Below are 172740 nucleotides of genomic sequence, written 5' to 3' on the forward strand. Positions count from 1 at the left end.
CCCCCCCCCCCCCCCCCCCCCCCCCCCCCCCCCCCCCCCCCCCCCCCCCCCCCCCCCCCCCCCCCCCCCCCCCCCCCCCCCCCCCCCCCCCCCCCCCCCCCCCCCCCCCCCCCCCCCCCCCCCCCCGACGGGGCTCGGCTTCGGAGAGCAGAGCGATGCGGCCCCGCTTTCCGCAAAGCCCGCCACGAACCCTCCAGCGTTGGGTGGGGGTGCCCTTCAGGCGTAAGTAAAGGAGGAGGTGGCGGCCGCAGGCCGACGCCGGGGGACATGGAGCCTGAAGGGCACCCCCGCCCGGCGCCCCAGCATCAATTTGAATACAACGGGCTATCTGGCCTGCCTCCTCGATAGCGGCTACGATTCCAGTCAGCCAGCGACAAGCGAGCAAGGGGTGAATCATGGGGGAAACAACCGGCCAGCCAGGCAGGCGCCGGGAACTGTTGATGTTCCTGTTCCTGACCGTGGTTCTGTTCCCGCTGATCTCGGTAATGGTGGTGGGCGGATACGGGTTCGCCGTCTGGATCTGGCAGATCTTCAACGGTCCGCCAGGACCTCCGTGATGGCAGCTCGCGTCATTTCCAGCGCCCCTGCTTCGCACTCCCATTCGCGCCGCGCCCTGCTGCGCGGGCAGCTGCGCGCCAAAGCCCCCTTGCGCCCGCCATGGGCGCTGTCCGAAGCGGCGTTCACGGATGTCTGCACCACTTGTCATGCCTGCCTGCCCGCATGCCCTGAAGGCGTGCTGGTGCAGGGCCCGGGCGGCTATCCGGTGTTTTCACCCGAGCGCGGCGAATGCACGTTCTGCGGCGATTGCGAAACCGCGTGCGAGCCGCGCGCGCTCGACCGGCGTGACAGCCATGGCGGCCATGACAACCGTGCCCCGTGGAACCTGCTGCCGCAGTTCGGCGAAAACTGCCTGACCGCAAAGAATGTGGTCTGCCGCAGCTGCAGTGATGCCTGTGGCGATGACGCGATCCTTTTTCCGCGGGCCAGGGTTGCATCACCGCAGGTCAACGCCGACAGCTGCACCGGCTGCGGCGCCTGCGTGGCCGCCTGCCCGGCCCATGCGATCACCCTGCACCACCTGGAGGCACCCGCCCCATGAGCGAGCGCGACGAGCTGCATATCGCCAGCCTGCTGGTCCACCACCAGGCCGAAGCCACGCACGCCATCCAGCAGCTGGTGGACACCAGCGACGGGCTGGAGATCGCCATGGCCGACCACAACCGCAGCGTGCTGCTGCAGGAAAGCGCCGACACCCGCGGTCTGATGGACAGCGTGGACCGGCTGCGCGACCTGCCCGGCGTAGTCAGCGTGAACCTGGTCTACCACCACGTCGAGTCGCGCGCCGATCTCGAACAACCCCACATCCAGCTATCCCCAGCTATTCGGAGCAGCCCATGACCACGCGTCGTGAATTCATCCGCACCTCCGCCGTGGCCGCCGCTGCGGCTACCGCCGGCATGCCCATGCCGGGTGCCAGCAACAATCCGGCCACGGAGGAAATCGGCACCGACACCGCCGGACTCAAGTGGAGCAAGGCGCCCTGCCGCTACTGCGGCACCGGCTGCGGTATCAACGTGGCGGTACGCAACAACCGCGTGGTGGCGACCCACGGCGACGTGCATGCCGAGGTCAACCGCGGCCTGAACTGCGTCAAGGGCTATTTCCTGTCCAAGATGATGTACGGCACCGACCGCCTGACCACGCCGATGCTGCGCAAGCGCAACGGTGCCTATGACAAGGAAGGCGACTTCACCCCGGTCAGCTGGGACGAAGCCTTCGACGTGATGGCGGACAAGTTCAAGGCGGTGCTCAAGGTCAAGGGCGGCGACGGCATCGGCATGTTCGGCTCCGGCCAGTGGACGGTGTGGGAAGGCTACGCCGCCAACAAGCTGATGAAGGCTGGATTCCGCAGCAACCACATCGACCCCAACGCGCGCCACTGCATGGCCTCGGCCGTGACCGGCTTCATGCGCACCTTCGGCATGGACGAGCCGATGGGCTGCTACGACGACATCGAGGCCGCCGACGCGTTCGTGCTGTGGGGCTCGAACATGGCCGAGATGCATCCGATCCTGTGGACCCGGGTGACCGATCGCCGGCTGTCGAATCCGCACGTCAAGGTCGCGGTGCTGTCCACCTACGAGCACCGCAGCTTCGAGCTGGCCGACATCCCCATGGTGTTCAAGCCGCAGACCGACCTGGTGATCCTGAACTACATCGCCAACCACATCATCAAGTCGGGCAAGGTCAACCACGAATTCGTCGACAAGCACACCACCTTCAAGCGCGGCAACGACGACATCGGCTATGGCCTGCGTCCCGAGCACCCGCTGGAAGTGGCAGCGAAGAACGCCGATGACCCCAATGGCGGCACTCCGATCGGTTTCGACGAGTTCGCCGCTTTCGTGGCGCCGTACACGCTGGAGCGCACGATCGAGATGACCGGCGTGCAGCGCGAGTGGCTGGAGCAGCTGGCCGAGCTGTATTCCAACCCGGACATCAAGGTGATGTCGTTCTGGACCATGGGCTTCAACCAGCACACGCGTGGCACGTGGGCCAACAACATGGTCTACAACATCCACCTGCTGACCGGGAAAATCGCGACGCCGGGCAACAGCCCGTTCTCGCTGACCGGACAGCCTTCGGCCTGCGGCACCGCACGCGAGGTGGGCACCTTCAGCCACCGCCTGCCGGCGGACATGGTGGTTGCCAACCCCGAGCACCGGGCCATGGCCGAGGACATCTGGAAGATCCCGCGCGGGATCATCAAGGGCAAGGACGGCCTGCACGCAGTGCAGCACAACCGTGCGCTCAAGGACGGCGTGCTCAACGCCTACTGGGTGCAGGTGAACAACAACATGCAGGCCGCCGCCAACATCATGGAGGAGGGCTGGCCGGGCTACCGCAATCCGGACAACTTCATCGTGGTGTCCGATGCCTATCCGACGGTCACCTGTCAGGCCGCCGACCTGATCCTGCCGACCGCCATGTGGGTGGAGAAGGAAGGCGCCTACGGCAACGCCGAGCGCCGCACCCATTTCTGGCACCAGCTGGTGGACGCGCCGGGCGAGGCGAGGTCCGACCTGTGGCAGCTGATGGAATTCTCCAAGCGCTTCACCACCGACGAGTGCTGGCCGGAAGAGATCCTGGCCGCCAATCCGGAGTTCCGCGGCAAGAGCCTTTACGACGTGCTGTATCGCAACGGCAAGGTCGATGCGTTCGGCGTGGACGAGATCGAGGAAGGCTATGGCAACCATGAGGCCGACGCGTTCGGCTTCTACCCGCAGAAGGGCCTGTTCGAGGAATACGCTGAATTCGGCCGCGGCCACGCCCACGATCTGGCGCCGTTCGACGTCTACCACCAGGTACGCGGCCTGCGCTGGCCGGTGGTGGACGGCAAGGAAACCCGCTGGCGCTACCGCGAAGGGGCCGATCCGTACGTGACCCCGGGCACCGGCTTCGAGTTCTACGGCAACCCGGATGGCAAGGCGGTGATCTGGGCGCTGCCCTACGAGCCGCCGGCCGAGTCGCCGGACGACGAGTTCGACATGTGGCTGATCACCGGGCGGGTGCTGGAGCACTGGCACTCGGGCTCGATGACCATGCGCGTGCCGGAGCTGTACCGAAGCTTCCCTTCGGCCGTGGCGTTCATGCATCCGGACGATGCGCGCCAGCGCGGGCTCAAGCGCGGTGACGAGGTGGTGGTGAGCTCGCGTCGCGGTGAGATGCGCACCCGGGTGGAAACCCGCGGCCGCAACCGCATGCCGCGTGGATCGGTATTCGTGCCGTGGTTCGATGCGGCCCAGCTGATCAACAAGGTCACGCTGGATGCGACCTGCCCGATTTCCAAACAGACCGACTTCAAGAAGTGCGCCGTGCGGGTGACTGCGGCCTGAGGGCCGCATCCATCGTGCGTTGAACACAACGGAGACCACCATGCGTACCGCCACCGCCCTCTTGATCATCCTGTTGCTGGCCCTGTCAGGTTGCGACCGCACGCCGTCCAAATCGGAGCCCAACGTGCAGCCGCCCTCACCGCCGATCAGCGCGCGCGGCGATGCCAGCCGCGATATCGCCCCGCTGCGCCGCCACGTGCCCATCGACGTGGAAGTCACTCCGCTGGAGATGGCCCAGGTGGAGAACTTCGACATGCGCCGCGGGCGCGCCTACCCGATGCAGCCGCCGACCATTCCGCACTCGGTCGATGGCTATCAGGTGGACCTGAACTCCAACCGCTGCATGGTCTGCCACGCGCGCGCCAATGCCACCCGGTTCCAGGCGCCCGAAGTCAGCGTGACCCACTACATGGACCGCGATGACCAGTTCCTGGCCACCATTTCGCCGCGCCGCTACTTCTGCATGCAGTGCCACGTGACGCAGACCGATGCCCAGCCGCTGGTGGCCAGCGGCTTCATCGACATCGACAACCTGCTGATGCAGGAACAGGCGCTGGAGCGCAACCAATGAGCTGGTGGCGCCGAACCGGTGAGCGGCTGCGGCCGCTGTGGCGCACGCTGCGCTCGCCCAGCGTGCATTTCAGCCTGGGGTTTCTGACGCTCGGCGGGTTCATTGCAGGGATCATCTTCTGGGGCGGGTTCAATACCGCGCTGGAGGTGACCAATACGGAGCAGTTCTGCGTGAGCTGTCATGAGATGAAGGACAACGTCTTCGAAGAGCTCAAGACCACGATCCACTACAGCAACCGCTCCGGGGTGCGCGCCACCTGCCCCGACTGCCACGTGCCGCACGAGTGGACCGACAAGATCGCCCGCAAGATGCAGGCGTCCAAGGAGGTCTGGGGCACGATCTTCGGCAGCATCAACACCGAGCTGAAGTTCCGCGAAGGGCGGCGCCGCCTGGCCGAGCACGAATGGGCCCGGCTGAAAGCCAACGATTCGCTGGAATGCCGCAACTGCCACGAGTACGACTCCATGGATCTCACCCGCCAGGCTTCGCGCGCGGCGTGGATCCACCAGCAGTACCTCGGCCCCGGCCAGGCCACCTGCATCGACTGCCACAAAGGCATCGCCCATCAGCTGCCGGACATGAGCGGGGTGCCGCAGGGCGGCGTGGTGTACTGACCCGGAATCAGAACGCGTTGATGCCGGTCAGCTCGCGGCCAACCACCAGCTGGTGCACGGTTTCCGTGCCCTCGTAGGTGATCACCGATTCCAGGTTCAGCGCGTGTCGGATGGGCGAGTGCTCGGTGGTGATGCCGGCGCCGCCCAGCAGGTCACGGGCTTCGCGGGCGATGTCGATCGCCATGCGGCAGTTGTTCCACTTGGCCACGCTCACCTGGGTCGGCTGCATCTTGCCGGCTTCCTTCAGACGGCCGAGCTGCAGGCTCAGCAGCTGCGCGCCGGTGATGCGGCGGGCCCAGTCGGCCATCTTGATCTGCGCGCTCTGGGTCGCCGCCACCGGGCGACCAAACAGCATGCGCTCCTTGGAATATCCCAGCGCTTCGTCCAGGCAGGCGACAGCCGCACCGATCGGGCCCCAGGTGATGCCGTAGCGGGCCTGGGTCAGGCAGCCCAGCGGGCCGCGCAGGCCTTTCACGTTCGGCAGGCGATTGGCTTCCGGCACGCGCACTTCGTCAAAGAACAGCGCGCTGGTCACCGATGCGCGCAGGCTCATCTTGTGCTTGACCTCCTGGGCCTTGTAGCCGGCGAAGTCCTTCTCCACCACGAAGCCCTGGATGCCGTCATCGGTCTGTGCCCAGACGATGGCGATATCGGCCAGGTTGCCGTTGGTGATCCACATCTTGGAGCCGTTGAGAATCCAGTCGTCGCCGTCGCGCCGGGCATGGGTCTTCATGCTGGCCGGATCGGAACCGCCGTGGGCTTCGGTCAGGCCGAAGCAGCCGATCACCTTGCCCGCGGCCATGCCGGGCAGCCAGCGCTGCTTCTGCTCTTCGGTGCCATAGGCAAAAATCGGGTACATGCACAGCGAGGACTGCACGCTGGCGAAGCTGCGAAGACCAGAATCACCGCGCTCGAGCTCCTGGCAGATCAGGCCGTAGCTGACATCGCCCAGCTCCGAGCCGCCGTACTCGGCCGGCAGGGTCGCGCCCAGCAGGCCCAGGCCCGCGATCTCGGGGATCAGTTCACTGGGGAAGCGGCCTTCATCGAAGCATTCGCCGATGATCGGCAGCACCTTCTCGTCAGTGAAGCGTGCCACGGTGTCCTGGACCGCACGCTCTTCGTCGGTGAGCAGGGAACGGACGTCGTAGAGATCAAGGGGGTCGAGCTGTCTGGTCATGGTTGTTCGTGGGCACCTTCGTGCCCGAGTCCTTAATTATGAGGAAGGGAATGGATCAGGAAGAAAGGATTGCGGCGGCCGCCCGTTCACCGGACACCACGGCAGCTTCCATGCCTGGCTCATCGAGCTCCGTCTGCTCTCCGGCAAAGTGGATACGGGGCATGGGCTGTTGGTACCACTGCAGGACCTGGACGGCCCTGCCCGGCGCAATTTCCGAGAAGGCGCCATCTGCAAACGGGTCAGCTCCCCAACTTCGGGTTTCCAGCGGCTGGAGAGCACCGCGGCTGGCCGGCCGCAGGCGTGCAAATTCATCGAGCACCCAGGCAAAGCGGGTTTCGCGATCCATTCGGTCGGCACGTTCGGCCATGGCCCCGTTGAGCCAGACAATCAGGCGATTGACCTCGCCATCCTCTCCAGTCACGGCAAACACGCGCTGCAGTGGGCCTTCGCCCCAGAGCCACAGCGGCTGACCATCACTTTCCCAGAATTTCCGCGTCGGCTGCAGATGGACTGTGGTCACCGCGTTGCTGCGCCGAGATGCCCACATGTCCCTCTGTGCCGCAGGCGGCGCAGGGTCCATGTGGATACGCGACAGAGGTCCGCTCGGCACCGCCAGCACGAGGTGGGCGGCCTTGAACCGCCGGCCGTCCGCGGCATGCACCTCGACCTCATGGTGGTTGGCCGTGACGGCAACCACCTGGGCTCCCATGATGGGCGGCTGGGCCAGAGTGCCCGCCATTGCCTCCGGCAACGCCTGGCTACCGCCTTCGATCCAGCCCAACCCCGGCTGGCCGTGTCGACGCAGCGCGTCGCGCCGAAGCACTTCCACCGCGCTGATGGACTGCAGGGAAGAAAAGCTGCTGCCGACATCCATCAATTCGATCGCGGCGTCGGACCACCCTGCATCGGACAGTCGCTGCGCCATCGATATATCCCGCGCCAGATGCTCCGGCGCGCGCCAGCTTTCTCCGGCAGGCAACGCCAGTCCACCGATGGCCGCACGCAGCAGCGCCGGCGGCGGGATGGCCCGCTCGCGGCCCTGCAGATGATTGGCGCGGCTGCCTTCCCATGCGTCGGCCGGAATGATCGTATCCGCCATGACCAGACCCATGCCGCTGGCCGGCGGTCGCTCCAGCGCCGGCGGAACAATGTTGATCCCCACCCGCGCAGCATGGGCATGCATGCGGGTATAGCCCGCACCTACCTCGACACCCCCGACCTCGAAGCGCAGGCCGTTGCGCACCACAGTGTGCAAACGGCCCCCTACCCGCTGGTTCGCCTCAAGCACCATGACCCGGGCGCCACCGGCCTGCAGGGCATGCGCGGCCGCAAGACCGGCCAGGCCGGCCCCAACGACAATCACATCTGTGCTGACTGGCCGCCCTCTGCTCACACACGCGGGAGTTGCGGCCAACGTCGCAAGAGCGGCCGCAGCCGCGAGAAATTTCCGTCTGTCCATCTCCATCCGCACCCGCTCCCCTGCCGGATGGCCTGCATCTGGCAGGCCATCCGCTCTGCCATCCTCAGAAACGATAGCTGACTTCGACGCCGTACATGCGGGGCAGGGGCGCCGAGACGCCAAATGCACGCTGCTGCACAGAGGCATAGCCCGGCGCAGGCACCACGTTCGGAACCATGATCCGCGGCCCATCAAAGCTCAGGTAGCGCAGTCCGCCCTGCGGTGAATCATCGTCAAAGACGTTGTTCACATAGGCTGAAAAACGCCACGACTCATTGGGGCTGAGGCTGACGCGGAAGTTGCTCAAGGTGGAAGCGCCAAACTTCGCCAGGTTGTGGATCTGCACGTAGCGATCGCTTTCGTACGTCGTGTCCCAGTTGGCCGCGAAATTCCACCCGTTGGCCAGGTCCGCGTCGTAGCCCAGACCAAGAGTCAACTTGTTGCGCGGAACCATCGGGGATTTGTTGCCAGCCACGCTGGCCAGCGGATCATCCGCGCCAGGTGCAGGATTGGCTGGCGTTCCCATCAGGTCCGCATGGTCCGGCGAGGAGAACTTCTGGATTTCCGAATCCGTATGGGCATAGACGAACGTGGCCAGCCAGCCAGGCGCAAAGGCCCACATGCCCTCAAGCTCCAGGCCGCGGATGCGGGTTTCGCCCACGTTGAGGGTGTAGCTGGTCGAGAACGGAGCGCCGTTACGCTGCGCCACCGTACTGGCCACCGTCAAACCCTGGTTCGTCCAGTCGATCTGATAGACGTTGGCATTGATTCGCAGCGAGTTGTCCAGCCAGTCACTCTTGATACCCAGCTCGTAATTGGTGACCTCTTCCTCGTTGACGCGATCCAGACCCTGGCCAATGAGCCCTGCGCTGGCTTCATCGCTCAGGCGCGCGTCGTAGACAAAGGTGTTGAATCCGCCCGGCTTGTTGCCTTTGGAAACCAGACCGAACAGGTTGACGTTGGGTGCTGCCTGGTAGCTCAGGGTCCAGCGTGGGGTAAAGCTGTCGTACTTGGTCGTGGCGGTGTAGCTGCGGGTGTGGGCGACACCGTCGACTACCTTGGTATCCGAGCCGTCCAACGTCAGCCGATCCTCGGCGTAGCGAGCTTCCAGCGAAGTGGTCCAACGGTCATTGATATGCCAGCGGATCTGGCCATAGACGGCCCGGTTCTCAGCTTCGTTGCCCGGGTCGTTGGGCACGGGCACGCCCGAGCTCAGGTCGCCGGCATAGCCCGGCAAGCCCTGCAGTTTGAAGTAATAAACACCGAACAGTCCCGCCACATCGCGACTCTGGTCGCTGCTCAAGCGCAGGCCCTGGGACCAATCTTTGGAGCGGGTGTACTGGAACGTTTGCAATGCACCCGGGATGGTGAGGTTGATCGGGCCGATCGGAACCACCATCTCCCGCAGCCCGTCATAGCTCTGGTCGGTGCCGGCGTAACGTTCAAACCGGTTGTATCCAGTCATAGAGCCCAGCGTCCAGCCGTTATCGAAGCTGTAATCGACCTTCAGGCTCACCCGGGTATTTTCGCTTTCAACACCCGCCTTCAGTCCCGCATCCTCGAACATGCCGGTGGCGACGTTCCACTCGCTGGGCAGTGGCATGTCGCCACAGAAATACCCCTTGGTGCGGGTGACCATGTAGTTGGGTGGATCGTTGGGATCAGAGGTGGGCGTGGGCAGGTAGCAGTTGTTTTGCTCGGGACCGATCAAGCCGATCGCCACGTGGTCATCATCCGTTTCCTGGCGCGAGACCCGGGCCACGATGTCGAGCCTGTCCGTCGGCGCCCAGGCGACAGCACCCATGAACCCGGTGGTTTCCATTCCGCCCAGATCTTTGCGCCCGGTGAAATTGTTGTAGTAGATGCTGTCGTTGCTGCGCCGGTTCGCGCCAACCTCGTAACCGAAGCTGCCGTCATCGCTACCACCGGAATAGTAGAAGCCGAGCTTTTCCTGGCCATGGTTGCCAAAGCCCAGCGTGACCTTGCCGCCGGGAATTTCACCCGGACGACGGGTGATGTAGTTGATCGCACCGGCAAAGGTGCTGCGGCCGAACGCTGCCGCCTGGGGGCCACGCAGCACTTCGATCTGGGCCACGTTCTCCAGCCCCATCGTGGAGATGTCCCCGTACACGTAGATCCCGTCGACGAACAGCGACGCGTTGGTGATGATCTCGTTGGCCGCGGGCGGCGAGATATTGGACATGCCGCGGATCACTGGCACTTCCTGCCAGCGGCCAAACGCCGGCTTGAAGGAGAACCCGGGCGTCAGGGCCGCGACGCTGGACAGGTCCACCATCCCTTTTTTCTCAATGGTTTCTTCTGAAATCGCGGTTACCGGAAGCGGAAGCTTCTGCAACGTTTCGCGAACGCCACGGGCAGTCACCGTCACCGTTTCCAGGGTCTTGGCCGACCCCTGCTCCCGTTCATCCACCTGGCGAGAGGCCTGGCCTGCATCCTCCGCATTCGCCTGCAGACTTGCCATCAACAGGACCGATGCGATCGCCATGCTGAGTGGAGCGCGCGTCTTGATGTTCATTCTTCAATCTCTCCGGGGTTTTGTGTGCCGGGCGGCATCTGGGGTCAGTTCTTGCCGTCGGCTTCCTGTCTCAGGCGCTTGTAGTAGGTCCAACTGGTCATGTTCGGCTGCACCCATTCGGAGGGCGCGCGTGCGTACTCCGGGTAATCGCGCTGGATGCGTTCCTGGATATCGGCTGGCATGTCTTCAATCGATGCCTTCTTGTTCCCCTGCCCGACATACAGAAGCCGGCCTTCAACGCCGCCCATTTCCATCCAGGGCAGCCATGGCCCTACACGCGTCCAGCCGACATGGGTGTCGACCTGGGAGAGCGAAGGGTCATCCATCTGCTCGCGGGGCGCGGAGAACATGAAGTGTTCCGAACCCACGTACATCTCACCGCTCGATGCCCGGGGAAACTCCGCCGGTGACAGAGGATTGGGATAGGCGAGCGGGATGTTCAGCGACAGCATCGTGGTGTTACCGGACTCAAGCCACGGCATCGACGGTCCGCCGGCCCTGAACGCCGTGTTCACGGGATCGTTGGCCACGTGCACCACGCTGTTGGACGACTGCGAGTAGGGATTGTCCCAGTCGTCCACGATCTCTCCGGTCACGAGGTCGCGATAGAAGGTGAGCTCCCGGGTCAGCAGCTGCCAGGAGCCATCCGCCTGCTCCTGGGAGCGGCAAATGTTGTAACCCTCGAAGCCCAACAGCGGCTTGGGCGCCTGCTGCTCCTGCAGGCCGTACAGGACACCGGTCCACCAGACGATGACCTCGTCGCCCGGGTCGGTCGAGCATCGCAGCTTGACCAGATCCTCCAGCCCTCGCTGCCCGACGTCTGCAGGGGCATCAGCCGCTGCCACGGGCGCAACAGTCAATGCAGCCAAGGTAACCGCCACGACTAGTTTCCGGATCGACATGTGCACCCCTGTTCCCGAGCTGATTGGATTTGCGCCAGGCCATTTGACCTATCTGCATATCATTAGTACACATTTGTCCGGTCATTTAGCACGTTGCATTGCAGCATCGAAAGCTGCGCCAGACGCTTGAACTTTGTCCGGACATTCGGCAAGGTGTCAAGCATCCGCCGGCACTTGGCAAGCATGCAATGCCGTCTGCAAACGGTCGGCAATGGACAAGCACCGGCCTTCAAGCACACCCTCGGAGCGACGCGCACGCACTGCGCCTTCTCACGGAGACTCACCATGAGCCAGCAAGCTTTACCGCCAAGTTGGCAGCACGTAGGTCGACACGGGATGTTCCCGGAAAGCTCGCATGACGATGCCGCGCGTTTCGACTTCCTGGCCAACCTCAACGGATACCTGTCCACGCGGCTTGCTCCGAAGGTGCAGCAGGCCTATCACCAGCGGGTCAAGCCGGCCTTCGAGAAAGAAGCCGGACGCAGCCCGGAAACGCGCCATGAAGTACGCAAGGCAATGGCGGTCGATCCGACCTACCAGACGTGGAGCGCCTTGCGTCGGAGCAGCATGGAAATGCGCCAGCAGGCAGGCCGCGGGCTGGTCCTGCGCCAGCTGGACGCACTGATCGACAAGGCACGCCGGATCAACAGCAGCCACGATGGCCTGGAGCTCGACCCGGCGGTTGAAGTCCCCCGCTACGCCTCTGCCGTGGACATCCACTGCATGCCCGGCGGTTACCACACGGAACTGGTGCCGGATGATGTGTCCGCCGCCGCCAACTACGACGCCGGCATTTTCGCCACCACCGGCGGCATGCTCGGCCGCTTCAACGACGGCGGCGGGCAGGCCCTGGCGCAGTGGTTGAAGGAAGAACACCCCGGCTTCCAGCCAAAGCGCATCCTCGACATCGGCTGTACCGTCGGCCACAACAGCGTCCCCCTCGCCCAAGCCTTTCCCGACGCCGAAGTCGTGGCGGTCGACGTGGCTGCGCCGATGCTGCGTTATGGACACGCCCGGGCCCGGGCGCTGGGAGTGCAGAACATCCGCTTCCGCCAGGCCCGCGGCGAGGATCTCGGCTATCCGGACGGCCATTTCGACCTGATCATGACGTCGATGTTCTGGCACGAAACCTCGGCCAGGGCCATGCCCCACATGCTGGCGGAAGTGCAGCGCATGCTGGCTCCGGGCGGCCTGACCGTGCACCTGGAGCAGCCGCAGTACCACGGCATGGACCCCTATGAGCAGTTCATCCGCGACTGGGACACCTACAACAACAACGAGCCGTTCTGGGGCGTGATGCACGAATACGACCTGCACGACATGATGGCGCGCGCGGGCTTTGAGCCCTCCTCCTATTTCGAGACGAAGGTTCGTGGTGTGGTGGATCGCACCATCTTCCCGGAGGCCGGCGAGGACGGCGAAGACTATGGCCGCGCTGCCTTGTGGACCATGTTTGGAGCGTGGAAGGCATGACTGGAATCGACCCTATCGCCCTGGCGGGCACCCGCGCCAAGGGCAAGCGCCCGCACTTTTTCAAGGACAGGGATGTGGAGCGCCTGCTCAACATCACGATGGCGCTGGCCATGGAGCATGCGGTGACCCGGCAGCGCCTGGATGCGCTGGAAAGGGTGCTCTCGAAGAAGGGATTGCTGGATCCCGAAGAGCTGGCGCAGTTCACGCCGGATCCTGAGGCGGAAGCACAGCGAACGCTGTGGATGAAGGAATACGTTGCCCGCGTGCTGCGCATCGTGCAGCAGGAAACCGAGGCGATGGAAGGCGGTGCTATGGACGTGCCGATGGAAGAAGTAATGGACCAACTTCGCAATACCTAGCCCGGAAGGGCCAATCGACCACGCACGTCCAACAGGAGACCTCTATGCCGGATATGCAAAAGCACATGCCTTACCTCGCCCGCCACGAAGGCGTCTGGGATGGCATGTACCGCTACTACGATGCCAACGGCGACAAGACCGATGAGCACAAGTCACGCCTGGTGTGTCGTTTCACCGGCGACGAAAAAGTGCCTTACCACCAGACCAACCAGTACAACTGGGCGGATGGCAAGACCGAAATCCGGGACTTCCCCACGACCTACATGTTCGGCCGGATCATCTTCGACAATGAGCTGATCTACGGCTGGTGCTCGGAAATTCCGGAGGACGACCACCACCGCACGCTCATGCTCTATTGGCAGCGCAAGGGCGAGGAAGGGCTGGAGCTCTACGAGATGATCCAGCTGTCCGATTGCGGCACGCTACGTAATCGTGTGTGGCACTGGTATCGCAAGGGCGTACTCATCCAGCGCACGCTGATTGATGAAAAGCTGGTCAGCCGCGAGTGGCAGAAGATCACCGGACCGAGCTTCAACGGCGATCCGATCTGATCCATCAATAGGCGCATCCCATCCGGGATGCGCTTTCTATTTCACCGGCGCGGGCCGGGAAAACATCAGGACAAGAGGGCAAGTATGAGCAGTTCCAGACGTTCGTTTCTGTCGGGGGCCGCCGGCCTTGCGGCGCTAGGCGTGGCTGCACCGGTACTCCTTGGCACTTCGGGGCCGGTCCGTGCGGCCATGGGCAAGGGTCCCGACCAGCTCAATATGCGCACCGACGGCACCTACGAGACCGTCGATCTGGCCAAGCCGGCATGGACCCTTGGCCTGATGCAGACGCCGGTCCATACCTTTGAACTGTCCCAGGTAAAGGCCGGCCTGCAGCGCAACCTGAGGTACATGACCGACGCGATCGACAAGGCCTGCTACTACTCCAGTCCCGACCTGCTGTTTTTCCATGAGTTCCCGCTGACCGGCTGGCGCAAGTGGGATCGTGCCGAAGCGCAGCGGATGTGCATCCAGATCCCTGGGCCGGAGACCGAGGCAATCGCCGCCAAGGCCCGCGAACACAACGTCTGGGTGGTGTTTGGTGCATACGTGGAGGACCCGGATTGGCCGGGTCACGTACTGTCGATCACCACGATCATGGACAACACCGGCCGTATCGTCGACAAGCACTGGAAGGCCCGGAACGTGAAGGGTCTGTTCCCGGACTTCGAGCTGTTCACCACCACCGTCTACGACGTGCTGGACCAATACGTGGAAATGTATGGGCGCGACGCCGTCATGCCGGTGACCCGCACGCCGCTGGGCAACATCGCCACCAGCTCAACCCAGCGCGAACCGGAGATCTTCAGGGCGCTGGCGATGAAGGGAGCGGAGATCTTCCTGCGTACGGCCACGGGCGGGTTCGAGCCGGTCGACATGCAGGCCACCAGTCTCTACAACGGCACCTATACGGCGGTGGTCAACAACTCCATTTCTCCCGACAACGGACCGTTCTTTGACGATCCCGGATCCGGCGGAACGGCACTTTACGGCCCCAACGGAAAGCCGGTTGCCGAAGCGAGCAGCAAGCATGAGCAGATGGTGGTCGCACGGGTCGATATCGGCGCGCTGCGCGCGCGCAAGCGCCAGCCGTCGATCCACAGCGCGCTTTACAACGACGTATTCAACACCTACCAGGAGCAGTACGCTCCCAACCTGTTTTCGGGGTACCAGCCCACCTCTCTGGAGGATGCGGGCCGTTACCTGAAGGACAAGTCGCGCTGGAAGTAGCCGGCCTCCGCGCAAGCCGACCCTTGGGCCGGCTTGCGCGCCGTACGGGCCTGCGTAGGGCCGCGACCCGGTCCGGCCAGTCAGAGCGCATTGCTTGAAAACCCGGGAGGCATGACATGGCAGAAAGCCACCGAACGTCACAGCGGGATCCGATCGGTGCTGAAGCCCTGCGCCTGGAGCTGCTGGGCGAAGCGCTGGAAAATCCCGCAAAAACTGCAGTGATCGTGATCGACATGCAGCAGGATTTCTGCTCGCCTTCCGGTGCCTTCGCCAGAGCGGGCGTGGATATTTCAGCCAACGAACGCATCGTTGGCCCTACCAATGCATTCGTGGAAACGATGCGCGCGGCCGGCTTGCTGATCGTATGGGTCAGGCAGTGCACATCATCCAGACACGTATCTCCCGCCATCCTGCGCCGGATGCGACGTGCTCCAGAGCGGATGGAACTGTGCAGACCGGGTACGCCAGGTGCGGGATTGGCTCATGGACTCAGGGTGGAAGCCGCCGATGCCGTGATCGACAAATACCGCTACAGCGCGTTCAAAGGGTCCAGCTTGGACCAGGTCTTGCGCAGCAACCGCATCCAGGCCGTGGTGCTCACCGGCACCGCCGCCAACGGCTGCGTGGACACGACTGCCCGCGATGCAGCCCAGCTTGATTACGACGTGCTGATTGCCCGGGACCTGACCGGCTACTCGGATGCAACGCTGGCATCGGCTGCGCTCGAGAACCTCGACCGGCATTTCGCGTTCGTGTGCAGCTCGGACGAGATCGTCAGTCTGACCTGCCAGGATGCAAGCCGGGCCGGGTGAACCCGGACCGGCTACGACGGCCTAACCGCCCAGTTCGTCCATCACCGCGGTGGTTGAACCACCCAGCGAATCGAGGGTGGGATCAATCCGCCCGGGCTCTTTGGAAAAGCGGATCGGGATACCTAGATGCAACCCGCCATCCGGTGCTTCCCAGACCATGCCCCGCGCCCGCGTGTGAGGATCATCGAAGGCTTCTGTCAGGGTTTTCACCGGGGCCCAGCACACGTCCAGCCCTTCAAGGAAGCCGCTCCATTCGGCGAGCGTGCGACCGGCGAAGGTGTCTGCCAGCCACTGTTTCACCGGATCCTGCCCGGCACCCGGTGGCAGCAGGCACAGTTCGACCAGTTCCGGCCGACCCAACGCATTGAGCAGGGTGTCGGCGAACTTGTGTTCGGCGCCACCCAGGGCCAGCCAGCGCCCGTCGGCGCAGCGGTACAGGCGATACATGGCATTGCCGCCCCAGCTGCGCTCCTCTTTGACCACAGGATCGCGCTGCTCGGCAAATGGCGGCCCCAGCACGTTGGGCAGCCAGGCCATCAGCGCGTCCTGCATCGACAGATCGATGTAGTCGCCCTCGCCCGTCTTCTCCCGCCTCAACAGGGCCATCAGGATCCCGGACAGCGCCATCAGCGAGCCCGCCATGTCTGCCACGGGCATGTGTGGAGAGGCCGGCGCGCCATCCTGGCCAAGGTTGAGACTGACCACGCCGCTGTCAGCCTGGATCGCCAGGTCGTGGGCAGGCCGCTGCACCTTGGGTCCGGTCTGGCCGTAGGCGCTGATCGAGCAATAGACGATGCTGGGGTTGATCGCGCGACAGGCGTCATAATCAATTCCGAGGCGGCTTGCCACGCCCGGGCGGAAGGCCTCCAGAACCACGTCGGCGCGGGCCACGAGCGCGCGGAATGCGGCACTTCCCGCTTCGCTCTTCAGGTCAAGCTGGATGCAGCGCTTGCCACGATGGGTGTTGCGGAACCAGGTGGAGAAGCCGGCCTGCTTCAGCCCGACCTCGCGTACCGGCTCACCACCGGGTGGCTCGACCTTGATCACGTCCGCACCGTGGTCGGCCATCATCATGGTCAGGTGCGGGCCCGGCAGGAACAGCGACAGGTCCAGCACGCGAACGCCTTCCAGCTTCATGGTGTGTTCCTCAGGCGCCCAGCAGGCGGGCGCGCTCCTGTTCGGTGTAACCCAGTTCTCGCAGCAGGTCGCCGACGTCGGCATCCAGTGGAGGGCAGGCTCTTCCTTCAGCGCGTTGGCCATCGAGCTTGATCGGGCTGCGCAGCAGGCGTTGCGTGCCTTCCGGATGGTCCACCTCCTGGATCATCCCCACGCGCTCCACCCACGGGTTATCCAGTGCCTGGGCCACATCGAGGACCGGTGCGATCGGAATGCGCCCCGCGAATTTCTCAACCCAGTAGGCGGTGGGCTGCATGGAGAGTGCTTCATCCACCAGCGGCGTGAGCTCATCTCGGGATTCACGCCTGGCGGCAAAGCCGTTGAATCGCGGCTCGTCGGCCCAGGCGGGGCTGCCAATACCCTCCACGAAGGCCTGCCAGAACTTTTCCAGCATGCACATCACCATGACCCAGCCGTCGGCGGTACGGAATACCTGACAGGGCACGGTGGACGGATGGGCGCCGCGCGGCAGGCGCGTGGTTTCGTGACCCCGGTTGAGATACCAGCTGGCCGGGTAGCTGAGCTGGTGCAGGGCCACGTCGAACAGGCTGACATCCACATCGCGACCGCGGCCAGTGCGCATGGCGCCGATCACCGCCGCCAGCAGGCCCATCGCCATGGTGGTGCCGGTCATGAAGTCCACCATCGACAGGCCGAAGCGCGCCGGCGGCCCGTCGGGCTCGCCGGTCAGGGTCATGAAGCCCGCCTCGGCCTGCATCAGGTAGTCGTACCCCGGCCAGGCCGCACGCTCGTTGTCGCGGCCATAGGCGGACAGGTGCGCGCAGACGATCTTCGGATTCAGCTGTCCCAACCGGGCGTAATCGAGACCCAGCTTTTCCGGCTGATCACCGCGCAGGTTGTTGAGCACGGCGTCGGCAGTGCCAACCAGCTTGCCAAACACCTCACGCCCCGCTTCCGCCTTCAGATCCAGCTTCAGGGAACGCTTGCCCAGGTTGAAGGTCTGGAAGAACAGGCTGTCGCCCTCACCCAGGAAGTGGGGGCCCGTAGAGCGTGACACGTCACCGGCCGGCGGCGCCTCGATCTTGATCACCTCGGCGCCGAGGTCGGCCAGGTGCATCGAGCCATACGGACCAGCGCCGTATTGCTCCACGGCCAGGATGCGCAGGCCTTCCAGCGGCAGGGTAGTCATCTTGTCGTCGCTCAAATCGGGTTCCGTGCCACCAGCTGCTTGGCGATGATGATGCGCTGCATCTCGTTGGTGCCTTCACCGATGCACATCAGCATGGCGTCGCGGTGGAAGCGCTCGATCTCGTATTCCATTGAATAGCTGTAGCCACCAAAGATGCGCATGCCCTCCTGCGCGCAGTAAGCACCGGTTTCGGTGGCAAAGTACTTCGCCATGCCGGCCTCCATGTCGCAGCGCTGGCCGCTGTCGTAGGCGCGCGCCGCGCTCTCGATCAGCAGCTTGGACGCCTCCACCCGCGACGCCATCTCACCCAGCTTGAGCTGGATGGCCTGGTGCTGGGCGATAGGCTTGCCGAAGGTGGTGCGTTCCTGGGCGTAACGGACCGACAGGCGCAGCGCGCCTTCGGCGATACCGGCGCCACGCGCAGCAACGTTGATGCGCCCCAGTTCGAGGCCGCCGACTGCGTGCTGGAAGCCCTGTCCTTCAACACCGCCAAGCAGGTTCTCAACCGGCACCCGGTAGTCCTCGAACACGAGCTCGCAGGTATCGATGGAGCGGTAACCGCTCTTTTTCATCTTCTTGGCCACGATGAAGCCGTCGCCCTTCTCGGCAATGAGCATACTCATGCCTTTGTGGCGCGGCTCCGCCCCCGGATCGGTCTTGACCAGCAGCAACACCATGTCGCCGTGCAGCGAGTTGGTGATCCAGGTCTTTGCCCCGTTGACCACATAGTGCTCGCCATCCCGGCGGGCCACGGTGCGGATAGCCTGCAGGTCGGTGCCCGCGTTGGGCTCGGTCAGGCCCAGGCCGGCGCGGATCTCACCGGTGGCCATGCGCGGCAGGTAGCGCTGCTTCTGTTCTTCCGTTCCGCAGCGATCGATCGCCGCGGCGACGATCAAATGGGAGTTGAAGATCCCCGTGGGCGCCATCCACACCGAGGAAATCCGGGTCACCAGCTTGGCGTAGATGCCCGCCGGCAGGCCGAGGCCGCCGTATTCCTGGGGGATGGTGGCCCCGAACAGGCCGAGCTCCTTCATCTCCTCGACCAGGTGGTGCGGGTATTTGTCTTCCTGGTCGTACTCCATCGCGATCGGCGCAACGGATTTCGCAATCCACGAATCGATGGTGTCCAGCAGGGTGCGCTCGTCGTCGGCGCTCCAATCGGCGGCGGTGCTCATCAGTAGTTGACCTTGTCCTCGATGGAGTGGCCGCGCCTGGCAATCAACATGGTGCGGTTGAACGTACACACCAGCTTTGCATCCTGGTTGTAGCCATCGGTGCGGCAGGTGACGATGCCGGCGCCCGGACGCGACTTGGATTCGCGCTTTTCCAGCACCTCGGATTCGGCATACAGGGTGTCGCCGACATACAGCGGATGGGTCAGCTTGATGTCGGACCAGCCCAGGTTGGCGATGGCCTTCTGGCTGACGTCGGTCACGCTCATGCCGACCATCAGGGCCACGGTGAACGGCGAGCAGACAATGCACTTGCCGAACTCGGAGGCCTTTGCGTACTCCTTGTCGAAGTGCATCGGATGCGTGTTCATCGTCAGCAGCGTGAACCAGGTGTTGTCGGTCTCGGTGATCGAGCGGCCGGGGCGATGCTCGTAGATGTCACCGATGTTGAACTCCTCGAAAAAGCGGCCGAAGGTTTCCCGGTAACGGTTTTCGCCAACCTGTTTTGCGATCTGGACCATGGTGTTCCTCGAAAAGGTGCAGTTAACTGTGCTTGGGTGGGATGTCAGTCAGGGCGGACGCCATGGGCGCCCAGGGCCAGCGTGCGGCCGGCGGCAATCTCGATCGGAAGATCGACGAGCTTTCCGTCCAGCTGCACGGCGGCACCGCCACTGGCGGCCAGCGCATCGATCACGCAACGGGCCCGCTCGAACTCGGACGCCGTGGGCAGGAAGCACTGCTGGATGGGCCCGACCTGGGCAGGATGGATCGCCGCCTTGGAGGTGCAGCCAAGCGCGATGACCCGGTCGGTTTCGCTCACCAGGCCCGCCTCGTCGCGGAAGTCCAGGAAGGGCACGTCGATGCAGCCGATCCCGGCCGCCGCCGCCACCATTGCCAGCTGGGCCCGCGGCTGGAAGAAGCTCTCCCAGCAGGCCCGGCCGCGCAGCGCGACGATGAAGTCGAAGCCACCGAACATCAGCGCCTGCAGTCGTGGCGTGGCATTGGCCAGCGCGCGCGCATCCAGCAGGCCCTGCGGGGTTTCGATCTGCGCAATCAGCGCCGTCTCGCGACCGGCAAGGGCCGCCTCGGCTGCCTGCAGCTCTTCCACCGTCTCAACCTTGGGCAGCATGACAAAGGCCGGCGCAATATCTGCCGCCTGCAGCTGCGCCAGGTCTTCCCGGCCAAGCGCGGTCCCCAGCGGATTGAGCCGCAGGCCGACTTCGCTGTGGGTCTGCCTGGCCTGTGCCAGGAATGCGAACGCAGCAGCACGCGCACTGACCTTGTCGGCAGGGCCTACGGCATCTTCAAGGTCGATGCAGACCTGATCGGCGCCGGTGGCGATGGCTTTTTCGAAACGCTCAGGCCGCGAGCCCGGCACGAACAGCAGGCATCGGCGCGGATTGGTGGACGCTGCAGGCGTGCTCATGGCGCTTGCACGCTGCGGGCGAAATGCGCGGCGATGTCGCGGCGGGTGGCGTACCAGACACCCGAACGTTCCTGCACGTGCTGCAGGAACTTCTCGAACGCGCCGATGCGCCCCGGCCGGCCGATGATGCGCAGGTGCAGCCCCAACGACATCATCCGCGGCTGCCCAGCGCCCTCTGCGTACAGCGTTTCGAAGGTGTCGATCGCGTATTCGAGCCACTGCGAAGGCGTGTATCCGGGTGCCAGCCACATCTTCATGTCATTGGTGTCGAGCTGATAGGGCACGATCACCATCGGCTGGTCCGAGCCCTCTACCTCGCCCCAGAAAGGCGCGTCGGCCGAGTAGTCGTCCATGTGGTACTGGAAGCCTTCCTCCTGCAGCAGGCGCCGGGTGTCGGCGGTGTGCAGATAGCGCGACAGCCAGCCCACGGGGCGGGTGCCAGTGGTCTTCTCGATGCTGTCGGCAGCCTTGCGGATGAACTCGCGCTCGGCAGCCTCGTCCATGCGGAACTGATGGATCCAGCGCCAGCCGTGCGAACAGGTCTCATGACGGCTGCCGTGCAGATAGGCGGCGATCTCCGGTGCCCGCTCCAGCGAGAGCGCAGCCGCGGTGTAGGTGGCGGTGACTCCGTAACGATCCAGCAGGGCCGCGATGCGGGCATGGCCTTCCTTGACGCCGTACCGATAGTTCGACTCGTTGCCGTAGTTGCGGATCGGCTTGGTCAAGGACACTGAAAGCTCATCAACCGGTTCGGTGATCCGGTCGCCTTCCCCCACGCTGTATTCCGACCCTTCCTCAACGTTGACCACCACCGACAGGGCGAGGCGGGCGTCATCCGGCCAGCGATAACTGGATTGCTGCATGTCTGGCTGCTCCTGACTCAATGGGTTTCCTCACCGCCCGAAACGTTCATCGCCTCGCCGGTGATGTAGGCACCATCGTCCGAACACAGGAAGGCGCAGGCCGCTGCGGTGTCTTCTGCCCGGCCCGGCCGACCGAGTGGAATACGTCCGCGCATTGCGGCCAGGTAATCCTCGACGCTCTGGCCGGTCAGCTTGGCGAAATACTCGTTCTGCCACGCGCCAAGCCCGGTGGTGACGTGATTGGGGCAAACCGCGTTGACAGTAATGTCCTGATCGCCCAGCTCAATCGCAGCCACCCGGGTCAGGCCCACCACTCCGTGCTTGGACGAGCAGTAGGCGGCGGCATGTGGGAACCCCGACTTCGCCGCCTGGGAGGCAATGTTGATGATCCGGCCGCCGCGGCCCTGGGCTTTCATTGCCCGCGCGGCGTGCTTGATGCACAGGAACGCACCGCGCAGGTTCACGCCCTGCACCGCATCCCACTCCGAAGCGTCCATCTCGGTCAGCGGCTTCATCAGATAGCCGATGCCGGCGTTGTTCACCAGGATGTCGATGCCACCAAATGTCGCAGTGATTTCGGCGATGACCGCCTCCACCTGGGACTCCTCCAGCACGTCCAGCGACATGGCGGTGCAGTCACCGCCGTCGGCGCGGATGGCCGCGGCCGTGCGTGCCACTTCCTCGTCGCTGCCGATCGCCGAAGGCGGCATTTCCGCGCCGCGGTCCTTGCCGATATCCGTGATCACCACCCGACAGCCTTCAGCGGCCAGGCGGCGGGCGATGCCCTCGCCCAGCCCGCCGGCACGCCCGGCGCCGGTGATCAGCGCAACTTTGTCTTTCAGCTCTGGGAAACGCGACATGCAGGACCTCAGATGTTCTCGGTGAGGATGAAAAGCGGGTTGTCGGCAAACTCCTGGAAGCGTGCCGCGCCGGCCTGCACCTCCGGGGAGGCGAGATCGCGGCCGAAGGCTTCCATGTCCGGCACGCGCATCACCTCGATGTATTCGTAGGGTGGCTTGCCTTCGCCGATCAGCAGCCCCCGGCTGCGCAGCACCTCGAACGATTCCATTGACGCCAGGCCGTTCACGGTTGGCAGGTCGTGCTCCAGCGCCCAGCGCTCGAAATCCTCGCGACTGGCACCGGGCTTGAGGTTGAAGAGGACGATCACAGTATTCATGGCTTCCTTCCGACTGGCTGGATGTGGCAGACTTTGTCCGGACAAAGTTGAGCATGTAATCCCATCGGGGTCAACGCTGAAGCCGGCTGCAAGTGCCACAAGCCGCGCCGACCAGGCGGACCGATCCCGGCACACTCCGCAACTACGCGCTGAAACGAGGATCGACTATGAAACGCAGCTTCCCCTGGATCATGGCGATCATGGCCCTGCTGATTCTGCTGGTCTCCAACGGCCTGACCGTCACCGGTCTTTCCGCCTTCGACGAATCGCTGCTGGACGAGTTCGGATGGTCTCGTGGCGCACTCAAGTTCCGTGACCTCATCACCCTGCTGCTGGCGGGCGTGATGGCGCCTTTCGTGGGCATCCTCATCGACCGCATCGGTCCGCGGGTGCTGGTACTCATCGGCTGCGCCATGCTTGCGGCGCTGTACGTGGCCTACGCCAACATCCAGTCGATCACCCACGTCTACCTGATCCACGTCGGCTTCGCCGCAGTGCTGGTGGCCGCGGGCCTCAACGTTGCGGTGATCATGGTGTCGCAGTGGTTCGTGGCCAAGCGCGGCACAGCCATCGGCATTGCGTTGGTGGGCACCAGCCTGGGCGGCGTGTTCGTCCCGCAGGCGGTGGTCGCGCTGATCGGCGAGCACGGCTGGCGGGAGAGCTTCCTGTGGCTGGCCGTGGTGCCGGTGGCACTGATGATCCTGGTAGCACTGGTGGTGCGTGCGCCACGCGCCACCGGCCCACAGCCGTGGGGCGCAGATCAGCCTGTCGATGACAGCCGGGCCGGTCGGGCAGCGGCGTCCGCGGCGCTGCCGGACCTGGGCTATCGCCAGGCACTTCGCACCCGCACCTTCTGGGCGCTGGCACTGGTAGCCATGTGCACCTTCTATTCGATCATGGCGGTCTCGGCGAACCTGTTCCTGCACATGCGCGACATGGAGTTCACCCCGCAGGAAGCGGGCAATGCTCTGGGGGTGATGTTTGGCCTGGGCATGGTGGGCAAGTTCCTGTTCGGTTTTCTGGCCGACCTGTTCCGGCCCAAGGCGGTGTTCCTGGCCAACCTGGCCATCATGGCGGCCGGGGCCATCCTGTTGGCCACCACCAGCCCTTCTCTGGTGTGGTACGCACTGGTGCTGTTCGGGCTCGGCTGGGGCGGGCTTTACACCATGATCCAGCTGCTGGCAGTCAACGCTTTCGGCCTGTCTTCGGCGGGCAAGATCCTGGGCACGGTGACCATGTGCGACGCGATCACCGCCGGCCTGGGGATCTGGTTTACCGCCCTGCTCTACGACCGCTTTGGCAGCTACCAGCTCGCATTCGGAATCATGTGCGCACTCGTATTGATCGCCTTTGCCGTAGCCACGCTGGTCCGCAACGAGCGCGTGCACATGGCCGCGCAACGCGAGGCTGATCCCTCCGCCGCGCCGGCCACCCCCTGACCGCTGATTACAGGAGCCCTGCAATGCCTGTCATGGAATCTTCCGACCTCACCGCCCGCCAGTACTGGGAGCAGGTGAAGGCCAACCGCAACCGCGCGAAGTTCGGCTTCGGCACCCGCCCGGCGATCGTCAACATCGACGTACAGCGCTCCTATACCGATATGGAGGCCTTCAGAACTGCCTATGAAACCGATCCGCGGCAGATCGAATACATCAACCAGCTCTCGGCGATGCTGCGCGAGCGTGGGTTGCCGGTGATCTGGACGTATGTCGCCTACCTCGAGTCCGGCGAAGATGCCGGCGTGTGGGGCACGCGCACCAACACGCCCGACTCGCTGCAGAACATCAAGCATGGTTCGGAGCGCGCGCAGATCGACCCGCGCGCCCAGGTGCACGAGGGCGACACCGTGATGCACAAGCGCATGGCCAGCCCGTTCTTTGAAACCAACCTGTGGTCGCTGCTGACCTTTCATCGCATCGACACGCTGATCATCACCGGCGGATCGACCTCGGGCTGCGTGCGCGCCTGCTCGGTGGACAGTCTGTCGCGCGGCTTCCGCACGATCGTGGTGGAGGAATGTGTGGCCGACAAGCACGAGATCCCGCACTTCGCCAACCTGGCCGACATGATGCTCAAGTACGCCGACGTGGAACCGGTGGCCGAGGTGGTCCGTCAGCTGGAGGCGCTCGGGCGATGACCGGCAAGGCCGACCCGGGCCTGTACGGCTATTGGCCCTACGATGCCCGCCCCAAGATCACCTGGCCGGGCGGCGCACGGGTGGCGCTGTGGATCGCGCCCAACATCGAGTTCTACGAGTACGCGCCGCCAGCCAACCCGCACCGCAAGCCGTGGCCGCGACCGCTACCCGACGTGCTTGGCTATGCCACCCGGGACTACGGAAACCGGGTGGGCCACCAGCGGATGATGCGGGTAATGGACCGATTCGGGTTGCGCGGCTCGGTATCGCTGTCCACCGCGACCCTGGTTCACCATCCGGAAGTGATTTCACTGGCCGCCGAGCGCGACTGGGAGTTCTTCAGCCACGGCATCTACAACACCCGTTACACCTATGGCCTGGACGAGGCCCAGGAGCGGGAGATGATCGAACAGTCGATGGCGATGATCCGCGAACACACCGGCCAGGCCTGCGATGGCTACCTGGCGCCCGCACTGTCGCATTCGGAATCCACCATCGACCTGTTCGCCGAAGCCGGCGGCATCTATACCTGCGACCTGTTCCATGACGACCAGCCCACCCCGGTGCAGACCCGCAGCGGGCGCCGGTTCGTCTCGGTGCCCTACTCGCTGGAGCTGAACGACACCATCACTTACGTGGTGAACCGGATCGAGCCGCGCCGCTACGGTCAGATGATCAAGGACGCCTTCGACCGTCTGTATGGGGAGGGCGCAGAGAGCGGCACCGTGATGTGCCTGCCGCTGCACGCCTACCAGGTCAGCCACCCGCACCGGCTGCGCGCCTTTGAGGAAGCGATGGACTACATCTGCAGCCACGATGGGGTGTGGAAAGCCACCGGGCGCGAAATCGCCCGGCATTACCTGGACCACCACTACGACGCGGCACTGGCCTCTATCCAGGCCAGCACATCCGTAACCGTGGAGGACGCGACATGAGCCTGGCCCCGGAATTCCTCCAGTACCCGCGCATGCGCCATGGCATGGACCATGAGCGCTATGCCTGGTCGATGCTGGCCGACCGGCCGCCAGTGCGCTGGCCGGAAGATAAGCCGTTGGCGCTGTGGCTGAACCTCAGCCTGGAGCATTTTCCGCTCAACCCGCTCGGGGAAGGTTTCAAGCCGCACGGCAGCATGACCATGCCCTACCCGGACCTGCGCCATTACACGCTGCGCGACTACGGCAACCGGGTGGGCGTGTTCCGGGTGCTGGCGGCGCTGGCCCGACATGGCTTGCAGGCCAGCGTCGCGGTCAACGGCGAGCTGGCCCTGCGCTACCCGGCGCTGATGCAGCGTCTGAAGGCCACCGGCTTCGAACTGGTCGGCCACGGCTGGAACATGGACAGCGTGCATCACGGCGGCATCGACCCCGCCCGCGAGGCGGCACTGGTGCAGGAGAGTCTGGAAGCACTGGCGCCCTGGGCGACGCGCCCGGTACGGGGTTGGCTGTCGCCGGCACGCTCGCAATCCGAACGCACACCGGAGCTGCTGCATGCGGCTGGGATCGGCTGGTGCGCGGACTGGGTGAATGACGAGCTGCCCTATCCCTTCTTCACCAAAGGCGGTGCGATCACCGCGATGCCGCTGGCGCTGGAGCTGGAGGACCGCTTCATTGTCGGCGAGAACCTGCATGCCGAATCCGAATATGCCGACCAGGTGATTGATGCCTGCGACTTCCTGCTGGAAGAAGCCACGCGAACCGGGCACGGGCGGATGCTGGCGCTCAACATCCACCCCTGGGTGATGGGCCAGCCACACCGGATATCACACCTTGAGCGCGCCCTCGCGCACCTGGCCGCACGGGCCGGGGACATCTGGAACGCGGCGCCCAGTGACATCATCGCGGCCGCCGCCACGGGAGAGTCACCTTGACACCGGAAGAACTGCTGGCCGCGCACGGACCGCGCGAATCCATGGAATACGACGTGGTGGTGGTGGGCGCCGGCCCGGCTGGACTGGCAGCGGCAATCCGCCTGAAGCAGCAGGCCGAAAAAGCGCAGCGCGACCTGTCTGTGTGCGTGCTGGAAAAGGGATCGGAGCCGGGCGCCCACGTGCTCTCCGGCGCGATCATGGACCCGCGCGCCCTGACCGAGCTGTTCCCCGACTGGAAGGAGCGCGGCGCGCCGCTCACCCAGGAAGTGACCCGCGACGAATTTCTGTTCCTTGGCGAAACCGGCTCACGCTCCACCCCGGAATTCCTGCTGCCCGACTGCTTCCACAACCGTGGCAACTACATCGTTTCACTCGGCGCGGTGACGCGCTGGCTGGCGCAGCAGGCCGAAGCCCTTGGCGTGGAGGTGTTCGCGGGCTTCGCCGCCGCTGAGGTGCTGTATGACGCCAGCGGGGCCGTTACTGGCGTGGCCACCGGCAACATGGGCCTGGACAGCGACGGCAGGCCCACCGCGCAATTCCAGCTCGGCATGGAGCTGCATGCGAAGTACACCCTGTTCGCCGAGGGCTCGCGCGGGCAGCTGGGCCGCGAGCTGATCGAGCGCTTTCGGCTGGACGAGGGCCGTGATCCGCAGTCCTATGGCATAGGCATCAAGGAGGTGTGGCAGGCCGATCCCGCCCACCATCAGCCGGGCCTGGTGGTGCACACCGCCGGCTGGCCGCTGGACAGCGACACCTATGGCGGCTCGTTCCTGTACCACGCCGAAGACGGGAAAATCGCAGTCGGCTTCGTGGTCGGCCTCGACTACAGCAATCCATGGTTGAGCCCGTTCGAGGAGTTCCAGCGCTTCAAAACCCACCCGGCCATCCGCAAGCACCTGGAAGGCGGATCGCGCATTGCCTACGGCGCCCGAACCATCACTGCCGGCGGTCTGCTATCCCTGCCCGAACTGGTGTTCCCTGGTGGGGCACTGGTGGGTTGCGAAGCGGGATTCCTCAACGCCAGCCGCATCAAGGGCAGCCACGCTGCGATCAAGACCGGCATGCTGGCCGCGGAAGCAGCCTTCGACGCCCTCGCCGCGGAGCGCTCCCATGACGTGTTGGAAAGCTACCCCCGTGCATTCCAGTCGAGCTGGCTGCATGCCGAACTGCAGCAGTCAAAAAACTTCAAACAGTGGTTCAAGAAGGGCCGGCGTGCGGCCACGCTGATGACCGGCATTGAGCAGTGGCTGTTGCCGAAGCTTGGTATCCGCAACCCGCCGTGGACAATCCACCGCGATACACCGGACCACGCCTGCCTTGAGCCTGCCGACCAGCACGCAAGGATCGACTACCCCAAGCCGGATGGCGTGCTCACCTTCGATCGGCTCAGCTCGGTCTTCCTGTCCAGCACCCACCACGACGAACAGCAGCCTGCGCACCTGCGGCTGAAGGATCCTGCGATCCCCGTCGCCGTGAACCTGGCCACCTATGCCGGCCCCGAGGCGCGGTATTGCCCCGCGGGCGTGTACGAGTTCGTGGGCGAAGCCGGCGCGGAGCGCCTGCAGATCAACTTTGCCAACTGCGTGCACTGCAAGACCTGCGACATCAAGGATCCGACCCAGAACATCGTCTGGACCGCACCGCAGGGCGGCGACGGCCCCAACTACCCATCCATGTAAGAAGGAACGATATTCCATGACCATTCCGTCCAGCGCCGGTGCGCGCTTCCGTGCCGCACTTGCGGCGGAAAGCCCGCTGCAGATCCCCGGCACCATCAACGCCAACCATGCCCTGCTCGCCAAGCGGGCTGGCTTCCGGGCCATCTATCTGTCCGGTGGTGGCGTCGCGGCCGGCTCACTCGGGCTGCCGGACCTCGGGCTGAACACCCTTGAAGATGTGCTGGTGGATGTGCGCCGCATCACCGACGTGTGCGACCTGCCGCTGCTTGCTGATATCGACACGGGCCTGGGCCCGAGCGCATTCAATATCGCCCGCACGGTGAAGTCGCTGATCAAGGCAGGCGGCGCCGCCTGCCATATCGAGGACCAGGTGGGCGCAAAGCGCTGTGGCCACCGCCCGGGCAAGGAGATCGTCAGCCTCGGTGAGATGGTGGACCGGGTGAAGGCAGCCGCCGATGCGAAGACCGATGCGGACTTCTTCCTGATCGCGCGAACCGATGCGATCGCCGTGGAGGGCGTGGATGCGGCCATTGAGCGCGCGATCGCCTGTGTCGAGGCCGGCGCCGACGGCATCTTCGCCGAGGCCTCGTACGATCTGGACACCTACAGCCGTTTCGTTGATGCGGTCAAGGTGCCGGTGCTCGCCAACCTGACCGAATTCGGCCAGACCCCACTGTTCACCCGCGAGGAGCTGGCCTCGGTGAACGTGGCGATGATGATCTATCCCCTGTCCGCCTTCCGCGCCATGAACAAGGCAGCCGAGGCGGTGTACACCGCGATCCGCAACGACGGCCACCAGCGCAACATGGTCGATTCCATGCAGACCCGGGAGGAGCTGTACGAGCGCATCGGCTACCACGAGTACGAACGCAGCCTGGACGCGCTGTTCAGCCGCGGCAAGTAGGTCCGACGACGGCCGGAGCCACACATGGCTCCGGCGCTTTGAACCGCCTGTCAGGCGGCCGGGAACCACCAGGGCGATGCGGTACCGGTATTGACCAGCAGCGCACGGGCGCGCACGAATCGGCGGATGGATGCTGTGCCCATCCGCGAACCGCCCAGGCCCGAGAATCCGAAGCTCTGCTTTTCCACCGTCTGCACCATGCCGGTCAGACAGGCATCGTTGATCGAGATGCCGCCGGCATTCAACTGCCGGGCCACGCGCTGCGCCCGTTCCGCATCCCGGGTAAATACCGCCGCTGACAGACCAAAGCCGGTGTTGTTGGCGCGGCGCACCGCTTCGTCTTCATCGGCCACCACCATGACCGGCAGCACCGCGGCGAAGCTTTCCTCGTGCGCCACCGCCATGTCCTCGGTTACGTCCACAAGCACCGTCGGCGGACACCAGGTGCCGCCGTGCTCAACCAGAGCGCCACCGGTGAGGGCCCGGGCGCCGCGGCCCAGGGCCTCCTCCAGCTGCGCGCGCACCAGCTCGATCTGCGAGGCGGCGATGATCGGGCCAATCTGTCCCCGCTGCGGATCCGGCCAGGCCAGCTGCAGCTTGGATGCCTCCTTCACCAGCGCATCGATGAACGCATCGGCGACCGGTGCTTCCACATACACACGCTCGATCGACATGCAGCTCTGACCACCGTTGACGAAGCTGCCCCAGGCCAGCGCCCGCGCCGCATGATCGATATCGGCATCGGAGAGCACCAGGGCCGGGTCCTTGCCGCCCAGCTCCAGGGATGCGGGAATGAATCGGCGCGCACAGGCTTCGGCCACCCGGCGCCCTGTAGCGACCGAACCGGTGAAGCAGATCTTGTCACTGGCCTCGATCACGGCCTGGCCCGTGCCACCGGCGCCGGTGACCAGCGTAAACACGTCACCCAGGCCCGCGTCCTCCAGCGCATCGCGCAACACCGGTACGAAGCGGGAAGTCACCTCGCTGGGCTTGGCCAGCACCGTGCAGCCAGCGGCAAGGGCCGGAATGGCGTCGATCAGGGTGAGCATCAGCGGGAAGTTCCAGGGACTGATCACTCCCACCATCGGGTACGCAACCCAGGTCTGCTGAGACTGGATGAAGGGAATCGCCTCCTGGCGCAGCGACGTCTCCGGCAGGCAGTCCGGCGCCTGCGCCGCCCAGCGGCGGATCGCGGCCACGGAACCTTCCAGCTCAACCAGCGATTCATGCCAGCGACCGGTATCTGCCAGCAGTCGATCGACCATCACGTCACGGCGGACTTCAAGCGCATCGGCGAGCGCAGACAGGCGGGCGCAGCGCGCTTCCACGCCCATCGCGGCCCAGGCGCGCTGCGCTTCGCGCAGACGCAGGCCTGCCGCCTCGACTTCACCGGCTGGACACATGTCCAGATCGCCGTCGTGTTCGCCCGTACGTGGATTGCGCAGCGGAATAGTGTCAGCGCTCATTCCACCACTCCCAACTCGATCAGTCGCTCGATGCTGGCCCGCTGGCGGGCGGCGAAGTCAGCGCGCTGCGGCACCTTTGCTTCTCCGTTTTCAAGCAGCTGGTTCGGGGCCAGCGCGACCGGCGCCACCCCAGCGGCAACCGCCGCATCGGGAAGCCGGGACAGGAAGTTGCCCATGCCCGGACGCCTGCGTCGGCGCCGCAGGCCGGTCACGTCGATCTCCGCATTGGCCGCCATCGATTCACCGCCACCGGCCGCCGCCAGCACCCGGCCCTGGTCGTCGATGATTTTGCTCATCCCATCGGCGCTGCCCATCGGGATATCCACCCCGGCAATGCCCGCTGTGTTGGCCGACACCACGAAGGCCATGTTCTCGATCGCACGAGCACGCTTGGCGATGTCCTTGGGGGTCAGCTCCGGGCTGCCGACCTCCGACGTGCAGTGCAGCAGCACCTCGGCACCGCGCAGGCCGTGGGCCCGGGCGATTTCCGGATAGAGGATTTCCTCTGAAGCTATGCAGGCCAGGTTGCCGATCGGCGTACGCGCCACCGGGAACACGCCGTCGATGCCGTAAAGATCGAGGTAACGGCTCCAGACGTCATGCGGGCTGGGGGCAAACAGCGACACCAGCCTCCGGTAGCGCAGCACCTGGTTGCCGGCATCGTCGAGCACCACCTGGGACTGGAAGTACAGGTCGGGAAAATTCGGATCCCGCTCGTACGCATTGGATACCAGGTACACGCCGTTATCCTGGGCAATGCGACCCAGGCGTTCGTATTCCCGGCCATCCATGTCGAAACCGGCCTTGGCAGCCCAGCCCGGGATGGTGTCGCCCAGCGGATAGCTTGTGGCGAAATACTCCGGCAACACCACCAGTTTCAGGTCGGGACCGATGAAGGCCTTGGACGCAGGTAACTGGCGGGCGATGCGTGCAATGTTGGCATCGATGGCCGCACGCGCCTCGTCGACGTCGGCACAGGCGTTGACCGCATGGCAGGTCGACTGCAGCGCAAGGGCACGGTAGGCGATATCGGTCATGGCTGTGTTTCTCCACCGGACAACACTCCCCCGGAAAAAACGGGTGGGCGCCGGGTCAGGAACGCAGCGGCCCCTTCGGCAAAGTCGCTGCTGCGGAAAGCGGCGTTGAAAGCTTCGGCAGCTTCCGCGGACGCTACTGCAGGGTCATTACCCACATGGGCAAGCACGGTCTTGATGCCGCGTCGGGCCTGGCCGGACGTCGCCTGCAGACTCTCAACCAGCGTGGCTTCCGCCCCTGCCAGGTCGCCTGTGTCCACGATCTGGTGGACCAGGCCCCAGCCAGCGGCCGTGGCGGCATCCAGCAGGCGCCCGGTCAGCAGCATCTCCCTGGCCCGCGCCATGCCCACTGCGTGCACCAGACGGCGGCTGTCTTCAGCGCTGTAGACCAGACCCAGCTTCGCGGGGGTGATGGCAAAGCGGGCCCGGTCACTGGCCAAGCGCAGGTCGCAGGCCAGGGCAAGACCGAGGCCGCCACCCACGCACGCGCCATCAATGACTGCGATCGTGGTCTGCGGCAAGCGCTGCAGTTTCAACTGGGTGCGCTGCACGACGACATTGCCCGATGCATAGGCTTCGGGAGTGGCCAACAGCTCGCCCAGCTCGTCGATGTCGGCTCCGGCACTGAACGCACCGGGCACACCTGACAACACCAGGATGTCCGCCGCCGACACCGCGATCCGGTCCAGCGCCGCCTCCAGCGCCACCCAGTGGCGATTGGCCAGCGCGTTGCGTTTATCCGGCCGATTGATGCCAATGCGTGCAACCCTGCCGGACAGGCTGCAGCTGATCACCTCGTTACCCACAAATGCTTACCGCCCTGCTTATTTGTTCTATCGTTATAGCATTCAGGCATTAGGTGGGTGAAGCAATGTCATACGACGCACTGGCCACGCTGCTGGGCCCCGAAGCACAGCGGCTGCTGCGCACCGACCTGCCCACGCCGCTGTATCACCAGATGTTCCTGCTGCTGCATGACCGCATTCTCAGCGGCGAGATCCCCTGCGGCTCGCGCATACCGACCGAGTTCGAGCTCGCTGCGGCCTTCGGCGTATCGCGGATTACAGCCAAGCGCGCTCTGGATGAGCTCGCCGCCGAGGGGCTGGTGGAGCGTCGCCGCGGCAAGGGCACCCACGTGATCCACCGCTCGCGCCCGAAGCCCATGCAAAGCCCGCTGACCGGGCTGCTGGAAACGCTCGAGGTGCTGGCCGAAGAAACCCGGGTGAAGCTGCTCCAGTTCCGGCGCGCCACGCCATCCGACCCGGTCCGTGCGCTGTTCGATACGGCGGTCGACGAACCGTTGACCCACGCCATTCGCCTGCGCCTGCGTGGCAACATCCCCTTTGGCCACTACACCAGCTGGACCCGCACCGACCGGGAGGCCTTCAGCGAGAAGGCGCTGGCCACCACCTCGCGGCTGAAACTGTTTCGCGACATCGGCATCGACATCCGCCAGGTCGAGCAGGTGTTGTCTGCGGTCAATGCCGACGCCGTAACCGCGATGCACCTTCAGGTGGAGCCGGGAGCCGCCCTACTGGCGCTGGACAGGCGTTCCTACAACGAGGAAGGCCAGCTGGTGGATCTGCTCAACATCCTTTACCGACCCGACCAGTTCTCGTATCGGATGAAGATGGATATCGAAGCGGATGGCAGCTCGGACGGCTGAGCGTGACTGTCTGCGGAGTCCTGTGATGCACTTCGCATTATCGACCCAATAACCCGGATTGCTGCACCGCAATAATATTGCGCGCTGCAGCATTATCCGTTCCCGCAAGGCCCGGTGACACTCTGAAAACCAGGTAAAGCGGGTAAAAACCTGGTGATTTCAACAACTTGCCAAAAAAGCTGGCGCTGCCGCTGGCTGCCGTTGAATGTCCGGACAAAGAGCGGGATACTCGGTGCGCTATTGATATATCAATAGCGCCAATAACCGCTCTACTCCCGCCAGACAAAACAGGTATTTGCGATGAAGAACCTTCCGTGCCGCCGCGCACTGGCCATGGCCATCCTCGTCGCGCTCACCGCGCCGGTCACTGCCCAGCAAACGCAGAACCCACCGACCGACGAGAGCGCTGTCCAGCTCGATGCCGTCACCGTCACCGCGCAACGGCGGGAAGAACAATCCCAGAAAACCCCGATGACGCTGACCGTGATCAGCGGCGAGCAGCTCGATCGCATGCAGGTTACGCGGGTGGACGACCTGCGCACCGTGACCCCAAACATCATCGTCGAGCAGAACACCGGCACCAGCTCGGGCGCCAAGATCATCATGCGCGGCGTGGGCGCCGACGAATCGATGTTCACCAACGATCCGGCGATCGCGATGTATGTGGATGACGTCTACATTCCCCGCCAGAACGGCGCGATGTTCGATCTGTACGACGTCGAGCGCATCGAGGTGCTGCGTGGCCCACAGGGCACGCTGTACGGACGTAACGCCACCGGCGGCGCGATCCGCTACATCACCCGCAAGCCGACCGGCGAGGACCGTCTGGAATTCAACGCCAACGTCGGCAACTTCGGCCGTCGCGACGCCCGCGCCACCGCAGCTACCCGGCTGGGTGAGTCGCTGGACGTGACCGCTGCTGTGCTGACCCGTAACCGCGACGGCTATGTTTACGACCGCACCAACGACCGCCGGGTAAACGACCAGGACGTGCTGGCCGGACGGCTCTCCTTCGCCAGCCCCTGGGGTGAAGCGTCCTACGCCACGCTCAGCATCGAGCGGCTGTCCGAGCGTTCACTGCCCACCTGGGCATCGCCGGCGATGATGATGGATGGCGAGCGCGTGCCGGTGCTGGGTGATTTCTACACCACCCAGACCGACACCCTGGGATTCAACGAGCTCGACCAGTTCGGCGTGGCGCTCACCAGCGAGACCGACTACGGGTCATTCGGCATGCGCCACATCCTCCACTACCGCACCATGGACCACCACTTCTATATGGACGTGGACGGCAGCGACCGCATGGTCTTCCACGTCGAGCAGGACCAACGCCAGAAGCAGCGCGGGTACGAGGCCCAGGTCACGTCCTACAACGAAGGGCGCTTCAACTGGGTAGCCGGCGTGTTTGCTTTCCAGGAAAGCAACAGCCAACCCACCCGCAGCGATGTCTTCACTCGCGGAAATACCCACTACGTCAGCCAGGACACCTCGGCCTACGCACTGTATGCACAGGGCACCTGGGATCTCAACGAACGCCTGGCGCTGACCCTGGGCGGCCGCTACAGCTACGAGAACAAGGATTTCAGCGTGCGCGCCGTGCAGCCCGACGGCACGCCGGTCTTCGACAAGGCCATGGACAAGAGCTGGACCCGTCCCGACTGGAAGGTCCTGCTGGACTATGACTTCAGGGACAACATCATGGGCTACGCGTCGGTCACCACCGGCTTCAAGAGCGGCGGCTACAACGGTCGCGGCACCACCTATGAAACCGTTGCCCCGATCGACGAGGAAACACTGATCGCATATGAGCTGGGCATCAAATCCAGCCTGTGGAACAACCGCCTGCGGCTGAACGCGAACTACTACCGGCTGGACTACGACGGCATCCAGCTGGCGGCGGTCAACCCGGAAGGCGTGTTCGTCACCACCAACGCAACTGGTGCATTGATCCAGGGCATCGAGCTGGACCTGGCCCTCCAGGCCACCCGCAAGCTCAATCTCACCGCCAGCATCGGCACCATGGATGGCGAGTACCAGAACTTCAACGAGACCAATGCCGACTATTTCCGTGGGCTCGACATGAAGTACATGCCTGACATGCAGGGAACCCTGGGGGCGACGTATGTCCAGCCGGTCGGTGCCGCCGACCTGGTGTTCAGCGGTACCGCGCGCTACACCGACAGCTACTTCCAGAACCAGGATGCCACCCGGCTGGTCATGACCAACGCCCATGCCGAGGTCAATGCACGGATCGCCTACGAGCCGCATAACAGCAACTGGTCGGTGGCACTGTGGGGCAAGAACCTGACCGATGAGTTCATCGTCACCGGCGGCTTCGATATCCCCGCGCTGGGCATCGGCACGGTGTACCCCAACCTGCCGCGCAGCTACGGACTGGAATTCAAGTACAGGATGTAGCCGGACCGGGCTGCGGCCAATTAGCTATATAGATATATCATTGTGGCTCTTGCCACCCATTCGGAGACGTCCGGTTTGAGCGCCACACTCGCCCAGAAAATCATCGCCCGCGCCTGCGGCAGAGATGCCGTGACTCCGGGAGAGATCCTGACTGCGCGGCTCGACCTGCTGATGATGCATGACTCCGGCGGCCCCCGACGGGTGGCCGCGCGCCTGGAGAAACTGGGGGCCCGGGTCTGGGATCCGGACAAGGTGGTGGTGGTCAGCGATCACTTCGTGCCGGCGGTGGACCTTGAGAGCGCCGAGATCCTGGCTCTCACCCGTCGCTGGGCGCGCGAGCAGGGCGTCCGTCACTACGACATGCTCGGCATCTGTCACGTGGTGCTGCAGGAACATGGCCACGTCCGGCCGGGCATGTTCTGCGTGGGCGGGGATTCGCATTCGCCCAGCGGAGGTGCCTATGGCGCGTTCATGGTCGGCATGGGGGCCACCGACATCACCGGCGCCCTGGTCACCGGAGAAGTCTGGCTGCAGGTTCCCCGCACAACGCGTGTCGTGTTGGACGGTGTGCTGGGCGAAGGCGTCAGCGCCAAGGACGTGATGCTGATGCTGTGCGCTGCCCACGGCATGGGTAACGAGGGCGAGGTGTTCGAATACACCGGCAGCGCCGTGGCGGCCATGCCCATGCATGAGCGCATGACCCTGTGCAACATGGCCGCAGAACTTGGCGCTGAAACCGGTATCATCGCGCCCGACGACACCACCCTGGCCGCGCTGCGCGAAGCCGGGCACCCGTTCCAGGGCGATATCAGCCACTGGCACAGCGACGACGACGCCGATTTCAGCGCCCAGCACCGCTACGATGCCGGCGCACTCGCACCGCACATCGCCGCACCGCACAGTCCGGCCAACAGTGCGCCGGTGGCGGACCTTGAAGGCACCCGCATCGACCAGGCCTACATTGGCGCTTGCACCGGCGCCAAGCTGAGCGATCTGCGCATGGCCGCCAAGGTGCTCGCCGGGCGCAAGGTGGCTTCCGGCACCCGACTGCTGATTGCCCCGGCTTCGGTTGCAATGACGGCTCAGGCCGCGGCGGAAGGCACCCTTGCCACACTCACCGATGCCGGCGCGATCCTGCTGCCAAGCGGCTGCGGCGCCTGCGCCGGCATGGGCGCCGGCATGTTGGCCGCAGGCGAAGTCTGCCTGTCCACCACCGCACGCAACTTCAAGGGCCGCATGGGCTCGGCGCAGGCACAGGTCTACCTCGGCTCCCCCTATTCGGTGGCGGCCGGCGCAGTGAAAGGCCATATCTGCGATCCACGCGAATTGCTGGAGGCAGCGCCATGAAGGTGCGAGGCCGCGCTTTCGTGTTCGGCGACAACATCGATACCGATCTGCTGGCACCGGGCCCGTGGATGCGCGAGCCGCTCGAGGTGCTTGCAGCACACTGCCTTGAAGCGATCGACCCGGCCTTTGCCGGAGAGGTCCGCACGGGTGACCTCGTGGTGGGCGGGGCATCGTTTGGCATCGGCTCCTCCCGCGAGCAGGCCGTGCAGGCACTGGTCCAACTGGGCGTGGGTGCAGTTGTGGCGAAATCCTTCGCCCGCATCTTCTATCGCAATGCCCTCAATCTCGGCCTGCCGGCGATGGCCTGCCCAGACCTGGTGGCTGAACGCGGCGACGACATTGAAGTGCGTCCGGCAGAAGGGCTGGTCATCAACCACACCCGCGGCACCCGCCACGCCTGCCAGCAGCTGCCACCCCAACTGATGGAGATCGTGCAGGTTGGCGGGTTGATGCCCTGGCTGGAGCGCCGCCTGGCAGCCGAGCGCGACCAGGCTGGCGGACAGGATCCGCAGGCATGAACACACCAGCGCATCTGGGCCGCATCTGTTCCGCCACCGTGCTCGCGCCCGACTTCGATGTGGCGCTGGCCAGCTATCAACAGGCACTGGGCGCGCAGGTTTCCGGGCTGGAAACGCTTCACCCGGAGCTTGCCAGCCACCTGGTACTCGATGACCTTGCTGGCATGCGCGTGGCTTGGATAGCCACCGGCGCTGCACCCTGGCTGCGCGTGGTGGAAGCTCCCTCCGCAGTCACGCAACCCCCCATGCAGCTGCACGGCTGGCTGTCGCTGGAAGTCCTGGTGGCCGACGTCGACACGTTGGCCGCCTCACTCCCCGACAACTGGCGCATGCTGCGTCCACCTGCGGACCTGGACGTGAGCCCGGACATCCGCGCATGCCAGGTGCTGGGGCCGAGCGGTGAGCTGTACTACTTCACCCAGGTGCGGGCGGACGTGCCGCCGTTCGAACTGCCGCAGACTTCGCTGCCGGTGGACCGGCCGTTCATCGTGGTGCTCTCAACCCCCGATCGCGACCGCACGCAGGCCGCCTGGGAGGCGCTGGCCGGACGCGACGCGTGGGCTTTCGATACCCGGATCACCGTGCTCAACCACGCCCTCGATCGACCGCTGGAGTCCCGCTACCCGGTGGCCGTGCTGCAGTTCCGTGACCGCTGCCTGATCGAGATCGACGAAGTTGCGCCAGCCTCTCCCCGCAAGCCCGGCGTCCGCTATGCCGGCGTGCACCTGGTCAGTATCGAACGCGATCGGCTGGACGGGGATATCGCCGGATTGGGTCCGGTGATCCATCTGGATGCCGCGGGTTACCAGGGTCGCCGGGCCGGCCTGTGGCAAGGCCCGAGTGGTGAGCGGGTGGAGCTGATCGAACAGCCCGTCATCGGGTAATACCGGGCCGGTGACCGCCGACCACCCCCGCCCCCCGCAGACGGGCAATCGCACTGTCATCCAGGTTCAACAGCTCGCGCAGCACGGCGTCGCTGTCTTCACCCAGCAGCGGCGCGGCGCGGCCGTAGGTGACCGGGGTGGCGGAAAAACGCACCGGATTGGCGACGCCCGGCACAGTCCCCGCCTGTGGATGCGGCAGGTCCACGCGCAGCCCGCGTGCCAGCACCTGCGGATCCTCGAATACCTGGTCGATGCGGTTGACCGGAGCGCAGGGCACCGTGGCCTGCTCGAGTCCCTCCAGCCATTCGGCAGCCGGACGCTGTGCCAGGCGCGCCGACAGATGGGCGATCAGCGCTTCACGGTTCGCCACGCGCGCCGCATTGGTGGCATAGCGCGGCTCATGCGCCAGTTCCGGCTCACCGAGCACCGCGCACAAGCGCGCAAACTGGCCGTCATTGCCCACCGCCAGCATGAAGTAGCCGTCGGCCGCCGGCATCACCTGATACGGCACGATGTTGGGATGCGCCGTGCCCTGGCGCTGCGGCACCGTGCCGGCCACCAGGTGGTTCATGGCCTGGTTGGCCAACCACGCCACCTGGGTGTCAAGCAGCGCCAGATCAATGTGCTGGCCCTCGCCGGTGCGTTCGGCGTGGCGCAACGCGGCAAGGATCGCCGCTACTGCGTACATGCCGGTCATCAGGTCCGCGACGGCGACGCCGACCTTTTGTGGCCCGCCGCCGGGTGCACCATCGGGCTCGCCGGTGATGCTCATCAGCCCCCCAATGGCCTGGATGGCAGCGTCGTAGCCCGCACGATGTGCATACGGGCCGCTCTGGCCAAAGCCGGTGATCGAGCAGTACACAAGCTTCGGGTTCACGGCCTTGAGGCTGGCATGGTCCAGGCCGTATTTGGCCAGCCCACCGACCTTGTAGTTTTCCACCAGCACATCGCTGCACGCTGCCAACTCGCGGATCAGGCGCTGGCCTTCTGCGCTGGTGAAGTCGATTGCCAGCGAGCGCTTGCCGCGGTTGGCGCCCAGGTAATACGCGGATTCGGCAGTGGCATTGCCTTCGCTGTCGGTCAGGAAGGGCGGACCCCAGCTCCGCGTGTCATCACCCACACCGGGACGCTCGACCTTGATCACCTCGGCGCCGAAGTCGGCCAGCACCTGGGTGGCCCAGGGACCCGCCAGAATCCGGGAAAGATCCAGCACCCGTACGCCATCAAGTGGACTGCTCATGCCGGCCACCACTCCCTGCTCGCTACCGGCAGGCCCGCCTTCCATCCCGTCGCGTCCTGGAAGGCCGCCGCCAGGGCCACCAGCCGCAGATCGTCACCGCTGTGGCCGACCAGCTGCATGCCCACCGGAAGCTCGCCCGTTGCCACCGGCAGCGGCAGAGAAAGCGCTGGATTGCCGGCCATGTTGGCGTACGCGGTCAGGTCGGCCTGGTTGGCCGGAACCGGACTGCCAAAGGAGAAAGCGCGCTGCGGCGTGGTGGGCATCAGCAGCACATCGCAATCGCGCAGCCACTGCTGCAGTTGCACCTGGGCGCGATCGACCAGCAGCGAGGCGGCGGCGAGTTCCGCGGCCGAGCGCGCCTCGGCCCAGCCCATCAGCTTCGCCAGCAGCGGTGAAAACTCTTCCCGACGCCTGTGCCAGGCGTCCGCGTGCTCCACCAGCAGCTCCGCCTCGCACATCAGCAGGCCCGCACGACGCGCCTGCCCGGAAGGAAACTCCGGAGCCGGCAGATCCACGCGACTGTGACCCAGTCCAAGCATGCATTGCAGGCCCGCATCGACGGCCTGCTGCACATCGGCATCAATCCCGGCCTCATCGCCGAAGTCGACCACGCCGATACGCAACGGGCCTGTATGCGGCGAGGCAAACCGGACCGCCCTGGACTGGGCACAGTCCGGATCAAACCCTGTCATCGCTTCCAGCAGGACACCGAGGTCGCGCGCCGAGCGCGCCAGCGGCCCGATGTGATCCAGCCGCCGGCACAAGGGCACCGTGCCGCGGGTGCTGACCGCGCCCCAGGTCGGCTTCAAACCGAACACGCCGCAATAGCTGGCAGGAATGCGCACCGAACCCATGGTGTCGGTACCCAGTGCCGCCGCGCACAGGCCGGCCGCGACCGCCGCGCCGCTGCCGCCGCTGGAACCGCCGGGGGTGAAGCCCGGGCGATGCGGGTTGTGGCAGGCACCGAAGTGCGGGTTGTCGTTGTCGGCGCCCAGCGCCGCTTCATGCATGTTGAGCTTGCCGATGATTACCGCCCCTGCGGCCCGCAAACCCGCGACGGCAGGGTTGTCGGCCGCTGCGGGCGGCGCCTCACTCAGGATCGCCATGCCTGCAGTGGTCCGCATGCCGGCGGCATCGATATTGTCCTTCACCGCTACCGGCACCCCTTCCAGCGCGCGGGCCTGGCCACGCGCGCGGCGCGCATCGGAGTCAGCGGCCGCCGCCAGTGCGACATCGGCATCCACGTGCAGGTAGCTGTTGATCACCGGCTGACTGGCCTCGATGGCCGCCAGCTGCCATTCGATCAACTGCACGGCCGAGATCTCCCCGCGCTCCAGCAGCCCCGCCTGCGTCACCAGGTCCGCTGTCAGCACGTCGGCATTGGCCGGGGTCATTGCGCCGGACTCATTTGAAGCGGTTATCGATCAGGCGCACCGGCTTCTGCCGGACCTCGATGCCGGTCAGCGCGGCCAGCGACCCCGGCTCCACCAGCACCACTGAGACCTCCACGCCCAGCCGCTGGCGCAGCAGGCTGGAGAACGCCTCCGCCACCGCGGCATCGCCGGTCGGGCAACGTACTTCAACATGCACCGCCAGCTCATCCCGCCCGCCGACGTCACGGCTGGCCATGCAGATGAATTCCCCGGCGAACTCGGACTTCTCTTCCAGGATCGGCGCCATCGCCTGCGGGAACACGTTGATCCCGCGGATCTTGACCATGTTGTCGCTGCGACCGAGGAAGCCCTCGATCCGGCGCAGGTTCAGGCCCAGCGACGACGGCGTGGTCAGCACCCGGGTCACATCGTGGGTGTTGAAGCGGATGATGGGGTAGATGTCCTGCTTGTACAGACAGGTCACCACCATATCGCCGATCTCGCCGTCGGCCACCGGCTGCCCGTCGTCGACGCCGAGCACCTCCACGTACTGGGCGTCTTCCATCAGGTACAGGCCGTCCTGGTCGGGGCCTTGGCCGGCAATCGCGCCGGTGTCGCCAACGCCGTACCAGTCGTACAGCTCCACCCCGCCCCATGCTGCGGAAAGCGTCTCGCGCGATTCGCGGCCCAGGTGACCGCAGATCATGCGGATCGGGATGTCGCGGCCCGGTTCCAGGCCCTGTTCGCGGGCCACGTCGGCGAGCTTCTTGATGTAGTCGGCGAAGCCCACAATCACCGTCGCACCCATGTCGCGCATCAGGTTCACCTGCTGGGCGGAGCGCATCTCGATGCCGGTACCGGCGGAACAGAACAGCGCCTGGGTGAAATGGGTGACTGCCTCGCGCACATAGTGACCGCCGTTGATCATGCCGTGGCCGTACACCGAATGGACCACATCGCCGGGGCGCATGCCCTGCCAGCGATACAGCCGCGCCAGCAGCAGGTTCTGTACTTCACGCGAGTGCGGACTGAACACCAGCGGCTGCGGCCGTCCGGTGGTGCCGGAGGTGGTGTGGAACACCAGCGGCGTGTCACCCGCTTCGGTGCCATCGCGCCAACCGTGGAAGTCGCCCAGCGGCGGATTCGCTTCCACCGAAGCCATGATCTCGTGCTTGCCAAACACCGGCAGCTTGCCGATGTCGGCCAGGCCGTTGATGTCGCCGGCCTCGATTCCGGCCCCACCCCACAGGCGCTGATAAAACGGGATCTGCCAGGCGCGCGCCACGCAGCGCCGGAACATCACATCCTGGCGGGCGAAGAGCTCGTCGCGGCTGAGGCTGCGGAAGCGCTTGGTGAATCCCTCGTCCAGCGGGAACTGTTCCAGCAGCTCGCCGGCATTGAAGGTCTCGAAATAGGTGCGTGTTCGGGTCATGTCGGCTCGATGATCAGCAGGTCGACCAGGTCGCGCACATCGGCGAGCGCTTCCAGCCGGTCGAGGGTGGTAAGAAGGGACTGCCGCCGTTGCGCGTCGAAAGGAAGCGCGGCGTGGTCCAGGCAATGGTTGAATTTGTCCAGCTGTTGCCCGCGGGTGAGCGGACGTGCCGGCGAGCCGATCACGGCATCGCGCGCGGCCTGCAGGATGCGGCCGTCGCGGGTGGTGACCGTCATCGATTGGGGAGCGAGTGCATTGGGGTCCTCACTGCCGTTGGGCACCACCCGCACCCGGCCGGCAAGATCGGCGCGTCGTGGATCGGAAAGGCGTTCGGCGCCATAGGCATCCAACCCCACCCTGCCATCCAGCATCACCGTGGCCAGCAGGTAGGGCAGGCACAGGCGCGCATAGCTCGGCGCCATGTCTTCTTTCCACGGCCGGGCCACCAGGCGGTGCACCAGTGGCGGTGCCTGCAATTCGATTGATTCGATGTCGGCGATGCGCAGTCCTTCGCGATCACGCAGTTCCATCAGCATGTCCTGCCCCGCATGGGCGGCACCACCGGTGGGAAACATCTTGTGGCTGACCTGAAGCAGCTGCGGCTCGCGGGCGGCCAGCTCGGCCAGCGCGGGGCCCGTGTCGTATTCGCCTTCATACAGGGGCAGATAGCCGAAGCGCCCTTCGAGCACATCCATCGGCGGCGGGAAGCCGCGGCGCGCGAGTTCCCAGCTGGTCACCGCCGCGCGCGAGGCCATCGCCACCTGCATGGCCAGGGCCGGCGAGCCTTCCACATGCGCCTGCATCGTGCCCGGAAGCTGGCAATACGCGAGCGATACGGCGCGGTGCAGGGTGCTGGCATCGGCGTCGTACAGCCTGGCGATGCCCGCAGCGGCGCCCAATGCGCCGCACATGGCCGGGCGGAAGAACCGCATCGGTGCCCGGGCGCTGATCCCAAGCAGGGTGGCCACGTCCACGGCCACATTCACTGCGGTGATCAGGGTGCGACCATCCACGGGAGCCTGTTCCTGGTTGGCGCGCGCCTCGGCGGCCGCCACCAGCGCAGGCAGGATCACAGCCATCGGATGCACCACCGCCGGCATGTGCACACAATCAAATTCCTGGCCGTGCACCAGATAGCCGTTGAGCATGGCCGCGCCGGTGGCCGGCAGCCGCTCACCGGTGACCCATGCCCGCGCTGACGTACCCTCACCGAGCGCGAAGGCTGCGTCCCGCACCACCTGGGCCAGTGGCAGCTGTGGTCCGGTCCCTGACATACCGACCGCCAGCGAATCCATGACGAACACCCGGGTGGCATCAATGGCCTGTGCCGACAGGTCTTCGTAACGCAGCGTGGCCGCATGCGCCAACAACGCTTCGGTCAGGCGCATGACGGCACCTGCTCCAGTGCATCGGTCAGGGCGGTCAGCGTGCCGCTTTCAGCCAGGGCCCTCGCCGCGTCGATCACGGCCCGGGCGACATCCGCGGGAACGCCGCCCCACCGGGCCAGTGCCAACGCTTTGTGGACCACATCGTCGGCGGCCATCGGATATTCCGGGTCACCCCAGGCATCGGCGCGTGTGGCAACCAGCTGGCGACCATCGGCGAGGTGCACTTCCACCGTGGCCCCGTAGTGCGCAGGGAACCGTGCACTACACGCGGCATCCTCGCGCAGGACGACGCGTTCGCGCAGCGCCTGCAGCATCGGCTGGTTGAAAGTACCGGGCACGTAGTGCGCGGGTTCCGGGCGGCCCAGGCAGGCGATGGCTGCCAGTGCATGCTGCAGGCTGAAGCGTGCCTCCAGTTCGGTCACAGGGTGCAGGCGGTCGCAGAAGCGCAGCGCCTCGGCGTAGGTGGCCACTTCGATGCGCTCTATCGCATCCGGGGCAAGGGAGCCGCCTGCCAGGGCGTCGCGCAGGGCATCGATCGCCGGATGCGCATGGCGACACGCAGGCCACGGTTTGAGGCTGGTGCCGTGAATCATCCAGTCCTCGCCATCCGCTGCCCTCATGCCCGTGTGCGATGCGTCGGGCGCGGTGGCGGCAAACAGGCCCTGCGGACCTTCAAGGACCTGCCGCGGCCCACGCAGACCCGCCGCGGCCAGGCGCGCGGCCAACCAGCCGCTGCGCGCGGCTTCAGCATTATGGATGGACTTGGTTGGTACCGGCTCATGGCGCATCTGCCACAGGCCGCCGGTGCGGCTGCCGGCGGTGCCCAGCGCGTCGGCCATCGCCCCTGCGTCCAGAGCCAGCACAGAAGCTGCCGCTGCCGCCGCGCCGAACGCGCCTGCGGTCGAGGTTGGATGCCAATAGCGGTAATGCCCGGTGCCCAGCGCCTGTCCTACGCGGATGGTGGCCTCATAGCCCCGGACCACAGCGTCCAGGAAGCACTGCCCGCGGGAGCCCGCGGTCTGCGCCGCCGCCAGTGCCACCGGGATCACCACTGGTCCCGGGTGCAGGATGGCGCTGCGGTGAACATCATCCATTTCCAGCACGTTGCCCAGAGCGGCATTGATCAGGAGCGCGGCTTCCGGCGACCGTCGTCCAACAGTAATGGCAGTCGCATCACCGCCAGCCTCGACCCGCACCACACCGGCCAGCTGTGTACAGAGTGGATTGCGCAGCGCGCCCAGCACGCAGCCCAGCCAGTCGACAACCAGCAGCGCGGCCCGGACGCGGTCCGCATCACCCACCGGCCTGGCCAGCGTTTCGGCCAGCTGTTCGGTCAAACTGGAAACCTGCACAGTCACGCCCTGGATCACCTCTGTCGGGGGAGCAAAGCACCTGTCGAAAGCCACCGGCCCCTTGGGTAGGCCTGGGAGGTGCATCCGACTTTGTCCGGACATATCATAGGGGCAGGGTTCCGCGCTCCGCAAACCTGCAACCCCACCGACGCGCAGCCCATCCTCTCCTGACACAGTATTGCAGCCCGTGCCCCAACGCCTTGACGCCGCCAGCTTTCTCGATCAACTGCGCCCCGGCGTGGAGGTTCATTCACCTGGCTGCGCCGGCCACTCGCTGCTGTTCCAGTCGTGGCTGGAACAGGATCCGGCGCGCAGCGATGGCGTGCGCTACACAGGGGTGCATATTCCTACCGTCAACCGTTTTGATTTCGCCGGACTGCATGCGCGGGCGCGACACCGTGGCATTTTCCTCAGTGCCGAGCTGCGCGCTTCCTGGCTCGAAGGCCGCGTGGACTACCTGCCGATCACCTACTCCAACACGTGGAGCTGGCTGGCGGAAGAGGCGCGGTTCGACGTGGCGCTGGTGCAGGTGTCGCCTCCGGACGAGGCCGGGGAGTGCTCGCTTGGAGTGGCCTGCGACTTCACTCCTGCCGCGTGGCCACGAGCGGCGAAAATCCTCGCCCACGTCAACCCGGCGATGCCGCGCACCAGCGGCCCCACGGTGCCGTGGAAGCGCCTGGATGCCGTGGTCGAACAGGAAACCCCCCTGCTTGAGGTCGCCGATCCGGCGCCCGATCCGACCATGGATGCCGTGGCTGCCCAGGTAGCCGGACTGGTGGACGATGGCGCCACCCTGCAGCTCGGCCTCGGCCGGCTGCAGTCGGCGGTACTGCGGGCGTTGCGGAACCGGCGGAAACTGCGCATCCACAGCGGCATGGTGTCCGATGGACTGCTGGACCTGCTGGACAACGATGCGCTGGCCACGGACCCCGCTGCCGTATTGGCCGGCGTGGCCATCGGTACCCAGGCGCTGTACCAACGGGTGGGCGAGGTGGTGGACTTCCGCCCAGTGGGACACACCCATGACCAGGGCGTCCTGCGGGCCATCCCCCGCCTGATGGCGATCAACAGTGCGCTCTCGGTGGACCTGCTGGGCCAGGTGAACGGCGAGTTCCTCAATGGCTCCCAGGTCAGCGGCGTGGGCGGACTGCCGGACTTCCTGCGCGGCGCGCGCCATTCCCCCGGCGGTCGCGGCATCATCGCCCTGCCCTCCACCACGCCTTCGGGTCGGAGCAGGATCGTTCCACTGCTGCCCGCCGGGCCGATAAGCGTGCCGCGGGTGGACGTTGACTGCATCGTCAGCGAGCATGGCGCGGCCTGGGTGCGTCACCTGGATGTGCACGCCCGGGCCCGCGCAATCATCAACATCGCCGCACCCGAACACCGCGAGGCGCTTGAGCGCGCCTGGCACGAACTTGCGCGCAAGCTTTGAACCATCGCCACACCCGCACCGGGTGCACCACCTGCCCAGGATGGAACCGCCAGTGAACACAAAGGCCCTTGGTCGCAATAAACCCCGATACGTTGAACTGGGCGAGCTGCTGCGCTCGGAAATCGAACGGGGCCAGTACCCGGTCGGAAGCCTGCTTCCGACCGAGCTGGAACTGTGCGAGCGCTTCAACGTCAGCCGCCACACCGCCCGCGCCGCACTGGCGCAGCTGATCTCCGCCGGCCTCGTGCAGCGCCGGCCCGGTGCCGGCACGCGGGTGATCGCCCAGCACGAGGCCATGCGCCACGAGCACGGGATCGACACGGTCGAGGCGCTGATGCAGTACGGCAACACCACGCGGCTCACCGTGCTTGAATCCACCCGCATGACCGCCACCGCGGACATGGCCGCGCAGCTGGAAATCAACACCGGCAGGGATTACGTGTACTCGACGGGCATGCGCCTGGAAGAGCCGGACCGCCAGGCCATCGCATGGAGCGAGATGTACACCCCGGTCCGCGCCGGCGTCCCGGTGGCAGGCCTGCTCGACCTGGGCAGCGCGGCGCGCACGATCGCCAGCTTCCTGGCCCCTGCGCAGCTGTCCCGGGTGGAGCAGGTGTTTGATGCGGCCTCTTTCACCGCCGCACAGGCCAAGGCCCTGGGCGTGAAGCGCAGCGAGCCGGCGATGCGCGTGCTGCGCCGCTACCGCGACGCCAACGGCCGCCTGTTGATGCTGGCCATCAGCCTGCATCCGCCCGGCCGCTTTGCCTACAGCATGGTGCTCTCGCGCAGCGGCTCGCGCTGAAAGCACCGCGCCGCACCGATCAACGCGGCGCGGCGCGGCATCCATTCAGCGCCGGAACAACAGCGCCAGCACCTTGGGCCGAAGCGCCAGCCGCATCATCTGCCGGAATTCAGCAGGGGTGAGGCTGGTCTTGCAGGGCAGCATCCCGGCAACACCATCGAGTACCAGCAGGCCTTCCTCGGCGCGCACATCGTTGATGCGCACATCGAGCTTCATGGCAGGCGTAGCCACTTTCATCGCGACTCCTCCCACGGCTGCAGGCCGGTGATCCCGCGACCGGCAGCACGACCGGAAATCATCGCCTCGGTGAGATAGGACCCGTTCTGGTAGAGATCGGAGAACATCGACCCCAGCTCGCCCGCCTCGTAGAGCCGCGGAATCGGCTGTCCATGGTGATCGAGGACTTCGGATTTGATGTTGCGGCGTGCGCCGCCCCCGGTACAGACGATGACCGGATCGATGCGCCAGGCATAGAACGGCCCCTGGGCAATCGGATACAGGGTGTCGGGATTGCGACCGAAGTCGGCATCCTTACCGTCAGCGCAGGACGCGTTGTAGCGATCCACCGCCGCCCGCAGCTTCTGCGGATCGCGGCCGATCAGCACCGCCAGCTCCTCGATGGTGTCGGCCTTCTGGATCCAGCCCTTCTCCACTTCCACGCTGTTGTCGTCGGACCACTGGTAACCGCGCACCACCGGGTTCCAGCTCATCACCTCGGTCACCAGCTTGTTGTGCTGGCAGGTGATCGCATCAAAGATCATGTGCACGGGCTGGGCACGGTGATGCGGCGTGTCGACCCACTGGCCGTGCTTCTTTTCCTTGTAATGGGTCAGCTGCAGCTCGGCGGTCTCGTTGTAGAAACGCTCGGTATTGGCATCCACCTCGATCCAGCTGAAGCTCTGCCAGAAGAACGTACGCAGGAAACCGTTGACCCACCCCTCCGGCCGGTAACCCGGCCAGATGCCGCCGGACTGGCCCTGGTTGCGCAGGTGCCACAGGTCCGCACCGGCCTTCTGCAGGATCTTGATCCCGTCACCGGTGTTGTGCGGCGTCCCCAGCGGCGCGGGATTGGACAGGCCGAAGTAATTGCGCTGCATGTCGGGATTGGCTTCGAACCCACCCGTGGCCATCACCACGCCGCGGTTGGCGCGGATGTTGATGCGCTCGCCATTGCGGGAAGCCACCACCCCAAACACTTCCAGGCTGTCCGGATCCTGGATCAGGTCCGTCACCGGGGTTTCATAGGCGATCCTGATACGCGGCCGGCGGCGGATGTTCTCCCGGAACGCCAGGTACACGCCGGAAGGAATGGGGAGGATGGTTGCCGTGCAATGCACCGCCTCGCGAGCGCCGAACTCGGGGAACTCAAGCACCGCGTCGCGCTCGGAGAATCCAGTGCCGTGGATGTACTGGGCGCCGGCCTCGGCCGCACGCTCCTGTATCCAGGGCTCCAGGGCCACCATGGCCTCCGACCAGGGCACCAGCATGTCCTCCGGGATCGGGTTGGCCACGCTCATCTTGCGCTGGTATTCGGCCAGTACCTCCGCGTTCTTTGAAATCAGCAGCGACTGGCCGGCAACGCGGGTGTTGCCGCCGGTTTCCGCCTCGTTGGATTTCTCCAGGATCAGGATGCTGATATCCGGGTCAAGGTCATGGGCCTCGATCGCGGCCGACATTGAAGCCAGGCCGAAGCCGGCAATAACCAGGTCATAGCTCTCGTGCCACTGCTTGACCGAAGACAGGCTGGCCATGGTGCAACTCCCATTGCGTGATCAATGTCCGGACATTGGACCCGTCTTGCGGCCATGTCCAACCAATAAGAGTGGTTTTGACAACCTTTGGTTGTACAGCGGTGCTACGCTGCCGCCATGGACCTCCGCCAGCTGCGCTACTTCCTCGCCGTGGTCGAACACGGCAGCTTTACCCGCGGCGCGGCAATGACCGGCCGCACACAGCAGGCCCTCAGCAAGGGCATCCAGGCGCTGGAGCAGCAGCTCGGCGCCCGGCTATTCGAGCGCGGCGCCCGCGAGGCGCGACCTACCGCCGTGGGCCGCCTGCTGCTGGAACACGCCCGATCCGCTGACGAGGCCGTGCGCAGCTTCGAGGAACGCTTGCGCGAACTGCAGACCGGCGAAGAGGGCGAGGTGCGCATCGGAACCGGGCCCACGGGAGCCGGCTCGGTGGTGGCGCCGGCGGTACTGGCGCTGCGCCAGCAATGGCCCCGCATCGGGATCCGGGTCAGCGGCGGCATCCTGCCCGAGCTGCTGCCGGCCCTGCTCGCGCGGGAACTGGATCTGGTGGTGGCCCTGGACACGATGGGTCCACATGATCCGCGCGTGCGCCGCGAGCTGCTGCTGCGCGATGAATACCGGGTACTGGCCGACGCCGGGCATCCGCTCGCCGGTCAGCAGGGCATCACTCCGGCCCGGCTTCTGCGCTACCCGTGGGTACTCGGGCGCCGTCTGGGGGCGGTGGAAACCGGCTTTCGCCAGCGCTTCACCGATGCCGGGCTGGCGCCTCCGCCCGCCCCGGTGGAGTCAGCCTCTCTCGAACTGCTGCGCACCCTGGTCCGCGACGGGCAGTACCTCACCCTGATGCCCTGCCGCCTCCTGCAGGCGGAGCTGGTGGCCGGGGAATGGGTACGGCTGCATGCCCCCGGCTTCTCATGGGAGCGCCCGCTGGCGGTCTATACCCGTGAGGGTGAGCCCCAGGCAGCGCCACTGGCACGCCTGCTTGCCGCCCTGCACCAGGCCGCCGGCGAGGGGTCAGGGCTGCTGCCTTGAGGCCGCCGGCAACATCAGGCGGGATCAGCCAAGCACACCTGGATTCATCAGTCCTTCCGGATCCAGCTGCTGTTTGATCGCATCCAGCATCGCCAGTGCCGCCGGGTCACGCCCTTCCCGGTAGCTGTAGAACTTGCCGATCTGCAGGTTGGCTGCCCCGTTGGCCCGCATGGTCTCGGCGATCCTGTGCTTGATGCGGTCCGCCTCTGCGCGGGCCTCGAGGTTCTCCCCGGGACAGCCGATCCGCTCGCGATGGTCCGCGTCCACGGTGCGCACATGGAAGGCATTGTGCGAGTCAGGCCAGTACACGCAGGGCTCGATCACCGTGGCCTGGGCACCCACGGTACTCATCAGCGTGCCGACGAAGATGCCGTGGCGATCCATGGCCTCGCGCTCCTCGGCAAACAGGGCCTGCAGCGCTTCGAACAGCGCCTGGGCCCGCGAATGGGGAACGAGCGCATGCACCGGCGCCCAGCGCTCGCCCTGCGGGCCCAGCATTGAATTCCACGCGGCAAACGGATTGGCGGCCATCACCTTGGCCACGTTGTTTTCCACTTCCCCACCCAGCCCGGCCAATGCCTTGCGTGCCGCGTCCACCCGCGCGGCCACTTCGGCGGCACTGTCCCCTTCCAGGGTCAGGTGCAGCGAGAACTGCGCGGGATCAAGGAAGTTGCGTCCCTTGGCAGCCACCTTCAGCCCCTGGATCAAGCCCCCTTTGCGGATCACGTTGCCAAGCGTCTTGACGTCGCTGCCCAGGCTGGCCCGGCGCATGCGGATCTGTGAAAGCGCGGGATCAAACGCTGCCGTTTCGGAGGCCAGCCCGGCCCGTGCCAGCGCACCCATGGCCTTGAACAGGCTGCCAGACTCGGGGAACTGCCAGGACAGATAATCAATATGCGAGTGACGCGGCAGCAGCCGCAGCACCGCACGGGTCTTGATTCCCAGATGGCCGCAATCGCCCAGGAACACCCCGGTCAGGTCCGGGCCGTACCAACGGAAGAAGGGGCTGGTGTCCTTTGCCGCGGCCGAGCCGGTGGTCAGGATTTCACCCTGAGCGGTCACCACCTGCAGGCCCAGGACCGCATCGGCCGAGGCCCCATAGCGGGCGGTACCGTGGAAGATCGACCCCTGCGAAAGCGCGCCGCCCACGGTGGCATGCGAACCGGACATCGGGCCGAAATAGGGCGTACGCACGCCCCGTGCCGCGAGTGCCTCATGCAGGACTTTCCACGTGACCCCGGCATCGACCACGACATACGCATCTTCAACATTGATCTCCACCACCTTGTCCATGCGGGTGGTATCCACCAGCACCGACTTCGGGCGGGAAGCCAGGTAGCCCGAGGTATAGCTCATGCCGCCGCCGCGCGGGATCACCGGAATCCCCGCGGAGGTCAGGGCGCCCACCGCAGCCGCCAGCTTTTCCGCCGTGTCTGGCTGGAGCACGGCAAGCAGCGGCTCACCGCGGGCATACACATCGGTGCCGAAGTAATCGAGCTCGGCCGGATCGGTAACGACACCGCCGCCCCACTGGGTGCGCAGCTGGTCGAGGATGGCTGAGGCGTTGGCAGGAGCATTGTCCATCGGTGTTCCTTGCATGGAAATTGTCAGGGTTGTTGCAGCAGTGCAGCCGCACGGCCGCGGTAATCATCCCCGGGGCCGGCCGTGACCCGCAGCGGCACTTGCAGCGCGCGCAGGCGATCGGCCAGTCCGGGGGTCGTCGCGCCCGCCAGCAGCGCCCGCAAGCGGGATCCCAAGCGCAGAAGCTCAACCACGTTGTCGTGGACGAAAGCCGGGTCCGGGGCGTCCACGCGGCGTCTCGCGTCGGCGGCTGGCGGCTGCCATGGCCAGAGCAGATGGCGCTCCCGCTCCCATTGCCACAGATCGCACAGGTGCCCTCCCGCACGGTCGACGGTTCCTGCGGGAAGATTCTCCAGCAGCCATGCCTGCTCATCCGCCTCCAGCAGCCACGGGGCATGCAGAACCACTTCCTGCAGCCGCGCACCAAGGCCTTCGGCGAGGGCCGGCACGTATCCCGCAGCGGCGCCGTGGGCGTGCAGCACCAGCGGCCGCTCCGGTATCACTGAAGCGAGGCAGTCCAGGAGGGCCTCCACCACGGCGTCATGATCGAGCGGACTTCCGGTTTCACTCGAAGCCCCGTGGCCGGGCAGCTCCGGCAGGAGCCAGGCGCCCGCATCATCGATGCGCTCGGGTGTCCACGGCCGCTCCCCGGGGCTGTGCAGCAGGACTTTGAGCACCCCGACCCCGTCACGACGCCACAGCGCGAGTTCACCACTGGGACCCTCCGTGATCGACCGGACCCAGGCAGGCTCCGCGCCGCCATCCACCACGGCAGGGGAGAAGACGCTTCCGGCATCAGCCTCTACGGCCAGCGTTTGCTGCAGCCAGTCATCCATCGCGGCGTGCATGGCCGGAATCCCGCCGAGCTCATCAACCACCCGGACGTTCCCGGGCAGTCCCTGCAACCTGGGCAGATGCGCCCGCAGGGGATCGTCATGGCGATAGACCAGCCAGCTCGGCATCGTCAATCCAGCTAGCCAATGATGGTCATTGTGGCGGAAGGCCGCGGCATAGCCACTGCGGTAATGGTCGCCCACGTCCAGCACGTCGCGAACCGCCTCGTGGCTTTCAAGCGGGGACTGCGGCGCAATGGCCATGGCCGCTTCGGCGCGCCCGTCGTACCAGGGGAAGAAATATTTCTGCTCGCGTACGCGGGCCCACAGCCAGCGCAGATGGGATCCATCCCACGCCGGGACGAACGGCGGCAGATAGGCATCGCCATACATCGCGCTTTCTTCGGGCGTGAACGCGGCATAGCCATCCACCACCAGGGCCGCGATCCGCGACGGCTGGGACCACGCCAGCCAGGTCGCGATCAGTCCACCCGTATGCATGCCGAATACCGCAAAGCGGCCAAGCCCCAGCGCATTCACGAACTCCAGCGTGGCGGCGCCGAAGTCGGCCACCTGAAGATCGCCCTCCGGCAGCGGATCGGAATACCCGAATCCCGGCGTATCCGGCGCGATCACCGTATAGCGGGATGAAAACCGCGCCATCATTTCCAGGCACATCCGTGAGTTCTGCGGCGACTGGTGCAGCAGCAACAGCACCGGCCCGGATCCGGCGCGCCGGTAGTGCACGTGCCGATTCCCGATTCCCACGAAATGCCTGGTGGCCGCCACCGCCATCTGTCGTCCTCGCCATGCTGGGCCATCCAGCACCGGGAAACCTACCTTAATGTCCGGACATTTGCCAAGACCCGTCGCTCCGCGGCGCGTCGACATCCCGCTGAGATCCGCCCGGATAGGATGTTCCGGTTTTCCAGACCGCCCCAACCATACGCCTACGAATTGCTGTACCTGATGGTTCAATAACCGTATGCTTCCGCCGCGCCCGGCCCGCGAGAGCCTCGGCGCGCCGCCACCCACCCCACATCATCCGGTTCTTCCGAGGATCCCATGGCCAATCCCGACGCCAAACGTCCGCCATCCACGCGCAAGCGCATGTTCTGGACGCTGCTGATCACAGTGCTCGTCTTCGGTGGGGTGTTCGCCATCTGGGGCGTGATGCGGATGATGATGAACAACTTCTTCGACGATATGCCGCAGCCGCCAGTGTCGGTGGCCACATTCGACGTCCGTGCCGAACAGTGGAGCGGCAGCCTGGAGGCGGTGGGCACCCTGGTGGCGATCAACGGCACTGATGTGACCACCGAGGCCGGCGGCGTGGTGCAGCGCATCGCGTTCGAGCCAGGCCAGCCGGTCAAGGCCGGCAGCCTGCTGGTGGAACTGACCTCGGACGCGGAACTGGCCACCTTGGAGGCACTGGACGCCTCGGCCAACCTGGCCCGGGTGCAGGCCGAGCGCTGGCGCGCACTGGGCGCAGACCAGCTGGTGTCGCAGGCCGAAGTGGAGGAGCGCACCACCCAGGCCGCCACCGCCCGCGCGCAGGCTGAATCGCAGCGCGCGCTGATCGCGCAGAAGCGCATCCGCGCCCCGTTCGACGGCGTGCTCGGCATCCGCAGGGTGGACCTGGGCGAATACCTGGCCCCCGGCGCACCGATCGTGAGCCTGCAGTCGCTGGATCCGATCTTCCTCGACTTCAGCCTGCCCGAGCAGGAGCTGGCCAACGTGCGCGAGGGCCTGACGGTTCGCGCGCGGTTGGATTCGATCGGCGGGCGCGAGTTCGAAGGCCGAGTGACCGCCATCGAACCGGCGGTGGATCGGGACACCCGCAATTTCAGGGTCCAGGCCACGTTCGAAAATCCGGACCACCTGCTGCGCCCGGGCTCGTTCGCCAAGGTCGAGTTCGAAGTGGGCGACGAGCAGGACGTGGTGGTCATCCCGCAGACCGCCGTGGCCTTCAACCCGTACGGCAACGTGGTGTACGTGGTGATGCCCGGCGAGGGTGACGCGCAAGCCGATGACGCCGAAGGCGACAACCTCATCGCCCGCCAGCGCTTCATCACCACCGGCCCCACCCGCGGCGACATGATCGTGGTCACCCGCGGCCTTGCGCCGGGCGAGACCGTGGTCGACGGCGGCCTGCTGCGCCTGCGCAACGACGCCGCCGTGGTGATCAACAACGAAGTCCAGCCCAGCGCCGACGAATATCCGCAGCCGGCCAACCGCTGATGAAATTCACCGACCTCTTTATCAGGAAGCCCGTGCTGGCGCTGGTCGTCAGCCTGTTCATCCTGCTGCTGGGCATGCGCTCGTACACCGAGCTCAACGTGCGCCAGTACCCGGAGCTGCAGAACGCGGTGGTCACGGTCAGCACCACCTACTTCGGCGCCGACGCCAACCTGATCCAGGGCTTCATCACCACGCCGCTGGAGCGCGAGGTCGCCAGCGCCGAGGGCATCGACTACATCACCTCCACCAGCACCGCGGGCATCAGCATCATCCAGGCCTATATCCGCCTGGACTACGACGCCAACGAGGCGCTGACCCAGATCGCGGCCAAGGTGAACAAGCTGCGCAGCCAGCTGCCGGCCGAGTCGGAAGACCCGGTGATTGATCTGCAGCAGGGCGACCAGATCGCGGCCATGTACCTGTCGTTTTCCAGCGAACACCTGGAGGACAACCAGATCACCGACTACCTGATGCGGGTGGTGGAGCCGCGGCTGGCCACGGTGGCGGGCGTGCAGCGCGCCGAGATCATGGGCACCGGCGCGTTTGCCATGCGGGTGTGGTTGAAACCCGACCGCATGAACGCACTGGGCGTGACCGCCAGCGATGTGCACGGCGCGCTGCAATCCAACAACGTGCTGGCCGCGCTTGGGTCGACGCGCGGGCAGATGGTGTCGGTGGATCTGACCGCACGCACCGACCTGCGCACGCCGGAGGAATTCCGCGAGCTGGTGGTGTACGAATCCGACGGTGCGATCGTGCGCCTGGGTGACATCGCCGATGTCGAGCTCGGCTCGGAAAACTACGACGTCTCGGTGAGCATCAACGGCGAGTCGGCCACCTTCATGGGCATGTTTGTTTCGCCCGATGCCAACTCGCTGGACGTGATCGCCGAAGTGCGCCGCGTGCTGGAAGAAGAAGTTGCCCCGCAGCTGCCCGAAGGCATCGAGGCGCGGGTCGCCTATGACAGCACCGAGGCGATCCAGGACGCGATCAACGAGGTGGTGCGCACGATCATCGAGGCGCTGATCATCGTGATCGTGGTGATCTTCCTGTTCCTGGGGTCGGTGCGCAGCGTGCTGATCCCGACCATCGCGGTGCCGCTGTCGCTGGTGGGCGCGCTGTTTTTGATGCTGCTGATGGGCTTCACCGTCAACCTGCTGACCCTGCTGGCGATGGTGCTGGCGATCGGCATCGTGGTGGACGACGCGATCATCGTGCTGGAGAACATCCACCGCCATATCGAGGACGGGCTGACCCCGACCGAGGCCGCGCTCAAGGGCGCACGCGAATTGGCCTGGCCGGTGGTCGCCATGACCACCACCCTGGTGGCGGTATACCTGCCGATCGGCTTCCAGGGCGGCATGACCGGCGTGCTGTTCACCGAGTTCGCCTTCACCCTCGCCGGCGCGGTGCTGCTGTCGGGCGTGGTGGCGCTGACCCTGTCGCCGATGATGTGCGCGCGCCTGCTCAAGGCCAAGGGCGATGGCAGCAAGGGCCGGCTGGAAGCCTGGCTGGACGCCAAGTTCGACAAGCTCCACACCGGCTACCACCGCAGGCTGCACGGCGCGCTGGATACCAAGGGCGTGATCGCGGTGTTCGGCGCGCTGGTGTTCGTGTCCTGCATTTTCCTCTACGCGATCGCGCCCAAGGAGCCGGCGCCGATGGAGGACGAAGGCTTCATCTTCGGCATCGCCTTCGCCGACGCCCCGGCCACGCTGGACTACATCGAGCGCTATACCGCGGGCATCAACGGTTACGTCGAAGAGATCGACGAGATCAGCGACGTGTTCCTGATCAACGGCGGCATGGGTCCGGGCAGCGGCATGGCCGCGATTGCAGGCTTCATCTTCGAACCCTGGAGCCAGCGCGACCGCTCCACCAACCAGGTGCTGCAGCAGGACCTGCAGCCCAAGCTGGCGGAACTGGCCGGGCTGAACTTCTTTGCCCAGGTGCCGCCTTCACTGCCCGCAGCGGGCGGCGGTGGCGGCGGTGAGTTCATCATCGGAGGCATCGGCTCGTCCGCGCAGCTGAGCGAACTGGCCGAGGCGATCCTTGAGCGCGCCCGGGAAAGCCGGCGCTTCATCTTCCTGGACACCGATCTGAAGATCGACAGCCCGCGCATCGAGGTCGAGGTGGACCGCGACAAAGCGGCGCTGCTGGGCATCGACATGCGCACCCTGGCGGCCGACCTGTCTGCGATGCTGGCCGGCGGCTACGTGAACCGCTTCGCCATGGAGAACCGCTCCTACCGGGTGATCCCGCAGGTGCAGCGCAGCGACCGGCTCAACGCCGCGCAGCTGGAGAACTACTACACCCGCACCCGCAGCGGCGATCTGGTGCCCATGTCCACCCTGGTGACCCTGCGCGACAGCGTGCAGCCACAGAACCTCAACCGTTTCCAGCAGCTCAACGCGGTGGCGATCACCTTCATGCCGCGTCCAGGCGTGTCCAAGGGCGATGCGCTGCGCGTGCTGGAAGAGGCCGCGGCCGAGGTCCTTCCGCAGGGCTACAGCGTGGATTACGCGGGTGAGTCACGCCAGTTCAAGCAGGAAGGCACCGGCATGCTGACCACGCTGATGCTGGCCCTGGTGTTCATTTTCCTGGTGCTGGCGGCGCAGTTTGAAAGCTTCCGCGATGCGCTGATCATGCTGGTCACCGTGCCGATGGCGATCAGCGGCGCGCTGCTGGTGCTCAACCTGCTGGCGGTGGTGGGCGGCGGGCTGCAGTTCGCCGGCATCGAGATGTTCCCCGGCATGAGCATCAACATCTACACCCAGGTGGGCCTGGTGACGCTGGTGGGCGTGATTGCCAAGCACGGCATCCTGATCGTGGAGTTCGCCAACAAGCTGCAGGTCGAGGAAGGCCTCAGCAAGCGCGAGGCGATCGAGCAGGCCGCCGGCATCCGCCTGCGCCCGGTGCTGATGACCACCGCCGCGCTGGTATTCGCGATGATCCCGCTGCTGCTGGCCAACGGCCCGGGCGCCGCTGCCCGCTTCGCCATCGGCATGACCGTGGCCGCCGGCATGACCATCGGCACCGCGTTCACCCTGTTCGTGCTGCCGGCGTTCTACCTGTACCTGGCCCGCGACCACGGCCACGACCGTGACCCCGCCCCCGAACCAGCTCCCCTGTAGGAGCGCGTCATACGCGCGAAGCCGCGTGACGTGTGGCTATGAAACGGGGTTTCGGATCCTGCGTGGCAGCCGAAGCCTCGGCGCGCTGACAGAGGTCACGCGGCTTCGCGCGCGTGGCGCGCTCCTACGGGTGGGGGGCGCTGATGTTGCGGCTGGCTTCCAGGGGCTCGGGCATGGCCATGTGCGGTATCACCCCCAGGCATGGCACCGGCAGAGCTTGGCGCAGCAGCTCTACGTATTCCTGCTGCCGGTGGGGAACCGGATCCACGCCGCTGCCGATCCAGCCGACCAGCCGAAGACCGTCGGCTTCAATCGCGCGGACAGTCAGGCGGGCGTGGCTGAGGCAACCCAGCCGCAGGCCAACCACCAGCACCACATCGGCACCCAGCGCACGCGCCAGCGCGGCCTGGTCCAGCCCATCGGCCAGCGGCGCCATCCAGCCGCCAACACCTTCCACCACCACGGTGTCGGCCTTCTCCGACAGGCGTGCACAGGCGGCCTGCAAAGGCTCGATCCGCACCTCGACCCCCGCCTCGCGCGCCGCCAACTGCGGGGCGGTAGGCGCTGGCAGAGCGTACGGATTCACGTCCTCATAGACCGGCCGCGGATCGCTGGCAGCCTGCAGCAGCAGCGCATCCTCGTTGCGCCAGCCTTCCGGCGTGCGTTCGCAGCCGCTGGCCACCGGCTTCATGCCCACGGCCCGCTGTCCCTGTGCGCGCAGGGCGTGCAACAGTGCGGCCGACGTCAGGCTCTTGCCCACGCCGGTGTCGGTACCAGTGACATAGAGACGCACGGCGCTCATTGCCTTGCCCCGCGCTGTTGCCTGCTTTGGATCCTGGCCATCATCCGGCGGTTCTTCCTGCTGTTGCTACACTGCGGCCATGTTCGCATCCACATCTCTTGAAGGCGACAAGGCCAGCCAATACGGACAGCTGCAGGCGCAGGTGCGCGCCCTGCTGGACGGCGAGCGCGACCGCATTGCCAACGCCGCCAACCTGTCATCGCTGGTCTTCCATGCCCTGCCCGACCTGAACTGGGTGGGCTTCTACTTTTTTGATGGCACCGAACTGGTTGTCGGTCCCTTTCAGGGCCAGCCGGCCTGCGTGCGCATCCCGCTGGACCGCGGCGTGTGCGGCGCCGCCGCGCGCACCCGGACCACCCAGCGGGTGGAAGACGTCGATGCGTTTCCGGGCCACATCGCCTGCGATGCCGCTTCCCGCTCGGAAGTGGTGGTGCCGCTGGTCGACGCCGATGACCAGCTGATTGGCGTGTTCGACATCGACAGCCCGGTACCGTCGCGGTTTGACGAAGTCGACCAGGAAGGCCTGGAGCAGATTGCCCGCATCTTCATCGAGTCGCTGCGATGAGCGAAGAGAAGATGCGCAACATCGGCCCGAAGTCCGCCGCCTGGCTGCGCCAGGTGGGCCTGCACACGCGCGCCGACCTGGAGGCCGCCGGTCCGGTGGATGCCTACATGCGGGTGCGTCGCGCCGGCTTCCGGCCCAGCCTGAACCTGCTCTACGCGCTCGAAGGCGCACTGAACGACTGCCACTGGCAGGAAGTGCCGGACGAGCGCCGCCGCGAGATGGTGGAAGCGGCCGAAGCCGCCATCGCCGGCTTGCCATTGCCGCGCGGCCAGGAAGAAGCGGGCCCGGTGACCACCACCATCATGCAGCCCGAACCGGACGACGACTCTCCGTAGGTCGGTGCTGCGCCCTTGCCGCAGGCAACACCAAACCGATCCGCATGCACACCGGCAATTCTCAGCCCCCGCCGCCCCACCCCACGCCGCCCCACCCCACGGCGGCCAACACCAGCGCCAGCAGCAGCATGGTTTCCATGGCCTCGATACTGGCGCCCAGGCAGTCGCCGGAGATGCCGCCCAGGCGGCGCATCCAGTACAGGCCAATCAGCGGCACCAGCGCCAGCGCCGCCAGCAGAGGCGGGGCCACGAGCAGGCTCAATGCCGCCAGCGCCGCCGCCCACAGCCACACCGCGCGCATATCGAGCTTCCAGGAGAAGCGCTCGGCCATGCCCGCCTGCTGGATCGGCGGCAGGCGCCGGCTCCACCACAGCGTGCCCCAGCGCGCCCAGGCCGGCAGCAACACGATCCCGTACCACCAGGCCGAACCGGCCAGCTCGGCCAGCAGCACCAGTTTGAGCAGCAGCTGCATGATCAGGATGACCGCGCCGAACACGCCGATGTGCGGGTCCTTCAACACCGCGAGGAAGCGCTCCGGGTCGCGGTGCGCGGCGCCCATGGCGTCGGCGACATCGCTCAGTCCGTCCAGGTGCAGCGCGCCGGTCACCCAGGTCCACAGCGCCAGCGCCAGCACCGCGCCCAGCCAGGGGCGGCCGTCGAACGCCCATAGCGGCAGGGCCAGCAGCAGCCCGATGGCGATGCCGACCAGCGGGTGGTAGACCGCCGAACGGGTGAGGTCGTCGTCGCGGAAGTCATGCACCTGCGGGGTGGGGATCCGGGTCAGGAACTGGAACGCGAGGGTCAGCCGGCGCAGGCTCATGGCTGGGCGAGCTCCAGCAACTCGCCCCAGAGGCGACCATCGCCGCCGGCCTCCACGCGCAGGCGCAGGCGGGTACCGTAGTCGATGCGCAGCGCCCACAGCGCTGACAGCGGCAGGCCACAGGCCTGCGCAAGCGCCATCCGCAGCGCCCCCCCGTGGCTGACCACCAGCACGGGAGCCTCGTCACCGCCGACATCGGCCAGCAGCGCCTGCAGGGCGCCTGCGATGCGCTGGCCGAACGCGTCCCAGGCTTCGCCATTGGGTGGCGGGTTGCGCCGCGGATCGCCGTGGAAGGCAGCCAGGGTCCCGGCCGCTAGCGCGTCGCCGCGCATGCCGTCCCAGTCGCCGAAGTCGAACTCGGTCCACTGCGGGTCCGTCTGTACCAGCAGGCCAAGCGGCGCGGCCAACGCCCGCGCGGTGTCATGCGCACGACGCAGCGGCGAGCTGACGATGCGCATCCATGCAATACCGGCGTGGCGGCGACAGGGCGCATCCGTGGCGCCCGCTACCAGCGGCGGATCACTGCGTCCGTCCATGTGGCCGCGACGTCCGGTGTCTGCGTGGCGCACCAGGTCGACGATCACTCCGACGTCGCCCCCGCCACCGCGGCTTCGGCGAAGGTCGCCATGTCGTTGTGCAGGGCACAGGCCAGGCGCAGCAGCGGCAGCGCCAGCGCGGCGCCGGAACCCTCGCCCAGGCGCAGGTCGAGCTGCAGCAGCGGCGTCGCATCCAGCGCCGCAAGCAGGCGCCCATGGCCGCGCTCGGCCGAGCAGTGCGAGAACAGCAGCCAGTCGCGCACTCCGGGGTTGAGCCGCACCGCCGCCAGCGCGGCGGCCGAGACGATGAAGCCGTCCACCAGCACCGGCACGCTGCGCTGGGCGGCGGCCACCATGGCCCCGGCCAGCGCCGCGATCTCCAGCCCGCCCACGCGGCGCAGCGCCTCCAGCGCCGGCTGTGGCGCGGCGGTGATCGCGACGCCGTGCAGCGCCAGCGCGCGCTCCACCACCGCCTGCTTGAGCGCGATGCGGGCATCGTCCAGGCCGGTGCCGGCGCCGACCAGGCCTTCAACCGGCAGCCCGGCCAGGGCGCAGGCCAGCGCACTGGCTGCGGTGGTGTTGCCGATCCCCATCTCGCCCAGCAGCATCAGGTCGGCGCCTTCGCCGGCCTCATCCACGGCGCGGCGACCGGCGTCCAGTGCGTGGGCGACTTCGGCACCGGACATCGCGGCCTCCACGCTCAGATCGCGGGTGCCGCGGCAGGGCTTGTCAACGACAGCACCGGCCACCGCACCTTCGGCCAGGGTCCCGACGTCGCGCAGGTGCAGCGGCAGGCCGAGCTCGCGCGCCAGCACCGCGATCGCCGCGCCGCCGGCGGCGAAGTTTGCCAGCATCTGCACCGTGACCTGCGCCGGGAACGCCGACACGCCCTGTGCCACCACACCGTGGTCGCCGGCGAACAGCAGCACCGGCACGCGCGCGGCGCGGGGACGATCGCTGGCCTGCAGGGCGGCGAGTTCAACGGCCAGGGTCTCCATCCGGCCAAGCGCCCCGGGGGGCTTGGTCAGCCGCTGCTGGCGCGCAACGGCGCGGGCCGCGTGCGTCGCCGACGGCGCTTGGCAGGCTCCAGTCCACCATGGCCCACTCATCAGGTCCCGTTCTCCTGGCAAAGAGGACGCATTCTACCGGCGCACCCCGCCCAGCCGCACCGCGTGCTTTGGCGCAGGCCCCGGCAATGCCTTAAACTGCGCCCACTTTCTGGTGACCCGCGGGGATTCCCCCAACGGTTGAAACGGGAAGCCGGTGACCTTCCGCCCGCCGCCACGGCCGGCGAAGCATTCCGGCGCTGCCCCCGCAACGGTAAGCGTGGAACCCCCCCGGCAAACCGCCACTGTGCATCGCACGGGAAGGCGCCGGGGCTGGAGCGGCCACAGCCGCCCCGCCCGCGAGCCCGGAGACCGGCCAGAAGGACGACTGGTTGCGATGCGGAGGGCATTGCGGCGGCAGCGCGCCGTGCACCGCACGTCACCCTACCGTCGCTCCCCATGCATGCAGCCCCTTACCGACCCGGTCGCGCGGGCGTGCGCGATGCATGGAGATTCCGATGAAACCGCAGTACCAGATCCTTTCCCTTGCAGTGGCCCTTGCCCTGTCTCCCGCCGCAATGGCCGCCGGCTTCATCCAGGCGACCGATCTGGACGAGGTGATCGTCACCGGCACCCGCACCGAAGTGCTGCTGGCCGACAGCCTGGTGCCGGCACAGGTCATCGGCCGCGATGAGATCGAACGCAGTCAGGCGCGCGACCTGATCGAATTGCTGCGCGGGCGCGCCGGCGTGGATATCAGCAACCAGGGCGGCCGCGGCAAGCTGAGCAGCGTGTTCCTGCGCGGCACGGCGTCCGACCACGTGCTGGTGCTGATCGACGGCGTCAAGGTCGGTTCGGCCACCTCGGGCATGGCTGCGTTCCAGGATTTCCCGGTCGCACAGATCGAGCGCATCGAGATCGTGCGCGGCCCACGCTCGAGCCTGTACGGCTCCGAAGCGATCGGGGGCGTGATCCACATCTTCACTCGCGGCGGCAGCGCCGAAGGCTTTGCGCCCCACCTGTCGCTGGGCGCGGGCAGCAACAACAGCCGCGACATCAGCGCCGGTTTCAACTACCGCGGCGAGCGCGGCTGGATCGGCGCCCACGGCGGCTACCAGAGCACCGACGGCATCGACGCCTGCCGCGGCTCGGGCACGCTGTTCACCGGGTGCTTCACCGACGAGCCCGACGAGGATGGCTACCGCAACGCCTCGGTGACCATGCGCGCCGGCCTGCACATCACCGATACCCTGACGGTGGAGGGCAACTTCCTCAACGCCAGCGGCGAGAACGAATACGACGGCTCCTGGACCAACCGTTCCAAGGTCCAGCAGCAGGTGGCGGGCGCGCAGATGCGCTATGCCCCGGAAGGGGGCAGCTTCGGCCTGACCGCGGCCGTGGGTCGCAGCACGGACAAGTCCGACGACTACCACGAAAACACTTTCATGAGCACGTTCGACACCCGCCGCGACAGCGCATCTGTGCAGGCCGATGTGCAGCTGGCGCAGGCGCACCTGCTCAGCATCGGGGTGGACTACAGCAACGACCGCGTCGATGGCACCACCGGATACACGGTCGACGAGCGCGACAACACCGGGCTGTTCCTCGGCTACGACGGCAACCTCGGCCGCCAGCGCTGGCAGGCCAGCGTGCGTTACGACGATAACGAGCAGTTCGGCAGCCATACCACCGGCAGCCTCGGCTGGGGCCTGGCGTTCGACAACGGCCTGCGCTTCAACGCGACCCTGGGCACCGGCTTCAAGGCCCCAACCTTCAACGACCTGTATTACCCGGGCTCGGAAAGCCCGTGGCTGCAGCCGGAGGAGTCGACCAGCCTGAACCTGGGCGTATCGCAGGCCACCGAACGCTTGAACTGGTCGTTCAACGTCTACGAGAGCCGAATCGACAACCTGATCGTGTTCACCTATGCACCGCCGACTTACCAGGGCGTGGGCGAGAACATCGACGAGGCCCGGATCCGCGGCGCCGAACTGACCTTCGGCACCTCGTTCGCCGGCTTCGACCTGTCCACCCAGCTCAGCCACGTCGACCCGCGTGATCGCAGCAAGGGGCTCAACCACGACAACCTGCTGGCCCGCCGCGCGCGCACCACCGGCCGCATTGATCTGGACCGCGGGTTCGGCCCACTGCGCGCCGGCATCACCGTGCAGGGCGCGGGCAGCCGCTACGACGACGTTGCCAACACCGTTCGCCTGGGTGGTTACGCCACCACTGACCTGCGCCTGGAGTACGCGTTCCATCGCGACTGGAGCCTGTTGGCACGCGCCAGCAACGTATTCGACCGCGAGTACGAGACGGTGGCCTGGTACAACCAGCCGGGCCGCGAGTACGGGCTGACGCTGCGCTACCAGCCAGCTCCCTGACCGGCCTGCGGCCGCAATCCCGGCCTGCGGACATCAAAACCCGCAGGACGGGGCCTCGTCCCGCCATCGCGCTCCTGCCAGCAGGTCAGCCGGAGTGTCGGAGGGCGAGGAGTTCTTCGAAGCGGTCGATCACCGCCAGCGCGCCTGCGCCGTGCAGGTCGAAGCCGCGGGGATAGCCGTAGCTGACCAGCACCACCGGCATCCCGGCCGCGCGCGCAGCGTTGAAGTCGGTCGGCGAGTCGCCAACCATCAGGCAGCGTTCCGGCTCGATCCCGGACTGCTCCGCCAGGTGCAGCAGCGGCTGCGGATGGGGTTTGCGCTCGGGCAAAGTCCCTGCACCAACCACGCCGGAAAATGCGCCGTCAATCTGCAGTTCCTTGAGCAAAGGCGCGACGAAGGGTTCCGGCTTGTTGGTGCACACCGCCATCGTCACGCCTTTTGCGGCAAGTGCATCGAGCGTTTCGCGCACCCCGGGATACAGCTGCGGGCTGAGCAACAGGGTGTCGCCGTAGTGCTTCATGAAGCGCGGGAGCAGTTCTTCGGTTGTGCGCGGACTGCCCACATGCTCCAGCGCGGTCTCCAGCAGCATGCCGCTGCCGTCGCCGATCCAGCTGCGTACCAGCGATTCGTCCACCTCGGCCAGGCCCTCTTCGGCCAACATGCGGTTGACCGCGGTAGCGATGTCGGAAGCGCTGTCGACCAGGGTGCCGTCAAGGTCGAACAGGACGACGGGAAACGGAAAGGACACGGCAAACTCCCAATAGAAGACCCCCCATTGTAGGAGCGCGCCATGCGCGCGAAGCCGCGTGACCGCCGATCATGGATGGGCAATTCACGCGGGGGCGGGCCGGCTCAGGCGAAGAGGGGGGACTGGAGCGGGATTTCCTCGCGGTCGCGGAAGCTGGACAGGCCAACGCCCACCAGGCGGTAATGGGTGCCGGGCGGCAGATCCACCCGGTCACGCAGGGCCAGGGCAATTGCCATCAACTCTTCCACGGACGCGGGCGGGATCTCCGGCGTATGGCTGCGGGTGATCGTGCGGAAGCGGTCGGTCTTGAGCTTGAGCACCACCGTCCGGCCGATGCGCTCGGTCTTGCGGGTAGCGGCCCAGGTCTTTTCCGCCAGCGCGCGGATGGCAGGCTCCAGCTCCTCCAGCAGGAGATCATGCTGGAAGGTGTCTTCCGAAGAGATCGACTGCACCGGCTGGTGCGGCTGCACGGGGCGCTCATCAATGCCACGTGCACGCTCGTACAGGCGCAGCCCGAAGCTGCCGAAACGCTCCTGCAGCACGCTGCGCGGGATTGCCTGCAGGTCGCCCACGGTCTCCACGCCCAGCCCGGTCAGCCGGCCCTGCATCACCTTGCCCACGCCCGGGATCAGCGCCACCGGCAGCGGGGTCAGGAATGCCGCTACCCGCGCCGGACTAAGCACGAACAGCCCATCCGGTTTATTCCAGTCCGAGGCGATCTTGGCCAGGAACTTGTTGGGCGCAGCCCCGGCCGAAGCGGTCAGCCCGGTCTCTTCACGGATCTGCGCGCGGATCGCCTGCGCCGTCGCCGTGGCGCTGGGCGAGGGGATTTTCGGCGCGGTCACGTCCAGGTAGGCCTCGTCCAGCGAGAGCGGCTCGACCAGGTCGGTATGGCGGTGGAAAATTTCCCGCACCTGCCGCGAGACGGCCTTGTAACGGGTGAAGTCCGGCGGCACGAATACCGCCTGCGGACACAGCCGCTCGGCGCGCATGGCCGGCATGGCCGAGCGCACCCCGAACGGCCGCGCCTCATACGACGCCGCGACCACCACCGAGCGCGCCCCGCGCCAGGCCACCACCACCGGGCGCCCGCGCAGCGCGGGATCGTCACGCTGTTCCACCGATGCGTAAAACGCATCCATGTCAATATGCAGGATCTTGCGCACCGCCCCATTATCGCCGCTCGCATCCATGGCGCGCGGCCGGGCGGTCAGGGCTTGAGCATCAGCGGGACCACTTCCTGCAGGGCTTCAAGCAGCAGGGCGCGGTCGAGATTGGGCTCGCGGGTCTCGCGCAGTTTCAGGCCCTCGAACAGACACTGGAGCATCAGCGCGCGCCGCGGGGCGGCGGCCGCGCTCAGATCGTGGCCGCCGTCGGCCTCGCTGCGTGCCAGCCATTCACACAGGGCCTGGCGCACCGCCGCGTCGTAATCATCCAGGGCAATCGCGATCTGCGGATCGCGGGTGGCCTCGGCGGATATTTCCAGCAGCAGCACGGAGTTCATGCCGCGCTGCTCCTTGGCACAGAAACGACCGTAGTTGTCGGCCATCAGCTGGGGCAGGTCGGGGTGGGCGTTGAGCCGGATCTCCTCGCGCAGCAGCACCAGCTGCTCTTCCACGATGGCCAGGATGATCGCGCTCTTGTTCTCAAAGTAGCGGTAGATCAGCCCGGCGCTCATCTCCGCGGTCTCGGCGATGTTGGCCATGCTGGCGCCGTGGAAGCCGTGTTCGATGAAGCACTGCTGGGCCGCGTCGAGGATGCGCTTGCGCTGCGCCTCGACGCGGGCTTCCGCCTTGCCGGCTTTCTGCTCCGCGCTCATTTGACCGAGCCCGTGATGGCCACCCGATCACGCATCCGGTCGGCCCGCCGCCGGAAGCACCTCCGGCTGGACATCCTTGTTACGGCCGCCGAACACCTTCTGCACCACCACGAAGAACAGCGGGATGAAGAACAAGCCGATCAGGGTGCCCACGATCATGCCGCCGAGCACGCTGATGCCGATCGCGTTCTGCGCGCCCGAGCCTGCACCCGAAGACAGCGCCAGCGGGGTCACGCCCAGGCCGAACGCGAGCGAGGTCATGATGATCGGACGCAGACGGTCGCGCACCGCGTGCATGGTGGCGTCGATCAGCTCCATGCCGCTTTCCAGGTTCTGCTTGGCGAACTCCACGATCAGGATCGCGTTCTTGCTCACCAGTCCCACCGTGGTCAGCATCGCCACCTGGAAGTACACGTCACGGTCCAGGCCGAACACCGTTGCAGCCAGCACAGCGCCCAGGATGCCGATCGGCGCGGCCAGCAGCACCGCCGTCGGCACCTTCCAGCTTTCATACAGCGCGGCCAGGCTGAGGAACACGATCAGCAGCGACAGCGTGTAGAGCAACACGGTCTGATCGCCGGCCTCGCTCTCCTGGTAGGACAGGCCCGTCCACTCCAGGCCAAAGCCCGGCGGCAGCTGCCCGATAAGCCGCTCGATCTCGGCCATCGCATCACCGGTCGACACGCCCGGCGCAGCCTCGCCCTGGATCTCCATCGCCGGCAGACCGTTGTAACGCTCCAGGCGCGGCGAACCGTATTCCCAGTGGGTGGTGGCGAACGCCGAGAACGGCACCATCTCGCCCTGGGTGTTCTTCACCGACCACAGGTTGAAATCTTCCGGGGTCATCCGGAACGGCGCATCAGCCTGGATATACACGCGCTTGACCCGGCCACGATCGATGAAGTCATCGATGTACTGCCCGCCCCAGGCCGCGGCCAGGGTCTGGTTGATCGATGCCTGCGGCAGCGACAGGGCCGCAGCCCGGGCCACGTCCACATCCACGCGCAGCTGCGGCGTGTCTTCCTGGCCGTTGGGCCGCACGTTCATCAACAGGTCGCTCTGGGCAGCCATGCCCAGCACCTGGTTGCGCGCATCCAGCAGGGCCTCATGGCCAAGGGCGGCGTTGTCCTGCAGGAACAGGGAGAAGCCTGCGGCAATTCCCAGCTCCGGCATCGCCGGCGGCGCGAACACAAAGATCATCGCGTCCTTCACCTGGCTCATCGCAGCCATGCCGCGTCCCGCCACCGCCTCGGCAGTGAGCGATTCATCCTTGCGATCGCCCCAGTCTTTCAGCTTCACGAACGCCATGCCGTTGTTCTGGCCCATACCGGCAAAGCTGAAGCCCTGCACCGCCATGGTCGATTCAACCGCGTCGGGCTCGTTTTCCAGGAAGTGGTCCTCGAGCTGCTTGATCGCCTCGATCGTGCGCTCCTGGGTGGCACCGACCGGGGTCTGGATCATGGCCATCAGCACGCCCTGGTCCTCGTCGGGAAGGAACGAGGTCGGCGCACGCATGAACAGCACGCCCATCAGCACCACCATCAGGCCGAAGATCGCCATCGAGCGGCCCGGGCGTGCCAGGATCCCGCGCACGCCACGACGGTACTTGCCGCTGCTGTTGTCAAAGCCACGATTGAACCAGGCGAAGAAGCGCGCCATCGGGCCGGTCCCGGTGGACATGTGCTCACCCTTCTTCACCGGCTTGAGCATGGTTGCGCACAGCGCCGGGGTCAGCACGATCGCCACCAGCACCGACAGCGCCATCGCGGTCACGATGGTCACCGAGAACTGCTGGTAGATGATGCCGGTGGAGCCGCCCATGAACGCCATCGGCACGAATACCGCCGACAGCACCACGCCGATACCCACCAGCGCCCCCGTGATCTGGTCCATCGATTTGCGCGCAGCTTCAAGCGGCGACAGACCTTCCTCGGTCATGATGCGCTCGACGTTCTCGACCACCACGATCGCATCGTCCACCAGCAAGCCGATGGCCAGCACCATGCCGAACATGGTCAGCATGTTGACCGAAAAACCAAGCAGGGCCATCACGCCGAACGTGCCCAGCAGCACCACCGGCACCGCGATCGTCGGGATCAGCGTGGCGCGGAAATTCTGCAGGAACAGGTACATCACCAGGAACACAAGGATGATGGCTTCGATCAGCGTGGTGACCACGCTCTTGATCGACACCTTCACGAACGGCGTGGTGTCGAACGGGATCACCGCTTTCATGCCCGGCGGGAAGTACGGCTCCAGCTCGGCCAGCGCTTCCTGCACGCCGGCGGCGGTATCCAGGGCGTTGGCGCCGGTCGCCAGAGAGATCGCGACACCCGTCGCCTGCTGTCGGTTGTAGCGGGTATCGAACTCGTACATCTCGGTGCCCATCTCCACCCGGGCCACGTCGCCCAGGTGCAGCACCGAGCCGTCCGGATTGGCGCGCACCACGATGTCGCGGAACTCTTCCGGCGTCTGCAGGCGGTCCTGGGCATTGATGGTGGCGTTGATCTGCTGACCGTCAATCGCCGGTGCGCCGCCGAGCGCACCGATGGCCACCTGGGCGTTCTGGCCCTGGATGGCGGCCACGATCTCGTTCACTGCCAGCGCATAGGTATGCAGCTTGTTCGGATCCAGCCAGATGCGCATGGCGTACTTGCCGCCGAACACCTGGATGGTGCCGACGCCGTCCACGCGGCTGAGCGGATCGACGATGTTGGCGCTGACGTAGTCGGAAATATCGACCCGGTCCATGCTGCCGTCTTCGGACACGAAGCCGATCACCTGCAGGAAGCCCGAGGTGGACTTGGCCACGTTCACACCCTGCCGCTGTACTTCCTGCGGCAGCAGCGGCATGGCCAACTGCAGCTTGTTCTGCACCTGCACCTGGGCGATATCCGGATCGGTGCCGGTCTCGAAAGTCAGGGAAATGGTGACGATGCCGTTGGACGAGGACTGCGAGGAGAAGTACATCAGGCCGTCCAGGCCCTTCATGTTCTCCTCGATGACCTGGGTGACCGAGTCCTGCACCACCTGCGCCGAGGCGCCCGGGTAGTTTGCGCGGATCTCGACCGACGGCGGGGCCACGGTAGGATACATCGACACCGGCAGGCCGGTGATGGCCAGGCCGCCGGCGAGCATGATGACGATCGCGATGACCCAGGCGAAGATCGGGCGATCAATAAAGAAACGTGCCATGGAATTCTCCGCTTACTGCTGCGAGCCGGGGGCGTCGGGCTCGGCGTCGGGATCGGCTGCAGCCGGCGCAGGCTGCGCGGCCGGGGCCGGTGCGCTGGCGCCTTCAAAATCCACCGTCTGCACGGGAATGCCCGGCTGGATCTTCTGCAGGCCCTCGACGATCACGCGGTCACCGGCCGCCAGGCCTTCCTCGACGAGCCACTGGTCACCGACCGTGCGGCTGACCGTCACCGGGCGGTTTTCCACCAGACCCTCGGCATTGACCACCATCACGCTGGTGTTGCCCTTGGGATCGCGGGCCACGCCGCGCTGCGGTGCCAGGATCGCGTTCTGGCGCACGCCGCTGCCGATCTCCGCGCGCACGTACATGCCCGGCATCAACACGTGGTCCGGGTTGTCCACCACCACCCGCAGGCCGAAGCTGCCGGTGGCCGGATCCACGCTGACCTCGGAAAACGCCAGCGTGCCTTGCTGGCCGAAGGGCCTGCCATCTTCAAGCAGGATGGTGACCGGAAGCTCCGAGCCGTTTTCCAGCGTGCCGGCCTCCAGCTCCCTGCGCAGCTGCAGCAGCTCGCTGGAGGACTGGGTGAGATCGACATAGATCGGATCCAGCTGCTGCACCGTGGCCAGCGCCTGCGGCTGGTTGGCGGTCACCAGCGCGCCCACCGTCACCGAGGACCGGCCGATGCGGCCATCAATGGGAGAAGTGATGCGGGCATACCCCAGGGTCACGTTGGCTGATTCCAGCGCGGCCCGGGCTGCGCTGACTTCCGCCTCGGCCTGGCGCGCAGCGGCAATCGCGTTCTCGTTCTCCTGGGCGGACACGTAGCGCGTACCGGACAGTTCACCCATGCGCTGCTCAAGGGCACGGGCGTTGGTGCGCGCGGTCTCGGCGCGGGCCAGCTGGGCCCGGGCGCTGCTCACGGCGGCCCGGTGAGTGGAATCTTCGATCTGGTACAGGGGCTGTCCAGCCTTGACCACGCTGCCCTCGGTGAACAGGCGCTCCTTGATGATCCCGTTCACCTGGGGACGCACCTCGGCCACCACGGAAGCATTGGTCCGGCCCGGCAGCTCGCGCGTCAGGGTGACCGTCTGCGGCGCCAGAGTAACCACGGAAACTTCCGGCGGCGGCGGCTGCTCGGGCTCGCCCCCTCCACTGCAGGCTGCCAGGGCAACGGACAGGATCAGAGGGACGACAGCCAGGCGGACAGACGGTTTACGCATGGGGGATGCTCGAAATCGGGAAGGAAAAACCGCCGAGGAGGGCCCCGGCGGCAGGGACATAGAATGAACGATCATTCTTTTTTTGTCAAAGCGCTTTCTGCAACGCAGCATCCGCATTCAGGTCGGACGCGCGAAGCAGCAGCGTCGGCAGACGTAGGTCGGTCCTACGCGGCCGACGCGGATGATGTGAAAGTCACTCCAGCGATTCGATGTGCTCGATCATCCGCTGGCGGGTGGCCGCGTCAGGCAGGCGCCCGGTGGCAGCGCCCAGATTGTCGATCATGTGGCGAGGATTGCTGGTGGCGGGTGTGGCCGCCGTGACGGCCGGATGCGACACCACGAACTTCAGGAAGAACTGGCCCCAGGTGGCGATGTCGTATTCCGCCGCCCACTCCGGCACCTGTCGGCCTTCCACCTGTTCCCACAGCCGGCTGCGTCCGAACGGCGCATACACCAGCACGCCAATGCCCCGCTCCTGTGCCAGCGGGAAAATCCGCTCCTCCATGGTCCGGTTGTCCACCGCGTAATCGATGCCGATGAAGTCGATCGGCTCGCTGCGCATCAGCTGCTCCAGCGCGTCATAGGTGCGCGTGGAGGTGGTGGTGGCGCCGATGTGGCGGATCCGCCCTTCCTGCTTGTACTCCTTCAGGATCGCCAGCTGGGTGGGCACATCGGCCATGTTGTGCACCTGCACCAGATCGATCGGGTCCTTGCCCACGTGGCTGAAGGACTGCTCCAGCTGTGCGCGCGCGGCGGCCTCATCGGCGCTGTCGCCGCCGCGGGGCACCACGTTGAGCTTGGTGGCCCAGAAGATCCGCTCGGCCAGGCCGCTGTCGCGGGCCACGTTGCCGGCCATCTGCTCGGCCTCGCCATAGCTGGGCGCGGTGTCGAACACCTTGCCGCCATGTTCCACCAGCGCCTGCAGCACCTGGCGGATGCGGTCGGCATCGCCTTCGCCGGCAACCCGGGAAAACGACGCCGAGCTGCCCAGCCCCACCACCGGCAGGCGCTCGCTGGTGCCGGGAATCAGACGGGTGATGATTTCGCGGGGGCTGTCATCGGCCAGCAGCAGCTTCGGATTGATCGCCAGCGCCACGCCCGCCAGGGCGGACAGCTTCAGGTATTCGCGTCGGTTCATCATCGGGTGCGCTTCCCTCTCCAGGTCAGCCCCCGGTTTTACCACAGCGCCTCCCACGCGCCCGTTCCGCGTTGTCACGAGCGTTGAATAACGACTGGTTAGCTTCAACCCCTCGTTACCGGACGTCCCTTCATGAAGCCGCACCACACCCTCGCCCTTTTCGCCGTTCTCGCTGCCGCCTCCTTTGCTGCGCAGTCCGGAACGACTTCGACCCGCGCCGCCGAACAGGCCCTGCGGACCGAGCTGACCAGGATGTATAGCGACCACGACATCCTGTCGATCCCGATCCACCGGGGCGGTGGCATGCACCAGCCGGAGAACACCATCGAGGCCTTCGAGTACACCTGGACCCGCAACATGGTGCCCGAGTGCGATATCCGCACATCGAAAGACGGCGTCATTGTCGTCATCCACGATGAAACCCTGACCCGCACGGCCCCCGGCACCCCGGACAACATCCGCAGCAAACGGGTGGAAGAACTGACGCTTGCCGAACTCAAGACGGTAGACGTCGGCGCCTTCCGCGGCTATCCGGGCCAGCGCATCCCCACGCTGGATGAAGTCTTCGCGGTCATGGCCAAAGACCCGCGCAAATTCATGTATCTCGATTACAAGGATGTCGACCTGGGTGTCCTGGCCGAGATGGTGACGCGCCACGGAATCGAGAAGCAGGTGATCTTCACCACCCACCGCTACGACCTGGTCAGGACGTGGCGCCAACTGGTGCCGGGCTCGCAGACCATGATCTGGATGGGCGGCACCCAGGACGAGATCGACGCAACCCTGGACTCGCTTCGCGCCAACGATTTCAACGGCATCTACATCGTCCATATGCACTATCGCCCGACCGGCGACGGCGGCTACAACATGAGTGATGCGTTCATGCTGGCGGTCCAGGACGAGCTTGCAGCCATGGGCATTATTGTCCAGGTGCAGCCATGGAACATCGAGGATCCGTTGATCTATGAGCGGCTGTACGGGATCGGGATCCGCCACACGGGCACCGACTTTCCGGACCTGATCAAGACGGTCCTTCCGAGGTTCTTTCCCTGATCGTCAGTGCCATTCTCACTGAATCAGTTGGGCAGCCCACCACGCGCATCAGCGCACCGCCAAACGAGGCAGCGGTTGTTGGCCGGCATCGCCACATCGCTCAGCAGCTGCAGCCCTGCCTCGCTGGCCAGCCCGTCCACCCACTCAAAATCACGGATCCCGGACCGCGGGTCGCGCGCCTTCAGCCACCCGTCGAACTCCCGGTTGCTGTCACTGGTAAAGGCCCCGTCGTACTTGAAGGGTCCATAGGCCACCAGCGTGCCGCCGGCCGCGTCCGCCAGCACCTGCCCCACCCCGCGGAAAAATGCCTGCACCGCGTCCGCGCCCATGATGTGCAGGCTGTTGGCGGTGAACACCGCATCCGCATCCACGGCCGGCCACGGCGACTGCGCCACATCCAGTACCAGCGGCGCTGGCGTGTTGGGTAGCTGCGCATCGTCCAGCCACACGCGGATGCCCGCCAGGTTGTCCGCCACGTCACTCGTCTGCCATGCCAGCAACGGCATTGCCTGGGCGAAATACACCGCGTGCTGGCCCGTGCCGCTGCCGATCTCCAACACCCGGCGGCGATCGGCGAAGTGCTCGCGCAACACGGCAAGGATGGGATCGCGATTGCGGTCGCAGGCGGGGGCGTGGGGTTTAGGGGCGCTGGAATTCATGCGGCCAGCCTGCACATGGCGATGGGCGGAATCAACTCGCCCACTGCTTGTATGCTCTGCCCTGACCGAACCAGCTTCGCGGGTTGATCTAGCCCAAGTGCCAGGCTCCACGGGAATTTACTGGCAGCTGATACTTGTTCAGCTGCGCTAGTGTTCGCACGTAGGGCGCAGGGAAGAAAAAATGAATCAATTCATTTACCGCCATCGACTGGCGGCAAAGAGAATGTTGGCAGGCGCGGGGCAATGGCTTCCGGCTGGGGGGCGGCGAAGGCTCAGGAACCTCGCCGAGCAGGTCGCGTTCCGGATCACGCCACAGTACCAAGGGGATACGCTGCCGCCCATCTTTCACTACTGGTCCTCCCGCTACGTACTTCCGCGTTTACGGCGGCTGGGCGTGGGGCGCCCCGAAGACCTGTATCTGGCGGAGACCATCAAGTGTGCTGAAATGCTTGACCGGCCCATTTCCGTCGCAAGCTTTGGTTCCGGTGCCTGCGAACTTGAACTGTCACTCGCGGCCACGCTGCGTGGAAAGGGCATTGCGGCGACCGTGGAGTGCATCGACTTCAACTCCAGCTTGATTCGCCGAGGCGAAGACAAGGCGCGTTTGCTGGGTCTGTCGGACCTCATGCGCTTCAGCGTCGCTGATTGCAATCAGTACGCCGGGGCCCGCCAGCACGACGTGATTATCGTCAATCAGTTCTTTCACCACGTCGAGGACCTGGAGAGTTTCTGCGCGGCCTTAAGCAAAGCTCTCTCCCCAGGCGGCGTGCTGGTCACTTCGGATATCGTGGGTCGTAACGGCCACGTAACCTGGCCAGCGGTGGACTCCGTGGTGCAGGCGCAGTGGAGAACGCTGCATCCGGAAAAAAGGTTTGATCGCTATTTCGGCAAACGGACAGGGCGTTACGTGGCGATTGATCACGCTGCCTATTCCAATGAAGGGATCCGTGCGCAGGATATCGTGGGCCGTTTGCTTGATACGTTCGATTTCTCGGTCTTTGTGACCTATGGCGGAGCAATCATGCCGTTCGTGGAGCGCCGTATTGGCTTCAATTTCGATCAGGACGATGCAGCCGATCGCGCCTTCATCGAAGGGCTTGGGGAATTGGACGATGCAGCGATCGCCAGCGGCGTCTATCCTGCTTCCAACATGATTGCCGTGTTGGGCCACCGCGGACAAGTACGAAACCAGCACTTTGATCCCGTTTCCCCCGCGCAGCATGTCGAAATGACGCGAGCGCAGCTCGCGTTGGCAATCAGTTCCTCAAGGGTGGAATGATCATCACCGAACTTTGTAGCCCGATATCCAAACGCAAATAGCGCACCGTTTCCTGTGTTGCAGGTCGTCCAGCGACCGAAGCTGACGCCCACGCCCCGATCAGCCTCTTTATGGCAACGCACCCAAGCGCGGCGCCACCGGACTCCATCCACTGCCTGACCGAATAAACGGTGTTAGCGCGCACATGAAAGTACTCCGCGGCCATTGGAAGAACGATTCCCTGCGGGATCATCGGCGTGTTCGCTGGCGGCTACCTCGCATCTGTGCTTCTGGGAATTGGAATCGCTTTCTCCAATCCTGCGCCGCAACTTCATGATTGGCTCTCTGTGCCGGTAGCGGCATTTCCTCTTCTCGCCATCGCACTGCTCTTTGCCGCGCCAGCCACACTCCTGATCGGGTGCCCGTTGTACGCGGCCCTGCTGCAACGGGGTCGCGCCTCCGTCACCTCAACGCTACTTATTGTTCTTGTCGTTGCTGCCGTATGCTCTGTAACCATAGAGCCGGTCGCTGCATACCTCGTTGGCTTGTACGGCGCCCCTGACCTGCCCCCCGATATCCGGGCCAGTCTGATCTTAGTAGAGTCCGTCTCACAAGAGGACGGACATGAAGAAGCGATACACCGAAGAACAGATCATCGGCTTCCTGAAGCAGGCGGCCGCCGGCACCCCGGTCAAGGAGCTTTGCCGCAAGCACGGTTTCAGTGACGCGTCGTTCTACCTGTGGCGGCGCAAGTTCGGCGGCATGGACGTGCCCGACGCCAAGCGCCTGAAGGCGCTGGAAGTGGAGAACGCGCGGCTCAAGAAGTTGCTGGCCGAGTCGATGCTGGACAACGAAGCGCTGAGGATCGTGGCGCGGGGAAAATACTGAGCCCGCCGACGCGACGGGCTGCCGTCGCGGATGTGCGGGCGAAGCTGGGCCTGTCGGAGCGGCGGGCCTGCCGGGTACTGGGCTTGTCACGCAGCGTGTTGCACTACCAGCCGCGCATGGCGAACGCGTCGTTGCAGGCCAGGCTCGTTGCGTTGGCGGGCGAACGTCGCCGGTTCGGCTACCGACGGCTGCACATCCTGCTGGAACGGGAGGGCTGGACCGCCAACCACAAGCGGATCTACCGGCTCTACCGCAACGCTGGCTTGGCGGTGCGCAAGCGCCGCAAGCGCGATCGCGTGGCCGTCGAGCGCCGTCCGCTGCAGGTGCCGTCGGGGCCGAACCACACCTGGTCGATGGACTTCGTCTTCGACGCGCTGGCCAACGGGCGCCCCATCAAGTGCCTGACGGTGGTGGATGACTGCACCAAGGAAGCGGTGGAAATTGCCGTCGGTCGAAGGATCAACGGCCAGAACGTTGCGGACATCCTGGACGCGGCCTGCCGCTTCCGCGGCTATCCTGCGGCGATCAGGACCGATCAGGGACCCGAGTTCACCGGCCGGGCGCTTGATCAGTGGGCGACTGCCAACGGCGTGACGCTGGTGCTCACGCAGCCTGGCAAACCCACGCAGAACGCCTATGTGGAGAGCTTCAACGGCAAGTTCCGGGACGAGTGCTTGAACGAAAACTGGTTCATCTCGCTTGAGCATGCGCGAGCGGTCATCGCCATCTGGCGCAAGGACTACAACGAGGTGCGCCCGCACAGTTCCCTGCCCAAATGCACGCCTGCCGAGTTCGCCGCCGCACTGCGCAACGAAGGTTCCTTGGCCGGTTCAACCGCCGATCGAAATCTGACCCACCGGAGCGGTATGCTCCCCAACCTGGACTCTACTAAGTAGCAAGTGGCCCTGAGAAAGGGGGCAGGTCAAGGCCTCAATGAGACCGCCCTTGGCTCTTCTAACCGCAGTGGTGGCCGCCTCGCTGGCCCCACCGCTGGGGCTGGCACTCTGGGTCCTGGCGGGGAGCCGGGGCCATGCCCTCCCGTACTTTCCCCTTATCCTGATTGCGGGAACCCCTGTGGCCTTCCTGCATGTGCTGGTGCTTGGGCTTCCGGTCGCGATGTGGCTGCGAAAGGTGGACGGGTTCCGCTTCTTCCCAATGCTGTTCGCTGGCTTTGTGGCTGGGAGCGTCCCGAGTCTGTTTTGGCGAGCATCAAGCTGGGGCGCGCCCTGGCAGTCGTTGTCCAGCAACCTTGTGTTTGCCGGAATTGCAGGCTTGTCGGGCGGGCTCGCTTCGGTCGTGTTCTTCCTGGTGTATCAAGGACTGAATCCGGACAATCCATTGACGCCGTCGTCGCTCCGTAGCACGGCGTAATTTGGAACTTGAGGTCAGATGGACGACACGCGCAGCAGTCAAAAACGCGGATGGGTATGGACCACGCTTCTGGTCGCTATGGGCGCGATCTATCTGACGGACGGCCTTCGGGAACCCGGAGCTGAGCTCTATCGCTTGCTCATGGGCACAGGCTTCCTGCTGATGGCGCCGCAAGCTTTTTTTCGCCCCAGCAGGCCCGCCAAATCGACGTTGAGGACGGCTCAACCGGTTGATTGGCTTGCCATGATGGGCGTGGCTGTTCTGATTGCCGGGATTGTCGTGCGTTTTCTATGACAGGCAGACGCTTGTCTTGGGGTTGCTCCACTGCGCAGCCCAGACCAATTGAGGCCCCGGATCCATGTCACCCAGCTATGGACAGCTCATCTGAAATCAGGTTTTCCGTACGCTACCGGCTCGGCGAGTACCTGGCCTTTGTCACGGAGCATTCTTTCCAGACGGAGGAAGCACTACGCGAAACCCGGGGAGCGAAGCGATTGGTGGCGCGGCTGTTCCTTCAGGCTGTCGCCAGCGTGGGGTTTCTGTACAAGATCGCCCGGTTGGGGCGGTGTGATTTCGTGATCACCGCAGCGGGCCTGTCTCGACGAACGAAGCTTGGTACCAGCTCGGTCCCGTGGTCGTCGGTAAGGGCGGTACATATCTGCACTCCGGGCTATCTTGTGGAGCTGCGGGAGGGTGCTGTCCCGATCCCGTTTCGCGTGCTCGGCCAGCAGCAGCGTGAGTTGTTCTGCATTTTTGCGACAAGTTGACCGCGTAGCTGTCTTGCAATGAGCGCCAGTGGCTGGGTTCGACCTATGCCGCCTTGTGCAACTCTTCGCGAATCACCCGACGCAACGTCCGCTCCAACGCGCCTTCTTGGTCTTCAAGATGCGCCCGCAAGACGTCGTTGATCAACGTTTGATAGTTGCCGCCCCCCTGTACCTGGGCACGGAACCAAGCCAGTACGTCAGCATCCAAGCGGATGGTGATCCGCTCTTTTCCGGCGTTTCCCGCTTGTGCTCGAGCAAGTGCCGGAATTTTTTCTACAGGCTTGGCGTCAGTGAAGTCGTAGTTCTTTCGCATGATTCAACTCCCGCGATATGGGCGCGCCTCGGCCGGACTGGCGCGACGCGCAGAAATGATGCGGATGCTGTCGAGCAGCCGCTCGGCCCAGACCACCAACAGCACCCGGCCAGTAAAGCCCATGCCCAGGGTCACGTAGCGCGACTCCTCCTGTGCATCACCGTCTTCCATGGTCAGTGCGGCCGGATCCTCCAGTGCGCCGATGGCATCGGCAAAATCCACGCCGTGCTTGGCAAGATTGGCCGTACGCTTGGCCTCGTCCCATTGATACTCCATGCGGCCAAATGTATGCACATATGGCATACAAAGCAAGGGGCGAGGCGTGGAATGCTTCCGGGTCAGACACTGGCGCTGGCCGACAATTGCAAAGGAGAAATACATGAGTCCAGAGCAACATCTTTTCGCAGCCTGCCTGGCGATGGTGGCACTCACCTTCATCGTCGGGCTGCGCATGTTCCGCACCCGTGTCACCGAGATGATGACCCGCCGGGTCCATCCGCAATCGCTGGCGCTGTCCGGGCAGCGCGCGGAGCGCCTGCAGGACACACGCGCGGCGGACAACTTCAGCCATCTGTTCGAAGTGCCTGTGCTGTTCTACCTGCTGTGCGCGGTGGCCATCGGCACCGGCCATGTGCCGGTGTGGCTGCCGGCGCTGGCTTGGCTGTTCGTGCTGTCGCGCGTGGCGCACAGCGCGATCCAGTGCAGCTACAACAAGGTGATGCACCGTTTCGCTGTGTTTCTGGGCAGCTTTCTGCTGTTGCTGGCGATGTGGGCGATGTATGCCATGTCGTTCCTGGCTTAGCGGGCACGCACATGACTTCCGACATCTTCGCGGGCATCAGGCTTGGCGGTCTGTTCGCCCTCACCGCGGTCGCGGAGATCGTGGGCTGCTATTTGCCCTACCTGTGGCTCAAGCACGGAAAGTCGGCGTGGCTGCTGCTGCCCGCCGCGGCCAGCCTTGCCCTGTTCGTCTGGCTGCTGACCCTGCACCCGCAGGCGGCCGGGCGGGTGTATGCGGCCTACGGGGGAATGTATGTATCGGTGGCGATCCTTTGGCTGTGGCTGGTCGATTCGGTACGCCCAACCGCCACCGACATCGCGGGCGTGGCGATCTGCATCGTTGGCATGCTGGTGATCATGCTGGGCGCACGGCACGCCTGATTGCTGTTGACCCGGCGCTGACGCCCGCCGTGCCAGTCTTGAAGGCCCGCACGGAGTTTCCCCATGCCACGCGGCGACAAGTCCTCCTATACCGACAAGCAGAAGCGTCAGGCCGCCGAGATCGAGAAGCAGCAGAAGGCCGACGGCAAGTCTGAAGAAACCGCCGAGCGCATCGCCTGGGCCACCGTCAACAAGCAGGACGGCGGCGGCAAGAAGTCCGGATCAGGCCGGAAGAACTGATCCGGGCGACGCAACGGACTGCTTGGACCCAGTACTGGCGCGCGCCTTACTCCACCGTCACGCTCTTCGCCAGGTTCCGCGGCTTGTCCACATCCGTGCCGCGCGCCAGGGCGGTGTGATACGCCAGCATCTGCACCGGGATGGTGTGCACGATCGGGCTGAGCACGCCGATGTTGCGCGGGGTGCGGATCACGTGCACGCCCTCGGATTCGCCGAACTGGCTGTCCTGGTCGGTGAACACGTACATCTGGCCGCCACGCGCGCGCACTTCCTGGATGTTGGACTTCACCTTTTCCAGCAGGCTGTCGTTGGGCGCGATCACCACCACCGGCATCTGGTCGTCCACCAGTGCGAGCGGGCCGTGCTTGAGCTCGCCGGCCGGATAGGCTTCGGCGTGGATGTAGGAGATTTCCTTGAGCTTGAGCGCGCCTTCCAGCGCGATGGGGAAGTGCACTCCGCGACCCAGGAACAGCGCGTGCTGTTTGGCGGCGAAATGACGGTCCGCCCAGCCTTTCACCTGCGGCTCCAGGTTGAGCGCGTGCTGCACGCTGCCAGGCAGGTGGCGAAGATCTTCCAGGTAGCCGGATTCCTTTTCCTCCGGCAGCCGGCCCTTGAGCTTGGCCAGGGTGACGGCAAGCGCAAACAGGCCCACCAGCTGGGTGGTGAAAGCCTTGGTCGAAGCCACGCCGATCTCGGCGCCGGCACGGGTGAAAAACACCAGTCGGCTGGCGCGCGGGATGGTGCTCTCGGGCACGTTGCAGATCGACAGGGTGCGCTCGTGGCCGAGTGACTTGGCGTATTTGAGCGCCTCCATGGTGTCGAGTGTTTCACCCGACTGGGAGATGGTGACCACCAGGTGCTTCGGGTTGGCGACGGCGTTGCGGTAGCGGTACTCGCTGGCGATCTCCACGCTGCAAGGCAGCCCGGCGACGTCCTCGATCCAGTAGCGCGCCACGGACCCTGCGTAGTAGCTGGTGCCGCAGGCGAGGATCTTCACCCCTTCAACGCCCTCCAGCACCTCGGCGGCATCGGCACCAAACAGCTCCGGCACGAATGCGCCGGCATCGATGATCGCCTCGATCGTATCGCCCAGCGCGCGCGGCTGCTCGTGGATTTCCTTCTGCATGTAGTGCGTGTAGGGGCCCAGTTCCAGCGATGCCAGCGACACATCGGACAGGTGCACCTCGCGCTCAATGGCAGCGCCATCGGCATCGAAGACCTGCACCCCTTCGCGGGTGAGCACGGCGGTGTCGCCGTCTTCAAGGAAGATCACCCTGCGGGTGGCCTGCACGATCGCCGACACGTCGGAGGCAATGAAGTTCTCGCCTTCGCCCAGGCCCACCAGCAGAGGACAGCCCATGCGCGCGACCACCATCCGGCCCGGTTCCTTGCGGCTGACCACGGCCAGCGCGTAGGCGCCGTGCAGCTCCTTGGCCGCACGCTGCAGCGCGGCCTGCAGGTCGTCGCCGTCCTGCAGGTAGTGGTGGATGAGGTGGGCGATGACTTCGGTATCGGTCTGCGACTCGAACTCGTAGCCGAGCGCCTTCAGACGCTCGCGCTGCTCCTCGTGGTTCTCGATGATGCCGTTGTGCACCAGCGCAACGCCGTGGCTGACGTGCGGGTGGGCGTTGGATTCGGTGACGCCGCCGTGGGTCGCCCAGCGGGTGTGGCCGATGCCCAGGCTGGCCTGCAGGCCTTCCTCGCCGGCCGCGGCTTCCATCTCGGAGACGCGCCCGGTGCGGCGCACGCGACGGATGTCGCTGCCGTCGACCACGGCGATGCCGGCCGAGTCGTAGCCGCGGTATTCCAGCCGCTTCAGGCCTTCGATCAAAACGGGAACCACATCACGATCCGCGATCGCGCCGACGATGCCGCACATGGGACGCACACTCCTTGTCTGCAAGCCCTCAAGTGTACCCGTCCGGGCGTCCGCACGGACACGTCCGGGCGCCGGGCGGACACGGCGGACGGGCTTCAATCATCTTCAAAATCAATTGGTTGCAGATTGGCACGCTTCCTGCATCAACCCGATAGAACGTGATCGATCCGCCGCCACCCAGGTTTGATGATGACTGTCTTTCCCAGCCCTTCCGCCCAACCCCGCATCCGCGACACCGCCGCGCAGGACCAGGTGCTCAGCGCTTCCCCACGGTCACGACTGCGCCGCTGGCTGCTGCCGGTGGCGGGCGCCTTCGTGGCGCTGGCGCTGCTGGCATGGACGGTGTCGTCGTGGGCGGGCGGCAGCCGGTCCTACGACGGGGCCCGGATCCGCATCGCCGAAGTGGTCCGCGGCGATCTGGTGCGCGATATCGCCGCCGAAGGCCGGGTGATCTCGGCCAACAGCCCCACCCTGTACGCGATCGCCGGTGGCACCGTCGCCCTGCAGGTGGTGGCTGGCGACCAGGTGAAGGAAGGCCAGCCGCTGGCCGAGATCGACAGCCCGGAACTGCGCAGCCGGCTGGTGCAGGAGGAGTCCACCCTGGCCAGCCTGGAAGCCGAAGCCAACCGCTCGACCCTGGATGCGCAGATCGTGCGCACCAACGCCCGCAAGCTGGTGGAGCAGGCCGAGGTGGAACGCATGGCCGCCCAGCGCGATGTCGAGCGCTACGAGCGCGCTTTTGAAGGCGGCGCCGTGGCTGAGTTCGAGCTGGCCCGCGCGCAGGACCGGCTGAAGAATGCGCAGATCGCGCTGGACTCCGCCAAGGAGGACTTCGGCCTGCAGAGCCGCGGCAGCGGTCTGGACACCCGCAACCGTCAGCTGCTGGCCGAGCGCCAGCAGGCGGTGGTGGGCGAGCTCAAGCGCCAGGTGGAGGCGCTTACCCTGCGCTCGCCCTTCGATGGCCAGGTGGGCCAGGTGCAGGTGGACCAGCGCAGCAACGTGGCCGCCAATGCGCCGGTCCTGACGGTGGTGGACCTGTCCGAGTTCGAAGTGGAGATCCGGGTGCCGGAAAGCTTTGCCCGTGATCTGGGCATCGGCATGCCGGCCGAGGTGCGCAGCGCCAACCAGACCTACGCCGCCGAGGTTTCCGCGGTCTCGCCGGAAGTGGTCAATGGCGAGGTGGCGACGCGGCTGCGCTTCAGCGAAGAGCAGCCGCCCCGCCTGCGCCAGAACCAGCGACTGTCGGCGCGGGTGCTGCTGGACAGCCGCCCGGACGTGCTGATGGTCGAACGCGGGCCGTTCCTGGACCAGACCGGCAGCGGCTTTGCCTACGTCGTGAACGGCAGCCGGGCCGAACGCCGCCCCATCACTACCGGCGCCTTCAGCCTGCGCGCGGTGGAGATCACCGGCGGCGTCAGCGAAGGCGAGCGCATCGTGGTGTCCGGCAGCGAATTGTTCGAAGGCGCCGACCAGGTGCGCATTTCCGGCCAGTAACCCTCATTCCATTTTTTATTCCAGACAGGATCCCGCCATGCTCCAGATGCAATCCGTTTCCAAGGTCTACCGCACGGAACTCGTCGAAACCCACGCCCTGCGCGCGCTCGACCTGCGCGTGACGGAAGGTGAATTCGTCGCCGTCACCGGCCCGTCCGGCTCGGGCAAGACCACTTTTCTCAACATCGCCGGCCTGCTGGAGGGTTTCAGCAGCGGCGAGTACAGCCTAGATGGTGTGAACGTTAAAGGGCTCAACGACAACGCCCGCTCGCGGCTGCGCAACGAGAAGATCGGTTTCATCTTCCAGAGCTTCAACCTGATCCCGGACCTCAACCTGTTCGACAACGTGGATGTGCCGCTGCGTTACCGGGGCATGTCCGGGGCGGAACGCAAGCAGCGGATCGAGGAAGCGCTGGGCCAGGTGGGCCTGGGTTCGCGCATGAAGCACTACCCGGCGGAACTCTCCGGCGGCCAGCAGCAGCGTGCGGCGATTGCGCGCGCCCTGGCCGGATCGCCCCGCCTGCTGCTGGCTGACGAACCCACCGGCAACCTGGATTCGCAGATGGCCCGCAGCGTGATGGAACTGCTGGAAGAGATCAACGCCCAGGGCACCACGGTGGTGATGGTCACCCACGACCCGGAGCTGGCCGCGCGTGCGCAGCGCAACGTGCACATCGTTGATGGCGTGGCGACCGATCTGGAGCGCGCCCCTTCCCTGCTGCAGTCCGCGTAGCGGCCCGCTCCAGCTTCTCTCTCCTGCCCCACCGCGGTACACCGCCCGTCCCACGAGGGATCCACATGTTCGGCTACTACTTCAACCTCGCGCTGCGCAGCTTCCGGCGCAACAAGGTGCTGACCGCACTGATGGTGCTCACCATCGCCGTAGGCATCGGTGCCACCATGACCACGCTGACTCTGTATTTCGTGCTGTCCGGCGACCCGATTCCCGAGAAGAGCAGCCAGCTCTTCCATCCCCGGCTGGATGCGCGTCCGCAAAACGACAGCGGCCAGCCCGACCCCGAGCCGCCCGAGCAGCTGACCCGCTATGACGCCGAGGAGTTGCTGCGCCAGGCGCGCGGCGATCGCCAGGCGCTGATGACCGGCGGCTCGGTCACCATCCTGCCCGAGGGCATGGCGGCGCAGCCTTTCCGCGCCAGCGCCCAGTTCACTTCGGCCGACTTCTTTTCGATGTTCCAGGCCCCACTGCACAGCGGCCGAGGCTGGAGCGGTGCAGAGGACGACTCACGCGCCCGGGTCGCGGTAATCAGCGATGCAATGGCCGAACAGCTGTTCCCCGGCCAGGACCCGCTGGGTCGGGAAATCCGGCTGCCGGAGGGCAGCCTGGAAGTCATCGGCGTGCTGGGCGAGTGGTCGCTGACACCGCGCTTCTACGATCTGGAATCGCGCCGGTTCGAAGACGACGGAGCGCAGGTGTTCACTCCCTTTTCCACCTCACGCGAACTGGAACTGTCGGCCGAGGGCTCCATGGCCTGCTGGGGCAGCAGGAAGGAGGACGGCGCGGAAGCCCAGAACGTGAGCCCCCACGCATTGAATGCCCCTTGCGTCTGGGTGCATTACTGGGTGGAGCTGGACTCGCCGGACAAGGTGGACGGGTACCTGCAATATTTGACCGACTACTCCGAACAGCAGCGTGCGGCAGGCCGGTTCGAAAGCCCGGCCAACGTGCGCCTGCACAGCGTCATGGACTGGCTGGACTACAAGCGCGTCGTGCCCAACGACGTACGCCTGCAGATGTGGCTGGCCTTTGGCTTCCTGGCGGTGTGCCTGGTGAACACCGTGGGCCTGCTGCTGGCCAAGTTCCTGCGGCGCAGCGGCGAGATCGGGGTGCGCAGGGCACTGGGCGCGTCGCGCATGGACATCTTCCGGCAGTGCCTGGTGGAGGCCGGAACCATTGGCGTGGTGGGCGGAGCGTTCGGCCTGCTGCTGGCCATTGGCGGGCTGTGGCTGGTCCGCCAACAGCCCGACGACTATGCGCAGCTGGCGCAGATGGATGCGGCGGCACTGGCCTTCACTTTCGTCCTGGCGCTGGTGGCGAGCCTCATGGCCGGTGCGCTGCCAGCATGGCGCGCCATGCAGATCACCCCCGCCATCCAGCTCAAGAGCCAATAGCCCTTTTTCATCCTGACTGCGCTGGCCCTTCCGGCCGCGACTGCACCACGGAGCCCTCCATGGAAATCCGCCCCATTCTCTCCAGCCTCAGGCGCCACAAGACTGCCGCCGCCCTGATCGTGCTGGAAATCGCCCTCAGCTGCGCCATCCTCTGCAACGCCATTTTCCTGGTCAACGGCCGCCTGGAACTGATGCAGGTGGACAGCGGCGTGCCAGACGATGAGCTGGTCTACCTGAGCGTCAGCAACGTGGCCGCTGAAGACGCTCCCGACGTGGGTCGCGTTGAAGACCTGGCCGCGCTGACCGCGGTTCACGGCGTGAAGTCCGCAGCGGCGGTCAACCAGGTTCCATACGGTGGGAACGTGTGGGGGGCGGACGTACGCACGGAATTCGGCGCCGACAGCCAGGGGGTGATGTCCGCCATGTACCTGGACGATGGATACCTCCTCGACACCCTTGGGCTGCGGTTGCAGGAAGGCCGCGCGTTCGAGCCCGACGAATACATGGACATGATGGCGCTGCAGGTGAGCGGAATGAACATTCCCTCGGTGATCCTGACCCGCACCCTGGCCGACCGGCTGTTTCCGGACGGCAGCGCCCTGGGCCAATCGATGTATGTCTGGAGCAACCAGCCCACGCTCGTTGTGGGCGTGGTGGACGATGTGCTCGCCCCCGGGGAAAGCAGGGCGCTGGAGGAAAGCTACCACTCCCTGATCGTGCCGGTGCGGATGGGACAGGGCAGCTATCTGCTGCGCACAGACCCCGATCGCCGCGAAGAAGTGCTGGCCGCTGCGGTGGATGCGCTGAACGGGATCTACCCCAACCGGATCATCGGCGAACAGAAGACCCTGGCCCAGATGCAGCACGATTTCCATGGACGCAGCCGCGCCGTGGTCTGGCTGCTGGTGGCCGTGTGCATCGCACTGCTGGCAGTGACTGCGTTCGGCATCGTCGGGCTGGCCAGCTTCTGGGTGCAGCAGCGCACCCGCCAGATCGGCGTGCGCCGGGCGCTGGGTGCCACCCGCGCACAGATCCTGCGCTACTTCCAGGTCGAGAATTTCCTGCTGGTCACCATCGGCATCGCCTTGGGCATGCTGTTGGCCTACTCGGTGAACCAGTGGCTGATGGAGCACTACGAGCTGGCCCGCCTGCCGCTGTACTACCTGCCCATTGGCGGCGTTGTGCTGTGGCTGCTGGGGCAGATCGCCGTATTTGCACCTGCTCGCAAAGCCGCCGCCGTGCCGCCTGCCATCGCCACACGCAGCGCGTGACCTTCGCCACGCCTGTCTTTTTCCGGATCCCTTACGCTCTTCCTTCCGCAGGACGCTCCACCAAACATGCCCACCATCCTCGTCATCGACGACAACCCTGATGTGATCACCGCCCTGGACGTGCTGTTTTCGCTGCATGACATCCAGGCGGTCGGTGCGGAGTCACCCGAGGCCGGGATGGATGCGCTGCGCGGCGGCGGGATCGACCTGGTGATCCAGGACATGAATTTCCGCGCCGACACCACCTCGGGCGAAGAAGGGGTGGCGCTGTTCGGGCGGATCCGCGAATTGCACCCGGACATGCCGGTGATCCTGCTGACCGCCTGGACCCAGCTGGAATCGGCGGTGGAGTTGATCAAGGCCGGCGCGGCCGACTACCTGGCCAAGCCCTGGGATGACCGCAAGCTGCTGACCACGGTGAACAACCTGCTGGAGCTGGCCGGGTCGAGGCGCGAACTCGCCCGCCATCGTGAAAGCACCCGCCGTCGCCGCGAGGTGCTGGAGCGCGACTACGACCTGCGCGGTCTGGTGTGGGCGGATGCCGCCAGCGAACAGGTGCTGTCGCTGGCCTGCCAGGTGGCGCGCTCGGAGCTGCCCGTACTGGTGACCGGGCCCAATGGCACCGGCAAGGAGAAATTCGCCGAGATCGTGCACGCCAACTCGGCGGTGCGTGACGGGCCCTTCGTGGCGCTCAACTGCGGTGCGCTGCCGGGCGAACTGATCGAAGCCGAGCTGTTTGGTGCCGATGCCGGCGCCTACACCGGTGCGACCCGCGCGCGCGAAGGCAAGTTCGAAGCCGCCGACGGCGGCACGCTGTTTCTGGACGAGGTCGGCAACCTGCCGCTGGCCGGGCAGATGAAGCTGCTGCGGGTGCTTGAAACCGGCCGCTTCGAGCGCCTGGGCTCCAACCGCGAGCGCCAGGTAAAAGTGCGCGTGGTCAGCGCCACCAACGCCGACCTGCCGGCCGCGATCGCCGCCGGCACCTTCCGCGAAGACCTGTACTACCGCCTCAACGCCATTGAGCTGAAGCTGCCGACCCTGGCCGAGCGTCCTGACGACATCCTGCCGCTGGCCCGGCACTTCCTGCCCGAAGGCAAGCGCCTGGCGGCCGATGCCGAGCGCATCCTGCTGCGCCATCCCTGGCCGGGCAACGTGCGCGAGCTGCGCAACGCTGTGCAGCGGGCGGCGCTGCTTTCGGTGGGTGAAACGGTGTCGGTAGAGAGCTTCGGTCTGCCTGCACCTGCAACCTCACCGCAACCGGCGGAAGCGCCACCGGCCGATCCCGACCGCGAGGCCATCGAAGCGGCACTGGCACGCAACGATGGCGTGCTGGCACAGGCCGCCGCGGACTTGGGCATCTCGCGCCAGGCGCTGTACCGGCGGATGGACAAGCACGGCCTGCGTCGCGGCGCGGATAGCGAAGGATGAAGCGCTGGCTGCAGCGCGTCCCGCTGGGGCTGGCCCTTTGGGGGCTGGCGGCGCTGCACATGGTGGCCGCGGCAGCGTTCGCCCTGCTGCTGACACAATGGTTTCCGGACTGGGCCGCGGTGGCCATCACGGCGGCGGCGCTGCTGCCGCTGCTGGCGTGGCAGGTGCGGCTGTTGCTCTCGCCCACCGGCGCCCTGTTTCGCGCCCTGGCCGGCAGCGTGGCCAGCTACCGCGACGGCGACTTCAGCTTCGGCGTGTCATGGCAGGGCCGCGGTGCGCTGGCCGAGCTGGTGGACAGCCACAACCGTCTGGGCGATGTGCTGCGCGAGCAGCGCACGGCAATCGCCCAGCGTGAGCTGCTACTGGACACGATCGTGCAGAACACCCCGGTGGCGATGCTGCTGACCGACCCGGGGCGGCGGATCGTGCTGGCCAACATTGCCGCCCGCAAGCTGATGGGCGATGGCCGTCGGCTGGAAGGCCAGTCACTCGATGCCCTGCTTGAGCGGGCACCCGTTGCCATGCGCGAGGCCATGGCCCAGGGCGGCGATGGGATGTTCAGCGTGGGCGGTGAGGACAGCGAGGATATCTACCATCTGTCCCGGCGCGGGTTTCGCCTCAACGGGCGCCCGCACGAGCTGGTCCTGCTGCGCCAGCTGACCGCGGAGCTGCGCCGCCAGGAGGTGCAGACCTGGAAGAAGGTGATCCGGGTGATCAGCCACGAGCTCAACAACTCGCTGGCACCGATCGCGTCATTGGCGCATTCCGGTGCGGAGCTGGTCCGTCGCGGCCAGTACGAGCGGCTGCCGGTGGCGTTGGAAACCATCGAGAACCGGGCGCGGCATCTGGAAAGCTTCCTGCGCGATTACGCCCGCTTCGCCAAGCTGCCCACTCCGCGTCTTGAGCGGGTGCAATGGCATGGCTTCGTGCATCGGTTGCGCGAGCAGGTGGAGTTCAATTTCGATGCGGCAACCATTAACGGCCACGGCCGCTTCGATGCGGCCCAGATGGAGCAGTGCCTGATCAACCTGCTGCGCAACGCGTACGAATCAGGCTCGGCGCCTGACCAGGTGCATCTGGAGCTGCGCCGGCTGCCGGATGATTGGCGTATCGAAGTGCTCGACCGTGGCAGCGGCATGAACGAGGCGGTGCTGGCCAATGCGCTGCTGCCGTTCTACTCCACCAAGCGCCAGGGCACCGGCCTGGGCCTGGCGCTGGCGCGCGAAATCTGCGAAGCCCACGGCGGCCGCATCGCCCTCAACAACCGCGAAGGCGGCGGCCTGCGCGTCAGCCTCACCCTCCCTTTGTAGGAGCGCGCCACGCGCGCGAAGCCGCGTGAATCATATTCCGCCGCGGGGCGTCGGATACCGCGAACCGACCGGGGCCACGTCGCATAGCCATGTGTCACGCGGCTTCGCGCGCATGGCGCGCTCCTACTTTTTCTGTGGGCGCTGCCAGCGGTCGTTGATGCTCTGGCGGGAGCGACCGATGGCCAGGGTATCGGCCGGTACGTCGTAGGTGATGGTCGAACCGGCCGCGGTGGTCGCCCCATCGCCGATGGTCACCGGCGCCACCAGCGAGGCGTTCGAGCCGATGAAAGCACCATCGCCAATCACCGTCTTCGACTTGTTTACCCCGTCGTAATTACAGGTGATGGTGCCCGCGCCGATGTTGGCCCCGGCGCCGATCACCGTATCGCCGAGGTAGGTCAGGTGCCCGGCTTTGCTGCCCACGCCCAGGGTGGTGTTCTTGGTTTCAACGAAGTTGCCGATCTGGGCGCCGTCAGCCAGCACCGTGCCCGGACGCAGCCGGGCGAACGGTCCGATGCGTGCCGTGCCTTCGGTCACCACGCCTTCCAGGTCGCAATGAGCACGCACTTCGGTGCCCAGGGTCAGGCGCACGTCGCGCAGCCGACAGAACGGGCCGATCCGCACGCCGTCTCCGAGTTCCACCTTGCCTTCAAGCACCACGTCCACGTCGATCTCGACATCGCGGCCCACGGTGACCTCACCGCGGATATCCAGCCGCGCCGGGTCCGCCACTCTGGCGCCCTGGCGGCACAGCTCACGCACCTGGCGGCGCTGGAAGGCGCGCTCGAGCTGGGCAAGCTGCCACGAGTCGTTGGCACCCTCGGCCTCGACGGGGTCGGCGATCAGCACCATCTCCGCCGGACTGAATTCGTCGGCGGCCAGGGCAAACACGTCGGTCAGGTAATACTCGCCCTGGGCGTTGTCATTGGACACCGCGCCCAGCCAGCGCTTGAGCGCGGTGGACTCGGCGGCCAGGATGCCGGTGTTGATGATGTTGATGCTGCGCTGTTCGCGGCTGGCATCTTTCTCTTCAACGATCGCGGCGACGTGGCCCTCGGAATCACGCACGATGCGGCCATAGCCGGCCGGGTCTTCGAGCTCGGCCACCAAAACCGCCAGGCGCGCACCGTACTCGCCGGCCAGCAAGCCACGCAGGCTGTCGGTGGTGATCAGCGGCACGTCGCCATAGAGCACCAGCACCTCGGCGCCATCCGGCACGTTCGCCAACGCCTGCTGCACCGCATGTCCGGTGCCCAGCCGCTCGGCCTGCTCCGCCCACTGCAGGTCCGGCTGATCCTCGAGTGCAGCGCGCACCTGGTCACCGCCATGGCCATGGACAATGTGGACGGCTTCCGGCTGCAGCCGTCGGGCCGCTGCGATTACATGGGCCAGCATCGGCCGGCCGGCGATTTTCTGCAGCACCTTGGGCAACGCGGAGTTCATCCGCTTGCCTTCGCCAGCGGCCAGGATGACTACATGCAGGGGAGCGCTCATATCAATTCCATGAAGGTCGAAAACGAATTCTAACGGGCCGCGCTGCTACGATGCCGGCGGCCTCCATGGATACAGCTTTCCACCTTGAGCCTGTACCGGCAATCACGCAGCTATCTGATCATCGGCGGCCTGCAATGGCTGCTGGACTGGGCCGTGATGGTGGCGCTCAGCCACGCCGGGCTGCCGGTGCGCCAGGCCAACGTGGCCGGGCGCGTCTGCGGGGCGCTGATGGGCTACTGGGCCAACGGCAAGTTCACCTTCGCCGGCGAAGGCACCACGCTCGGTCCGGTGCAGCTGCGGCGGTTCGTACTGATGTGGATTGGCACCACCATCGTCAGCACCTGGGCAATCGGCCAGGTGGACGATGTGCTGGGCCTGCGCTGGGCGTGGCTGGCCAAGCCGCTGGTCGAGCTGGCATTGGCAGCAGTCGGATTCACCCTGTCGCGCCACTGGGTCTACCGCCGCTGACACTCGCTGCCTCCGTAGGAGCGCGCCATGCGCGCGAAGCCGCGTGAACCCAGCCACGTCCCGGCAAGTCGGAACGCACCCGCCAGCCGATGCCCCGGCTACTGATCCGCCGACGCCTCACGCACCAGTGGCACCACCAGCTCCAGCGGCAGCGCCGGCACCGTGCCCCGATGCCCCTTTACCGTGGTGGTCCGGAACATGGAATTGAGGATCGCTTCCTCGGTGGCTTCCGCCACCGCCACAAACAGCGGACTCATGGCCTCGTTGCCAAGTACGGCCGGCGTGAGCACGGCGGCATCACCGCGGCGGCTCTCGGGCGCAGTGGAAAATGCGATCACGTAGTCGCCCGATCCGTTCGACATCGACGCGCCAGTACGTGCCAGACCGACCACGGCACGTGATGCCAGGCGGCCCAGCTGGCGCGACCCCAGCGGGGCATCTGTCGCCACCACGATCATGATGCTGCCATCGCCATCGGCCACCGGCGGCTCGCCGTCTGCACCCAGGTAAGAGGCCGGGTCCGGCAGCTGGCGGCCCACGGGAACCCCGGCCACCGTCAGCTCACCGCCGTAGTTGCTCTGCACCAGCACTCCGATGGTGTAGCGCGCGCCCGCGGTCTCGATCTCGCGGGAGCTGGTGCCGATGCCGCCCTTCCAGCCGAAGGCCACGGTGCCAGCACCCGCGCCCACCGCGCCCTCGTGCACGTTGTCGGTGGACGCCGTTTCCAGCGCCTCGATCACGTGCTCGGGGCGCAGCGGACGGCTGCGGATATCGTTGAGGTAGCCGTCGTTGGTCTCCCCGACCACCGGGTTGATTGAACGTACCTGCTCCATGCCCGGCTGCTGCAGCAGCCAGCCGACCATCGCATCGGCCGCCTGCCACACGCCCAGGGTGCCGGTCAGCAGGATCGGGGTTTCCAGCTCGCCGAGTTCGTCCACCTGGGTCACGCCCAGCAGCTTGCCGAACCCGTTGGCCACGTGGATCGCGGCGGGAACCCGCTGGTGGTAGAGGTTTCCGCCGTGCGGCAGGATCGCAGTCACGCCGGTGCGGATGGAGCCGTCCGCCTCGTCCAGGGTGACGTGGCCGACGGCCACGCCTTCCACGTCGACGATCGCGTTGAGCGGGCCGGTGGGCAAGCTGCCGATAACGATGCCCGCTTCCCGGGCACGGGGACGCTCGGCGTTGTCGGATCCGAACGCCGGGGCGCACGCAAGTACCGCGGCCACCAACGAAGCTGTCATGAACCGGATCATTGCCTGCCCTCCACGGTGCAATCAGCGACCGTAGACGGGAGGCTGTTCATGCGCAAGCAATACGGGCGTCGGGGCTCGCGCAATCCGACGCCACGCGGCGGTCCCCTGATTCACGCGGCTTCGCGCGCATGGCGCGCTCCTACAAAAGCGAAACGCCGGCGTGGGCCGGCGTCTGCTTGCTGCTTTGCCGCGCGAGCGCGGCGGTGCGGATGTCAATGCTTGAGGTTCTTGCGCAGCCGTTCCAGCGCCTGCAGCTGGGCGGTAACTTCGGCCAGCTTCTGCTGGGCTTCGGCGATATCCATCGCTTCGCCCCTGCCGGCCAGCACCCGCTCTGCTTCTTCCTTGGCCGAACGCACGGCGGCTTCGTCGATCTCGTCGGCACGGATGGCGGTGTCGGCCAGGATCGTCACCACCTGCGGCTGCACCTCGAGGATGCCGCCGCCAATGGCGAAGTCCAGCTTGCTGCCGTCGGCCTGGGTCACAACGACCTTGCCGGGCTTGAGCCGGGTGATCAGCGGCGCGTGGCGCGGCGCAATGCCCAGCTCGCCCATCTCGCCGGTGACGACCACAAGCGTGGCCTCGCCGTGGAAGATCTCGGCTTCAGCGCTGACGATGTCGCAACGGATGGTGGTGGTCATGTATTCCAGTTCCAATTTGGCGCCTGGCGGGCCGGAGCCCGCCGGGCATCAGCATCAGGCGGATTCAGCGAGCTTGGCGGCCTTCTCGACGGCTTCGTCGATGCTGCCGACCATGTAGAACGCCTGCTCGGGCAGGTGGTCGTACTCGCCTTCCACGATGCCCTTGAAGCCGCGGATGGTTTCCTTCAGCGGCACGTACTTGCCCGGCGAGCCGGTGAACACTTCGGCCACGTGGAAGGGCTGGCTGAAGAAGCGCTCGATCTTGCGGGCGCGCGACACGGCCTGCTTGTCCTCTTCGCTCAGCTCGTCCATGCCCAGGATCGCGATGATGTCCTTGAGCTCCTTGTACTTCTGCAGGGTCGACTGCACCTTGCGCGCGACCTCGTAGTGCTCGCTGCCGATCACGTTCGGATCCAGCTGACGGCTGGTGGAGTCGAGCGGATCGACCGCCGGGTAGATCCCCAGCGAAGCGATATCACGGCTCAGCACCACGGTGGCGTCCAAGTGGGCGAAGGTGGTGGCGGGCGACGGATCGGTCAGGTCATCCGCGGGCACGTACACGGCCTGGATCGAGGTGATCGAACCGGTACGGGTCGAGGTGATGCGCTCCTGCAGCACGCCCATTTCCTCGGCCAGGGTCGGCTGGTAGCCCACCGCCGACGGCATGCGGCCCAGCAGCGCGGACACTTCGGTACCGGCCAGGGTGTAGCGGTAGATGTTGTCCACGAACAGCAGCACGTCCTTGCCCTTGCCGGTCTCGTCCGGCTCGTCGCGGAAGTACTCGGCCATGGTCAGGCCGGTCAGGGCGACGCGCAGACGGTTGCCCGGCGGCTCGTTCATCTGGCCGTAGACCATCGCCACTTTGTCCAGGACGTTGGAGTCCTTCATCTCGTGGTAGAAGTCGTTGCCCTCGCGGGTACGCTCACCCACACCGGCAAACACCGACAGGCCTTCGTGCGCCTTGGCGATGTTGTTGATCAGTTCCATCATGTTGACGGTCTTGCCCACGCCGGCGCCGCCGAACAGGCCGACCTTGCCGCCCTTGGCGAACGGGCACATCAGGTCGATGACCTTGATGCCGGTTTCCAGCAGCTCGTTGGTGGAGGACTGCTCCTCGTAGGACGGCGCTGCGCGGTGGATTTCCCACTGGTCGCTGGCCTCGACCGGGCCGGCCTCGTCGATCGGGCGGCCCAGCACGTCCATGATGCGGCCCAGCGTGCCTTCACCCACCGGCACCACGATGCCGCTGCCGGTATTGGTGGCCACGAGGTTGCGCTTGAGGCCGTCGGTGGAGCCGAGCGCGATCGTGCGCACGACGCCGTCGCCGAGCTGCTGCTGCACTTCCAGCGTGATCTCGGTGTTGTCCACCTTCAGCGCGTCGTACACGCGCGGCACGCTGTCGCGCGGGAATTCAACGTCGACGACCGCGCCGATGATCTGAACGATCTTGCCCTGGTTGCTCATTGTGTGTTGCTCCGATTACCTGTTCTGGTGGCCGGCGCGGGCCGGCTGGATTCTGTGCGGATACGGTCCGTCAGACGGCGGCGGCGCCGCCGACGATCTCCGAGATCTCCTGGGTGATCGCCGCCTGCCTGGCCTTGTTGTAGGACAGGTTGAGGCTGTCGATCAGCTTGTTGGCGTTGTCGCTGGCGGCCTTCATCGCCACCATGCGTGCGGCGTGTTCGGAGGCCACGTTCTCCATCACCGCCTGGTACACCAGCGATTCGATGTAGCGGGTCAGCACGTGGCCAAGCACGCCTTCCGGATCCGGCTCGTAGATGTAGTCCCAGTCGTGCCGGGCCACTTTTTCTTCCGACGCCGGCAGCGGCAGCAGCTGATCGAACGCTGCGCGCTGGGTCATGGTGTTCACGAAGTCGTTGTAGACCAGGTATACGCGGTCCACCTTGCCTTCGTTGTAGGCGTCGAGCATGACCTTGATCACGCCCACCAGCTGCTCCACCTGCGGGTTGTCGCCCAGGTGGGTAACCGTGCCGACCATGTTCACCTTGATCCGGCGGAAATAGGTGGTCGCCTTCTGGCCGATGGTGACCAGGTCGATTTCCACCCCGTTTTCCTGGTGCTTGCGGAACTCGGGTAGCAGCTTGCGGAACAGGTTGTTGTTCAATCCGCCGGCCAGGCCGCGGTCGGAGGAGATGATCACGTAGCCGACCCGCTTCACGTCCTGGCGCTCGACCAGGTACGGATGCTGGAACTCGGAATTGGCCTGGGCCAGATGCCCGATCAGCTGCTTCATCGCACGCGCGTACGGACGCGACTCGCGCATCCGCTCCTGCGCCTTGCGGATCTTTGAAGCCGAGACCATTTCCAGCGCACGCGTCACCTTGCGGGTGTTCTGCACGCTCTTGATCTTGGTCTTGATTTCTCTACCGCCAGCCATCTCTTCTTCCCGTTGGGGGGCTTGAGCCCCTTGCCCGTGGGACGGGCCAGGGCCCGCCATTGGATTGCCACTGATCAGGACGGGCCGGGGCCCGTCCGGTCATTACCAGCTTCCGGTCTTCTTGAACTCTTCGATCCCGCTCTTGAACGCGGCCTCGATGTCGCCGTTCCAGTCGCCGCTGGCGTTGACCTTGGAGATCAGTTCAGCGCCGGTGTTCTCGAAGTGCGAATGCAGCGCCTCTTCGAAGCTGCCGATCTTGTTCACCGGCACGTCGTCCATGTAGCCCTTGTCGACCGCATAGATCGACAGCGCCTGGTGGAACACGCTCATCGGCTCGTACTGCTTCTGCTTCATCAGCTCGGTCACGCGCTGGCCGCGCTCCAGCTGGCGACGGGTCGCGTCATCCAGGTCGGAGGCGAACTGGGCGAACGCCGCCAACTCGCGGTACTGCGCCAGGGCAATACGGATGCCGCCCGACAGCTTCTTCATGATCTTGGTCTGGGCCGAGCCACCGACGCGCGACACCGAGATACCGGCGTTCACGGCCGGGCGGATGCCGGCGTTGAACAGGTCGGTTTCCAGGAAGATCTGGCCGTCGGTAATCGAGATCACGTTGGTCGGCACGAACGCGGACACGTCGCCGGCCTGGGTCTCGATGATCGGCAGCGCGGTCAGCGAGCCGGTCTTGCCGGTAACCTTGCCTTCGGTGAACTTCTCCACGTACTCCTCGGACACGCGCGCTGCGCGCTCGAGCAGGCGGCTGTGCAGGTAGAACACGTCGCCCGGATAGGCTTCGCGGCCCGGCGGGCGGCGCAGCAGCAGCGAGATCTGGCGGTAGGCCACGGCCTGCTTGGACAGGTCGTCGTACACGATCAGGGCGTCTTCGCCGCGATCCATGAAGTACTCACCCATGGTGCAGCCCGAGTAGGCGCTGATGTACTGCATCGCGGCCGATTCGGACGCGGTCGCCGCGACCACGATGGTGTGCGCCAGGGCGCCGTTCTCTTCCAGCTTGCGCACCAGGTTGGCGACCGTCGAGGCCTTCTGGCCGATGGCGACGTACACGCACTTGATGCCGGTGTCCTTCTGGTTGATCACCGCATCGATCGCCATCGCGGTCTTGCCGGTCTGGCGGTCACCAATGATCAGCTCGCGCTGGCCGCGGCCGATCGGGATCATCGAGTCAACCGACTTGTAGCCGGTCTGCACTGGCTGGTCGACTGACTTGCGCCAGATCACGCCCGGTGCCACGCGCTCAACCGGCGCGCCCATCTTGGCGTCGATCGGGCCCTTGCCGTCGATCGGCTCGCCCAGTGCGTTGACCACGCGGCCCAGCAGCTCCGGGCCAACCGGCACTTCGAGGATGCGGCCGGTGGTCTTGGCGGTGTCGCCTTCGCGCAGGTGCTCGTAGTCACCCAGCACTACGGCGCCGACCGAGTCGCGCTCCAGGTTCAGCGCCAGGGCGTACGTCGGGATGCCGTCAGCAGTCGCGGGCAGTTCGATCATTTCGCCCTGCATCACGTCGGCCAGGCCGTGCAGGCGCACGATGCCGTCGGCCACCGATGTCACCGTGCCCTCGTTGCGGGCCTCGGCGGACAGCTTGACCTTGTCGATGCGCGACTTGATCAGCTCGCTGATTTCAGAGGGGTTGAGCGTGGTGGTTGCCATGGTTTCGTTTCCTGGTTCATGCGCCGCTGTGTGCAGCACACGGCTTAGATGTTCGTTGTGTCCGGCTTCAGTGAGCCAGCGCGGATTGCAGACGCTCGAGCTTGCCCTTGAGCGAGCCGTCGATGACCACGTCGCCGGCCGCGATGACCGCGCCGCCGATCAGGCTTTCGTCAACCGCTGTCTCGATCTGTACTTCCTGACCGAAACGGCGCTTGAGCGCATTGCGGATCTGCTCGACCTCGGCGTCCGGCAGCTCGGCCGCCGATGTGACCTTCGCCAGCACCACGCGCTCATCGCTGGCGCGCAGCTGTTCGTACAACCCGGCGATGTCGGTCAGCACGCCCAGCCGCCCGTTGTCGGCAAGCAGGGCAAGGAAGCTGGAGAATTTCCCGTCGGCGCCTTCCGGTGCCAGCAGGGTCACCGCGTCTTCGCGGGTCAGCGACGGATGCATCAGCACGGCCGCGACCTGGGGATCAGTCGCAACGCGGGCGGCAAATCCGAGCGCGTCCGACCACTGCGCGGCGTGTCCGTCTTCACGCGCAACCGCGAAGGCAGCGCGGGCATACGGGCGGGCGAGGGTCATGGACATCGGTCAGATCTCCGAAGCCAGTTCGTCAAGCAGCGCCTTGTGGGTGTCGGCGTTGATCTCGCGCTTGAGCAGGCGCTCGGCGCCGCTCACCGCAAGCAGCGACACCTGGTGGCGCAGCTCCTCGCGGGCACGGGTGGCCGAAGCCTCGATCTCGGCGTCGATCATGGCCTTCTGGCGCAGCCCCTCGGTGACCGCTTCGACCTTGGCGGCCTCGACGATCTGGGTACTGCGCTTGTGCGCCTGGTCGATGATCTCGTTGGCCTTGACACGCGCAGCCTTGAGCTCGGCGTCAGCAGTTTCCTGCGCCTGGGCCAGCGCACGCTGGCTGTTGTCGGCTGCGGCCAGGCCCTCGGCGATCTTCTTCTGCCGCTCTTCAATCGCGTTGAGCAGCGGCGGCCACACGAAGGTGGCGATCAGCCAGATGAAGCCGGCAAAGGCCAACGCCTGGGCTATTAAGGTGAGATTGATATCCATCTTCGTGCTCTGCCTGTATTCGGGGCCCCGGCCTGTAGTGGCCGGGACTGTCCGTGTTGCGACCGGGCGAACCCCGTGGTCCGCCCGATGCCCGTTACTCCGTAACCTTGTCGGTTATACGGCCAGGCCACCAACCAGGAACGGGTTGGCGAAGGCAAACAGCAGGCCGACGGCGACGCTGATGATGAACGGGGCGTCGATCAGGCCGGCGGTGATGAACATGCGCACCTGCAGGACCGGGATCAGCTCCGGCTGGCGGGCGGCGGACTCGAGGAACTTGCCGGCCATGAGGGCCATACCCAGGCCTGCGCCCAGCGCGGCCAGACCGACCATGAGGCCGACAGCCAGGGCAGTCGAGGACTGGACGGAGGCGATGAGAGCGAGTGCGGTTTCCATGGTTGTCTCCAGAACGGCTTGCTAGTTGGTAGTTGAGGTGAGGGTGTAACTGAATCGAAACCGGGATGTTGCGACCGGTCAGTGTGAATCCTCAGCCAGGCTGAGGTAGACGATCGACAGCATCATGAAGATGAAGGCCTGCAGCGGAACGACCAGGATATGGAAGATCATCCAACCCAGGCCGAACACGGCGCCGCCGAGTACACCGATCAGGGCGGAGCCGCCGAGCACCCAGATCAGCAGGAACACGATCTCGCCGCCAAACATGTTGCCGAACAGTCGCATTGCCAGCGAGATCGGCTTGGACAGCCACTCGACGATGTTCAGAAGCAGGTTGGCGGGCATGGCCCACTTGCCGAACGGCGTCACCAGGAAATCCTTGGTGAAGCCGCCGATGCCCTTGGCGCGCAGGCCGAAGAACAGGGTCAGGAAGAACACGCTGATCGACAGGCCCAGGGTGGCGTTGACGTCGGCGGTGGGCACCGGCTTCCAGTACTCCACGCCCACCCACGACAGCGGGACGGAGATGAAGTCCGCGGGGATGAACTTCATCATGTTCATCAGCAGGATCCAGAAGAACAGGGTGATCGCGATCGGCGTCACCAGTTTGCTGGTCCCGTGGTAGGTGTCACGCGCCTGGCGATCGACGAACTCCAGCAGGATTTCGACGAACGCCTGCCACTTGCCGGGCACGCCCGACGTGGCCTTGCGGGTGGCGGCCCAGAACATCAGGAACATGATCGTGCCCAGCACCAGCGCGCCGATCAGGGTATCCACATGCAGCGTCCAGAACCCGCCTTCGCCGACCGATCCGGTCAGGTTCTGCAGGTGATGCTGGATGTAGCTCGAAGGGGTGAGTTCCGCTTCAACCGCCATAAGTCAGTCGTTCCTGCCAGTTAAACGATCCAGTGACACGATTCATCGGCGGGCCGGTGGACCGGCCATCGCCAGCATCTGCGCTGCCAGGGCCACGATGACCCCCAGCACGATAGGCAGCGGAGGAAGGCCCGCGCCAGACATGCCGAACAACAGCGCTCCCACAATCACCGCCCATTTCATCCCGACGCCAGCCACCAGCCGCGCCAGCGCGACCATGCCCGGGCTGACTCCGCCGCCGAGCGCGACAACGCTCGAAAGCCAGCCGCCCACCGCGACCGCGCCGCCGCCCAGCGCCACTGCCAGGGCCCAATCGGGACCCTTGACCAGGAACGCGAGCGCCGCCACTGCAATTGCAATGGCCTGCCAGACAATGGCGCGCCGAACCAGGCGCCGACCTTCGGTGGCAAACGTGGACACTTCAGGAATCCGGATGGTTGGTGAGGGACGGGGCATGATGCGATAACTGCCCCCGGTTAGCCCGAGAATTATAGCAGTCCCGGCGTTTGAGTCACAACCGCCGTCGGTCGTGCGTACTGGCGGCGTTCTGGGGGCGTGTTATGGCAGCGTGTTACGGGGAACTTTGTCCGATCCGCCCTGTCTTACCCTGCGTGCCTGATCTGCTGCGCCTCCTCGTCGGTCCAGCACGCAGATCACACCGAGCCCCGGCCCTCCCGGGGCTCATTTTTTTTGTGCCCGGCGCGCGCCTTTTCACCCGGCGCCCACCGCGCCCTGCGCACCATCGGCCATCCTGAACAAGTACCAAGGATGTCCAATGCCCCCACTTCACCACCTGCGTCCGGCGGCCCTGTTGGCCGCAATCGGCCTGGCAACCGCCGGCATGGCTGCTCCGGCCCACGCCCAGACGGCGGATGACCGCTTCGTCGTTCGCCTGAGCGCCTTCAATCCGGAGGCCGAGCTGGGGTTCGCCGGCAACGGCTCTGTCACCGACGGCAGCGATGTGGCGACTTTCGAATTCGACGAGCGCTTTGACACCAGCCGCTCCTGGCGTCCGCGCGGCGCGGTCGGCTTCCGCTTCAGCGATCGCCAGGCGCTGGTCGCCAACTATTACGATTACCGCCGCAACGAAACATGGGAGTACGGCGGAACCGTTCTGGATGCCGGTTCAATTGGCGCTCCCGCCGAATCGATCGAGGTTCCCGAGGCGCGCATCGATGGTCGTCTGGGCCTGAGCCTGGCCAGCCTGAACTATGAATACAGCTTCATCAGCAACGACACCCTGCAGTGGGGGCTTGGCCTGGGCGTGACCTGGGCGGAGCTGGAGCTGCGCGCGGCTGGCAGCTCGGGCACCACCGACCTGGTGGACGACCAGTTCGAGACGGTGGAGTGGAAGCGCAGCGGATTCTCCCCCGGCTTGCACACCCGGCTCACCTGGATGCCGGCCGAGCGCTGGACCGTGGGCCTGGAAGGCCAGTACCTGAATACCAGCTGGGGCGACTTCCTCGATGAGGACGGGCATTTCGAGCGCGCCGGCCTGTTTGTCGAATACATGGTGAGCCCGCGGGTGGGCGTGCACGTGGGCTACGACTGGTTCCGGCTGAAGCTGGCGGATGATTTCACCGGCACCGCCCGTGCGCCGGACGGCATCGACGCCGGGCCGTTTCCCTATGACGGCCGGGTCACCGGCGACCTGCGGGTGCATGGCCCCATGGCGGGCCTGAGCTTCCGCTTCTGAGCCTGGACGATCCCGCGCGCCGCTCGGCGCGCGGGATTACTTTTTCTTCGGGATGTACAGGTCGGTGATGGTGCCGGCGTAGATTTCGGCCGCCATCGCCACCGACTCGCCGAGGGTGGGATGGGGATGGATGGTGTGGGCGATATCCGCCGCTTCCGCGCCCATCTCGATCGCCAGCGCCGCTTCCGAGATCAGATCGCCGGCGTGTACGCCCACGATCGCCGCGCCGACGATGCGGTTGGTGGCCTCGTCGAACAGCAGCTTGGTGAAGCCTTCGGTACGACCGAGGCCGATGGCGCGCCCGCTGGCCGCCCACGGGAACTTCGCCACCCCGACCTTGATGTTCTTTTCCTTCGCCTCGGTCTCGGTGATTCCCACCCAGGCGATCTCCGGATCGGTGTAGGCGACCGACGGGATCACCCGCGCGACCCACTCTTTCTTCTCACCCGCGGCGACTTCCGCCGCCAGCTTGCCCTCGTGGCTGGCCTTGTGGGCCAGCATCGGCTGGCCGACGATGTCGCCGATGGCGAAGATATGCGCCACGTTGGTGCGCATCTGCCGGTCCACGTTGATGAAGCCGCGCTCGCCGACGCGTACGCCGGCCTTCTCGGCATCGATCTTCTTGCCATTTGGCGTGCGACCCACCGCCACCAGCACCCGGTCGTAGCGCTTGAGTTCGGGAATGCTGTCGCCTTCGAACTCGACCGCAACCCCCTTCTTCTCCGCCTTGGCCTGGACCACCTTGGTCTTCAGGTGCACGGAGACGCCCTGCTTCTTCAGCCGGTCGGCCAGCGGCTTGACCAGATCCCTGTCGGCGCCCGGGATGAGCTGGGTGGCCAGCTCCACCACCGTGACTTCGCTGCCCAGCGCGCGGTACACCGTCGCCATTTCCAGGCCGATGATGCCGCCACCGACCACCAGCAGCTGCTTGGGCACTTCGGCCAGTTCCAGCGCATCGGTCGAATCCATCACCCGCGAATCGTCCCAGGGGAAGCCCGGCAGCTTCATTGCCTGCGAACCGGCGGCGATGATGCACTGCTCGAAGCGCACCAGCGTGGCCTTGCCGTCATCGCCTGCCACTTCGATCTCGTTGGGCGACACAAACCGGCCGGTGCCCTGCACCACGTTGACCTTGCGCTGCTTGGCCATCCCGGCCAGGCCCTTGGTGAGCTGGCCGACCACGTTGTCCTTGTGTCCGCGCAGGGTGTCCAGGGCGATTTTCGGCTTGCCGAATTCAACGCCGTATTCCGCCGCCTGCTGCGCCTGGTCGATCACGGCGGCCGAATGCAGCAGCGCCTTGGAAGGAATGCAGCCCACGTTGAGGCACACTCCGCCCAGCGTGGCGTAGCGTTCGATGAGCACCGTATCCAGCCCGAGGTCCGCGGCGCGGAACGCGGCGGTGTAGCCGCCCGGGCCGGAACCGAGGACCACCATCGCGCATTCCACGTCGGCCTTGCGACCCGACGACGGCGCGGCCTTCACCGGGTCCGGCTCGGCCGGGGCGCGGTGCGAGGTGCCGACCGGCGGCTTGCCGGGCCCGGCTTTTTTGTCTTTCTTGCCCGCCTTATCGGCGCCATTGTCGGCGCTGTCGCCGTCATCCGCGGCCTCCAGCACCACCACCACCTGGCCTTCGGAGACGCTGTCGCCTTCCTTGACCCGCAGCTCCTTGATCACGCCGGCGGCTGGCGAGGGCACTTCCATCGTTGCCTTGTCGGATTCGAGCGTCAGCAGGCCCTGGTCGACGGTGACGGTATCGCCCACCGACACCAGGACCTCAATCACGGGCACATCGGAAAAGTCGCCGATATCGGGGACTTTCACTTCCTGGGAATTGGCCATCACGTGTTCTCCGAAATCAGAGCAGCATCCGCCGCATGTCTTCCAGCAGCTTGGCCAGATAGACGGTGAAGCGCGCGGCGGCGGCGCCGTCGATCACGCGGTGGTCGTAGGACAGCGACAGCGGCAGCATCAGGCGCGGCTTGAACTTGTCGCCATTCCATACCGGCTTCATCGCGGCGCGCGAGACACCGAGAATGGCCACTTCCGGCGCATTGACGATCGGGGTGAAGCTGGTGCCGCCAATGCCGCCCAGCGAGCTGATCGAGAAGCAACCGCCGGACATGTCGGCCGGGCCGAGCTTGCCGTCGCGGGCCTTCTTCGCCAGCTCCGAGGTTTCCTCGGCAATCTGGATCACGCCCTTTTTGTCGCAGTCGCGCACCACCGGCACCACCAGGCCGTTGGGGGTGTCGGCGGCGAAACCGATGTGGAAGTACTTCTTGAGCGTGAGCGTCTCGCCGGCAGCATCCAGCGAGGCGTTGAATTCGGGATACTTCTGCAGCGCGGAAACGCTGGCTTTCATCAGAAAGGCCAGCATGGTCAGCTTGATGCCGGCGCGCTCGTTTTCCTTGTTGAGCTGTTTGCGCAGGTCTTCCAGACCGGTGATATCGGCCTCGTCCTGCTGGGTGACGTGCGGGATCATGGCCCAATTGCGCGCCAGGTTGGCACCGGAGATCTTCTTGATCCGCGACAGTGGCTTCTCTTCGATTTCGCCGAATTTGCTGAAATCCACCTTCGGCCAGGGCAGCAGGTCCAGCCCGCCGCCGCCCGCAGCCGCGGCTTTGCCGGTACCGCCGGCCAGAGCCGACTTCACGAACTTCTGCACGTCCTCACGGGTGATGCGGCCGCCGCGCGCGCCACCCTGCACCTGGCCCAGATCCACGCCCAGCTCGCGCGCAAACAGGCGCACCGCGGGGCTGGCGTAGGGCACCTTGTCCGGCATGACGGCATCGGCATCGAAGCGCACCGGTGGCTTGCCGGCACCTGCCGGGGCGTGGTCGATGGCGGCCTTGGCGATATTGTCCGGCTGCTTGCCCGGCGCGGCAGGCTCCACCGCTGGATCGTCTTCCTTGTCCGCAGGCGCCTGATCTTCAGGCTCGGCGCGTTCGGCAGGTTCCGCATCGGCTGCAGGCTTGGCTTCCGCTTCTGCGGAACCGCCGCCGCCTTCTTCCGCGTCCACTTCAATGGTCGCGACCACGGCGCCTTCGGCGATCTTGTCATCGATGGCGACCTTGAGCTCCTTGACCACGCCCGCGAACGGCGAGGGCACTTCCATCGTGGCCTTGTCGGACTCCAGCGTGACCAGCCCCTGGTCTTTTTCAACGCGGTCGCCCACCGCAACCAGCACCTCGATCACCGGGACATCGTCAAAACCACCGATATCAGGGACACGTGCTTCTTTCAGGTCGGCCATCCGGCGCTCCGCGAATACTAAGGGGGGTCAGCGCCTTATTGTGGACGCATGCGTCCCAGCCGCCAACCAGCAACAGCGCCACTGGATGCGCAGCCCGGGCTTCACCCCACTGCCACGCGCCTGAAGCCGTGGTGAAAGCGAAGGGGGCCGTTTAACGTTTCAGCCAAACGGGATTCATGTGCACTTGGACAGGATGGTCGCGTCCGCCCCGCAGAGGGCGGCGTTGAAACATCATTACAAGAAGAGGAATCCCCCATGACTTTCCTGCACAACAAACTCACCATCGCCGCTGCCCTCGCCCTGCTGGCCAGCCCCGCCGCATTCGCCCAGGACAGCTTCAACCAGACCAGCGACACCGACTACGGCGGCAAGCGCGTCTCCATCGTTGGCGGCGTGACCCTGCTGGAGCCGCACAGCAATCCTGCCGAGGGCATCGATATCGACGGCGGCCCGGCCCCGACCCTGAGCGCCACCTGGCACGTCAACGACAACTGGGGCGTGGAGCTGTGGGGCGCCGCGGACAGCTTCGATCATCGCGTGCGCGGTCCGGAAGGCAAGATCGGCACGGTCGAGCAGCAGCCCATCGCGCTGAGCGGTCAGTATCACTTCGGCCAGGCTGACCAGACCTTCCGTCCGTTTGTGGGGCTGGGTCTTTTCCAGTCCAACATCAGCGATGAGGATCTGAATCCGGGCGGTGACCATGTGAGCCTGGATACGCCGCGCGGTGCGATCGGGACGGTTGGCGTGGATATGAACATCACCCCGACCTGGTTTGCCCGGGCGGATGCGCGCTACATGCGCTCGCGTGCGGATGTGAACGTGGCCGGTGCCTCGACCGGTGATGAGATCAAGCTGGATCCCTGGACGGTTGGCATCGGGCTCGGCGCCCGGTTCTGATCTGATCAGAATTTCAGAACTGAATTTCCGAGCTGATCTTCAGTGATCAAGAGGCGGGCCCAGACGGGTCCGCCTTTTTCATGCGCGCCCAGTGGGCAGGCTCAGTTCGGCTTGACCGGCGGACTCTCGCGCTCGGGCGCCTGGATGCGTTCGCGATGCAGCAGGTAGATGCCGCTGGCTACAATGATTCCCGCCCCCAGCCAGGTCATCCGGTCGGGCAGCACACCCCAAACCGTCAGGTCCATCAGCACCACCCACAGCAATCCGCTGTACTCCAGCGGCGCGATCTGGGAGGCCTCGCCCAGGCGGAATGCGTTGGTCAGCACCACCTGGCCCAGCGCCCCGCTGATGCCCACCATCAGGAAAATCCACAGGTCTTCGCTGCGGATCGGCACCCAGTTGGACCAGGCCAGGACGCCGGCGCCCACCGCCAGCATGGCCAGGAACCAGAACACCATGGCCTCGGTGCTGTCGCGCCGGGCCAGTACCCGCACCGTGATCGAGGCGAACGAATAGCAGATCGAAGCGCCCAGCAGGGCCAGCCCGGCGGTGGTCATCACGCCCGCGCCGGTGGGACGCAGCACTACCAGCACGCCCAGCATGCCAACGCCGATCGCGGCCCAGCGTCGCGGCCCGACCTTTTCGCCCAGGATCGGTACCGCCAGCGCGGTCACCAGCAGCGGCGACACGAACACGATCGAGTAGGCGGTCGCCATCGGCATCCGCGCCAGGCCGTAGACGAACCCGACCATCATCAGGATGCCCAGCACGCCGCGCAGGATATGCAGCGGCCAGTGGATGTGCAGCAGGGTGTGCAGGCGGCGCCGGGCCAGGATCCAGCCAAGCACCAGCGGCAATGCCACCAGGCCGCGCATGGAAGCGACCTGCAGCGGCGGATAGTCCACGCCCAGCCACTTCATGCCGCCGTCCATGAACGCGAACAGCAGCACCGCCAGCAGCATCAGCAGGATTGCGTGACGGCCATTGTCGGAGTGGGCGGGCATCGCGACAGATTAACAGCTGCGCCGTGGATCTTGACCCACCCGGCGGCGGAGGGGATCGTTGTGGGCCCACGTGAATACCGGCCATCCATGACCCCACACCCCGTCTCCGACGATCCCGCTGCCCGCACCCGCCTGTGGCTTGAGCGCGCGGTGATCGGCCTGAACCTGTGCCCGTTCGCCAAGGCGGTGACGGTGCGTGACCAGGTTCGCATGGTGGTATCGGCCGCCACCACGCCGGAGGCGCTGCTTGAAGCCCTGGCCCTCGAGCTGGCCCATCTGCGCGACGTGCCGGCCGATGACACCGACACCACCCTGCTGATCCACCCGCAGGTGCTGGGCGATTTCCTGGATTACAACGACTTCCTCGATCTGGCCGACGCGCTGGTGGAAGACATGGGCCTGGAGGGCGTGCTGCAGGTCGCCAGCTTCCATCCCGATTACCAGTTCAGCGATACCGACCCGGACGACATCACCAACTTCACCAATCGTGCGCCCTACCCCACCCTGCACCTGCTACGCGAAGACAGCGTCAGCCGGGCGGTGGAGGCGTATCCGGACCCGGACGTGATCGTGCAACGCAATCTGGACACGCTGGAACGGCTGGGGCATGAGGGCTGGCGGAAGCTGTTTACCGGCTGAAGCCGCCCGCCAGAGATGAACGTCTGTTGATATGGCGCACGACCACCACAACCACAGCCACGACCACCCCCATTCCCACGCGCCGGAGGTATCCGTGCGCAACGAACGGGTGGTCCTGACCGCGCTGGTCCTGACCGCCTCGTTCATGCTGGTCGAGCTGGTGGGCGGGCTGCTGTCGGGCTCGCTGGCGCTGATCGCCGATGCGGGCCACATGCTCACCGACGCCGCCGCCCTGGCCCTGGCCTGGGTGGGCTTTCGCATCGGCCGCCGCGCGTCCGATTCCCGCCGCACCTTTGGCTACATGCGCATGGAGGTGCTGGCCGGCCTGATCAACGCGCTGACGCTGTTCGCGCTGGTGGCGTGGATCACCTGGGAAGCCGTGCAGCGCCTGCGCCAGCCGGTGGAAGTGCTGGCCGGGCCGATGCTGGCGGTGGCGGTGGTGGGGCTGCTGGTGAACATCGCCGTGTTTGCGATCCTGCACCGGGGCGACCACGACCACGTCAATATTCGCGGTGCGATGCTGCACGTGATCGGCGACATGCTGGGCTCGGTGGCGGCAATCGCCGCGGCCGTCACCATTCACCTGACCGGCTGGATGCCGATCGATCCGCTGCTGTCGGTGCTGGTGTGCCTGCTGATCCTGCGCGCCGCCTGGTCGCTGATGCGCAGCGCCTTCCACATCCTGATGGAGGGGGTGCCGCCCGACATCGACATCCAGGTGCTGCGCCAACACCTGTTGCAGACCGTTCCCGGCGTAGCCCAGGTGCAGCACGTGCACGTGTGGTCGATCACTTCCGGCAAGGTACTGGCCACGCTGGAACTTGGGCTGGCGCCGGGTGCCAATCCGGGCGCCGCGGTTCCGGCGGTCAAACAGGCGCTGGAAGAGCGCTTCGGCATCGGCCATGCAACAGTCGAAGTGCTGTACGACCCGCCCGATCTTCCCGACCTTCCCGCGCCTTGCGCCCTGGATCCCGCTGCAGGCGCGCCGCAGGAATGATCGCCACGGCGCAGCTCTTCCCCAGGCTCAACGACTCCCTGTAGGAGCGCGCCATGCGCGCGAAGCCGCGTGACGTCCGCACTCTGGCAACTCGTGCGGCCGCCGCACCGCTTGAGAAGCAGGAGGGATGCTGCCGGCATTCCGCGCCGGTACCGGAACAAACTCCCTGCCGATTTCGCGGGACCACCGTCACTGTCACGCGGCTTCGCGCGCATGGCGCGCTCCTACTGGGGAGGCGTCTGGAAGATCAGGTCGCGTTCGGCTGCGTCCAGCGAGCGCCACTCGCCTTCGGGCAGGCCGCCCAGCCCCAGCGCGCCGACGTGGCTGCGATGCAGGGTTTCAACGTGGTTGCCCACGGCCGCAAACATACGCCGTACCTGGTGGTAGCGGCCCTCGGTGATGGTCAGCCGGGCGCGGCGTTCGTCCAATGGTTCCAGGTGGGCCGGCTGCAGCGGGGTCTGTTCCGATTCCAGCATCAGCGTGCCGCTGGCAAACAGCGCGGCTTCGTCCCCGCGCAGCGGTTCGGCCAGGGTGGCCTCGTAGGTCTTCGGGATCTGCGAGCGGGGCGAGATGATCCGGTGCAGCAGGGTCCCATCATCCGTCAGCAACAGCAGCCCGGAGGTCTCCCGGTCCAGCCGGCCCACGGTGGACATCAGCGGCTTGCGCAGGCGGAACCTGTCCGGCAGCAGGTCATAGACCAGCGCGCCCGGACCCTTGGTGGAGCAGGTATGGCCCACCGGCTTGTTCAGCATCAACAGCTGGCCCTGCGGCATATCCAGGGGCTCGCCATCAATGCGCACGTCAGCATGCTCCATCCGGTCGTCGGCGTAGAGCACCTCGCCGGCGGCATCGGTGATGCGCCCTTCGCGGAACATCCGTGCCACCTCCCTGCGGCTGCCATAGCCCAGGTTGGCAATCAGGCGGACCAGCTTCATCGCCCAGTCCTCGCCGGCCTGCCGGCCTTGTCAGCGCGGATCACCTTGAAGCCGGCGCGATCGGCTACGACTTCGATCTGGCTGAAGTGTTCGCCCAGCACCTGCTCGTAGGGCAGCTGGCGGTTGGCCACCAGCCACAGACTGCCGCCGGGGGCCAGCGCCTGCGCCGCGGCGGCAATGAACGCGCGGCCGATTTCCGGCCGCGAAGCGCGACCCTGACCGTGGAACGGCGGGTTGCTGATGATCACGTCATAGGTATCCGGCAGACCCGCGGTCACGTCATGCCAGCGGAAATCCAGTGCCACCCGCTCGGTATGCGGGGCCCTGCCCTCACCTGTCCTGCTCTCACCTGTCATGTTGTCGCGCGCCAAGTCCAGCGCACGGGTCTCGGCCTCGTACAGGTGCAGCGAAGTGATCTTCGGGCAGCGCTGCAGCAGCGCGTCGGACAGAAAGCCCCAGCCGGCGCCCAGGTCGGCGGCTCGGCCGGCAAGAGTGTCCGGCAGGTGCTCGGCCAGCAGGGCCGACGCCGGATCAATGCGATCCCAGGCAAACACGCCCGGCCGGCTGATGAAGCGCCCCTCCATCGCGGTACCGCCCAGGATCGGCCGCGGCGCATCCAGCTTGCGCCACTGCGCAGCCAACTCCGCATCCCCGCCACCCGCGTTGGGCCGTACCCAGAACACCCGGCACTTGTGCTTGGGCACCGTATTCACCGGTCCGGCAATACGCACCAGATCGCCTTCAATCGCCTTGGCACCCTCGTTGTTGGGCACGCTGGCAATCACCACCGCGTCTTCGCCCTCGGCGCGGGCCACGGCCTCGGCAAGCAGCGCACGGGCCTCGTCGCGCTGCCGCGGCGGCAGCACCAGCACCAGCGGGTGACGGCTGTCGCCCTGCGGCTGCACGGGGAAACCCGCCCGCTCCAGCGCCTGCGCCTCGGGCTTGAAGCTCTGCTCGCACACCAGCCCCGGCCATGCCGACGGCACCAGCCCATGTCCCTGGCGGGCACGCAGAAACAACGCCCCTGCCTCCGGCCACTGGAGGCGACCGGTGAGGAAGGGCATCAGCAGCGCTTCAAGCGCGGGATCGTCTTGACGTATCGACATGGGGGCGGTGTGCAAAGGAACGGACAGCGATTCTACGTGCACACCGCGCAAACCGGATTTTCATCACCCGGCAACGGCCCTGCCAGCAACGTGGGGCCACACACGTCTGGACTGCAAGGAGATCAACATGCGCGCACTTTTCGTCGGCGGCACCGTGGACAACAGCGAGCTGGACCTGGAAGGGGAAACGCCACCGCTGCGCTGGCCGCCGGATTCAGCTGGGCGCGACCCACGCTATCGACTGCACCAGGTAGGCCAGCGCGATGGATCCGCCGTCTTTGCCGTGTATGCCGCGCCGGAGATGGCTGGCGCCGAGGTGGACCGGGTCATCGAGGAGCGCGCCTACGCCCGGCGGTTTGAAGCCCAGCCGGTGCAACCACGATAGACACGAAAAAGGGCTCCGGCGCAAAAGCCCCGGAGCCCGGTTTTCCGGCCGGCCTCAGCGGGAGCCTGAAACCCGTTCGATGCCGTGATCCGACTCGCGCACCCAGACGTTGATTTCGCGGCCTGCAGCCGTACGACCACCCAGGGTCGGCGCCTGGCCCTCCGGCTGGCGGGGCTCGAACACCACCTGGGAGACGCCGTCCTCCGGCGGGTTCACGTGCACGATGTAGTCGGCCAGCCGCGCGTCCGGCTCGTTCTCGGAAAATGCGGCCAGCGCAGCCGCGATTACCTGCACGCGGCTACCGTCAATTTCCAGCGCCTGGGCTTCGGCTTGCGCGGGCGGCGCAGCGAAGCCGGTAGTGGCGAATGTATTCATGATCAAGAGTCCTGCAAGAAAAAGGGTCTTCATGGGGCTAGTCGAAGCGCGTGCCTTCATGGATCAGCGTGTCCTGCCTGGTCGCAGAATCATACTTGCGGAAGTCGCCGCTGGGTGTGGAGACATAGATCACCGGTCCCCAGTAGCCGCCATCGGCAACGCGCTTGTCCTGCTGTGAGAAGTGGTCGCTGTTGTAGACGTCGTTCGACTTGTCGGTGCGGTTGCCGCTGCCGTCGGTGTAGTCCGCATGGCCGTGGTACGCACCTTCCAGCGCCATGCCTTCCGGCTGCGGCACCTGGCCGGGATTGAAGCCGTCCAGCGTGCCGCCCATCGGCGTGCTGATGAAGAACTGCCCATCGGCGCTCTCGAACACCAGCCCGCCATTTTCCAGATTCGCTTCGATCGACAGCGGATTGGAGTAATGCATCATCTCGATCGCGGCGATGTCAGCGCTGGCAAATGGCCCCAGCGCGGTGCCCGGCGCCACCAGCGGAGCGATCTCCGCCACCTGCACCGGCACAGCACGGCTGTCGGCGATGGCCTGCGCGCCGGCCTGGGCCAGGGCGTCGTCGGTCAACTGCCCGCCGCGCTCCTGCGTCGCGATGAGGTCATAGGCCATTTCCAGCTGCGCGCCGGTGGCGCCGGGCGCGGTGAGGCGCTCGGCCAACTGCTGATAACGCACATCGTCACGCGCCTGCTGATTGGCGTTGATGCTGGTTGCAGCATCAAGGGCATGCGGGGTAGCTGCGGATACGGTCACGGGCGGATTCCATTCGGCAAAGATGCGTTGACCGTATCGCCGGCGCGCAGCCGGCAACAAGCTGGGGCCTGCCCTAGACGGGGCCGGCCCTAGGGCGGGTCAACCCTGCAATTCACGCAGGGTGACCGAAGGCGGCGCGTCCAGCACGCGGCGGGTGGCGAACAGACCGGCGGCCAGGGTCACCAGCATGCCGAGGGCCCCACCGAAGGCCGCCATCAGCCAGTTCGGCGACCACGGCAGGTCGAACACCCGCGTGGCCACCAGCCCCGACAGTACCGAGGCGGCAATTGCGGCCACCAGGCCGGCGAGCAGGCCGATCGCGGCGAATTCGGACACCTGGGCAAGCCGCAGCTGGCGGCGGCTGCCACCCAGCACGCGCATCACGCCGCCTTCCAGCAGGCGCTCGTCCTGGCTGGCGCTGACCGCGGCCAGCAGCACCAGCACCCCGGCCGCCAGCGAGAACCAGAACACTGCCTGCACCACCACCGACACCTGGTCGGCGGTGCTGCGCACCTGGGCCAGCACCGCGTCGATGTCGATCACCGACAGGTTGGGGAAGCGGGCTACCAGGTCGGCCGTAAAGCGCGGGCTGTCTGCCGGCACGCTGACCGCGGTGATCCAGCTGGCCGGATAGCCGTCGAGCGCGCCCTGCGAGGCCAGTACGAAGAAGTTCGGCCGGAAGCTCTCCCACTCCACCGCCCGCAGGCTGGTGATTGGCGCCTCGATACGCTGGCCGGCAATATCGAACGTGACCCGGTCGCCCACCTTCCAGCCAAGCTGGCTGGCGAAGTTTTCCTCCACGGAAAACTCCGGTGCCGTCGGCGTGCCCTGCCAGAACCGTCCGCCGGTCACCTTGTTGTCATCGCGCAGCGAGTCGGCCATCGACAGGTTGAACTCGCGCTCTGCACGACGTCGCGTCTGCGGGTCTTCACCAGCGTAGGTGTCCGCGCTGACCGGCTCGCCATTCAGGGCCACATAGCGCGCCCGGATCATCGGGAACAGCTCCGGTTCGGCCACACCCTGGTCGGCGATGAACCCGCGCAGCGCATCCATCTGGTGCTGCTGCACGTTGACGATGAACCGGTTGGGCGCCTCTTCAGCCAGGGCCAGCTGCCAGCGGTCCAACAGGTCGGTGCGCACGAAGGTCAGCAGCAGCAGCGCCATCAGTCCCAGCCCCAGCGCCGCCACCTGGGCCACGCTGGTGCCGGGGCGGCGGCTGACGTTGGCCAGGCCGTAACGAAGGCTGCCCCGCAGGCGCGAACGCAACCGTCGCACCGCCACGATCAGCCCCCAGGCCAGCAGCGCCAGCACCGCCAAGGTGGCAAGGATCCCGCCAAGCATCGCCGAGGCCAGTGCCGGCGACCCGGCCTTGAGCCACAGGAGCGCCCCCAGCCCGATCAGCGCGGCCAGGCCAACCATCCACGCCCCCGGTTCCACCGGATCCAGGTCACGTCGCAGCACCCGCAGCGCCGGCACCCGGCGCAGCGCCAGCACCGGCGGCGCGCCAAACGCCATCAGCACCACCAGGCCCACCGCATAGCCTTCCAGTACCGGCATCCAGCCGGTGGACGGCAGCGGCAGCCCGAGCGCCTGCGAGACCCAGTTGGCCACCAGCCACTGCAGCCCGAAGGCCAGCGCCACGCCCACCGTGCACGCCAGCAGGCCCAGCAGCACCAGCTCGCCCACGTGGATGCCCACCAGCGTGCGCTGGCTGGCGCCCAGGCAGCGCATCACCGCCGCACCGGACAGGTGCCGTTCGCTGTGGCGGCGCGCGGCCATGGCCACCGCCACCGCCGCCAGCACCACGGACACCATGGCCGCCAGGCCAAGGAAGCGACCGGCGCGGTCCAGCGCAGAGCGCACTTCCGGCCGCCCGTCTTCAATAGTTTCTATCCGCTGCCCGCGCTGCAGATTGTCGCGGGCCCGGGCGACGAAGCCTTCCACCGCATCCGCATCGCCGGCCACCACCAGCCGGTAGCGCGCGCGGCTGCCTTCCTGCAGCAGCCCGGTCGCGGGCAGGTCGGCCAGATTCAGAAACACCTTCGGGGCCACGTTGAAATAGTCGATCGACGCGTCCGGCTCCGCCGTTACCAGTCCTGCCAGCTGCAGACTGAGCTCGCCCACGCCGATCTCCGCACCCACCTCAACGCCAAGCTGGTCAGCGCCGGCACGGCTCATCCACGCCGTGCCAGGCGCCGGCACCCCGACGGCTTCGCGCTCTTCGCCGCCTGGCACGTCCACCAGGCAAAATGCACCGCGCAACGGATAGCCTTCGCCCAGCGCGCGCAGGTCGCCCAGGCGCGGATCCGCTGCGCTGCCGCCCGCATCGCCGAGGACCCGGATCATGCTGTCCAGCTCAACGGTTTCGGTCTGGTCCAGTTCTGCAGCACGCACCGCGGCGCGCAGGGTTTCATCGATCGGCGCGTTGGAGCGCACGATCGCATCGCCGCCCAGCAGCCGATTGGCCTCAGCCACCAGCGCGCGCCCGGCGCGGTCGGTGATGAAACCCACCGCGCTCACCGCCACCACCGCCAGTACCAGCGCGGCCAGCATGATCCGCACCTCGCCGGCGACCAGGTCGCGCCGCAGCTGGGTCCAGGCCAGGCGTGCCGTCCTCATGCGTCCGGCACCAGCCGTCCGCTGTCCAGCCGCAGCACCCGCTTGCAGCGCTCGGCCAGGTGGTCATCGTGGGTCACCAGCACCAGGGTGGTGCCGGCATCGGCGTTCATCGCAAACAGCAGCTCGATCACCTGCTGCCCGGTGCGCGTATCCAGATTGCCGGTGGGCTCGTCGGCAAACAGCAGCGACGGCCGGGTCACGAAGGCCCGGGCCAGTGCCACCCGCTGCTGCTCTCCGCCGGAAAGCTGGCGCGGATAGTGACCCAGGCGCTCGCCCAGGCCCACCTTGCGCAGCACCTCTTCGGCGGGTCCGCGCACCTCGCCATCGCCGCGCAGCTCCAGCGGCAGCATCACGTTTTCCAGCGCGCTCAGCGACGGCAGCAGCTGGAAATTCTGGAATACAAAGCCGACCTTTTCCGCCCGCACCGCCGCCCGGCCATCTTCGTCCAGCACCGACAGCGGCTGGCCGTCCAGCACCACTTCACCGGCGCTGGGAATATCCAAACCGGCCAGCAGCGACAGCAGCGTGCTCTTGCCCGATCCCGACGCGCCGACGATGGCCACGGTGTCACCATGCTCGACATGGAACCCGACCTCGTCGAGGATGGTCAGATCGCCCGAGGGCAGCGGCACGCGCTTGCCAAGCGCGGACACTTCGAGCACATAGCGGGTGTCGGTTTGCGCCGGAATCGTATCGGCCATTGAGGATCCTGCCGGGTCCGGCTGGAAAAAAAGGTAGATCGCAATGATCGCAGGATATCCGCCGCGGCGGGGCTGGTTGCAGTGGGCCACAGGCGCCCTGTTGATGCTCGGCTGCGCGCTGGCCCAGGCGCAGCCTTCGGCGCAGGCCGCTTTGGATGAAGACGCCCACACCATCCTGGTGATGGGCGATTCGCTCTCGGCCGGCTATGGCATGGCGGCCGAAGACGGCTGGGTATCGCTGCTGGCAGAACAGCTCGCCACCCGCCAGCCGGACTGGCGCGTGGTCAACGCAAGCATCAGCGGCGAGACCAGCGCAGGCGGCGCGGCACGGATCATCGCCGAAGCCTGGCGCCACCAGCCCGATGTGGTGGTGATTGCGCTGGGCGCCAACGACGGACTGCGTGGCCTGCCGCTGGCCGAAATGCGGCGCAACCTGGCACGCATGATCGGCGTGGCCCGGCACGTGGATGCGCAGGTGCTGCTGGTGGGCATGCGCATGCCGCCCAACCTGGGAGCCGACTACACCCGCGGGTTCGAACAGGTCTATCGCGACCTGGCCGAACTGTTCGATATCACCCTGCTGCCCTTCCTGCTCGACCCCATCGCGCTGGATCCGGACGCCTACCAGCAGGACAACCTGCACCCCACCGAGGCCGCCCAGCCGCGCATCCTCAGGCACGTCACGCCGGTCCTGCTACCTCTGCTGGCACCGCAACCATGACCCACCAACCTGGTTGAACCCGGTCTGCCGTGCCGCCAGACTGCAAGCAACGCGGCCACCCAATCCAAGGAGCACCCCATGAAAGCACTCCTGACTTCGTTTGCCCTGGCCCTCACGCTCTCCCTTGCAGGCTGCGCCACGGCGCCATACGCCGCCAACCCCGACGCACCGCGCTCCCTGGCCGAAGAAGGCCCGGTCACCGTTGAGTGGACCGACCCCGAGCAGTTCACCGAGATTCTGCACAGCCGTAACCGCTGGGAAGCCCGCCGTGGCACCTGGGTGCAGGACCTGGCCACCCACCTGCGCGACAGCGCCGCGGAGCGGATCGCACCGGGCGAGCGCCTGCATTTCAGGATCACCGACATCCGCCGCGCCGGTGATTTCGAACCTGGCCGCTCGCGGGGGCAGATGGATCACGTACGGATCATGCGCGACATCTACTGGCCGCGAATGAGCCTGGAGCTCGCCCATTACGACGCGGCCGGCACGCTCGTTGCCAGCGGCGAGTACCGGCTCAGCGATCCTTCCTACCTGTCCTCGCACGCCTTCCACCGCACCAACACCGACCCGCTGCGCTACGAGAAAGCCATGATCGACCGCTGGCTGCAACAGGAGTTTGGACGGGTGCGCTAGCGCACCACATCCAGGAAATGCAGGTGGCGCTGGTATTGGTCCAGCACGTCGTGGATCATTTCCTCGCGCTGCCAGCCCATCACATCGTAGCCCTGTCCGCCCTCACGCAGATGCACTTCTGCGCGCCAACCCTCGGGGCCGCCCCGCCGGCGGCGCGGGTCGGACAGCACGAACGTCGGGGGATCGTAGGCCTGCAGATGCACTGAATAGAAGAAGTCCATTTCTTCCCCGTGCCCGACCCGCAGCCAAGTCCGTCCGCCACCCTGGTCATCGCTTTCAACCCGCGCCTGTACGCCCTGCGCCCCCAGTTCCGCCGCGACAGCGTCCAGTGCCGGACGCACCTGGCTGGCCAGGAACTCCACCACCTCGCCCCTGCCCGGCTGGTTGACCAGCCCGCGCAATCGGGTCTGCCAGCGACCTGCCGCGGCGCCCTGCGGCAGTGGCCGGGCCTCACGGATGCTGGCCTGCTTCATGTTGTCCAGGCGCATGGCCCGCAGCAGGCCCCAGCACATCAGCATCATGATGATGGTGAATGGCAGCGCGCTGGCGATGGTGGCCGCCTGCAGCGCGCCCAGCCCGCCGGCGATCAGCAGGGCAATCGCCACCGCGCCTTCCAGCAGCGCCCAGAAGATCCGCTGCCAGGTGGGTGACTGTTCCTCGCCCTTGGAGGTCAGCATATCGATCACCAGCGAACCGGAGTCGGACGAGGTCACGAAGAAGATCACCACCAGCAGCGTGGCCAGGGTCGACGTTGCTGCGGTGAGCGGCAGCTCCTCCAGGAACCGGAAGAGCGCCACTGAAGCATCCGCCGCCACCGCATCCGACAGCCCGGTGATGCCCTCTATCGCCACCATATGCAGCGCGGTATTTCCGTAAATGGTCATCCACAGGAAGGTGAAGCCCAGCGGCACCAGCAGCACGCCCGCCACGAACTCGCGCACCGTGCGTCCGCGCGAGATGCGGGCGATGAACATGCCCACGAACGGCGACCACGCGATCCACCAGCCCCAGTAAAACAGCGTCCAGCCACCAATCCAGCTGGTTGGCTCATAGGCATAGAGGTTGAACGTCATCGAGAACAGGTTGGACACGTACATGCCGGTGTTCTGCACGAACATCTGCAGCAGGTGCACGGTCGGCCCGGCGAGCAGCACGAACACCATCAGCGCCACCGCCATAAGCATGTTGAGCTCGGACAGCCGGCGGACGCCCTTGTCCAGCCCGCTGACCACCGAGGCGGTAGCGATCAGAGTGATGACGGTGATCAGGATCACCTGCACCAGCACGCTGACCTCGATCCCCAGCAGGTAGTTGAGCCCTGCGTTGATCTGGATCACCCCAAAGCCCAGCGAGGTGGCCAGGCCGAACATGGTGCCCAGTACTGCGAAGGTATCCACCGCATGGCCGATCGGCCCGTGGATGCGATCGCCGATCAGCGGGAACAGGGACGAACGGATCCGCAGCGGCAGCCCGTGCCGATAGGCGAAGTACGCCAGCGATAGCGCCACCACCCCGTAGATCGCCCAGGCATGGATGCCCCAGTGGAAGAAGGTGATGCGCATCGACTGGCGTGCGGCGGCCACCGTCATCGGATCCCCCACTGGCGGATCCACGTAGTGCATCACCGGCTCGGCCACGCCGAAGAACATCAGCCCGATGCCCATGCCGGCCGCGAACAGCATCGCGAACCAGGTGGTGTAGCTGTAATCGGGCTGGCTGTGGTCCGGGCCGAGCCTGATCTTCCCAAGGCTGCTGACTGCCAGGCCGACGATGAACACCAGGAACCCGGCCACCGCCAGGATCGTGAACCAGCCGGCTTCCTGGCCTACCCAAGCCTGCGCCGCGGTGAACATCGCCTCCGCCTGCGTGGGAACGAGGAACGACATCGCCACCAGTACCGCCACCAGGGCAGCCGCCGGGTAGAACACCGGCGCCAGGATCGATGCGCGTGGGCGGGACTCCTGTTCCGCTGGTCCGCGTGTCTGGCTCATCAGTCCTTCCCGGCCCATGAAAGCGGCTTAGGCTACAGTCTGCGCACCTTCAGCCGCAAACTCCCCATGACCGTCTATGTTGACGACGCCGTGACCCTCTGGCGCGGACGTCGCTGGGCCCACCTCATGGCCGACAACCTTGAAGAGCTGCACGCCTTCGCCGCCCGGCTGGGCCTGCCGCGGCGCGCTTTCCAGAACAGGACCAGCGGCGCCCATTACGACGTGACCGCGGACATGCGGCTGCAGGCGATCGCATTGGGGGCCATGCCGATTTCGCGCCACAAGGATCGTGAACTGGTGCGCGCAGTGATTGCCAAGGCACGTGCCCAGGGCCGTGGCGAAGCCGAATAAGGCGCTTTCGACCCGGTCTGCTCAGCCCGCGTTTTCCTTCGTGAGCAACCATCCGGGTTCATTTAACAAATCCGGATTTTCTCTCACGCTCCGAATACGGAACCATGCCCAGACTCCACTCCCACATCCCCACGACGAGGAGTTGCACGCATGAACAACACCATCAAGAACCATCCGCGAACTGTTCTGGCCGGCGCGCTGTCTGTGGCCCTGATGTTCGCCGCCGGCGGTGTCATGGCCCAGGATGCCGACCACGACCGCCACGACCGCACGGCCACTGAAAACATGGACTCCGACCAGCCGATGGGCGATACCTGGATCACCACCAAGGTCAAATCCAGCCTGCTTGCCGATTCGGATGTCGCCGGCCTGGACGTGGAAGTGGAGACCGTCAACGGCGTAGTCCACCTGCGCGGCACCGTGGACAGCCAGACGCAGGTTGACCGCGCCACCGAGATCGCCCGCGACATCGAAGGCGTGACCAACGTGGATGCTTCCGGCCTGACCACTGCCGCGAGCACCAGCGACTTCTAAGCGGCGTACCCGACAATAATCAAGAGCCGGAACCAATCCGGTCAACTGTCGGCTTCTCAAAGCGGTCCCGTCGATGGCGGGGCCGCTTTTTTTGTGCGGGCGCTGCTACGCCGAGCTGGCCAGGGGAGCGGGCAGGGCCACTTCCACCCGGTTGCGACCCGCGTTCTTGGCTGCATACATCGCCTTGTCTGCACGATCCAGCAGTCGCTCGTAATCCGGATGCCCGTCGTAAGCTGCCACGCCGATGCTCGCCGACAGCGCCAGCTCACTGCCATCGTCGAGGATGAACGGCCGCCCCCTGATCCGCTGCAGCAGTTTCAGGGCAATCCGGGCAGCCTGATCCACATCCGTCCCGACCAGCACCACCAGGAACTCCTCGCCGCCCAGCCGGAACACATAGTCACTGGACCGGATCGACTGGGACAGCTCCGACGCCAGGTGCTTGAGCACCCGGTCACCCACGTCGTGACCCCAGGCGTCATTGATCTGCTTGAAGTGATCCATGTCCAGCGTTACCAGCGCGAACTGGTGGCCATGGCTGTCGGCCAGCTCGATCGCGCGGCGCAGGACCGTTGGCAGGAAGCGGCGGTTGAGCAACTGGGTCAACGCATCGGAGCCCGCCTCCAGCTCACCGATGCGCGACAGCAGAGAAAGCAGCACCGTGCGGATGGTTGCCAGCCGCTTGCGGACGCCGCTCACGGCCATGGGCGCCGGTGATGACTGATCCGCCGCATCCGCCAGCAGCGCATCGACTTCCCGTATGAGGGTGCGCACCATGGTGGTTTCGCCGGTCTCCCCGACCATGGCGAGGCCTTTGTGGACAAACCACAGGCCGAACTCGGAGTCCGACAGCGGCCCGGGCATGGCTTGCTCATTGCCGCTGGCCAAAGCGAAAAGCAGGTCGTTTTCCCAATCCAGCAGCAGCGCCCGCTGGCGCTCGCGCTCAGTGCCGATGTTGTGCGCCAGGGAGAACAACCGGTAAGCGGCGTCGGCCCGGGTCGAATGGTCCTGGGCATCGGTGTAGGCCAGGGTCATGCTTTCCAGCGCCAGGTCGAGCGATGCGTTGATCACCGAAATCGCGCCAAACACCGACTGCGGCTCCTTTCCGGATGCGGCCAGTCGAACCAGCATTTCCTCGCGCAGTACCCGGATGCCGCGGTTGACCAGGTCCACCGGGATATCAATCCGCGCATGCACCAGGCCGACTTTGAGGTTGGTCTGGATCAGCGCATCCACATTTTCCACGCGGGCACCCAGCAACTCTGCCAGCCACCCTTGCAGACCCGGGTGCAGCCGGCCCCGCACCTGGTCCACGGACAGGAAGCGCGCCGCGCGCGGGTCATCGAGCAGGGTGGCGTAGAACGCATCGGCGAAGCTGGAGCCATGCCCGCCCAGCCCTCGGGCCAGCGCGGCGGCCTCCGGCGTGGCCGACTCCAGACAGGCGCGCCAGCTGGATGCCAGGCGCGCGACGGCTTCGGCATGGGGTTTGGTGGAAATCTGGGTCATGGCGGCAGGCGGAAAAAAGTGCGCATAGGATACCGCTGTCACAGATTGGACACCTGCGGCCGCCGCAACGAAAACGGGCCTGCATAAGCAGACCCGTCCGGGGTGGAGCATGGCGCGCCCATTCTCTGGACGCGGAACGGGTTACAGCATTCGGCCCAGCACGCCGTCCTTGCGCACCAGTCCGTGCCACAGCGCCGCACCCACATGGCCGATCACCATCAGCACCAGCAGCCAGGCCACCGGTGAATGCAGCGCGCCGCCCACGGTGGCCATCCACGGGATATCGGTGCCCGGGGCCACCAGCTGCAGGCCGAACGCTTCCAGCCCGTAGCCGTTGCCCACCATGATCGCGATGCCGGTCAGCGGCAGCAGCACCATGCCCGCGTACAGGCCCAGGTGGCCGGCCTTGGCCAACAACCCGAGCATCGCCGGCGGCGGCGCCGGCGGACGGCTGCTCTGGTTGCGCAGCGCCCAGATGATGCGCACCACCACCAGCACGCCAATCAGCACGCCGATCGAGATGTGCCAGGGCACCAGGGTCTGGCCGACCCAGTGCTCGCCATCATTGATCCGGTCGAACAGCTTCAGCGCCTGCCAGACCACCAGGACTGCCATGATCCAGTGCAACAGGCGGGAAAAAATTCCGTAACGATGCTTGGTATCGCGACTCATGGACTGCTGCTCCTGTGGCATGCGGGATCGAAGATACCTGAACCTCAGCGGCTGGCCAGGTCAAGCGCGTCCAGTGCATCGCGGGACAGGGCCAGGTCCGCAGCACCCATGATGTCGTCCAACTGTTGCAGGCTGGTGGCGCTGGCGATCGGAGTGACGCCCGGGCGGCTCATCAGCCAGGCAAGCGCCACCTGTGCCGGAGTGGCGCCGGCCTGCTCGGACACCTTGCGCAGGGCATCAAGCAGCTTCATGCCGCGATCGTCGAAGAAACCTTCCAGGAACGCCGCCCGCGGCACCCCTTCCAGATCCGCCTTGCTGCCGTATTTGCCGGTGAGAAAGCCGCTGGCCAGGGCGAAATACGCCACCACGCCCAGGCCTTCCTCCCGCACCACGGCCGCAAGCTCGTCCTCATAGCCGGCGCGGTCGTAGAGGTTGTAGCCGGGCTGGATGACCTCGTAGCGCGACAGGCCCTTGTCCTGCGAGACGCCCAGCGCCTCGCGCAGGCGGCCGGCGTTGTAGTTGGACGCGCCGATGGTGCGGACCTTGCCCGCGTCCACCAGCCTGGAGAACGCTTCCAGGGTCTCTCCCAGCGGCACCGTGGCGTCGTCGATGTGGGCGAAATAGACGTCCAGGTAATCGGTCTGCAGCCGGCGCAGCGAATCCTCCACCGCGACGGCGATGTTGGACGCCGACAGGCCCTTGCGCTCTTTCAGGCTGCCGACCTTGGTCATGATCACCACGTCGTCGCGACGGCCACGTTTGGCCAGCCACTTGCCCATCACGGTTTCCGACTCGCCGCCGGACAGGCCAGGGGCCCAGGCGGAATAAACGTCCGCGGTGTCGATGGCGTTGAAGCCGCGCTCGACGAACCGGTCGAGCAGCTTGAACGAGGTGGCCTCGTCGGCGGTCCAGCCGAAGACGTTGCCGCCAAGCACCAGCGGGGCGATTTCCGGGCCGGAGCAGCCTAGCGTGCGCTTGTTCATGGTGTTGTACCTCTCTCTCGAATGGGGGGAATGGATCAGCCGATTTGATCAGGCGATCGTTTCAACCGTGCCGCCGTCCACCCGCAGGGCGGAGCCGGTGGTGGCGCTGGCCTGCGGCGAGGCCACGTACACGGCCAGGTTGGCGACTTCCTCCGGCTCGGCAAAATGCCCAAGCAGGTTGGAGGGACGGTTCTCGGCCAGGAAGATGCCCTCCATTTCCAATGGGGTCACGCCGCGCTCTGCGGCCAGGTCGGCCATCATCTGCACCGAACCGGCGGTACGGGTGGGACCGGGCAGGATCGTGTTGACGGTAACACCGGTGCCGGCCAGCACCTTGGCCAGCCCGCGCGACAGGCCCTGCACGGCGGCCTTGCTGACGCCGTAGTGGACCATCTCGGTGGGGATGTTGAGCGCCGACTCGCTGGACACGAACTGGATCCGGCCCCAGCCGCGCTCGCGCATGCCCTTGGCGTAATGCCGGGCCAGGCGCACGCCGGTCATCACGTTGACCTGCCAGAACTCGTCCCACAGCGCGTCATCGATATCGAAGAACTCGCGCGCGCCGTAGATGCCGAGGTTGTTGATGAAGATGTCCGCGTCCGGGCGCGCGGTGGTGAGTGTGATGCAGCCCGCGGCAGTGCCGACATCGGCCACCACCCCTGCGGCGTCCTCGCGACCGGAGGCCTTGCGGATATCAGCCACCGCGCTGTCAACGCGCTCCTGGGTGCGGCCAACGATGGTGACGCTGGCGCCGGCCCTGGCCAGGCCGGTGGCGATGGCCAGGCCGATGCCGCCGGTGGAACCGGTGACGACGGCGAGCTTGCCGGAAAGATCGATTTTCATGGGGTATCTCCTGAGGTGGGGGCTGCGGGGGATCAGCCGAAACGGAATGCGGACAGGGTGGTTTTCATCACCACTTCCGAATAGACCTTGCGGCCCTGGGAGTCGCCGGCGGCGCCGGCGACGACCATCAGCGGCAGCAGGTGCTCCTCGCCGCCGGGCGGATGGCTGTCGCGAGCGTGCGGGGCGCTGGTCCAGTCGGTGAGCAGGGCTTCGCGCCGGGCGGGGTCGCTTGCAACCGCGTCGGTCAGCCATTGGTCGAACTGTGCCGATAGGGGGGTGTAGCGCGCATCACCGTAGCCGCGCATGTTGTGGAAGCTCATGCCGCTGCCAACGATCAACACGCCCTCGTCGCGCAGCGCGGTCAACGCGCGGCCGATCTGGATATGCGCGGCCGGGTCCATATCGCGGCGCAGCGACAGCTGCACCACCGGCACCTCGGCCCGCGGGAACATCAGCTTGAGCGGGATGAACACGCCGTGGTCGAAACCACGCTGCGGATCCACCTGCGTGCGGGCCCCGGCTTCGCCCAGCAGCGCGGCGATGCGCCCAGCCAGCGCCGGATCGCCCGGCGCCGGGTAGGTCAGCTCGTAGGTATGCGGCGGGAAGCCACCGTAGTCATAGATCAGCGGCGGCGCGGCATGGCCGGTGACGCGGAATTCCGGTTCCAGCCAGTGCCCGGACACCAGCACGATGGCGCGCGGAACCTGCGGCAGGGTGCTGGCAATGCCTTTGAGAAAGGCCGCCATGCCATCCCAGGTGTCGGCCGGGTTCCAGTCCATGAAAAAACAGGGGCCGGCGCCATGGGGCACGAAGAAGGTGGGCATGCGGGTGCCGGAGGCGGCGCCTGCGTCGTCGGAAGAGGGGGTCTGGATGGTCATGACACCCGTTGTGCTGCCGAATCCCGTGGAAAGAACCGGTAAAAACAGGACGACCCTTCCCATGGCCGGGCATGACGGGCGTATTACCGGCCTATTCGCGACCGCTCCGTTAGCATGGACCGCCCTTCCCTGCGATGACGGCCCATGAGCCAGTGGCAGCGCCTGGTGCGCGACGTACCCGATTTCCCCAAGCCCGGCATTCTGTTCAAGGACATCACGCCGGTGCTCGCCGATGCAGGCGCCTTCAACGCGGCGGTTGGCCAGATGGTGGACCCATGGCACGATGCCGCACTGCACGCGGTAGTGGGCATCGAATCGCGCGGTTTCATCCTCGGGGCGGCCATGGCCCAGACCCTGGGCACGGGCTTCGTGCCGGTGCGCAAGCCCGGGCGGCTGCCGGCAGAAACCCTATCGCAGGATTACGCGCTGGAGTACGGCACCAACCAGCTGCAGATCCACGTTGATGCGCTGCCGCCGCGCGCCCGGGTGCTGCTGGTGGACGATGTGCTGGCCACGGGCGGCACCCTGGTGGCCGCGCTGGAGCTGCTGCGCCGCCAGGGCGCCGAGGTCGTCGGCGCCGCGGTGCTGTTTGAAATGCTGGCCCTGGACGGGCGCGAACGCTGGACCGATGCCGCGCCGCTGCTGGCCGCCGCCGCTTATTGAGATCAGCATGCCGGCGCGCGGTGGTCGCACCCCGGTCGGGTTGAAAGCGCTGCGGCGCCCTCTAGTTCGCGCAGGACAGCCGGCCCAGCGCCGGCCCCAGGCCCCGCAGGCTGAAGCTGTCCCGCAGGCGCTCGCCGTCAAGCGGATCCACCACCTCGAAAATCACCGTGCCGCCAGCGCGCGCCTGGCGGGTAAAGGCAGTGATTTCCGACATCGGCATCCAGGTGGCTTCATGGCCCTGGAGCATGCCCCACCAGGACGGCCCGTAAGGCGTGCCCGCGTCGATGCGGTAGCGCACCAGTACCTCGTCGTCCTCGTCGCCACCCAGGTACTTGCCGTGGCGGTAGATCACGTTCAGGCCATCTTCCATGCACGACCAGCTCAGCGCCGCGTCACGTCCTTCAGAAGTGCTGGAAGCGGTATAGACCAGGCTCCGGTCCACATCGGTAAACGGGTCGGAATTGGCGACGAACACGAAGTCGCCATGTGTTGATGGCTGCGCCGTCGATTTCTGTGCATGCACCGTACATGCGGCCGACAGCAGCAGCACCGCAGCTGCGGCCCTGGCAAAGTGAAACATGACGCCCCCTGTAGACAGATGCCGGACCCCGATGGCAACGGCAGGGTGGAATTGTCGACGCCAGCGGCAGCCACCGGCAAGTGCCGCATCCGTGCGTCACGTCAGCGGGTGGCCGATGGTGACCTGGGCCAGGCGCGGGTCCGGATGCTCGGGCAGGTCCGCCTGCAGCAGCGGTGCGATGGGCTGGTGCACGCCGTCCAGCAATACGGCCGCCAGCAGCAGCACCGGCAGGTTCAGCGCAGCTCCGCTGCGCGCAGGTCGAAGCAGTGCTGGCCAACGCCGTGCCGCCAAGCGTCGCCGCCCCAGGGCTGACGCTGGTCGCGCGCGGTATCGGTGACAAAACGCGCGCAGAGGCGGTAATCACGTTCGCCTGTGACTTCGTAGACGTAGTCGGATCCGTCAACCGGATCCAGCGGCAGCGCGATGCCGGGCGTCGCCAGATCATCCAGCCCGACCGGGAGCGCACCGGTGCGATGGTAGTGAGCTTCAACCAAGCCGGTAATGCGGGCAAGATCCTGCGCGCGCCGGGTGTCCAGCCGCGCTTCGCGCTCGGAGGCCGGTGAGCGGATCACCGCCACCGAGGCGACCAGCGTCACCAGGATCACCACGGCCGCCGCGCCGAGCACCATCCGACCGGAAATCCCCGCAGCCGGCGCCTGGCGCTCTTCGCGCCGCAGGTCCTGCAGGTACCAGCCGAACACCGTGCCGGCGATTGCCGCCACCACCAGCACCTTGAGCAGGAAACGCGCCGACAGCCCGCCACCCAGCAGGCTGTAGACCAGCACGATCATGTCGCCGATCAGCACCGAGGCGGCAAAGAACAGGGTCAGGTAGGTCAGCCAGCGGCGCACTGCGGAAAGGCGCCGTACCGGACTGTCAGCCACCTCCCGCGCCAGGCGGCGGGCGACAAATACGAACACCGGGAACGCGATCACCACCCCGGCGATCGACCAGCGCATGGAGCTGTCCAGCCGGCCGCGGGCGAACTCGCCGTCGGCCGCATCCGGGAACGCCAGGTTGATGAGGTCGAACAGCAGGCTGCCCACGTGCCAGGCGCTCAGGTACAGCGTGGCGAACATCAGCAGGTACAGGAACACCTCGCGCGCCGAAAGATAGGGTCGCGGGCGCGGCACCGGCACCGCGAACGGCACGTCGGCCCAGGCGCCCAACGCGCTGTCGACCTGCACGCGATCCCAGCCGGCCGCGTCCAGCGCGGCCACTATTTCTTCCTTGGAGGCGCCCCTGGCGAGCGCCTCGCGCACGAACAGGTCCAGCTCCTGCGTTGCCACCGCCATGGCGCGGCCCGGCGCTGGCTCAGGCCAGCAGCGGGTTCGGCCTCCCGGTATCGATCTTGTACAGCTTCAGCGCGCGCGCTGCGTCCTTGGCGGTCATCTTGCCGTCCTTTGCCAACGCATTGATCGCCGCGTGCGCGATGTGGAAGCGGTCGACCTCGAAGTGGCGGCGCAGGTTTTCGCGGGTGTCCGAGCGACCGAAGCCGTCGGTGCCCAGCACCGTATAGGTCATCGGCACGAAGGCGCGGATCTGGTCGGCATAGGCGCGCACGTAGTCGGTGGCGGCGATCGCCGGGCCCTGGCGGCCTTCCAGCAAGCCGGTGACGTAGGCCTTGCGCGGCTTCTTCGCTTCGGGGTTGAAGCGGTTCCAGCGCTCCACGTCGAAGCCGTCGCGACGCAACTCGCTGAAGCTGGGGCACGACCAGATGTCGGCGGTGACGCCGAAGTCCCTGTCCAGCAGCTCGGCCGCGGCGATGGCTTCACGCAGGATCGTTCCGCTGCCCATCAGCTGCACGCGCAGCTCGCCCTTCTTCGGCTTGCCGGCGTCCTTGAGCAGGTACATGCCCTTGATGATCCCTTCCTCGGCGCCCTCGGGCATGCCCGGGTGCGGGTAGTTCTCGTTCATCAGGGTGAGGTAGTAGTACTCGTCCACCTGCTCTTCGAGCATGCGCTGCATGCCGTGCTGCATGATCACCGCCACCTCGTGGGCAAAAGTGGGGTCATAGCTGCGGCAATTGGGGATGGCGCCGGCCAGCAGGTGGCTGTGGCCGTCCTCATGCTGCAGGCCCTCGCCGTTGAGGGTGGTGCGACCGGCGGTGGCGCCCAGCAGGAAGCCGCGCGCGCGCATGTCCGCCGCCTGCCAGGCGGCATCGCCGATGCGCTGGAAGCCGAACATGGAATAGAAGATGTAGAACGGCAGCAGCTGCAGGTCGTTGGTGCTGTAGCTGGTGGCCGCGGCCATCCAGCTGGCGAACGCGCCGGCCTCGGTGATGCCTTCCTGCAGCACCTGCCCCGCCTCGTCCTCGCGGTAGTACATCAGCTGGTCACGGTCGACCGGCTTGTACTTCTGGCCCTGCGGAGCGTAGATGCCGATCTGGCGGAACAGGCCTTCCATGCCGAACGTGCGCGCCTCATCGGCCACGATCGGCACCACCCGCGGCGCCACCTGCTTGTCACGCAGCACGATGCCCAGCGACTGCACGAAGGCCATGGTGGTGGAGATCTGACGCTCGCCGGTGTCCTTGAGCAGACGCTCGAACACTTCCATCTTCGGCGCCGGCAGCGATTCGCTGGCTTTCATGCGGCGCTGCGGCAGGAAGCCACCCAGCGACTTGCGGCGTTCGTGCATGTACTGCACTTCCTCCGAGTCCTTGCCGGGGTGGTAGAACGGCACCGCGCCGTCCTTGAGCTGCTCGTCGTCGACCGGGATCTGGAAGCGATCGCGGAACGCGCGTACCGCATCGTCGTCGAGCTTCTTGGTCTGGTGGGTGGGGTTGAGCGCCTCGCCGGCGCTGCCCATGCCGTAGCCCTTGACCGTCTTGGCCAGGATCACCGTGGGCATCCTCTTGGTGTCGGAGGCGGCCTGGTAGGCGGCATGGACCTTGTGCGGATCGTGGCCGCCACGGTTCAGGCGCCACACGTCCTCGTCGGACAGGTTGGCCACCAGGGCGGCGGTTTCCGGGTACTTGCCGAAGAAATGCTCGCGGGTGTACGCGCCACCGAAGGCCTTGCAGTTCTGGTACTCGCCGTCCAGGGTCTCCATCATCAGCTTGCGCAGCATGCCGTCCTTGTCCTTGGCCAGCAGCGGATCCCAGTAGCTGCCCCAGACCAGCTTGAGCACGTTCCAGCCCGAGCCGCGGAACTGGCCCTCCAGCTCCTGGATGATCTTGCCGTTGCCGCGCACCGGGCCGTCCAGGCGCTGCAGGTTGCAGTTGATCACGAACACCAGGTTGTCCAGGCCTTCGCGCCCGGCCACCGAGATCGCACCCAGGCTTTCCGGCTCGTCGGTCTCGCCGTCGCCGAGGAAGCACCACACCTTGCGGTCACTCTTGGGCATCAGCCCGCGCGCTTCCAGGTACTTCCAGTTGCGCGCCTGGTAGATGGCGGCAATCGGGCCCAGGCCCATCGACACGGTGGGGAACTGCCAGTAGTCGGGCATCAGCCACGGGTGCGGGTAGGAGGCGATGCCGCGCCCGTCCACTTCCATGCGGAAGTTGTCGAGCTGGTCCTCGCTCAGCCGGCCTTCCAGGAATGAACGCGCGTAGATGCCCGGCGAGCTGTGACCCTGGACACCGATCAGGTCGCCGGGGTGCTCGCCTTCCGGCCCGCGCCAGAAGTGGTTGAAGCCGACGTCATACAGGGTGGCGGCACTGGCGAAGCTGGCAATATGCCCGCCCAGGTCGCCCGGCTTGCGGTTGGCGCGGACCACCATGGCCATGGCGTTCCAGCGGATCAGCGAGCGGATCTTCCACTCCATCGCGGCATCGCCGGACATCCCGGGCTCCAGATGGGCCGGGATGCTGTTGATGTATTCGGTGGTGGGCGCGAACGGCAGGTGGGCGCCAGCGCGGCGGGTGAGTTCCACCATGTTTTCCAGCAGCTGGTGCGCACGCTGCGGCCCACCGTTTTCGATGACCGCCTTGATCGACTCCACCCACTCCCGGGTTTCCATGGGATCGGGATCGTTTTCCAGCACGTCGTTCAACCAGTTCATCGCTTTAGGACTCCGCTCCCGGCCGCCTGTGCAGCCTGGGGTTCAAATGAGTGGATCGGTCAATGGATCGAATCCCACGATTCTAACAGGCGTACAGCGCGCGGCCGGCCGCACCACTGGACTGCCACACAGCCGTTTTCACGCGGCTTTCACGGAATTCGGCCATGATCTGCCGGCTCATAGGGGGAGGACCGCAGTACCGGCGCCCACTGCGCCATCGCTGCCAATCAATGCCAATTAACCCGGTTGAAACCGATTCTTCGAAATACCGCCTGCCGGGCCTGATTCTGGCCATTGCGGCAATCGTGATCGTGCCTTTTCTGCTGAACGCCCTGGCCTCACAGGCCAATACCCGCGCGCAGGCATGGCTGGTGCACAGCCACCAGGTGGAAGCCCGGATAAGCACCTTGGCTGCCGATGTGCGCAGCGTCGAGGCAGCCGCCCTGGGACAGGGCTACGGCGTGGACATCGAGCTGCTGCGTGAGCGGATCAGTTACAGCCGGCCGCGGATCGAGCCGCTGATGCAGGAGCTCCACGCGCTGACCCAGGACGATCCGGTGCAGCAGCGCCTGCTGGGCCAGCTGGAATCGATGCTTGATCTGCGCCTGGCCGAAATCTACCGGCTGCTGGATACCGCCACCCGGCCGAGCACCGCGGAAGTGCAGACGATGCTCACCCGCTATCCGATCCACGGGCTGATCGACCAGATCAACACCGAGGAGCACCGGCTGCTGGATCTGCGTCAGGCCGAGGCCCGGGTGGCCGACCGCCGCGCCACGCTGGTGGGCGGCGCCAGCCTGGTGCTGCAGCTGCTGCTGCTGGGATTGCTGGCCTGGTACAGCCTGCGCCAGGGCGTGCGCCGCCTCAGCGCCGAGCACGATGCCCGAAGTGCCAGTTCGCGCGCGGCGGTGATGCTGGACACCGTGCGCGAGCCCATCGCATTGCTGGACGGAAACACCCGGGTGCTGATGTACAACACCGCCTTCGCCGAACTGTACGGCGTGGAGGAAGAAAGCAGCGGCGAGCCGCTGACCGCCTTCGGCGACGGCGCGTGGAAGGACCCGACCGTGCTGCGGCGGCTGACTGACGTGCTGACCCGCGGCCGGGAGCTGTGGGACTTCCAGATCACCCAGCGCACCGCCGATTCGGTGGATCGGGTGATGCTGCTTTCAGCCCGGCGCATGGAGCTGCCCGACAGCGAGCAGCAGGCGGTGCTGCTGACCGCCAGCGACATCAGCGCCCAGATCCTGCACGAGCGCCAGATCCGCGACCTCAACCGCCAGCTGGAAGGCAAGATCGAGCAGGTTTCGGACGTGAACCGCGAGCTGGAGGCGTTCAGCTATTCGGTCTCGCACGATCTGCGCGCGCCGCTGCGGCATATCGGCGGCTTCGCCGACAAGCTGGGCCGGCACCTGGGCGAAGGGGTTGACGACAAGAGCCGCCACTACCTGGATGTCATCACCGGATCAAGCAAGCGCATGTCGGCGCTGATCGACGACCTGCTGGTCTACTCGCGCCTGGGACGCAGTGCCCTGCGACTGCAGATTGTCGATATGCAATCGATGGTCAACGACACCCGGGCCCTGCTGGACGCCAACGCGCGGGAAGACAACCCCGGCCACCAGATTGAATGGCAGGTACACGGCCTGCCGGTGGTGGTGGGTGATGAAAACATGCTGCGCCAGGTCTGGCTGAACCTGCTCGGCAACGCGGTCAAATACAGTGCCGGCGCCGAACCGGCGCGGATCACGGTCGGTCACGAACTGGACGCCGATGGCAGCCATCACTTCCAGGTGGTCGACAACGGGGCCGGGTTTGACATGAAATACGGCGACAAGCTGTTTGGCGTATTCCAGCGACTGCATGCGCCCAGCGAGTTTCCCGGCACGGGCATCGGCCTGGCCAGCGTGCGCCGGGTGCTGATTCGCCACGGCGGCCGGATCTGGGCAGAATCAGAACCTGGCAAAGGTGCCACCTTCCACTTCACCCTCCCGGCCGCCAGCGAGCCACAGGACAACAGGACCACCGCAACATGACCCGACTTCGCACCATCCTGCTGGCGGAAGACAGTCCGCACGACGCCGAAATGGCAATCGATGCGCTGCGCGACGCCAACCTGGCCAATCCCATCGTGCACGTGGAAGACGGGGTGGAGGCACTGGATTACCTGCTGTGCCGCGGCCGTTTCGAAGGCCGTGAAGACGGCGATCCGGCGGTCCTGCTGCTGGACATCAAGATGCCGCGCCTGGACGGCCTGGAAGTGCTGACCGAACTGCGCAAAGACAGCCAATTCGACCGCCTGCCGGTGGTGATCCTGTCCTCTTCACGCGAAGAAAGCGACCTGGCCCGCAGCTGGGACCTTGGCGTGAACGCCTACGTGGTCAAGCCGGTGGATGTGGACCAGTTTTTTGACGCGGTGCGGACCCTGGGCCGGTTCTGGGCGGTGCTCAACGAGCCGCCGGGGACCAACTAGGCAGCCGCGACCATGAGCCATGCGCCGGGCCAGCCATACCGGGTGCTGTTGATCGAGGACTCCCGCGATGACGCGGAGCTGATTGCCATGGCCCTGACCGATGGCGGCCTGCAGGTGGACTGCCAACGCGCCTGGTCGGCCGCGACCGTGGGCGATGTACTGCGCGACTCCGCGCCGCAGCTGGTGCTCTCGGATCTGAACCTGCCGGGGTATTCGTGCGAAGAAGCATTCCAGATGGTGCGCGCCCATGACCCGGCGCTGCCCTTCGTGCTGCTGACCGGCGCGCCGTTCATCGACGCAACCGAGCTGCCGGTGGCCGCCGACGCCACCCTGTCCAAGGACGAACTGGACAGCCTGCCTGCACTGGTGCGCAAGCTGCTGGGGTAGGTCGGCCCTACGCGGCCGACGCAAACATTACGCGGTACCGGCGCGGCTCTTGCGGATCTGCGATTCGACTGCGGCAATAGCGGTCATGTTGATCACCCGGCGCGGGGTGGCACTGGGGGTCATGATGTGGGCCGGACGGCTCACCCCCATCAGGATCGGACCCAGCGCCGCACCGTCGGTCATCACCCGCACCATGTTGTAGGTGATGTTGGCCGCATCCAGATTCGGCAGCACCAGCAGGTTGGGCTGGCCGGACAGGGTGGTGTTGGGGAACATCCGCCGGCGCATGGCTTCGTCCCAGGCGGTGTCGGGCATCATCTCGCCGTCCACCTCGAGCTTTGGCGCACGCTTGGCCAGGATCTCCCGCACCCGGCGCATCTTCATCGCGCTGGGGCTGGCGTGGCTGCCGAAGTTGGAGTGCGACAGCAGCGCGATCTTGGGCACGATCCCGAACAGCTTGAGCCGGTACGCGCCCTGGATGGTGGCTTCGGCCAGCTGCTCGGCGGTGGGGTCTTCCTGCACGTGGGTGTCGAGGAAGAACCACAGGCCGCGGTCGCTGACCACGCCGGTCATCGCGGCGGTGCTTTGCACGCCGCGATCCAGCGGCAGCACGCTGCGGATGTAGCCGAGCTTCTTGTGATAGCGCCCGATCATGCCGCACAGCATGGCGTCGGCTTCGCCGCGCTCGACCATCAGCGCGGCGATCAGCGCCGGGCGCGAGCGCATCAGGTTCTTGGCCGAATCCGGAGTGATGCCGCGGCGCTCGGTCAGCGCGTGCAGCTGGGTCCAGTATTCGTGGAAGCGCGGATCGTCGTTGATGTTGGTCAGATCGAAGTCGCGCTCCTGGACCAGGCGCAGGCCCAGTTTCTGGATCCTTGCCTCGATCACGTCCGGACGTCCGATCAGGATCGGCCGCGCCAGGCCCTCGTCGACCACGGTCTGCACCGCGCGCAGCACGATCTCTTCCTCGCCTTCGGCATAGACCACGCGCTGGCGGTCATCACGGGCGCGGTCGTAGACCGGCTTCATCACCAGCGCGGTGCGGGTGAGGAAATGGCCGAGCTTCTCGCGGTAGGCATCCATGTCCTGGATCGGACGCTGGGCCACGCCCGAGTCCACCGCCGCCTGGGCCACGGCCGGTGCCAGCACCGTCAGCAGGCGCTGATCGAACGGGCGCGGGATGATGTATTCCGGTCCGAACGTGGGCACGTCGCCCCCGTAGGCGCTGCCCAGGTCACTGGCCTCGGCCTTGGCCAGATCGGCGATGGCATGCACGCAGGCCAGCTTCATGGCTTCGTTGATGGCGGTGGCGCCGGCATCCAGCGCGCCGCGGAAGATGTAGGGGAAGCAGACCGCGTTGTTGACCTGGTTGGGATAGTCGGAGCGGCCGGTGGCGATGATCGCATCGGGGCGCACCGCCTTGGCCGCCTCCGGCAGGATCTCCGGGTACGGGTTGGCCAGCGCCAGGATCACCGGGCGCTCGGCCATGGTGGCCACCATTTCCGGGGTCAGGATGCCACCGGCTGACAGGCCCAGGAACACGTCCGCGCCGGCCACGATCTCTGCCAGCTCGCGCTGGTCGGTATCGCGCGCGTAGCGGCGCTTGGCCTCATCCAGGTCGTCGCGACCGGAGTGGATCACCCCGCCGCGATCAAAGGCAGTGATGTTTTCCGGCTTCAGGCCCAGCGCCACCAGCATGTCCAGGCAGGCGATGCCCGCCGCGCCGGCACCGGTGGTGGCCAGCTTCACGTCTTCAATCTTCTTGCCGGCGACCTCCAGTGCGTTGACCACCGCCGCGCCAACAATGATCGCGGTGCCGTGCTGGTCGTCGTGGAATACCGGGATCTTCAGCCGCTCGCGCAGCTTGCGCTCGACGATGAAGCACTCGGGCGCCTTGATGTCTTCCAGGTTGATGCCGCCGAAGGTGGGCTCCAGGCTGGCGATGATGTCGACCAGCTTGTCCGGATCGCGCTCGTCGATCTCGATGTCGAACACGTCGATGCCGGCGAACTTCTGGAACAGCACGCCCTTGCCTTCCATCACCGGCTTGCTGGCCAGCGGGCCGATATCACCCAGACCCAGCACCGCGGTGCCGTTGCTGATCACCGCCACCAGGTTGCCGCGGGCGGTGTAGTCGCCGGCGGTGAGCGGGTCGGCGGCGATTTCCTCACAGGCGTAGGCCACGCCCGGCGAGTAGGCCAGGGCCAGATCACGCTGGGTCAGCATGGCCTTGGTGGCCGTGACCTTGATCTTCCCGGGGGGCGACAGGCGGTGGTAGTCCAGGGCCGCGCTGCGGAACTCTTCTGCGGATTCGATGGGGCTGGACGGTTTGTCTGACATCTCACTCTGACCTGGCGCTGGAACCCCAATTCTAGCCGGTCCGATTGCCCACCACGCCAGTCGGTCGGCCGGCACATAACCCCGGGCTATGCCGGACCGGCCCTATTTCAATGGTCAATGATTGCAGCAGGCATGAAGATGGATGGGTCTTCGGCCAATATCCACGGCCGGAAGACGAACACCATCCATCCAGAGAGGTCCGATGCCCCAGCTGTACCGCCTCATGCGATCCTGTGGCCTCGCCGCCTGGCTGACGGTCGCGCTGCTGCTCACGGCCTGCTTTGAGGTCCGCCAGGAGCCGGCCGCCGGCGCCGTGGACCTGATCATCGCCGGCGGCACCCTGTTCGACGGCAGCGACAGTCCCGGCCGCACCGCAGATGTCGCCATCGCCGGGGACCGGATCGTGGAGGTGGGGCCGGACCTGGCCGACCGCTATCAGGCGGCGCGCACCGTCGACGCCCAAGGGCTGATTGTGGCGCCGGGCTTCATCGATCCCCACACCCATCCTTTTACATACATCCGCTCCCCTGACCCCCAGGCCCGGCGCAGCCTGCCGTGGCTGCACCAGGGCGTCAGCACGATCTTCATCGGAATCGATGGAGGCGGCACCTCGGATATCGCCGCTCAGCACGAATGGTTCGAGAGCCACGGCACGGGCACCAATATCGCGGCCTACGTTGGACTCGGACCGGTCAGGCGGCACGTGCTCGGCAACGCGGACCGTGTTCCCGACGCGCACGAACTGCAGCAGATGCGCGGCATGGTCGCCGAGGCGATGTGTCAGGGCGCCATCGGGCTCTCGACCGGCCTGTTCTACGCCCCGCAGAGCTTCGCCAGTACCGACGAGGTGGTGGCGCTGGCCGAAGAGGCCGCCATCCGCGGTGGCGTCTACGACACCCACCAGCGCGACGAATCCAGCTACTCGATCGGCCTCATGGACTCAATCGAGGAAGTGCTCGAGATCGGTCGGCGGGCGCGGATCCCGGTGCATATCGCCCACATCAAGGCGCTGGGCACGGACGTGCACGGCAGCGCCGGCAAGATCATCGAACACATCGCGCGAGCGCGCGCGGAAGGCATCCAGGTGACCGCCGACCAGTACCCCTGGCTGGCCTCGGCGACCGGAATCGAGGCTGCACTGCTGCCGCGTTGGGCCCAGGATGGTGGCCGCGAAGCGTTGTTCGCACGGCTGGACGATCCGGACAGCGCGGACCGGATCCGCAGTGAAATGGCGCAGAACCTGCGCCGGCGCGGGGGAGCCGCCGCAATCCTGATGATCGGCGAGGGCTGGCCCTGGTCGGGCAGGACGCTGGAGGAAATGGCGGACACGTGGGAGACGGAGCCGGTGGCCGCAGCGCTGCGGATCATCCGCCACGGCGGGCCGGGCGGCAGTGGATCCGCGCGGAAGATCGCTTCGTTCAACATGCACAAGGATGACGTGTCGGAGCTGATGCGCCAGCCGTGGGTGCTGACCGCCTCCGACGGCGGCGACGGACATCCACGCCAGTACGCGACCTTCCCGGAAAAATACGCCCGCTTCGTCATCCAGGAAGGCGTCATCGACCTGCAGTCCTTCATCCACCGCTCCACCGGACTGACCGCCGCCACCTTCGGCCTGGAGGATCGCGGATACCTGCAGGCCGGATACCACGCCGACGTCGTGGTGTTTGATCCCGAACGGTACGCGCCGGCGGCGACCTACGTGGAACCTTCGGTCCTGTCCAAGGGCGTGGAATATCTATTCATCAACGGCACGGCCATGATCGATCGCGGCGAGACGGCGGAGGCGCTGCCGGGACGCGTGCTGCGCCACCACCCGCCTGCCGGCACCTGCGATTGAGCACAGCCGTGCATCTGATTACACAAGGAGTCACAGTCGATGCTGCAGCTTGATGCGGTGCAGACCCTTGCCCTTGCGGGCATCGCTCTGTTCCTGGGTTACGGCCTGTGCCGATGGGTGCCGGTGCTTGGAAAATACAATCTCCCGCCACCTGTGGTGGGAGGTCTGGTGTTCGCCATAGCGGTGTGGATCGCGCATGCGCGGGACACCACGTTATTCGTACTCGACACCAGCCTGCAGACGCCGTTGATGATCGCCTTCTTCACCACGATCGGCATGAACGCCAGTCTGAGGCTGCTGAAGATCAGCGGCACCCAGGTGATGATCTTCCTGGGCTTGGCCAGCGCCTTCGCGGTGTTCCAGAACCTGCTCGGCATGGCGGTAGCGGTGGGCTTCGACCTGCACCCGCTGTTCGGCGTGCTGGCCGGCTCGACCACGCTCACCGGCGGGCCCGCCACGGGCCTGGCATTCGCGCCCCTGTTCGAAGAGGCCGGCGTGGTGGGCGCGGAGTCGATCGCCGTGGCCTCGGCGATGGCGGGCATCGTTCTCGGCGGGCTGGTGGGCGGCCCGGCGATCACGGTGATGATCCGCCGCTTCCGGCTGTCGCCTTCCAGCCAGCAGGTCCACGCCGCACCGGACCTGGAGACGGCCGCTTCAGCACCATCAGAAGCGGTACGCGAGTTCAACGCCCTCAAAAGCATCGTGACCCTGCTGATCGCGATGTGGCTGGGTGCATGGGTCAGCGGCTGGATCTCCGCTACCGGCATCACCCTGCCCGCCTACGTGGGCGCAATGCTGGTGGGCGCGGCGATCCGCAACCTGGATGACAGGACCGGCTGGATCGGCCTTTCGGTGCCAACCACCGACCTGATCGGCAACGTATGCCTGGCGCTGTTCCTGTCCGTAGCGCTGATGAACCTCAAACTCTGGGAACTTGCCGGGCTGGCGCTTCCGCTGGTGCTGAACCTGGTGCTGCAGGTGGGCGCGGTGGTGGCCTTCTGCATCGTGGTGTTCCGGGTCATGGGCCGGGATTACGATGCCGCCATCATGGGCGGCGGTTTCATCGGCTTCATGCTTGGCACCACCGCCAATGCGATGGCGGTGATGCGCGCCCTGGTCGAACGCTACGGCGCGGCGCCGCGCGCGTTCCTGGTGGCACCCCTGGTCGGCGCGTTCTTCATCGACTTCACCAACGCGCTGATCATCACCGGGTTCATCAATTTCTGGAGCTGAGCGGGCCGATGAAATGTTCGTACAGCGCGCGGTTCACCGCGCCCCGGAGTTCCGGATCCATGACGCCGTTGGTGATCACGACGAAGCCGTATTTCCTGTCGGCATCAAAGAACATGGAGCTGTACAGCCCGTAGGCGGATCCGGTGTGGCCGGTCAGGGTCACGCCCGGCACCAGGCTCCGATCGGTGCGCAGGGCCAGCCCGTAGCCGGCGTCATCATCAATGCGGACGGCGGGCGCCTGCATCATGGCGGCGTGTTCCGGGCTGATGATCCGCGCGCCGGCCCACTCTCCCTGGTTCATGTGCATCAACATGTACCGGGCCAGGTCGGACGCGGTGATCTTCATGCCGCCGGTGGGAGAGAACAGGGGCGCGCTGTAGCCCAGCCGGTAGTCCGCCAGACGCTCGCCCAACGGCGCATATGCGGCGTCCGAGCGCACAAAGCCCTCGCCATCCCGGTAGCGGTAGATCTGCGCGAAGCGGTCCGCATCCAGCGCGTCCGACCAATGGCCGCCGTACAGTCCCAGCGGCGCAAGCACGTGCTGCTTCACGTATCCGTCGAACCGTTCCCCCGCGGCCCGCTCGATGATCGCCCCAAGCATGTTGTAGCCCAGGTTGGAGTATTCGTACTGCTCTCCCGGGGCGTGGGCCGAATAGCTTTCATTCCAGCTCGCGTTGACCCCGGGATTGATGATGTCCAGGCTGCCGTATTGCTGGCTGTCGGTAACGGACGAGGTGTGGTTGAGCAGCATCCGCAGCGTGATCACCTGTTCCGGGAACGCGGGATTGCGCACCGGGAATCCAAGCAGCCCACCCACGTCGTCGTCCAGCGACAGCCTGCCCTGCTCCACCAGTTGCAGGACCGACACCGCTGCGAACGACTTGGAGATGGACGCGATGCGGAACACGTCGTCTTCCTCCAGCGGCCTGCGCGCTTCCCTGTCCTTCCACCCAAGGCTGTTGCGGTAGACGATGTCGTTGTCCCTGACCACCACCACTGCCAACCCCACCGCCTCGTGCTCGGCCATGAGTCCGGCGAGCCTCTCTTCGATGCCGCCCGCCAAGGCGGGGAGCAGCGCGAACAGCGACAGCAGGAGCGCCGCACACATGGCGACGCTACGGTTTGCAGAGTGTCTGGATCGCATCGCGTTTCCTCTTGCTGGATGGGCGCCGGGCGGCTGATGCCGCCCGGCGTCGTGCAGTGGCCTGATCAGTCGAAGCTCTTGGTCAGGGTCAGGTAGTAGCCGCGTCCCAGCACGTTGTGCAGCCCGGAGTAGAAACCGGTGGCCGTGGTCGACAGCGGCGGATCGCGATCGGTCACGTTGCGTACCGTGAGCCGGATGCGGGAGTCGTCCAGGAAATTGCCCAGGCCATTGAAGCGACGCTCCACGTACACGTTCGCGGTGGTCCAGCTCGGGATCTGGAAGCGGTTGCCATCGGCATCCAGCGCGCCGCTGGACTCGAACGACCCCACGTAGCGCACGTGAGTACCAGTGAGCCAGTCACCCTTGCGCCATGAGAAGTTGGCCGTGGCCCGCCAATCCGGCGAACCATTGATGCCGAGCAGGTTGCCGGCGCTGCTGAGCCGGAACCCGTCGCTGATGATGCCCGCCTCCTGGGCGTCCAGGATCATCTGCTCGTCGGGCACCGGATCCTGGGTACGCTCGATCAGGCGGGAGGCATTGATGCTGTAATTGAACGTGCCCGCCCGCTCGGTCGGGATCCGGTGAGTCAGCCCGAAATCGATGCCGCGGGTGGTGCGTGGCAGCCGGTTGATGTAGGTGTCATTGACCACGCTGACGGTACCGACCGGGTCCAGGCCGGTCCCCACGAAGTCCTCGATGCGGGTGTCATCGGGATCGTTCCTGACCACGTTCGGGTTGTGCGAACCCTGCATGCGCGCCAGGTAATCCAGCGCCAACTGGGCCTGCTCGCCGAGGATGCCGATCACATCCTCCTGCTCGATTACCCAGTAGTCGGCGGTCAGGGTCAGACGGCCTGCGGCCTCGGGCAGGAAGCTCGGCTGAAACACGAACCCGACCGACCAGGCGTCGGAGGTTTCCGGCTGCAGGTCGCGGTTGCCGCTGCGCTCGGCCTGGGTACTGGATCCACGGCCACACTGGGACCAGCGTTCGATGCGCCCAGCCCGCAGGTCCGCCTCGCACAGGTAGTAATCGGTGCGGGTATTGCTGACCACGGTTCCTTCGGCGTAAAGCTGCAGGATATTGGGCGCCAGGAAGCTCTGCGCCCAGTTGCCCCGCACCATGAAGTCCTCGGTGAGGTTCCAGGCCAGCGCGATCTTGGGGTTGGAGACCCAGCCGAAGTCGGAGTAGTTCTCCCAGCGGCCGGCCAGCTGCAGGTCGAGGCTGCGCACCAGCGGAATCCCCATCTGCGGCGACACCAGCGGTACGGCGAACTCACCGTAGAACGATGCCACGTTGCGATCACCGGAGTTGCTTGCCGCCGGGCTGGCACCCAGCACATCACTGGTGATTTCCCCGGTCATCGGGTTGGTGTAGGTGATCTCGCCGTTGAAGCGCGGATCGCGCACGTCATTCAGCGTTTCACGACGCCACTCCGCGCCAAAGGCAAGGCCCACGTCGCCGGCGGGCATGTTGAAGATGCTCTCGTGCAGGAACCGGGTATCCACCTGGAACAGGCTCGCGGTGCTGTAGCGGACCACCGGCACGGTGAAGCTGGCAATGGTGGCGGGGTCACTGGGCGTCGCGTCGGGCCCTGACCAGTCGTTTGGATCGCCGCCGTTGAACGGGTTGTAGGCACCGGGATCGGAACGCCCCAGTGCCTCGGCGAACAGGGTGTTGCTGATCGATCCGTGCTGGGTGTCCTCGGTGGTTGCACGCGAATACAGCACCGCGCTTTCCCAGTCGAAATTGCCCAGATAACCGCGCACGCCCGCCATCACCCGATAGGAGTCATCGTCCACAGTATAGGGACGCGAGGTATCGGTGGCACGATAGCTGGTGATGCGCAGATCAAGGCCCTCTTCCGGCGCATCGATGCCGGGCAGGCGATTGGGGTTGAGCGACCCGTCCGGCAGGTACATTGCGCCAAACGGGTTGTAGTAGTTGGACGCGGGGACAATCATCGGCGCCGAGCCCAGCGACGCCGCCTGCTCGCGCATGCTTTCGAACTTGGCCTGGTAGTAGCTGAATTCGCCGAAGGCCACGAAGTTGTCGTTGATGTCCTGCTCGATGGTGCCGAACAGGTTGGTCCGGCCCACGCCGCCCAGGATGTTGCGCTGGTGCATCGGGTTGAAACGCCTCGGGCGGTCCAGTTCGGTGCTGAACCCACCGGTCTGGATGCACACATCGTCATTGATCTGCGTCAGGCAGCGGTGCTCCAGCGGTTGCATGTGGAAATAGCCGGTCGCGCTGGTGATCCGGTCCCCGTCCATCGAGACCGTCCTGCCGTCGCGGGTCTGGAATGCCGCCCAGGGCGTGGTGGTCAGGCGGTCGTCGAACGCGGTGTGGCCCTCGAACTCCGTTCCTTCCAGCAGATACCGGTGATCGGCGTTGGCCGTTTGCGGATGTTCACTCGCCGGCACCTCGGACCGGTACGTATGCCCGCCCAGCAGGGTCACCCGCGTGCGTCCATCGTTGAACCAGCGGCCGGCCTTGAAGTTGAAGTTGCCCTGGCGCAGGTCGATGTTTTCCGAACCGCCGTACTGCGCCTGCACCTCCAGCCCCTGGAAATGGGTATCCATCACCACGTTGAGCACGCCGGCCACGGCATCCGATCCGTACAACGCGGAGGCGCCGCCCATCAGCACTTCCATCTGCTGCACCCCCCACAGCGGGATGGCGTTGATGTTGCCGGTCTGGCGCGGAACCAGAGCCTCAGTCTGGGTACCTGGATGCGGGACCATGCGCCTGCCGTTGACCAGCAGCAGGGTATTGCCGGTACCCAGGTTGCGCAGGTTGATGGAGCCGATGTCGCCGCGCGCGGCATTGAGGTTGGCAGCCGTTTCGGTGTTGTCGAACATCATGTCGCCCACCTGCGGCAGGCTGCGCAGCAGCTCGTCGCCGGAGACCGCGCCGGTGGCTTCGATCTCCTCCGCGCCCATCACCGCAACCGGGACCATCCCGGCCTCGCTGTTGCCGGCAAACCGGCTGCCGACGACCACGACCTGATCCAGCTCGGCGATGCGTTCGGCCGCAGCCTGCTCGTCGGTCCGGCGCCGCTCCCCGTCATCCGTCGGCGGGGGTGCACCCGGGTCCGCGGCCGGCGGAGTCTGGGCGAAAGCCGGCGCGCCGGCGAGGATCGCGCCCACGACCGCTGCGAGTATGGTTTTCCGGTACGTCTTCATGTGTCTTCGCTCCCACGAACCATCGATTCTTGTCATGACCGCGCTGGAAAGCGCGGGCGCTGTTTTCCTGTGGCCGCTGTCGCCGCTACTGTGCGATGGCCGCCGCCCCGGGCCTGCGGGGATCAGCCGCGCCTTCGACCCGGCCGGGTTCGACCAGCAGCATCTGCGTGCTGCCAATCGTCTGTCCGGTTGAAGTGATATGGCCGCGTGCTTCAAGCAGCCGCAACGTATCCGGGCTCAGGCCACGTTCGACCTGGAGCGCGCCTTCGCCGGACATGTGCTGATGCACCCGCGGCGCCATCGTGGCTTCGGCAACATTCATGCCGAAATCAACCACATTGACGATGATCTGCACGACCGTGCCGGGGATGGTGTTGCCACCCGGACTGCCGGTCACCAGCCAGGGGCTGCCGTCGCGTACCAGCATCGTCGGTGCCATGCTCGAGACCGGCCGGCGCCCAGGTTCCATCGCGTTCGGCGGCGCGGGACGACCCTCGCGCTGCGCGTCCAGCTGCGCGCGCAGGGAGAAGTTGCCGATCAGGTTCCCGAGCAGGAAACCCGTCCCCTCGATCATCACCCCCGACCCGAAGTCGGCGCCGATGGTGTAGGTGTTGCTGACCACGTTGCCGTCGGCATCCACTACCGAGAAGTGGGTGGTTTCAGGACCTTCATGCGCCCAGGGGTCACCCGCCTCCACGTCCACAGCCGGCGTGGCGTGATCCATCCTGATCCGGCCCGCACGCCCGGCCGCGTATTCCTTGGCCACCAGCCCGCGCAACGGCACATCGAGGAAGCCGGTATCGCCGACGTGGGCCAGCCGATCACGCCAGGACAGCTTGCTGGCCTCGGCGAACAGGTGCAGCGCGTCGGCCGAGCCTGCGCCCAGCTCCGCCAGGTCGAACTGTTCAAGCAGGTTGAGAGTGCCGACGATGCCCGCGCCGCCGCCACTGGCCGGAGGCATGGTCACCACTTCCGCGTTGCGGTAGGTGCTGCGCAGCGGCACCCGCTCGATCGCCCGGTAGGCCATGAGGTCTTCGCTGCGCAGCAACCCGCCATGCCTGCGCATGCCCGCATCCAGTCGACGGGCGATTTCCCCGCGGTAGAAATCTTCCGCCCCATGGTCGGCGATCCGGCGCAGGGTCCAGGCCAGGTCCGGCTGCACCAGGCGCTCACCGGCAGCCAGCGCCTGGCCGTCGGGGTGCAGGAACACCGCGGCGCCGGCGGCGCTGCGGGCAAGCCGCTCCTTGCCCCAGTCCAGCGCGAACGCCTCATCGACGCTCAATACGATGCCCTGCGAAGCCATTTCAATTGCCGGCTGCAGCAGCCGCTTCCACGGCAGGCGGCCATACTTTTCGTGGGCCAGTGCAAGGCCTGCCACCGTGCCCGGCACGCCCGCTGCGCGGATGCCCGCCGAATGGCCGTCGAGCTGACCGTCATCGCCGACGTAGGCATCCAGGGTGGCCAGCGCCGGAGCCGCCGAACGGTAATCGATGGCGGTGTAGCGGTCGCCGTCTGCCAGATGCAGCAGCATGAACCCGTCGCCGCCGATATTGCCTGCCCGGGGCAGGGTCACGGCCAGCACGAAGGCGGTGGCAACAGCGGCGTCCACCGCGTTGCCTCCTTCGCGCAGCACCTGCGCACCGGCTCGGCTGGCCGCCTCGTTCTGGCTGACCACCATGCCCGAAGCGCCCGTCTCCGGCTTGTGGATGGCTTCGTAGTTGAGCAGCTGGCGGGGCTGCGCCGGCACCGCCAGCGACAGCGACAACAGGCACCCGGCAACAAGCACAGCGCACTGGCGTGCGGCGTTCCAGACCATGCGTCCTCCTCCCAGGGCAGCGGTCACGTACCACCATGCATAGATCGCCGGCGGGTGTCCCCCATCAATCCAGGGGCAACGCATACCCTGCGGTTATGGCACTCCATAACCGCAGGTTGTGCCCATGGGAAGCAAAATGAAGCCTGTTTTCCGCGGGCCGGGTTAGGCTTTGCACGCCGGTCCCCGATGGCCGGAATCCGTATCCACCCACCAGCAGGAGATGACCTGTTGTCCACTGGCACCCGGCGCCTGGCGCTCGCATGCACAGCGCTCGCAGGGCTGATGCTTGCGGCGTGCACCCACCAGCCGGCACCGCTGGACGCGCCGCCCCGCAGCGCTGGAACGGTGAGCAGCGCCCATCCACTTGCTTCACAGGCGGGGATGGAGGTGCTGGAACGCGGCGGCACCGCGATTGATGCCGCGATTGCGGTACAGGCGATGCTTGGTCTCGTCGAGCCCCAGAGTTCCGGGCTGGCCGGGGGGGCATTCCTGCTTCATTACCGCGCCCGTGACGGCCAGGTCGATGCCTACCTCGGGCGTGAGCGGGCCCCTTCGGGCGCGGGCCCCCTCCTGTTCCATGATTCCGCCGGAGGCCTGCTGCCGCGATCGCAGGCGATGCTCACGGGCCACGCCACCGGAGTGCCAGGCGTCCTGCCGGCCCTGGAAGCCGCGCACGCCGACCACGGCCGGCTCGCCTGGTCGTCGCTGTTTGCGTCTGCGGCGGAAACGGCCGATCAGGGATTCACTGTCACCCCGCGTCTGCAGCAGCACATCGAAGGCACGTTCCCGCAGGCCTCCGCCCCGGACGTGATCAGGCTTTTCTCGCATCCCGACGGACGGAAGCTGCGCGCCGGCGACGTGATGCGCAACCCCGCCTATGCGCGCAGCCTGCAGGAGATCGCGACGCGCGGCGCAGCCGCCCTGCAGACCGGGCCACTGGCGCAAGCCATCCTCGACCGGATCAGCGAGCCCCCCGGCCCGTCACCGATGCGCGCGGCGGACCTGGCCAACTACCAGGCCGAAAAAGTCCCACCGCTGTGCCGCGCCATCCGCGCCCACCTGGTCTGCGTGCCGCCGCCGCCCTCCAGCGGGGTCGGGCTGCTGCAGCTGCTGCTGTTGCTGGAAGGGACCGACATCGCGCAGCGCCCGGCCAACGATCCAGTCGCCTGGCTCACCTTCGCCGAGGCCAGCCGGCTGATGTATGCCGATCGCGACCACTACGTGGGCGATCCGGAGTTCGTCCAGGTCCCGATCGCGGGCATGCTCGACCCGGACTATCTCGACAGCCGCAGGCGCCTGCTCGGCAAGCACGCCGCGCCGGGGGCATTTGCGCCCGGCCAGCTCGCCGGCGCACCTGCGAACGCTGAGGACCATACCGCCGAACCGGCCGGCACCAGCCATTTCGTGGTGGTGGACGGCGAGGGCAACGCAGTCTCCATGACCACCACGATCGAATCGTATTTCGGCTCAGGCCGGGTCGCCGGCGGAATGCTGCTCAACAACCAGCTCACCGACTTCTCCTGGCAGCCGGGCGCGGCAGCGGCCAATGCCATCGCGCCTGCAAAGCGCCCCCGCTCATCCATGTCTCCGGTCATCGTGCTCGACGGCGACGGCAAATTTGCCGGTGCCATCGGCTCGCCGGGTGGCAATGCGATCCCTGCATACATTGGCAAGACCCTGCTGGGATGGCTGTTCTGGGACATGCCCCTGGACGAGGCCATCGCCCTGCCCAACCTGGTGGCCCGGGGCGAGCGCTTTGATGGCGAAGCCGACACCATGACGCCCGCCGTGCGGCTCGGCCTGGAACGCCTGGGCGTAACAGTGCGACCGGGCAGCGGGGAAAATTCCGGCCTGCACGGCGTCCATCTGCGCGCAGATGGCCTGCACGGCGCGGCCGATCCGCGGCGTGAGGGCACCGTATCGGCCGCTCCACCTTCTGCCAAGAAAAGTCGTGATGCCAGCATCCAACCCGACCTGTGATGTCACCGTCCTGGGGGCGGGCGTGGTCGGTATGGCCACGGCCTGGGCAGCGGCCCGGCGCGGCCTGTCGGTGGAGATCGTGGACCGCGCATCCGGACCGGCGCAGGGGGCATCGTTCGCCAACGGCGCCCAGCTCAGCTACGCCTACACGGACGCCATGGCAGGGCCATCCCTGTGGAAGCAGATCCCCGGACTGCTGACCGGCAGTGATCCCGCTTTCCGGCTCCGGTTGACGGGCAATCCTTCCATCTGGCGTTGGGGCGTCTCGTTGCTGGCCAACGCCACCAGCCGCCGGCTTCGGCGCAACACGCTGCGCACCCTGTACCTGGCCCAGGCATCGCAGAAGGCCATGCAGTCAATGCTGGATCGACATCCATTCGATTTCCAGCACCGGGTGGCCGGCAAACTGCACCTGTATTTCAGTGATGCTGCGCTGCAGGCAGGTACCGCGATGCTGGAACTGAAGCGTCCCTACGGGGTGAAACAGCAGCTGCTGGCGTTACACGAAGCCGTCGCAATCGAGCCCGCGCTGGCACAGGTACCCGGCATCCGGGGCGTGGTGTACTCCCCGGAAGAGGCCGTCGGCGATCCATGGCGTTTTTCCGCGGGGCTGCTGGACACCATGTGTGGCCGGTACCCCGTGCAGACCCGTTTCGGGTTCGATATCGAATCGGTCCAGCGCCGCGGTCCGCACTGGATGTTGCATTCGCGCGAGGGTGATGTGGCGCATGCACGGCGGCTGATCGTATGCACCGGCGTGGAAAGCGTTGCGCTACTGCGTCAACTCGGCATCCGCACGCCGCTGATGTCGATCAAGGGCTACTCGCTTACAGCCCCCTGCGGTCCCCGGGCCCCGACCGTCAGCATTACCGATACGGCGCGCAAGCTGGTGTTCTGCCGGCTCGGCAACAACATGCGCATCGCCGGCATGGCGGATATCAACGACTGGGACCCGGCCGTATCGGACGAGCGCTTTGAACAGTTTCTTGCATTGGCCCGGCAGTCGCTGCCGGAGGCTGCCGACTACTCCAGGATCCTGGATCGCTGGGCCGGACTGCGCCCGTCCACGCCGGATTCCGTTCCGATCATCGCCAACGTCCGCGAGGGCCTGACCTGCAATATCGGACACGGCATGTTCGGCTGGACGCTCGCCATGGGCAGCGCGGAGCAGGCAGTGGCGCTTGCCCTTGGCGAAGAAGGCGCCCGAGCGTGGCCAAGCTGAGGCCCATACCCTAACCTGCAGCCATGCGCCTTCGTCATATTGAAGTTTTCTACGCGGTTTACACTGCGGGTTCGATCAGCGCAGCGGCCCGAACGCTGCATGTTTCCCAGCCATCGGTGAGCAAGGTGCTCCAGCACGCCCAGAGCCAACTGGGCTTTGAGCTGTTTACCCGAGTGCGCGGCAGGCTCGTGGCCACCGATGAAGCACATGCGCTGTTCGAAGAGGTCAAGGAGATCTTCGAGCGGATGGCCTCTCTGCGCAAAACCGTTTCGAATATCCGCAACATGGATGGCGGCCACCTGCGCCTGGCAGTAGTACCGTCTCTGGGGCTGTACATTGCGCCAAGCGCCATCGCCCGCTATCGGAAGCGTTTTCCGCAGGTGACTTTCGATGTCCAGACCCTGCACCACAGTGACGTTTTCCAGGCCCTGTATGAGCGCGAATGCGACATTGCCTTCGCCTACATGCCACCCATGCACCCCCGCATGCAACGCCGGCGCCTGGGCAATGGAGAGCTGGTGCTTCTGTATGACCGCGCTTCGCTGGCCAACCCGGAAGAGCGCGTACCCATCAAACGCCTGGCCGGTCGCGAAATGGTTGGACTGGCCAACAGCGGGCCGCTCAGTGACCTCGTCGAATGTGAGCTGGAAGCGCAGGAAGTCACCCTGCGTGAAGTGGTCTCCAACCAGACCTATTACCTGGCGGCTGCGCTGACCCGGTGCGGCGCCGGCATGAGCATCATCGATGAGTTCACAGCCCGGGCTATCGCTGGCTCGGAGTTGGAGTTTCGTCCACTGGAACCTGCCATCCGGTTTGAGATCGAGTGCGTGTACCTGGAAGACCGGCCTCCCTCGCATCTGGCGGAAGCCTTCATTGAAGAATTCCGGACATCCCTCAAAGCCGCGAAAGGCCTGGGTCCGGCTGAGCCATCAACCCAGAGTCGAAAGACGCGGAAATGACAGCCCTCAACGCGACCGCGATCCGCCGGGACGCTTGCCCGGCGGTCCGCTCGCCCGCCGCTGCTGGAGCGTCTGGGCAGCGGTGGCCAGTTCACCGCGCAGCTTCAGGTAATTCCGCAGCCGGCCGGCCTCGATCTGTCCGGCCTGCAGCGCTTCGCGGATCGCACAGCCGGGCTCCTGGCCATGCTGGCAGTCGCGGAAGCGGCATTGTTCGGCGAGCGTTTCGATTTCGGTGAAACCGCCATCGGCCAGGCGCTCCTCGCCGGTGGGCTTGAGCTCGCGCATGCCCGGCGTGTCGATCAGGCAGGCGCCCGAAGCCAGCGGAATCAGCGTGCGCCAGGTGGTGGTGTGGCGCCCGCGCGAATCGCTCTCGCGCACCGCGGCGGTCTTCATCCGCTGCTCGCCGACCAGGGTGTTGGCCAGGGTGGATTTGCCCGCGCCGGAGCTGCCGACCAGCGCGGTGGTCACGCCCGGACGCAGCCACGGCAGCAGCGCATCGACGCTGGCCGGATCACGCGTATCCAGGGCCAGTGCCGGCACGTCATCGCCAAGGGTGGCGGCGAGTGCGGCCAGCGCGGCATCCACGTCGGTGTCCGGCAGATCGGCCTTGGTCAGCACCACCACCGGCTGCACGCCGGCACCGCGAACCAGCAGCAGGTAGCGCTCGATCCGGCGCGGATTGAAATCGCCGTCCAGACCGGTCACCACCATCACCACGTCCACGTTGGCGGCGATCGGCTGCTGGCGATAGTGCTCACCGGCGGCTGCACGCTTGATCAGGCTGCGCCGCGGCAGCAGGGCCACGATCCGGCCCTCCTCCAGCAGCACCCAGTCCCCGACTGCCGCCCGCCCTTGCGATGGAAAGCGCGGCAGCTGCCATTCGGGCAGGGACTCCACCACGGCGGCCGGCCCCAGGCCGTCGGTCGCCAGATAGCCGGTACGGTGCTGCTCGACGATGCGGGCAGGACGCGCCCGCGGGTGCTCCGCCATCAGCGTGTCCCAGGCCTCCGGCAGCGCTTCGCCGGCGGCGGGCCAGCCGATCGCGCGCAGCGCGGCCCGGCCCGTCTCGGCGGCGTCTGGGGTCACGCGGGAACGGTCCTGGTCAGCATCAGGCGATTCTATCGCGCCTGCGGGCAGCCCAGCGTGCCGCGCAGGCACTTTGGCATCTATGCTGGCGCCCTTTGAACGGAGGCAGGCATGAGTGCACCCGCACCGGACCGCCCGCTGCGCTACCTGGCGCTGGGTGATTCCTACACCGTCGGTGAAGACGTCGATCCCGCGCAGTCGTGGCCGGCGCAGCTGGTGCGCGTCCTCGGCGCCGAGGGCATCGCAGTGGACGGACCGCGGATCATCGCCACCACCGGCTGGACCACCGATGAGCTGGACGCGGCCATCGACGCCGCCCAGCCGGCGCACGATCACGACCTGGTGAGCCTGCTGATCGGGGTCAACAACCAGTACCGCGGCCGCAGTGTTGAAGAGTACGCAGCGCAGTTCGCGGCCCTGCTGGATCGGGCGGTGGGATTCGCCGGCGGCGACCGCGCCCGGGTGTTCGTGCTGTCCATTCCAGACTGGGGCGTGACCCCGTTTGCCGCCGCCTCCGACCGCGACACCGAAACGATCGCCACGCAGATTGACGCCTTCAACGCCGCCGCCGCGCGTCGCTGCCAAGAGCTGGGCGTGACGTTCATCGATATCACCCCTGTCAGCCGCGCCCACGGTGCGCAAGCGGACATGATCGCGCCTGACGGGCTGCACCCTTCGGCGCGCATGTACACGCTGTGGACCCGGCTTGCGCTGCCTGCGGTACGGCATCTCCTGCAGCGCAGCGACTGAATCGGGCCGGCTGCCCGGTTCCATTGACGCCCGATGCAGGCGTGTTAGCTTGTCGCCCGTTCCTGTTACCGGCCCCCCGGATGTCCTCTGCCCCCGCCGACGCCGCGCCCGACGCCCACGTATTTTCATCGCTGCGGCCGTTGGATGGTGCGCGCAGCCGCAGGATTGCAAAGGCCTTTGCGCCCCGACACCTGCTCGGCAACCGGCACGACTACTTCTACTCCCTGATCAAGCTGCGCAGCGATCCGCTGTACCCGGGCGTGCTGGCGGCACTGCGCGGCACCAAGGCGCCGGTCCTTGACCTGGGCTGCGGGCTGGGCCTGCTGTCGCATGCATTGCGTCAGGATGGCCAGTCCATCCCCTACCGCGGGGTGGATATCGATGCAGACAAGATCACCCGCGGGGCCCGGGTGGCCGCCGACTGCGGCCTGCGCGATGTGCGCCTGGAAGTCATGGATGTCGGCGCGGAGACCCCGAAGCACTGCGGCAGCGTGACCATCCTGGACGTGCTGCAGTTTCTGGATCCGCAGGCACAGCGGGCCCTGCTGACCAAGGCGGCTGCCATGATCGCGCCGCGCGGACGGCTGGTGATCCGCACCGGACTGCTCGATGAGAGCAGCCGCAGCCGCACCAGCCGGATGAGCGACCGGTTCGCCAACCTGGTGGGCTGGATGCAGGAGCGCCCGCGCAACCACCCGACCATGGATGGCCTACGCGAAATACTGGAAGGGGCCGGCTTGAAGGTGTCGGCCGCTCCCCTGTACGGCAGCACGCCGTTCAACAACTGGCTGCTGGTGGCCACGCCCGCCTCTCCCGGCCGCTGCACGACGCTACCGGACGGCTGAACCGGCGGTAGCGCCCGGCCGTTGCGCCTGGGCACCTGCCATCCCGTCCAGATCTTCAGGCAGCACGCTGGACCAGCCTTCAGCGCGCAGCCGCTCCAGCACCTTGGCCACCGTTTCAACGCTCCGCCCGTGCGGCGCGCCTTCGTGCAGCAGCACGATCGCCCCCGGCGCCAGATCCCGACCGATATCCGCGGCCACCTTGTCCGGATCAGCGCGCACCGCATCGAAGCCGCGCGCAGTCCACGCCACCCGCGCCAGACCATTGCCCCGCAGCGGCGAGGCCACGAACGGATTGGTCATGCCCACCACCGAGCGGTACCAGCGCGGTGGCGCGCCCGCGAGCTGCGCCAGGGTCCGCTGCGCCTGGTCGATTTCCGCGGCCATCCGCTTTGGCCCCAGCGCCCAGAACCAGGCCTGCGGATGGGTATGGCTGTGATTACCGATGCCGTGTCCACGGCGCACGATTTCGGCCACCAGCTCCGGCCGCCGGGCCGCGCGCTCGCCCACCAGGAAAAAGGTGGCGCGGGCCCCGTGCTGGTCCAGTAGATCAAGCAGCGCCGGGGTGTCGTCGGAGGGCCCGTCGTCGATGGTCAGCCATACGGCACGCTCACTGATCGGCAAGCGTGCGAGTACCGGCGCATACAGCCGCGCGCGGGGCATCAGCACGGCAACCACGAACGGCATATGGCTGAGCAGCAGCAGCGGCAGGCCGATGCGCCAGCCCAGCGCCCACCACGCCAGCGCCACCAGCAGCTGCGACGGCAGGAACAGCGCCAGCCAGGCGTGCGGCCAGCGCGGCACGCGATGCAGTGTTCCCCGCTCGTCCATGCGCGAATCATGCCACGGGCGTAAAATGGCCGGTCCCCCGCCGGAGAGTTTTCTGCCATGAGCCTTGATCCCAGCCTGCGCACGCGCATCGACACCCTGCTTCAGGACAACAAGGTCGTGTTGTTCATGAAGGGCCGCCCGGAAATGCCGCAGTGTGGATTTTCGGCCAAGGCCGCCGGCATCCTGCAGGGGCTGGAAGTGGAATTCGCCCACGTGGACGTGCTCAGCGATCCCGGGATCCGCGAAGGCATCAAGGCCTACGGCAACTGGCCGACCATCCCGCAGCTCTACATCGGCGGCGAGCTGGTGGGCGGCAGCGACATCATCGAAGAGATGTCCGCCAGCGGAGAGCTGAACGAGGCCCTGGGCCTGCCGCCGGTGGACCGCACCCCGCCGCAGAACGTGACCGTGACCCCGGCCGCGGCCGACATGCTGCGCAATGCGCTGGGCGAAGCCGGTCCCGACATGGCCCTGGCGCTGAGCATCGACGCCCGCTTCCGTCCGAAGTTCGAGGTGGCCAAATCCAGCCCCAACGCGATTGCAGTGGAAGCCGGCGGCCTGCGGATCCAGTTCGATCCGGCCAGCGCGCGCCGCGCCGACGGCATCACCATCGACTGGGTGGACGACATGCGCGGCAAGGGCCTGGCGATCGACAACCCGAACGCGCCCAAGCCGATGCGCCAGATCTCCCCGGCCGATGCCGACGCCAAGGTGCGCGCCGGCGAGCTGACCCTGGTGGACGTACGCGGCGCTGCCGAGCGCGCCCACGCGTCGGTCAACGTGCCGCACGAAACGCTGGACGGCGAGACCCGCGCAAAGCTGGAAGCGCTGCCCAAGGACACGGCGCTGGCGTTCCTGTGCCACACCGGCGGCAGCAGCCAGCAGGCCGTGGCCCACTTCACCGCGCTGGGCTTCACCAACATCCACAACGTGGAAGGCGGCATCGAAGCCTGGGCCACCAGCGTCGACACCTCGATCGCCCGCTACTGAGGTCCATCCGGACCACGGCGCGCTCCTACGAGGGTCCCGCTGCGCGAGACCCCTCCGCTCAGAAGCCGCCGCCGGCCTCCAGCCAAGTGTGTTCTTCCGCGGTGCTGATGCGGCCCAAAGCGCGATTGCGATGCGGGAAGCGACCGAACTGCTCGATCACTTCCAGGTGCCGGACCGCGTAATCCAGGTAGGTCCCGTCGCCCAGGCTGCGGAACAGGGACACCGAGCGCCGCTGGTCGGCCATGGTCTCCGAATGCTCAAAGGGCAGGTACATGAAGGCCCGCAGGGCCGGATTCACCTGCACGTCCAGGCCCGCGTCCACCGCCCGGTTGGCGTAGTGCAGGGCCAGGCCGTCGGTAGCGAAGGCGTGGCCGCTGTCGCGGAACACGTTGCGTGGAATCTGGTCGAGCAGGATCAACAGCGCCAGCGCGCCCTCGGCATCATCCATCCAGTGCTCATACTCGCGCCTGGCCGCGGCAAGATGGGCGGTGAGGAAGCGCGATTCGCACTCGCGATCAAACTCGTCCCCGCCGCGGAACCACTTCTGCATCCCGGCCTCGCGCCAGAACCCCACCACTTCGCTCGCCGTCGTCATTGCACCGCTCCCTTGGAAAACATTGCCCCGCGCTCAGCGCGCGGGATGGTGCGCCCATTCCGTGGTGCTGCCGTCTTCAGCCACCAGTTCGACGGTAAATGCCTGGCTGCGGCCATCGGGCACCTCCATGCCGGGCGAGCCCAGCGGCATGCCGGGCAGGACCAGCCCGCGGGCACGCGGGCGCTCGTCCAGCAGCCGGCGGATGTCCTCGATCGGCACGTGGCCTTCAATGAGATAGCCGCCGATGCTCGCGGTATGGCACGAGCCCTTGCCATAGGGCACGCCCAGCTCCTGCTTGATCGGCCCCATGTCGTTCACATCCACGGTTTCCACCGGGATCCCGGCCGCGCTGACGTGGTCGATCCAGACCACGCAGCAACCGCAGGACGGCGTCTTGTAGACGGTCATGGTGGGCCAGCCGGTTGTCGGCGCATCGGCGTCTGCGGGCGTCGTGGTCGTGGTCGTGGTCGTGGTCGTGGTCGTGGTCGCGGGCGCGGGCGCGCCCGTGGCTGTCGCTGCTGCGACTACGGGGTCGGAGGTCGCCGCCACGGGCTCCGGTTCGGCGCATGCGGCCAGGACAAGTGCCGCGGCAGCCGCTGGGATCAGGATCCAGCCTTTCAGATGTTTCATAGGGTTCATCCGCTTGCTCCAGTGCTTTTGCAATTCAGAACCGCAGGTGGCGCACGGATCTGCCGTTGCGCCGGATCAGGCGCAGCGCCTCGATCCCGACCTGGATGTGGTTCTCCACGTAGTCCGCGCTGACCACCGCGTCGCTGGCCTCGGTCTTCACCCCTTCCGGAATCATCGGCTGGTCGGACACCAGCAGCAGCGCGCCGCTCGGGATCCGGTTGGCGAAACCGGCGGCGAAGATGGTGGCCGTTTCCATGTCGATCGCCATGCAGCGCAGCCGCCGCAGGTAATCCTTGAACGCCTCGTCGTGCTCCCACACCCGGCGATTGGTGGTGTAGACGGTGCCGGTCCAGTAGTCGTGGTCAAGGTCGCGGATCATGGTCGAGACCGCACGCTGCAGGGCGAATGCCGGCAGCGCGGGCACTTCGGCGGGCAGGTAGTCGTTGCTGGTGCCCTCGCCACGGATCGCCGCGATCGGCAGCACCAGGTCGCCCAGCTGGTTCTTCTTTTTCAGCCCGCCGCACTTGCCCAGAAACAGCACCGCCTTGGGCGCGATGGCCGAGAGCAGGTCCATCAGCGTGGCCGCGTTGGGGCTGCCCATGCCAAAGTTGATCATGGTGATGCCATCGGCGGTGGCGCTGGGCATCGGCCGGTCGCGGCCCACTACCGTGGCGCCGGTGAGGCGGCTGAAGTGGTCCAGGTAGCCGCCGAAGTTGGTCAGCAGGATGTGCTGGCCGAATTCGGCCAGCGGCACGCCGGTGTAACGCGGCAGCCAGTTTTCAACAATCTGTTCTTTTTCTTTCATCCGGCCATTCTGCCATGGCATGACTTCAGTCACGTTGGCAGGCCGCAGGCCCCGGGCTAGTTTGCAGGGCTGGATGATCATCACTGGGGAACCACCATGTTGCGACCACTGACCGCCGCGCTCGCCGCGGTGCTGTTTGCCCTGCCCGCTGCGGCCGGGGCCAATGAGGGAGCCAAGGTTCCCCGCTTTGCCGAAGACCCGTACACCAGCACCTATGTGCCGGTCGCGGCTGCGCCGGTGCTGATCCAGGGCACCACCGTGCTGACGGGCAACGGCGAGCGACTGGAAGGTGCCGATGTGCTGATGGAAGGCGGCCGTATCACCGCGGTAGGCCAGGGCCTGGAAGCGCCCGCCGGCGCCGTGCTGGTGGATGGCGCCGGCAAGTGGGTGACCCCGGGCCTGATCGACGTGCACTCACATCTGGGCGTCTACCCCAGCCCCGGCGTGCGCGCGCACAGCGACGGCAACGAGATGACCGGCGCGGTCACCGCGCACGTGTGGGCCGAGCACTCGGTGTGGCCGCAGGATCCCGGCTTTGGCGCGGCGCTGGCCGGCGGCGTGACCTCGCTGCAGATCCTGCCCGGCTCGGCCAACCTGGTCGGCGGGCGCGGGGTGACGCTGAAGAACGTGGCCTCCACCACGGTGCAGGAAATGAAGTTCCCCGGCGCTCCGCACGGGCTGAAGATGGCCTGCGGTGAAAACCCCAAGCGGGTCTACGGTCAGCGCGGCGGCCCGGCCACGCGCATGGGCAACATGGCCGGCTACCGCGCCGCCTTCATCGACGCGGCCGAATACCTGCGCAAGCACGATGACTCCGGCGACTCGTCATCCAGCCGCCGCGGGCGTGATTCCTCCAACGGCAGCGGCCCGGGCAAGCGCGACCTCAAGCTGGACACCCTGGCCGGCGCCATCAACGGCGACGTGCTGGTGCACATCCACTGCTACCGCGCCGACGAGATCGCCCAGATGATGGACCTGGCCGAGGAATTCAACTTCCAGGTCGCCGCCTTCCACCACGGCGTGGAGGGTTACAAGCTGGCCGATGAACTGGCCCAGGCCAACACCTGCGCCGCCCTGTGGGCCGACTGGTGGGGCTTCAAGATGGAAGCGCTGGACGGCATCCAGGAGAACATCGCCCTGGTCGACCGCCCGGAAGGCAGCTGCGCGATCGTGCATTCCGATTCGGCCGAGGGCATCCAGCGCCTCAACCAGGAGGCTGCCAAGGTGATCGCCAGCGCCAGCCGCGCGGGCATGGACATTGCCCCCGAACGCGCCATCCGCTGGCTGACCGCCAACCCCGCCCGCTCGATGGGCATCGCCGACCAGGTCGGCACCCTGGAGGCCGGCAAGATGGCCGACGTGGTGCTGTGGAACGGCAACCCGTTCAGCTCCTACGCGCTGGCCGAGAACGTGTGGATCGACGGTGCCCTGCTCTACGACCGCGCCAATCCCGCGCTGCAGCCGGTGACCGATTTCAGCCTTGGCTTCGGCGTTGAAGGAGGTGCCCGATGAGCCGCCGCAGTTTCCGTATCCATGCGCTGGCGACCGCCGCGTTGGCACTGGGTCTGGCCGCGCCCGCGCTTGCCCAGGACCTGCTGATCCGCAACGCCACCGTGCACACCGCCACCGAGCGCGGCACGCTGCAGAACACCGACGTGATGGTGCGCGGCGGGCGCATTGTCGGCATCGGCAGCGGTCTGGCCGCCGACGGCGTGCGCAGCGTCGATGCGCAGGGCAAGCCGCTGACCCCGGCACTGTTTGGCGGCATCACCGGCATGGGCGTGGAAGAGGTCTCGGGCGAAGACAGCGCGCGCGACAATTCGCTGGCCCTGGGCGATGGCGCCAAGGACATGGTGGTGCGGCCGGAGTTCGATGTGACCCTGGCCTACAACCCGGACTCGATGCTGATTCCGGTCGCCACGTACGAGGGCATCGGCTTCACCCTGGTCAGTCCCGGCACCTCCGCCGGTGGCTCGATCATTGGTGGACAGGGCGCGGTGTTCCGCCTGGATGGAGATCCGGACCCCACCGGGCCGAAGGTGTTGGCCCTGCGTCTTGGTGCAGGCGCCTCCAGCCTGTCCGGCAGCTCGCGGGCCGGCCAGTGGATGCTGCTTGATCAGCTGATCGATGAAGCCCGCGGCCGCATTCCGGCCGACTCGCACGCCGCCCTGCTGACTCCGGCCGGGCGCACCACGCTGGCCCGGTTCCTGGACGGCAACGGACGGATCGTGGTGGGCGTGGACCGGGCGGCTGATATCCGTCAGCTGCTGCGCTGGGCTGGCCGCCATGGCGTCAGCATTGCCATCAGCGGCGGCGCCGAGGCGTGGCGTCTGGCCCCGCAGCTGGCCGCGGCCAACGTGCCGGTGTTCGTCGACCCGCTGGACAACCTGCCCTCGGGCTTCGATCAGATCGCAGCCACGCTGGAGAACGCGGCGCGCCTGCGGTCGGCCGGGGTCAAAGTGGGCTTCACCCAGTCGGGCGATGCCTCGCACAACGCGCGCAAGGTGCGCCAGCTGGCCGGCAATGCGGTGGCCCACGGCCTGTCCTGGGATGACGGCCTGGCGGGCCTGACCCGGGTGCCTGCCGAAGCCTTCGGCGTGGCTGACCAGATCGGCACGATCGAGGTGGGCAAGCGCGCCGACCTCGCCCTGTGGACCGGCGACCCGCTGGACGTGGCCCACACCGCCGAGAAGGTGTGGTTCAACGGTGCACCGATCCAGATGCGTTCGCGCCAGACCGAGCTGCGCGACCGCTACATGCACCGTCCCGCACCGCGCGCCGAGGGCGGCCTGCCCAGGGCTTACCAACAGCGCTGATCCGGCACCAGCCAAGCCCTTGCGGCCAGCCGAAACCTGCCAGCCCGGCCTTGATTGCAATCAAGGCCGGGCTTCTTTTTTGTGCCGATGATCAGGTCTGCACAGGCAGAAGGAGGAAGTGACATGCATCCGGTACTGGTTGAACTGTTGGCCCGTCCCGTCGGCTGGCTGACCATCGGGGGAATGCTGATCATGATCGGACTGACGGCAGGCGTGCCGCTGTTCATCCGTCATCGCGAAAAGCTCGAAGCCGCCGAAGCAGCGCGCAACAGCAAGTCCTGATCCGTCGCAACGCCGCGGCAACGCAGGAGCGGGCAAACTGGGGGTCGTTTATCAACCAGAGGATTGCCCATGGCCGTCTACGACATCCGGATTCCCGACACCTCTCGCCTGGACCAGGCGGGACAGTTCGCGCTTGATTCCCGCGGCCCGGACGGCATTGCCGCCGAGCTGCAGGACGCCCTGCGCGGGACCGCCCTGTTTGAACGCTGGCGCCAGACTCAGGACGAGCCGGACGAAGTGGACCCGGCCCTGGGGGCGGTGGATGCGCAGACCACGGTGACGGGTCGCCAGCGCAACCTTGGGGTCGACCTGGTGGTGACCACCACCATTCCCGGTGATCTGCTGCGCCATCGCCTCGGCCTGCTGGCCGGCAAGGCGTGGGAACTGCGCGACGTACGCTGACGGCGCGCATTGATGACCCTTTCTTCCCGGCAGGTGCTGCTGTCATGGAGCGGCGGCAAGGACGCGGCGTGGACCCTGCATCTGCTGAAGCAGGACCCAGCGGTACGCGTCGTCGGCCTGCTCACCACGTTCACCGAAGGCCATGAGCGGGCCTCGATGCAGGGCGTGCGCCGCGATGTGATCCGCGCCCAGGCCGATGCCGCGGGCCTGCCGCTGATTGAATCGATGATCCCGCAGGACTGCGACAACGCCCGCTACGAAGCGGCGTTTGCCGACGGCCTGGCACAGGCCGCCGCCCGCTGGCCCGGGCTGTCCACGATGGCCTACGGCGACCTGCTGCTGGCCGACGTGCGCGACTGGCGCCAGGCCCTGTGCGCGCGACTGGGCTGGGATGCGCTGTTTCCGCTGTTCGGCATGGACACCACGCGGGTGGCCGGCGACATGATTGCCGCTGGCATGCGTACTCACCTGTGCTGCGTGGACACCACGCTGCTGGATGCCGGCTTTGCCGGCCGGCTGTTCGACGCGGCGCTGCTGGACGCACTGCCCGAGGGCGTCGACCCCTGCGGTGAAAACGGCGAGTTCCACACCTGCGTCAGCGCCGGACCGATGTTTGCCAGTCCGCTGCCGCTGCAGCGCGGCGACACCGTCCTGCGCGACAGCCGCTTCGCCTACACCGACTTCACTCTCACGGAACCGGCCCCGCCCCTGTAGGAGCGCGTCATACGCGCGAAACCGCGTGACGCCTGGCGGTCTGCGTGGCTTCGGCCGGGACATCGGTACCGAAGCCACGCGCCGCAATCAATGTCACGCGGTTTCGCGCGCATGGCGCGCTCCTACAAAAAATGGCCGGGCGCGAGCGCCTGACCCTCAGCCTCAGGCCTTCAGGGCCTTGGCGTGGTGGTCGATGTGATCGCCGATGAAGCTGGAAATGAAGTAGTAGCTGTGGTCATAGCCCGGCTGCATGCGCAGCTCCAGCGGATGACCCGCGGCCTCGGCCGCTTCGCGCAGCAGCTGCGGCTTGAGCTGACCTTCGAGGAATTCGTCGGCATCGCCCTGGTCGATCAGCAGCGGCAGCTTCTCCGCCGCCCCCCGCTTCACCAGCTCCACCGTGTCGTACTGCCTCCACGCCTCGCGGTCGTCGCCGAGATACGCGCCGAATGCCTTCTCGCCCCACGGCACCTGGGTCGGCGCCACGATCGGCGAGAACGCCGACACGCTGCGGTAGCGGCCGGGGTTCTTCAGCGCGATCATCAGCGCGCCGTGACCGCCCATCGAGTGCCCGCTGATGGCGCGCACGTCGCTGGCCGCGGAGTCGGCTTCCACCCACGCCGGCAGCTCGTCGACGATGTAGTCGTACATGCGGTAGTGCTTCGCCCACGGATCGCGGGTGGCGTTGACGTAGAAGCCGGCGCCCTGACCCAGGTCGTAGGCCTCGTCGTTGGGCACGTCGTCGCCGCGCGGACTGGTGTCCGGCGCTACGATGATGATCCCGTGCTCGGCGGCGTAGCGCTGCGCGCCGGCCTTGGTGATGAAGTTCTGCTCGTTGCAGGTCAGGCCCGAGAGCCAGTACAGCACCGGCAGCTTTTTGCCCTGCCCTGCCTGCGGCGGCAGGTACACGCCCACGGTCACTTCGCTGCCGAGCACGTCGGAGCGGTGGCGATACACATCCTGCCAACCGCCGAAACAGGCGCGGTGTTCAATTCGTTCGGTCTTACTCATGGATTCCTCCTCTTGTCGGAACGCGCGCCGGTAAGCCCGCGTCCCGCCGTCAGTAGGAGCGCGCCATGCGCGCGAAACCGCGTGACATCCAGCGTCGCGATGTGGCATCGGCCGGGGCGATCCGGCCGAAGCCCCTCCGTGCGGATCATCGTCACGCGGCTTCGCGCGTATGACGCGCTCCTACAAGGGTTCGAGATGACGTCCCCGCTGCTCAGTAACGGATGACGGTGCGGATGGACTCGCCCTTCTCCATCAGTTCGAAGGCTTCGTTGATGCGCTCCAGCGGCAGGGTGTGGGTGACGAAGGGTTCGAGCTTGATGTCACCCTTCATCGCGTCCTCGACCATGCCCGGGAGCTGGGTGCGGCCCTTCACGCCGCCAAAAGCGGTGCCCAGCCATTTGCGCCCGGTCACCAGCTGGAACGGACGGGTGCTGATTTCCTTGCCCGCCCCCGCCACGCCGATGATCACGCTCTGGCCCCAGCCGCGGTGCGCGCATTCCAGCGCCGCGCGCATCACTTCCACGTTGCCGATGCACTCGAAGCTGTGGTCAACGCCCCACTCGGTCATCTCCACGATCACCTGTTGGATCGGCTTGTCGTGGTCCTTGGGGTTCACGCACTCGGTGGCGCCCATCTGCTTCGCCAGCTCGAACTTCGAAGGGTTGGTGTCGATGGCGATGATGCGCCCGGCCTTGGCCTGCATCGCACCCTGGATCACCGCCAGGCCGATCGCGCCCAGGCCGAACACGGCAACGCTGTCACCTTCCTGCACCTTCGCCGTGTTGTGCACGGCGCCGATGCCGGTGGTCACGCCACAGCCCAGCAGGCAGGTGTGCTCCGGGTTGGCCTCCGGGTTGACCTTGGCCAGAGAAACTTCGGCCACCACGGTGTGCTCGGCGAAGGTGGAGCAGCCCATGTAGTGGTACACCGGCTTGCCCTTGTAGCTGAAGCGGGTGGTGCCATCGGGCATCACGCCCTTGCCCTGGGTGGCGCGCACGGAGACGCACAGGTTGGTCTTGCCGGACTTGCAGAACAGGCACTCGCCGCACTCGGCGGTGTACAGCGGGATCACATGATCGCCGGGCTTGACGCTGGTCACGCCCTCGCCCACTTCCACCACGATGCCCGCGCCCTCGTGGCCGAGCACCGCCGGGAACACGCCCTCCGGATCCTCGCCCGACAGGGTAAAGGCGTCGGTGTGGCACAGCGCGGTGTGGGTGATCTTCACCAGCACCTCGCCCTTCTTCGGGCCCTCCAGGTCAAGCTCGACGATCTCAAGCGGCTTTCCGGCTTCGAAGGCAACGGCGGCACGTGTTTTCATGGCGATACTCCTGCAACGAACGATGTATGGGGAAGCGGCGCCCGGCGCCGCGGTGACGATCTACTTCAGATAGGAGCGGATCAGCCCGGTCATCTCGGTGACCCGCGCCTGGCGGTCGGCCGGGTCGCTGGCGGGCTGGCCGAACTGCTCGCGCAGATGCGATTCCAGCACCTCGCTCATCAGCCCGTTGACCGCGCCGCGGATGGCCGCGATCTGCTGCAGCACCGGCCCGCAGTCGGCACCCGCCTCCAGCGCGCGCTCCAGCCCGTCGCACTGCCCGCGGATGCGCCTGATACGCGCCAGGACCTTTTTTTTCTCTTCGGGCGAGTGCGGCATGGCAGCTGTGGAAACTATAGTGGGGGATAGTATATCGGCCCGCGTCGGCCCCGGCCAACGGACAAGCCGGTCGACCCTTGTCCATACTGGATGCATGACGCTTGGACACCCTGTGAAATTCCTGCATACCGCCGACTGGCAGCTCGGCAAAACCTTCGGTTTCGAAGCCAACGACGATGGCCGCGACCCGGCCGGCGCCCTCGCCCAGGCGCGGTTTGACGCCGTGGCCCGGATCGCCCGCCTTGCGGTGGAACACGACGTTGCCGCAGTGCTGGTGGCCGGCGACGTGTTCGAGAAGCCCGGCCTGTCGGATGACTCGCTGCGCCGCGCCTTCCACGCGATGTCCGGCTTTACCGGGTCGTGGGTACTGCTGCCCGGCAACCATGACGCGGCGCTGGCCGAGAGCGTGTGGACGCGCTCCCGGCGCCTGGGCATCGTGCCGGCCAACGTGGTGCTGGCACTGGAGCCCGGAGTGACCGAGCTGGCGGATGCCGGCCTGGCCATCCTCGCCGCGCCCCTGACCCAGCGCCACGTGCACGATGACCTGACTGCGGCCTTCGACGGATGGGACACCCCGCCCGGCCTGCTGCGCATCGGCCTGGCGCACGGCAGCGTTGCCGGCATCCTGCCCGAGCAGGCCGACTCGCCCAATCCGATCACACCGGACCGCGCCGCGCGGGCCCGGCTCGATTACCTCGCACTAGGCGACTGGCACGGCACCAGGCAGGTCGATGCGCGCACCTGGTACAGCGGCACACCCGAGCAGGACCGCTTCAAGGACAACGATCCGGGCAACGTGCTGCTGGTGAAAATCGACGCGCCCGGCGAGGCGCCCGACGTCACCCCGCTGCGGGTAGGTCGCTTCCGTTGGCAGGAGCGCAACCTGCGCGTGGACGGAGCGGCTGACGTGGAACGGTTGGCGGAGGAGCTGCGGAACCTGGGCGACAGCGACGTGGTGCGTCTGACCGTCGAGGGCATGGCTGATTTCACCACCGCCGGGCAGCTTCGCCTGGCGATCGATGACGCGCGGGCCCGGGCCCACGTGCTGGAAGCCGACCTGACCGGCCTGCGCCTGGATCCCACCGAGGCCGACCTTGCCGCCATGCACGTCGATGGCGCGCTGGCGGACGTGGTGGCGGAGCTGCGCTCACTGCAGGAAGACCCCGCGCAGGCGGACGTGGCGCGCGAGGCCCTGCGCCAGCTGTTCGACGTGCTGCAGCGCACGGAAGGAGCGACGGCATGAAGCTGCAGCGCCTGCGACTTGAGCAGTTCCGAAAGTTCACCGTACCGATTGAAATCGCCGATCTGGAAGATGGCCTGAACGTCTTCCATGGTCCCAACGAAGCGGGCAAGAGCACCCTCGCCCACGCCCTGCGCACACTGTTTTTCGAGAAGCACAAAACCCGCGGCGACTTTGCCGCCACCATCGTGCCGGCCGGGTCGGACGGCGCCGCACCCAGCCTGGAGGCCGACTTCCGCCTGGGCTCCGAGCAGTGCAGCGTGCACAAGAGCTTCGTACACAAGCCGCGCGCCCGACTGGTCATTGCCGACCGCAGCTGGGACGGCGACGACGCCGATGAAGAGCTGGCCCGACGCCTGGGGTTTGACCTGACCGGCAAGGGTGCCAGCCGTGCCGAAACCCGCGGCATCCCCGGCCTGCTGTGGATCGAACAGGGCGACAGCCACAGCCTGGCCACGCCGCTGCAGCATGCCCGCAGCACTCTGCAGGAGCGCCTGCAGGACATCATCGGCGACATCGCCAGCAGCGCCGGCGGGCGCGTGGCGGCGGCGGTGGAAAAAGAATTGCGCACCCTGCTGACCCGCACCGGCCGGCCCACCGGCGTACTGGCCGAAGCCACCAGCCAGCTTGAAGCCGCCCGCGATCAGCAGGCGCAGCTGCAGGAGCGGGCCGACGGCTATGCCGCCCTGATCGACCAGCTGGCCAGGGACAGCGACCAGTTCAACCAGCTGCAAAGCAGCAAGCCGTGGGAGGAGATCCAGGCCAGCAAGAAAGCCGCCGAAGAGCAGCTCGCCCGCCTGCAGCCTCAGACCCGTGAACTGGAAGACAGAACCCGCGAGCTGCATGAAGTCCGCCAGCGCATCGAGGACACCGCGGCCCAGCGCCAGGCCCGGGCGGACCGGCTGGACGAACTGCGTCGGCAGCGCGCCGAACTGGAGCAGGGCGAAGCCGCCATCGAAGGATTGGCCGCGCAACAGGCCCAGGCCCGGTCACGGCACGATGCGTCGCAGGACGTGCGCAAGCGCGCCCTGGCCGCGCTGCGCGTCGCCGAACAGGAAGCCGACCGCGCCCGCCTTGCCACCGACGCCCAGCGCTTTGCCACACAGCAGGAACAGGCCACCCGGGTGCTCGCACAGGTCGCCACCGAAGCCGAGGCCATCGCCGCTCTGCGCACACGCGCTGCCGCAACCGCCATCGACGACAGCCTGCTTGAAGGTCTGCACACGGTCGAAGCCGCGCTGCACGAAAGCCGCATCCGCCGCGAGGCCGTCGCCACCCGCATCCGCTGGCGCCTGCACCCGGGACAGACCGTGCAGGCCACCGGCCGGGACGATCTGGACGGCAAAGGGCAGCTGCTGGTCGGCGGCCCGCTGACCCTGGGAATCGACGGCGTCGGCGAGATCGACATTGTCCCCGGCGGCCAGGACGTCCAGCGCCTGGCTCAGCAAGCCGACACCCTGGAAGCCGAGCGTCAGCGCCTGCTCGGCCAGCTTGGCGTCGCCAGCCTGGCGGAGGCGGACGAGCGCCGCGAAGCCCACGCACGCGTGCTCAACGACATCCGCGAGCGCGAACGTACCCGCGACGTGGCTCTCGGCGGCCAGAACGAAGACCACTGGCGCACCGCCCTGGCCGAGGCGAAGGGACAGGCCGAAGAGACCGGCCGCCGCTTGGCGACGCTGACCGTTGCCGACGCGGACACGGATGCGGAAGCAGTGCCACTGGAGGAAGCCCGGCGCCAGCTAGAGGATGCCGAGCGCGAGGCGCAGGCCGCAGACAGCCAGCTGCAGGCGTGCGGGCAGGCGGTCACCTCCGCGCAGCTGCAGCTGGGGCGGCTGCAGGCCGGGATCGAGGCCGCCAGCCGCACGCTGGAAAGCCCTCAGGCCAGCGAGCTCGACGCACGCCAGCTCGCCCGACTGGAGAGCGATCGGGCCCAGGCGTCCCGGCTGGGCATTGAGATCGCGCGGCTGCAGGCCGCCCTGCAGGAACACAATCCCGAGCTGCTGCGCGCCGACATCGCCCGCTTCGAGCGCTCGCTCCAGGGCCTGGAACACGAGCGCAGCACCCTGCGCGACACCATCACCCGCACCCGTTCCAAAGTGGAAACGCTGGGCGTGGACGGCATCGACGAGAAGCTGGCCGCCGCCACCATCAGCGTTGAGCGTCTGCAGCGCCGCCATGCGCAATACCAGCTGCGCGCCGATGCCCTGCAGCTGCTGCACGAGCGGATCGAAGCCAGCCAGCGCGCGCTGGCCGAACGCCTCTATGCCCCGCTCAGGAAGCGGCTGGGTCACTACCTGGCAATCCTGTTTCCGGGTGTGGCGGCTGACGTTGAAATCGAGCAGCTGTCGCCGACCGGCCTGTCACGCGCCGGCAGCGCACTGGCGCTGGACGAACACAGCCACGGCACCCGCGAGCAGCTCGGCGTGTTGGCCCGCTTCGCCTATGCGGACCTGCTGCAGCAGGCGGGCCAGCCCACCCTGCTGGTGCTGGACGACGCGCTGGTGCACAGCGATGCAGACCGCCTCGGGCGGATGAAGCGTATCGTGGACGACGCGGCCAGCCGCCATCAGATCCTGCTGTTCACCTGCCATCCGGACGCTTGGCGCGACGCCGGCGCCAGCCGCTTTATCGACGTTGGCGCCTTGGGCTGATTGCGCCGCCCCACCCCCTCGCGCTTCACGGAGATCCAGTCATGACCATCAAAGCCTACGGCGCCCACGCCGGCGACCAGCCGCTGGTCCCCATCGACATCGCCCGCCGTGCCACCGGCGCGGAAGACGTGCGCATCGACATCGCCTACTGCGGCGTCTGCCACTCAGACCTGCACCAGGTGCGCGCGGAGTGGGCGGGCACCCTGTTTCCGTGCGTGCCGGGGCACGAGATCGTTGGTCGGGTGGCCGAGGTCGGCGCTTCGGTCACCGGCTTCAAGCCCGGCGACCTGGTGGGCGTGGGCTGCATCGTCGACAGCTGCCGCACCTGCGACGAATGCGGCGACGGCCTGGAGAACTACTGCGATCGCATGGTCGGCACCTACAACGGCCGCACCGATGATCTGCCGGGTCATACCCTGGGCGGCTACGCGCAGGCGATCGTGGTCGATCAGCGCTACGTGCTGCGCATCAGCCACCCCGAAGCCGACCTGGCCGCGGTCGCGCCGCTGCTGTGCGCCGGCATCACCACCTGGTCGCCGCTGCGCCACTGGAAGGTGGGCCCGGGCATGAAGGTGGGCGTCGTCGGCATTGGCGGGCTGGGCCACATGGGCATCAAGCTGGCCCACGCGCTGGGCGCACACGTGGTGGCGTTCACCACCTCGGAGGGCAAGCGCGAGGAGGCGCGCAAGCTGGGAGCGGACGAAACCGTGGTGTCGCGCAACGAAGACGAAATGGGCGCACACCGCAACAGCTTCGACTTCATCCTCAACACCGTCGCCGCACCGCATGACCTCGATGCCTACATCAGCCTGCTGCGGCGCGACGGCACCATGGCGCTGGTCGGCGCCCCGGCTACCCCGCACCCCTCGCCGCAGGTATTCAACCTGATCATGAAGCGCCGCAGCCTGGCCGGCTCGCTGATCGGCGGCATCCCGGAAACCCAGGAGATGCTGGACTTCTGCGCGAAGCACGGCATCACCGCCGACATTGAAATGATCCGCGCCGAGCAGATCAACGACGCCTACGAGCGCATGCTCAAAGGCGACGTGCGCTACCGCTTCGTGATCGACAACGCCAGCCTGTAAGCGCGGGAGCAAGCGCCGTGATCTACGCCCTGTTGGCAGTGGCCGCGCTGATGTTCGGCCTCTACAACGTGTTCATCAAACTCTCCGCCGATCACATCCAGGCGGTGCTCGGCGCGGTGGTGCTGCAGTTCGTGGCCGCGTTCATGGGGCTGGCGTGGCTGCTGTACCTGCAGGCCACGCAAGCGGGGAGCCTGCACTTCAACAGTCGCGGGCTGGCCCTGGCCGCCTTCGCCGGCGTGGCGATCGGGCTGGTCGAGATCCTCACCTTCTTCGTCTATGGCCGCGGCCTGCCGGTGGCGGTGGGCAACCCGCTGATCATCGGCGGCTCGCTGCTGGTGACCACCACGGCCGGGATCCTGCTGCTGCGCGAGTCGCTGAGTCCGGTGCAGCTGGCGGCGATCGGCCTGATCGGACTGGGCATCGCCGCGTTCGCGTGGGAGGCTGCGCGGCAGGGTTGAGCAGAATCAGCTCCGTGCCGACGCCTCTGTGCCCGCCTTCGTGTCAGTGAACAGCCGCTTGCGACGCCAGCCGCCCCAGCGGTAGTAGGCGGCAGAGAACAGGCTGCTCAGCAGGAAGCTGAGGCCAATACCCAGCGCAATGCCGTTCTCGCCGTATCGGTCGGCAAGCGCGTAGGCCAGCGGCACGCGCAGTATCCACAGCGAGATGATGTTGAGCGCCAGCACCTGGAACATGGCGCCGGAGCCACGCACCACGCCGTTGAAAATGAAGTTCAAACCGATGAACGGATAGAACAGGGCGATGGTGCGCAGGTAGGACACGCCGAACGCCACGCTGGCCTCGTCACGGACGAACAGCCGCACCAGCGGCTCGGCGGCGAGCATCAGCACCGCGGCGATCGCCGCCATGGTGGCCAGGTTGAAGATGACGCCGGCGCGGGTCGCCTGCCCGACCCGGTCCCAGCGGTTCGCGCCGATGTTCTGCGCGGCCATCGCATTGACCGCCATGCCCAGGGCGACGCCCGGCAGCAGCACGATGCTGTCCAGGCGCTGGGCGGCGCCGAACCCCGCCACCACGCCTTCGCCAAACGAGTTGACCAGCGACAGCAGCACCGTCAGCCCGGCGTAGATGACGATCATCTGGATGCCGGAAGGAATACCCAGTTCCAGCACCGCACGCACGTGCTCCAGCTTCGGCATCCGCGGTCGCGGCGCGTGCACGCCCGGCCAGTGCGCCAGATGGAACAGGCTGTAGACGAAGGCCGCCGCCTGCGCCAGCACCATCGCCCACGCCGCACCGGCCACGCCCAGGCCAAGCCCGACGATCGCCAACGGCACCATTGCAGCCGCAAGCACCGTGGCTAGCAGCACGAAATACAGCGGCGTACGACTGTCGCCAAAGCCGCGCAGCATGCTGCCAATGAAGTTGTAGCCCACCAGCGCCAGGGTGCCGGCCAGGTTGATCCGCAGGTACGCCCGGGCCGGTTCCATCACCGCTTCGGGCGTATTGAGCAGCACCAGCAGCCGCTCCGCATGGACGAACCCCGCCGCACCGACCAGCACCGACAGCCCACCAAGGATGATCACGAACGCGCCCAGCGCGGCGTTGATGCCGTCGCGGTCATTGGCGCCGCGCAGCTGGGCGAAGATGGTCAGGGTGGCGTTGTTCAGCCCCAGCACGAAAGCCAGCACCACCTGCAGCACCGTGGTGGCGATGGTCACCGCCGCAAACGCGTCGCTGCCGAGCAGGTTGCCCACCCACAGCCCGTTGACCAGCTGCATCGACGCCTGCAGCAGGTTGGCCGCCAGGATCGGCAGCGAGAACAGCATCAGCTTGCGCGGGATGGAACCCACGGTGAAGTCGGAGCGGGAAGCGGGCATTCGGCGCGCCGGCGCGGCCGCCTGGCAGCGGCGCCGGTCGGGAGGTGGGCGAACCACTGGAGATGGGCCCGATTGCGCGCCTTTTCAATCAGCCTCACGGAAGGCACCGCTAGACTGGAGCCCTCCACGCTGCTGCCTGTTTCGCCATGCACCTCCCCCTGCGCCTCCCCACTCGCCTGCCCACGTTCACCGCTGCCCTGTGCCTGGCACTGACCCTCACCGCCTGCGTCACCGCGCCCGATCCTGCCGACACCGGGCCAAGGATTGGCGAGCAGCGCGAAGCCACGCTGTTCTGGAGCCAGGCCGAGCGCGAAGCAGGGATGCGGAACATGCACCTGCTCTTCCCGAGCGACGTCGCCACTCATGGCGCACAAGTACGCCCACTGCCGGAAGGCGCGCCGCTGGTGCTGGACGCCGACGTGCTCAACACCGACAGGCTCGACAGCTACATGGACCAGCACCACATCGCCGGTCTGATGGTGCTGCAAGATGGCAAGGTCCGGCTGGAGCGCTACGGTCTGGAGTTCGGTCCGGAGCAGCACTGGGAGTCGTATTCGGTCGCCAAGTCGATCACCTCCACCCTGCTGGGCATCGCCCTTGAGCAGGGCTATCTGCACGACCTCGACGACCCGCTGACCAGCTACATTCCAGAACTGGCTGGCAGCGCCTATGAGGGCGTCACGGTGGCCCAGCTGCTCACTATGACCTCGGGCGTGCGCTGGAACGAGGACTACGCCGACCCGCAGTCCGACGTGGCCCGGATGTATCTCGGCGCCTGCGTGCCTGGCAAGTCACATGCGCTGTCGTACCTGCGCCAGCTGCCGCGCGAGCACGCGCCCGGCGCGCACTGGAGCTACAACACCGCCGAGACCGACCTGATCGGCCTGGTGGTCGAGCGCGCCACCGGCCAGCCGCTGGCGCACTACCTGTCCGACACGATCTGGAAGCCATACGGCATGGCCGCCGACGCCTATTGGATCCGCGACGAATGCGACGCCAGCAACACCGGCGGCAGCGGCCTCTCGGCGACCCTTGGCGACTACGCCCGGCTGGGCCAGTTCATGCTCGAAGGCGGGCGCATCAACGGCCAGCAGGTGATCGCCGAAGCCTGGATGCAGGGCGCGGTGCGCGGCCAGGACAGCGAAGGCGCGCCCGAGCGCGGCTACGGCTACCAGTGGTGGACCGATACCGACGGCAGCTATTTCGCGGTCGGCATCTTCGGCCAGATGCTCTACATCGATCCCGCCCGGAACCTGGTCATCGCCCAGCTGGCGGCCTGGCCGCAGGCCACCTCCAGCGAACTGGTGGCGGCGCGGCGCGCACTGGTTGAAGCGGTGAAGCAGTCGGTGGACGCCGAACGCTGAATCCCTGCGCCCGGCCGATCCACGCAGCCCAGCCGGCTCAGCGCAGCAGCAGCACCGGGATCCGGCAGGTGCGCAGCAGCGTCGTGGTAGTGCTGCCCACCAGCAGCCGGCGGATGCGCGAATGCCCGTAGGCACCCATCACCAGCAGATCCACCCCGCCCTGCTCCACCTCGCGGGTAATGACCTCGTCGGGGTCGCCGGGCAGGATCCGCCCGGTGGCCTGCAGCCCCGCTTGCGTCAGCCGCTCCAGCGCCCAGGCCTGGGCACTGCGATTGGCTTCGCTGTCCGCGCCCACCGTCACCACGTCGATTGCCAGCCCCGCGCACAGCGGGCTGTCGGCCACCATCTCCACGCCCTTGCGCGAGGTGGGGCTGTTGTCGAACGCGATCAGCACGCGCTGGATGTCGATGAAGCTGCGTGAAGCCACCAGCAGCGGCCGGTGCACCGCGCGCACCACGCGTTCAAGCTGGCTGCCCAGGTGGCCCTTGGCGAAGTCGGCGTGCTCGCCGCGCTTGCCAATCACGAACAGGCGCACGCGATCCTCCAGCCCGGTCAGCGTGTCGACCAGCGAGCCGTTGCGCAGGGTGGTGATCGCTTCCAGTCCATGCTCCTCGCGGGCCAGCGCATCCAGCTGACGCATCAGCAGGCGGCCACGCTGCTGGGCAAGACGGCTGCGCGTTTCGTCCATCTCGGCCAGCTCTTCCAGCAGCTTGCTCTTCACCCCGAGGTCGAGGCTGCCGCTGTGATCGAGCTTCGGCGCCGTCTCGGGATGCCGGTCCAGCACGTGCAGGTATTCCAGCGGCGCCGACAGGCGCTTGGCCGCCCAGGCGGCGTAGTGGCCGACGCTTTCGGTGTAGATGGAGCTGTCCACCGCTGCCAGCACGTGGCCGCCGGGGTGTGGATCCGTCTGTGCAGAATCGCTCATGTGCCGCTCCTCAATGATCCGCGCTCAATGACCCATCAGCCGCTCGGCATCCGGCTTGTCATGCACGCCCAGCTGGTCGACCAGGGTGGTGCTGGCCGCGTCCATGCCGATGATTTCCACCTGCGCGCCTTCGCGACGGAATTTCATCACCACCTTGTCCAACGCGCCGACCGCGCTCAGATCCCAGAACTGCGCGCCGCTGACGTCGATCACCACGCGCTCCAGGGTTTCCCGGAAATCAAAGCCCGACACGAAGCTGTCGGATGAGGCAAAGAACACCTGCCCGGTGACCGCGTAGCGTCGGCCCAGCCCATCCGTATCCGCCTCGGAATCGATATGCAGCACCTGGCCCACCTTGCGGGCGAAGAACAGCGCCGACAGCAGTACGCCGGTCAGCACGCCCTTGGCCAGGTCGCTGGTGAACACCGTCACCAGCACGGTGCCGATCATGACGATGCTGGAGCTGGGCGGATAGGTGCGCAGGTTGCGAATGGAGCTCCAGCTGAAGGTGCCGATCGACACCATGATCATCACCGCCACCAGCGCCGCCATCGGGATCCGCTCCACCCACGGCCCGGCGAACACCACCATCACCAGCAGCACCGCGCCGGCAACGAAGGTGGACAGGCGCCCGCGGCCGCCGGATTTCACGTTGATCACCGACTGGCCGATCATCGCGCAGCCGGCCATGCCGCCCATGAAGCCGGCGGCGATGTTGGCCACGCCCTGGCCGGCGCACTCGCGGTTCTTGTTGCTGGGGGTGTCGGTCAGGTCATCGACGATCTGCGCGGTCAGCAGCGATTCCAGCAGGCCCACCACCGCCAGCGTGGCCGACACCGGGAAGATGATCTTCAGCGTCTCCAGGTTCCACGGCACGTCCGGCAGCAGGAATACCGGCAGGCTGTCGGGCAACTCGCCCATGTCGCCCACGGTGCGGATATCCAGCCCCATCATCATTGCCACCGCGGTCAGCAGCACGATCGCCACCAGCGGCGAGGGCACGGCCCGGGTCAGGCGTGGGAGCAGGTAGATGATTGCCAAGCCGGCCGCGCACATCACGTAGACCGTCCACGGCACCCCGATCAGCTCGGGCAGCTGGGCCATGAAAATCAGGATCGCCAGCGCATTGACGAAGCCGGTGATCACCGAGCGCGAGACGAAGCGCATCAGCGCGCCGAGCTTCAGCGCCCCGGCGATGATCTGCAGCACGCCGGTCAGCAGCGTGGCCGCCAGCAGGTACTGCAGGCCGTGGTCCTTCACCAGCCCCACCATCACCAGCGCCATGGCGCCGGTGGCGGCCGAGATCATGCCCGGGCGTCCGCCGGTGAAAGCGATCACCACCGCGATGCAGAACGAGGCGTACAGGCCGACCTTGGGATCAACGCCGGCAATGATGGAAAACGCGATCGCCTCGGGGATCAGCGCCAACGCGACGACCAGGCCGGCGAGCACGTCGCCCCTGACGTTGCCGAACCATTCCTGGCCCAGGCGGGAAGCGGGTTTCACTGTGGGGTTTCCTCAGGCCCGTGCGGCGTGGCCGGGCGGTGGCAGCAGCGCCACGCAAGGGAAGCGGACGCAATTCGGCCCCGCGAAACGCCGGGCCGGGACGACACATTCATGCCACGCATTCTAGCAGAGCAGATTTATCCACCCCGGCGCCGATGTAGGAGCGGGGGGGGGGGGGGGGGGGGGGGGGGGGGGGGGGGGGGGGGGGGGGGGGGGGGGGGGGGGGGGGGGGGGGGGGGGGGGGGGGGGGGGGGGGGGGGGGGGGGGGGGGGGGGGGGGGGGG

General features: G+C 66.6%; 158 protein-coding genes, 2 pseudogenes and 1 riboswitch. Of the genes and pseudogenes, 77 read left to right on the forward strand and 83 right to left on the reverse strand.

The annotated features are described in order from the left end of the window. Positions 1-395 precede the first annotated feature (395 nt). Genes napE through WCE59_RS09625 form a run of 6 tightly spaced genes read left to right on the forward strand, consistent with a single transcriptional unit; the run spans position 396 to position 5081 of the window. Positions 396-557 carry a periplasmic nitrate reductase, NapE protein gene (gene napE / locus WCE59_RS09600; protein ID WP_343258541.1) on the forward strand — a complete coding sequence of 54 codons (162 nt, stop codon included), beginning with the start codon at positions 396-398 and terminating at the stop codon, positions 555-557. After that, positions 557-1099, forward strand: a complete 543-nt coding sequence (napF, locus tag WCE59_RS09605) for a ferredoxin-type protein NapF (protein WP_343258542.1) — start codon at positions 557-559, stop codon at positions 1097-1099. The genes napE and napF overlap by 1 nt, the downstream gene beginning before the upstream one ends. Then, a complete protein-coding gene (locus tag WCE59_RS09610; protein WP_343258543.1) occupies positions 1096-1398 on the forward strand; it encodes a chaperone NapD in 303 nt (100 codons plus the stop codon). Before napF ends, WCE59_RS09610 begins: the two co-directional genes overlap by 4 nt. Beyond that, positions 1395-3896 carry a periplasmic nitrate reductase subunit alpha gene (gene napA, locus WCE59_RS09615; RefSeq protein WP_343258544.1) on the forward strand — a complete coding sequence of 834 codons (2502 nt, stop codon included), beginning with the start codon at positions 1395-1397 and terminating at the stop codon, positions 3894-3896. The genes WCE59_RS09610 and napA overlap by 4 nt, the downstream gene beginning before the upstream one ends. Positions 3897-3936: 40 nt before the next feature. Next, complete coding sequence (locus WCE59_RS09620) at positions 3937-4467, forward strand: nitrate reductase cytochrome c-type subunit (RefSeq protein ID WP_343258545.1); 531 nt, start codon at positions 3937-3939, stop codon at positions 4465-4467. Beyond that, entirely contained in the window at positions 4464-5081 is a 618-nt protein-coding gene (locus WCE59_RS09625; protein WP_343258546.1) for a NapC/NirT family cytochrome c, read from the forward strand. Before WCE59_RS09620 ends, WCE59_RS09625 begins: the two co-directional genes overlap by 4 nt. Before the next feature lie 7 nt (positions 5082-5088). Here the strand turns inward: WCE59_RS09625 and WCE59_RS09630 are convergent, their stop codons facing one another. The 4 genes from WCE59_RS09630 to WCE59_RS09645 all read right to left on the reverse strand — a co-directional run bounded on the left by WCE59_RS09630 (position 5089) and on the right by WCE59_RS09645 (position 11113). Beyond that, complete coding sequence (locus WCE59_RS09630) at positions 5089-6258, reverse strand: acyl-CoA dehydrogenase family protein (protein WP_343258547.1); 1170 nt, start codon at positions 6256-6258, stop codon at positions 5089-5091. 55 nt (positions 6259-6313) lie between these two features. Continuing rightward, a complete protein-coding gene (locus WCE59_RS09635; protein WP_343258548.1) occupies positions 6314-7621 on the reverse strand; it encodes a flavin monoamine oxidase family protein in 1308 nt (435 codons plus the stop codon). Positions 7622-7781: 160 nt separating this feature from the next. Beyond that, positions 7782-10253, reverse strand: a complete 2472-nt coding sequence (locus tag WCE59_RS09640) for a TonB-dependent receptor (RefSeq protein WP_343258549.1) — start codon at positions 10251-10253, stop codon at positions 7782-7784. 44 nt (positions 10254-10297) lie between these two features. Further along, positions 10298-11113 (reverse strand): DUF1838 family protein, encoded by an 816-nt coding sequence (locus tag WCE59_RS09645; RefSeq protein WP_343258550.1) that lies wholly within the window; start codon positions 11111-11113, stop codon positions 10298-10300. A 378-nt stretch (positions 11114-11491) separates the two neighbouring features. Between WCE59_RS09645 and WCE59_RS09650 the strand changes: the two genes are divergently transcribed. From WCE59_RS09650 to WCE59_RS09670, 5 genes are all read left to right on the forward strand, one after another. After that, positions 11492-12628, forward strand: a complete 1137-nt coding sequence (locus WCE59_RS09650; RefSeq protein WP_343258551.1) for a class I SAM-dependent methyltransferase — start codon at positions 11492-11494, stop codon at positions 12626-12628. After that, the gene (locus tag WCE59_RS09655) at positions 12625-12987 is read left to right on the forward strand and encodes a hypothetical protein (protein ID WP_343258552.1); all 363 of its coding nucleotides are present in this window, start codon (positions 12625-12627) and stop codon (positions 12985-12987) included. Before WCE59_RS09650 ends, WCE59_RS09655 begins: the two co-directional genes overlap by 4 nt. Before the next feature lie 44 nt (positions 12988-13031). Continuing rightward, entirely contained in the window at positions 13032-13538 is a 507-nt protein-coding gene (locus tag WCE59_RS09660) for a DUF3598 family protein (RefSeq protein ID WP_343258553.1), read from the forward strand. A gap of 84 nt (positions 13539-13622) precedes the next feature. Then, the gene (locus WCE59_RS09665) at positions 13623-14765 is read left to right on the forward strand and encodes a nitrilase-related carbon-nitrogen hydrolase (RefSeq protein ID WP_343258554.1); all 1143 of its coding nucleotides are present in this window, start codon (positions 13623-13625) and stop codon (positions 14763-14765) included. A gap of 116 nt (positions 14766-14881) precedes the next feature. Continuing rightward, a complete protein-coding gene (locus tag WCE59_RS09670; protein ID WP_343258555.1) occupies positions 14882-15577 on the forward strand; it encodes a cysteine hydrolase family protein in 696 nt (231 codons plus the stop codon). A 21-nt stretch (positions 15578-15598) separates the two neighbouring features. Here WCE59_RS09670 and WCE59_RS09675 read toward each other — a convergent pair whose 3' ends face one another. From WCE59_RS09675 to WCE59_RS09710, 8 genes are read right to left on the reverse strand one after another with little or no spacing between them, the layout of a single operon-like run. After that, the gene (locus WCE59_RS09675) at positions 15599-16714 is read right to left on the reverse strand and encodes a CaiB/BaiF CoA transferase family protein (protein WP_343258556.1); all 1116 of its coding nucleotides are present in this window, start codon (positions 16712-16714) and stop codon (positions 15599-15601) included. Positions 16715-16724: 10 nt separating this feature from the next. Beyond that, positions 16725-17918 (reverse strand): CaiB/BaiF CoA transferase family protein, encoded by a 1194-nt coding sequence (locus tag WCE59_RS09680; RefSeq protein ID WP_343258557.1) that lies wholly within the window; start codon positions 17916-17918, stop codon positions 16725-16727. After that, the gene (locus WCE59_RS09685; protein ID WP_343258558.1) at positions 17915-19078 is read right to left on the reverse strand and encodes an acyl-CoA dehydrogenase family protein; all 1164 of its coding nucleotides are present in this window, start codon (positions 19076-19078) and stop codon (positions 17915-17917) included. Before WCE59_RS09685 ends, WCE59_RS09680 begins: the two co-directional genes overlap by 4 nt. After that, positions 19078-19596 (reverse strand): MaoC family dehydratase, encoded by a 519-nt coding sequence (locus WCE59_RS09690; protein ID WP_343258559.1) that lies wholly within the window; start codon positions 19594-19596, stop codon positions 19078-19080. Before WCE59_RS09690 ends, WCE59_RS09685 begins: the two co-directional genes overlap by 1 nt. 44 nt (positions 19597-19640) lie before the next feature. Then, positions 19641-20501, reverse strand: coding sequence for an HpcH/HpaI aldolase/citrate lyase family protein (locus WCE59_RS09695; RefSeq protein WP_343258560.1), 861 nt, complete (start codon positions 20499-20501; stop codon positions 19641-19643). Beyond that, a complete protein-coding gene (locus WCE59_RS09700; protein ID WP_343258561.1) occupies positions 20498-21364 on the reverse strand; it encodes a polysaccharide deacetylase family protein in 867 nt (288 codons plus the stop codon). Before WCE59_RS09700 ends, WCE59_RS09695 begins: the two co-directional genes overlap by 4 nt. 17 nt (positions 21365-21381) lie before the next feature. After that, a complete protein-coding gene (locus WCE59_RS09705; RefSeq protein ID WP_343258562.1) occupies positions 21382-22224 on the reverse strand; it encodes an SDR family NAD(P)-dependent oxidoreductase in 843 nt (280 codons plus the stop codon). An 8-nt stretch (positions 22225-22232) separates the two neighbouring features. Beyond that, the gene (locus WCE59_RS09710; protein ID WP_343258563.1) at positions 22233-22541 is read right to left on the reverse strand and encodes a hypothetical protein; all 309 of its coding nucleotides are present in this window, start codon (positions 22539-22541) and stop codon (positions 22233-22235) included. A 167-nt stretch (positions 22542-22708) separates the two neighbouring features. Between WCE59_RS09710 and WCE59_RS09715 the strand changes: the two genes are divergently transcribed. Genes WCE59_RS09715 through prpB form a run of 6 tightly spaced genes read left to right on the forward strand, consistent with a single transcriptional unit; the run spans position 22709 to position 29128 of the window. Then, entirely contained in the window at positions 22709-23980 is a 1272-nt protein-coding gene (locus WCE59_RS09715) for an MFS transporter (protein ID WP_343258564.1), read from the forward strand. Positions 23981-24012: 32 nt separating this feature from the next. Continuing rightward, positions 24013-24678, forward strand: a complete 666-nt coding sequence (locus WCE59_RS09720) for an isochorismatase family protein (protein WP_343258565.1) — start codon at positions 24013-24015, stop codon at positions 24676-24678. Continuing rightward, positions 24675-25613 carry a polysaccharide deacetylase family protein gene (locus WCE59_RS09725; RefSeq protein ID WP_343258566.1) on the forward strand — a complete coding sequence of 313 codons (939 nt, stop codon included), beginning with the start codon at positions 24675-24677 and terminating at the stop codon, positions 25611-25613. The genes WCE59_RS09720 and WCE59_RS09725 overlap by 4 nt, the downstream gene beginning before the upstream one ends. Next, positions 25610-26545: a polysaccharide deacetylase family protein gene (locus WCE59_RS09730; protein ID WP_343258567.1), complete on the forward strand. Its 936-nt coding sequence runs from the start codon at positions 25610-25612 to the stop codon at positions 26543-26545. Before WCE59_RS09725 ends, WCE59_RS09730 begins: the two co-directional genes overlap by 4 nt. A gap of 41 nt (positions 26546-26586) precedes the next feature. Then, positions 26587-28224: an electron transfer flavoprotein-ubiquinone oxidoreductase gene (locus tag WCE59_RS09735; RefSeq protein WP_343258698.1), complete on the forward strand. Its 1638-nt coding sequence runs from the start codon at positions 26587-26589 to the stop codon at positions 28222-28224. A 16-nt stretch (positions 28225-28240) separates the two neighbouring features. After that, positions 28241-29128, forward strand: a complete 888-nt coding sequence (gene prpB, locus WCE59_RS09740) for a methylisocitrate lyase (protein ID WP_343258568.1) — start codon at positions 28241-28243, stop codon at positions 29126-29128. Positions 29129-29178: 50 nt separating this feature from the next. Here the strand turns inward: prpB and WCE59_RS09745 are convergent, their stop codons facing one another. The 3 genes from WCE59_RS09745 to WCE59_RS09755 are packed head-to-tail and all read right to left on the reverse strand — an operon-like array spanning position 29179 to position 32422. Beyond that, positions 29179-30594 carry an aldehyde dehydrogenase family protein gene (locus WCE59_RS09745; RefSeq protein WP_343258569.1) on the reverse strand — a complete coding sequence of 472 codons (1416 nt, stop codon included), beginning with the start codon at positions 30592-30594 and terminating at the stop codon, positions 29179-29181. After that, positions 30591-31631 carry a nitrilase-related carbon-nitrogen hydrolase gene (locus tag WCE59_RS09750; RefSeq protein WP_343258570.1) on the reverse strand — a complete coding sequence of 347 codons (1041 nt, stop codon included), beginning with the start codon at positions 31629-31631 and terminating at the stop codon, positions 30591-30593. Before WCE59_RS09750 ends, WCE59_RS09745 begins: the two co-directional genes overlap by 4 nt. After that, positions 31628-32422 carry an enoyl-CoA hydratase/isomerase family protein gene (locus WCE59_RS09755; RefSeq protein WP_343258571.1) on the reverse strand — a complete coding sequence of 265 codons (795 nt, stop codon included), beginning with the start codon at positions 32420-32422 and terminating at the stop codon, positions 31628-31630. The genes WCE59_RS09750 and WCE59_RS09755 overlap by 4 nt, the downstream gene beginning before the upstream one ends. 77 nt (positions 32423-32499) lie before the next feature. On the opposite strand from WCE59_RS09755, the gene WCE59_RS09760 reads away from it, so the two are divergent. The 5 genes from WCE59_RS09760 to WCE59_RS09780 all read left to right on the forward strand — a co-directional run bounded on the left by WCE59_RS09760 (position 32500) and on the right by WCE59_RS09780 (position 38461). After that, complete coding sequence (locus tag WCE59_RS09760) at positions 32500-33294, forward strand: GntR family transcriptional regulator (protein WP_343258572.1); 795 nt, start codon at positions 32500-32502, stop codon at positions 33292-33294. A gap of 300 nt (positions 33295-33594) precedes the next feature. After that, positions 33595-35712, forward strand: coding sequence for a TonB-dependent receptor (locus tag WCE59_RS09765; RefSeq protein ID WP_343258573.1), 2118 nt, complete (start codon positions 33595-33597; stop codon positions 35710-35712). 75 nt (positions 35713-35787) lie between these two features. Then, positions 35788-37059 (forward strand): 3-isopropylmalate dehydratase large subunit, encoded by a 1272-nt coding sequence (locus WCE59_RS09770; protein ID WP_343258574.1) that lies wholly within the window; start codon positions 35788-35790, stop codon positions 37057-37059. Then, entirely contained in the window at positions 37056-37577 is a 522-nt protein-coding gene (locus WCE59_RS09775; RefSeq protein WP_343258575.1) for a LeuD/DmdB family oxidoreductase small subunit, read from the forward strand. Before WCE59_RS09770 ends, WCE59_RS09775 begins: the two co-directional genes overlap by 4 nt. Then, complete coding sequence (locus tag WCE59_RS09780; protein ID WP_343258576.1) at positions 37574-38461, forward strand: hypothetical protein; 888 nt, start codon at positions 37574-37576, stop codon at positions 38459-38461. The genes WCE59_RS09775 and WCE59_RS09780 overlap by 4 nt, the downstream gene beginning before the upstream one ends. Here WCE59_RS09780 and WCE59_RS09785 read toward each other — a convergent pair. Genes WCE59_RS09785 through WCE59_RS09805 form a run of 5 tightly spaced genes read right to left on the reverse strand, consistent with a single transcriptional unit; the run spans position 38451 to position 45252 of the window. Beyond that, positions 38451-39701 (reverse strand): CaiB/BaiF CoA transferase family protein, encoded by a 1251-nt coding sequence (locus tag WCE59_RS09785; protein ID WP_343258577.1) that lies wholly within the window; start codon positions 39699-39701, stop codon positions 38451-38453. The genes WCE59_RS09780 and WCE59_RS09785 overlap by 11 nt on opposite strands. Further along, positions 39698-41095, reverse strand: a complete 1398-nt coding sequence (locus WCE59_RS09790; RefSeq protein ID WP_343258578.1) for an amidase — start codon at positions 41093-41095, stop codon at positions 39698-39700. The genes WCE59_RS09785 and WCE59_RS09790 overlap by 4 nt, the downstream gene beginning before the upstream one ends. 10 nt (positions 41096-41105) lie before the next feature. Beyond that, entirely contained in the window at positions 41106-42506 is a 1401-nt protein-coding gene (locus WCE59_RS09795) for a phenylacetate--CoA ligase family protein (RefSeq protein ID WP_343258579.1), read from the reverse strand. Beyond that, positions 42503-43894 carry an MmgE/PrpD family protein gene (locus WCE59_RS09800; RefSeq protein WP_343258580.1) on the reverse strand — a complete coding sequence of 464 codons (1392 nt, stop codon included), beginning with the start codon at positions 43892-43894 and terminating at the stop codon, positions 42503-42505. Before WCE59_RS09800 ends, WCE59_RS09795 begins: the two co-directional genes overlap by 4 nt. Then, positions 43885-45252, reverse strand: a complete 1368-nt coding sequence (locus tag WCE59_RS09805; protein WP_343258581.1) for an MmgE/PrpD family protein — start codon at positions 45250-45252, stop codon at positions 43885-43887. Before WCE59_RS09805 ends, WCE59_RS09800 begins: the two co-directional genes overlap by 10 nt. Before the next feature lie 181 nt (positions 45253-45433). Between WCE59_RS09805 and WCE59_RS09810 the strand changes: the two genes are divergently transcribed. Together WCE59_RS09810 and WCE59_RS09815 are read left to right on the forward strand one after the other, a co-directional pair. Beyond that, positions 45434-46678, forward strand: coding sequence for an acetyl-CoA hydrolase/transferase family protein (locus WCE59_RS09810; RefSeq protein ID WP_343258582.1), 1245 nt, complete (start codon positions 45434-45436; stop codon positions 46676-46678). Between the two features lie 52 nt (positions 46679-46730). Next, positions 46731-47480, forward strand: a complete 750-nt coding sequence (locus WCE59_RS09815) for a GntR family transcriptional regulator (RefSeq protein ID WP_343258583.1) — start codon at positions 46731-46733, stop codon at positions 47478-47480. Between the two features lie 45 nt (positions 47481-47525). Here WCE59_RS09815 and WCE59_RS09820 read toward each other — a convergent pair whose 3' ends face one another. Together WCE59_RS09820 and WCE59_RS09825 are read right to left on the reverse strand one after the other, a co-directional pair. Continuing rightward, a complete protein-coding gene (locus tag WCE59_RS09820) occupies positions 47526-47717 on the reverse strand; it encodes a hypothetical protein (protein ID WP_343258584.1) in 192 nt (63 codons plus the stop codon). Beyond that, the gene (locus WCE59_RS09825; protein ID WP_343258585.1) at positions 47714-49231 is read right to left on the reverse strand and encodes an FAD-dependent oxidoreductase; all 1518 of its coding nucleotides are present in this window, start codon (positions 49229-49231) and stop codon (positions 47714-47716) included. The genes WCE59_RS09820 and WCE59_RS09825 overlap by 4 nt, the downstream gene beginning before the upstream one ends. 117 nt (positions 49232-49348) lie before the next feature. On the opposite strand from WCE59_RS09825, the gene WCE59_RS09830 reads away from it, so the two are divergent. Next, positions 49349-50263: a LysR family transcriptional regulator gene (locus tag WCE59_RS09830; RefSeq protein ID WP_343258586.1), complete on the forward strand. Its 915-nt coding sequence runs from the start codon at positions 49349-49351 to the stop codon at positions 50261-50263. Between the two features lie 24 nt (positions 50264-50287). On the opposite strand, the gene WCE59_RS09835 is transcribed toward WCE59_RS09830, so the two are convergent. Continuing rightward, the gene (locus tag WCE59_RS09835; RefSeq protein WP_343258587.1) at positions 50288-51847 is read right to left on the reverse strand and encodes an FAD-binding oxidoreductase; all 1560 of its coding nucleotides are present in this window, start codon (positions 51845-51847) and stop codon (positions 50288-50290) included. Between the two features lie 23 nt (positions 51848-51870). Then, the gene (locus tag WCE59_RS09840) at positions 51871-53655 is read right to left on the reverse strand and encodes an alpha/beta hydrolase (RefSeq protein ID WP_343258588.1); all 1785 of its coding nucleotides are present in this window, start codon (positions 53653-53655) and stop codon (positions 51871-51873) included. Between the two features lie 87 nt (positions 53656-53742). On the opposite strand from WCE59_RS09840, the gene WCE59_RS09845 reads away from it, so the two are divergent. Together WCE59_RS09845 and WCE59_RS09850 are read left to right on the forward strand one after the other, a co-directional pair. Then, on the forward strand, positions 53743-54918 hold the full coding sequence (locus WCE59_RS09845) for an efflux RND transporter periplasmic adaptor subunit (RefSeq protein WP_343258589.1): 1176 nt from the start codon (positions 53743-53745) through the stop codon (positions 54916-54918). Continuing rightward, positions 54918-58052, forward strand: a complete 3135-nt coding sequence (locus WCE59_RS09850) for an efflux RND transporter permease subunit (RefSeq protein WP_343258590.1) — start codon at positions 54918-54920, stop codon at positions 58050-58052. Before WCE59_RS09845 ends, WCE59_RS09850 begins: the two co-directional genes overlap by 1 nt. A gap of 124 nt (positions 58053-58176) precedes the next feature. On the opposite strand, the gene bioD is transcribed toward WCE59_RS09850, so the two are convergent. Further along, positions 58177-58854 carry a dethiobiotin synthase gene (gene bioD, locus WCE59_RS09855; protein ID WP_343258591.1) on the reverse strand — a complete coding sequence of 226 codons (678 nt, stop codon included), beginning with the start codon at positions 58852-58854 and terminating at the stop codon, positions 58177-58179. A 79-nt stretch (positions 58855-58933) separates the two neighbouring features. Here bioD and WCE59_RS09860 point away from each other — a divergent pair, with 79 nt between their 5' ends. Both WCE59_RS09860 and WCE59_RS09865 read left to right on the forward strand, forming a co-directional pair. Beyond that, positions 58934-59419, forward strand: a complete 486-nt coding sequence (locus WCE59_RS09860; protein ID WP_343258592.1) for a GAF domain-containing protein — start codon at positions 58934-58936, stop codon at positions 59417-59419. Beyond that, a complete protein-coding gene (locus WCE59_RS09865) occupies positions 59416-59754 on the forward strand; it encodes a TfoX/Sxy family protein (RefSeq protein WP_343258593.1) in 339 nt (112 codons plus the stop codon). The genes WCE59_RS09860 and WCE59_RS09865 overlap by 4 nt, the downstream gene beginning before the upstream one ends. Positions 59755-59815: 61 nt before the next feature. On the opposite strand, the gene cobS is transcribed toward WCE59_RS09865, so the two are convergent. From cobS to cobT, 3 genes are read right to left on the reverse strand one after another with little or no spacing between them, the layout of a single operon-like run. Next, entirely contained in the window at positions 59816-60574 is a 759-nt protein-coding gene (gene cobS, locus WCE59_RS09870) for an adenosylcobinamide-GDP ribazoletransferase (protein ID WP_343258594.1), read from the reverse strand. Next, positions 60571-61158 (reverse strand): histidine phosphatase family protein, encoded by a 588-nt coding sequence (locus tag WCE59_RS09875; RefSeq protein ID WP_343258595.1) that lies wholly within the window; start codon positions 61156-61158, stop codon positions 60571-60573. Before WCE59_RS09875 ends, cobS begins: the two co-directional genes overlap by 4 nt. After that, positions 61155-62219, reverse strand: a complete 1065-nt coding sequence (gene cobT, locus WCE59_RS09880; RefSeq protein ID WP_343258596.1) for a nicotinate-nucleotide--dimethylbenzimidazole phosphoribosyltransferase — start codon at positions 62217-62219, stop codon at positions 61155-61157. The genes WCE59_RS09875 and cobT overlap by 4 nt, the downstream gene beginning before the upstream one ends. A gap of 93 nt (positions 62220-62312) precedes the next feature. Next, positions 62313-62551, forward strand: a riboswitch (cobalamin riboswitch). A gap of 123 nt (positions 62552-62674) precedes the next feature. Here cobT and btuB point away from each other — a divergent pair. Further along, entirely contained in the window at positions 62675-64540 is a 1866-nt protein-coding gene (btuB, locus tag WCE59_RS09885; protein ID WP_343258597.1) for a TonB-dependent vitamin B12 receptor, read from the forward strand. A gap of 85 nt (positions 64541-64625) precedes the next feature. Here the strand turns inward: btuB and WCE59_RS09890 are convergent, their stop codons facing one another. The 6 genes from WCE59_RS09890 to WCE59_RS09915 all read right to left on the reverse strand — a co-directional run bounded on the left by WCE59_RS09890 (position 64626) and on the right by WCE59_RS09915 (position 72664). Beyond that, positions 64626-65288, reverse strand: a complete 663-nt coding sequence (locus WCE59_RS09890; protein ID WP_343258598.1) for a phosphoglycolate phosphatase — start codon at positions 65286-65288, stop codon at positions 64626-64628. A gap of 104 nt (positions 65289-65392) precedes the next feature. Continuing rightward, positions 65393-66454, reverse strand: a complete 1062-nt coding sequence (gene dinB / locus WCE59_RS09895; protein ID WP_343258599.1) for a DNA polymerase IV — start codon at positions 66452-66454, stop codon at positions 65393-65395. A 44-nt stretch (positions 66455-66498) separates the two neighbouring features. Beyond that, positions 66499-67107 (reverse strand): TetR/AcrR family transcriptional regulator, encoded by a 609-nt coding sequence (locus WCE59_RS09900; protein ID WP_343258600.1) that lies wholly within the window; start codon positions 67105-67107, stop codon positions 66499-66501. 27 nt (positions 67108-67134) lie between these two features. Then, positions 67135-70302, reverse strand: coding sequence for an efflux RND transporter permease subunit (locus tag WCE59_RS09905; protein WP_343258601.1), 3168 nt, complete (start codon positions 70300-70302; stop codon positions 67135-67137). Positions 70303-70314: 12 nt separating this feature from the next. Next, positions 70315-71526 carry an efflux RND transporter periplasmic adaptor subunit gene (locus WCE59_RS09910; protein WP_343258602.1) on the reverse strand — a complete coding sequence of 404 codons (1212 nt, stop codon included), beginning with the start codon at positions 71524-71526 and terminating at the stop codon, positions 70315-70317. Between the two features lie 193 nt (positions 71527-71719). Then, the gene (locus WCE59_RS09915) at positions 71720-72664 is read right to left on the reverse strand and encodes an aldo/keto reductase (protein ID WP_343258603.1); all 945 of its coding nucleotides are present in this window, start codon (positions 72662-72664) and stop codon (positions 71720-71722) included. 132 nt (positions 72665-72796) lie between these two features. Between WCE59_RS09915 and WCE59_RS09920 the strand changes: the two genes are divergently transcribed. Beyond that, complete coding sequence (locus tag WCE59_RS09920; protein ID WP_343258604.1) at positions 72797-73717, forward strand: glycerophosphodiester phosphodiesterase; 921 nt, start codon at positions 72797-72799, stop codon at positions 73715-73717. 23 nt (positions 73718-73740) lie between these two features. On the opposite strand, the gene WCE59_RS09925 is transcribed toward WCE59_RS09920, so the two are convergent. Then, positions 73741-74376, reverse strand: a complete 636-nt coding sequence (locus tag WCE59_RS09925; RefSeq protein WP_343258606.1) for a DUF938 domain-containing protein — start codon at positions 74374-74376, stop codon at positions 73741-73743. Positions 74377-74557: 181 nt separating this feature from the next. On the opposite strand from WCE59_RS09925, the gene WCE59_RS09930 reads away from it, so the two are divergent. The 5 genes from WCE59_RS09930 to WCE59_RS09950 all read left to right on the forward strand — a co-directional run bounded on the left by WCE59_RS09930 (position 74558) and on the right by WCE59_RS09950 (position 78660). Continuing rightward, positions 74558-75655, forward strand: a complete 1098-nt coding sequence (locus WCE59_RS09930; RefSeq protein ID WP_343258607.1) for a class I SAM-dependent methyltransferase — start codon at positions 74558-74560, stop codon at positions 75653-75655. Positions 75656-76258: 603 nt separating this feature from the next. Further along, positions 76259-77418 (forward strand): IS3 family transposase gene (locus tag WCE59_RS09935; RefSeq protein WP_343258608.1). Its coding sequence is split into 2 segments (ribosomal slippage): positions 76259-76517 and positions 76517-77418, totalling 1161 coding nucleotides; the frame shifts between segments, so codons are not numbered across the junction. Positions 77419-77467: 49 nt separating this feature from the next. Beyond that, positions 77468-77893 carry a hypothetical protein gene (locus tag WCE59_RS09940; protein ID WP_343258609.1) on the forward strand — a complete coding sequence of 142 codons (426 nt, stop codon included), beginning with the start codon at positions 77468-77470 and terminating at the stop codon, positions 77891-77893. Positions 77894-77911: 18 nt separating this feature from the next. Further along, positions 77912-78187: a hypothetical protein gene (locus tag WCE59_RS09945; RefSeq protein ID WP_343258610.1), complete on the forward strand. Its 276-nt coding sequence runs from the start codon at positions 77912-77914 to the stop codon at positions 78185-78187. 77 nt (positions 78188-78264) lie between these two features. Beyond that, positions 78265-78660: a hypothetical protein gene (locus tag WCE59_RS09950; protein WP_343258611.1), complete on the forward strand. Its 396-nt coding sequence runs from the start codon at positions 78265-78267 to the stop codon at positions 78658-78660. A gap of 43 nt (positions 78661-78703) precedes the next feature. Here WCE59_RS09950 and WCE59_RS09955 read toward each other — a convergent pair whose 3' ends face one another. Both WCE59_RS09955 and WCE59_RS09960 read right to left on the reverse strand, forming a co-directional pair. Then, positions 78704-78973, reverse strand: coding sequence for a BrnA antitoxin family protein (locus tag WCE59_RS09955; RefSeq protein WP_343258612.1), 270 nt, complete (start codon positions 78971-78973; stop codon positions 78704-78706). 3 nt (positions 78974-78976) lie between these two features. Beyond that, positions 78977-79249, reverse strand: coding sequence for a BrnT family toxin (locus tag WCE59_RS09960; protein WP_343258613.1), 273 nt, complete (start codon positions 79247-79249; stop codon positions 78977-78979). 103 nt (positions 79250-79352) lie between these two features. On the opposite strand from WCE59_RS09960, the gene WCE59_RS09965 reads away from it, so the two are divergent. The 3 genes and pseudogenes from WCE59_RS09965 to WCE59_RS09975 all read left to right on the forward strand — a co-directional run. Further along, a complete protein-coding gene (locus WCE59_RS09965) occupies positions 79353-79775 on the forward strand; it encodes an MAPEG family protein (RefSeq protein ID WP_343258614.1) in 423 nt (140 codons plus the stop codon). 35 nt (positions 79776-79810) lie between these two features. Next, a complete protein-coding gene (locus WCE59_RS09970) occupies positions 79811-80134 on the forward strand; it encodes a YnfA family protein (protein WP_449284143.1) in 324 nt (107 codons plus the stop codon). A gap of 63 nt (positions 80135-80197) precedes the next feature. Further along, positions 80198-80368, forward strand: a pseudogene (locus WCE59_RS09975) (HupB); the annotation flags it as partial. A gap of 52 nt (positions 80369-80420) precedes the next feature. Here WCE59_RS09975 and glmS read toward each other — a convergent pair. After that, positions 80421-82253: a glutamine--fructose-6-phosphate transaminase (isomerizing) gene (gene glmS / locus WCE59_RS09980; protein ID WP_343258616.1), complete on the reverse strand. Its 1833-nt coding sequence runs from the start codon at positions 82251-82253 to the stop codon at positions 80421-80423. A 189-nt stretch (positions 82254-82442) separates the two neighbouring features. On the opposite strand from glmS, the gene WCE59_RS09985 reads away from it, so the two are divergent. From WCE59_RS09985 to WCE59_RS10010, 6 genes are all read left to right on the forward strand, one after another. Then, entirely contained in the window at positions 82443-83747 is a 1305-nt protein-coding gene (locus tag WCE59_RS09985) for an efflux RND transporter periplasmic adaptor subunit (protein ID WP_343258699.1), read from the forward strand. 37 nt (positions 83748-83784) lie between these two features. Next, positions 83785-84480: an ABC transporter ATP-binding protein gene (locus tag WCE59_RS09990; RefSeq protein WP_343258617.1), complete on the forward strand. Its 696-nt coding sequence runs from the start codon at positions 83785-83787 to the stop codon at positions 84478-84480. Positions 84481-84545: 65 nt separating this feature from the next. After that, positions 84546-85877, forward strand: a complete 1332-nt coding sequence (locus tag WCE59_RS09995) for an ABC transporter permease (RefSeq protein WP_343258618.1) — start codon at positions 84546-84548, stop codon at positions 85875-85877. Positions 85878-85936: 59 nt separating this feature from the next. Continuing rightward, on the forward strand, positions 85937-87148 hold the full coding sequence (locus WCE59_RS10000) for an ABC transporter permease (protein ID WP_343258619.1): 1212 nt from the start codon (positions 85937-85939) through the stop codon (positions 87146-87148). 66 nt (positions 87149-87214) lie between these two features. Further along, positions 87215-88576, forward strand: coding sequence for a sigma-54-dependent transcriptional regulator (locus WCE59_RS10005; RefSeq protein ID WP_343258620.1), 1362 nt, complete (start codon positions 87215-87217; stop codon positions 88574-88576). A 59-nt stretch (positions 88577-88635) separates the two neighbouring features. Further along, positions 88636-89886, forward strand: coding sequence for a sensor histidine kinase (locus tag WCE59_RS10010; protein ID WP_449284144.1), 1251 nt, complete (start codon positions 88636-88638; stop codon positions 89884-89886). Positions 89887-90009: 123 nt separating this feature from the next. On the opposite strand, the gene glmU is transcribed toward WCE59_RS10010, so the two are convergent. Continuing rightward, entirely contained in the window at positions 90010-91380 is a 1371-nt protein-coding gene (gene glmU, locus WCE59_RS10015; protein ID WP_343258623.1) for a bifunctional UDP-N-acetylglucosamine diphosphorylase/glucosamine-1-phosphate N-acetyltransferase GlmU, read from the reverse strand. A gap of 84 nt (positions 91381-91464) precedes the next feature. Between glmU and WCE59_RS10020 the strand changes: the two genes are divergently transcribed. Continuing rightward, positions 91465-91848, forward strand: a complete 384-nt coding sequence (locus WCE59_RS10020; protein WP_343258624.1) for a GtrA family protein — start codon at positions 91465-91467, stop codon at positions 91846-91848. Between the two features lie 98 nt (positions 91849-91946). Here the strand turns inward: WCE59_RS10020 and WCE59_RS10025 are convergent, their stop codons facing one another. The 10 genes from WCE59_RS10025 to WCE59_RS10070 all read right to left on the reverse strand — a co-directional run bounded on the left by WCE59_RS10025 (position 91947) and on the right by WCE59_RS10070 (position 100560). Continuing rightward, positions 91947-93089: a DmpA family aminopeptidase gene (locus tag WCE59_RS10025; RefSeq protein ID WP_343258625.1), complete on the reverse strand. Its 1143-nt coding sequence runs from the start codon at positions 93087-93089 to the stop codon at positions 91947-91949. A gap of 224 nt (positions 93090-93313) precedes the next feature. After that, the gene (locus WCE59_RS10030; protein WP_343258626.1) at positions 93314-93739 is read right to left on the reverse strand and encodes a F0F1 ATP synthase subunit epsilon; all 426 of its coding nucleotides are present in this window, start codon (positions 93737-93739) and stop codon (positions 93314-93316) included. Between the two features lie 54 nt (positions 93740-93793). Beyond that, positions 93794-95203: a F0F1 ATP synthase subunit beta gene (gene atpD / locus WCE59_RS10035; RefSeq protein ID WP_343258627.1), complete on the reverse strand. Its 1410-nt coding sequence runs from the start codon at positions 95201-95203 to the stop codon at positions 93794-93796. A 70-nt stretch (positions 95204-95273) separates the two neighbouring features. Continuing rightward, complete coding sequence (gene atpG / locus WCE59_RS10040; protein WP_343258628.1) at positions 95274-96137, reverse strand: F0F1 ATP synthase subunit gamma; 864 nt, start codon at positions 96135-96137, stop codon at positions 95274-95276. A 102-nt stretch (positions 96138-96239) separates the two neighbouring features. Continuing rightward, positions 96240-97805 (reverse strand): F0F1 ATP synthase subunit alpha, encoded by a 1566-nt coding sequence (gene atpA, locus WCE59_RS10045; protein WP_343258629.1) that lies wholly within the window; start codon positions 97803-97805, stop codon positions 96240-96242. 67 nt (positions 97806-97872) lie between these two features. Beyond that, a complete protein-coding gene (locus tag WCE59_RS10050) occupies positions 97873-98394 on the reverse strand; it encodes a F0F1 ATP synthase subunit delta (protein WP_343258630.1) in 522 nt (173 codons plus the stop codon). A 3-nt stretch (positions 98395-98397) separates the two neighbouring features. Beyond that, positions 98398-98868 carry a F0F1 ATP synthase subunit B gene (locus WCE59_RS10055; RefSeq protein WP_343258631.1) on the reverse strand — a complete coding sequence of 157 codons (471 nt, stop codon included), beginning with the start codon at positions 98866-98868 and terminating at the stop codon, positions 98398-98400. A 114-nt stretch (positions 98869-98982) separates the two neighbouring features. Next, positions 98983-99264 (reverse strand): F0F1 ATP synthase subunit C, encoded by a 282-nt coding sequence (atpE, locus tag WCE59_RS10060; RefSeq protein ID WP_343258632.1) that lies wholly within the window; start codon positions 99262-99264, stop codon positions 98983-98985. 78 nt (positions 99265-99342) lie between these two features. Beyond that, positions 99343-100140, reverse strand: a complete 798-nt coding sequence (atpB, locus tag WCE59_RS10065) for a F0F1 ATP synthase subunit A (protein WP_343258633.1) — start codon at positions 100138-100140, stop codon at positions 99343-99345. Positions 100141-100182: 42 nt separating this feature from the next. Next, positions 100183-100560 carry a hypothetical protein gene (locus WCE59_RS10070; RefSeq protein ID WP_343258634.1) on the reverse strand — a complete coding sequence of 126 codons (378 nt, stop codon included), beginning with the start codon at positions 100558-100560 and terminating at the stop codon, positions 100183-100185. 355 nt (positions 100561-100915) lie between these two features. Here WCE59_RS10070 and WCE59_RS10075 point away from each other — a divergent pair, with 355 nt between their 5' ends. Further along, positions 100916-101836 (forward strand): hypothetical protein, encoded by a 921-nt coding sequence (locus tag WCE59_RS10075; protein ID WP_343258635.1) that lies wholly within the window; start codon positions 100916-100918, stop codon positions 101834-101836. 36 nt (positions 101837-101872) lie between these two features. On the opposite strand, the gene lpdA is transcribed toward WCE59_RS10075, so the two are convergent. Both lpdA and WCE59_RS10085 read right to left on the reverse strand, forming a co-directional pair. Further along, the gene (lpdA, locus tag WCE59_RS10080) at positions 101873-103675 is read right to left on the reverse strand and encodes a dihydrolipoyl dehydrogenase (protein WP_343258636.1); all 1803 of its coding nucleotides are present in this window, start codon (positions 103673-103675) and stop codon (positions 101873-101875) included. A 16-nt stretch (positions 103676-103691) separates the two neighbouring features. Then, positions 103692-105086, reverse strand: a complete 1395-nt coding sequence (locus tag WCE59_RS10085) for a dihydrolipoyllysine-residue acetyltransferase (RefSeq protein WP_343258637.1) — start codon at positions 105084-105086, stop codon at positions 103692-103694. Between the two features lie 255 nt (positions 105087-105341). Between WCE59_RS10085 and WCE59_RS10090 the strand changes: the two genes are divergently transcribed. Beyond that, a complete protein-coding gene (locus WCE59_RS10090) occupies positions 105342-105983 on the forward strand; it encodes an OmpW/AlkL family protein (protein ID WP_343258638.1) in 642 nt (213 codons plus the stop codon). 101 nt (positions 105984-106084) lie between these two features. Here WCE59_RS10090 and WCE59_RS10095 read toward each other — a convergent pair whose 3' ends face one another. After that, positions 106085-106987 carry a DMT family transporter gene (locus WCE59_RS10095; RefSeq protein ID WP_343258639.1) on the reverse strand — a complete coding sequence of 301 codons (903 nt, stop codon included), beginning with the start codon at positions 106985-106987 and terminating at the stop codon, positions 106085-106087. An 87-nt stretch (positions 106988-107074) separates the two neighbouring features. Between WCE59_RS10095 and WCE59_RS10100 the strand changes: the two genes are divergently transcribed. Both WCE59_RS10100 and WCE59_RS10105 read left to right on the forward strand, forming a co-directional pair. Continuing rightward, positions 107075-107626: a DUF1415 domain-containing protein gene (locus tag WCE59_RS10100; protein WP_343258640.1), complete on the forward strand. Its 552-nt coding sequence runs from the start codon at positions 107075-107077 to the stop codon at positions 107624-107626. 94 nt (positions 107627-107720) lie between these two features. Next, positions 107721-108623 carry a cation diffusion facilitator family transporter gene (locus WCE59_RS10105; RefSeq protein WP_343258641.1) on the forward strand — a complete coding sequence of 301 codons (903 nt, stop codon included), beginning with the start codon at positions 107721-107723 and terminating at the stop codon, positions 108621-108623. Between the two features lie 224 nt (positions 108624-108847). Here the strand turns inward: WCE59_RS10105 and WCE59_RS10110 are convergent, their stop codons facing one another. Then, positions 108848-109558, reverse strand: coding sequence for a pseudouridine synthase (locus WCE59_RS10110; RefSeq protein WP_343258642.1), 711 nt, complete (start codon positions 109556-109558; stop codon positions 108848-108850). Continuing rightward, on the reverse strand, positions 109555-110664 hold the full coding sequence (locus WCE59_RS10115) for a class I SAM-dependent methyltransferase (protein ID WP_343258643.1): 1110 nt from the start codon (positions 110662-110664) through the stop codon (positions 109555-109557). Before WCE59_RS10115 ends, WCE59_RS10110 begins: the two co-directional genes overlap by 4 nt. Positions 110665-110791: 127 nt before the next feature. Here WCE59_RS10115 and WCE59_RS10120 point away from each other — a divergent pair, with 127 nt between their 5' ends. Beyond that, positions 110792-111049: a hypothetical protein gene (locus tag WCE59_RS10120; RefSeq protein ID WP_343258644.1), complete on the forward strand. Its 258-nt coding sequence runs from the start codon at positions 110792-110794 to the stop codon at positions 111047-111049. Positions 111050-111103: 54 nt separating this feature from the next. On the opposite strand, the gene WCE59_RS10125 is transcribed toward WCE59_RS10120, so the two are convergent. The 4 genes from WCE59_RS10125 to WCE59_RS10140 form a co-directional block, all read right to left on the reverse strand. Then, complete coding sequence (locus tag WCE59_RS10125) at positions 111104-111424, reverse strand: hypothetical protein (protein WP_343258645.1); 321 nt, start codon at positions 111422-111424, stop codon at positions 111104-111106. A 37-nt stretch (positions 111425-111461) separates the two neighbouring features. Next, positions 111462-112184, reverse strand: coding sequence for a DUF4329 domain-containing protein (locus WCE59_RS10130; RefSeq protein ID WP_343258646.1), 723 nt, complete (start codon positions 112182-112184; stop codon positions 111462-111464). 99 nt (positions 112185-112283) lie between these two features. Further along, positions 112284-114803, reverse strand: a complete 2520-nt coding sequence (locus WCE59_RS10135) for an ABC transporter permease (protein WP_343258647.1) — start codon at positions 114801-114803, stop codon at positions 112284-112286. Beyond that, positions 114800-115504 carry an ABC transporter ATP-binding protein gene (locus WCE59_RS10140; protein ID WP_343258648.1) on the reverse strand — a complete coding sequence of 235 codons (705 nt, stop codon included), beginning with the start codon at positions 115502-115504 and terminating at the stop codon, positions 114800-114802. Before WCE59_RS10140 ends, WCE59_RS10135 begins: the two co-directional genes overlap by 4 nt. A 43-nt stretch (positions 115505-115547) precedes the next feature. Here WCE59_RS10140 and WCE59_RS10145 point away from each other — a divergent pair, with 43 nt between their 5' ends. Together WCE59_RS10145 and WCE59_RS10150 are read left to right on the forward strand one after the other, a co-directional pair. Beyond that, positions 115548-116225 (forward strand): arylesterase, encoded by a 678-nt coding sequence (locus tag WCE59_RS10145; protein WP_343258649.1) that lies wholly within the window; start codon positions 115548-115550, stop codon positions 116223-116225. A gap of 78 nt (positions 116226-116303) precedes the next feature. Beyond that, positions 116304-116858, forward strand: coding sequence for a DUF3016 domain-containing protein (locus WCE59_RS10150; protein WP_343258650.1), 555 nt, complete (start codon positions 116304-116306; stop codon positions 116856-116858). On the opposite strand, the gene WCE59_RS10155 is transcribed toward WCE59_RS10150, so the two are convergent. Further along, positions 116855-118849 (reverse strand): BCCT family transporter, encoded by a 1995-nt coding sequence (locus WCE59_RS10155; protein WP_343258651.1) that lies wholly within the window; start codon positions 118847-118849, stop codon positions 116855-116857. The genes WCE59_RS10150 and WCE59_RS10155 overlap by 4 nt on opposite strands. A gap of 66 nt (positions 118850-118915) precedes the next feature. Here WCE59_RS10155 and WCE59_RS10160 point away from each other — a divergent pair, with 66 nt between their 5' ends. Further along, entirely contained in the window at positions 118916-119200 is a 285-nt protein-coding gene (locus WCE59_RS10160) for a DUF4031 domain-containing protein (RefSeq protein ID WP_343258652.1), read from the forward strand. A gap of 150 nt (positions 119201-119350) precedes the next feature. Next, positions 119351-119734, forward strand: coding sequence for a BON domain-containing protein (locus WCE59_RS10165; protein WP_343258653.1), 384 nt, complete (start codon positions 119351-119353; stop codon positions 119732-119734). Positions 119735-119839: 105 nt separating this feature from the next. Here WCE59_RS10165 and WCE59_RS10170 read toward each other — a convergent pair whose 3' ends face one another. From WCE59_RS10170 to WCE59_RS10190, 5 genes are all read right to left on the reverse strand, one after another. After that, the gene (locus WCE59_RS10170) at positions 119840-121240 is read right to left on the reverse strand and encodes a GGDEF domain-containing protein (protein ID WP_343258654.1); all 1401 of its coding nucleotides are present in this window, start codon (positions 121238-121240) and stop codon (positions 119840-119842) included. A 141-nt stretch (positions 121241-121381) separates the two neighbouring features. After that, a complete protein-coding gene (locus WCE59_RS10175; RefSeq protein WP_343258655.1) occupies positions 121382-121912 on the reverse strand; it encodes a cytochrome b in 531 nt (176 codons plus the stop codon). 44 nt (positions 121913-121956) lie between these two features. Beyond that, on the reverse strand, positions 121957-122895 hold the full coding sequence (locus WCE59_RS10180; protein WP_343258656.1) for an aldo/keto reductase: 939 nt from the start codon (positions 122893-122895) through the stop codon (positions 121957-121959). 48 nt (positions 122896-122943) lie between these two features. Continuing rightward, on the reverse strand, positions 122944-123738 hold the full coding sequence (locus WCE59_RS10185) for an SDR family NAD(P)-dependent oxidoreductase (protein ID WP_343258657.1): 795 nt from the start codon (positions 123736-123738) through the stop codon (positions 122944-122946). A 32-nt stretch (positions 123739-123770) separates the two neighbouring features. Beyond that, positions 123771-124616, reverse strand: coding sequence for a DODA-type extradiol aromatic ring-opening family dioxygenase (locus WCE59_RS10190; RefSeq protein WP_343258658.1), 846 nt, complete (start codon positions 124614-124616; stop codon positions 123771-123773). Between the two features lie 144 nt (positions 124617-124760). Here WCE59_RS10190 and WCE59_RS10195 point away from each other — a divergent pair, with 144 nt between their 5' ends. Further along, positions 124761-125279 (forward strand): adenine phosphoribosyltransferase, encoded by a 519-nt coding sequence (locus WCE59_RS10195; RefSeq protein WP_343258659.1) that lies wholly within the window; start codon positions 124761-124763, stop codon positions 125277-125279. Positions 125280-125340: 61 nt separating this feature from the next. Here WCE59_RS10195 and WCE59_RS10200 read toward each other — a convergent pair whose 3' ends face one another. The 4 genes from WCE59_RS10200 to aceE all read right to left on the reverse strand — a co-directional run bounded on the left by WCE59_RS10200 (position 125341) and on the right by aceE (position 129864). Beyond that, entirely contained in the window at positions 125341-125859 is a 519-nt protein-coding gene (locus WCE59_RS10200) for a hypothetical protein (protein WP_343258660.1), read from the reverse strand. Between the two features lie 96 nt (positions 125860-125955). Then, entirely contained in the window at positions 125956-126084 is a 129-nt protein-coding gene (locus WCE59_RS10205; protein WP_343258661.1) for a hypothetical protein, read from the reverse strand. Between the two features lie 8 nt (positions 126085-126092). Continuing rightward, positions 126093-127154: a DUF5671 domain-containing protein gene (locus tag WCE59_RS10210; protein ID WP_343258662.1), complete on the reverse strand. Its 1062-nt coding sequence runs from the start codon at positions 127152-127154 to the stop codon at positions 126093-126095. Between the two features lie 19 nt (positions 127155-127173). After that, on the reverse strand, positions 127174-129864 hold the full coding sequence (aceE, locus tag WCE59_RS10215; protein WP_343258663.1) for a pyruvate dehydrogenase (acetyl-transferring), homodimeric type: 2691 nt from the start codon (positions 129862-129864) through the stop codon (positions 127174-127176). 230 nt (positions 129865-130094) lie between these two features. Here aceE and WCE59_RS10220 point away from each other — a divergent pair, with 230 nt between their 5' ends. From WCE59_RS10220 to WCE59_RS10230, 3 genes are read left to right on the forward strand one after another with little or no spacing between them, the layout of a single operon-like run. Next, on the forward strand, positions 130095-131900 hold the full coding sequence (locus tag WCE59_RS10220) for a sensor histidine kinase (protein ID WP_343258664.1): 1806 nt from the start codon (positions 130095-130097) through the stop codon (positions 131898-131900). After that, positions 131897-132337, forward strand: a complete 441-nt coding sequence (locus tag WCE59_RS10225; protein ID WP_343258665.1) for a response regulator — start codon at positions 131897-131899, stop codon at positions 132335-132337. The genes WCE59_RS10220 and WCE59_RS10225 overlap by 4 nt, the downstream gene beginning before the upstream one ends. 12 nt (positions 132338-132349) lie before the next feature. After that, a complete protein-coding gene (locus WCE59_RS10230) occupies positions 132350-132724 on the forward strand; it encodes a response regulator (RefSeq protein WP_343258666.1) in 375 nt (124 codons plus the stop codon). Between the two features lie 27 nt (positions 132725-132751). On the opposite strand, the gene WCE59_RS10235 is transcribed toward WCE59_RS10230, so the two are convergent. Beyond that, on the reverse strand, positions 132752-135064 hold the full coding sequence (locus tag WCE59_RS10235; RefSeq protein WP_343258667.1) for an NADP-dependent malic enzyme: 2313 nt from the start codon (positions 135062-135064) through the stop codon (positions 132752-132754). Positions 135065-135266: 202 nt separating this feature from the next. Between WCE59_RS10235 and WCE59_RS10240 the strand changes: the two genes are divergently transcribed. After that, positions 135267-136904 carry an N-acyl-D-amino-acid deacylase family protein gene (locus WCE59_RS10240; RefSeq protein WP_343258668.1) on the forward strand — a complete coding sequence of 546 codons (1638 nt, stop codon included), beginning with the start codon at positions 135267-135269 and terminating at the stop codon, positions 136902-136904. 39 nt (positions 136905-136943) lie between these two features. Continuing rightward, positions 136944-138137, forward strand: coding sequence for a sodium/glutamate symporter (gltS, locus tag WCE59_RS10245; RefSeq protein ID WP_343258669.1), 1194 nt, complete (start codon positions 136944-136946; stop codon positions 138135-138137). Here the strand turns inward: gltS and WCE59_RS10250 are convergent. From WCE59_RS10250 to ggt, 3 genes are all read right to left on the reverse strand, one after another. Beyond that, the gene (locus WCE59_RS10250; protein ID WP_343258670.1) at positions 138121-139245 is read right to left on the reverse strand and encodes a serine hydrolase domain-containing protein; all 1125 of its coding nucleotides are present in this window, start codon (positions 139243-139245) and stop codon (positions 138121-138123) included. The genes gltS and WCE59_RS10250 overlap by 17 nt on opposite strands. Before the next feature lie 101 nt (positions 139246-139346). Further along, positions 139347-142463 carry a TonB-dependent receptor plug domain-containing protein gene (locus WCE59_RS10255; protein WP_343258671.1) on the reverse strand — a complete coding sequence of 1039 codons (3117 nt, stop codon included), beginning with the start codon at positions 142461-142463 and terminating at the stop codon, positions 139347-139349. 85 nt (positions 142464-142548) lie between these two features. Next, positions 142549-144279, reverse strand: coding sequence for a gamma-glutamyltransferase (ggt, locus tag WCE59_RS10260; protein ID WP_343258672.1), 1731 nt, complete (start codon positions 144277-144279; stop codon positions 142549-142551). Positions 144280-144507: 228 nt separating this feature from the next. Here ggt and WCE59_RS10265 point away from each other — a divergent pair, with 228 nt between their 5' ends. From WCE59_RS10265 to WCE59_RS10275, 3 genes are read left to right on the forward strand one after another with little or no spacing between them, the layout of a single operon-like run. Further along, entirely contained in the window at positions 144508-146259 is a 1752-nt protein-coding gene (locus WCE59_RS10265; RefSeq protein ID WP_343258673.1) for a gamma-glutamyltransferase family protein, read from the forward strand. Beyond that, the gene (locus WCE59_RS10270; protein ID WP_343258674.1) at positions 146234-147481 is read left to right on the forward strand and encodes an FAD-dependent oxidoreductase; all 1248 of its coding nucleotides are present in this window, start codon (positions 146234-146236) and stop codon (positions 147479-147481) included. The genes WCE59_RS10265 and WCE59_RS10270 overlap by 26 nt, the downstream gene beginning before the upstream one ends. A 23-nt stretch (positions 147482-147504) precedes the next feature. Beyond that, positions 147505-148440: a LysR family transcriptional regulator gene (locus tag WCE59_RS10275; protein WP_343258675.1), complete on the forward strand. Its 936-nt coding sequence runs from the start codon at positions 147505-147507 to the stop codon at positions 148438-148440. Positions 148441-148446: 6 nt separating this feature from the next. Here the strand turns inward: WCE59_RS10275 and rsgA are convergent, their stop codons facing one another. Beyond that, the gene (rsgA, locus tag WCE59_RS10280; protein ID WP_343258676.1) at positions 148447-149526 is read right to left on the reverse strand and encodes a ribosome small subunit-dependent GTPase A; all 1080 of its coding nucleotides are present in this window, start codon (positions 149524-149526) and stop codon (positions 148447-148449) included. 111 nt (positions 149527-149637) lie between these two features. On the opposite strand from rsgA, the gene WCE59_RS10285 reads away from it, so the two are divergent. Continuing rightward, the gene (locus tag WCE59_RS10285) at positions 149638-150276 is read left to right on the forward strand and encodes an SGNH/GDSL hydrolase family protein (RefSeq protein ID WP_343258677.1); all 639 of its coding nucleotides are present in this window, start codon (positions 149638-149640) and stop codon (positions 150274-150276) included. Positions 150277-150356: 80 nt separating this feature from the next. Beyond that, complete coding sequence (locus tag WCE59_RS10290) at positions 150357-151121, forward strand: methyltransferase domain-containing protein (protein ID WP_449284142.1); 765 nt, start codon at positions 150357-150359, stop codon at positions 151119-151121. Positions 151122-151196: 75 nt separating this feature from the next. Here WCE59_RS10290 and WCE59_RS10295 read toward each other — a convergent pair. Continuing rightward, positions 151197-151949 (reverse strand): annotated as a pseudogene (locus tag WCE59_RS10295) (polysaccharide deacetylase family protein); the annotation flags it as partial. 57 nt (positions 151950-152006) lie between these two features. Between WCE59_RS10295 and grxD the strand changes: the two are divergent. Beyond that, positions 152007-152939 carry a Grx4 family monothiol glutaredoxin gene (gene grxD, locus WCE59_RS10300; RefSeq protein WP_343258678.1) on the forward strand — a complete coding sequence of 311 codons (933 nt, stop codon included), beginning with the start codon at positions 152007-152009 and terminating at the stop codon, positions 152937-152939. 58 nt (positions 152940-152997) lie between these two features. Here grxD and WCE59_RS10305 read toward each other — a convergent pair whose 3' ends face one another. The 3 genes from WCE59_RS10305 to WCE59_RS10315 are packed head-to-tail and all read right to left on the reverse strand — an operon-like array spanning position 152998 to position 154969. After that, positions 152998-153534 carry a DUF924 family protein gene (locus WCE59_RS10305; protein ID WP_343258679.1) on the reverse strand — a complete coding sequence of 179 codons (537 nt, stop codon included), beginning with the start codon at positions 153532-153534 and terminating at the stop codon, positions 152998-153000. 33 nt (positions 153535-153567) lie between these two features. Beyond that, positions 153568-154164: a DUF411 domain-containing protein gene (locus tag WCE59_RS10310; RefSeq protein WP_343258680.1), complete on the reverse strand. Its 597-nt coding sequence runs from the start codon at positions 154162-154164 to the stop codon at positions 153568-153570. Between the two features lie 34 nt (positions 154165-154198). Continuing rightward, the gene (locus WCE59_RS10315) at positions 154199-154969 is read right to left on the reverse strand and encodes an AMP nucleosidase (protein ID WP_343258681.1); all 771 of its coding nucleotides are present in this window, start codon (positions 154967-154969) and stop codon (positions 154199-154201) included. A 96-nt stretch (positions 154970-155065) separates the two neighbouring features. Between WCE59_RS10315 and WCE59_RS10320 the strand changes: the two genes are divergently transcribed. The 5 genes from WCE59_RS10320 (at position 155066) to WCE59_RS10340 (ending at position 159183) form a co-directional block, all read left to right on the forward strand. Continuing rightward, positions 155066-156481 carry an amidohydrolase gene (locus WCE59_RS10320; protein ID WP_343258682.1) on the forward strand — a complete coding sequence of 472 codons (1416 nt, stop codon included), beginning with the start codon at positions 155066-155068 and terminating at the stop codon, positions 156479-156481. Beyond that, positions 156478-157785 carry an amidohydrolase family protein gene (locus WCE59_RS10325; RefSeq protein ID WP_343258683.1) on the forward strand — a complete coding sequence of 436 codons (1308 nt, stop codon included), beginning with the start codon at positions 156478-156480 and terminating at the stop codon, positions 157783-157785. The genes WCE59_RS10320 and WCE59_RS10325 overlap by 4 nt, the downstream gene beginning before the upstream one ends. A 123-nt stretch (positions 157786-157908) precedes the next feature. Continuing rightward, the gene (locus WCE59_RS10330) at positions 157909-158067 is read left to right on the forward strand and encodes a hypothetical protein (RefSeq protein WP_343258684.1); all 159 of its coding nucleotides are present in this window, start codon (positions 157909-157911) and stop codon (positions 158065-158067) included. Positions 158068-158136: 69 nt separating this feature from the next. Next, positions 158137-158469: a hypothetical protein gene (locus WCE59_RS10335; protein ID WP_343258685.1), complete on the forward strand. Its 333-nt coding sequence runs from the start codon at positions 158137-158139 to the stop codon at positions 158467-158469. A 12-nt stretch (positions 158470-158481) separates the two neighbouring features. Then, positions 158482-159183, forward strand: coding sequence for a Dph6-related ATP pyrophosphatase (locus tag WCE59_RS10340; protein ID WP_343258686.1), 702 nt, complete (start codon positions 158482-158484; stop codon positions 159181-159183). Between the two features lie 162 nt (positions 159184-159345). Here the strand turns inward: WCE59_RS10340 and fghA are convergent, their stop codons facing one another. The 3 genes from fghA to frmR form a co-directional block, all read right to left on the reverse strand. Continuing rightward, positions 159346-160191 (reverse strand): S-formylglutathione hydrolase, encoded by an 846-nt coding sequence (gene fghA / locus WCE59_RS10345; RefSeq protein ID WP_343258687.1) that lies wholly within the window; start codon positions 160189-160191, stop codon positions 159346-159348. Between the two features lie 211 nt (positions 160192-160402). Next, a complete protein-coding gene (locus tag WCE59_RS10350) occupies positions 160403-161512 on the reverse strand; it encodes an S-(hydroxymethyl)glutathione dehydrogenase/class III alcohol dehydrogenase (protein WP_343258688.1) in 1110 nt (369 codons plus the stop codon). Positions 161513-161572: 60 nt separating this feature from the next. After that, positions 161573-161848, reverse strand: coding sequence for a formaldehyde-responsive transcriptional repressor FrmR (frmR, locus tag WCE59_RS10355; RefSeq protein WP_343258689.1), 276 nt, complete (start codon positions 161846-161848; stop codon positions 161573-161575). Positions 161849-161942: 94 nt separating this feature from the next. Here frmR and WCE59_RS10360 point away from each other — a divergent pair, with 94 nt between their 5' ends. From WCE59_RS10360 to WCE59_RS10375, 4 genes are read left to right on the forward strand one after another with little or no spacing between them, the layout of a single operon-like run. Beyond that, positions 161943-163091 (forward strand): metallophosphoesterase family protein, encoded by a 1149-nt coding sequence (locus WCE59_RS10360; protein ID WP_343258690.1) that lies wholly within the window; start codon positions 161943-161945, stop codon positions 163089-163091. Continuing rightward, positions 163088-165739 carry an AAA family ATPase gene (locus WCE59_RS10365; protein WP_343258691.1) on the forward strand — a complete coding sequence of 884 codons (2652 nt, stop codon included), beginning with the start codon at positions 163088-163090 and terminating at the stop codon, positions 165737-165739. The genes WCE59_RS10360 and WCE59_RS10365 overlap by 4 nt, the downstream gene beginning before the upstream one ends. A gap of 41 nt (positions 165740-165780) precedes the next feature. After that, a complete protein-coding gene (locus WCE59_RS10370) occupies positions 165781-166824 on the forward strand; it encodes an NAD(P)-dependent alcohol dehydrogenase (protein ID WP_343258692.1) in 1044 nt (347 codons plus the stop codon). A gap of 17 nt (positions 166825-166841) precedes the next feature. Continuing rightward, on the forward strand, positions 166842-167282 hold the full coding sequence (locus tag WCE59_RS10375; RefSeq protein WP_343258693.1) for a hypothetical protein: 441 nt from the start codon (positions 166842-166844) through the stop codon (positions 167280-167282). 6 nt (positions 167283-167288) lie between these two features. Here WCE59_RS10375 and WCE59_RS10380 read toward each other — a convergent pair whose 3' ends face one another. Then, positions 167289-168662, reverse strand: a complete 1374-nt coding sequence (locus WCE59_RS10380; RefSeq protein ID WP_343258694.1) for an MATE family efflux transporter — start codon at positions 168660-168662, stop codon at positions 167289-167291. Positions 168663-168808: 146 nt separating this feature from the next. Here WCE59_RS10380 and WCE59_RS10385 point away from each other — a divergent pair, with 146 nt between their 5' ends. Next, positions 168809-170026 (forward strand): serine hydrolase domain-containing protein, encoded by a 1218-nt coding sequence (locus WCE59_RS10385; RefSeq protein ID WP_343258695.1) that lies wholly within the window; start codon positions 168809-168811, stop codon positions 170024-170026. 37 nt (positions 170027-170063) lie between these two features. Here WCE59_RS10385 and WCE59_RS10390 read toward each other — a convergent pair whose 3' ends face one another. Both WCE59_RS10390 and WCE59_RS10395 read right to left on the reverse strand, forming a co-directional pair. Next, positions 170064-170951 (reverse strand): universal stress protein, encoded by an 888-nt coding sequence (locus WCE59_RS10390; RefSeq protein ID WP_343258696.1) that lies wholly within the window; start codon positions 170949-170951, stop codon positions 170064-170066. 24 nt (positions 170952-170975) lie between these two features. Continuing rightward, the gene (locus WCE59_RS10395; RefSeq protein ID WP_449284145.1) at positions 170976-172439 is read right to left on the reverse strand and encodes a SulP family inorganic anion transporter; all 1464 of its coding nucleotides are present in this window, start codon (positions 172437-172439) and stop codon (positions 170976-170978) included. Between the last annotated feature and the right edge of the window lie 301 nt (positions 172440-172740).

This window comes from Luteimonas qiangzhengi (genome assembly GCF_039548515.1).
Classification (GTDB): Bacteria; Pseudomonadota; Gammaproteobacteria; order Xanthomonadales; family Xanthomonadaceae; genus Luteimonas.

Coding starts and splice junctions, on each gene's coding strand:
- napE (WP_343258541.1), top strand. CDS start 396: ATGGGGGAAACAACCGGCCAGCCAGGCAGGCGCCGGGAACTGTTGATG.
- napF (WP_343258542.1), top strand. CDS start 557: ATGGCAGCTCGCGTCATTTCCAGCGCCCCTGCTTCGCACTCCCATTCG.
- WCE59_RS09610 (WP_343258543.1), top strand. CDS start 1,096: ATGAGCGAGCGCGACGAGCTGCATATCGCCAGCCTGCTGGTCCACCAC.
- napA (WP_343258544.1), top strand. CDS start 1,395: ATGACCACGCGTCGTGAATTCATCCGCACCTCCGCCGTGGCCGCCGCT.
- WCE59_RS09620 (WP_343258545.1), top strand. CDS start 3,937: ATGCGTACCGCCACCGCCCTCTTGATCATCCTGTTGCTGGCCCTGTCA.
- WCE59_RS09625 (WP_343258546.1), top strand. CDS start 4,464: ATGAGCTGGTGGCGCCGAACCGGTGAGCGGCTGCGGCCGCTGTGGCGC.
- WCE59_RS09630 (WP_343258547.1), bottom strand. CDS start 6,258: ATGACCAGACAGCTCGACCCCCTTGATCTCTACGACGTCCGTTCCCTG.
- WCE59_RS09640 (WP_343258549.1), bottom strand. CDS start 10,253: ATGAACATCAAGACGCGCGCTCCACTCAGCATGGCGATCGCATCGGTC.
- WCE59_RS09650 (WP_343258551.1), top strand. CDS start 11,492: ATGTTCCCGGAAAGCTCGCATGACGATGCCGCGCGTTTCGACTTCCTG.
- WCE59_RS09655 (WP_343258552.1), top strand. CDS start 12,625: ATGACTGGAATCGACCCTATCGCCCTGGCGGGCACCCGCGCCAAGGGC.
- WCE59_RS09660 (WP_343258553.1), top strand. CDS start 13,032: ATGCCGGATATGCAAAAGCACATGCCTTACCTCGCCCGCCACGAAGGC.
- WCE59_RS09665 (WP_343258554.1), top strand. CDS start 13,623: ATGAGCAGTTCCAGACGTTCGTTTCTGTCGGGGGCCGCCGGCCTTGCG.
- WCE59_RS09670 (WP_343258555.1), top strand. CDS start 14,882: ATGGCAGAAAGCCACCGAACGTCACAGCGGGATCCGATCGGTGCTGAA.
- WCE59_RS09675 (WP_343258556.1), bottom strand. CDS start 16,714: ATGAAGCTGGAAGGCGTTCGCGTGCTGGACCTGTCGCTGTTCCTGCCG.
- WCE59_RS09685 (WP_343258558.1), bottom strand. CDS start 19,078: ATGAGCACCGCCGCCGATTGGAGCGCCGACGACGAGCGCACCCTGCTG.
- WCE59_RS09690 (WP_343258559.1), bottom strand. CDS start 19,596: ATGGTCCAGATCGCAAAACAGGTTGGCGAAAACCGTTACCGGGAAACC.
- WCE59_RS09695 (WP_343258560.1), bottom strand. CDS start 20,501: ATGAGCACGCCTGCAGCGTCCACCAATCCGCGCCGATGCCTGCTGTTC.
- WCE59_RS09700 (WP_343258561.1), bottom strand. CDS start 21,364: ATGCAGCAATCCAGTTATCGCTGGCCGGATGACGCCCGCCTCGCCCTG.
- WCE59_RS09705 (WP_343258562.1), bottom strand. CDS start 22,224: ATGTCGCGTTTCCCAGAGCTGAAAGACAAAGTTGCGCTGATCACCGGC.
- WCE59_RS09710 (WP_343258563.1), bottom strand. CDS start 22,541: ATGAATACTGTGATCGTCCTCTTCAACCTCAAGCCCGGTGCCAGTCGC.
- WCE59_RS09715 (WP_343258564.1), top strand. CDS start 22,709: ATGAAACGCAGCTTCCCCTGGATCATGGCGATCATGGCCCTGCTGATT.
- WCE59_RS09720 (WP_343258565.1), top strand. CDS start 24,013: ATGGAATCTTCCGACCTCACCGCCCGCCAGTACTGGGAGCAGGTGAAG.
- WCE59_RS09725 (WP_343258566.1), top strand. CDS start 24,675: ATGACCGGCAAGGCCGACCCGGGCCTGTACGGCTATTGGCCCTACGAT.
- WCE59_RS09730 (WP_343258567.1), top strand. CDS start 25,610: ATGAGCCTGGCCCCGGAATTCCTCCAGTACCCGCGCATGCGCCATGGC.
- WCE59_RS09735 (WP_343258698.1), top strand. CDS start 26,587: ATGGAATACGACGTGGTGGTGGTGGGCGCCGGCCCGGCTGGACTGGCA.
- prpB (WP_343258568.1), top strand. CDS start 28,241: ATGACCATTCCGTCCAGCGCCGGTGCGCGCTTCCGTGCCGCACTTGCG.
- WCE59_RS09745 (WP_343258569.1), bottom strand. CDS start 30,594: ATGAGCGCTGACACTATTCCGCTGCGCAATCCACGTACGGGCGAACAC.
- WCE59_RS09750 (WP_343258570.1), bottom strand. CDS start 31,631: ATGACCGATATCGCCTACCGTGCCCTTGCGCTGCAGTCGACCTGCCAT.
- WCE59_RS09760 (WP_343258572.1), top strand. CDS start 32,500: ATGTCATACGACGCACTGGCCACGCTGCTGGGCCCCGAAGCACAGCGG.
- WCE59_RS09765 (WP_343258573.1), top strand. CDS start 33,595: ATGAAGAACCTTCCGTGCCGCCGCGCACTGGCCATGGCCATCCTCGTC.
- WCE59_RS09775 (WP_343258575.1), top strand. CDS start 37,056: ATGAAGGTGCGAGGCCGCGCTTTCGTGTTCGGCGACAACATCGATACC.
- WCE59_RS09780 (WP_343258576.1), top strand. CDS start 37,574: ATGAACACACCAGCGCATCTGGGCCGCATCTGTTCCGCCACCGTGCTC.
- WCE59_RS09785 (WP_343258577.1), bottom strand. CDS start 39,701: ATGAGCAGTCCACTTGATGGCGTACGGGTGCTGGATCTTTCCCGGATT.
- WCE59_RS09790 (WP_343258578.1), bottom strand. CDS start 41,095: ATGACCCCGGCCAATGCCGACGTGCTGACAGCGGACCTGGTGACGCAG.
- WCE59_RS09795 (WP_343258579.1), bottom strand. CDS start 42,506: ATGACCCGAACACGCACCTATTTCGAGACCTTCAATGCCGGCGAGCTG.
- WCE59_RS09800 (WP_343258580.1), bottom strand. CDS start 43,894: ATGCGCCTGACCGAAGCGTTGTTGGCGCATGCGGCCACGCTGCGTTAC.
- WCE59_RS09820 (WP_343258584.1), bottom strand. CDS start 47,717: ATGAAAGTGGCTACGCCTGCCATGAAGCTCGATGTGCGCATCAACGAT.
- WCE59_RS09825 (WP_343258585.1), bottom strand. CDS start 49,231: ATGGCCAGCCTGTCTTCGGTCAAGCAGTGGCACGAGAGCTATGACCTG.
- WCE59_RS09830 (WP_343258586.1), top strand. CDS start 49,349: ATGGACCTCCGCCAGCTGCGCTACTTCCTCGCCGTGGTCGAACACGGC.
- WCE59_RS09835 (WP_343258587.1), bottom strand. CDS start 51,847: ATGGACAATGCTCCTGCCAACGCCTCAGCCATCCTCGACCAGCTGCGC.
- WCE59_RS09845 (WP_343258589.1), top strand. CDS start 53,743: ATGGCCAATCCCGACGCCAAACGTCCGCCATCCACGCGCAAGCGCATG.
- WCE59_RS09850 (WP_343258590.1), top strand. CDS start 54,918: ATGAAATTCACCGACCTCTTTATCAGGAAGCCCGTGCTGGCGCTGGTC.
- bioD (WP_343258591.1), bottom strand. CDS start 58,854: ATGAGCGCCGTGCGTCTCTATGTCACTGGTACCGACACCGGCGTGGGC.
- WCE59_RS09860 (WP_343258592.1), top strand. CDS start 58,934: ATGTTCGCATCCACATCTCTTGAAGGCGACAAGGCCAGCCAATACGGA.
- WCE59_RS09865 (WP_343258593.1), top strand. CDS start 59,416: ATGAGCGAAGAGAAGATGCGCAACATCGGCCCGAAGTCCGCCGCCTGG.
- cobS (WP_343258594.1), bottom strand. CDS start 60,574: ATGAGCCTGCGCCGGCTGACCCTCGCGTTCCAGTTCCTGACCCGGATC.
- cobT (WP_343258596.1), bottom strand. CDS start 62,219: ATGAGTGGGCCATGGTGGACTGGAGCCTGCCAAGCGCCGTCGGCGACG.
- btuB (WP_343258597.1), top strand. CDS start 62,675: ATGAAACCGCAGTACCAGATCCTTTCCCTTGCAGTGGCCCTTGCCCTG.
- WCE59_RS09900 (WP_343258600.1), bottom strand. CDS start 67,107: ATGAGCGCGGAGCAGAAAGCCGGCAAGGCGGAAGCCCGCGTCGAGGCG.
- WCE59_RS09905 (WP_343258601.1), bottom strand. CDS start 70,302: ATGGCACGTTTCTTTATTGATCGCCCGATCTTCGCCTGGGTCATCGCG.
- WCE59_RS09910 (WP_343258602.1), bottom strand. CDS start 71,526: ATGCGTAAACCGTCTGTCCGCCTGGCTGTCGTCCCTCTGATCCTGTCC.
- WCE59_RS09915 (WP_343258603.1), bottom strand. CDS start 72,664: ATGAACCGACGCGAATACCTGAAGCTGTCCGCCCTGGCGGGCGTGGCG.
- WCE59_RS09920 (WP_343258604.1), top strand. CDS start 72,797: ATGAAGCCGCACCACACCCTCGCCCTTTTCGCCGTTCTCGCTGCCGCC.
- WCE59_RS09925 (WP_343258606.1), bottom strand. CDS start 74,376: ATGAATTCCAGCGCCCCTAAACCCCACGCCCCCGCCTGCGACCGCAAT.
- WCE59_RS09930 (WP_343258607.1), top strand. CDS start 74,558: ATGAATCAATTCATTTACCGCCATCGACTGGCGGCAAAGAGAATGTTG.
- WCE59_RS09945 (WP_343258610.1), top strand. CDS start 77,912: ATGGACGACACGCGCAGCAGTCAAAAACGCGGATGGGTATGGACCACG.
- WCE59_RS09950 (WP_343258611.1), top strand. CDS start 78,265: ATGGACAGCTCATCTGAAATCAGGTTTTCCGTACGCTACCGGCTCGGC.
- WCE59_RS09955 (WP_343258612.1), bottom strand. CDS start 78,973: ATGCGAAAGAACTACGACTTCACTGACGCCAAGCCTGTAGAAAAAATT.
- WCE59_RS09960 (WP_343258613.1), bottom strand. CDS start 79,249: ATGGAGTATCAATGGGACGAGGCCAAGCGTACGGCCAATCTTGCCAAG.
- WCE59_RS09965 (WP_343258614.1), top strand. CDS start 79,353: ATGAGTCCAGAGCAACATCTTTTCGCAGCCTGCCTGGCGATGGTGGCA.
- glmS (WP_343258616.1), bottom strand. CDS start 82,253: ATGTGCGGCATCGTCGGCGCGATCGCGGATCGTGATGTGGTTCCCGTT.
- WCE59_RS09985 (WP_343258699.1), top strand. CDS start 82,443: ATGACTGTCTTTCCCAGCCCTTCCGCCCAACCCCGCATCCGCGACACC.
- WCE59_RS09990 (WP_343258617.1), top strand. CDS start 83,785: ATGCTCCAGATGCAATCCGTTTCCAAGGTCTACCGCACGGAACTCGTC.
- WCE59_RS09995 (WP_343258618.1), top strand. CDS start 84,546: ATGTTCGGCTACTACTTCAACCTCGCGCTGCGCAGCTTCCGGCGCAAC.
- WCE59_RS10000 (WP_343258619.1), top strand. CDS start 85,937: ATGGAAATCCGCCCCATTCTCTCCAGCCTCAGGCGCCACAAGACTGCC.
- WCE59_RS10005 (WP_343258620.1), top strand. CDS start 87,215: ATGCCCACCATCCTCGTCATCGACGACAACCCTGATGTGATCACCGCC.
- WCE59_RS10010 (WP_449284144.1), top strand. CDS start 88,636: ATGGTGGCCGCGGCAGCGTTCGCCCTGCTGCTGACACAATGGTTTCCG.
- glmU (WP_343258623.1), bottom strand. CDS start 91,380: ATGAGCGCTCCCCTGCATGTAGTCATCCTGGCCGCTGGCGAAGGCAAG.
- WCE59_RS10025 (WP_343258625.1), bottom strand. CDS start 93,089: ATGACAGCTTCGTTGGTGGCCGCGGTACTTGCGTGCGCCCCGGCGTTC.
- WCE59_RS10030 (WP_343258626.1), bottom strand. CDS start 93,739: ATGACCACCACCATCCGTTGCGACATCGTCAGCGCTGAAGCCGAGATC.
- atpD (WP_343258627.1), bottom strand. CDS start 95,203: ATGAGCAACCAGGGCAAGATCGTTCAGATCATCGGCGCGGTCGTCGAC.
- atpG (WP_343258628.1), bottom strand. CDS start 96,137: ATGGCTGGCGGTAGAGAAATCAAGACCAAGATCAAGAGCGTGCAGAAC.
- atpA (WP_343258629.1), bottom strand. CDS start 97,805: ATGGCAACCACCACGCTCAACCCCTCTGAAATCAGCGAGCTGATCAAG.
- WCE59_RS10050 (WP_343258630.1), bottom strand. CDS start 98,394: ATGTCCATGACCCTCGCCCGCCCGTATGCCCGCGCTGCCTTCGCGGTT.
- WCE59_RS10055 (WP_343258631.1), bottom strand. CDS start 98,868: ATGGATATCAATCTCACCTTAATAGCCCAGGCGTTGGCCTTTGCCGGC.
- atpE (WP_343258632.1), bottom strand. CDS start 99,264: ATGGAAACCGCACTCGCTCTCATCGCCTCCGTCCAGTCCTCGACTGCC.
- atpB (WP_343258633.1), bottom strand. CDS start 100,140: ATGGCGGTTGAAGCGGAACTCACCCCTTCGAGCTACATCCAGCATCAC.
- WCE59_RS10075 (WP_343258635.1), top strand. CDS start 100,916: ATGCCCCCACTTCACCACCTGCGTCCGGCGGCCCTGTTGGCCGCAATC.
- lpdA (WP_343258636.1), bottom strand. CDS start 103,675: ATGGCCAATTCCCAGGAAGTGAAAGTCCCCGATATCGGCGACTTTTCC.
- WCE59_RS10085 (WP_343258637.1), bottom strand. CDS start 105,086: ATGGCCGACCTGAAAGAAGCACGTGTCCCTGATATCGGTGGTTTTGAC.
- WCE59_RS10090 (WP_343258638.1), top strand. CDS start 105,342: ATGACTTTCCTGCACAACAAACTCACCATCGCCGCTGCCCTCGCCCTG.
- WCE59_RS10095 (WP_343258639.1), bottom strand. CDS start 106,987: ATGCCCGCCCACTCCGACAATGGCCGTCACGCAATCCTGCTGATGCTG.
- WCE59_RS10100 (WP_343258640.1), top strand. CDS start 107,075: ATGACCCCACACCCCGTCTCCGACGATCCCGCTGCCCGCACCCGCCTG.
- WCE59_RS10110 (WP_343258642.1), bottom strand. CDS start 109,558: ATGAAGCTGGTCCGCCTGATTGCCAACCTGGGCTATGGCAGCCGCAGG.
- WCE59_RS10115 (WP_343258643.1), bottom strand. CDS start 110,664: ATGTCGATACGTCAAGACGATCCCGCGCTTGAAGCGCTGCTGATGCCC.
- WCE59_RS10120 (WP_343258644.1), top strand. CDS start 110,792: ATGCGCGCACTTTTCGTCGGCGGCACCGTGGACAACAGCGAGCTGGAC.
- WCE59_RS10125 (WP_343258645.1), bottom strand. CDS start 111,424: ATGAATACATTCGCCACTACCGGCTTCGCTGCGCCGCCCGCGCAAGCC.
- WCE59_RS10135 (WP_343258647.1), bottom strand. CDS start 114,803: ATGAGGACGGCACGCCTGGCCTGGACCCAGCTGCGGCGCGACCTGGTC.
- WCE59_RS10140 (WP_343258648.1), bottom strand. CDS start 115,504: ATGGCCGATACGATTCCGGCGCAAACCGACACCCGCTATGTGCTCGAA.
- WCE59_RS10145 (WP_343258649.1), top strand. CDS start 115,548: ATGATCGCAGGATATCCGCCGCGGCGGGGCTGGTTGCAGTGGGCCACA.
- WCE59_RS10150 (WP_343258650.1), top strand. CDS start 116,304: ATGAAAGCACTCCTGACTTCGTTTGCCCTGGCCCTCACGCTCTCCCTT.
- WCE59_RS10155 (WP_343258651.1), bottom strand. CDS start 118,849: ATGAGCCAGACACGCGGACCAGCGGAACAGGAGTCCCGCCCACGCGCA.
- WCE59_RS10160 (WP_343258652.1), top strand. CDS start 118,916: ATGACCGTCTATGTTGACGACGCCGTGACCCTCTGGCGCGGACGTCGC.
- WCE59_RS10165 (WP_343258653.1), top strand. CDS start 119,351: ATGAACAACACCATCAAGAACCATCCGCGAACTGTTCTGGCCGGCGCG.
- WCE59_RS10170 (WP_343258654.1), bottom strand. CDS start 121,240: ATGACCCAGATTTCCACCAAACCCCATGCCGAAGCCGTCGCGCGCCTG.
- WCE59_RS10175 (WP_343258655.1), bottom strand. CDS start 121,912: ATGAGTCGCGATACCAAGCATCGTTACGGAATTTTTTCCCGCCTGTTG.
- WCE59_RS10180 (WP_343258656.1), bottom strand. CDS start 122,895: ATGAACAAGCGCACGCTAGGCTGCTCCGGCCCGGAAATCGCCCCGCTG.
- WCE59_RS10185 (WP_343258657.1), bottom strand. CDS start 123,738: ATGAAAATCGATCTTTCCGGCAAGCTCGCCGTCGTCACCGGTTCCACC.
- WCE59_RS10190 (WP_343258658.1), bottom strand. CDS start 124,616: ATGACCATCCAGACCCCCTCTTCCGACGACGCAGGCGCCGCCTCCGGC.
- WCE59_RS10195 (WP_343258659.1), top strand. CDS start 124,761: ATGAGCCAGTGGCAGCGCCTGGTGCGCGACGTACCCGATTTCCCCAAG.
- WCE59_RS10200 (WP_343258660.1), bottom strand. CDS start 125,859: ATGTTTCACTTTGCCAGGGCCGCAGCTGCGGTGCTGCTGCTGTCGGCC.
- WCE59_RS10210 (WP_343258662.1), bottom strand. CDS start 127,154: ATGGCGGTGGCAACGCAGGAGCTGGACCTGTTCGTGCGCGAGGCGCTC.
- aceE (WP_343258663.1), bottom strand. CDS start 129,864: ATGAACTGGTTGAACGACGTGCTGGAAAACGATCCCGATCCCATGGAA.
- WCE59_RS10220 (WP_343258664.1), top strand. CDS start 130,095: ATGCCAATTAACCCGGTTGAAACCGATTCTTCGAAATACCGCCTGCCG.
- WCE59_RS10225 (WP_343258665.1), top strand. CDS start 131,897: ATGACCCGACTTCGCACCATCCTGCTGGCGGAAGACAGTCCGCACGAC.
- WCE59_RS10230 (WP_343258666.1), top strand. CDS start 132,350: ATGAGCCATGCGCCGGGCCAGCCATACCGGGTGCTGTTGATCGAGGAC.
- WCE59_RS10235 (WP_343258667.1), bottom strand. CDS start 135,064: ATGTCAGACAAACCGTCCAGCCCCATCGAATCCGCAGAAGAGTTCCGC.
- WCE59_RS10240 (WP_343258668.1), top strand. CDS start 135,267: ATGCCCCAGCTGTACCGCCTCATGCGATCCTGTGGCCTCGCCGCCTGG.
- gltS (WP_343258669.1), top strand. CDS start 136,944: ATGCTGCAGCTTGATGCGGTGCAGACCCTTGCCCTTGCGGGCATCGCT.
- WCE59_RS10250 (WP_343258670.1), bottom strand. CDS start 139,245: ATGTGTGCGGCGCTCCTGCTGTCGCTGTTCGCGCTGCTCCCCGCCTTG.
- WCE59_RS10255 (WP_343258671.1), bottom strand. CDS start 142,463: ATGAAGACGTACCGGAAAACCATACTCGCAGCGGTCGTGGGCGCGATC.
- ggt (WP_343258672.1), bottom strand. CDS start 144,279: ATGGTCTGGAACGCCGCACGCCAGTGCGCTGTGCTTGTTGCCGGGTGC.
- WCE59_RS10270 (WP_343258674.1), top strand. CDS start 146,234: ATGCCAGCATCCAACCCGACCTGTGATGTCACCGTCCTGGGGGCGGGC.
- WCE59_RS10275 (WP_343258675.1), top strand. CDS start 147,505: ATGCGCCTTCGTCATATTGAAGTTTTCTACGCGGTTTACACTGCGGGT.
- WCE59_RS10285 (WP_343258677.1), top strand. CDS start 149,638: ATGAGTGCACCCGCACCGGACCGCCCGCTGCGCTACCTGGCGCTGGGT.
- WCE59_RS10290 (WP_449284142.1), top strand. CDS start 150,357: ATGTCCTCTGCCCCCGCCGACGCCGCGCCCGACGCCCACGTATTTTCA.
- grxD (WP_343258678.1), top strand. CDS start 152,007: ATGAGCCTTGATCCCAGCCTGCGCACGCGCATCGACACCCTGCTTCAG.
- WCE59_RS10305 (WP_343258679.1), bottom strand. CDS start 153,534: ATGACGACGGCGAGCGAAGTGGTGGGGTTCTGGCGCGAGGCCGGGATG.
- WCE59_RS10310 (WP_343258680.1), bottom strand. CDS start 154,164: ATGAAACATCTGAAAGGCTGGATCCTGATCCCAGCGGCTGCCGCGGCA.
- WCE59_RS10315 (WP_343258681.1), bottom strand. CDS start 154,969: ATGAAAGAAAAAGAACAGATTGTTGAAAACTGGCTGCCGCGTTACACC.
- WCE59_RS10320 (WP_343258682.1), top strand. CDS start 155,066: ATGTTGCGACCACTGACCGCCGCGCTCGCCGCGGTGCTGTTTGCCCTG.
- WCE59_RS10325 (WP_343258683.1), top strand. CDS start 156,478: ATGAGCCGCCGCAGTTTCCGTATCCATGCGCTGGCGACCGCCGCGTTG.
- WCE59_RS10330 (WP_343258684.1), top strand. CDS start 157,909: ATGCATCCGGTACTGGTTGAACTGTTGGCCCGTCCCGTCGGCTGGCTG.
- WCE59_RS10335 (WP_343258685.1), top strand. CDS start 158,137: ATGGCCGTCTACGACATCCGGATTCCCGACACCTCTCGCCTGGACCAG.
- WCE59_RS10340 (WP_343258686.1), top strand. CDS start 158,482: ATGACCCTTTCTTCCCGGCAGGTGCTGCTGTCATGGAGCGGCGGCAAG.
- fghA (WP_343258687.1), bottom strand. CDS start 160,191: ATGAGTAAGACCGAACGAATTGAACACCGCGCCTGTTTCGGCGGTTGG.
- WCE59_RS10350 (WP_343258688.1), bottom strand. CDS start 161,512: ATGAAAACACGTGCCGCCGTTGCCTTCGAAGCCGGAAAGCCGCTTGAG.
- frmR (WP_343258689.1), bottom strand. CDS start 161,848: ATGCCGCACTCGCCCGAAGAGAAAAAAAAGGTCCTGGCGCGTATCAGG.
- WCE59_RS10360 (WP_343258690.1), top strand. CDS start 161,943: ATGACGCTTGGACACCCTGTGAAATTCCTGCATACCGCCGACTGGCAG.
- WCE59_RS10365 (WP_343258691.1), top strand. CDS start 163,088: ATGAAGCTGCAGCGCCTGCGACTTGAGCAGTTCCGAAAGTTCACCGTA.
- WCE59_RS10370 (WP_343258692.1), top strand. CDS start 165,781: ATGACCATCAAAGCCTACGGCGCCCACGCCGGCGACCAGCCGCTGGTC.
- WCE59_RS10380 (WP_343258694.1), bottom strand. CDS start 168,662: ATGCCCGCTTCCCGCTCCGACTTCACCGTGGGTTCCATCCCGCGCAAG.
- WCE59_RS10385 (WP_343258695.1), top strand. CDS start 168,809: ATGCACCTCCCCCTGCGCCTCCCCACTCGCCTGCCCACGTTCACCGCT.
- WCE59_RS10390 (WP_343258696.1), bottom strand. CDS start 170,951: ATGAGCGATTCTGCACAGACGGATCCACACCCCGGCGGCCACGTGCTG.